Consider the following 230,686-nt stretch of genomic DNA (forward strand, 5'->3'; position numbering starts at 1 on the left):
TCTACCGAAGGAAACGCCAGGAACGAGAACGCGCAGTAGTAGCGCGACGTATCATTCACCCAACCCGTGAAGTGGTGACGACCCGCTGCGCCACCCTGCTCCGCCATCGCGTGCACCACGTGTTCCTCGGCTCCGCGGCCTACCCAGAGCATGTGCAAACGAGGCTCCTCGGCCATAGCGGCGTTGGCGGCCTGCATCAACTGGGTGACGCCCTTGCCACCGTGCATGCGGCCCGCATAGCCCATGACGATAGCGTCCTCGGGTATATCGAACTGGCGACGCACTTGCATGCGCCGTGTCAGATCGGGCCGGAACTCATGAATGTCCACCGGGTTGTAGGAGATGTGCACGCGGTCGGGTGGCACGCCCTGATCCAAGTAGGCATTCCGCGCAAATTCGGACACCGCGATGAAGCGCTGCGCCAGCCTCGGGATACCGTATTCGGACAACCGGCTCATGCGCGGATTGCGATGACGGAACAACGCCACGGGTGTCCCTGTCAGGCGGCCACAGGCAATCAGCGGCCAGTACTCCTTGCCGAAATTACCCACCAACCAATCCGGTGCGAACCGCTCAATGCGCCGCAGCACCGCTGTGTAGCCACGCAGGTCGAGCACATTGCGGAACTTGCCAGGAAACACGGGCACACGCGCCGCCGTCATGCCATCGCCGATCAGGCCTTGGCGGGAAACGATGCTTTCCACGGGGTGCCCGGCCTGCAACAAAGCACGTGCAAGCGCCACGAAGTGTGTGGCTGCGCCGGTGTTCTCGGGATTGGTGCCAACGAAGAGCAGCTTCATGTGCGCTTGTCCTCGTAACGGGTGAGCACCTTTGCCGCCACCTGCGGCAACAGGTGATGGCGCGCAACCTGGATGCGCGGCAGGCGCCATAGGTCGGTGGATACACCACCGGTCGCGCGTCCGCGATCGGTGGTGGTGGCTGCGACGTAGCCCGCTTCGCGCGTCGCGTGGACAGCGCGTTCGTCGTAATCGCCGTACGGGTAGCAGAACTGCGTAATGCCGAGGCCGAGGCGATCTTCCAGCTCGGCCTTGCAGCCGTGGATCTCTTCGCGCTGTTGCTGATCGCTGCACTGACTGAGCCGCACATGCGTGCGCGAGTGCGCGCCTACTTCCATGCCGCCCGCGTGCCAGGCGCGAAGTTCTTCCGCCGACATCAGCGGCTTGCGCACGCCGACCTTCTCATCATCCCAGGCGTTGTACTGGCCGAGATATCCACTCACCGCATAGCAGGTAGCGGTGAAGCCGTAGCGACGCAACGTCGCCATCGCCCATTCGAGGTTGTCGACATAGCCGTCGTCAAGCGTGATGACGACGATCTTTCCTTCCTTGCCGCCCTGCAGATAGGGCATGGCGTCGGACATGGATACACCGCGATAGCCAAGCATGCGCAGCAACACCATCTGTCGAGCAAATGCACCCGGCGAGACATACAGGCTGCGATACACGTTGATGCCTTCAGGCACCTCCGCGATGTTGTGATACATGAGGATGGGGATCTTCACGAGGCTCTCTGCCGCTCCATGGAAACAACGGATCGAACGCATCCGTATGTGTTACTCCCCGAGAGCTGCGATAACCTTTCGCTTGCTTGCATGAACTTGTCGCTTCACGCAGCGTTCAAGAAAAAACTCTTCCCGATGGAAACCCTTCTTGAACTTGAAGTTTTCCTGATACGCCAGTGGCTGTCGCAACAGTGAATGGACACCTAACCGCAAGGCCTGCCATACCTGCATTCCCACGCACTGACGCAAGAGCCGAGTTAGCCAGGGCTTCTTTACGTGATCTATACGGTGCCTTAAGTGAAGCGATATCGCTTCTTTACGAAGAGCGCGCCGACAATGCTCGTATGAAGACTCACACGCATCAACACCGCAGCATAGGGTGGCGCGCCGTCGGCATGATTTTGTCGACACTGCTGTTCGCACTTTCCATCGTCGAACTGCTGCTGCGACCGGGCCAGGATGCAGCCCTATGGCGAGGCCTTGCGCTCTCGTCGCTTTATCTTGTGATGTGCTTGAGCCAGCGACGCCTGTTTGCACCGGCGCGCACCTATCAGCACCGACGCAACCACTGGTAAGAACTCGCGCCGTCATCGCATCGTGCCTCTCGACGTTCTTCCTTCGGGAACCACGGCACGCATCCATAGTCATAGATAGTCGCGTGAGATCAGGAAGGCTTGCAGCCGGGTAGCCGCAGGTCGGGTGTGCGGGCAGCAACTATGCACCTGCGGCACCGGTTGCAAACCTTCCTGATTTCATGGTGTCGCACGTAGCGACGCCATTGCGCAGAGGATGCGCTCCTGTAGACAACGCCGTGCGAATCGACGGGTCCAGCCAATCCCCGGAGAGACGCAAACCCCCGGCGGAGAACAGGAGCGCACCCTGTGCGCAACCTCCCCAGCATCTCTTAACCCAATGCGTAAGGGCCGCCACGCTCCAGCGCGCGTTTGTATGCTGGCCGCTGCTGAATACGCTTCACGAACGCAGCGATGTTCGGCAACTTGTCGGCGATGCCACTGCGTGCCATCGCCGCTTCCATAGGAAAGCTCATCTGGATATCCGCTGCACTGAATTCACTGCCAACGAACCAGCCCGTGGTTGCAAGTTCCTTGTCGACATAGTGCAAATGCAACGCCAGCTGCGGATCAACGAAGGTGCTCTGCAGCTTGCTCGCAATCTTCCGCGCAATGGGCTTGGCGAAGAACGGCATCGGTGCGCTGGCAATGCGTGACGCCACCAGCTTGAGCAGCAACGGCGGCATAGCGGAGCCTTCCGCATAGTGCAGCCAATAAGTGAAGCGCAGCCGGTCGGGCATCCCCGGCAATGGCGCTAGGCGCCCCGTGTCGTAATGGTCGACGAGGTACTCCACGATAGCCCCCGACTCCGCCACCACCCGCCCCTCATCCTCGATCACTGGCGACTTGCCCAACGGATGAATGGCACGCAACTCCGGCGGCGCCAGCATAGTGTTGGGATCACGCTGATATTTGCGAATCTCGTAAGGGACTTCCAGCTCTTCCAGCAGCCAGAGCACACGCTGGGAACGGGAGTTGTTGAGGTGGTGGACGGTGAGCATGGGAGGCGCCGGCGAAGTGGATGGCGGAGGCTAGCATGGGTGGCCAGGGGTTGGTGTGCGGCGGTTCTTTCTGTGCTTCGCACAGGGCTTGACCTGGTTTTCTGAAGCTTTCGGGCGGCGTATTTCAGATTTATTGCCGTGGAATTCGCGTTGCTGTTTCGCGGATGCGATGGACATGGCGCACGCTCAAAGGATGCGTGACTGTAGGAACCCACAGAACGCCTCAGTTCCACTCCCTCGCCCCTTTGGGGAGAGGGTTGGGGTGAGGGGCGGGTGCTCGCCTCGTGGTTTCATCCGCGCCGTCATCCTGGTGAGAATCGGGATCCTGTTTCGTCTGCGTTTGACCAGAGCCTCGTGCGTTAGCGCGATCGGGCCGCTTACGCAGCGGGCGTTTCGATCGTCTGCCGAAGACGCGAAGCTAGTCCCGTGGGACGCTCGAGTCACTTTTCTTTGTTGGCCCACGCACGCGCAGGACCGCGTGCGAACGGCGAAGCCGGCCCGAAGGGCGGAGGGCAGGATGCCCGGAGTAAAGAAAAGTAACCCGAAGAAATGGCCTGACAAGCCAACGCCCGCAGCATGTCGATGGGATAAGCCCGAACGGGTGAGGAAGCTTGTTGCTTGGCCATCTTCGCCGCTACATAGCGGGTACGTCGGAGCGCTTCGCAACGCGCCCTGGCGGAGAGGACTTAAAGCAGGCTTCGCTACGCTTCCCGATCTGTGAGGCTAGGGAAAGCAGACGCTACGCTTTCCTACCGCTGGGGCGAGGTAAAGGGGACGCTACGCTTCCCGACCGGTGTGGAGAACCCGCCACGTTACAGCATCGTCTTTCTCTTCTGCCTTGGCTTTGCGCCCTAGAGAAGGAGCAACGCGACCTGCCGCGATGCGATGTGCAGCGCAGCTGCACGAGCCTACGGCTCGGCGCTTATGACCTTCGGGCCCCCTGTGCGGCGGTGAGGGGTGGACGAGAAGACCCGCAGGGGGGATCGGCAGGACGCCGATCCCTTTTCGCCGGGGCAGGAGCCCCGTCGAAAAGCCCGGCCACCACTCACGAACTGACCGGCTTCACCGGCCAGCGCCAAGTGGGGGTGCCTTTCTTTGGGTTACTTTTCTTCGGGCAAGCAAAGAAAAGTGACTCGGCCTCCGGTAGGAGGGCGAAAGCCCGCCGCAGGCGAGCCAGATCACGACTGCGCGACAACCAAGCGAAAAGTCACTGGATCCCTGCCTTCGCAGGGATGACGGTTTCATCGAAACGGTAAGGCGAGCACCCACCTCTCACCCCAACCCTCTCCCCGAAAGGGAGAGGGAGAAAGCGAGCGCATCAAAACCCAGGCCTCACATATTGCGCCGATACTCACCACCCACGTCATACAACGCGTGACTGATCTGCCCCAGCGAGTTGTACTTCACCGCTTCCATCAACTGCTCAAACACATTCTGTCGATCACGCGCCGTGTTCTGCAGCGTCTTCAGGCTATCGGGCGCCAACTCATTGCGCGCCTTACCGAAGGCCAACACGTTCTCGATCTGCTGGCCCTTCTCGCCTTCCGTCGAACGGATGAGTTCGATCTCGGTGGCGATCTCGCCGCCGTGGTCCTTCGGCAAGAAGGTGTTCACGCCGATCAGCGGGAGGCTGCCGTCGTGCTTCTTCTGCTCGTAGTACATCGACTCTTCCTGGATCTTGCCCCGCTGGTACATGGTGTCCATCGCGCCGAGTACGCCACCGCGCTCGCTGATCGCCTCAAACTCCTTGTACACAGCTTCTTCGACGATGTCGGTGAGCGCATCGACGATGTAGCTGCCCTGCCAGGGGTTCTCGTTGAAGTTGAGTCCCAGTTCCTTGTTGATGATCATCTGGATCGCCACCGCGCGGCGCACGCTTTCTTCCGTCGGCGTGGTGATGGCTTCGTCGTAGGCGTTGGTGTGCAGGCTGTTGCAGTTGTCGAACAGCGCGTACAGCGCTTGTAGCGTGGTGCGGATGTCGTTGAACTGGATTTCTTGCGCGTGCAGCGAGCGGCCGGACGTCTGGATGTGGTACTTCATCATCTGGCTGCGCGCGCTGGCACCATAGCGCTCGCGCATGGCGCGAGCCCAGATGCGGCGGGCCACGCGGCCGATCACGGTGTACTCCGGGTCCATGCCGTTGGAGAAGAAGAACGACAGATTCGGCGCGAAATCGTCGATCTGCATGCCACGCGCGAGGTAGTACTCCACGATGGTGAAGCCGTTGCTCAGCGTGAAGGCCAGCTGGCTGATCGGGTTCGCGCCCGCTTCGGCAATGTGGTAACCGGAGATGGACACCGAGTAGAAATTGCGCACCTTGTGATCGACGAAGTACTGCTGGATGTCGCCCATCATGCGCAGCGCGAACTCAGTGGAGAAGATACAGGTGTTCTGTGCCTGGTCTTCTTTCAGGATGTCCGCCTGCACGGTGCCGCGCACCGTCTGCAGCGTTTCTTCCTTGATGCGCGCGTAGGTGTCCGCATCCACCAGTTGGTCACCGGTAATGCCGAGCAGGCCAAGACCGAGGCCTTCGTTGCCCTTGGGCAGGTCACCGGAATATTGCGGACGGCCATTCGGGAATTGCGCAGCGATCTTCTTTTCGGCCGCCGACCAGCGCGCCGAGTCTTCCTTCAAATACTTCTCGATGTTCTGATCGATCGCGGTGTTCATGAACATCGCGAGGATGATCGGCGCGGGACCGTTGATGGTCATCGACACGGAACTGCTCGGCGCGCTGAGGTCGAAGCCGGAATACAGCTTCTTCATATCGTCCAGCGTGGCGATATTGACGCCGGAATTGCCGATCTTGCCGTAGATGTCCGGACGCGGCGCGGGATCTTCACCGTACAGCGTCACCGAGTCGAACGCGGTGGACAGGCGCGTGGCCGCACCACCCTGACTCAGGTAATGGAAGCGGCGGTTGGTGCGCTCCGGCGTACCCTCGCCCGCGAACATGCGAGTGGGGTCCTCACCGGTACGGCGGTACGGATACACGCCACCGGTGTACGGATAGTGGCCCGGCAGGTTTTCGCGCTGCAGGAAGCGCAGCAGGTCGCCCCAATCTTCGGTCTTGGGCGGCGCCACCTTCGGGATCTTCTGGTGGCTCAGCGATTCGCGGTAGTTATCCACGCGGATCACCTTGTCGCGCACCTTGTACTCGTTGAACTCGTCGGTCACCGACTTATAGCGTGCGGGCCACTCGTGCAGCAGGTGGATGGCGTGGTGGCTGAGTTCCTTGATGGCCGCGTTATAGCGCTGACGCAGGGTCAGCAACGTGCGGTCGGCACCCTCTTCGTGCAGCGCTTCGGGCTCGTAGCGCGCCAGCTGACGCGGCAGGTGCGCGTCACCCAGTTCTTTCAGCGATTCGTAGTAGTGCTGCGCCTTGCTGGCGAACTCGGCTTCGCGCTCGATTTCCTTGTTGATGCCACGACCTTGCTCGGCGATCTCCGCGAGGTAACGCACGCGCGCACCGGGAATGAGCACCGTAGCGCGCGGCTCCTTCAGCGTGGTGTCGAGGTTGGGCGTCCATTTCTCCGCCGGCAAGCCGAGTTTCTCGCGCAGCAGGCGGCACAGGTTGCTGAACATCCAGGTCACGCCCGGATCGTTGAACTGACTGGCGATGCTGGGATACACCGGCACCTGCTCGTCGGTGAGCGTGAAGGCGGTGCGGTTGCGCTTCCACTGCTTGCGCACGTCACGCAATGCGTCTTCCGCGCCGCGCTTATCGAACTTGTTGAGCACGATCAGTTCGGCGAAGTCCAGCATGTCGATCTTTTCGAGCTGGCTGGCCGCACCGTAGTCGCTGGTCATGACGTAGGTGGGGAAATCCACCAGATCGACGATTTCCGAATCGCTCTGACCGATACCGGCGGTTTCAACGATGATGAGGTCGTACGGCTGCGCCTTGAGGAAATCGATGCAGTCACGCAGCACCGCGCTGGTCGCGGCGTGCTGGCGGCGCGTGGCCATGGAACGCATGTAGACACGATGGCTGCGCAGCGAATTCATGCGGATGCGGTCGCCCAACAACGCGCCGCCACTGCGGCGACGCGTGGGGTCCACCGCCAGCACGGCGATGCGCATGTGCGGGAATGCATGCAGGAAGCGCAGCAGCAATTCGTCCACCACCGACGACTTGCCCGCGCCGCCGGTACCGGTGACACCGAGCACCGGCGTCTGCTTGCCTGCCATCTTCCACTGCTTGCGTAGATGGTCCAGCTCGGCTTCCGGCAGCTCACCTTCCTCGATGGCGGACAGCACGTGACCCACAGCGATCTCGTTGCTGATGTCGACCATGGGCGTGATGGCCGACGACTGTTCTTCCGTCGCACGCTTCACCGCCGCGGCACGCGTGCGGTGCATGACGTCTTCGATCATCTCGGTCAGGCCGAGCCTCATGCCGTCATTGGGGTGATAAATGCGTTCGACGCCGTACGCTTGCAGCTCGCGGATTTCCTCCGGCGTGATGGTGCCGCCACCGCCGCCGAACACGCGGATGTGCGCAGCGTTGTGCTGCTTGAGCATGTCCACCATGTACTTGAAGTACTCGACGTGACCACCCTGGTAGGACGACAGCGCGATGGCGTCGGCGTCTTCCTGCAGCGCCGCGCGCACCACGTCTTCCACCGAGCGGTTGTGGCCGAGGTGAATCACCTCCGCGCCTTGCGACTGGATGATGCGGCGCATGATGTTGATGGCGGCATCGTGGCCATCGAACAGACTAGCGGCGGTAACGAAACGCAAGGGGCGGCTTTCCGCCTGGGCGGCGCTGGCGGAAACGTGCTGGGCGGGGGAACTCATGGGGACTCCGGGACTGCGGTGCGTCGGATTCCCGATTTTAGAGGATGGTTGCGTTTGGAACATGTTGCGGCGCGGAGTAAGCCTGATTCGCAACGATTTTTTGCGCTCCGCCGACCTTGCCGTGCTGGGCGGTATCGTCAGGCGAGCGACAGACTCCGCGGCCGTCATTCCGGCGCAGGCCGGAATCCAGTAGCGGAGTCGCCCGGTCGTCGCGAGGGCGTTGGCGGATGTTGCGTTATCCCTAAAACCGAGTACTCAGGCCACTGGATTCCGGCCTTCGCCGGAATGACGGCCATGGAGGTTACGTGCTCCGCCTCGCTAGGGTCCTTCAGCCATCACCAAACGGCAAGTTGGGCGACGACACGACACGTTCGCCGACGTTCTCGCCACGCAGGAACGCCAGGGACACGTCGATCACTTCCGGCGCATCGAGCACGTGGTGATGCCCCAGCCCTTGCGTGGTGTGCAGGCGCGCACCACGCCAGTGGCGGGCATAGCGCTCCCCTTCGGCCCATGGCACGTCGTGATCGTCCATGTCGTGCACGATCAGCGCCGGCTGCCCCAGTGACGGCAAATGGCGGTGCACCTGCAGGTCGTGAATATTGATCCCGGTCATCGCCTGCAGGCTGTCATGCAGGCGGCCACGCAGGTGTTCTCCCAGGCGCACGAAATGCGTGAAGCGCTGGGTGGCGGCCACCGGATCGGCGGCAGGTGCGATAAGGATGAGCTTGTGCGAATGCCACGCCTCGTCCTGTGCCAGGGCAGCGGCCGCGCCACCCAGCGAGTGCGCGATAGTCACTGCAGCGTCGCCGTAATGGCGCCCGACTTCGCGCACGGTCTCGATGAAATCGGGCAGCGTGCAGTGCCGTCCGTCGCTCAAGCCATGGCCGGGCTGGTCGAACGCCACCAGGGCATAGCCCATCTCGCGCAAAGGCTTCACCCACGGCAGATAGCGCAGACCAAAGCTGGACCAGCCGTGCACCAGCAGTACATAGGGCTGACGCGATGGATCGCCCCACGTGTAAGTGGCAATGCGCTGGCCACGGACCTGCAACTCACCGCGCTGCATCTCCGGCCCCGGCTTGGCCGCCCGTGCACGCGCCCGGCTGCTGGCGAACGGGGTGATGAAGATCCGCAACGCCCGCTGCACCGCGCGTTTCGGCGCAATGCGGCTGCCCAGTGCGAAGCCCGCGCGTACGGCGCCGATCGTGATGGGCCCGGGGCCGCGACGACGGGGTTTGACGGTGGTGGTGGTTTGGCGAGTCATGGCGCAGTCCTCCGCTCCGATAGCGGGTTATAGCTGGCGAGCAGGCGCTCGAAGCCTGCCAGCGCGTGGCGGCAGGCTTCGTCGAATCCAAACAGGCCCGCATCGTGGTGCAGACCCAGCATGAGGGCGTAGATTTCAAAGGCGAGCTGCGAGGGATCGGTATCCGCGCCCAGCTCTCCGTTCTCGATCGCGTGACCGATGGCGCGGCACATCTCCTGTCGCCAGCCGGCTTGGCTCTTCGTCACGCTGTCACGCAACGGGCCTTCGCGGCCGTCGTACTCGCTGGCGGCGGTGAGCAGCACGCAACCGCTCTGGTACTCGCGCCCCCAGTCCACCCAGTTGGCAACGATGGCGCGTATGCGGGGCAGACCACGAGGCAATTTCAGCGCGGGCCACTTCACCCGCTGCAGGAAACGCTGCTGACCCAGTTCCAGCACGGCTAACTGCAGGTCTTCGCGGGAACCGAAATGCGCGAAGACACCGCTCTTGGACATGCCCACGTCTTGCGCCAGCGAGCCAATGGATAGCCCTTCCAGGCCGTCCCGGCGCGCCATGTCGTAGGCGTGATCAAGGATGAGTTCGCGTGTGGTGGCGCGTTTGCTGAGGGCGACGGAGTTCATGCCCCATAAAATAGCACGACCGTTCGTTCTTTTATCGTCAAGAAAACTGAACGAAATATCGCTACAAGCCCACACAAACCTGAACGAGCCCGGCTCGAGTCGTCAACACGGCAGGGAAATGCGCCGTTCCCCGCCCTGAAGCCGCACGTTGCGGCCGACATCAAGGGAGACAACATCATGCTGAGCATCACCCGCAAACTCGCCCTGCTCGCGGCCCTAGGCGTTGCGGGCGCCGGCGCCGTGACCTATGCACCGGACGCCTCCGCCCAGGTATCGGTGTCGGTCGGCATTGGCGTCGCCCCGCCGCCGCCGCGCTATGAAGTCGTGCCTCCGCCGCGCGTGGGTTACGCGTGGGCACCGGGCTACTGGCGCTGGGATGGCCATCGCCACGTCTGGATGGGTGGCTATTGGGTCCGCGCCCGCCCGGGCTACGTCTATCACCAGTCCCGCTGGGAACACGCACGCGATGGTTGGCGCTGGCATGACGGCTATTGGGGCCGCTGATGCCGCACATCTTTGCGGCGAAGCGTCAACGCCGCGCGGGCTTCCCGGACAGGAATGGCATTGCGTCAGGCACATAGGGCAAAACGGTCGGGACGCCATCCGCGGCCGACCCACAAAACCATCGTAAATACTTGCAGTAAAAGAAAAAAACGATCATCCGCAAGAAAGGTAAGCCTCAGCCTTACGCGTCATTGTCCGACCACCACACTCACTTACTCTTCACAGAGGCAACGTCACCTATGCAGATTCGTCTCGTCGCACTTACCGCCCTGACCCTGATGGCCAGCGGCTGCGTCGTGGAACAGCCCGTGCACCATCCCCGCCCCGTCGTGGTCGAGGAACAACCGGTGCAGCGCGAATACGTGGAAGTGATCGCTCCGCAGCCGCCGCCGACCGTGTTGATCGAGGAAGAGCCCCCGCACCGTCCCGGCTATATCTGGGCTCGCGGCTACTGGCATTGGAACGGCCATCAGTACATCGCGGTCCACGGTCACTGGGAAGGTGAGCGCCAGGGCTACCACTACGTGCATCCGCACTACGTGCAGCGCAACGATGGCTGGCACCTCAATGTCGGCGTATGGGTCCAGGGCTAATTCCCTTCCTCATACGGCTCCAAAAAAAGCCCCGCCTCGTGCGGGGCTTTTTTTGGGCCTCAGACCACCAGGTCGGGTTCCGGCAGACGCCGGCTTCCGCCAACCGCCGTCACCAGGGCGCGGTAATCACGCGGTGTCATGCCTACGGTGGATTTGAACTGGCGAGCAAACGCGCTCTGGTCCGCAAAACCGCAGGCGAGTCCGATAGATGCCACGCTCTCGCTGCCGTGCAAAAGGCGCATGGCTTCCTCGATGCGCAATTTGGTCTGTAGCTGTTGCGGCGTCAGCTGAAACACTTTGCGGAAGTGCCGCTCTAGTTGCGCCACGGATAGGTCCGCCAATTCCGCCAGGTGCGCCACGCGCACGCCTTCGGCGTAGTGCTCTTGCAAATAAGCCAGTACCCGGCGCAAACGCGCATACGTGGGATGACGCCCATCCGGCCGGCCCAGGTCACGCGAGATGCCAACAATGCCGCGCACCTCGCCACGCTGTCGCAAGGGGCGCTTGCAGGTCAGGCACCAACCCGTGGCGCGATTGGAGAACATGTGCACTTCAAGCTGGTTCTCGATCACCTCGCCATCAAGCACGCGCTGGTCCTGCGTGGCATAGGAACCACCCAATGCGGTGGGAAACAACTCAGTCACGTTGCGACCGATCACATCGCTGCGATGCTTGAGCCCCAGGCGTCGCACCAGGGTGAGGTTGGCATGCGTGTAGCGCCCTTCGCTGTCCTTCACGAAGAACACGACATCAGGCACGGCGTCAAATAGCGCTTCCAGTTCGTCGGCGGAAATCTTCATCTCGGTGAAAGCCCTCTACCCCGCGCCAAGCCTTGCTGCGACTGCAGCATAGGCCGAACACGTGAATGTGCATTGTGCCGATTTCCGCATCGCAGGACGCCAAGCTTTTCTAGACGGTCCAGCCGATACAGCGCGAGCATAAGCGCCATGCATACCATAGACGTGATCGACTCACATACCGGCGGCGAACCGACCCGTGTCGTGATTGCCGGCTTTCCCGACCTGGGCAACGGCACGCTGATGGAGCAACGCGAGCGCTTCCGTCGCGACTTCGACAAGTGGCGCAGCGCCATTGCGTGCGAACCGCGCGGCTCCAGCACCGTTGTCGGCGCGTTGCTGTTGCCGCCGAAGACGGAAGGCGCATGCGCCAGCGTCATCTACTTCAACAACGTGTCGTATCTCGGCATGTGTGGCCACGGCACTATCGGCCTGGTGCGCACGTTGCAGCACATGGGCCGTATCGGCCCGGGCAAGCACCGCATCGATACGCCGGTGGGCACGGTGGGCGCCGAACTGCATGAGGACGGCCGCGTCACCATCGACAACGTGGAGAGCTATCGTCACGCCGCCGACGTCAGCGTCGACTTGCCGGGTTATGGCCGTGTCACTGGCGATATCGCCTGGGGCGGCAACTGGTTCTACATCACCCACGACACACCGCTGCCGGTGGAAATTCAGCACCAGCGCGCGCTCACCACCTACACCGAGGCCGTGCGCCACGCACTGGAAGCCAACGGCATCACCGGCGCGGAAGGCGGCGAAATCGATCACATCGAGGTCAACACGAAGTCTCCGGTCGCCGGACTGGACGGCCGGAACTTCGTGTCGTGCCCCGGTCTGCCTACGACCGCTCGCCCTGTGGCACCGGCACCAGCGCCAAGCTGGCCTGCCTCGCCGCAGACCGCAAACTTGCGCCGGGCGAACCCTGGATGCAGGAAAGCATCCTCGGCAGCGTCTTTGAAGGCCGCTACACGCACAGTGAGCGCGGCGTGCTTCCGCAGATCACCGGCACCGCCTTCGTAGTGGCGCAAAGCACCTTGTTGTTCGACGAGGCTGATGCCTTTACCTGGGGTAGCGGCGCGGAATGAATGGCACCGCCGCCACGTTCGACCTGATCGTCATCGGCGCAGGCATCGTCGGCGCTGCATGCGCTGACGCGGCGAGCGCGGAAGGTATGCGCGTGGCCATCATCGAGCCCGGCCCGATCGGCGGCGGCGCGACGGCGGCGGCGATGGGTCATCTGGTAGCCATGGATGACGACCCGGCCGAACTCGCCTTGGCGCGTTACTCCCTGCGTCTGTGGGAAGCATTCGCCGATCTGAAAGAGGCTGAATTCAGCCGCTGTGGCACGTTGTGGGTGGCGCGCAACGACAACGAACTGGCCGTCGCTAGCCAACGCATAGCGCGCCTGAGTGCCGCCGACATCGACGCGCGCCTGCTCGACGCCGCAACGCTCTATGAACTGGAACCCGCCCTGGTGCCGGGCCTTGCCGGTGGCATGTTGGTGCCTCGCGAAGCCGTGGTGTATCCGCCGCGCGTCGCCAGCCATCTGGTGCAACGCGCGCAATCGCGCGGTGCACGACTGTACGCAGGCCGCCGCGCGCAAACACTGCAGCGCGGTGGCGTACTGCTCGATGACGACACGCGTCTGTCCGGCCCTGTACTGGTCGCTACTGGCTGCGCGCTGCCCGCACTGCTGCCCATGCTTCCCATGCGGGCACGCAAAGGCCATCTCGTCATTACCGATCGTTATCCCGGCTTCATCCGTCATCAGTTGCTTGAACTGGGCTATGCCGACAGCGCCCATGGCGATGCCGATAGCAGCGTGGCATTCAACGTGCAGCCTCGTCCGACCGGTCAGATCCTGATCGGCTCGTCGCGCGAATTCCGCGCGAACGATGCCGCCGTATCGCCATCCATGGTGAAACGCATGCTGGAACGCAGCTTCGCCTTCGTGCCGGGTTTGCAAAACTTGCAGGCGCTGCGCATCTGGACCGGCTTTCGCCCCACCACGCCGGATGGACGTCCGTATCTCGGCGCGGTACCTGATGCCGTCGACCAATGGGTGGCCGCGGGACATGAAGGCCTTGGTGTTACCACCGCGCTGGGTAGCGCGAAGTTGTTGATTGACCTGATTCACGGTCGGCAGCCTGCTATTGATCCCGCGCCGTATGCGCCCTCGAGGATGGTCGCATGACTGCTCGGGTGCGACTCACCGTGAATGGTCATCCAGTGGATGTGCCGGTTGGCGCCAGCGTTGCCGCGGCCGTAGCTCACGTGACGATGCGTTTCCGCCGCTCGGTGAACGACGCGCCTCGTGCACCGCTGTGCGGCATGGGCGTGTGCTTCGAATGCCGTGTGCAGGTGGATGGCATCGCGCATGTTCGCGCCTGCATGACGCCGGCCAGCGAAGGCATGCAGGTGGTCACCGATGCGTGATCACTACGACGTCCTCGTGATCGGCGCCGGACCTGCGGGAATGTCCGCAGCGAAGACGGCTGCTGCGTATGGAGCACGGGTGGGTTTGCTCGACGCGCAGCCACGCCCCGGCGGGCAAGTGTGGCGACACGATGTGCAACATTCCTTGCCACGTGCTGCACGCCAGGTTGTCGACGGCTTGCAAGGTGTGGAATGGCTGGCGCAGCACAGCGTAGTCGCGACGGAGTCACCGGCACTGCGTGTGGAGACACCGCAAGGCACACGGCTTCTTTCCTACGGTTCGCTGGTGCTCGCCACCGGTGCGCGCGAACTGCTACTGCCCTTCCCTGGCTGGACGCTTCCCGGCGTCACCGGTGCCGGCGGCTTGCAGGCACTGGCCAAGCAAGGCTGGCCCGTAGCCGGCAAACGGGTGGTGATCGGTGGAAGCGGCCCCCTTTTGCTGGCCGCTGCGGATACGTTGCGCAAGCATGGCGCGCGAGTGATCAGTATCTACGAACAGGCCTCCGCCGCCGCCGTTCGATCCTTCGCCACTCAACTTCGGCACTGGCCCGCACGTGCGTGGCAAGCGGCCGGACTTCGGCTGCGTCTCGCGGGCATCCCCTATCGTTTCGGCTCGTTCGTGCGCAAAGCCCACGGCGATGGCGGCGTGCAGCGTGTGGACATCGACACCCCGCATGGCGTGCGAACCGTGGAGTGCGATCTGCTCGCCGTGGGTTATGGGCTCGTACCCAATACCGAGCTCGCCTCCCTGCTCGGCTGCGTGCTGGACCACTCGGATATCCATCCGCGTGTACGGGTCGACACACTGTTTCGCACCAGCGTGGCGAACGTGTATGCCGCAGGCGAGTCCTGCGGTATCGGCGGCCTGTCCGTGGCACGCGTCGAAGGGGCCATTGCGGGCCACATGGCCATCAACCATACCGATGCCGCAGGCGCGCTACTGATGCAACGCGACAGCGAACGGTGCTTCGGCGCGCTGCTCGCCAAGCATTTCGCACTCGATCCGCGCCTGCACAAGCTCGCCGACGACCTCACCCTGGTCTGTCGCTGCGAGGACGTACGCATGGGTGAGCTCGCCGGTTTCACCGATGCACGGGCCGCAAAACTCATTACACGCTGCGGCATGGGTGCCTGCCAAGGGCGCATCTGCGGCACAGCGCTGGCTGAGTTGGGCCGCTTTCCCCGCAGCGGCGCACGGCCGCCTATTTTCCCCGCCCGACTGGCCACGCTGGCCGGGCTTGCCAACCTTCCTTCTGACGACGCACAACGAGGTAGCTGATCATGAGCAACGCATCCATCTGGCACGGCGTGATTCCCGCCATCACCACGCCGTTCACCGCCGACGGCCAGGTCGATCACGACTTCCTCGCCAAGCACGCACGCACGCTGATCGACAGTGGCTGCAAGGGCATCGTCCCGCTCGGCTCGCTAGGCGAAGCAGCCACGCTTTCCTTCGACGAAAAGCTGGACATCATCCGCACGCTGGTGAAGGCGCTCGACGGTCGCGCGCCGGTTATCCCGGGCATCGCCGCACTGTCCACCGATGAAGCCGTGCGCCTCGCGCGCCAAGCCAAGGCACTGGGCGCTTCCGGCCTGATGGTGCTGCCGCCGTATGTCTACTCCACCGATTGGCGCGAGATGGGCGCACACCTGCGTGCCGTGATCGCCGCGACCGACCTGCCCTGCATGCTCTACAACAACCCCATTGCCTACAAGACGGATTTCTCGCCGGAACAGATCGCTGAACTCGCGCATGAATTCCCGAATGTGCAGGCGGTGAAGGAGTCCTCTGGCGATGTGCGCCGCTTCGCCGCGCTGCGCTCGCTGCTGGGCAACCGTCTGGAGCTGCTCGTGGGCATGGACGACGCCATCGTGGAAGGCGTGGCGATGGGCGCGCGCGGCTGGATCGCGGGCTTGGTCAATGCGTACCCGAAGGAGTCCGTGAAGCTGTTCGAACTGGCGCGTGACGGTGGCGCCGATGCGGCGGCCGAATTGTATGCCTGGTTCCTGCCGCTGCTGCGCCTGGATACGGTGCCCAAGTTCGTGCAGCTGATCAAACTGGTGCAGGAAAAGGTCGACATGGGCAGCGAACGCGTGCGCGCGCCGCGTCTCGCCATGCACGGTGCCGAACGCGACGCTGCGATGCGCGTGATTGATCACGCCATCGCCCACACACCGGTGCTCTGACATGAATGCACAGCCTCTGCTGATCGGCGGCGAATGGCGCCAGGCGCGCGAGCTGCTCGGTGCCTTCCGAGCGGAAGACCCGACCACGGGCGACCCGATCGGGCCCGCGTTCCCCCTTTGTGGTGCGGCAGATCTGGAGGCGGCGATCAGCGCCGCCTCCACCGTGGCCAACGAACTCGCTGCTGCGCCGCCCGAGCGCATCGCGGCGTTTCTTGAAGCCTACGCGACAGGCATCGAGGCGAACGCCGAGGCGCTGGTCGATCTCGCCCACGCGGAAACGGCACTGCCCAAGCAACCGCGACTCGCCACCGTGGAGTTGCCGCGCACCACCAACCAGTTGCGCCTTGCCGCGAAGGCCGTGCGCAGCTACGCATGGACCCAGCCGGTGATCGACACCGCCACCGGCCTGCGTGCACATCGTGCACCGCTATCCAAGCCGGTGCTGGTGTTCGGCCCCAACAACTTCCCGTTCGCGTTCAACGCCGTGGCGGGCAGCGACTTCGCTTCGGCCATCGCCGCTCGCAATCCCGTGATCGCCAAGGCGCACCCCTCGCACCCGGCGACCAGCGAACGCCTCGCGCGCATCGCCTTGGTCGCGCTTCAACAGGCCGGCCTGCCATCGGCTTCCGTGCAACTGCTCTATCACTTCGACTACGCCGCAGGCTCCCGCCTTGCCGGTGATGCGCGCCTGGGAGCGGTGGGTTTCACCGGTAGTCGCGCGGGCGGACTGGCGCTGAAAGCTGCGGCCGACAAGGCAGGCATTCCCGCCTATGTCGAACTATCCAGTGTGAATCCCGTGTTCCTGCTGCCGGGTGCATTGGCCGAACGCGGCACGGCGCTTGCGCAGGAGTTCTTCGCGTCTTGCACGATGGGTAGCGGCCAGTTCTGCACTAATCCCGGCGTGGTAATCGTGCCGCAAGGCACGGACGGCGATGCCTTTGTTGCCACCGCAACGTCGCACTTCGCGGCGGCCGCACCCAGCGTGCTGTTCTCTCGTGGCGTGCTGGATCACCTGCAACACGGTGTGGCGACTTTGTGCGAGGCCGGTGCTGAGGTGCTTGCCGGCGGCACGGTGGGCGAGCCCGGCTTCCGCTATGCGCCCACGCTGCTGAGCGTGGATGCCGATACCTTCCTGCGCGCACCCAAGGCCTTGCAGACCGAGGCCTTCGGCCCCGTCAGCCTGCTGGTCCGCGTGCGCGATGTCGCGCAGATGGCGCAGGTGGCGCAAGCGTTCGAAGGCAATCTCACCGGTACGATCTACAGTGCCATCGATGGCGGCGACGATACGGCATGGCCGACCGTTGCCCATGCGCTGCGCCCGCGCGTGGGACGCCTGATCGGCAACCGCATGCCCACCGGCGTCGCGGTGAGCCCAGCCATGAACCACGGCGGCCCCTACCCCAGCACCGGACACCCGGGTTTCACAGCAGTAGGTATGCCAGCGGCCATTACGCGCTTCACCGCGCTGCATAGCTACGACAACGTGCCCGAGACGCAGTTGCCGCACGAGTTGCGTGACGGCAACCCCGACGGTATCGCACGTCTGGTGGATGGCGTGTGGCGCACGAACGATCTCGCTCACGGAGCATCGTGATGGGTACGCACGCACAGATCGGTGGACTCGACCCTGCACAAGCACGCGCCTCGCTCGCGCACTGGCAGGACACCGCGCCACCGATCGACGCCAACGAGTACCAACAACGCATCGAGCGCGCCCGCGCCCTGCTGCGCGAGCAAGGCGTCGATGCCCTGCTGATCACCGCAGGCACCTCGCTACGCTATTTCACCGGCGTACCGTGGGGCGCCAGCGAACGCCTCGTGGGCATGTTGCTCACCGCGCGTGGTGAGCCCATCGTCATCTGCCCCGGTTTCGAAGCCGGCTCGCTGAAACCCGTGCTGCGCATTCCGGCCGACATTCGCCTATGGGAAGAGCACGAGGATCCCCAGCAGCTCGTCGCCGCTGCGCTGCGCGAGCGGGGGGCCGGCAGCCTGGCGCTTGATCCCGCTGCGCCTTACGTCGTCGCCTCGCGTCTGCGCGCCGTGCTCGGTGGCAAGCCGCTGAGCGACGCCAGTGTCATCGTCGATAGCTGCCGCATGTGTAAATCATCGGCGGAACTGGCCCTGATGAAACAGGCCACGGCGATGACGTTACACGTGCATCGTCTCGCTGCAGGGCTGATCCGTGAAGGCATCAGTCGCACCGAACTCGTACGCTTCATCGACGACGCGCATCGCGCATTGGGTGCGGATAACGGCTCCACCTTTTGCATCGTGCAGTTCGGTCAGGCTACCGCCTACCCGCACGGCGTTCCCGGCGAGCAGTACCTGCAACCGAGCGAACTGGTGTTGATCGACACCGGCTGCACCGTGCAGGGCTACCACTCGGACATCACTCGCACTTATATCTTCGGACAGCCAAGTACGGAGCAGGCGCGCATCTGGGAACTGGAGCAGGCGGCTCAGCGCGCTGCGTTCGAGGCCATACGGCCCGGGGTTGCCTGCGAAGCCGTGGATGCCGCAGCACGCCGCGTAGTCGAAAAGGCTGGCTTGGGGCCGGACTACCGCTTGCCAGGCATTCCGCATCGCACCGGCCACGGCTGCGGCCTGAGCATTCACGAAACTCCGTACCTGGTGCGTGGCGATCACACGCTGTTGCAACCGGGCATGTGCGCCAGCAACGAACCGATGATCGTGGTGCCCGACCGTTTCGGTGTGCGCCTGGAAGATCATTTCTACGTCACCGAGGATGGCGCTGCCTGGTTTACGCCGCCCTCGCCCGCCATCGATCAGCCCTTCGCATGATCTCGACACCACCATGTAGGAGCGCACCTTGTGCACGACCGTCGCCCGGCGACGGCTCACGCACAAGGTGCGCTCCTGCAGGTGCATACACCTAGGACAGCGACATGAAGCCCCTCATCCTTGCCCTTGCCTGCACACTCTGCTTCGCCGCCATGCTGCCGGCACACGCAGACGACGACACCACCACCCGCTTCCATACGATCTACACCCGGGAGTGGGCCTGGCGACAAGCGCAGTTCAAGGGGGAGGATGACGAAGACAGCCACGACAGCGCGCTGGCCGATCACCTGCCCAAGGTCGACGCCGCCACGCAGGCCGAGCGCGAACGCTACTGGGCCGACGTGCTGAAACAGCTCGACGCGATGTCGCCCACCCAATTGCATGGCGATGATCCGGTCAACTACGCCGTCTACCGCAACCAGATCCAGACCTTGCTGGCCGACCAGCAATTCCACACCTGGGAAATGCCGTTCAATAGCGACTCGGCGTTCTGGACCAACCTGGGCTTCACCGCGCGCCGCACGCTGCGCACAGCGGACGATTACCGCCACTACATCGACCAACTGAGGGACATCCCGCGCTATTTCGATGAGCAGACCGCCAACATGCGCGCGGGCCTTGCCCGTGGCTTCAGCGTGCCCCGCGTGACGCTGACTGGGCGCGATCAGTCCATCGCCGACGTGGCTAACGCCAAGGGCGACGACAACCTGTTCTACACGCCGTTCCGCAAGATGCCATCCATTATCCCGGCAAGCGAACAAGCGCAGTTGCGCGCGCAGGGCCGTGAAGCCATCCAGCGCTCGGTGATTCCCTCCTACGCGAAGTTGCTGGACTTCATGCAAAACACGTACATGAAGCAGGCGCGTACCACGCTCGCGGCGGAAGCCATGCCGGAGGGCAAAGCGTTCTATCAATCGCAGATCCGCGAGTTCACCACGCTGGACATGACGCCGGATGCGATTCACGACCTGGGTCTCAAGGAAGTGGCGCGTATCCATCAGGAGATGGATGAAACCATCCACGACAGCGGCTTCAAGGGTAGCTTCCCCGAGTTCCTGCATTACCTGCGCACGGATCCCAAGTTCTACCCGAAGACGCCCGACGAACTGCTCAAGGACGCCGCGTGGATCGCCAAGCGTGTGGACGGCAAGATCGGCAACTACATCGGCCGCCTGCCACGCCAGCGCTTCGCCATCGAGCCGGTGCCCGCCGATCTGGCGCCGTTCTACACAGGCGGGCGCGGTGGCCCGGGTATCTATCTGGTGAATACCTATGATCTTCCCTCGCGTCCGCTGTACTCGCTCACCGCGCTGACGTTGCACGAATCAGCACCAGGCCATGCGCTGCAAATGCCGCTGGCAGCCGAACACGAAGGCTTACCGGACTTCCGTCGCTATACCTACATCTCCGCTTACGGCGAAGGCTGGGCGCTCTACTCCGAGCGATTGGGCGTGGAGATGGACATGTATGACACGCCCTACGATCGCTTCGGTTATTTGAGCTACCAGATGTGGCGCGCCTGTCGCCTGGTGGTGGACACCGGCATCCACCACAAGGGTTGGACGCGCGAGCAGGCTCAGGCCTTCATGCGCGACAACACGGCGCTCAGCGAGCACGAAATCGAGACCGAGGTGGATCGCTACATCGCATGGCCGGGCCAGGCGCTGTCGTACTACCTGGGCGAACTGGCCATCGTTGATGCGCGCGCCAGGGCGGAAAAAGCGCTCGGGGAGCGCTTCGACCTCCGCGCGTTCCACGATACGGTGCTCTCGCTCGGCTCGGTGCCACTGCCGGTACTGCAGCAAGAGGTGGACAAGTTCATCGCAAGCGGCGGCAAGTCGCCGTACGCCACAAAGTAGTTCAGCGAGACAAGACCGGGCGCCACACCCGGCGCCCGCATAACCAGAACATAGTTTGGCGGGGAGACACCGATGAGCCTGATCAACGACATGCTGCGACGAAAGCCCGTGGAATTGCTCCAGGGTGATGCAGCGAAGGGTGGTAGCGGCTTGCGCCGTGTACTGGGCCTATGGCAACTCACCGCCATTGGCCTCGGCGGCATCATCGGCGTGGGCATCTTTGTGCTCACCGGCACCGTGGCCGCGACGCAAGCAGGCCCCGCGGTGCTGCTGTCTTTCATCATCGCCGGCATCGCCAGCGCGGCGGCAGCGTTGTGTTACGCGGAGTTCGCGGGACTCATCCCGGTGTCCGGCAGCGCCTATACCTACGGTTACGCGGTGCTGGGCGAGTTCGCCGGCTGGATCATCGGCTGGGACTTGTTGCTGGAATATGCCTTGATCGCTGCCGTGGTTGCGGTGGGCTGGTCCGGCTACATGCAGGCCCTGCTCGACGCGGCCGGCATACCGCTGCCCGTGTGGGCGCAAGGCGCATGGGGAAGCGCACCGGGCTGTGTGGTGAATCTCCCGGCCATCGTCATTTCGATGCTCATGACCGCGCTGCTCGCCGTGCGTATGGAATGGGGTGCGCGCTTCAATACGCTAATCGTAGCGATCAAGATCGCCGGTGCTGCGCTGATCGTCATCGCGGGTGCGGCCTACGTGAAGCCGGAGCGCTGGCACCCCTTTATGCCGTTCGGCATGCATGGCGTGGTGACGGGCGCGGCCGTGGTGTTCTTCGCCGTGTTCGGTTACGACATGCTCACCACCGCCGCGGAGGAATCGCGCAACCCGCAACGCGACCTTCCCCGCGCCGTGCTGCTGTCGCTGGGCATCGCGATGATTCTCTATATCGCCATCTGCCTCGTGCTCACCGGCATCGTGCCGTATACGACGCTGGACAATGCCGCACCGGTGGCCAACGCGTTCACCCGCATCGGACTGCCGTGGGCGATGGTGGTGATTTCGCTAGCATCGGTCTGCGGCATCACCAGTGTGATCTTCGCCAACCTGATGGCGGGCGCACGCATCGGCTTCAGCCTGGGACGCGACGGTCTGCTGCCCGGTTGGTTCGCTGCCGTGCATCCACGCTGGCGCACGCCACATCGTTCCACGTTTCTACTCGGTGGCGTCACGACGATAGCGGCGGGACTCTTTCCCCTTGGCGAACTGGCCAAGCTGGTTAATATCGGCGTACTTGGCGCGTTCATCGTGATCTGCTCGGCGGTGGCCGTGCTGCGCTGGCGCCAACCCGAACTGCATCGCCCTTTCCGTACGCCACTAGTACCGCTGATACCACTGATCGGCGTGGGCTTCTCGTGCTGGCTGATCTGGGGGCTGCCGATGATCACCTATATCCGTTTCACCATCTGGTTGGTACTCGGCTGCGTGCTGTACCTAGCCTACGGGCGTCGCAACAGCCGTCTCGCTGCTGCCTGCTGACACGAAACGCACGGCGATCACGTGTCACGTCCATAGTTTCGCGTGTATCTATGCGCGCGAAACGCACGAAAGAACGTCGTCGTAAAACTGTGCGGAATTCCGCACGCGATTCCCGCAAATGACACAAGACGATTTGCCTATGTGACGGCAGGATGAAATACAGAGCGGTGGAGTGCATCACCGCCACACGAGATGCTCAGACTGGTCGGGGAGGCCACATGCCTGAACGCGTCGATCACCGCAGACGCTTTCTGAAGCGCGCAGCGACGACGCTGGCGTCGCTCGCGGTCTTGCCGAAAGCGATGGCGCTTGCGCCGGACGTGGCCGATACGGCCACGCCTGCAACCCCTGGCTTTTCGCCTGGCGTGCAGGATCAGCCGGTTCGTCGTGTGTATCCCTTCGATCTGCGCCAGGTGCGCCTGCTCGACAGCGACTTCTCCCGCGCCGCGGCGATCAACCAGCGTTACCTCCACACACTTCCCGTCGACCGACTTGTCCACACGTTTCGTGTGCAGGCGGGAATCCCATCCAACGCCAAACCGTTCGGTGGCTGGGAGAAGCCCGATTGCGAATTGCGTGGTCACTTCACGGGGGGGTCACTATCTTTCAGCCGTGGCTATCGCCTATGCGACCACGGGCGATCAGGAGTTGAAGCAACGTGGCGATGAACTGGTTGCTGCGCTGGCAGCCTGCCAGCAACCCAACGGCTATCTCAGCGCGTTTCCATCGAGTTTCTTCGACCGACTGAGCAGCGGCCAGAAAGTGTGGGCGCCGTTCTACACGATCCACAAGATCCTCGTCGGCATGCTCGACATGCACGAGTACGCCGGCAATGCGCAGGCGTTACAGGTCGCCGTAGGTATCGGCAACTGGACGGTGCGCTGGCTCAACGGCTTCTCCGACGCGGAGATGGCGCACATCCTCAAGACCGAATACGGCGGCATGAACGACGGCCTGTATCGGCTCTATGCGATTACCGGCAATGGGCGCTATCTCGATGCCGCCCATCGTTTTGATCAGGCATCACTGTTCGATCCGCTGTCCGGGCATCGCGACGAATTGCAGGGGTTGCACAGCAATACGCAGATACCAAAAGTCCTTGGTGCTGCGCGCCGCTACGAATTGACCGGCGAACCGCGTTACCGACGCATCGCTGAGTTCTTCTGGGAAACGGTGACGCGCAATCGCAGCTACGCCACGGGTGGTTCGAGCAACGACGAGTTCTGGAACACACCGCCCGGTGATCTCAAAGGTCAGCTTGGCCTGTACAGCGCCGAGTGCTGCGTGGCGTACAACCTGATGAAACTGACGCGCCATATCTATGCGTGGAACGGTGACCCACGCGCGTTCGATTATTACGAGCGCACGCTCTACAACGCGCGCCTTGGTACGCAGGATGGCGACGGCATGAAGCTGTACTACTACCCGCTGCAGCCGGGCGCTGCGAAGTTCTACAACTCGCCCACGGACTCGTTCTGGTGCTGCACCGGTACCGGCGCCGAGGAGTTCGCTCGCTTCAACGACAATATTTACTTCCGCGATCACGACGATCTGTACGTCAACCTGTTCATACCGTCGGAATTGGATTGGCAGGAACGGAAGCTGCGACTGCGCCAGGAAACCGCGTTCCCGCGCGAACCACTCACAAAGTTGAAGCTGTCTCTTGCTGCGCCCACCACGTTTGCATTGAACCTGCGCGTGCCGAGCTGGATCGGCAGCGGTGCCCGCGTACGTATCAACGACCAGCCGCTCGATGTGTTTGCCTCGCCCGGAAGCTATCTGACGCTCCAGCGCGAGTGGCATGACGGTGATCGCGTCGAGATGGACCTGCCCATGCGCCTGAGCACCGAGTCCCTACCCGGCGACGACAACTTGCAGGCCACGCTCTACGGTCCGCTTGTGCTCGCGGCGCGCCTGGGCGACAAGGGCCTGACTCGCGACATGCAGTACTGCGGTTACGACGCGGCACCCAAGCCCGAACCCAAGCCGTGGCCCGCGCCACGGGTCACCGCGAGCGGTACGAATGAGGCGCCCTGGATGAACGTGCTGTCGGCGCAGGATCTGCGCTTCGAGGCACAAACCCGCGACGGCAAGCTGCCGGTCGCACCACTCAATCAAGTGCATGGCGAGCGTTACGCCGTGTACTGGCAAACGGAACCCGGCGCACTCGGCAACAGCTGAGGACGCCAACCCGCCCGCCGCCATCACGGCGGGCAGTCACGGAGTGCACTCGGCGCTCGCGCGCCGCCGCGCCTCTACAACGGCAAAACGATTCGGTTGGGCTTGCCCGACACGGCGCCGTGTTGCCTGCAGAAATAGCTCCCGAGCCCATGCCGACCTGTCACGCGAGGAACTCCATGCATCGCACGTACGACCAGCCGCCCACGCTCCGACCTAAACTGCTCACGCTTGCCCTGATGGCGCATCTCGCGATCATGGCCGTACTGGCGCCCACTATCGTTCACGCACAGGACACCGCCCCACCCGCCGACAACGCGCCGGCCACCACTGACAAGGCCAAGACACTCGAAAGCGTCACCGTCACCGGCTCACGCATCCGCCGCGTGGACGTGGAAACCGCCAATCCCGTGGTAACAGTCGACCGTTCGCAGATCGCCGCCAGCGGCAAAGCCACGCTGGGCGACATTGTGCAGGAGTTGCCATCGATCGCCGGCAACGCTACCAACGCCAACACCAACAATGGTGGTGGCACCGGCGCCGCCACGATTTCACTGCGCGGCATGGGCGACAAGCGCACGCTCATCCTGGTGAATGGCGTACGCCTGGCTTACAACGACGTCAACAGCATTCCGGCCAACATGATTGACCGCGTCGAAGTGCTGAGCGACGGCGCCTCGGCCATTTACGGTTCGGACGCCATTGGCGGCGTGGTGAACTTCATCCTGCGGGACAAGTTCGACGGCGTGCAGTTCTCCGGCGATTTCGGCGAGAGCAGTCACAGCGACGGCTTCCGCCGCAACTTCTCGCTTACCGCAGGCCATACGGGTCAGCGTGGCAGCATCGTGGCGGGCATCGACCACCAGAGCCTGGATGCGGTTTCCGCCAGCTCCCGCGCGTTCTCGCGCGATGCCCTCAACCTCACTGGTGGGCAGGTGATCGTCAGCGGATCCTCCGCCACGCCATCGGGCTCGATCACCCTTCCCCGTTCGGTCGCCGGCCAGATCGGTTGTGGCTCGCGCGTGTCGCTCAACTCTGGCGTGAGCGGTGCCACCACGCTCAACAACTATCACTGCTACAGCAACGCCGATACCTATAACTACCAAGGCGACAACATTCTGCAGACGCCACAGGAGCGCAACAGCCTCTTCCTGATTGGCAAGTACAAACTGACAGACGCTGTCGAGGCGTACGCCAACTTCTACTACACCAAGACGCAGTCGGATTCGCAGATCGCGCCCGTACCGGTGTTCGCCAATGGCGATAATTTCGTGGTCTCCGCGCAGAACTATTACAACCCGTTCGGCGTGAACTTCGGTACGGATCGCGTAACCGGAGACAACTACGGCGACTTCAACACGCGCTTCACCACGCTGGGCTACCGTCGCTATCAGTACAAGACCTACAACATGCAGTTCACGCCGGGCCTGCGCGGTAACTTCGGCGATAGCTCCTGGCAATGGGACACCAACTTCAACTACGGCAAGGTGCGACAGAAGTCCGTCAATTACGGCTTTCTCGACTACGCGCAGCTGCAGCAGGGGTTGGGGCCGTCCTTCCTCGATGCGTCCACGGGCAAGGTCACTTGCGGCACACCCGGCAGTCCGATTTCCGGTTGCACGCCGATCAATATCTTCAACGTCAACGATCCGACCACCATTGCCGCGCTGCGCGATATCCAACGCAACCCCACGGCCACCAATGACTACATCGTCAAACAGTTCGAGGCCAACGCGAACGGCAACCTGTTCAGCCTTCCCGCTGGCGAGGTGAGCCTTGCCACAGGCGTGTCCTATCGCAAGGAGAGCACATCCACCTGGACCGATCCGCTGGCGGTCGGTGATGCCAACGGTCTTTGCGGCATCGTGGAGTTCTGTACCTCGGTGCTTTCGGGCAGCTTCAACGTGAAGGAAGCCTATGCGGAAGCGCTGTTTCCCCTGCTTGCGGACAAGCCTTGGGCACAAGCGCTGAACATCACCATCGGCTCGCGTTATTCCGACTACAGCACGGCAGGTAGCAATACCAGCAGCAAGGTTGCACTGGAGTGGCGCCCCATACAGAACCTGTTGCTGCGCGGCACCGTATCCCAAGTGTTCCGCGCCCCGAACATCAACGAACTGTATTCGGGCATTGCCAACGATTCGCCGACCGTCAACGATCCCTGCAATTTCTACACAGGCGGCCACGCACAGGCCTGCGCCAACGTGCCCGTGGATGGTAGTTATCAGCAGGCTAATCCACAGATCTCCGCGAAGACCTCGGGCGCGGTGCCAGCCGGCTATCAGCTCAAGCCCGAGCAGGGAAAATCGTTCGACTTCGGCGTGGTGTACGACCCGCAATGGCTGCCGGGCCTGTCGATGAGTGCGGACGTGTGGCGCATCAACCTCAACGACACCATTACCGCGATTTCGGCACAGACCGTGCTCAACCAGTGCTACGCCAATGCAGCCAGCCCGTTCTGTAACTTCATCCATCGCTTTGACACTGGCAACATCAACTACGTGTCGGAGCCCACGGTGAACCTCGGCGCGCTATCCACCAAGGGCGTAGATGGCACCCTGGCCTATCGCTTCGACGAAACCCGCTTCGGCCGCTTCAACGCGCGACTCGATTGGACCTACGTAGCGCGCTATGACATCAACCCCGATCCGGCGGACCCGACTGCGGTCACCATCCACAACGCCGGCAAGTACACCTACGCCTATGGCAACTTCCCCCGCTGGCGTGGGCTGGCCACGCTCAACTGGACCCGCGGCCCGTGGAGCGCGAGCTGGCGCATCCGCTATATCGGCCGCACGCAGGTAGGCAGCGCCGACGAACAACAACAGCTATCGGCCGACCTTTCGATACCGGCAGTGGTACGCAGGGTGGGCGCGTATGCGTACCACAACGTGCAGGCCGGCTACGACTTCGCCCCCTGGCATACACGGCTGGACCTGGGCGTCGACAACGTGACCAACAAACAACCGCCCCTGCTCTACCAGAACAATGTGACGAACTCGAACACCGACGTAGCAACCTACGACGTGATGGGTCGGTACTACTGGCTCAGGGCAACCGTGACGTTCTGACGCCCACTGGCGTACGGGGTTACGGAAAATTTCTCCGTACGCCAACCACTTGCGGCATCGCAACAAGCCTTGCCCCGGGGACGTACTAGACTATTCAACTAAATTCATCGCCCCGACCACTGGTCGGGGTTTTGACTTTAAGGCTTTAGTTGTTAGTCCCGGCGGGGTCGCACTGGATCGAACCCCGCCTCCATTCCTGCGGATGCCCGTCCCCACAGCACCGCCAAACGTGGAGTCTCCGTTCCAATGATTTTCGAAACCATCGCCAAAACGGGTCACGAAGAAGTCGTCTTCTGCCATAACCAGGACGCCGGCCTCAAGGCCATCATCGCGATCCATAACACGGTGCTGGGCCCCTCGCTCGGCGGCCTGCGCATGTGGCCGTACAAGAGTGAGCAGGACGCGGTGAACGACGTGCTGCGCCTGTCGCGCGGCATGACCTACAAGAACGCCGTGGCCGGCCTGAACCTGGGCGGCGGCAAGGCCGTGATCATCGGCGATCCGAGCAAGGACAAGTCTGAAGCGCTGTTCCGCGCCTTCGGCCGCTTCGTCAACTCGCTCAACGGCCGCTACATCACGGCCGAGGACGTCGGCATCGACGTCAACGACATGGAATACGTGTTCCGTGAAACCGAATACGTGACCGGCGTGCACCAGGTGCACGGCGGTTCGGGCGACCCGTCGCCGTTCACCGCGTTCGGCACCTTGCAGGGCCTGATGGCCGCGCTGCAGGTCAAGCACGGTAACGAAGACGTGGGCAAGTACAGCTACGCCGTGCAGGGCTGCGGCCACGTGGGCAGCGAGTTCATCAAGCTGCTGCGCGAACAGGGCGCCAAGGTGTTCGTCACCGACATCAACAAGGATGCCGTGCAGCGTTGCGTGGACGAGCTGGGCTGCGAAGCCGTGGGCCTGGACGAGATCTACGACGTCGACGCCGACGTGTACTCGCCGTGCGCACTGGGCGGCACGCTCAACGAGCAGACCATCGACCGCATCAAGGCGAAGATCATCTGCGGCGCGGCGAACAACCAGCTGGCCACCGACGCCATTGGCGACGAACTGCAGCGTCGTGGCGTGCTGTACGCGCCGGACTATGCGGTGAACGCAGGCGGCGTGATGAACGTGTCGCTGGAAATCGACGGCTACAACCGCGAGCGCGCGATGCGCATGATGCGCACGATCTATTACAACCTGGGCCGCATCTTCGAAATCTCGAAGACGCAGGGTGTGCCGACGTATAAGGCCGCTGACCGTCTGGCTGAGGAGCGCATCGACGCTATCGGCAAGATCAAGTTGCCGAGCATGGGCAACCATGGTCCGCGCTTTGCTGGTCGCATGCGCGGTCAGTAAGTTTCGTGGTTGTTGGTTTGATGGGGACGCCGGCTTTGTGCCGGCGTTTTCTTTTTGGTGTGTTGGATGATTCGGTCGACCGGGTTTTACTCCCTCTCCCTTTTGGGGAGAGGGTTGGGGTGAGGGGTCAATCTAGCCTCGCCGTTGTTATCGTCATCCCGGCGCAGGCCGGAAGCGCTTTTCAACAGCCGAATGGCTGGTCATCCAGTGACGTTACGTTTGGTTGTCGCGTTACCGCTATCTGGCCGCCTACGCGGCGGGCGTTTCGACCTCCTGCCGGAGGCCGAGTCACTTTTCTTTGCTTGCCCAAAGAAAAGTAACCCGAAGAAAGGGCACCCCCACTTGGCGCTGGCCGGTGAAGCTGGCCAGTTCGTGAGGGGCGGCCGGGCTTTTCGACAGGGCTCCTGCCCTGGCGAAAAGGAATCGGCATCCATGCCGATCCCCCCTGCGGGCCTTTTCGTCCACCCCTCACCGCCGCACAGGGGGCCCGAAGGCCAAAAGCGCCGAGCCGAAGGCTCGTGCAGCTTCGCTGCACATCGCATCGCGGCAGGTCGCGTTGCTCCTGCCCTGAGAGCAGAGAGCCAGTACACAAAGCCAAGGCAGTAGACGGAGACGATGCGGTTACGTGGTGAGTTCTCCACACCGGTCGGGAAGCCTAGCGTCCCTTTTGCCTAGCCTCCGCGATCGGGAAGCGTAGCGACGCCTGCTTTAAGCCCTCTCCGTGACGGCGCGTTGCGAAGCGCTTCGGTGTACCCGCTGTGTAGCGGCGGAGGTTGCCAAGCCCACGATTCCTCAACCGTTCGGGCTTATCCCCGCGCCATGCAGAGCTCCTCAACGCATCGGTGCGTTGCGGTGTAGACGCATCGTCCAATAAGGAGATCGCCTGTTGCTGAATACCTCGAACTCCAATGCTCGTATTCAACACTATGCTGCCGGAGCTCTATAGGCCATTTTCTTCGGGTTACTTTTCTTTTGGGCCAGCAAAAGAAAAGTGACTCGGCCTCCGGCAGGAGGTCGAAACGCCCGCTGCGTAAGCGGCCAGGTCGCCGCCACGCGACAATCAAGCGATACCGCTACTGGACCCCGGCCCTTGCCCCCTTTTGTGGGGTGCGCCGGGGTGACGGCTAAAGATGAAGCGATAAGGCGAGCACCCGCCCCCTCCCCAACCCTCTCCCCAAAGGGGAGAGGGAGCCGGCATGAGGCGTCCCAAGCGCTTCGCGTCTACGCCCCTTCCAAACGGTCGGCCCCATGACAACGCCAAGCGCAACAACGCCACCACCCAGAACATCCCCAACCAAACGTCATCCAAACAAAAAAACAGCCACATCGTATCCTCACACCATGCTCAACTCCCTCACCCTCCGCTGGCGCCGCCTGCGCGGCTCCGACCGATACGCCGAATGCCTGCGCGTGCTGCTCGCATTGGGTGGCGCAGTAGCCTGGTGCTTTGGTACCGGCCGCGCCGAGGAGGTGGTATCGATCCTGCTTGGCGTCATCGCCTGCGCGTTAGCCGAAACGGAGGACCACTGGCGCAACCGCCTGACTACGCTGCTGCTGACGTTGACCTGCTTCGCCATCTCGGCCTTTGCCGTGCAATGGTTGTTTCCCTACCCCCTTCTGTTTGCCGTGGGTTTGCCGCTATCCACGTTTGCGCTGGTCATGTTGGGCGCGGCAAGCGAACGCTATGCCACGGTGGCGGGTGCCACCCTGCTGCTCGCCGTTTACACCATGATCTGCGCGGATCAGGCCCGCATCGGCCCCTGGTGGTATCAACCCTCGCTGCTGCTCACCGGTGCCGCGTGGTATGGCGTGCTTTCTCTGTTGTGGAGCCTGTTGGCACCACAGCAGGCGGTGCGTTTGTCGCTTGCGCGGCTATTTGATGCGCTTGCTGATTACCTTGAAGGCAAGGCTGCCTTGTTCACGCCGGTTCACGGCGTCGATCGCGAGGCGATGCAATGGTCGCTGGCGATGCAGAATGAACGTGTGGTCGAAGCGATGAACGACACGCGGCTGATGCTGGTCGACCGCATTGGCGCGCGGCGCCCGCGTGGTCAGACGGCAGAACGCCTGCAGCTGTATTTCCTGGCGCAGGATATCCACGAACGCATCAGCTCGGCGCACTATCCGTACGATGCGCTCGCCGAATCGCTGTTCCATAGCGACGTACTTTTCCGCTGCGAACATCTACTGCGACTGGAGGCAGGGACTTGCCGGCGGCGCGCTGATGCGATGCGTCTGCGCACCCATCCTCGAACGAATGCGGATAGCGAAGCATCCGTGCGCGACCTGCAGGATGCGCTCATAGCGCTGCGCGAGCAGGCGCACCCACCCGCAGCACATTTGCTTCGCTCCGTAGACGCACTGGTGCGCAATCTGACCGCCATCCAGCAGCGACTGGCCAACGATACGTTCGAGGAACTGCCTACAAACAAGCGAGAACGGGTGCTGCAGGATCCCGCGCCTCAATCGTTGGGCGATGCATGGGACCGCATTCGCATGCAGCTCACGCCGCGCTCGTTTCGCTTTCGCCACGCGATTCGTCTGGCGCTGGCACTGCTGGTGGGCTACGCCGTGCTGCATGCGGTGCATCCCAAGCATGGTTACTGGATCCTGCTGACCACCCTGCTGGTTTGTCAGCCAAGCTACGGCGCCACGCGCCTGAGGCTGGCCCAGCGCGTGGCGGGCACGGTCGCTGGCCTCGTGCTCGGTTGGGCCACGCTCCAATTGGTGCCGTTTGGCCCATGGCAAATGCTGTTGATCGTTATTTCCGGCGTGACATTCTTCGCCGCCCGCTTGCGTCGCTACACCACGGCAACGACCGCCATCACTCTGTTTGTGGTGCTCTGTTTCAACCAGGTGGGCAGCGGATACGACGCGATGTTGCCTCGCCTGCTCGACACACTCATCGGTACCGCGATTGCCGCACTCGCTATGCGATGGGTACTGCCCGATTGGCAAGGTCGGCGTTTCGACGACGTACTCGCGGACATGGTCCGCACCGACGCGCGCTACCTTGAGCAGATCATTCGCCAATACGCCAGCAGCCGCCGCGACGATCTCGACTACCGCATCGCGCGTCGTGATGCACACAATGCAAGCGCAGCGCTCAGCGCCGTGCTCGCCAACATGTTGCGCGAACCCGGCCAACATCAGCGCGGTACGGAGACACTACTGCGCTTTCTCTCCGCCGCCCATCTCTTGCTTGGCCAACTTTCCGCGCTTGGCGTGAACAGAGCAGCCATCGCCTCACCAGCCGCCAGCGAAGCTGTGACCAAAGCGGGCAAGACCACGGTGGATGCATTGGCACAGTTGGGAGATGCGTTGGCCAACGGTCTTACCGCGCAGGACAGTACCGACGATACCGCCCTGCTGGAGCCACTCGCTGCGCATATCGATGATGAAACCGCTCGGTTCGTGCTGGGCCAGCTGATGCAAGTCCTCGTTCAGCGTGATCGACTCGCTGAACTAGCTAATACGCTGAATCCCGCCTGAGGCCTTGTGCCGCTTTCGCGGGGCGGCCATGGTTGTGCGTCGCGCAACGGCTTGTAACGAGCGGCGCGGTACCATGATCGCCTTCTGCAATTACGGAGTTTGTAGGTATGCGTCCGTTCCCGCTGGGTGAAGAGATCGATCTGCTGCGCGAAAGCGTGCACGCGTTTTCGGAAAAAGAGATCGCGCCCCGCGCCGACCATATCGACAGGGACAACCTGTTCCCCGCCGACTTGTGGCGCAAGTTTGGCGACATGGGACTCCTGGGTATCACCATCCCGGAAGAGTACGGCGGCACCGGCATGGGCTTCCTCGCGCACATGGTGGCGATGGAGGAGATCTCGCGCGCGTCCGGCTCGGTCGGTCTGTCCTATGGCGCGCATTCCAATCTGTGCGTACAGAACATCTTCCACAACGGCAACGAAGCGCAGCGACGCAAGTACATCCCGAAGCTGTGCTCAGGCGAGTATGTGGGCGCGCTGGCGATGAGCGAGCCGGGCGCCGGCTCCGACGTGGTCGGCTCGATGATCTGCAAGGCGGAGAAGAAGGGCGACGTATGGGTCGCCAATGGCTCCAAGATGTGGATCACCAATGGTCCCGACGCCGACGTGTTGCTGGTCTACATGCGCACCGCGCCGCGTCCCGCTGGCAGTCGCTGCATGACGGCCTTCATCATCGAGAAGGGTATGAAGGGTTTCAGTACCGCGCAGAAGCTGGACAAGCTCGGCATGCGCGGCTCCAACACCTGCGAACTGGTGTTCGAGGATTGCGAGATCCCCGAAGAGAACATTGTCGGTGAAGTAAACGAAGGCGTACGCGTATTGATGAGCGGCCTCGACACCGAACGCCTCGTGCTATCGGGCGGCCCCATCGGCCTGATGCAGGCGGCGCTGGATATCTCCCTGCCCTACGTGCGCGAGCGCAAGCAATTCAACGCACCCATCGGCACCTTTGGCGTGATGCAGGCGAAGATCGCCGACATGTACACCGCACTGCAAAGTTCGCGCGGTTTCGCTTACATGGTGGCGCAGCAGTTCGACAATAACGTGAAGTCGCGCATCGATCCTGCGGCGTGCCTGCTCAACGCCTCGCAGAATGCGGTGAAGGTGACGTTGGAAGCGATCCAGACGCTGGGTGGCAATGGTTACATCAACGAGTTCCCGGCGGGTCGCCTGCTGCGCGATGCGAAGCTTTATGAGATTGGTGCGGGCACGAATGAGATTCGCCGGATGTTGATTGGGCGGGAGTTGTTTCACGGGAAGGCGTGATGGTTGTTGCTGCTTTCTGTTGATTTGGGAAGTGGGTGACTGGGTCTGTGGTTGGGTTGCTTCGCCACAGGTCGAGACGCCTGGATGTTTTGCTCCCTCTCCCCTTCGGGGAGAGGGTTGGGGTGAGGGGTGGGTGCTCGCCTCAGCGTTTCATCTTTAGCCGTCATCCCGGCGTAGGCCGGAAGCGCTTTTCAACAGCCGAAGGGCTGGTCATCCAGTGACGTTGCTTTCGGTTGTCGCGTGATCGCGATCTGGCTCGCCTGCCGCGGGCTTTCGACCTCCTACCGGAGGCCGAGTCACTTTCTCTTGCATGCCCAAGAGACAGTAACCAAAGAGAAGGGCACCCCCACTTGGCGCTGGCCGGTGAAACTGGCCAGTTCGTGAGGGGCGGCCGGGCTTTTCGACAGGGCTTCCTGCCCTGGCGAAAAGGGATCGGCATCCTTGCCGATCCCCCCTGCGGGCCTTTTCGTCCACCCCTCACCGCCGCACAGGGGGCCCGAAGGTCAAAAGCGCCGAGCCGACGGCTCGTGCAGCAGAGCTGCACATCGCGTCGCGGCAGGTCGCGTTGCTCCTGCCTTAGAGTGCAAAGCCGGGGCAGACGGACGATGCCGTTACGTGGCGAGTTCTCCATAACGGTCGGGAAGCGTAGCGTCCTCTCTCCCTAGCCTTAGGAGGTGGCCAAGCCACAACGTTCCTCTTCCGTTCGGGCTGATCCCATCGACATGCTGCGGGCGTTGGCCTGTCAGGCCATTTCTTTGCGTTACTTTTCTTTGGGCCAGCAAAGAAAAGTGACTCGAGCGTCGGCAGACGATCGAAACGCCCGCTGCGTAAGTGGCCAGATCGCGGTCACGCACGAGGCGACAACCGACCACTGACGACACTGGATCCCTGCCTCCGCAGGGATGACGGCATGGGCGAAGCGGCGCGGCTAGATTGACCCCTCACCCCAACCCTCTCCCCAAAGCGGAGAGGGAGAAGACCTGAGGTAACTCTTACGCTTCGCGTGTATCAAACCCTCACCAAAACAACGCGGAAGCAACCATCTCAAACTCAGAAATTCAACCGATAGTTGAGCATCCCCATCATCCCCTGACCGTTCTGCCCAAAATACTGATCCATCCCGAACTGCAAGCTCGACCGCGCTGACATCGTCCAATCCAGCGACAACCCCACCTGCCCCTCGTAGCGCGATACGCCCACGCCCCCTACCGGTGCCCACTGATCCACGCCGGTAAAACTCGCGTCGAACACATCACCATTCACAGCGAACGCCTGCTGCCATTGCATCCGGCCCTGCAGATTGAGGCTACCGCCGCCGGCGAGTGGCCACTCGTGACCGGCACGCACGCCGACGCCGGCTTGCCACCGCTCCACGTTTTGCGTCCCGGACTTCAGGCCAAAACCGTAGCCGCCCAGCTCGTTGAAGCCGTCGCGCTGGATGTGTGCGTACTGCATGTTGGCGTAAGGCGTGAACTGCACACCGCCGAGCGATGCGCGATAGCCGCTTTCGCCATACGCCACGGTGTAGCGACCGTTGGTGTCACTGGCCACGCCCGCGAAATCGCTGCCCAGTTCGAGATGACGCCGCATGTTTTCCCGGTAGGTGCCATAGCCGAGCCGGCCCATGGTGTACCAGTTGTCCTGTACTACGCCGCCGTACAGCATGCCTTCGACGGCGTTGCTGGTACCTTGGTCGGCATACTCCGCGAGGCGGCCTAGGCCTTGGCTCTGGCTCAGCGCGAAACCCACCACTCCGTTGCTGCCCAGCTTGCGATCCTGGCCTGCCATCCAGCCGCTGAGGTCGTAGCCGACATCGCCGTAACCGCTGCGGCTCATGCTGCCGTGATAACCCAGTGTCTGTGCCCAGCCACCGGTGGTGTGCGTGTCGACCAGCCCGTCGAAGTGATCGGACAGCGCGCGTGTGCCCGCATCGATAGCTTCGAACGTCATCGCGGTACTGGCAGCGTGCAATTGGCCGGAGAGACTTTCCAACGAGCGCTGCAGTGCGGCGGTCGACTGCGTTTGCTGGAGGTTGGCTGCGCCCTCGACGAAACCGGTAGGCGCCGGGCCACTGCCCGACGTCGAGCCACCTTGTGCGAGCTGTGCGTTGATGGCGCTGAAGGCGTTGTCGACGCGCTGCGCCGCGCTGTACGAGGCCGGGGTGTAGTTCATGCCGCTGACGGCACTGGCCTGCACCTGGGTGACGTTCAACCAGGCGTTGTTGGCGTCATAGCCGGGCGTAGCCGACAGCAACACGCCCGGCGCTACATCGAGTGCGGTGAACTGACCCGTCAGCCCACCCTTCGCCGTAAGCACGGTGGTGTGCGCGTTGACGACGTAGCCCTGCATGGCGCCGATGACGTAGAGATTGCCGCCAGCGAGCACGGCTTTGCCATCGACATTGAGAGTGCGCCCCAGTTCCAACGCGAGCCGCCCCGTCTGGCCGTCGGTGGGGGTGAAGCCCTGGTAGTAGCTGCCGCTGACGTGTACGTCGCCGCCAGCAACAACCAGGGTGCCAAGGTTTTGGACGTCCGCGCCGAAACTGTGCGCGCCGGTCATGACGGCATCGACGTTGTCGATGTAAAGCGCACCGGCGAGCGATGGCGCCGCCAACGTGCCGTGCACAATGTGCGTATCACCCTGATAGCTCGGCGCCTGTGTCAGCGTGAGCGTACCGGCACCATCCTTAGTGAGGCCGCCAGCACCGCTGATGGCGTTGCCCCAGGTGGAGTTGGTATTGAGCGTGGCGTTGAACGTACCCCAGTCAAACTTCCCAGGCCCCTTCACTGCGTTGCCCACATCGAGCATGCCGTAGCCAAACACCGGATCAACGCCGGGTGCACCGAGATCGTCGGCCGTGCCGAGCAACGTCTGCCGCACCTGATCGTTGGTGAAGTACGGGAAGGCCTGCCATACCAACGCGGCGGCGCCTGAAACCGCTGGCGCCGCGAACGAGGTGCCGCCGACAATCCAGGTGCTTTGCTTAGATGCAGTGTCGTCTTTGCCGCTGACGATGACTTCACCGGGCGCCGCCAGGCAGTAGTGCATGGCGACGCCGCACTTGTTGGAATAGCTCGACAACTGCGTGGGGTTATTGCTGTTCACCGCGACCACGGTCAGCCAGCCTTTTTCGAGGTCCTGTGCACCGGGCATGCTGGGCAGCGACGCCGTCGTACTGGGATTGGCCTGCGAATCGTTGCCTGCCGCGAACACGACAAGACCACCCCACGTATTGACGTAGGGGCTGTAGGCGTCGTGGAACGCCTTGGTGGTCGCCGTGTCGCTGGCGCTCCAGGTAATGCCGCCCCAGGAATTGTTCATGACCTTGACGTGGGCGTTGATCAGGTCGGCATTGACGGACTGCAGGAACTGCGCGGTCGACGCGGTCACCGTGGAAGGTGCCGTGCTGCCGTTGTCGTCGCCTGCGTTGTCGGGAAGGATGCGGGCCGACACCAGCGATGCGCCCGGCGCGATGCCGCCAGCGAATTTGCCGAAGGCGCTGCCCGCCGCGATCTCGGACACCCACGTACCGTGGCCGATGACGTCGTCCACCGACAGGTTGTTGGTGCTGGGGTCGATGTAGGTCAGCTCTTTGGTGACCTTGCCGGCAAGCGCGGGGTTACTGCGCATGATGCCGGTGTCGACCACGCCGATCGTCACACCGGTTCCGATGAACCCTGCCTTCTGGGCCGCATAGGTGTTGGTCAGCGATAACTGCGCATCGGCTGGCGGCGTAGGCGGCGGTGGCGTGGTCGGTGGTGTCGTGGGTGGGGTCGTCGGCGGCGTGCTGCCACCGCCCTGGCCGGGCGAAGGTGGTTGGTAGCCAGGACTAGGCGGCGTGTAAGGCGAAGCCGGCTTGACGTTGCCATTGCCGCCACCGCCGCCGCAGGCGCTCAGGCCCAGCGCCATCCACACAAACACACTCACCTGGCGAAAGCGCATTCCGCCCAGACCACCGTCCATAGTTCCCCCTGCACGCCCTTGCTGGGCATCCGATGCTTCCCCTAGCGCCGCGGTCCATTACTGGACTCCGCCAGCACTTCCTTTCGGAATCATCGCACAAGGTTACGGAAAAAATGCGGCACGCATCATAGGCCGAAAGCCTATCCCCGTGGGCGCAGGTTTATACGGCAGCCTGTACCGGCAGCCGTCGTCAGAAGGCGAGTCGGTAGGCCAACGTATCCATCTTGCCGTGCTCATGCTGGGCGACGTACTGGTCCAGGCCCAGCGACAGACTGGCCCGTCGCGAGATGCTCCAGGCCAGATTCAGGCCGGCATCACCGCCATAGCGGGACAGCCCGATGCCTCCCACCGGCGCCCACTGATTAAGCACCGCAAAGCTGGCGTCGAGTACATCGCCACGCATGCTGAAAGCCCTCTGCCACAACAGGTGCGCCTGGAGGCTCAAGCGGCTTCCGCCAGACATCGTCCAATCACTCCCTGCACGGAGGCCGGCACCGGCTTGCCAGCGTTCAATCGCCTGCGCCGCGGCTTTCAACCCAAAGCCGTCACCGCCTAGTTCATCAAACCCATCGGTGCGGATGTTGGCGTACTGCAGGTTCATGTACGGGGTGACGTTTACCCCGCCCCACTGCATGCGGTAGCCGCTTTCACCGTAGGCGACGTCGTAGGTTCCGTTGGTGTCGTTGGCGACGCTCTCGACATCGCTGCCCAATTCAAGATGGCGACGCATGTCTTCCCTATATGTGCCCATGCCGAGGCGGCCCATCGCATACCACTGGTTCTGGACGATACCGCCGTAGAGCATGCCCTCTACAGCGCGGCTGCGCCCCTGATCAGCGAATTCGTCAAGCCGTCCAAGATCTTCGCTTTGGCTCACCGCAAAACCCAACACGCCGTTGCTGCCGAGGCGGCGATCCTGACCCACCATCCAGCCACTCAGGTCGTAGCCCACATTGTTGTAGCCGCTGTGGTCCATGCTGCCGTAGCTGCCCAGGTTCTGTGTCCAACCACCTGTGGCGTACACGTCGCCCAGTTGGTCGAAGCGTTGGGACAATGCGCGCGTGCCTGCATCCATCGCGTCGAAGGTCATTGCCGCACTCGCTGCGTGCAACTGGCCCGACAGTGAGTTCAACGACTGCTGCAAGGCGCTGGCCGTGGCCGTCTGCTGCAGGCTCGCCGCACCGTTGATGAAGGAGCTCGGCAATGGATTCCCCGTCACCGTCGCACCCGAACCCACCTGCGCATTGATCTGGCTGAAAGCGGCGTCGACGCGCTGCGCGGCGCCGAACGATGCCGGCGTATAGGTGACACCAGTGACCGCAGACGCCTGTACCTGACTTACGTTCAACCACGCATCCGTGGCGTTGTAGTTGAGCTGGGCATTGAGCAGGACGCCGGTGGCCACATTCAACGCCGAGAACGTACCTGAGATACCGCCATTAGCCGTCAGGACGTCCGTATGCGTGTTGGCCTGGTAACCCTGGTTGATGCCGGTGACGTACAAGTCACCACCGGACAGCGTGGCAGTGCCGCTCACCCGCAACGCCGATCCCAGCGATACCGCAAGGCGACCCGCGCCCTGTTGCACGTAATTACCGCCTACCGTGGTATCCGTGCCCGCCATCGCAAGCACACCCGCGTTAGTCACCGAGCCGCCGATCGTCGGCGTTGCGCTCAGCACGCCTTGCGCCCCAATGCTGACACTCGATGCCAGCGATGCGGCCACCAGCATGCCGCCCTGCACCTGCGTCAAGCCGGTGTAGCTGGACGGTTGCGTCAGCGTGAGCGTGCCGGTGCCTTGCTTGATCAGGCCGCCAGCGCCGGAGATAGGATTGTTCCAGCTAGAGGTGCCACTGAAACTCACGGTGACATCACCCCAGTTGAACTGCTCCGGGCCATTCACCGCCTTGCCGACGTCGAGTTCACCGTAACCGAAGGTCGCGTTGGGTTGCGAGCCGCCGAGCGGATCCGCCGTGCCCAGCAAAGTCTGTCGCACCAGATCATTGGTGAAGTACGGATAGGCCTGCCACACCAGTGCCGCCGCGCCCGATACCTGCGGCGCCGCGAGTGAAGTGCCTTCGACAATCCAGTAGGTTTCGTTGCTGGTGCTGGTGTCGCTTTTGCCGCTCACGATCACATCACCCGGCGCCCCCAGGCAGTAGTTCATCGCGATGCCGCACTTGTTGGAGTAACTGTCCAGTTGCGTTGGGCTGTTGCTGTTGACCGCGACGACCACTAGCCAACCCTTCTGGAGATCGGGCGCCAGACTCGGCAGCGCCGCGATGGTGCTCGGATTGGCCTGCGAGTCATTGCCCGCGGCGAACACCACCAGACCACCCCAGCTATTGATGAAGGGCTCGTATGCGTTGTCGAAGGCCTGCGTTGTCGCCGTATCCGTCGAGGCCCAGCTGATGCCACCCCAGGAGTTGTTCATCACCTTCACGCCGTTAGCGATCAGGTCCGCATTCACCTGCCCCAGGGGAATCGCATCGGAACCCGTCACCGGTGCCGAGGCGGTGGAACCGTTATCGTCCGGCGCGTTGTCGTCGATGATGCGCGCCGACACGATATCCGCACCCGTCGCGATGCCGCCGGCAAACTGCCCGAAGGGCTTGCCTGCCGCGATCTCCGCCACGTAGGTGCCATGGCCATTGACGTCGTCGATGCTGAGGTTGTTGGTGCTCGGATCGACATAGGTCAGCTCTTTGATCACACGCCCCGCCAGCGCCGGGTGTGTGGCCATCACGCCGGTGTCCACGATGCCGATGGTGACGCCCGCCCCGGTATAGCCAGCACTGTGCGCGGCATAGGTGTTGGTCAGGCTCAACTGCGCATCGATGGGCGGCTGAGGCACCGACGACGACGAGGGTGGTGTCGACGGCGGCGTCGAAGGTGTCGAGGGTGGGGTGGCCGGCTGGCTGGGCTTTGTATTGCCACCCCCGCCACCGCAGGCCCCCAGGCCAAGCGCCAGCCATACCAGCACCGCCCCGCGGCGGTAGCGCAAACCGTGCATCACCGTATGCATAAAGGCCCCCGCCCCTATTGGGATCTGTCGACACTGGTTCGTCAGAGTACGGGCGCGGCCCCCTATCAAACTGCCGCGCACGTCCCCATCTTTACACAACGAAATCGCAACTAAACACCGTCAGAATCGCACTGTGATCGCAAATATGACCGGTTTGCCCCGGTCATTGGCGGGCTGCGATAATCGGCGGACTCAACCGGGGCATGACCCCTTCAAGTATTTGCGGAGATATCCATGTCGGACGTCAGCGTTGTCATCGTCGGTGCCAAGCGCACTGCCATTGGCTCCTTCCTCGGCCAGTTCACCGGCGTACCCACCCCTACGCTGGGTGCCACCGCCATCCGTGCCGCGCTGGAGCAGTCCGGCCTAGCCCCCGCCGATGTCACTGAAGTCATCATGGGTTGCGTGCTGCCGGCCAACCTGGGCCAGGCTCCCGCGCGCCAGGCCTCGCTCGGCGCCGGCCTGCCCGCCGCCGCCGGCTGCACCACCATCAATAAGGTGTGCGGCTCGGGCATGAAGGCCCTCATGCTGGGCCACGACCTGATCAAGGCCGGCTCGGCCTCGGTCGTCGTCGCCGGCGGCATGGAATCGATGACCAATGCGCCGCACATGGTCAACGCACGCACGGGCATCCGCTATGGCGATGGCACGCTGGTCGACCACATGGCGTGGGACGGCCTGACCAACCCGTACGATGGCAAGGCCATGGGCGTGTTCGGCGAACTGTGCGCCGACAAGTATCACTTTACCCGTGAGGAGCAGGACACGTTCTCGACGGAATCCGTCGAGCGCGCCAAGGCCGCACAGGCATCCGGCGCCTTCGCCGATGAAATCGTCCCGGTGACGGTTGCGAGCCGCAAGGGCGAGATCAAGGTCGACACCGACGAACAGCCGGGCCGCTCCGATATCAGCAAGATCCCATCGCTGAAGCCGGCATTCCGCAAGGAAAACGGCACCATCACCGCCGCCAGCTCCTCCAGCATCTCCGATGGCGCTGCCGCGCTCGTGCTCTTGTCAGCGGATGACGCAAAAGCACGTGGTCTCAAGCCCCTCGCCCGCATTGTCGCCCATGCCACTCATTCCCAGGAGCCGGAGTGGTTTACCACCGCGCCCGTCGGTGCCCTGCACAAGGTGCTGGAAAAGGCCGGCTGGAAGACCGGCGATGTCGACCTGTTCGAAGTCAACGAAGCCTTCGCCGTGGTCGCCATGGCAGCCATGCGTGAGCTCGACATCCCGCGTGACAAGATCAACGTCAACGGCGGCGCCTGCGCCCTCGGCCACCCCATCGGCGCCAGCGGTGCCCGTCTCGTGGTCACGCTGCTCAATGCGCTGAAAACCCGTGGCCTTAAGCGCGGCGTAGCGTCGCTGTGCATCGGTGGCGGTGAGGCTACTGCCGTCGCAGTGGAACTGCTGTAAGGTCGTGGAACCGGTGGCCGGGCATCCGGCCGCCGATGAAAGCGGGGTTAACCCGGTTTCGCTGCTTTACATAAATAGGTGGCGCAATTTCCGCGAAAGCGCTATTAATACGCCCGCCAAACGGCATTCCACGGCAAAGGAGATTCAACATGAAGTTCACGCGTACCCTTCTCGCCTCTGCGCTCGTCGCGCTGCTGGCGGCTTGCAGCAACGGCGCGCAGGATTCCGCGCAGGACGCTCAGAAGTCGGCTGACCAGGCTCAGCAGGCTGCTGACCAGGCTCAGAAGGCTGCTGCTGCTCCGGCAGAGCAGGCTCCGGCCGCTGCTTCGACCGCGGCTGCTGCTGCCCCGGCCGAACAGCCGGCGCCGACCCCGGCTTCGACCGCTGCTGCTCCGGCTGCCGCTTCGACCGCTGGTCACTAAGTACACTCGTGTACTTCCGAAACCGGCCGCCTTGCGCGGCCGGTTTTTTTTGTGCCTGAGAAAAGCCAGCGGCCGCCTTGCGCGGTCGTTTTTTTTGGTGCCTAGGAAAAGCCAGCGGCCGCCTCGCACTACCGATTTTTCTTATGCCCATGAAAAGCCAGCGGCCGCATCATGCGGCCGATTTTCTTTGCGTTCACAACGCCTTACCCGGTTTCATGCTGCGACGCCGATTTAGCCCTTGAGCACAGGCGGCTATCATCCGGGACTCCCCACGAACGGCAGCTTCCGCTCATGAGTGTCATCGCGTCGCAGATCGATCCCCGCTCCCCGGACTTCCAGGCCAGCAGCGCGCAGTTGAAGGGTCAGGTGGACGACCTGCATCGCGAACTGGCGCGCAGCGCAGAAGGCGGTGGCGAGAAGGCCCGCGACAAGCACACGTCCCGCGGCAAGCTGCTGCCACGTGAGCGCATCCGCGCCCTGCTCGATCCCGGCTCGCCGTTCCTCGAGCTGTCGCCACTGGCCGCGCATGGCATGTACGACGATGCGGCACCGGCCGCAGGCATCATCACCGGCATCGGCCGCGTCAACGGCATCGAAGTGTTGGTGGTCGCCAACGACGCCACGGTCAAGGGCGGCACCTACTTTCCGATGACAGTGAAGAAGCACCTCCGTGCACAGGAAGTCGCGCTGGAGAACCGCCTGCCCTGCATCTATCTGGTCGACTCCGGCGGCGCTTTCCTGCCGCTACAGGATGAGGTGTTTCCGGACAAGGAACACTTCGGGCGCATTTTCTTCAACCAGGCACGCATGTCCGGCCTGGGGATTCCGCAGATCGCCGTCGTGATGGGTTCGTGTACGGCCGGTGGCGCCTATGTGCCGGCGATGAGCGACGAAACCATCATCGTGCGCGAGCAAGGCACGATCTTCCTCGGCGGCCCGCCGCTGGTGAAGGCCGCCACCGGCGAGGTGGTCGACGCGGAAGCGCTGGGTGGTGCGGATGTCCATACGTCCGTGTCGGGCGTGGCGGACCATTACGCCGAGAACGACGCACATGCACTCTCCATTGCCCGCGATATCGTCGCCAGCCTCAACCGCAAGAAGGACATGCCACTGGCGCTACGTGCGCCAGCAGAGCCCCTTTACGCTGCCGATGAGTTGTACGGCATCATCCCGCAGGACAGCCGTCGCCCGTTCGACATCCGCGAGGTGATCGCACGCATCGTCGACGGCTCGGAGTTCCACGAGTTCAAGGCGCGCTACGGCAAGACCCTGGTCTGCGGTTTCGCGCATATCCACGGCTATCCGGTGGGCATCATCGCCAACAACGGCATTCTGTTCTCGGAGTCCGCGCTCAAGGGCGCGCACTTCATCGAGTTGTGCAACCAGCGCAACGTGCCGCTGGTGTTCCTGCAGAACATCACTGGCTTCATGGTTGGCAAGAAGTACGAGAACGCAGGCATCGCAAAGGACGGCGCCAAGATGGTGACGGCCGTGGCCTGCTCCCACGTGCCCAAATTCACCGTGGTGATCGGCGGCAGCTTTGGCGCGGGCAACTACGCCATGTGCGGACGCGCCTATGGCGCACGCTTCCTGTGGATGTGGCCCAACTCGCGCATCAGCGTGATGGGCGGCGAGCAGGCCGCGTCGGTGCTCGCCACGGTGCGCCGTGATGGCATCGAAGCCAGTGGCAAGTCCTGGAGCGCGGAGGACGAAGAAGCCTTCAAGGCGCCGATCCGCGACCAGTACGAGCGCCAGGGCCATCCCTATTACGCCAGCGCCCGCCTGTGGGACGACGGCATCATCGATCCGGCCGATACGCGCCGCGTGCTGGGGCTGGCGATCTCGGCGTCGCTCAATGCACCGATCGAGCCGCAGCGCTACGGCGTGTTCCGCATGTAAGCTTGTAACCAGCTATTGCTTTAAGTCCTCTTAGTCACGGCGCTTTGCGAGGCGGTTGGCAGTACCCTCTGTGTCCCACGGGAGTTGCCAAGCAGCAACATTCCCCACCGGACAAATGAGAGCGCCCGTGGGTGTCCTCAGGCGCCATGCCGCTTGCTTTGTGTGGGTGGCACGCAACGCGCATGACGATGACGCAGGTGTGATCTGCGGCGACGATAAGAGCCTCGTCACCCACTCAGACCGACACGCTAGAAATCAGTGTTGCGCCGCACGACGTCCTAAAGCCGTGCAACGCCACGCCAAACCCGGCGCGCAAGGTCGCGTCCCCTTCGGTAATTGTCGCGGTGCCGCATTGTGGGCAATGCACCGTGTCATTGAGCACAGCGACACGGCAACCGTTCACCTTAAAGCGGCCCGTGGCGCGAACGATGCCGCCGTGGGTGGTGGTGTCGCCGTCCAGTACGGGGCGTTTAGTGGGGAAGGACATAGTTGCTTCCTTGAAGGATGAGGCGACGCGTCGAAGATGTGAACGTTGCGGTTTGGCTGATGTGCTGGTTGGTCAACTGGGGTGCCACGATGCTTATCACGATGGCAACAGCCATCATTAGCCGGGCGATAGAGAAAGAGCTCTTCCCGCAGCCTCCCAAAACGACAACGCCATGTAGTGTTGCTGAAAGCGGGTGTATACATCATCGCTGACACAGCTCTCGACGCCGATGCCACGCGGGTCGCTAGGCTTGCCTTTGAGCCAGCTCCAGTGTTGTTCAAAAAGTGCCGTAGACCATTCCGTCGCCATCGTCACCACACAGCGGCGGAGCCGCTTCCGTACCGCCGCGTTGGCCATGGCCGCCTCAACGCGCACGTAGCGCGCGGCACGCTGCTGCGCTACGTGCTCGGGCGTGAGCGGCGTTGCGGGCGGCGGTGGCGGTGTGGCCGGCGGTGGGTCGATCAGGTTCAACAGGGTGGCGGAGCGCGCGCGGCTGTCCACATTCACGTCGTCAGCGATAAACGTCCATCCGGCCCAGTCCGGAAAATCGGCGTCGCTGTACACCTGCACGCCCGCCGTATTGAGGTCGAGAAAGACGTCTTGATCCGCCTGCCTCACCTGCCGAATATGCGGCACGCGACCGCGGTATTGGTCGCCGGCGGCCAGCGCATCCGGTCCCAGGACACGACCGAAACGCAATAGTTCGTAGCCGGCGCTGGGACAGCCGGGATACTGCGCCGTTGCTCGCGCGTAGAGGTCGTAACTGCTTTCAGGTTTTGCCGGCGCGACCTCCCTGCCGGTGGCATCGCGCGAGAAGACTTGAATCAGTCCGCCGCTTTCGTTGAGCCGCACGGTAAGGTCGCCCGGTGTGCGTCCGAGCACCGGCACTAGCGATTGCGCCCACTGCTGCGGAACGAACCCCGGTGGACACGCAGTGTCCCCCCCATATCGCGGGCACCTTGATGATGTGCGGAACGGTGCCACTGAAATGCCCTTCTGGAATGACCCCGGTCACGGCGTTAAACCAATCATCGTCATTCCACGGCGCGCCGGGCGTACTTATGTACGTTTTTCGCAACCATGCGACCGTATCTAAGTTGATTTGGCGCAACCGTTCGGGCGTGGTGTAGAACTTGGCGGCCACACCGGCGAGAGTATCCCCTCCGGTCACGCCGCGCTGATACGTGATGACGGCATAACTCGCGGTCGCCGTGCGTGGGTCCGTCGCGTAATACGGCGTCCCCGCCGGTACCCTGATAAAGGTGTCACCCCACACGCACGACGTGCGCCCCCTGTGGCGCGGTTAGCGGGGTGCTGCTGCGCCCCATCACGCGCTCGGCGTTCGTCGCGTCAGCAATGATTTCCAGATGGATGCGGTGGGTTTGCCCATAGATCGTGCCGGCCTTGCCTAACTTATTTTTGCGGTAAACCTTGTCACCCTTTTTCAGCGCTTGCGTGTGGCCCGCTGGCCCCACCGTGGCGAGCGTGTCCATATGCTGGTAAATCGAATAGAAGGTGACGTCCACGCCTTCACCGATTTCCGTTACGTGTTTCAGGATCACAACGCCATTGCTCGTCCAGCCTTTGTAGTAGAGCAGCGGGTGGGCGTCGATAATGGCGGGGTCGGTATCGCGCGCGGGCTTGCCGTCGCTTTCGCGTGCATAGACCACTTCACCATCCGCGATGGCGCGCACGTCCTCCACATCGCCGTTAGTCGACAGCGGTGCCTCCCAGTGCGAGCCGCCATGCCAATCGAGCCCTTGTGTCAGGGGAAACTGGCCGGTGCCGGTGAGTTCGCCCAGGTGGCTTAGGTCGTGCGGCGCCGTCGGGTCGGTATCCTCGCGCGGTTGCCCCGCAAGAAATGGGTAACTGATAAGCATGGTGTTAGCCGTCCGTTGCGTGGTCAGTGAGAGAAGTTCAGGTCGCCGCGATCCGCCGGCACCGACAGATGCGGCGCGCCGTCGAGCGTGAACGCTTGGCCGCCGCTGCCGTCGCGTAGATCAATATCTCCTGCAATGCCGAGAATGCGGCGACCCTGATACGAGAGCCCCTTGGCATCCAAAAGCAACACGCCGCCGGGTGTGTTGAAGGCGACGGTATCGGCGAAGTAATCAACGCGCTTTGAGCGGTACACCATGGCTTCGTTCGCTGTTAGGTGGTGGTGACCCTGCACGGTGTGTTCGACATGACCGCCGACCGAACTGGTGTGATCGGCGGCAATCTTGTCGATACGGTGATTGCCCACGTCTTCCACCAAGTCTTTACCGACGTGGCGCGTTTGATTACGTGCAATTGTGAGGTTGTCGTCTTGCCCTATCGTGTGCTTGCGGTCATTGCCTACGGTTACTTGCTCGTCACGCGTCACGTTCTCGGTACGGTCGTGACCGATGGCGATGGTTTCATCGTTAGCAACTTTTTCGTTGCGGTCGTTGCCGATGCGCGTGGTTTCGTTGTTTAATACTTCGACGTTGTGATCTTTCTGCGCATGCAGATAAATCTCTTCCTGTTGTGCTTCGTCGTCGAAGCGCAACTCATTGAATCCTTTTCCTTTATGGGTTTGCGTTTTCCACGTACTGCGCGTCTTGTAGCGCGGCAATTCGTACGGTGGCAGGTTGCCCGGATGATGCGTTCTGCCGGTGACAACGGGCTGGTCTATATCGCCTCCGAGAAATGAAACGATCACCTCGTGCCCGATGCGCGGTAGTGCTTGCATGCCGTACATGGTGCCCGCCCAACCCTGCGACACCCGCACCCAGCAGGAGCTGTGCTCGTCGCTTTTGCCCTCGCGATCCCAGGGGAACTGAAGGCGCACGCGCCCGAAGCTATCTACAAAAATTTCTTCATTCGGTGGACCTACCACGGTGGCGATCAACGGCCCATCCATGCGCGGCTTGGGCCATAGCGGGGCTTTCCACTCGAACGCACGCGCGACAAACACGACGGTGTTGCTATAGGTGGTGGCACCTTCAGTAGCGTCTTCGCCTTGGCTGGGGTGTTGGGTCCCTTCGTGATGCATGCGCGCCACGAGCCAATCGCAATTCCACGCTTCGCGCGGATGACCCTCCAGGGTGTACGACGTGCCCGGCACGAGAAACGCGGCATCGCCCTCGCCAAAGGCTTGCGCGGCCTCGCGCCGCTCGGCGTTGAGGCGGGTACGCGTGAAGGGCTTGCCAACCTCATCCCTCTTGTAATCGGCGGGGTAGCGGTAGCGCTCGTAGTTCCCCCCAGATGCCCCGGCCGTGCTTGGCGCGGATGAGGCGTACTCGCTGGACACCTCGACGTCGGACGTGACTCGCCCCAATTTCGCCTCGGACGCGTACGGCGCCGCCTGATGCTCCAGATTATATTTGGCGTTCCAGAATGTGTACTCACGCCCCCGGGTACTCGTCGGGGCCATGCGCTGGCTGTAGCGGAATTTGCGCAGGCTGGGTTGATCGGCGGTGCCGCCGGCTTGCGGTTCGTAGATCAACGCGCCGCCCTTGGGCAGACTCTGCGTGGTGTCGGTGAAGATCAGTTGATGCTGATTCGCTTCGTGCTCAATCGATAACACGATGCCTTCGTCGGCTGAAATTCTCTGCACAAAGGCCCAATCACTCTCATTCCATTGGCACGCAAACTCGCGGGGCAGGTGCGGACCCGATAGGTTCCACTCCACACCCAACAGGCCGTGCTCCTTGAGCAGCACGCCGATGATGTCGGGCACCGACAGTTGCTGAAATATTCTGCAATTGCTGCGTAGCGTGAGGCGGGCGAGCGCAGGTTCTAAGACCGCGCTATATCGCGTCCGGCGTGTGCCGCTATCCCCCTGGTCCCAGGCCGTGACGATGCCGTGGACATGTCGCACCACTTGGCCATCCCGCCAGATGGCAAAGTGTGCAGGCGCATCGAGTAACGCGGAGAAATCGACGTTATCGTCAAACGATGAAAGCTCGACGCTCAACCGGTAAGGCAACGGGGCGCCGTCATCGGATGGGAGCCCATCAGCCGAGAGGGATTCATCGAGCGAGAAGCTCACGACCTCAAAAGAGGTGGCTGAAGACGAAGGGGTGAAGGTGTAACGAACATCGGCACTACGGGACATCGTGGAACATCCTCCGTGGCATGCGTTCGGGCCTGGCGATCCCGTCAGGTGGTATTTCTTCTGACGCTACCGACGCAGCAACAGCACCGTCCATCAGAACGATCTGAAATTACCGCCCACCCCTCGTGTGCGCGATGCACAGGGGTTAGACACGCTGGCGAGTGGGCACTTGATCGTCTTTCATGCTGGACCATTGCAATGGTCCGCTCGACACCGATCCATCGTTTGTATAGCCCAAACTTGAGCGCGCCACGCAGGGCGGCCAAGAATCGATTCTTGCCCACGTCTGCCACAGCCAGTTCTACGCGCCATGCCTTGACATGTTCCTCGCGTCCCCTTGGCAAGCCTCACATTCCTCAGCATGTAGCTTTATACGTGGCGGAAAAACATGTCGCCCGAAACATCAGCATCCATCTTCTTTTCGACGCCGGTCCGCCACGCAGGCAGTACCCATTGCAGAACAGACAGTGGCACGTGGAAACGCCATCAGATCTGATCCAATCAGAGTGATAGTTGCCTGTCACTGCCCGTCTTTGCCCGTTTTCTCTCCTCGTGAAAGGGAGCTTGGCTCAACGGTTGCTACCGCAGATAAAGAAAGGCCTCGTCTCACGACGAGGCCAGGTCCCTCGATACATCGGGACCAAGGGCCGGCGGGGGGATGCCGGCCGAAGGGAACACTTAGTGCAATGCGTCCGGTACCAACTCCAGGTTCAACACCTGGAACGGCGCCAGCGTGATCGTGCTCGGCTGGTCTGCGTCGAAACTCAGCGCCGGCTTGCTCGCGTCTTCCTTCCACGGGCTGCGCGCATGGAAGCGATGCGCCGCACCGGGCGGAAGCTCCATCTGCCGTGCCAGATCAATCACCGCCAGCTGTGGTTTGTCACTGGGATTGCGCAAGGTGAGGATCGCCTTGGTCGGCGTCCACGCGGCCCAGCCGTAGACGTCCAATCGCCCAGGGTCGCCACCGACCCAATGCACATCCTTGAGCACACCCGCGTTAGTGCGCGACCAGCGTGCGGCTTCGGCGAGCACGTCCCAGTCCTGCGCGGAAAGCAGGTCCGGCGTGATGTACATCTCCTGCAGTTGCGTGCCGGTGCCAAAGTAGGAGCGCACTTCGTTGGCAAAGTCATGGTCTGGGTCGGCGTTGAGTCGACGGTTTTCCTTGGCGTAGATGATGCCGTGGAGCATCAGCGAGTTGAGCGGATACAGCGGCCCCTTCTCCACGATGTTGTGGTAAGTCTCGCGATCGCGATAGGTGATCCAGCGTTCACGCTTGCTGCCTACGCCGGCCAGGTCATCGTCTTCGCCGTCACGCCAGATCGAATCGGCGTAGCGCAGCCAGAACGGTGAGGCCATCGTCCCGGTGGTGAGGTTGATATACAGGTCCGGCTTAGCCACGCGCAGGTCGTCGATCAGCTGGATAGCCGCATCGAAGTCGCTACTGAAGCGGCTGCCCGGAAATACCTTGTCCGCGTTACCCGTGCCATCAAACTTGAACTGGTTGATGCCGTCGTTCTTTACCAGGCCCATTACCGCGTCGTGGAAGCGCTGGTAGTACTTGGGACCGGAGAGCGCGAGACCGCCATCGATGATTTCGTAGCCGGCGGCCTGCCCGTTCTTGACGCGCTCTTCCTTCGGCTTGCCGTAACCACCCCACGGGGACAGCCACATGCCGGGCGCAGCACCGTACTTGGCCGCCGCGTCGCGCAGCGGCGAGAAACCGTGCGGGAAGTCCTTGCTGAAATGCCAGCTACCGCTGCGATCGTCCCAGCCATCGTCGAACAGGTAGGAGTCGAGTGTCACGCCGCGTTTGACCTTCAGCTCTTCGCCGAAGGCATGAATGCGGTCCAATGCCTGTGCCTCGGTGTACGGCGTGAAATAGCCGATGTCGTACCACGAGTTGTAATGCAGGAAGGTGCGATACGGATGCGCGCGCTCGCGCTCGACATAGGTAAGGAAATCGCGGCGCAACTGGTTGTCATGCGTCACGCCGACTACGGCCGAATACGTGATCGACTGCCCCTTGGGCAGCGGCAGGCCGCGTTCGATCCACAACTTTGCTTGCTTGCCATGCACTTCACTGGACGAGAGGGGATGCTCGAAGCCCAAGTAATCATGCCCCGCGACAATGGGCGAGCCCGGCACGACACCGACCACTTCCGCACCGTCTGCCTGCATCTGCAGCAAGGCGACCTTGCTGATGTTCTCGTCCTGCTTCAGCGCGGTGATGGTGACGATGGCACGAAGATAGTCCGAGCCTTCGCGCTGCACCCATTGCCAATCGATGCGAAAGCGACCGTCCGCATCACCGAAGCTCGCCTGCACGGCGTTGCCGGGGGAACGCTCCGCGAGACGGGATGCCTTGGCGTTCGCCTTCAGCGTGCTGGCCTTGGATGCCGAGATCACCTTCAACTGCCCCACACCGATTTTGCTACCGTCCGCCATGGTCAACTCAATCGGTGCCGTCACCGGCAACGCCTGATGGTTCGGCTGATCCTCCACCACCATGTCGGCCAGCGTGCCGTCGGCCATCTTCCATCGGGCGACAATGCTGTCATTGCCGAACTGATACGCGTCGCCCTGTTGCGAAAAGGCTGCCATATGCCCGTCCGCTGCACTTGCTGCGCCAGTCATCCCGGTCAGCAGCATGCATGCCAGCAATGTACGTGACCTGCCAATGAGCCGCTGAGTACGGCCACCTCCAATCCCTGCCATGTTCACACCTCTCTTCGTGCCCTAGCCCGCACCGCGCTATCGTTCGCGGCCAGCCCGGATCAAAAAGCCGCGGCAGGTGCCGCGGCTCGCGCGTGGGTCAAGCCCGATCAGAACTTCTGCTGGTAACGCAGGTAGACATAACGACCAATGTCATACGACGCGTTGTAGTTATACGGCGTATCGCTGCCCGCATAACCGCCGTAGATATACGACCCCTTGCGATTGAACACGTTGTTGGCGCCCAGCGAAATGGTGGCCTTCCACGGTGCCTTCCAATACACCTGGACATCGTCGAAGGTGACCGAGGCGATCTGTGTCATCGGCTCCGGACCCACGCCCGGGGCGTAGTAGTTGGGCAAGGTGCAGGGGAAGGCGGTGCGTGTATTCGGCGGCGGGAAGGCGCACGGCGCCTTCAGCGGCGAGAAGTAGCGCATGGTCCAGGTGGCGCCAAAGTCGCGCCATGCCCAATCCACCGAGAAGTTGCCGCGCAGGCGCCACACTGACATGGCCGTCTGGGACGACGCGATACCAGTGCCGTAGACCACCGCCGAACCTACTGTCGGCAGCATGTTGTAGCTGGTGACGTAGGTGCCGGAGAGGTTGAGCTTGAAGCGTCCGATCGCGTACTCGGGCAAGGCATAAGCGAGATTGAAATCGTAGCCGGACGTCTTCTCCCAGCCGGCGTTGGTTTCCAGGTTCATCAGGTTGATGATCTGCCCTGTGCCCGCCTGACGCTGGAACTGCGAGCAAGACGACTCGAGGCCGTACTGGTAGCAGTTGGCCAACACCTGGTCATTGGTGATGCCGGTGATCAGGTTGCGGATGTTGTAGCGCCAGTAGTCGACCGATGCGTTGAAACCCTGCAGCCAGGATGGGCTGTACACGAAGCCGACCTGGCCGTTGTACGACGTCTCAGGTTGCAGATGCGGATTGCCGCCATTGAAGCTTTCCGTGACGCCAACTGCCTCAGGCGCGATCACCGGCTGCCCGGTGTTGTCGATCTGGCGGAAGTTCGTCGGCACACCGGCAACGCCGCCGTATCCCGTCTTGCAGCGCTGTGCAACCGTGGGGCTATAGCCGTACGTAGCTTGGCCGAACACCGCATCGCACGGATCGGTGAAGCCACCCGCGTTGTAGAGGCCCTGATAGAGATCGTTGACGGTGGGTGCGCGGAAGCCTGTGCCGTAGCTCGCACGAACCAGCAGGTCGTCGAACGGTTGCCAGGTCAGCTTGAAGGATGCGTTGGTGGTGCTGCCGAAGTTGCTGTAGTCGGAATAGCGGAGCGCGGCATCCAGTGCGAGGCTCTTGGCACCGGGCAGATCCTTCAGGAACGGCGCGTTGACCTCGACATACGCCTCGTTCAAGGAGTAGCTGCCGTGATTGGGGCCCACCGCACCATCGGTCGAATTGCCGGCGGCGGCAAAGGCATCAGGCTCGTCATAACCCGACACGTTGCGATGGTCCACGCCGGTCGCAAAGGTGAACTGTCCGCCCGGCAAGGAGAACAGGTCACCGCCAAAGTCCGCTGATGCTGCCTTTTCCTCACTGCCATAGCGCTCGACGCTGTTGATCATCAGGTAGTCGAGCATTTGCTGGGTAACGTTGCCCAGCGGATTGAGCGGCACGCAGCCAGCGATCACGTTGCCCGGCGTGCCGCAACGCACGACGCCATCCGAACCGCGGAAGGATGGCCCCAGCGCGTTCGCCGCGTTCGGCAGGTTGAAATACCCCGTGCGCGTGTTCAGGCCGGTGATCTTGCTGTCGTAGTAGTTCACGTCCCAGTTGAACGTGTGCTCGCCCAGGCTAAACACGCCGTCCAGGCCCGCGCTGTAACGGGTGTTCTTGGGTTTGTTGTAGCTGTTGAACGTATCGCCAGCGATGCGGCGGTAGAAGTTCACGTCCTGCGGTGTTTGGCCGGGCTGGTTATAGGGGTTGTAATAGCTCTGCGCCGAAAGCACCGATGGGAAGTTGTCATGCCCGCCCATGCCGCTATACAAGGTGGCCGTACCCGCCGTGGCCGACTCGCTGTCCAGGTTGTAGCCCGCATTGAATCTGGCGGTGATGTTGTCGGTGATCTTGTAATGCGTATCCAGGTACAGGTTCTTGGTACGGTCGGCCGTGTGCAGCATGTATTGATGGCCGGCGTCCTTGTTGTACGTGTAATCACCGGGATTGATCACGTCGCCGTTCGGACCGTAAGTCGGCTTGACCACCTGATGGTAGTCATTGAGATTGGACCCGTCGCCTCCCGGGCCGAGCACGATGGAATGCTGGCTACCATCGGGAAGGGTCGCGTTGGTGATCACAGGCTGATAGCCCACGTACGAGCGACCGTACAGGGGATGCTGATCCGTCCACGGGTAGCTGGAGAAACCGCGCGAGCTGGCCCACACCGGCTCCTGGTTCTGGTACGAGGCGCTGAACACCACGCCCCAACGATCGGTGGTCTTGCCGAACGTCACGTCGTACTGGCTCTGCTCGCCATCACCGTGGGGCGCGTACATGCCGTTATAGGTGTTGAGCTCGACGCCGTTGAAATCCTTGCGCGTGATGATGTTGACCACGCCGGCGATGGCATCGGAGCCGTACACGGCGGATGCGCCGTTGGCGAGCACGTCGATGTGGTCGATGATCGCCGTGGGGATCACGTTGACGTTGGTGTAACCGCCATGGGCCGCGCCGATGCGCTGGCCATCCAGCAGCACCAGCGTGCGTGGCGCACCCAGGCCACGCAGGTTGATGAACTGTCCGCCCTGATTCGGGCCAAGATCGCCAGGTGCCGACATGCTCAGGTCAGGTGTTGCGGCGGCCGAAACGTTCTGCAGAATCTGGCCGACAGTAGCAAAACCCTGTCGGTCGATATCGGCGCGACTGATGGTGATCACCGGTTGTGCATCCGCCACGTCGACGCTGCGAATGTTGGAGCCGGTCACCGTCACCTGCTGCAGCTGCTTGGCGTTCTTCTCGGATGCCTTGCCATCGTCCTGCTTTGCCTGCGACTTCGGCGACGCGTTGGTCGACGTGTCCGCCGGCGGTGTCGAAGATTGCGCCAGTGCGGCGCCACCCCAGGCCACGCCACCGACAGCCCATGCAAGGCGCATGGCGATCACCAGTGCATTGGCCTGCATCGCCCCCTCGCGATGGCCGTTACTACATGAAAAACCACCCTTCCGCGTATTCATGAACACTCTCTCCCCGTGGTCTATGTCGTCGCACCGCATGAACTCCCCGTTCGTAGCGGTGCCTGAGATGACTGCCCATGGAGTCGGGCCCCATGGATTGGTTGGTGCGAACAACTCTCCCTTTTGCCCGCGTGGCTTCAGCGCGCCACGCGCGCCATCAAACGCTTGCTGTCGATACCGCGATGCGCTGAATTCGCACGTCAGGAAGCAGCGCCTGCACGACGCGCCGCTCCACGAAACCGGTTTCTTCACCCATGGCATTGGCTGCGCCGCACGCCACCGCGAGGCGCAGGGACTCGTCGAAGCTCAGGCCACGCTCGTGCGCAACGGCCAACCCCGCGAGGAAACAATCGCCCGAGCCCACCGCATTCGCGCTCTGTTTCAGCACGAGTCGGGCGTGCCATGTGCTTTCGCCGTCGAAGCCGAATGCGCCCTGCTCACCCAACGTAATCACGGGACGCAAAACGCCCCTCGCGTAGAGTTCGTGCAACAACGACGCCGCCTGTGCTTGCGTCTCCACCGGATGCCCGACCAGTTGCCCAGCCTCATCGCGGTTGGGCTTGATGACGCTGGGGCGCGCATCGGCCACATGGCGCAACGCTTCGCCGCTGGCATCCACCAGGCAGGTCATGCCGCTGCCGCTCGCCTGACGCACGATGCGTGCATAGGTGTCGCTCTCGAAACCGCGTGGCAGGCTACCGGTGAGTACCAGTGCATCGCTGTTGTCGAGTGCGCGCCCCAGCGTTCGGATCAGTTCATCGCGAGTAGCGGCACTGAGCATCGGGCCTGGATCGAGCACTTCGGTCATACGGCCGTCGCGCTCGCGCAGCGCCAGGCATTGGCGCAGGTCATCGCCGATTTCCACGCCATGGAACAACACGCCGCGCTCGCTCATCCGCCGCGCCACGAAGTTGCGATGCGTCGCGTCGATCAGGCCGACCAGTTGCACGGGCTCGCCCAGTGCGGCGATGGTCTGCGCCACGTGGACGCCCTTGCCGCCGGGGTAACTCTGCACAGCGTTCGCACGTTGCACGGTGCCGGGTTGCAGCGCATCGAGGGTCACCAACCGGTCGATCGCCGTATTGAATCCCCCCCACCGTAATCACGCGGCTGCCTCCAGCATGGCGCGAACATCCGCTTCGCTGCCCTGACAGGCCGTGCCGCCAATACCACGCGTGGAAAGCGAACCGCAGGCGCTACCCCAACGCAGGCAATCGCGCAGCGTCATTCCGCGACGCCACGCATGCAGGAAACCGGCGTCGAATGAATCACCGGCCCCCGTGCTGTCGAGCACGTCAACGGCGTGTGCCGCCACGGCTAGCAGAGAGCCGTCATCCTGCAACGCGATGCAACCGTCGCCGCCTAGCTTGACGACGGTCAGCGTGTGGCCGTTGCGCAAGGCATGCAGTGACGCCTGCGCGGTGGACTCACCGCTGATCGCGCATGCCTCGCGCTCGTTCGGCAAGAACACATCAACCAGCGGCAACAACGCGACCAGCTCCCTGCCCCAGCGCTGGTGCGGGTCGAAACCAGGGTCGAGCGATACAGTGAGCCCCGCCCGGCGTGCCCGCTCGAACAATTCACGCAGGCCCGGCTGCAGCAGATCCTGCAGGTAGTACGACGAAACATGCAGATGGCCGCAGCCCGCCAGACGTTCGTCGGTGATCATGTCCTGGCGCAATGCGCCGATGGCGCCGGCATAGGTGACCAGTGCGCGGTCCTGCTGCGATGACAGCGCCACCGTGATGCCCGTCTGCAGCGAGGCATCCCGACGCACGGCGGATACGTCGATGCGCGCCTCGCGCATCGCATCGATGCAGTAATCGCCCCAGCCATCCATACCGGTGACACCTGCGAAGGCAACCGGATGCCCCAGACGCGCCAAACCCATCGCGCAGATCATCGACGAGCTGCCGGGGCCTTGGCGAAAGCCGGACGCCAAGACTTCGCCGCCAAACTCGGGCAGGCGTTCGCAACCGGTGAGCACCAGGTCGACGTTGATCTCGCCGGCGATCAGCAACGGCTTCACGTGCCGCTCTCCGCGCCGTGGATGGCAAACGCCTGCACCACGCGCGTCAACACACCCTGCGACGGTGCATCCGGTTGCTGGCCCAGCGACAGGCAACGGAACAGCGCGAGTACTTGGCCGGCGACGACATGCACCATCGCCTGCTGTGCTTCGTCGAGTCGTGACAGCCCGGGCAATTCGACGGCGACATCGCCGGGGCCGATCAGATCCGTGGGAATCGCTTCGCCCACCACGATGCGCACGCCACCCAGTTTCTTGCGGGCGATTTCGCGCAATAGGTCGAGCTCATAGGCGCGCACGGCGGGCGCACTCGACAGAAAGGCGACGACCGGACACGGGCGATCGAGCCAGGACATCGGGCCATGGCGCAGACCCAGATAGGTCTCGCACATCGCGCTCACCGCGCCGCCGGACATCTCCAGCATCTTCAATGCCGCCTCACGCGCGGCACCAAACGCGGCGCCGCTGCCGAGATATAGCGCAGCATCGAAATCGGCAGCGCCTTGCTGCGCGAGCGCGTCGCCATAGCGTTCGAACAGGTGCGTGACGATGTTGGCGGCAAGGTCCGCCAAGCTTGCATCCGCGTTGCCGCCATGGACATGCAGCAAGCCGCTACCACCCAACACCAGGTTGGTGAAGCTGCTGGTCATCACCAGGCTGCGGTCATTGGTGCGCGGCGACAGCTGCATCACACGCACGCGCGGTTCGTTGCGATAGCGCGTGGCGAGTTGCCCCTGCACATTGCAGGTCACCACCAGGTGTTGGTAGTCCGGCTCCGCTTCCAGCACCTGATCCACCACGCTGGCACTTTCCGGGCTATCGCCCGAGCGCGCGATCGATATCAACAAGCCACGTCCCTTGGGCAGGGTGCCGCGGCGATGCGTAAGCAAGGTGCCAGCAGCAATCGCCTGGGCGGGAATGCCTAAGCCCTCCTGCAGCACCGGCGCCAGGCATTCACCCACGTAGACGGAACTGCCGGAGCCGGTCAGCACGATGTGCTCTGGCTGCGTTGCGAGCAGCTCGCGCAGCATCGCCTGCGTGGTGGGGTCAGACAGCCGCGAGGCCGTGTCACGCCACGTATCGGGCTGCTGAAGGATCTCGCGCACGGTGTCGGCACAGCCCAGGCGCGCCTGCTCGGCGGGCGATGCGGCTTTCAGCGATTCCAGCGTCGGAACAGTCACGGAGGGTTTGACAGGCATGGGCATCTGATTAAATATGATGTGAAACGAAACAACACGAAACCTCAAACACAAGGTATTCGAAATGAAACGCAAGTTGCAAGACCCGTCGTTTTCCTCCTCCAAGCTGGCTTCGCTGGCTCTTTCGCATGGCAAGCGCACCCGCCTATGGCGCCTGCTCTATGGCAGCGGTCCGCGCAACGGCAGCCTGCTGGTGCTGCCGCTGGACCAGGGCCTGGAACATGGCCCGACCGATTTCTTTCCCCGCCCGCCGGCCGTCGATCCGAGCTATCAGTTCGAGCTCGCCGAGGCCGGCGGCTTTTCTGCCATCGCGCTGGGCATTGGCCTGGCCGAGAAGTACATGACGGAGTACTGCGGTCGCGTGCCGCTGATCCTCAAGCTCAACGGCAAGACCAATATCTCCAGTGACGCGGAGGCGACCTCGCCACTCTTTGCATCCGTGGAAGACGCCGTGCGCCTGGGCGCGGATGCCGTGGGCTACACCATGTACGTCGGCTCGCCGCGCCAGCACGACGAGTTCCGCCAGTTCGAGAAAGTGCGCCAGGATTGCGAGCGCTACGGCATGCCGTTGGTGGTGTGGTCGTACCCGCGCGGCAGCGCGATCAACGCCAAGGGCGGCACCAATACGCTTTTCGCGCAGGACTACGCCGCACGCGTGGCGCTGGAACTGGGCGCGGACATCGTGAAGCTGCACGAACCCAACGACAGCGTGGCCAACGTGCCCGCGCCCTATGACAAGCTGCAGGAAGATGCAGCAGCGCGCTGCGCACGCGTGGTGCGTTCGGCCGGCCGCACGATGGTGTTGTTCTCCGGTGGTGAGAAGAACGACGATGACGCAGCGGTGCTGCGCAAGGTCGAGTTCTACATGCAGAGCGGCGCCAGCGGCGTGATGTTTGGCCGCAACATGTGGCTGCGACCGTTCGACCAGGCGGTGGCCCTCACTCGCCAGGTGCACGACATCATGGCGCGCTATCCGGGCTGATCGGGACATACACGATGCGTGACGCGAACTCTCGCGCGCGGCGGCGATTCGATCTGGATCGCCGCCACCTGCTCACCGCAACCCCCACGGGTTGCGGTTGCTGCGCGCCGCCGATGCTCGGCGGTGGCAGCAACAAGAATCCACTGCAAACCGCGGCAAAAGCCGACGGCGAAAATCTTCGCCTGACCGACTTCAAACCGCGCAGCATGCTGCATGTACCGGTGACCCGTGTAGAAAAACCGGCATTCCCGGTCATCGACGTGCACACGCACTTGAGTTGGATGAGCGAAACGCGCAATGGCGTGTCGCTGGGCGAGGCGATGACTTACTTCGCTGATCCCGCCGAACTGGTGGCGCTGATGGACCGCAAGGGCATCCGCACCATGGTCAACCTGACTGGTGGCACCGGCAAAGGGCTAGAGGAATCCATCGCGCGTTTCGACGCCGTAGCGCCCGGACGGTTCCGCACCATGACGGAACCGTCGTTCGCGCTGTTTGCCGAGCCTGACTACCCACGCCTGCAGGCCGAAGCAATCGAACAGGCGCATCGCATCGGTGCGGCGGGCCTGAAGCTATTGAAGACGCTGGGCCTGTATCTACGCGAAGGCATCGACCAGGGTGAACTGGTCAGCGTGGACGATGCGCGCTTCGACCCCATGTGGGAAACCTGCGCGGCGCGGAAGATGCCGGTGTTCATCCACACCTCCGACCCGGAAGCGTTCTTCCTGCCGGGCGACAGCGCCAACGAGCGCTACGAAGAACTGGCCAAGCATCCGGACTGGTCGTTCTACGGCCCGGAATACCCCAGCCACCGTGACCTGCTGGCAGCACGCAACCGCGTGATCGCGCGGCACCCGAACACCACGTTCGTGCTGATGCACGTAGGCAACCAGGCCGAAGATCTAGCAGCCATCGCCGCGTGCATGGACCGCCACCCCAACGTGCAGGTGGATATCAGCGCGCGCATCAGCGAACTGGGGCGCCAGCCGCGCATGGCACGACGTTTCTTCGAGCGCTACCAGGACCGCATTTTGTTTGGCACCGACGCCGTGCCGCCCCTTACGGCAACGATGTGCCGCAACAGTTACTCGGCGATGAGCTTTACGAGATCTACTACCGTTTCCTGGAGACAGAAGACGAGTATTTCGATTACGCTCCTTCCACTGTACCGCCGCAGGGGCGTTGGTCCATCTACGGGGTGGGCCTGCCGCAGGACATCCTGCGCAAGCTCTATCACGACAACGCGGCAAGACTACTGGGCATGCCTTGACTCTCGCCTGTGGCAGGATGCCCACAGAGCTCGCGCAATGATGCCGGACCGGGCCAGCTCACCAGGAAAGGAACCATGACGACACGACGCAAGGCTGCCCTGCCCCCGCCGAAGCTGCTGGTGGAAGAACGCCGGCGTCGCATCGTCGAGCTGGTCAATGAGAACGGGCGCGCGACGGTCGACGAACTGGTCGCCCTGTTCGACATCTCGGCAGTGACCATCCGCGCCGATCTGGAGGCGCTCGATCGCACGGGTACGATCAGCCGCTCCCACGGTGGCGCCCTGCCCGCCGCGACGACACAACTAGATACTCCGCTCAATATCAAGGAAACCCGCCACCATGTGCAGAAGCTGCGCATCGGCCAGGCCGCCGCGCGACTGATCGAGGACGGCGAGACCGTCATCCTCGACTCCGGCTCGACCACGGTGGAGATCGCCCGGCAGATCCGCCAGCGCAAGTGGACCTCACTGACGGTCATCACCAATGCGCTCAACATCGCCATGGAGCTGTCGGCCACGCCCGCCGTGCGGGTAATGATGCTGGGCGGCCTTCTGCGCCAGACCTCGTACTCACTGGCCGGCCCCGATGCCGAGCAGGCTCTGTCGAGGCTTTCCGCCGACCGCCTGTTCCTGGGTGTGGACGGCCTGGACCCGGCGGTCGGCGTGACCACGCCCGACCCGCTGGAGGCTTCGCTCAACGCGCTGATGATCCGCGTGTCACGCCAGACCATCGCCGTACTCGATGCCAGCAAGTTCGGTCAGCGCAGCCTGTCCGTCATCGCCCCGGTGAACGATCTGGATATGGTGATCAGCGACGACGCTGCCCCGGCGGAATACGTCGAGGCGTTGGAAAGCAAAGGTGTGAAAACGCTGCTGGTTTAGGAGCAGCCCTAAAGCCTGTTAGCGCGGCACCCGCAACTGCGAATTGCGCAAGGCTTCGTCGTGCTCGACTTCATCGTGACCGACAATGTCCAGCGTGTCCTGCAGGCCATGGCCAGCAGGGTGGTGCATGGTGGGCGGCACGGTGATCTCAGCGGTATCGCCTTCCGGCACGGCGGTATCCATCGGGGGAATATGCTGCATGGGACACTCCTGGGAGATCGGCGGATTCTACCCGGCCGCCGTCTCAGGCGCGCGTACCCGCCCCACCACCCGCCAGCCGGGCCGTTCCGGATTACACTTGCCGGAGCGCTACGGAGGGTATGGCAAGGATGATCGTTGGCATTGATCTGGGTACCACGCACTCGCTGATCGGTACCTACGGGGAACATGGCTCGGTTCTGTTTCCCAATGCGCTGGGTGACCTCCTGACACCGTCGGTGGTCAGTGTGGATGGCGACGGGCACATCATCGTCGGCCGCGCGGCGCGCGACCGCATGGTCAGCCACCCAGAGAGCAGCGTGGCAACGTTCAAGCGCTACATGGGCACAGCGCGCGAAACGCGCTTGGGTACGCACGTGTTCCGCCCTGAAGAATTGTCCGCGCTGATCCTGCGAGCCCTCATCGCTGACGCCGAGGCCGTCTCCGGCGAAAAGATCACCGAGGCCGTGATCAGCGTACCCGCGTATTTCTCCGATGCGCAGCGCAAGGCCACGCGAGCGGCCGGTGAGTTGGCCGGCATTCGCGTCGAACGCCTGATCAACGAACCCACCGCCGCCGCCCTCGCCTATGGCCTGCAGGAGAAGCCGGACGGCTCGCGCTTCCTGGTGTTCGATCTCGGCGGCGGCACCTTCGACGTGTCGGTGCTGGAAATGTTCGACGGCGTAGTGGAAGTACATGCCAGCGCAGGCGACAACTTCCTCGGCGGCGAGGATTTCCTCGATGTCATGGAAAGCGCTTTCCTCGGCGACGAAAAGATCGCGATCGATACGCTGTCCCCTCAGGAACACGGCCAGTTGCGACGACGCCTGGAGCAGGCCAAGCGCGAGCTTGGCGCGCAGGGAGGCACAGGCATCGAGTGGCGTATCGGCGATCGTCCAGTGAACTGGCAGATCGATGAGGAGCGCTTTGCACGATTATGCGAACCGCTCGTGCAGCGTATGCGCGCGCCGCTGGAACGCGCGATGCGCGACGCGCGCCTGCAACCGGAGCAATTGGGGGAAATCGTGCTGGTGGGTGGCGCCAGCCGCATGCCACTCGTGGCCCGCCTGGTCTCGCGCATGTTCGGGCGCCTGCCGTTGCGGCACATCAACCCGGATCAGGCGATCGCGCTCGGTGCATGTATTGCGGCCGGCCTCAAATCGCGCGACCAGCGTCTCGATGAGGTCATTCTCACCGATGTGTGCCCGTACACCCTGGGCACTAAGATATCCCGCCGCGACGAACAGGGCCGCGAGCAGACGGGTTTCTTCTCGCCGATCATCCATCGCAATAGCACGGTGCCGGTGAGCCGCGAGGAAACCTTCCTACCATTCCGCGACAACCAAACCAAGCTCACGCTGGAGGTCTACCAGGGCGAGCACCCCATGGCGGACCGCAACATCAAGCTGGGCGAGCTGGAGATCCCACTGTCGTCGCAACGCTCAGCCGCGCAGAACGCAGTGAACCTACGCTTCACCTACGACGTGAATGGCGTGCTGCAGGTAGAAGCCACTCTGCTCGCAACGAATGAGCGTCACGAACTGGTGCTTGAACAGAATCCGGGCTTGCTCACGCCCGCGGACATCCGTGCACGCCTCCAGACGCTGGAAGGCATCAAAATCCATCCGCGCGACAAGCACGAAAACATCGCGCTGCTGGCACGCGCCGAACGTCTTTACGAGGAATACATCGCCGCCCGCGCGCAGTTGCAGCAGTGGATCGCGCAGTTTCGCAACATTCTGGACACGCAGGATGACCACCTTATTCGCGAACGCCGCCGCCAACTGAGTCAGGCGCTCGATACGCTGGATGCCCACGTATGACCTCGCCGCTGGCGTGGTTCGGCTTGCCCGACGATGCCGACGAAAGGGAGCTGAAGCGTGCCTACGCCGCACGGCTGAAGGAAGCGCGGCCCGACGTCGATCCGGAAGCGTTTCAGGAGCTGCGCAAGAAGTACGAAGCTGCCCAAACCTGGTGCAGGCAGCGCGCCATCCCGCAGGAGCATCCGCCGGTTAGCGCCCCACCGACGCCGCGCACCGACGATGCATCACCGCCAGTGGGCGAGATGGCCTCTCCGCACGTGCCCCTTGCATGGCGCGCCGTACGCTTCGACAACACACCGCCCGTGCGACCTGCGATGGAACCGGTGCGCTTCGATGCCGAAGGTTTCGCCACTGCGTATATCGACACCGCAGCAGTGTCCGATACGCAGGCCCTTTTGACTTGGCTGCAGGAACGACCCGAACTCTGGTCGCTGCGCATCAAGCAGCAAGCTGGTCACGCCGTATTGCGCCGACTGTTTCGCGACCAACCGCCGATCGGTGCCGCCTCGTTTGACGCCACACTGCAGTTCTTCGGCCTGGACCACGCACTGGCGGGACCCGATCCCTTTCAGACCCAACGACTGCGTACGAACCTCGACGAACGACACACGCTTGTTCAGCGCTTCGAGCCGGCCGTCGAGGCATGGAATGCAGACCCCGCCGGTGTGAATGCAGAAGTGATCTATCGCTGGTTCTGCGCGCTCGCGCGAGAACAGGCCGGCGAGCCCGCTGCTGCCGCGCTGCACGCACAACCGGTATTGCGCAGTTGGGACGTGCGGCTGCAGTTGGCACCTGGGCTACTGGAGCTTTTGGTGCGCGAGCGTCCGCCCATGTCCACCGCGTTGGCTGGCGTGCTGTTCGACTATTTCCGGCTATCCGAATTGGCGACCAGCCGAGGCGTTTCCCTGCAGGACTTGCCGAACCAGTTGGAAGTGCGCTGGCTGATGCTGCCGGAGAACGCCGAACGACTCGCAGTGCGAGTGCGCGACGCCAAGAAACCCTATGGCGATATCAAGAAGAGCGGCCGTTACCTTCGTTGGGTGCAGCGACCGTTTCACTGGTGGTGGGTCGTACTGACCGCGTGGATTCCGGGCCTGCCGACGGCGCTCGGCCTGTTCCTCTGGCGCCTTTACGAAGGCGTGCCCGCACGACTGCCCCGCACCATCGACCCGGCGCTCATCCGCTTTTGCGTCGCGGCGGCGAGCCCCCATATGGTGACGGGACCGCGCGTGCTGATCGGCATCATTCGATGCGGTACCTTGCTCGTGCTCGGCGCACTGCTTGATACCGTGTGGTACTTGCTCCTTGAGGAACCCTATGGCGAACAAGGGTCGGCCAGCCTGCTGATCAGCGCCGCCGTGATCACAGCGACGTGGGCGGCATACCTCACGTTCGTCGCGCTCCTGCTCTGGCAACGGCGCCCGGAAGAACCGGCACAGCCCCGACCATTGCTACGCATCGCCTTCCTTCCGGTGATGTGTGCCATCGGCCTTCTCGTGTGGTTTGCCACGGGGCACACCGGCGTGACCCTGGGCGTGCTGCTACCCACTGCGTCGCTCGCCTACGGCCGTTACCGCGCCCGTAACCCACTGCCACCGGCCAACCTAAGAACCCGCTGGGCCGCGCTGCCAGACTCGCTATTTTTCATGGGCATGTGGGGGTCGATCCATTGGCCGCCCTGCGTGGCGCTGGTCGCGCTCGCCGCGTGGGGTACCGACCTGTGGCTCCAGCGGACGCGGTTGCTTTGGCGCCCTGGAGCCAAGCCCGCAACCACTCCGACAAGCGGGACCTGACAACATATTCAACCTAATGGTTGACTTTTCTTTGATGTAGGCAGATATTCAACCTTATGGTTGAATTAAATACCCCTGCGCTGGACACGGTTTTTCAGGCCCTCACCGACGGCACTCGCCGCGCCATGCTGCGCAGTCTGGCCGAGGGCGACCGCAACATCGGCGAACTCGCCGCTCCTTTCGACATGTCGCTGGCCGCCGCCTCCAAGCATGTAAAAGTGCTGGAACGCGCTGGCCTGGTGCGCCGCGTCGTCAAAGGGCGCACACACATCTGCCAGTTAGAGCCCGCGCCATTGGCCATCGCCGATGAGTGGCTGCGTTTCTACGAGCAGTTCTGGAACCAGCGGCTCGACGCCCTCGACGCTTTGCTCCGAGCCGAAGACGCGGCTGCGGGCAAGCCCAAACCCAAAGGGACACCACGATGAACACCATTGCCCTACGCACACTGCGTATCACTCGCCACTTCGATGCCTGCCCCGAGCGCGTGTTCGATGCTTGGCTCGATCCCGCTACGGCCGGGCGTTGGCTGTTCTCCGCACCCAACGGCGAGATGGTGAAGGTGGACATCGATGCACGCGTCGGTGGGCACTTCTGCTTTCGTGACCGACGCGACGGTGAGGACGTGGACCATGTGGGCGAATACCTGGAGATCGACCGGCCGCACCGGCTCGTCTTCACCTTCGGCGTGCCCAAGTACTCGGATGCCATGACGCGCGTCAGCATCGATATCGTCCCCGTGGGTTCCGGTTGCGAGCTAACGCTGTTGCATGAAGACGTACTGCCGGAATGGGCGGACGCAACCACACAGGGCTGGACCGATATCCTCGGGCACCTGCAGCAGAACCTGCATCGCCATCCCTCACGCCAGCGCCTTGCCACTGACACCATCCGCTTCGAGCGCGTGCTACCCGGTCCGATCGAACGCGTGTGGTCGTACCTCACCGACTCGGACAAGCGCGGCCAATGGCTCGCCACCGGCGCCATGGAACAGCGCGTAGGTAGCGAGTTCGAAATGCATTTCCATCACATCGAGCTGTCGCAAACGCCGATACCACCACCAGAACGTTTCAAGGTCTACGCGGACGGCGTGTCGTCCCGCCACCGCGTACTTGCCTGCGACCCGCCGCACCTGCTTGCCATGACCTGGGGCGGGCTCGATGACCCGTCGGAAGTCACCTTCGAACTCACGCCCGAGCACGGGCAAGTGCGCCTGACGGTGACGCATCGCAAGCTCAAGCCTGCAGATCTCATCAGTACCAGCGGTGGCTGGCACACCCATCTGGACGTGTTGGCTGATCGTCTGGACGGCCATTTGCCGCAGCCGTTCTGGCCTGTGTTCAACCACTTGCTTGCGCGCTACGAGCAGCTTTCGTCCGACTGACGCCGCCGTGCGGACAATTGCGGAGCGCCGGACACGGGAGTAAGTTCGGCGCCACCGTTCGCACACGCAACCCGGGAAGGATTGCCATGGCCGTGCAGAAGCGCTCCTCGTCGTTCCTCCTGTGGCTTGCCACGCTGGCGCTGGCAGCGCCTGCCGCCTTTGCCAGTGATGATCTCTCGCAAAGGAAGATACCGGTCGACGACAAACCGGTGGCGATCTCTCCGGCTGCCGCCACGGCAAACGACACGGAGGAAGACAACACCCGCTCGTTCAACACGCCAACCGATGATGGACGGCCCGGTGAGTACTACTTCGCCCTGGGCGTGCAGGCAGTGAAGAAAGGCGACTACGCCCATGCCATGGCGATGTACAAGGTCGCCGCGTCATGGGCATACAAGCCAGCGGAGTACAACCTGGGCGTAATGTATCTCAGTGGACAAGGCACGTCGGTGGACCTGCCGAGCGCACTCGCATGGATGGCGCTGGCCGCGGAGCGCAACGACCCGCAATACATTCGCGCCCGTCAACTGATCTACACCAACCTCACGCCAGGGCAGTACGAACAAGCCAACGTGATCTGGCGCGAACTACTCCCCACCTATGGCGACGAGACGGCACTACCGCGCGCCAAGTCGCGCTGGCGCGAGGCGATGCAGAATTCGACCGGCTCGCGGGTGGGATCGTCCGCGGGGCACGTCATCGTCGGCGGCGCCGACGGCACACCTAATCACATGCGCTCGGCCAACTACGACGTCCATGACGGCGGCCACACCAGTACCAACCCCGCAGAGGTCGCCGGCGTGCATCAGGGCGATGGCTCCATGGCCTATCAAGCCTTGCGCTCGACCGACAATCCCTACGACCCCAAGCTAAGTCCGGTCACCGGGCAGGCCACGGTGGGGCCGCTGTCTCAGGTCAACAAGAAGGACGGCGACGCTACCAAGGACCAGGACGGCGGCACGAAAACCAGCGACGACGGCCACCCGTAACCAACACGTGGCAAACCCTTAGTCTTGGTTCGCCGTGTGTTTTCCGAGGGCATCGATCCAGGGCGACCGCAATTGCCCGGTGCAGCGGATGGGAGTAGCGTCCAAATGCTGCCATCTCCAGGCACACGCGAGGTGTCGCCATGACCGTGCGCAATCCACTGAAGCCGCGTTCCTTACGCGCCATCGCCTTTGCAGGGCTGCTGCTCTGCCCTGCCCTGCGCGCCGCGGACGACGCCTTGCCGACCATCCCCGTCGACACCCAGTCGCCACCGCCGAAAGTGGTGAGTTACAACGCGACTCCGGACGTTCCCAGCAGCCGCACCGATCCGTTCAATCGTCCCGAGGACGACGGCCGCCCTGGCGAATACTTCTTCTACCTTGGCGCGCTGGCCAACCAGAAAGGTGACTACGCGCATGCCATCGCCATGTTCGAAGTATCGGCGTCCTGGGCGTACAAACCGGCTGAATACAACCTCGGCGTGCTGTACCTCAACGGCCATGGTTCGTCGGTGGATCTGCCACGCGCCATGGCATGGTTTGCGCTGGCGGCGGAACGCAACGAGCCGCAGTACGTGTACGCCAAGCAGTTGCTCTATGCACACCTGACACCGGATCAGTTCGATCAAGCCAACATCATCTGGCGCGAGCTACTGCCGAAGTACGGTGACACAGCGGCCCTACCGCGTGCCAAGGCGCGCTGGCACGAAGTACTCATCTCCGCCACGGGCTCGCGTGTTGGCTCGGCGGCGACTCACCTTATGGTGGGTGGCATGTCTGGTAGAAATGGCCACGAGTCGTTCACCAACTACGACGTAGGCAACGGCGGCATCCACCCCAACGCGCCGGGCGAAGTCACCGGCGTACATCAGACGGACGGCGTCATCGCCTACGAGCAGCTGCGCGAGAGCACCGATCCCTATGATCCGAAGTTCACCTCGTACCTGCGATCGGGCACGGTGACCGTTGGCATTCTCCGCCCGGTGAAACCGGATGATCCGGCACTGCGCAAGATGAATCCGCCAATGGATGCATCACCCTCCGATCACCAGTAATCGTTGTCGAACACGCACAGCGGATACGCATCGGCGCGCACGATACGCTGAAACGTGCGCATGCGATCACGCGAAAAACACGCGCCAACGTGCCTGAATTTTTCACACCACCTGCACTGCCGCAATGGCAGCGCACCACATTTCGGTGAACTGCATCACGCGCAAACAGCACTAGCTGCATCGTGCGTGACCGCATGAACTTGCCAAGCCTCGGCGAAGGCTCCCTGTCATATAAGCGCAGTGTCATGCGCACTGCCGCCGCATACGGATCACCCCCGGCGTGCGCGTTTCACCGCGTTGCCGCGGCAACGCATGGGGCGGCTAAAGGCGCGGCGATCACGCTGCGCTCCAACCAACGTCACATCACGAAGGGAGCTCGTCATGAAGTCTCGTTGCAATCTGTTCGCGCTCTGCGCACCCGTCGTCACCGCCACCCTGCTGTACGCAGGCCTCGCCACGGTAGCGACACCGGCACTGGCGGCATCGCCGTCGGCCAGCACGGTCACCCGGACATTGGTGATCGAACCGGATCAGGGCCTGACCCCGATCTACAACCTGATCCAGTCGGCCACTAGCACCATCGACATGACCATGTACGAACTGGTGGACACGCAGGCGCAATCCCTGCTTTGTCAGGCTGCCGCCAACGGCGTGGCTGTGCGCGTGATCCTCGATCAGAACCTTGAATACAACAACAACCTCAGCGCCTATAACCAGCTCAACAGCTGTGGTGCAACGGCGGTCTGGGCCTGGACCAAGTACGACGCCACGCATGAGAAATCCATCGTGGTCGATGGCACCACCGCGGCCATCATGTCGCTCAACCTGACCAGCCGTTACTACAGCACCAGTCGCGACTTTGCGGTGATCGAGAACGATGCGGCCGACGTCGCAGCCATCGAAAGCACCTTCAGCGCGGACTTCGCCTCACAGACCATCACACCGCCGGTGGGTGATGACCTGGTGTGGAGCCCGACGAACTCGAAGACGCAACTGCTCAATGTGATCAACAGTGCGCAGTCCACCCTGCAGGTGGAGAACGAGGAGATGAGCTACAGCACCATCGTCACCGCGCTGGAGAACGCAGCCAAGCGTGGCGTGGCCGTCACCGTGTGCATGACCAATGATGCCAACGACTATGCCACCGAGTTCAACGCACTGAAGAAGGCTGGCGTGAACATCACCACGTACGCCGAGACGGCGCCGTTGTACATCCATGCCAAGGCCATCGTGGCCGACTACGGCACCGCCAATGCGCGCGCGTTCGTGGGTTCGGAAAACTTCTCTTCGGCCTCGCTCAACTACAACCGCGAGTTGGGTCTGGTGACCACGGACGCCACCATTCTGTCCCAGCTGAACACCACCCTGTCCAGCGACTACGCCGGCGGTACGGCCTGGTAAGCGACACAACGACCGGGACGCCATGCGCGTCCCGGTCGATCGCTATGGGGTGTTGCGCGTTACTTACCGCGCGGGCGGAACTCCAGCGGATGCACGTCGCGCGCTGCCGCAGGTGGCTTCGGGCCACAGGAGCCGCAGGTATCGCAACCGTCGCTGCAGTTGCCGGTGGATTGCTTGGGCTGTAGGCGACGCGCAAACGCGCGTTGCCATGCGGCACTCCCCGAACGATCGAGACGAAGCGCCAGCGTTGCCAACCAGCGACTGCTCAGCCGTGGCGCCAGCTTGCGGAACGTAATCCACACACCGAACAGCGCGACCACACCGACGATCACGTACTGCACGACCAGGCCGGTACTCATGTCAGCCAGCTCGCGATCTGATAAGTGAGGAACGAGGCCACGTAAGCCACCACAAACATGTAGCCGAACGAGATACCCACGTTGCGCCAGGAGTTGGTTTCGCGACGGATCACCGCCAGCGTGGACATACACTGCGGCGCGAATGCGAACCACACCAGCAGCGATAGCGCGCTGGGCAGCGAGAAGTTGGCCGCCAGCGCCTGCGCAAGACCCGCGCTGTCGGCACCATCTCCACCCACCGCGTACACCGTGGCGAGCGCAGCCACGGCGGTTTCGCGCGCGGCGAAGGCGGGAATCAGCGACACGCTGATCTGCCAGTTGAAACCCAGCGGCGCAAAGATGTACTGCAGACCGCGACCGAGGTAGCCGGCGAAGCTGTAGTCGATAGCCGGGCCCGTAGCGCCAGCAGGTGCCGCCGGGAAGCTGGACAGCACCCACATCAGGATCGTCAGGCCCAGGATCACGCCGGTGAGGCGCTTGAGGAAGATCATGCCGCGCTCCCACAAGCCAATGGCCACGTCACGCACCTTCGGCAGACGGTACGACGGCAGCTCCATCAGCAGCGCGTGTTCGCTGCGATCGCGTCGCAGCTTCTTCATCACCCAACCCACCACCATGGCGCCGACAATGCCCGCCGCATACAACGCGAACAGCACCAGGCCCTGCATGTTGAAAATGCCCAGCACGCGGCGCGTGGGAATGAACGCGCCGATCAACAGTGCATACACCGGCAATCGCGCCGAGCATGTCATCAACGGCGCGACGAGAATGGTCGAGAGGCGATCACGCGGATCGGTGATGCTGCGCGTGCCCATGATGCCGGGGATGGCGCAGGCAAAACTCGAAAGCAGCGGAATGAACGAACGCCCCGTCAAACCGACCGACACCATCAGGCGATCGAGCAGGAACGCCGCGCGCGGCAGGTAGCCGGATTCCTCCAGCACCAAGATGAAGAAAAACAGCACCAGGATGACGGGCAGGAAACCGATCACCGTGCCCAGGCCGCCAAACACGCCATCCACAAGCAGACTTTGCAGCGGCCCCGCCGGCATCCACGCGGTGACGTGCTCGCCGAGCCAGCCAAAGCCATCGCCGATCAGGTCGGACATCGGTTTGCCAGCGGCGTACACCGCCTGGAATACCAGAAACATCACGACGGTGAGAATCAACAGCCCGAACACCGGATGCAGTGCCCAGCGATCCAGCGCGTCGTCGATCTTCGCGGTGGCGCGCGGCATGGTGACGGTGGCCGCCATCAGTTCGCGCACTTGCACGTGAAGGTCGGCGCGGCTGGCCGCGTCATCGGGTTGTGCAGGCGCGGCCTGTGGAATCTCGCCGTCGACTTGGGCAATCAGCGCCTTCACGCCATCGCGCTTCACCGCGACGGTTTCCACCACGGGGATGCCTAGGCGGCGCGACAGCTCCACCACATCGATCACCACACCACGGCGGCGCGCCGCGTCCATCATGTTCAGCGCCAACACCACCGGAAGGCCAAGTCGCTTCACCTCCAGCACAAAGCGCAGATGCAGGCGCAGGTTGGTCGCATCGGCCACGCAGACAACCAAGTCCGGCACCGACTCGCCCGGATAATTGCCTTCCAGCACGTCGCGGGTGATCTGCTCATCAGGGCTGGTGGCGTCGAAGCTGTACGTGCCCGGCAAGTCCAACACCTGCAACACGCGGCCGGAGGGTGCGGTGAAGCGACCTTCTTTGCGCTCCACCGTCACGCCGGCGTAGTTCGCCACCTTCTGGCGGCCACCGGTGAGCTGGTTGAACAACGCGGTCTTGCCGCAGTTGGGATTGCCGACCAGGGCAATGCGCAGGGTGCTCGCACTCATGCAACGGTCTCCGCGTTCACCAGCACGCGCTCGGCTTCCTTGCGGCGCAGGGCGAAGCGTGTGGAGCCAATCTGGATCAGCAACGGGTCCGCGCCCAGCGGCCCCTGCGCCACCACGCGAACCGGCTCGCCCGATACGAAGCCGAGGTCGCGCAGTCGCTGCGCGATCACGTCGGAAGCATGAGCATCGTCCACTCGGTCCACCACGGCAGTAGCCCCTTTCGGAAGATCGGACAAGCGCACTGGTCACCAACTCAAATAAGAATGGTTCGCATTGTACATTACTCCCCTGCGGACTGCAGCGCGGCCCATTGCCGCCGTGGCATCCAGCACCGCAAGAACATGAAGGCTGAACCACCGCCAGTGGCGCGCACTTGGAACTGGACGCCAACGCCCCGATAGCCATTGAACAAGGCGCCGCGACGACATGGCGGCGCAGCCATACCGGTGAGGCGACAACGCACCGCCGGGCCACATCGATGCCGAGGTTTCCATGGCTCTGTTCAACCGACATGCGGGCGGATTGCGCCTGGAACGGATGCAAGCTTCCCCGCAGTACGGCGGCGAGAGCTTCGTCAACACGTACCGCTCCAGCGCTCCGCGCGTCGAGGACGACAAGCCGTCGCTGGTCGACTTCATCTTCCGTGGCGAAGGCCGTACACCGTCGAAGCCGCTGCCCTCGCTCGATCCCCGCCAGCAGTGGACGCGCCCGGTGGAAACCGGCTTGCGCACCACCTGGCTAGGCCATTCGACCGTGCTGCTGGAGATCGACGGCGTACGCGTGCTCACCGACCCGGTCTGGGGCGAACGCGCGTCGCCCTTCTCCTTCATGGGGCCCAAGCGCTTCCAGCCGGTACCCGTGGACATCGCCGCATTGCCGCCGCTGGACGCCGTGCTGATCTCGCACGACCACTACGACCATCTCGACTACTCGAGCATCCGTGCGCTCGCCAAGCTGCAGGTGCCGTTCATCACCTCGCTGGGCGTGGGCGTGCATCTGGAAGCGTGGGGCGTGCCGGCCGAACGCATCATCGAGCTGGACTGGTGGGAAAGCACCACGCTGCCACGCGGCTTGACGCTCACCGCTGCTCCGTCGCACCACTTTTCCGGTCGCAGCCTGCGTGATCGCAATGCCACGCTGTGGTCCTCCTTCGTACTGCGCGGCGAACGCCATTCGGTGTTCTTCAGCGGTGATACGGGCCTGTCGCCGCACTTCGCTGAGATCGGCGAACGGTTGGGGCCGTTTGATCTGGTGATGATCGAAGTGGGCGCGTTCCATCCCTCGTGGGGCAGCGTGCACCTGGGCCCGGACAACGCCATCACCGCGTGGCGCCAGCTTGGCAGCGGACGCTTTCTGCCGGTGCACTGGGGCACCTTTAACCTCGCCATGCATCCTTGGGCTGAACCGGCGGAAGTGCTGCTGGCCAAGGTGCCGGAAGGCCTGGTCATGCCGCGGCTGGGTGAAGCCGTGGAGCCCGCACGTGTCGAAGCCGTGCAACCGTGGTGGCGCGATGTGTCTTCCGGCCACTGGCAGGGCTCGGCCCTGGAAGCCGCCGAATTCCTGGTACTTCCGGCTAAGGACTGAGGCGCGCCGCTTCGGCGAAGAACATCGTGGGGAAGGGTTCGGTTTACGATGTCGCTCCCCAGCAGGAGCGACTCATGAGCCAAAGCATCCAGATCGCCGATCACGGCGGCGTCCGCCGCATCACCCTGAATCGCCCGCAGGTGCACAACGCCTTTGACGATGGCTTGATCGCCGAGCTCACCGCGGCGCTGGAGCACGCGGGCGAAGACGGCAGCGTGCGTGCAGTCGTGCTCACCGGCGAAGGCGCCAGCTTCTCCGCCGGCGCGGACTTGAACTGGATGCGCGGCATGGTGGGTGCGAGCGAAGCGGAGAACCGCGAAGATTCCCTGCGCCTCGCCACGCTGATGCGCACGCTGCAATACCTGCCCAAGCCCACCATCGCCCGCGTGAATGGCGCCGCCTATGGCGGCGGCGTCGGGCTGGTGGCTTGCTGCGACATTGCCATTGGCGTGGATACGGCACGCTTTGGTCTCACCGAGGTGAAACTCGGCCTGGTGCCGGCGGTGATCTCGCCCTACGTCATCCACGCCATTGGGCTGCGCCAGGCGCGCCGCCTTTTCGTCACCGGCGAACTGTTCGATGCGACCACGGCCTTGCAGATCGGCCTGCTCCATCAGTGCGTTCCCGTCGAGCAGTTGGACGACGCCGTCAACGCGACGCTCGACCTGCTCGTCAAGGCTGGTCCGGTGGCACAGGCCGAAGCCAAGCAGCTTGCCTTGCGCATAGCTGGCGCCGATGAAAACAGCGCCGCGCGGATCGATCGCGAGAATGCCGCGCTCATTGCGCGCCTGCGCGTGTCCGCAGAAGGCCAGGAAGGACTGGGTGCGTTCCTCGGCAAGCGTGCCGCGTCATGGTGTAACCAGGGTTGACGCTTTCTGTCGCATACTCGCCGCTCCATTGCGCAAAGGAACGGTGCCATGATCGACCACGTCGGGTTGCAGGTTTCTGGTTACGAACGAAGCCGCGAGTTCTACCGCAAGGTGCTCGCAACACTGGGCGGCGAGTTGGTCATGGAAGTCACTGCAGAGCAGACCGGCGATGGCGCACACGCAGGCTTCGGCATGAGTGGCCGCCCCACGTTCTGGATCGGCACGTCGCAGCAGGCCAATCACGCCACAAGCGCCGTGCACGTGGCATTCACCGCGCCCAATCGGGCCGCGGTAATGGCCTTCCACCGTGCCGCACTGGAAGCAGGCGCCAAGGACAACGGCGCACCGGGCCTTCGCCCGCATTACCACGCACATTACTACGGCGCCTTTGTGCTCGACCCCGACGGGCACAACATCGAAGCCGTCTGCCACTCGCCGGAATGATTCCATCCAGAGGCATCACACCATGACGCATCCCATCATCAACATCGCCGACGTCGAGCTGCAACCCTTCCCGCCCGGCATGAGTCCGACCGGCGACACCGCCGAGCGGTTCGAAGCGCGCGTGGGCCGCTTCTCCATGCAGGTTGGCGCGCAGAAACTGGGCTACAACATCACGGCAGTGCCGCCGGGCAAGCGCGCTTTTCCGTTGCATAACCATCGCATCAACGAGGAGATGTTTTTCATCCTCGAAGGCAGTGGTGAGGTGCGCATCGGCGACCAGCGTTATCCGGTCCGGGTGGGCGACGTGATTGCCTGTCCTCCGGGCGGCCCGGAAAAGGCGCACCAGATCATCAACACTGGTACGACCGAAATGCGCTACCTCGCGGTGAGCTCCAAGGAAACGCCCGAGATCTGCGAATACCCGGATACCGGCAAGATCGGCATCCTTGCCGAGTACCCGCCCGCCGCCGATGGTTCGCCGCAAGGTTTCAGGTTGGTGACGCGTGCGGATATGCAGGTCGGTTACTGGGAAGGCGAATAGCGCCAGCCCGCTCCACTGGGGCGCCCCATGCTGCGCTGCGCATCGGCGGCAGCGCGGCAATCTGCTAGTTTTGACAGCTTCGCACCGTCCCCCGGAAGCCGCATGTTCGAGCGCGTACTCATTGCCAACCGCGGCGAAATCGCCTGCCGCGTCATTCGCACCTGCCGGCGCCTCGGCATCCACACCATCGCGGTGTATTCGGAGGCCGACGCCAACGCGCAGCACGTGCGGCTGGCGGATGAGGCGTGGCCGATCGGCGGCCCTCGCCCGACCGAGTCCTATCTGCGCGGCGACGTGATCCTGGACGTGGCACGCAAAAGCGGTGCGCAGGCGATTCACCCCGGCTATGGCTTCCTGTCCGAGAACACCGCCTTTGCACGCGCCTGCACTGAGGCCGGCATCGTGTTTATCGGCCCGCGTCCGGAAAGCATCGACGCCATGGGTTCCAAGGCGGCTGCCAAAGCGCTGATGGAAAAGCACGACGTGCCGTTGGTACCCGGTTACCACGGCGCGGACCAGTCCGACGAGGTGCTCGCCGAGCAAGCGCGCCGCACGGGTTTCCCGCTGATGATCAAGGCAGCCTCCGGCGGCGGCGGCAAGGGCATGCGCATCGTGCACAGCGAGGCTGAATTTGCCGCGGCGCTCGCCTCCGCACAGCGCGAGGCAGCCAGTTCGTTCGGCGATACGCGCGTCATCCTCGAGCGCTACGTCGAACATCCACGCCACATCGAGTTCCAGGTATTCGGCGACACGCAAGGCAACGTCATCCATCTCAATGAGCGCGAATGCTCCGCGCAACGTCGCTACCAGAAGGTGCTGGAGGAAACGCCCTCACCCTTCCTTGACGATGCACGCCGCACCGCGATGGGCGCCGCCGCCGTGGCCGCTGCGAAGGCGGTGAACTACGTCGGCGCGGGCACGGTGGAATTCATCGTCGGCCAAGGCGGCGAGTTCTTCTTCATGGAGATGAACACGCGCCTGCAAGTCGAGCACCCGGTCACCGAGGAAACGCTCGGGCTGGACTTGGTGGAATGGCAGTTGCGCGTGGCCGCCGGCCAGCCCCTGCCGCTCGCACAGGAACAGATCAAGGCACACGGTCACGCCATCGAAGTGCGCCTGTACGCCGAAGATCCCGACCAGAACTTCCTGCCCGGCTCGGGCAAGCTGATCAAGCTGCGCCTGCCCTCACCCTCGCGCCATGTGCGCCTGGACGGCGGCGTGATCGAAGGCGACACGGTCACGATCTTCTACGACCCGATGATCGCCAAGCTCATTGTGTGGGACGTCGATCGCCCGCAGGCTCTGCAGCGCTTGCGTGATGTGCTGATGGCCAGCGAGATCGTCGGACCAAAATCCAATATTGCGTTTCTTGAACGCCTGTCGCGCCACCCCGTGGTGGTCGAAGGCCGCATCGATACCGGCTACCTCGATCGCCATCTGGACCAATTTCTGGCCGGCGACGCGGCACCCCAGGCGCGCGTACTTTTTGCAGCCGCCGTCGCTGCGCTGATCCATGACGAACGCAGCGTCGTGGCGAACCCCGCTGACCCGCACTCACCGTGGTTGCATGCGGATGCATGGCGTGTGGGCCATGCCGGCAAACGCATCGTGGCGCTGTCGCTGCACGGCCAACGTCACGAAGTCGAAGCGTACGGCCATGACGGCAACTACCGGCTGCACCACGGCGATACCGCGTGTGACGTACAGGGTGCGCGACTCGGCGACGACGCACTCAGCGCGCGCTTCGACGGCGAGTCCGTACGCGTGCCGGTGCGCACCGATGCTGCACGCGTGACCGTCCACGACGCTCACGGCTACCGTCACGTGTTCGAGCGCGCGGCGGCGTTTGCGTGGGAGTCGAAAGAAGCGGCGGGCGGCAACCAGATCGTTGCACCGATGCCCGGCCGTATCGTGCTGGTGAAGGCAAGCGCGGGCGACACGGTGGAAGAAGGTCAGGAGCTCCTGGTGATGGAAGCGATGAAGATGGAGCTGGCGCTGAAGGCACCCCGCGCCGGCAACATCGCGAGCATCCATGCTGCGCAAGGCGACTTCGTCGAAGCCGACACGGTACTACTGCGCTTCGCCGACTGACGGATACCATCCCCGCGGCGCAACGGATGTGGCCTGCGGGGAACAGCGCCGGCACCTCGTGGCCCGCCCATATCATCATCGTCATAAAGGGAGTTTCGACGAATGTTCGACAAGAGAACCTGGGCCGCAGGCCTATGGATACCCGTTCTGGCTTTGGGCGTGGCGGCATCGGCGCATGCGGATGACAAGCCCGCCTTGCCGACCATCGCCAGCACCACCCTCACCGATCGGCAGCAAAGCGCCACCACGGTGATCACGATCGCCGAAGGCGCCAAGGTCGATGGCAAGCGCGCCATTCGTTATCACGTGGTGTACGACTCGGCGTCGAACTGCCACGCCGTCGTGGATGGCACGGCAACCTTCTTTTCCGAAACCGATGAATCGGGCGACAAGTCCGAGGCCCTGCCTAACGGCGAATGGGCGACAACGCATCAGTTCCGTGACAACGGGGCCAATGGCCTGGTGAAGCTGGGCATGGACGTCGATGCGGCGCATCCGCGATTTGTCGACTTCGCGCTGGATCATCCGTCTACCGCGCTACCCAAGTGCATCGGACCCGCGGGGCTGGTCTTCAATGTGTTCGCTGAGCGGGCAGACCTGACCAACCCGCTATACAAGATGCGGGATAAAACCGCAGCCACATATCACAACGTCGTCTACGACTATATGGTGGATTATCCCGACGAACTTCTGGTGCCGGGCACCGAATCGGCATCGGGTGATGGGCTGGATTTCGCGCCTAAATCCGGCAAGGCGGACATCGCGGTCTGGGGCAAGTACGCCTCACCGGATGACACCCGGGCCAGCCTGCTGCACGACGATGAAACGCATTGCGCGCCCGGCAAGGTGTCGTATGAGGTGAACAAACCCACCTTCATCGCTTTCTCCTGCCTGACGCCGAAGGGTCGCATCGTCTACGAAAAGATGGCCATCCATAACGATGTGTATGCCGCGGTGCGATTCGAGTACGACGCGGCGGATCAGGCTACGTGGGGGCCGGTGATCAAGCAGATGGCCGGTTCACTGCGCATCGGCCCTGGTCCCCAGCCAGCGAAAGATTGAAGCGCCGCACATTCGTACGGCCGGGTTAGCCCGCAGTCACACATACGAAGAATCTTGCGAGTACAAATGGCGCGCTGCCCACGAGGCAGTCCCACTTCAAGGAAGACCCACGATGTTGCGCACGACCCTTCTGCTCGGCCTGCTTCTTGCCACCACCACCTTCGCCAGTCACGCAGAAGACGTGACAGGCAGCAAGGACCATCCCCTGCTGAGCCGCTTCACCGGCGCCGAGATCAAGAGCTACAAGCAGTCCGACTACGACGAAGCAGAGCTACCCAACGCACCTATCACGACGAAAGACGGCAAGATGATGCCGCTCGAAGGTCGCGTCACGCGCATCGGCTATCGCATCGATGGCAGCCGCTCGCTGCTGGAAATCAGCCGCAACTACGAGCAGGCCCTCGCCGCCGGCAAGTTCCAGACCGTGTACAGCTGCAAGGGTCCGGCGTGTGGCGCCGAGTTCAGTAACGTCGTCGTGATTTCGGGCCGCGTCATGCCGGTGGCGTTTCCCTCCTCGTTCAACGACAAGCAACGCGCCGTGCTGGCCAAGCGCAGCGGCCCCGACGGCGATACGTGGGCCTTCATCTACCTGATGGACGACACCGATTCCAACAAGGCCAACTACGTCTACGAGGAAATCGTCGAACCCAAACCCATGGCGACGGGCCAGGTGAAAGTACTCGATGCCAAGAGCATGCAGAACGCCCTGAACAGTGACGGCAAGGTCGCGCTCTACGGCATCTACTTCGACACCGACAAGGCCGACGTCAAACCCGAGTCGAAGCCCGAGCTGACGGAGATGGGGAAGCTGCTCAACGACAATCCCAAGCTCAAGGTGTACATCGTCGGCCACACCGACAACCAGGGACAGTTCGCGCACAACCTTGATCTAGCCCAGCATCGCGCCGACGCAGTGGCCAAGACACTGGCCGCCGACTACAAGGTGCCGGCCGCACGCATGGCGGCCAAGAGCGTCGCCTCACTGGCACCCGTCGCCAGCAATACCGACGACGCCGGCCGCGCCAACAATCGCCGGGTGGAACTGGTCGTCCAGTAATTTTGTTCCAGCGCCGCGGGCAAACCGCGACGTTCTTTCAGCACAGCAAGGAATGCACCATGCGTAAGACACTCGGCTCGCCGCTGTTGCGGCGGCTTCCGGCGCTATTGGCCTTTACCCTGCTGGTTGCCGCATGCGGCAAGCCGACAGACGACCACGCCACGGCAGCCAGCCCGCCGGCGGACACCCAGGGATCGGCCGATGCCTCAAACGCCAACGAGCTTGCCGAATCCACCGCCAAGTGCGAAAGCAATCCGCTAACCAAGGCGATGCCATCCAAGTCCGTCGTCGGCGACTTGCCCTTCTGGTATTGGCACTGCACGTTCAACGCTCTTAGCGCCGTTTACGGTACGGATGGCGGTAAGCAAGTGGAAATCATGCTCACCGACACGCGCCCGCCCGAGCTCGACAAAGAATCGGGGATCACGGCGGAGACGTTCAAGCAAGCCGCCGACGGAACGCGATCCTTGACACAACTCAGCGTGCAGAATTACGTAGAAACCCGCAAATTGATGGAACAGCAACCGTCAATGGTGGAAGTCATTGGCGGTCCGGACTATATGCCGATCATTGAAACCGGTCCTGCGGGCGAACCGATCGTCATCTATGTCGGCGCCAAGATCAGTCCCAGTGAAGATGCCGTGTCGGCGCTGCTCAAGGACCGTTACGTTCTCGCGGTGCAGGCCAGAGACAAGGACGGCCGATCGGCCACTGGCATGACCGCCCCCCAGGCGCAGGCGCTGTACGATCCTTACCTCAAGCAGATGCACCTGGACGTGCTTCAGTAAGGGCACGGAGGCGGGCCGTTGCGCCCGCCTTCCGCCGCACGAACGCGCTATGCTCGGCGGCATGAATACCAGCAACCATGTCCGCATCGTCGAAGTCGGTGCACGCGACGGCCTGCAGAACGAGAAAACCCTGCTGCCCGCCAACGTGAAGATCGCGTTGATCGATCGCCTTTCCAGCACCGGTCTGAAAACCATCGAAGCCACCAGCTTCGTCAGTCCCAAGTGGGTGCCGCAACTGGCGGACGCCGCCGAGGTGTTCCAAGGTATCCGCAAGGTGCCCGGCGTGAGCTACCCCGTACTGGTACCCAACGAGCAAGGCTACGAACGCGCACGCGCGGTTGGCGTCACCGAGATCGCTGTGTTCACTGCGGCGTCGGAAGCCTTCAATCAAAAGAATATCAACGCGTCGATCGACGAGTCGATCGAACGCTTCCTCCCAGTGATGAAGCGCGCACAGCAAGACGGCGTGAAAGTGCGCGGTTACGTCTCCACCGTGCTGGGTTGCCCGTACCAGGGCGAAGTCCCCGTGAGCGACGTGGTGCGCGTGGCGCGCCGCCTGCACGAGGTCGGCTGCTACGAAGTGTCGCTCGGCGACACCATTGGCGTCGGCACGCCGGCCAAGGCGCGCGCCATGCTCAAGGCCGTGGCCGCGGAAGTGCCCATGTCTGCGCTCGCCGTGCATTTCCACGACACCTACGGGCAGGCGCTGGCCAATATCCTCGCTTGTCTTGAGGAAGGCGTGCGCGTGGTGGACAGCTCCGTATCCGGTACGGGCGGTTGCCCGTACGCCAAGGGCGCCACCGGCAACGTCGCCAGCGAGGACGTGGTCTACATGCTGCACGGGCTGGGCATGGAAACCGGCATCGACCTGGATATCCTGGTCGCCACCGGCGCCTGGCTAGCCGGCCAGTTGCACAAGGAAACGGCCAGCCGGGTAACGCGCGCGCTCACAGCCGCCTGAACCACCCGGCGCGGGTACTCCCCGCGCCCTCCCCTGTCCGTATTCACTCCCACCCGGGGCCGCTTCGTCGCCCCGGGCGTGTTTTCGTCGAAAAGCGCGGGCGGGCGCCGACCGGGCTGGTTATTCTTCAGCGCATCCCATCCAAACCAAGGATGCTGTCGTAATGAAGAGCTTTATGTTCGTGGCACGCCTCGTCGTGTTCTGGTTCTTCGTGTTGCTGTTCGCGGCATTGCTGCTCGCCAACAGCCCGATGTTCCGTTATCGCGACACGGCGCCAATGTTCGTGCTGGTGATCTTCATCGCCCTGCTCATGGTGGTGACCACTGCTGTCACGCATCTGCGTCGCGTGCGTCTGATCGCCGGCCACCTCGACGACAGCACGATGGGCAATCGTCAGCGCCGCCAGATTGAGATTCCCTTCGAAGCGGGCGAGGCATTCGATCTGCTCGACGCAGCCATCCGCGAACTGCCGCGCACGGAAGACGTGGAAAGCGCTCGCGACAGCCTGCAGATCCGCGCCAAGGTGCAGCGCCCCAAGCCCTACGGCGCGCACAACCCGTTGGGACGGCTCGATCCGTCCAAGTGGTTCGGCCATCTGCGCAACCAGATCTTCGCCACCGTCACACCTGGCGACGGCATCGGCAGCGTCACGCTGATCTGTGAACCCGAGGCCGGCGCGTGGAGCGACTGGTTCCGCGTGGATGATGGCACCAACCTGGAAAATGCCGAAGGCATCACCCGTGCTATCACGCGCCGCATTGCCGAAAAACGCCGCAACGAGCAGATGCGTGCCCGCCAGACGGAGAACGAGAAAGAGCGCACGGTGGCGCGTCTCAACCTGCTGCACGCACAGGTGGAACCGCACTTTCTCTACAACACGCTGGCCAGCGCGCAGTACCTGACGCGCACCGATCCGCAGCAGGCAGACCACATGCTGGGCCACCTGATCCACTACCTGCGCCACTCCCTGCCCCAACGCGACGATGCCTTGTCCACGCTCGGCGACGAACTGGAACGCACACGCGCTTACCTTGAGATCATGCGACTGCGCATGGGCCCCCGCCTTTCGCTGCAGATCGACGTGCCTGACACACTGCGTGCCATCGCCATCCCGCCGATGATGCTGCAGACGTTGGTGGAGAACGCGATCAAGCATGGCCTGGAGCCCAAGCCCGGCGGCGGCAGCGTGTGGATCCTGGCGCGCCGCGACGACGATGCGATCGCCATCACCGTGGCGGACGACGGCCGCGGCTTCAACGAAGCGGGTGGCGGCACCGGCATCGGCCTGAAGAACGTGCGCGAACGGCTGCGCCTGATCTACGGTGCCGATGCATCGCTCTCCGTCGTGAGCAACGCACCGGAAGGTGTGGCCGCCACGATCACCGTGCCCCTGCGCACCGACACCCCGGATAACGCGTCGTGACCACTGCCATCCTTGCCGAAGACGAAGTTCTGCTGCGCACGGCCCTGCGTGATCTGCTCGCCCGTGTCTGGCCGGAGCTGCAGATCGTCGCCGAGTGCGAAGACGGCGCGAGTGCATTGGAGGCCATCGATGCGCAGCACCCGGACATCGCCTTCCTCGACATCCGCATGCCCGGGCTCAGCGGATTGGAAGTCGCTGCCGCCGCGGCGGAAGCCAGTCCGCAGACGCAAGTGGTGTTCACCACTGCCTACGACCAGTACGCCATTGATGCCTTTGAGCGAGGGGCGGTGGATTACCTGCTCAAGCCGATCACCGAAACGCGGCTTACCGCCACCATGCAACGCCTGCAGTCACGGGCGGCGCCCAAGGCCGCCGAGGCAGCCCAGCTCTCCCAATTGCTGCGTGACGTGATGCTTCATTCCGGCTCGCGCACCGAACCACTCACCTGGATCACCGCCAGCAATGGCCGCGAAACGCGACTGATCATGGTGGACGACGTGGCGTATTTCCGCGCCGACAACAAGTACACCGTCGCCATGACGGCCGAGGGCGAGGCGCTGCTGCGCAAGCCCATCCGTGAACTGGCCGCCATGCTCGATCCCTCGGTGTTCAAGCAGATCCACCGCTCCACCATCGTCAACCTGCGCGCAGTCGCTTCGGTGGTCCGCGACGACACGGGCAAAGGCACGCTGCGCCTGAAACAGCGACCCGAGACGCTGGTAGTGAGCCAACCCTTCATGACGTTGTTCCGAAACATGTAGGCGGCCATACGCTGCCCAGAATCACGAGAGGTCACCATGGAAAAGTTGATTCTTCTGTTCTATCTGTTGTTGTCGCTTACCGGCTGCGAGCCGACGCGCAACGTCGACACGCATGAGGTCGTCAACGGCATCGATCTGATCGACAGCAAGATCCAGATCACCGGTGAACTGGCTACGTTCCGCTGTGTTCGCAGCGACAGCGGCCAATGCCACTACATGGTGCTGCCCGGCTCGTGCGGCACCCGCCAGGTGAACTGCAAGTCACCCATTACTGTCTTCTCCATGCGCCAGGGCGATACGCTGTTGCTCACACGCCTGCCCGAAGACTTTGCCAGTTGCGTCACCACCACGCAGGTCAACCCCAATGCCTGCGCCCGCCAGCTCGCCAGTGCGGCTCCCGCTACGCCTTGAGCACGCCCTACAATCGGGCGTATCGACGACGGGGAGTACGCGATGCGCTGGACACGGGGCAAGACTTGGGCGGGACTGCTGGCAGCGTTGGCCATCACCAGTGTCACCGCCGCGACCGCCGTACCGCCCAAGGGCGACATCCTGCTGGTACCTGACCGCGTCTGGACCGCCGACGGCGACGGCGCACACGCTGGATGGGGCGTGTTGGTGCATGACGGTGCGATCACCGCCGTAGGTCCCGTCGACACGCTCAAGACACCCGCCGGCGCGCAACGGATCGCCCTACCCGGCAGCACGCTCACGCCGGGCTTGGTCGACCTGCATTCGCACGTGTTCCTGCACCCGTACAACGAAACGCTGTGGAACGATCAGGTACTGAAGGAGCCGCAGGACTACCGCACACTGGAAGCCGCAGCGCATGCGCGCGCCACCCTGCTTGCCGGCTTCACCACCCTGCGGGACCTCGGCACCGAAGGTGCCGGCTACGCCGACGTGTCGGTCAAGCGCGCTATCGATGAAGGCATGATTCCCGGGCCACGCATGTTCGTCGCCACCCGAGCTATCGTGGCAACCGCCAGCTACGGTCCCGGACCGCGCGGTTTCCGTCCCGACATCGATCTGCCCAGCGGCGCGCAGGAAATCAGCGGCGTGGATGAAGCCATCCGCGCCACGCGCGAACAGGCCGGCCACGGTGCGGACTGGATCAAGCTGTACGCCGACTATCGCGTCGGCGTGGACGGCAGTACGCAACCCACGCTGTCGCTGGCAGAAATGAAAGCCATCGTCGATACGGCGCATCTCTCCGGCCGCCCCGTGGCGGCACATGCTTCCAGCGACGAAGGCGTGCGTCTCGCGGTGGAGGCCGGCGTGGACAGTATCGAACATGGTTATGGGGCGAGCGAGGCGACCTTCCGCCTGCTCAAACAGCACGGCACGGCTTACGAGCCCACGCTGACGGCGGTGGAATCCACCGCGCAGTATTTCGAACACTACGTGCCTGGTCAGAGTGAACCCACAGCACGCATGAAGGAAGCCGAGCGCGCCTTCCGCACGGCCCTCAAGCTTGGTGTCACCATCGGCAATGGCAGCGACGTGGGCGTGTTCACCCATGGTGACAACTGGCGCGAGCCCGCCAATATGGTGCGCGATGGCATGACGCCACCGCAGGCATTGCATGCCGCCACCGATGTAGCCGCACGCATCCTGCGCCAGCAGAATAGCTTCGGCCGCATCGCTCCCGGCCTGCGTGCCGACCTCGTCGCATTCGCCGGCGATCCCAGCGCACACATCGACGATCTTCAGCATCCCGTCTTCGTGATGAAGGACGGCACCATCTACCGCACACCGCAGGGCACGCCATGACTGACGTCCGCATCCGCCCCATCGAAGCACGCGACAACGCAGCTGTAGCCAACATCATCCGAGCCGTCATGCCGGAATTCGGCGCCGACGGCCCCGGCTTCGCCATCCACGACGCGGAGGTGGACGCCATGTACGAAGCCTATGCACGCCCACGCAGCGCGTACTTCGTGGTGGAGCGCGACGGCCGAGTGATCGGTGGTGGCGGCGTTGCGCCGTTGGAAGGCGGCGATACCGACGTATGCGAACTGCGCAAGATGTACTTCCTGCCCGAAGCGCGAGGCATTGGTGCAGGTGGCGCGATGATGTTGCGTTGTCTGGATGCCGCACGCGCACATGGCTTCCATCGCTGCTATCTGGAAACGCTCACCGGCATGGATGCGGCGCGCGAGCTCTATCTCCGCCATGGTTTTCGCGTCATCGATGCACCGATGGGCGGCACGGGGCATTTCAGCTGCGATCGGTTTTTTCTCCGCGAAATTTAAGAATGCTCTGATCCCTTCGGTGAAGTGTGGAATCTGCCTTCGCAAGCTCGTAGGGTGTGAGGTCTGGCGCCGCGCGAGCGGACTGTTCGGGTGTGTCGCGCATCGCGGTACAGGAGCACACGGATCTCTATGGCGAGACGTTTCCGCCCGAACGAAACACATGTTCCGCGGTCGCCAGTGCAGCACCCATCGAGGGGCCATGGAATAGCGCCCCTACTAGTGAAACGATCAGAGTAATCCCAGGAAATCACCATGGTCCGTGATCACCGCGTTGGCACTTACATCAAGGAAGCGCAGCCATTCGCCCAACCCATCCTCGAACATCTGCGTGACCTCGTGCACGAGGTGTGTCCCGAGGTTGAGGAGGACATCAAATGGAGCATGCCCTTTTTCAACTACAAGGGTTCGCCCATCTGTTCGATGGCGGCTTTCAAACAACACTGCTCCTTAGGCTTCTGGCGTTATAAGGACATCGTCGGCCGTAAAAACGTAGAAGGCACGAGTCAGTTCGGCAAACTGATGTCGCTGAAGGATCTGCCGCCCAGCGAAACCCTGGTGGCGTACATCCACAAAGCGATGGCACTTAACGAAGCGGGCGTGAAATCCAAACGCGCACGAGCCGCGGTCAAGCCCCCGCCGATGCTCCCCGAGGATGTAGCCGCCCTGCTCGCGAAGGAGGAACACAACGCCGCCCGCAAGACCTACGAAGCCTTTCCGCCTAGCGCACAACGCGATTACGTGGAGTGGATCAACGAGGCGAAGACCAACACCACGCGCACGAAACGCATCGCGACTACACTGGAGTGGCTGGCCGCTGGCAAGCGGCGCAACTGGAAATACGAGTAATGCAGAAAGCGCCCCGGCTGCATTTCGGAATCGACGATCCAGACGCGCCTGACGTCTCGCCGCTGATCCGTGAGCTGGACGGCTATCTCACTGAGCTTTACCCCACCGGAAACATACGCCCGGTGACTGCCGAAGCACTGAAAGCGCCCAACGTCACCTTTCTGACCGCGCGCATCGACGGTACGCCGGTGGCCTGCGGCGCACTCGTTCGGCATGACGGTTACGTGGAAGTAAAGCGCATGTACGTGCTGCCGGCCTGCCGCGGCCTGGGGCTGGGCAAGCAGCTACTGGACGCGCTGGAAGCGGAGATCGCTCGTGCCAGTGGCGGGTTGGTTCGCCTGGAAACCGGCACCACGCAGACGGAGGCGCTGGAACTCTACGAGCACGCTGGTTATCGTCGCTGTCCACCGTTCGGCGAACACCGCGCCAACCCGCGCAGCATCTGCATGGAGAAAGCCATCCAATGATCCGCATTGCCCATGGCGACGACGCTGCAGCCGTCCACGACATCTACACGCCGTCGGTACTGCACGGCGTGGAAACGTTCGAAACCGAGTTGCCGGGTGTCGACGCCATGCGCGAGCGCATCCTTACGCGCCTGCGTCAGTACCCGTGGATCGTCTGGGAGGAGAACGGCCGAGTGCTGGCCTACGCCTACGCCAGCCGATTCCGCGAGCGCGCTGCCTACGATTGGATCGCCGAAACATCCATCTACGTCCATCCCGATGCACGCCGTCGTGGTATCGCCCGCCGCCTTTACTACACGCTGCTCGATGCCATGCGGTTGCAGGGCATCAACCAGGCTGTCGGCGTGATCACCCTGCCCGGCCAGAGCAGCGTCGCCATGCACGAGGCGATGGGCTTCACACCGGCCGGCGTGTGGCGTAGCTCGGGCTACAAGCTCGACGCCTGGTGGGACGTGGGCGTGTGGCAATTGGAACTGCAAGCGCCGCAGAACCCACCCCTGCGCGTGGCGCCGTTCGCGGAACTGCGTGAGACTCAAGAGTGGGTTGCCTTGCTGCAGCGCGCAAACGCCTGACGCTCCGGGCCGCGCCTGCCTGTCGCCCGCGCGGCCCTGCCCCCTCCTCAGCTACCATTGGCTTTTTGGCATGTCCGAGGACGCTCCATGCAGCTCAATCAGGTCAAGGCGATCATTACCGGCGGCGCCTCCGGTCTCGGCCACGCGGTGGCCCAGTACCTTGTCGCCAATGGTGGCAAGGTGGCCCTGTTCGACGTGAACGAAGAGAAGGGCCAGGAAGCCGCCAAGGCGCTGAGTGGCCACTTCTTCCGCACGGACGTCACCTCCGAGGAAGGTGTCTCGACCAACGTCGCCGCCGCCAGTGCCGCCATGGGCGGCCTCAACGTAGTGGTGAACTGCGCCGGCATCCTGGGCGCGGGCCGCATGCTGGGCAAAGAAGGCCCGATGCCGCTCAACACCTTCGCCACCACGGTGATGGTGAACCTGGTGGGCAGCTTCAACGTCGCCAAGGCCGGCGCAGCGCTGATGCAGAACAACGAAGCCGGAGAAGACGGCGAGCGCGGCGTGATCATCAACACTGCCTCCGTGGCCGCGTTCGAAGGCCAGATCGGCCAGGCCGCCTACTCCGCATCCAAGGGTGGCGTGGTCGGCATGACGCTGCCGATGGCGCGCGAGTTGTCGCGCTTCGGCATCCGCGTGGTGACCATCGCCCCGGGCATCTTCTGGACGCCGATGGTGGATGGCATGCCGCCGCAGGTGCAGGAGTCGCTGTCCGCCGCCATCCCGTTCCCGTCGCGCCTGGGCAAGCCGGATGAGTACGCAACGACGGTGGGTTTCATCCTTGGCAACCGCTACATCAACGGTGAAACCATCCGCCTTGACGGCGCGGTGCGTCTGCAGCCGAAGTAACTCTTTCCAGCCGTCATCCCCACGCAGGGCCTCTGCTGGCATGCGCTGACATGACGACTACCAAACGACCCATCAAACGATCAAACATCCATGAAAGCTTCCGACGTCAAGAAAGGCAATGTGGTCGAACACGAAGGCACCGTCTACCAGGTGCGCGACATCGAACGCAGTTCGCCGACTGCGCGTGGCGGCAACGTCACCTTCCGCTTCACCATGTATTCGATCCCCGGCGGCCGCAAGTTCGACCTGAGCCTGCGCGCTGACGATGATCTCAAGGAAATGGATCTGGTCCGTCGCGAGGCCAACTTCTCGTACATGGATGGCGAAGTCTTCGTGTTCATGGACAAAGAGGACTACACCCAGTACCTGCTCTCGCCGGAACTGGTCGGCGACAACTCGGGCTACATCGTCGAGGACGTCGAGGGCTACTACGTGCAGCTTATCGACGATGCACCAGTGGGCCTGCAGGTGCCGACCAGCGTGACGCTGACCGTGGTCGATACCGCACCCGAACTGAAGGGCGCCAGCGCCACCAAGCGCACCAAGCCGGCCAAGCTCAACACCGGCGTCGAGATCCAGGTGCCCGAGTACATCACCAACGAAGAAAAAGTGTGGGTGAATACGCTGACGGGCGAGTTCGCCGGCCGCGCCTGATCGCCACGATCGATGCAACGACCAAAGCGCCGGGGTAACCCGGCGCTTTTTTATTCGCTTGACGACATGGCCCGGCTGGGGCACGTTCGCCTCTTCCCTTCCAGGATGGAATGCCGTGTCGCGCCCACACGCCCGCCGATTCGCTGTGCATCGTTGGCTGATGCCCCTATGCCTCGCGACGGTGCTTTCCGCCTGTGCGCCGACGCCGGTACGCAATCCCATCGCGCAGTGGGTGCCCTCACCCAACTACGATGCGCGCCGTCCGGTGCTGATCGTCATCCATTTCACCAACGAGCATTCCGCATCGCAGGCGCTGCATACCTTGCGCACGGCCAACAGCGGCGGCCCGGTGAGCGCGCATTATCTGGTCGGCGATGACGGCCACATTTACCAACTGGTCGAGGACAGCGCGCGCGCGTGGCATGCAGGCGCCGGTCGCTGGGGCACCATCACTGACGTGAACTCAGCGTCCATCGGCATCGAGCTGGACAACGACGGCGACTCGCCTTTTACCCAGGTGCAGATCGACAGTCTGCTGCGCCTGCTGGCCGACCTCACCGACCGCCTGCGTATTCCGCGCACGCAGATCATCGGCCACGAAGACCTCGCCCCCGGCCGCAAGGATGATCCCGGCCCGCGCTTCCCGTGGCAGCAACTGGCGCAGGCGGGCTTCGGCCTGTGGCCACAGGGGTCGCTGGTCGATCCGCCACTGGGGTTCGATCCGTGGGCGGCACTGGGGCTGATCGGCTACCCGTTGGATAACCGTACCGCCGCAGTGCATTCGTTCCATCACCACTTCCGCGGCATGGACGTAGGCGTAAGCGGCGACACACTGGACGCCCAGGATTTGCGCATCCTGTACGCGCTGTCACGACAGTTAGGTGCCGGTGGTGGCACCGCGGGCGTACCTGCCGGCTAAGAGCTATCGATTCGTCGCGTTTGCTTCAGGCTGACTGAGGCAAAATCTGTGCGTCACCAAGGAGCTTTGCCGCGCCATGTCTTCGACGGGTTATTCGCTGCGCGCCACAGTCGTCGACAGCCTGCTCACCACCAAGCGACCGGATGTGCCGGTGCGCGTGGTCGTGCGCAACACCGCGGCGGTTGTCCTGCCGCTGGCGATTGGCATCATGGCTGGCCACCCAGGCATCGGCCTTGGTATTGGCGCGGGTGCGTTGGACACCATGTTCTCCGACCAGCCGGGCCCTTATCGCCAACGCATGACGCGGCTGCTGCTCGCCTCGCTTGCTGCCGGACTGGCGTCACTGATCGGTTTTCTGATCGGCGACCAACTGATTCCTATCCTGATCGCCACCGCCGCCTTCGGCTTCTTCGGCGGCATGCTAGTGGTGTTCGGCGCCGACATGGCCCGCGTGGGCATGACCAGCATGATCCTGTTGGTGGTCACGGCCGCCACACCGCGACCATTCGGTGAGGCCCTGGGCGCATCCGCGTTGATCTTCGCTGGCGGATTGCTGCTTACGCTGTTTTCGGTAGCGGCATGGCCGCTGCAACGCTACCGTCCGGAGCGCCACGCACTGGCAGAGGTGTATCGCGGCCTATCGTCGCTCGCGCGGCAGCAGGAGCATGACGACGCCGACGTACCCGCGCTGACCGATGCCATGACCACGCTGCAACACACCCTGCTGGGACGCCACCATGCGCGCGGCCGCGCCATGGAGGCCTTCGGCGTGCTGTTGGAACTGGCCGAACGCATCCGCCTCGAACTCGTTGCCATGGCGGAGCTGCGTGCCAACCCGACCATCCACGCCATGTTCCGCGGGGACGCAGCGCGCGTGCTTGCCGCCATCGCGGATGCGCTGGAGGTAGCCGAGTCGCCACGACAGGCCGAGCACGCCTTGCAGACGTTGCAAGCCAGCGAGAACGCCCTGCTCGTTAATGGCGGCAATGCGGATGGCCTGGCCACACATATCCACGCGCTGTCGGGCCAGCTTGCCGCAGCCGTGCGTAATGCCAACTGGGCCGGCAGCCGTGGCGAATTGCGCGCCGCCGCCGCAGAAACACCGCTACCCGCTGCGCTGCGCAGCAGTTCGGCGCGCGCGACCCTACGTGCAAACCTGACGCCGCACTCGGTGGCTTTTCGCCACGCCATACGCACCGCCATCACGCTCTCGGCCACCCTGCTCGTCTCACGCGAACTCGGCCTACCCCATGGTTACTGGCTACCCATGACGGCAGCCATTGTGCTGCGCCCGGATTTTGCCGCGACCTTCAACTTCGGTCTGTTACGCGTGGTCGGCACGGTACTCGGCCTGGTGCTCACCACCGCACTGCTGCACTTCACACCGCACGACCCGTGGGCGCACCTCGCACTCATGGCGGTGCTCTGCATGGGTTTCCGCTATCTCGCCACAGCGCACTACGGCGTGGCGGTCGCGGCGCTCACCGGCACCGTGGTGATCCTGTTGTCGTTCGAGGGCGTGAACTCCAGCGATGCGGTACTGGACCGCGTGATCAACACCGCGCTGGGCAGCGGCATGGCCTTGCTGGCCTATGTGCTTTGGCCCACCTGGGAGCGTGCACGCGCGCGTGCGGCCCTCTCAGACATGCTCGATGCCTATGCCGATTACCTCAACGCACTCGCCCGCCCGGAACGTCGCGACGGTCGCCGTGAGGCACGCACCGCAGCCCGCACCGCACGCAGCAACGCGCAGGCATCGCTTGACCGCATGCGCGCGGAGCCGGGTACGCCAGCGCCATTACTGGAGCTGGCCAATGCGCTCTTCGCCAACGGCAACCGCCTCGCACGTACGGCGATGACGCTGGAAGCACTGATCGACGATCACCACAGCCTGCCGGAGACGGCGGAAATGTGTTCCTTCGTGGACCACGCCGCCGGCGCACTCCACGCCATCGCCAACGCCTTGCGCGCGCAGCGTGCGCCCGAACATCTACCCGATTTGCGCGGCCTGCAGCGCACCTTCGCGGCACTGCTGAACATGGCTGAAGACCGCCAGGCCGCTGAATTGCTCGCGCGCATCAGCGACCGACTGGTAGACAACGTGAACACGCTCGCGCACATCACGGGGCGCAGCCACAGCAAGTCCACGGCAACGGTGTAAGCCGGGCCTATCCTCTGTAGCGGCGCACTTGTACGCCGCTACGTTGGGAACGCTGCCTCAGGCTCCCACTCGACGGCGCACCGCATCGATATCCCGAATGGGCCATACGTCGATGCGCCCCGTGCGCGCCCACGGGAATTCCGAGGCGATGCGCAAGGCTTCGTCCATGTTCGCCGCCTCAATCACGTTGAAGCCGCCCAGGTATTCCTTCGCCTCGGCGAATGGGCCATCCATCACGCTCATTTTTTCGTCGCGCATGCGCAGCGACTTGATCTGACCAGGGGATTCGAGCTGCACCGAATCGAGCAGATGGCCCTGATCGCGCAGTTCATCGGCATGCTCGAAACAGCCGCGCATCATGGTGTCGAACTCGCCTGCCGGCAGGGCATCGAGCAGGGTGTCGTCGTTGTAGATCATGACCAGGAACTTCATGTTGCCTCCCACGGCAAGGGAACGCGATGGCACCCGCCATGATGACGGGAAATCCTTGCGCTTTGCATCTTCCAAATGGCGGTAGTTCACCCGTGCGCCGCACGTGCGGCGGTTCCGTCAGCGCTGTCGGAATCTCGCTTCCCCTGAGCGGGTGACCCTGAGCGCTCCCGATTACGCTGCACCGCGCCGAGACGGCGCCCCGGCCGTGGCATACACTCGGGAACATGCTCAAAATCGATACGCACGCCCATATCCTGCCCCGTGACTGGCCGAACCTTGCCGCCAAGTTCGGTGACGAGCGCTTTCCCGTGATGATCCACAACGACGGGCGCCATCGCATCTACAAAGATGGCAAGTTCTTCCGGGAGGTCTGGGACTCCGCCTTTGACCCGCAGCAGCGCATCGACGACTACGCCCGTTTCGGGGTGAGCGTGCAGGTGGTCTCCACCGTGCCGGTGCTGTTCTCCTACTGGGCGCCGGGCTATCAGGCGCTGGAGCTGCATCGCCACCTGAACGACCAGATGGCGCAGATCTGCAATGACTACCCGCGCCACTATGCCGGCATCGGCACCGTGCCGCTGCAATCGCCGGATCTGGCGATACGCGAGCTGGAGCGTTGCATCGACGAGCTAGGCCTGCAGGGCGTGCAGGTGGGCTCGCACTGCAACGACTGGAACCTCGACGCGCCGGAGCTGTTCCCCTTCTTCGAGGCCGCGGCCGACCTTGGCGCCGCGATCATGGTGCACCCGTGGGACATGATGGGTGCCGCCAGCATGCCCAAGTACTGGTTGCCCTGGCTGGTCGGCATGCCGGCCGAACAGGCGCGTGCAGGCTGCTGCCTGGTGTTCGGCGGCGTACTGGAGCGCCTGCCGAAGCTGCGCGTGATGCTGGCCCACGGCGGCGGTAGCTTCCCCTGGTCCATCGGCCGCATAGAGCACGGCTTCCGCATGCGCCCGGACCTGGTGGCCACCGACAACCCGCGCAACCCGCGCGAGTACCTCAAGCGCCTGTATTTCGACTCCTGCGTGCACGACCCGCAGGCCCTGCGCTACCTTCTGGATGTGACCGGGGTCGAGCGCGTGATGCTGGGGACCGACTATCCTTTCCCGCTGGGGGAACAGCATCCGGGCAGTGGTATCGAGTCACTCGAACTCGGTCACGCTGACTGCGCGCAACTCTTCCACGGCACCGCCCTGGAATGGCTGGGGCTGCCGTTGCACCGATTCCAACCCCACGCCCAACAGGAAACGGCATGAGCTTCTTCCGCAATACGGTTATCGCCAGCCTCCTGGTGCTCAGTGGAGCCGCACAGGCTTCCGACGTCAGCATGGCGGGCGGCAGTGTCACCTTCAGCACGCCCGACCAGTGGATGGGCATCATGGAAACCGAAGGCGACCCGGAAGTGCGCGTGTTCCAGGTGCCCGACCCGTCGCCCAACGGCAACAACAGCCTTGCCCGCATTTCCGTCACGGTGAAGCAGGTGAACGACAACGGCGAGTTCCAGCAATACGTCGCTGGCGCCATGGGCAAGGCCAAAGCCCTTACCGGCTATCAGGCAGCCACCGGCGGCGCGGCGGACAACTTCGTCTACACCGCGCAGGAAAATGGCGCGCAGTACAGCTACAGCGAGCGGTACTGGTTCAAGAACAACCATGCCATCCAGTTGCGTTGCGTGCGACCGGCGCAAAGCCAAGCTGGCGCCGCATGGCAAAACGCGTTCGACAAAGGCTGCAGCGATATCGCCGCACGCCTGAAGTAAGCCGCTCATTCGCGTCGTGCCGCCATCGGCACGACGCTTCTGCAAGAGACTCCCCGATGTCCGCTCCCTTCGAAGCCACCCTCGCCTGGGCGCAGGCCCAGGATGCCGCCGATCCGCTGCGCAGTTTTCGCGACGAATTCCTGATTCCTCCGCACGAAGGCCACGACAGCCACTACTTCTGCGGCAACTCGCTGGGCTTGCAGCCACGCGCCGTGCGCGACGCACTGAGCGCCGAGCTGGACGACTGGGCCGGGCTGGCGGTGGAAGGCCACTTCAAGGGCCGTCTGCCGTGGATGAACTACCACGAGTTTGTGCGCGATGACCTCGCCGCTGTGGTGGGCGCACAGCCGTCCGAAGTGGTCGCGATGAATACGCTGGGCGCAAACCTGCACCTGATGATGGTCAGCTTCTATCGTCCCACGCAGGAACGCCACGCCATTCTGATCGAAGCGGGTTCGTTCCCAACCGACCGCTACGCAGTGGAGTCGCAAGTGCGCTTCCATGGCTACGACCCAGCTACGTCTCTGATCGAACTTCAAGGTGACGAAGCGAACGGCACGATATCCATGGAAGCCATCGAGCGCGTACTGGCCGAGCACGGCTCGCGCATCGCCCTGGTGATGCTGCCGGGCGTGCAGTACCGCACGGGTCAGGCCTTCGACCTCGCGGCCATCACGCGCTTGGCCAATCGCCATGGGTGCATGGTGGGCTTTGACCTGGCGCATGCGGTGGGCAACCTGCCACTGCAGTTGCACGACACCGGCGCGGACTTTGCCATCTGGTGCAGCTACAAGTACCTCAACAGCGGCCCGGGTGCTGTCGGCGGCGCCTTCGTGCATGAGCGCCACGCGCGCACCACGCTGCCGCGTTTCGCGGGCTGGTGGGGCCACGACAAGACCACACGTTTCCAGATGGGGCCGCAGTTCGTGCCGACCTATGGCGCGGATGGCTGGCAGCTCAGCAACCCGCCCATCCTCGCGTTGGCACCGCTGCGCGTGTCGCTGGAGATCTTCCGTCGCGCCGGCATGTCGAATCTGCGCGAGAAATCGGTGCGCCTTACCGGCTATCTGGAATGGCTGGTGCAGACGCAGTTGAGTGATGTGCTGGAAGTAGTGACACCACGCGACCCCGCACGCCGTGGTTCGCAGCTTTCCATCCGCGTGCAGGGTGGCCGCGCGCGCGGCCGCGCCCTGTTCGAATACCTGATGGAGCAAGGCATTGTCGGCGACTGGCGCGAGCCGGACGTGATCCGCATTTCGCCAACGCCGCTGTACAACCGCTTTGCCGATTGCGTGGCGTTTGTCGAAGCCACGCGACGCTGGGCGCAGCAGGGATGATCAGACGGCGCGGCTGATGCCGCGCCGTGCCAACGCATCGCCCACAAAAGCCAGCGCACACAGGCCGAGGCCGACCACGCACACGCCCGTCCAGCCGGCGATGGCCCACGCACTGCCGGCGGCCACGGCGCCCGCGCCACCGCCGATAAAAAACACGCCGACGAAAAGGCCATTCAGACGGCTGCGTGCTGCCGGATCGAGCATGTTGACGGCACGCCGCCCCAGTGTCTGGTCACCGACGGCACCTGCATCCAGCACGATGGCCGCCACCACCAGCAGGCCCAGCGCCAGCCGCGGATGGCTGGAAACATCCAGCCCCAGCCATCCCGCGCCGGCCACGCCCGCCAGTACAAAACCAGCCGTAGCCACCACATGGGCAATGGGCATGCCGACCACGCTGTAGCCACGATCACCCGCCTTACCCGCCAACGGTGCGACCACCGTGCCGGCCACACCGGCCAGGGCAAACCAGGCGAGGTTGTGACTGTCCAGCAGAAATGGCGCTTGCACCAAGCGCAACGCGATCCCCGTCCAGAACGTACTGAACGCCGCCATAAGGATTGCCGCAGACACCGCATACCGGCGCAACACCCGCTCGTTACGCCAGAGTGACCACATGGACGCGATCAACCCGCGGTACGAGGTATGTACGGGCGGCTGCCGTGTTGGCAAGGCAAACCACAAGGCGACGGCGAGCAGTGCATCGAAGACGCTCAACAGGCCGTAACACGCGCGCCAACCCCACGTGCCTTCAATCAGGCTGGCGAACGGACGCGACAACAGAATGCCGAGCATCACACCGCTCATCACGTTGCCCACCGCACTGCCGCGATGTTCCGGCCTCGCCATGGCCGCCGCCAGCGGCACAAGTATCTGGATGGCGCACGACGTCGTGCCCGCCACGCACACCGCGAGCAACAGCCACCATGCCTGCTGCGCCACTGCCGCCGCACCCAGAGCCAGTGCGCAAGCCACCAGCGTGACCGTGGTGAGGCGGCGATTCTCGAACAGGTCGGCAAGCGGCACGAGGAACAACATGCCCACCGCGTAACCCAACTGCGGAAGCATGGCCACGAGACCGGTCAGCGAGGCCGGTAGGTGCATGGCGCGGGCCACGGGGCCAGCGAGCGGCTGCGCGGCCGTCAGGTTGATGATGATGACGCCTACCGCAAACGCGAACAGCAGCGTCAGCGGCGTGGTGAGTTCCGTTTGCACGTCATCCGCAGCGATTTCGATACGGCGATGGGAGCGATATTCCATGACCTGAGGCCTTGCCATTCATCAGGCTATGGATGCTAAATACAGTCAGATCATGATGACAGTGAATAATATTCATAAACTTCATGCGTATTTAGCATAATGAAAGAGACTATCCACGCATGAATACGCGAGACGTCAGGGCTTTCGTCGCCGTCGTGGACACGGGCTCCATCGTGCAGGCCGCAGCCCAGTTGCACCTTACCCAGCCTGGTGTGACACGCCGGGTACAGAGCCTGGAGGCCCTGCTGGGCATCGAGCTGCTGAACCGCCAATCCAAGCCACTGCGCCCCACCGCGGCAGGGCTGGAGATCTACCGGAAAGGCCGCGATCTACTGGACGCGGAAGCGAGCCTGCTCGCGCTCGCCCGCACCGACACGGAACCCACCGGAGAGTTTCGGCTAGGCATGCCCCCGTATCTCGCCGAGCGCGCCCTGGCCGGGCCCATCGACCAGCTCCGCCTGCGCTTCCCCGGTCTTACTTTGCGCATTCACTCGTCCTGGTCGCCTGGGCTGATGGAACAGGTTGAGCAAGGGCAATTGGACGTTTCCGCGGTACTGCTGTCGGAAAGCTCGCCACCACCACAGGCCATGACCGCTCACGCCTTCGACCGCCAGCCAATACGCATCGTGGCGGCACCCTCGCTCGGCTTGCGCGGCCGCGTGTCGCTCAAAGACCTTTCCGCATTCCCGTGGGTGCTCAGCCAGAACGGATGCGGCATGCGCTCCACGCTTCGACGAACCATGGAAGAGCGCGGCCTGCCCTGCAACGTCGGCGTCGAAGCCTTCGGCTCGGACCTGCAACTGTCACTCGTCGCGCGTGGCACCGGCATCGGCATTGTCACCCCTGACCTGTTGGCCGCCAGTCCGTATCGCAAGCAGGTCAAGGTACTCGCCGTCACCGACTTCCAACTGGACATGATCGCCTGGCTGATTCACCGCGCCTTGCCGCCTCGCCTGGAAGTACCTGTGGCACTCCTGCTGGAACAACTCAGGCTGCTAACGTCGCAACGGCCACGGCCCCGCTGAACCAGTGACCGGGACGTCTGGCCGTCCGTTTAACCACCGGCGGGATGGTTAGTAGCTTTGCCATCATCACCATCAAGACAAGGAAAGCCCATGCGCAACGCTTCGCTCGCACGACTGGCCTGCCTGCTTGCCCCTTTATTCGTACTTTCTACGGCATGTGCACAGAGCGCGGACGCCATTCCCACCGGCGATGCCCTCAACCACACCATCGCCGCGCTCGACACCAAGGTCTTCGATGCCTACAACACCTGCGACCTGAAGACCTTCGGCGGGTACTTCAGCGAAGACGTGGAGTTCTACCATGACACCGGTGGCCTCATGACATCCCGCGACGCGGTGGTGGATGCCACGCGCCGGAACATCTGCCACAAGGTGCGCCGGGAACTGGTTGGCTCCCTCGAGGTATATCCGATCAAGGACTATGGCGCCATGGAAGTTGGCTCACACCGCTTCTGCGAGCTCGATACCGGCAAGTGCGTGGGCGTTGGCAAGTTCCTCAACATCTGGCGCTATAAGGACGGCCAGTGGCAGATGACACGCGTGATCAGTTACGACCACCACGCCATCGAGACTGGGAAATAGCCCACAGCTTTCATCCAGGAGCGCACGCATGCGCTCCTGGATGCTCAGTGACGTCGTCAGACGAGGCGGCTTTCCGGATGCCGCACCTGCCCTTCCCCGCACACCACGAACCGCTCGATAGTCAGCGACTCTGCGCCCATTGGGCCGTAGGCGTGCAAGCGCGTCGTCGAAATACCAATCTCCGCGCCCAACCCCAGCTGTCCGCCGTCGGAAAACCGCGATGAGGCGTTGACCATCACCACCGCGGAGCGCAGCGACTGCACGAATTTCCTCGCCGTCGCATCGTCGTTGGTGGCAATGACCTCCGTGTGATCCGAGCCGTAGCGGCGAATATGGGCAATCGCTTCGTCGACGCTGTCCACCACACGCACCGCGATAATCAGATCGAGAAACTCGGCCGCGTAATCGTCCTCATCAGCAACGCTCGCGCCGGATACGAGCGCGCGCGTGGCGGCGTCGCCGCGCAACTCCACGCCGCGTTCGCGCAACGCGACGGCCGCGCGAGGCAGAAAGTCGCCCGCCACGTCGCGATGAATCAGCACGGTTTCCAACGCATTGCATACACCCGGGCGGGATGTCTTGCCATCGACCAGCAGGTTCAATGCAAGCGTCGCATCGGCAGAAGCATCCACGTAGAGGTGACACACACCCTTGTAGTGCTTGATGACCGGCACGCGCGCATGCTCCGTGACGAAGCGGATCAAACCCTCGCCACCGCGCGGGATGGCCAGGTCCACAACATCGCTCAGCTGCAGCAGTTCGACCATGGTCTCGCGGCGAAGATCCTCTACTAGCGTCACGGCCGCCTCGGGCAGGCCATGTGCGCGCAATGCTTCATGCAAGGCTGCGGCGATAGCACGGTTGGATTGGATTGCCTCGGAACCACCGCGCAAGATCACTGCATTACCTGCCATCAGGCAGAGTGCGGCAGCGTCGGCGGTCACATTGGGGCGGGCTTCGTAAATCATCGCTACCACGCCGAGCGGAATGCGCACGCGCTCCACCACGACGCCATTGGGCAGCGTGTCGCGACGCGTGACGATCCCTACCGGATCGGGCAGCGATGTGACCTCGCGTAATGCATGGACGATACCGGCCACACGCGCTTTGTCCAGGCGAAGGCGGTCGAGCATCGCGCCCTGCAGGCCTTTCTCAACGGCTGAGTGTATGTCCTTCGCGTTCGCCTCAAGGACACCGGCTGTGCGACGCGACAAGGCATCAGCCATGTCATTCAGCAGCGCGCGCTTCGCCGGAGTATCGAGCACCGACAGCAGCGGTGCCGCGTCGCGGCAGGCGATGGCCAGTGAACGGATGTCGCTCATGCGTCGATATCTCCCGTGCTTTCGATCTCGGCCAACGTGGCAAGGTCATCGCGATGCACGATCTCTGCGCCATAGCTGTAGCCGAGCACGACATCGATATCGCGACTGTGACGCCCAGCCAGCCGCTTTACCTCGGTTGCACCGTACTGGCACAAGCCGCGCGCGATGGCTCGACCGGATGCGTCGACGATCTCCACCAGATCGCCGCGATGGAAATCGCCGGCCACTTCCAGCACCCCGCCCGGCAACAGTGAGGCGCGTCCACTCGCCAGCGCCGTCACGGCGCCCGCATCTACCTTGATGCGTCCCGGCGCCGATGGTGCATGACGCAGCCAGTACTTGCGCGCCTGCATGCGGCTGCGCCCCGCCGCGAAATAGGTGCCCCGCAACTGACCCTGAGCAAGCGCAGCAACGGTGTCGTCGTGCCTGCCGCTGAACAGCGCCGTGGGTACGCCGGCCGCCGCTGCCTTGGCGGCGGCCTCCAGTTTGGTGCGCATACCACCGGTGCCGACAGCACTGCCGCTGCCGCCGGCCATGGCCACGATATCGGGTGTCAACGATTCCACCCGCACCAACGGTACGGCGGAAGGATCGCGACGCGGGTCGGCTGTGTAGAGCGCATCGATATCCGATGCAATCAGCAGCAGGTCCGCATCCACCAGCGCCGCTACGATGGCCGCGAGGTTGTCGTTGTCGCCCAACTTCAACTCGTCGACTGCGACGGTATCGTTCTCGTTCACCACCGGCAGCACGTCGAGTGCGAGCAGTTCGCGCAAGGTGGTCCGCGCGTTGAGATAGCGTCTGCGGTTGCGCAGATCGTCATGCGTCAGCAACACCTGGGCGACCGGGCACGGACTGAGCGACTGCCACAGCGCGATCATGGGTGCCTGGCCCAGCGCTGCCAACGCCTGTTTTGCAGCAAGATCACCGCCGCTGGGCGCATGGGCGCGCAACTGCGCACGCCCCGCCGCCACCGCACCGGACGACACCAGCACCACCTGCCGGCCGGCAGCGCGGCTCGACTGGATGAAACCCGCCAGAGCGGCGGCGTAGCGCGGAGTAAGGCCACCGCCATCGGCGGCTAACAGGTTGCTACCCACTTTGAGTACGGCACGGCGCCATGATGGCAACGCCTGCACAGAAATGGCGTCGCTCATGGGTTCGCCTCCAAGGGCGCATCGATGCGGTCACCATGGCTGCGGGGTGACGACACGACCAGCATCCGCACCTCCGCACCACTGTCGTTGCGTGCCTGGTGAGCCGCGCCGGGAGGCACGTGCAAGCCATGCCCTGTCGCGAGCCGATGGGACGTCCCCTCCAGCTCCAGGGTCAGCTCGCCCTGCAGCACGTAGAAGAACTGGCGGGAGCGCGCATGCCGGTGGCGAACTTCCCAGGTGCCCGGCGGCATGCGCTCTTCGATCACACTCAGGTCGTCACCGGCCAGCAGATGCCAGCCGTCGCAACCCTGTCCCCATCGGTAATGTTCGGCACTGCCCGTACTGACGGTTCCCATGCCGATGCTCCGTTTAGCCGTCCAGACGACCGAGTCTATCGCGCAACACATCCAAACGCAGGTCATGACCGGATCCGGGCGACACACGGGCCGCTAGGCTGGCCTCCGGCGTACGCCCTTCGCCCGCCGAGGCAGCGGCGTCCGCTGCCGCACGATAGGCGTCACGGAACGGCACGCCCGCTGCGGCCTGTTCAATGGCTACGTCAGTGGCATACATGGCTGGCTCGATCGCCGCACGCATGGCCGGTTCATTCCACTCCATGCGCGCCAGCAGATCGGGCACCAGTTCCAGCGCGGCCAGGCCATGACGGCAACCGTGGAACAACGAGCCCTTGGAGAACTGCAGGTCACGCTGGTAGCCGGACGGTAGCGACAGCAGTTGCTCGATCTCGGTGCGGGCCGCCGCCACGCTCGCGTAGCTGGCGCGCAGCAATTCCACCACATCCGGATTGCGCTTGTTCGGCATGATCGAGCTGCCGGTGGTGTACTCGGACGGCAGCTTCACAAAATTGAACTCCGCCGTGGTGAACAGCGAGAGATCCCACGCCATGCGACGCACGTCGAGCAACGCGCCGGCAATGGCTTCGAGGACGGCCATCTCGAACTTGCCACGCGACAACTGTGCATAGATCGGCGACACCTGCATGCGGGCAAAGCCCAGCGCCTGTGTGGTGTGCTCGCGATCCAGCTTGAGGTTTACGCCATAGCCAGCGGCGGTACCCAGCGGATTGGCATCGATCAGCAGCGCCGTCTGCTGTGCGCGCAACGCGTTGTCGATAAAACCTTCCGCGAAGCCGGCAAACCACATGCCAGTCGACGACACCACGGCACGCTGCAGGTGCGTGTAACCCGGCAAGGGAATCGCCGGTTGCGCTGCGCGATCGAGGCAGACCTTGGCGACGGCGCGGCAGTGCTGCTCCAGTGCGCCGAGCTGCTCCTTCAGCCAAAGGCGCGTGGCAACCAGGATCTGGTCATTGCGGCTGCGGCCCGTATGCACACGGCGGCCCGCATCACCCAGGCGCTCCGTCAGGCGTGCCTCGATGGCCGAATGACCGTCTTCATAGCGATCGTCGAGCACGAAGTGGCCGGCGCGGAAGTCTTCCGCCAGCACATCCAGTTCGCGCTTAAGTGCCGCAGCTTCGTCCGCGCTGACGACACCAATGTTGGCCAGGCCTTCGACGTGCGCCTTGCTTGCGGTGATGTCGTGCAGGAAGAACTCGCGATCCAGTATCACATCGTCGCCGGCGAGGAACGCCATGATGCGCGCGTCGATCTTGATGTTGGATTTCTGCCAAAGGGGTTGGGTCATGGAGATATCCTGCAGTCGTAGTAGTTCGCCATCTTTGCTCGTCATTCCGGCGCAGGCCGGAATCCAGTAGTGGAGTCACTTGGTTTTCGCAAAAAACCTGATCAGATGCTTTTACGAACACCGATCATCGGCGCAACTGGATTCCGGCCTGCGCCGGAATGACAATCAAGAAACCGGAATCGCCGTGTATTCGTCCACGCCAATGGCGCGATTGATGTTCTGCATGGCCTGAGTCGCCGCACCCTTCAACAGGTTGTCCAGCGTCGCTACCACCACCACGCGCTTGCCGTCGTTCGATACAGCGAAGCCGCCGATATCCACGTGGTGCTTGTTCGCGATCTGGCTGACCCAAGGCGCTTCCTCGACCACGTGCACCAGTTTCTCGCCTTCGTACGCGGCTTTGAAACGGTTGACGATATCTTCGCGCTTCACCTGACGTGCCAAATACAGATTCGTGGTGACGGTAAGGCCACGGAAATGCGGCGCCACGTGCGGCATGAACTCCACCGGCACGTTGAGGTGGCGGCTGGCCTCCTTCTCGTGCATGTGGCCAGTAAGCGAGTACGGCATCAGGTTGTCGCGCAGCTTCTCCGGATCGTTCTTGTCGGACGGCGTGGTGCCGGCACCCGAATAACCCGACACGCCGAAGCTCACTGGCGGCGCTGCGAGCAGATCCTTCAGCGGGGCGATCGACAACTGAATCGCCGTCGCGTAGCAGCCGGGATTGCTGATGCGCTTCTCGCCGCGCCAACGTTCGCGGGTCAGCTCAGGTAGGCCGTAGTACCACTTCTCGTTGAAACGGTAATCCGCCGACAGGTCGACGATGAGCGTGTCCGGCTTCGCCTTGTCGATGGCCTCGACGAACGGCGCAGCCTTGCCATTGGGCAAGGCAAGCACCACGACATCCGCGCCCTGCGCAGCCACGGCCTCGGGATCGAGGCTGGCGTAGCGCAGTTCACCGTGGAAGCCGTCCACTTGATCGGATACGCGCTGGCCGTCCAACTCACGCGAGGAAACGAAGGCCAGTTCCAGCGCGGGATGCGCTGCCACCAGGCGGATGAGTTCGGCGCCGGTGTGGCCGCGCGCGCCGACGATACCGATGCGATGCTTGGTCGTACTCATGATTCAATCCACCAGGGTCGGTTGCCGCTGCGCGCAATGGGCGACGCAGTGGGCGATCGTCTCGAAGTCTTCAATGCCATACCAGAACACTTTCCAGCGTGGCTGCTTGAGGCAACCGTCCGATTCGGCGTAATAGAAGTGGTTGACGGCATTGCCGTGGCGCGAGCGCCAGAACAGCTTCGGATTTTCCTCGCGCATCACCTGCCACACGGCGCGGCCCAGGCCTTCACCTTGCGCATCGTCGAGCACGGCGAACTTGTCCAGGTACGGCAGCCCATCTTCCTGGGTGAGGATCATCGCCGTGCGGTAATTTTCGCTCACGTAGATGCGGAATGGCTTGGTGCGTTCGAAGTAATCCGGTACCAGCGTGCGGCCAAAGCTCGACTCGATCAGCTCGCGCATGCGCGCCAGGTCGATACCTTCCCACGACTGGAAGCGTTTCACCTTCTCGCCGCGGCGCACCAGCGTGCCAGAACCCTTGTGCGTAAACAGCTCCTTGGCCAGCTCCGACGGCTTGGTGATCGACACCGAGGAAGTAAGCGGCAGGTCGTTCAGCAGATCCGCGATCTGCTCGATCTTCAGACGCATGCCGCCGTTGATCCACGGCTGGGCCATCAGGTGCTCGAACTCGGTACTCAGGTTGATCGAGTCGATGATGTTGCCCTTGTCGTCCAGCAGGCCACCCGTGCCCGTGAGGAACACAATCTTGTACGGCTGCAGCACGCGCACCAATTCGTTGGCGGCGAAGTCGGCATTGACGTTGAGGATCTGGCCCTCTTCCGTCTCGCCCAGGCTGGCGATCACCGGAATGGAACCGGCGCGCAGGCTGGCTTCGATCGGCGCGAGGTTGATGCTGCTGACCTTACCCACGAGACCGTAGGTGTCGCGATCCAGATAGCTTGCCGTGAACACACCCGACAGCACCGAGGTGGCGCGCGTATCCATGGTCTGCAGTGCCTCGACCAGACGCAGGTTCTGGTCCTGGAACACTTTACGCACGATGGAGAGCGCCCTGGGCGTGGTCACGCGCAGACCGTTCACCGTGTGCTTCTCGATGCCGGCGGCCGACAGCTCTTCGTCCAACTGTGGACCGGCGCCATGCAACACGATGGGCGTCAGGCCGACCTGCTGCAGGAAGGTCAGCGAGGACGTAAGTGCCGGCAGATCGTCGCGCAGCACCGCGCCGCCGACCTTCACCACGGCAAAGCGCTTGGCGTCGAGCTGCGAGAAGCGCTTGAGGTATTGCTGGATCTCCTTCGCACTGCCCATGCTCGAAAGCAGGCGAACGATGGTTTTCCGGGTGTGCTTGTGGGCTTCCACTGTTGCTTAGCTCTTGTCGATGATGCGATGAATGGTGTCGGCGTAGTGCTTCAGCTGTTCGAGCGAGACCCACTCGTCGGCGGTATGCGCCTGCGCGATGTCGCCGGGGCCGTAAACGAAACTGATGTAGCCAGCGGCGGAGAACAGGGCCGCCTCTGTCCAGAAGTCCACGGCATTGCCGATGGGAATGTTGAGCTCGTCCGCCAGGTCCCGCGCGGCCAGACGACGGGCTTCCGCAGTGGCCGTGTCACCGGCCGGTAGCGAATCACCGCGGAACAGCTCCTCGAACGACACCGGCTGCGGCTCGACCAGCGTGCGGAAGGTCTGCAGCAACTGATCTGGCGCCATGGTCGGCAGCGGACGAAAACCAAAACGCACCTCCGCCGACGGGGCGATCATGTTCGCCTTGATGCCGCCGTCCACGCGGCCAATGTTGAAGCGCAGACCGGTGAGTCCACCGAAGCGCTCGTGGGCCTGTTTATCCACGTAATCCAGCGCTGCCGCGCTCCAGCGTACCGCCTGATGCACGGCGCTGTCGCTGGGCTTCTGCTCGCCCGAGGCATGCCCTGCACTGCCCTTGAAGCGCATATGCACGGAATGGATGCCACGGTGCGCAAGAACCGCTTCGCCCTTGGTCGGCTCGGCCACGATGATGGCGTCGTACGCGGGCTTGTCCTTGAGGAAGCCGGCGATGCAACGCGGATCGTTCGCTTCCTCATCGGTCGAAAGCAGCAGCGCCATGTCGCCCTGGGTGACGTTGGCGACCGCCACCAAGGCAGCGGCCGCACCCTTGATGTCGCAGGCACCGAGGCCAATGGCGCGATCTTCCGTTACGCGAAGCTCGTGCGGGCTCGCCGTCCAGTGCGGCGAATCCGGCACCGTATCCAAGTGCACGTTGAACAGCACCTTGGGGTTTCCACGCACGGCATACAGCGTCACAGCGCCTGCGCCGTAATCGGTCACGCTGACGTCGAAGCCCGGCAGGTTCTCCCGCAGGTAATCGAAGATGCCGCCGGTGCCAATTTCGCGCGGCGGATTGCGCGTGTCGTAGCTGACCAGCGCGCGAAGATGTCGAAGGGTGTCGTCGAGTAGTGCGCTCATGAAGTCCGTCGTAATAGATGCGTCGCCGGGCCCGTCAGAAACGAGCCAGCTGGTAGATGTCCGGCCGATAGATTTCCATCAGCGTCTCGGGACGTGAAGGCACGGTAAAACCGTGCCGGGCGTAAAGCTCATGAGCATCGAAGGTGGCCAGCGTGAAACGGCGCAACCCTTGGAGATCCGGATGCTCCAACACCGCATCCACCATGAGCTTGCCGTAAGCCTTGCCGCGATGATCGGGCAGTACAAACACGTCGACCAGGTTGGCGAATGTCGCAAAGTCAGAAATGACTCGCGCAAACGCCACCTGATTGCCGCTCACGTAGCCGCCAAAGCACAGCGAGTGTTCGATGGACCGACGCACCGTCGACAGTGGAATGCCTTGCGCCCAGGTGGACCCGGTCGAAAGAAACCCATGAATCAGCGCCAGATCGAGCTGATTCTTGTCGGTGGAGATGTGCAGGTTCTCGTCCATCACGCCGTGCTCCTGACTGTGCTTAGCCGCGATTGATTTCCGCCCACAGCGTGCTGCTCATGCCGAACAGCTTGATGAAACCTTCAGCCTCTTCCACACCCCAGTCCGCCGACTGGGCGTAGGTCGCGCCCTTGGCATTGAGGATGTGCGGAGAACGGACTTCCACCGCCGTGACCTGCGCACCCGAGGTCTCCAGCACCACTTCGCCGTTGACGGTGCTCTGGCTGGAAGCCAGGTACGCTTCGAGGTCGGTCTTGATCGGATCGTGGAAGAAACCTTCGTAAACCACTTCCACCCACTTGCGCGCCACTTCCGGCTTGAAGCGGTTCTGCTGCTTGGTCAGCACAGCTTCTTCCAGCGCACGATGTGCGGCGAGCAGCGAGATCAGGCCTGGCGCTTCGTACACGATGCGGCCCTTGAGGCCGATGGTGGTGTCGCCGGTATACATGCCGCGACCCACGCCGTACGGCGCAAACAGTTCATTGAGCTTGGCCAGCAAGTTCGCGCCCGGCAGCTTCTCGCCATTGAGCGACACCGCCTCACCCTTCTCGAAGCCAAGGGTGATCGTGAGCTTTTCGGACGGCCATTCGGAACGCGGCTTGCACCAGCCACGTGCGCCCTCGCCCGGGGTCTTCCAATGGTCGATCTCGCCACCGGAAAGCGTCACGCCCAAGAGGTTCTCGTTGATGGTGTAGCTCTTCTGCTTGGCGCGAACTTCAAAGCCACGCTCTTCCAGATAGGCTTGCTCGTAAGCGCGCGTCTGCGTGTGTTCCTTCTGGATCTCGCGGATCGGCGCCACGATCTGGTAGTCGCCCAGCGCCTTCACGGCCAGGTCGAAACGGACCTGGTCATTGCCCATGCCGGTGCAACCGTGCGCGATGGCTTTGGTGCCCAGTTCCTTGGCGCGTGCGATGGCCGCGTCCACGATCAGGTAGCGGTCGGACACCAGCAGCGGGTACTGGCCCTGGTAGGCCTCGCCAGCCTGCACGAAGGGCTTCACGAAGCCGTTCCAGATCGCCGGGCCGCCGTCGACCGTGACATGGCTCGCCACGCCCAGTTCCTTGGCGCGCTGCTCGATATAGGCGCGCTCCTCGGCATCCACGCCGCCCGTATCGGCGAAGACGGTGTGCACGGCCCAGCCGCGCTCCTTGAGGTAAGGCACGCAGAAGCTGGTGTCGAGGCCACCGGAGAAGGCGAGAACGATGTCTTTGCTCATGACTTGCTAATCCTGAAATGGATGGCTAAACGAAGATGATTAGATGGATTCAACCACGACGCGTGGCTCCACGCGCACCGGGAAGTTCACGGAATTGGCAATGAAGCAACCGTGGTGCGCGGGATCGTGCGCAGCCTCGGCTTTGGCCGGGTCGCTGTCGGCCGTAATGGTGACGATTGGATGCAACACCACCTCTGTGAAGTGGCCGCCATGGACGTCCGTTTCCATCGTGCCCTCGGCGCTGTCGGTGTACGCCGTGACGACCACACCGGCGAGCACGGCCTGATGCAGGTACGACAACATGTGGCAGGTGGACAGCGCCGTCACCAGCATGTCCTCGGGGTTGTGCTTGCTGGCGTCGCCGCGAAACGCCGGATCGGATGAACCCTCCAGCATCGGCTTGCCTGCAATGCGGATCTCATGCCCGCGACCGTAACCTTGGTAAGTCTTGGTGCCAGTGCCCTGGTTGCCTGTCCAAGTGACGTCGACCTTGTAGTTGTGCTGATGCGTATGGCTCACGACCTGTCCTTTTCTTGTTGTGACATGAGATCGGCCAGCTCCGCGTCGCCACGACCGGCGCGCTCACCCAATCCCGCATGCACGCCTGCGCGATTGGCATCAGGATGGTTCTGGCTCAGCTTGAACTTACCTTCGATGCGATCGATGGAAATCTCGAGACCCACGATGGCGCGCAGCATCTTTTCAATGTGGTCTTCTGGCGCGTCCGACACGTGCCACGGCTCAGGCTGGCCAACTTCGTGGCGATCGGTCAGGCGCTCCAGCAGCGCGCGCAGCCACGCGCCATCGCTGACCGTACGCAGGCGGCCATGCACATGCACCACGGCGTAGTTCCACGTCGGCACTTCGCGATGGGTTTCCCGCTTGCTGGGGTACCAATTCGGACTCACGTAGCCGTCAGGGCCACGGAAGATCACCAGCACTTCGGCACCATCCATGCGCGACAGCTCGTTACCGCGCGCGACGTGCCCGTGCAGTTTTCCGTCCACCAGCTCTAGCGGCAGATGATTCGCCGCCAGACCGCCCTCGCCGTGCGTCACTATGGTGGCGAACGGATACGCATGCATCAGTGCGTGCAGCTTCTCGCTGTTCGCTTCCTTGAAGTGCGAGGGTACGTACATGATCAGCGCTGACCCATCAGCGAGGCCATCACCGCCTTCTGCACGTGCAGACGGTTCTCGGCTTCGTCGATGGCGATACAGGCCGGCGAATCCATCACCGCGTCGGTAGCCTTCACGTTGCGGCGCAGCGGTAGGCAGTGGCTGAAGAGACCGTTGTTGGTCAGCGCCATCTTCGCCTCGTCGACGATGAAGTGCTTATTGGCTTCGCGGACCGGCTTTTCCTGTTCCCAACGACCGAAGAACGGCAGTGCGCCCCAGCTCTTGGCGTAAACGACGTCGGCGCCACGGTAGGCGTCCTCGATATCGTGACTCACCTTGAGCGAGCCGCCGTTTTCCTTCGCGTTCTGGTAGCCGAACTCCATGTAGCGCTCGTCGAGCACATAGTCAGGCGTGGGGCACAGCAGGGTCACGTCCATGCCCATCTTGGTGGCGATGAGTAGAGCCGAGTTGGCGACGGCCGTGTTAAGCGGCTTGGGGTGGTACGTCCAGGTGAGCACGTACTTCTTGTTCTGCAGGTTGCCCAGGTGCTCCTTCAGCGCCAGCGCGTGCGCCAGTTCCTGGCACGGATGGGTGATGGTTTCCATGTTGATCACCGGCACCGTCGCGTACTTGGCGAACGCCTTGATCACGTTGTCCTCGCGGTCCACCGCCCAGTCCTGGAATTTCGGAAAGGCTCGCACAGCGATCAGGTCCACATAGCGCGACAGCACGCGCGCCACTTCCGCGATGTGCTCTTCGGTATCACCGTCCATCACCGTGCCGACTTCGAACTCGATCGGCCACGCGTCCTTGCCCGGTGCCAGCACGATGGCATGGCCACCGAGGTGGAAGGCGCCCAGCTCAAAGCTGGTACGCGTGCGCATGGACGGGTTGAAGAACATCAGCGCCACCGACTTGCCTGCCAGCTGCTGGCCGCGCGGCGAGCGCTTAAAAGCCGAGGCCTGCTCAAGCAGCGCATCGATCTCAGCGCGACTGTAATCCTGGGTGGTCAGAAAGTGGCGGAGCGTCATGGTGGAGGTTGCCCTTATCGAATCGTCGGAATCCAGAAACAAAAAAACCCGGCTGCTAGCCGGGTTTTGTCGTCGATGCACGTTAAACGCGTGCGACAGCCTACCCGGCCAATTGGCGGAGCAGCGGTCGGCGAGCACGCGACGTCATCCCAGCGGCCATGCGGGCGCTAGTGAGGACGGTGGCGGTATAGACGGCTGCGGACATGGAAGTTCCGGGAGGTTGAACTCGCATCATGACGGGAATTTCGCTGCCATGCAACAACAAGTGCCCACGGATAGAACATCGCCGCCCGAAGGCGGCGATGTCGGCCTGGATCTCAGTCGGCGGGAGAAACGCTCACCCGCACACGCAAGCGTTCGCCGGGGTCGTAGTTGAGGCGGGACAGGTACACCTCGCCCCGGTAACGGTATTCCACGTCATAGCCCATGATGCGGCGCTGCTCGCTCACTTCGCTGACCTGGCGGCAATGGGTTTCGGTGGTCTCATACTCACCACCGCCCGACTGAGTGGCACTGTTGCCGACGGCGCCACCCGCCACGGCGCCAACCACGGTTGCCGCCGTACGGCCACTGCCCCGGCCCACGGTACTGCCCAGCACGCCACCCACCACAGCACCCAGAATGGTGCCGGCAGCCGACCCCTGGCTGGGGGTCTGACGCACTACCTGTTGGTCATAGCATTCCTGGCGCGGCACTTCGGTACGTGCCACGCCATACACCGGATCGACGCGCAGCACATCAGCCCATCCATAGTGGGTGTTGTCGTCATTTTGTTGATTCTGGTACCGCGCATCCTGCGCAAACACGCCAGTGGTCACTAGGGACAGCACCAGCGCAGGGAACAACCACTTGGTCATTACGACCTCCGCAAGGAGCAACTCGGGGCGCATCTCTGCACCTCATAGCATCCATTCCAGCAAATTCACTCTGAATCGACGCTTAGAAGTTGTCCTAAAGTTGGACGAACGTCTGCCGTTGTTCATCCATCCGGCTCTGTTCCGGCGGGCAACCGGCAGGCCGGGGCCCTGTGGCCTGCGGAGCGCTCTACGGCTTGTTAAGATGCGCGACTGGCTTGCGCCGCCCGGCGCCGCTATCCACCGTCCGGACCACCCGACCGATGCCGATTTCGCTCCATAACAGCCTGACGCGCCGCGTAGAACCGTTCACCCCGCTCGACCCGAACCGGGTCACGATGTACCTGTGCGGGCCGACGGTCTACAACTACGTGCACATCGGCAATGCGCGCGGACCGGTGCTGTTCGATGTGCTGGCGAAGCTGCTGCGCCGCCACTACCCGAACGTGGTCTACGCCCGCAACATCACCGACGTCGACGACAAGATCAACGCAGCGGCCCAGCAGCTGGGTGTGGGCATCGAGAGCATCACCACGCGCTACGCCCAGGCCTATCGCGAGGACATGGCCAAGCTGGGCATTGCCCCGCCGGACGTGGAGCCACACGCCACGGCGCACATCCCGCAGATCATCGCCATGATCGAGCGACTGATCGCCAGCGGCCACGCCTATGCGGCGGAAGGCCATGTGCTGTTCAAGGTGGGCTCGTACCCTGCCTACGGCGCACTTTCGGGACGCGACCCCGAGGAACTGCTGGCTGGCGCGCGCGTGGAAGTGGCGCCCTATAAGGAAAGCCCAGGCGACTTCGTGCTGTGGAAGCCCTCCACCCCCGAACTGCCAGGCTGGGACAGCCCCTGGGGTCGCGGCCGCCCGGGCTGGCACATCGAATGCTCGGCCATGAGCGAGGCCCACCTGGGCGAAACCATCGACATCCATGCCGGCGGCGTCGATCTGCAGTTCCCGCATCACGAGAATGAGATCGCCCAGTCCACTTGCGCCCACGGCGGCAAAACCTTCGCCCGCTTCTGGCTGCACAACGGCATGCTGACCTTTAGCGGCCGCAAGATGTCCAAGTCGCTGGGCAACGTGATGTTGGTGCACGAATTGCTGAAGCAGCATCCACCGGAGGCCTTGCGCCTGCTGCTGCTGCGTGGCCATTACCGTCAGCCGCTGGACTGGTCAGACGGCGCTGTGGCGCAGGCGATCAGCACCCTCGACGGCTGGTATCGCGTGCTGCGCGACCTGGCCGATGTCGACGTGGATACGGCCAACCCGCCCGTTCCGGCGACGATTGAAGCGGCACTGTGCGACGACCTCAATACGCCGCAGGCACTGGCCGAACTGTCTCAGCTGGCCGATACCGCTCGTCAGGCGAGCACTCCTGAAGCCCGACACGATGCCAAGGCGACCCTGCTCGGTGCCGGCGCCGTGCTTGGCCTGCTGCAACAGGACCCGGAAACCTGGTTCAAGCAGGCTGGCGGCGAAGATGCCGTTGATGAAGCGCGCGTCGAGGCACTGCTTGCAGAGCGCCGCAGCGCCCGCGCTGCCAAGGACTTCAAGCGCGCCGACGCCATCCGAGAGGAACTCACCGCGATGGGTGTCGCGATTGAGGATGGGGCGCAAGGTACGCGCTGGAGCGTCGTGAAGGGCTAAGCAGCCTTCCATCGGAAGTACCAGCCCCCTATGTAATGACGGGGCTAGATTGACTCCTCACCCCAGCCCTCTCCCCACAGGGGAGAGGGCGCAGAAAAGCGGCGCATGCCCAAACGCGCGATAATGGCGCTATGAATGCCATCGCCACTTCCAGCGCCGAACAGGCGCAGCAAGACATCGTCGACGAATTTGCCTTCTTTGGAGACTGGACTGAGCGCTACCAGTACCTGATCGACCTGGGCAAGCAGTTGCCGGACTTTCCGGAAGACCTGAAGATCGAGGATTACCGCGTGCACGGCTGCCAGTCGATGGTGTGGCTGGTGCCCAGCGGGGATGCAGGCAAGCTGCACTTCCAGGCCACCAGCGACTCCGCCATCGTCTCCGGACTGATCGCCCTGGTGCTACGCGTGTATTCGGACCGCTCCGCCCGCGACATCGTCGCCACGGAACCGGCCTTCATCCAAGCCATTGGCCTGGCGAAGCACCTTTCGCCCACGCGCTCGAACGGCCTCGCCGCCATGCTGGCGAAGATCAAGGCGTATGCCGCGGCCACGCTGAAAGCCTGACCCGGCCATTACAAGACACCTCAAAACAAAGCCCCGCGCAGCGGGGCTTTGTTTTATGCGGCACACGGCAAAGGTGCGACCGCTTAGTCGCCCATCTGCTTCTGCAGATGCTCGCGACGCTCCTGCGCATCGAGCGACAAGGTGGCAATCGGGCGAGCGTCGAGACGCTCCACGCCAATTTCCTCGTCGGTCTCTTCGCAGAAGCCGTAGCGGCCTTCTTCGATGCGGCGCAGGGCCTTGTCGATCTTGGAGATCAGCTTGCGGTAACGATCACGCGTACGCAGCTCCAGCGAGTTTTCGGTCTCGCGGGTGGCGCGTTCAGCTTCATCGCCCACATCACGCACCTCATCACGCAGGTTCTCCATGGTCTGGCGCGACTCTTCCACCAACTGCTCACGCCATTCGCGCAGCTTGTTACGGAAGTAGGCCAGGTGCTTGGGGTTCATGTACTCCTCGTCGTTCGAGGGGCGGTAACCCTTGGGCAGATCGATCAGCGTCGTAGAGGGCAGCGCATAACGGCCGTCTTCACGGGTGATGCCATTGTCGAGAGTTGCAGATTTGTTCATCGAGGACTGCTGGGCTTTCTGAGTTTTGATGGGGATGTGACGAGCGGTCGCACTGGCCACTTTGCCTGTGAAAGGCGATGTGACCGGCTTGGCCGGCACGGCATGGGAGACCGGGGTTGCCTTGGCCGGGGCCGGCGTCGCCGGCCGGGCAGCCGCAGGCTGCTTGGCGGGGACGGGGCTGGCCGCGGGCTTGGCGGGCGCTGCCTTGGCCGTCTTTGCCGGTGCCGGAGCCGGCTTCGCCGGCTTGGTCACCGCCTTGGGCGGCTCCTTCTTGGCGGGCGCCGAAACTTTCTTGGCGACCGGTTTCTCAATTTTCTTAGCGACGGCCGGTTTCTTGGCCGGCGCCGCCTTCTTGGCGGGAGGCTTGGGAGCGGCCTTCTTGGCAACACTCTTGGCCGGAGCCTTGGCGACGACCTTCGCGGCGGCAGGCTTCTTGGCGGCGGCAGCCTTCTTCACCGGCGCCTTTGTCACGGCCGGCTTCTTGACCGCGGCTGCCTTGGTGGGCACCGCACTACGCCCGGCGGCAACCTTCTTGCCGGCCTTGACGTCTTTCACCTTGCCGGCAGGCTTTCCCTTCTGCGGCTTGGTGCCTGTCGCACTACGCGTCGTTTTCGCCATTTCCCTTCACCATTTTGGCCTTGGCGGCCGGGTGTTATAGCCCATGCGGCTTACACCGGCAACCTTGCTTCTGGAATACTTGCGCCACTACATGCCGCAAGCTGTTTTGGCAGCGTCAAACCGTCGTGACCCGACTGATACTTCTATTGCTTGGCTTCTACAAGCGCTGGTTAAGCCCCCTGCTGGGTCAACGCTGCCGCTTCCATCCCAGCTGTTCCGATTATGCACGGATTGCCATCGTGCGCTTCGGGCCGCTCAGGGGGAGCGCACTTGTCATCTGGCGCCTGTTGCGCTGCCAGCCATTATGCGAGGGTGGCAATGACCCCGTCCCCGAGCACTTCACCTTTCGCCGCTGTCGCACCCCAGGAGAAACCCATGTCCACTGACTGGTTGATCAAAAACGCCGAGCTGGTCAACGAAGGCCGCCGTTTCCACGCCGATGTGCGCGTGAAGCAGGGCCGTATCGACGCCATTGCCGGCGACCTGGACGCCCGCGCCGGCGAGCAGGTGGTCGACGCCAGCGGCCTCTGGCTATTTCCGGGCATGATCGACGACCAGGTGCACTTCCGCGAACCCGGCCTGACGCAGAAGGCCGATATCGCTCACGAGTCGCGCGCCTGTGCCGCCGGCGGCATCACCAGCTTCATGGAGATGCCCAACACCAAGCCGCCCGCACTGGACCGCGAGACGCTGGAAGCGAAGTATGCGCGCGGCGCGGAGGTCTCCGCCGTGAACTATGCCTTCTATATGGGCGCCAGCAATGACAACCTCGAGGCCATCAAGCGCCTTGACCCGCTGGCAGCGCCCGGCATCAAGGTGTTCATGGGCGCCTCCACGGGCAACATGCTGGTGGATAACCCAGAGGTATTGAACGGCATTTTCCAGTACGCGCCTACGCCGATCATCACGCACTGCGAAGACACGCCGATGATCGACGTGAACCTCGCCAAGGCGCACGAGAAGTACGGCGACGACATTCCGGCCTGGGAGCATCCGCTGATCCGTTCGCGCGAGGCATGCATCAAGTCGACGCGCCTCGCCATCGAGCTGGCCCGACGCCACAACACCCGCCTGCACGTGCTGCACATCTCCACCGCGGACGAGCTAGCCCTGTTCGAGCCGGGCCCGATCAAGGGCAAGCGCATCACCGCTGAAACCTGCGTGCACTTCCTGCACTTCGACGACCGCGACTATGAGCGCCTGGGCTTCCTGATCAAGTGCAACCCGGCGATCAAGACCTCGGCCGACCGTGAAGCCATCATCAAGGCATTGGCCGAAGGCCGCCTGGACGTGCTGGCCACCGACCATGCGCCGCACTTGCTGGAAGAAAAGGGCCAGTTGCACGACAAGGCCCCCAGCGGCCTGCCGCTGGTGCAGTTCGCGCTGCAGGCAGCCCTGCAGCGTGTGTTCGAAGGCAAGCTGACCCTGGAGCGCGTGGTGGAGGCCGTGACGCATGCACCGGCCACGCTGTTTGATGTGAAGGAGCGCGGCTTCCTGCGCGAAGGCTATGCCGCGGATCTGGTGCTGGTCGACCCCAACAAGCCGCACACAGTGCGTCGCGAGGAAGTGCTGTCCAAGTGCGGCTGGTCGCCGTTCGAGGGCTACACCTTCAACAGCTCGATCGCGGCCACCTTCGTGAACGGCCAACGCGTGTGGGATGGCAAGAGCGTCGATCAGGCCGTGCGCGGCCAGCGCCTGGCCTTTGATCGATGATGTGGAGGCTACGGGCGAGCGCGCTGCTCGCCCTTGGCGTAGCCGCCCTGCCCCTGGCGGCGGCCACGCTACCGCAAAGCCTTTCGCAGGGCGGATTGGTAACGGCCACGGTGCCGGCGGGCTCGTCCGCCACGGTGAACGGCAAGAACGTGCGCGTTGGTGACGACGGCATGTTGGTGTTTGGCGTAGGCCGTGATGAAAAGGGGCCCGTGGTTGTTGTGGTTACCTCTCCCGATGGCCACCGGGACACCTCACGAGTGACCGTGACGCCTCGCGCCTGGCCCGTGGAGCGCGTCAACGGCGTGCCACCCAAGACGGTAAACCCACCGCCCGACATCGCCGCGCGCATCCAGCGTGAACAGGCCGAAATGGCGGCTGCGCGCAAGCGTGACGATGACCGTGAAGGCTTTGCACACGGCTTTATCTGGCCGGTGACGGGCCGCATCAGCGGACGTTTCGGCAGCCAGCGCATTTTCAACGGCACGCCGAAATCGCCGCATCCAGGGATGGATATCGCCGTGCCTCAGGGCACGCCGGTGAAGGCCCCGGCTGACGGCATCATCACGTTCGCCAAGCCCGACCTCTATCTCACCGGCGGCACCGTGCTGATCGACCACGGCTTCGGGCTCAGCTCCAGTTTCCTGCACCTGTCGCGACTCGACGTGAAGGTCGGCCAGACAGTGCACCAGGGTGAGGTGATCGGCGCAGCAGGCATGACCGGACGGGCGACTGGCCCGCACGTGCATTGGGGGATCAACTGGTTCGAGGTACGACTCGACCCAATGCTGCTGCCAGGCATCGAAGGCACCAGCCCGCACTAACCCTCGTTAAGCGGGCTGCATGTCGGCGGTTACGGTACGGCCTTGAGGGTGATGCTCACCGGGCCGTTTTCGCCGGAACGACCAAGCACACTGGTGCGCGTGTCGTTGATGGCGAGCAGCTTGTCGCCCTGCTGCAGACGCACGTTGATAGCGAAATCCACGCCGTCGCGCAGGTCGGCCGGGTCATAGCTCAGCATGAAATCCACCGGCGACGCGCCGACGGGCTGGATGCGTTCTTCCGCCACGGTGCGTGAGGCAACGTCCTGGCGACTCACGTCAGCCAGCGTCACGATCAGCACGGCATCGGCCGGCACCAGATTCGGTAAGTCGTAGCGCACGTCACCCACCAGCGTCCTCATCAACGCTTCGTGCACCGGGGCTGCAGCCGCGCTGGTAGTGGCCGTCGGCTGGGAGGCCGCTTCCTTGTGATGGAACGGGAGCCACGAGCAAGCAGACAGCGCGAGCAAGGCAACGGCCAGCAAGGGAAGACGAAACGACATGCATGTTCTCCAGACAATGAAAGCCCTGCAACGGGCTTTCATCATGCTAACAGGGCCTACTTGAACTAGTGTTCAGGCGCAGCCCTTGCCCGCGTAGCCACCTTCCACGCCCTTGCTGGCGTAGGCGACGGCATCGTGCGGATGCAGACTCTCCTGATGCTCCACACGGATGTGAAAGTCGCTCAGCGCCTTGTTCACATCGAGCGCCTTCTGGATGCGGCGGGCCGCGTCCTCGCAGAACATCAGGTTGCCACCATTCGCAAGCGCGAACGCCTGCTCATCTTCGCGCTTCACGGCAGTCTGCACCGGCGTGCCCAAGGCTTGCTCGGTGACGTCGATCAGGTCGATCAGGTTGAAGTTGGCGCCGTCCGCCGGACGCACGCGCAGGCGCGCGACGCTGCGCTGTGCATGCGGCGTGGCGACGATGCCCTTCTCGCTGCCCAACCAGGCCAGCACAGCAGCGTGGTCAAGCGGCTTGGCGGTGTCGAAATCCTTGGCGAACTGGTCCTGGATCAACTGACGCGACAGCGCAGCCGATGCGGGACAGGTCGACGAGTAGACGATCTCGGTGCCGAACTCCAACAGAAACTCATCACCGATCATGCTTGCTTCGATGGTCACCGGGTATGAGCGCCAGCCGCTGTTGGCGCTGCGCAACGCAGGACGACGCACCAAGTGCTCGAAACGGATGCTCAAGCAGGCGCGATCGGATAGATCCTTGTGCGACTCCAGAAAGCCGCGCAGCAATTCGCGCAGCGTGTCGGTGCCCAGCGTCTGCGTACTCAGTGCCTGCTCGACCTGCAGATAGAGGCGCGACATGTGGATGCCCCGCTTGTCCGGGCGGCGCAGATTGACGAAAGCCCCGACGCGTGCGCTGGCACGCTGTACGTCACCGTCGCCGGCATCGAAGCGCACCGGCACCTCGATGCCGTCCATGCCGACCCAATCCAGCTCGCCGACGAGATGCGGCTGAGCGTGGACTGCCACATCGGGCAGTAGGCGGGCGGTGTTTTCCTCGGTGTACATAGTGAATCCTGTATGTCCGGCCGGCGGTCTTGGCGCCGGGAGACCACAATCTTGGGGCACGGTGGGTGCCTCGCAATAGTGGCGCGCGGGAAACGCTGCGTCCCGGCTTGCCTCAGTTCGCCGCGCGGCGCCAGGCCTTTGCGGCCTGCCACGCCTGCCATGCCACGCCCGGCCCCTGTCGCCCCTGCCCCTTGCGCAGCACGTCGAGCGGGTCTGCCGCCTTGCGCGCCTTGGCTACCAGGGTTTTGCCCTGGCGCGACTCCATCCCGCGGAACGCGCTCAACGGGCCAGGCAGACGCTCCGATTCACGCCACGCCTGGTGCAGATCTTCCAACTGGGCACGAACCGCATCGTTGCGCACGGTGCTGGCCTCGCGCAGCTCATGGCGGCTCAGGCCGAATTTGGCCAGGCGCGACATCGGAAGCGCCAGTCGATCGCGGTCGGCATCTTCTTCGAGACGCAGCAGCGAATAGAGCATGTGTGACAAGGTCGCCACGCGCGCGGCGCGCTCGCTGGATGCCTTATCACCGAACCACCACGCAGTTTCCAGCTCGGCAATGGCCCCGTGCAGCAACGAGCCAGCGGCAACCTGGGCCGGAAAATCCGCTGCCGTGCCCTCCTCCAGTTGCCCCATGGCGGCCAGCACGGGAGCGACCCAGCGCTCAGCCGCAATGGCATGGGCACGGTCATCGTCGAACAGCACGTGCGTCAGGGGGTGGCGACCGCCACTGGAGGCCGCACCCGACAGTTCTTCCGCCCACCAGTTGAGCTTGGTGGCCGCCACGTGCGGCTCACGAATGCCATACGCAGCCGCCAGCCATTCCTGCTCGAGCGCCGCTAGCGCGATGTGGCCGGGGTAGGTGTTCTGATCCACGAATGCCAACGCGATGCGCTGCTGTGGCTGTACGGCCAGCCACTTGTCGATGTAGCTCTGCAGCGCGGTGTCGCTCATGCGACCACCGTCAGGCGGCGGGTGAGATCAGATGGATGGTCCACCACGAGATCCGCATTCCACTGATAAGGGTCGCCACCATCGAGGTAGCCCCAACGCACGGCGACCGTATACATGCCTGCCCCGGCGCCTGCCATGACGTCGCGGCGATCGTCGCCCACAAACAGGCAACGCGAAGGATCGAGCCCAGCGCGCTCGCATGCCAGCAGCACGGGTGCCGGGTCCGGCTTCTTGACGGGCAACGTATCGCCGGACACCACCGCCGCGGCGCGGGGCGCCCAGCCAATACGAACCAACAGCTCGTCAGTCAGGAAGCCGGGCTTGTTGGTGACGATGCCCCACGCGATACCCTGCGCTTCGAGCGACGACAGCAGTTCGTCCACGCCATCGAACGGACGTGTGTGCTCGGCCATCATCGCGTGATAGAGCTCAAGATAACGCGGCATCAGGAGCAGTAACGCCTCGTCATCGAGGTCAGGAAAGGCACAGCGCAGGATGGCACGTGAGCCACGCGAGACCACCTCGCGAACCATCGCGTACGGAGGCGCGGCCGCCTGCATTTCGTCGCACTGTGCTTTCAGCGCCGCATAGAGATCGGGAGCGCTGTCGAGCAGTGTGCCATCGAGATCGAACAGCACGCCCTGGATATTTACCGGAAACGACTTCATGCGGGCTTTCGTGCGCTGATCAGGTAGTTCACGGCCGTAACGCGGCTCAACCACGCCTTGCGATTGAGCGGGTTGTAACCAAGGCCCGACACGTCATCGATTTCCAATCCAGAATGGCGCATCAAGCGCCCGAGCTCAGACGGCTTGAGGAATTGCGCGTAGTGATGGGTGCCGCGCGGAAGCATGCGCATGATGTACTCAGCGCCAAGAATGGCCGCACCGAACGCCACCGGCGTGCGATTGAGCGTCGACATCACCACCACGCCACCGGGCTTGACCATGCGGGCGAGGTCACTCACCAGCGCGGCCGGATCGGGCACGTGTTCGATTAGCTCCATGCAGCACACGACGTCGAAGCTCTCCGGTTCGGCAGATGCCAATTCGGCCGATGACTGCACGCGGTAGTCGATGTCGAGGCTCGGGTTCTCCAGTCGCGATTCGTGCATGTGCAGTCGAGCGATCTCGATCACCTTGTCACCCAGGTCGATGCCGGTGACACGTGCGCCCGCCTTGGCCAACGCCTCGCTGAGCAGGCCACCACCACAACCGACATCGGCCACGCGTGCGCCGCGCAAATTGACGCGATCGGCTACGTACGAAGCACGAACCGGATTCAGGTCATGCAGTGGGCGAGACTCGCCATCCGGATCCCACCAGCGCGCGGCAAGCTTGCCGAAGCGCGCGATTTCCTCGGGACTGACATTGGTTGCGGCTTGCATCGAAAGCATCCTTTGAAACGTGCGCGCAGCTTAGCGCGCGTTCCATTCGTAGACCGTGATATCCCAGCCGCCACTGGTATGGGCCGGGTCCTGATGTGCAATGGACAGCGCTTCGCTCATGTCGGCGGCACGCATGAGATAGGCGCCACCCGACTGGTCGCTGAAGCCACCGGACATGTCCAGCCGTCCGCCAGCACGCAGGCCTTCGAGGAAGTCCTTATGCGGCTGCACGAAAGCCGGATCGAAGTTCGGGCGACGCATAGCCATGACGAGATAACGATGCACGACGATCTCCTCAGCCCGCGTCGATGGCTGCAATGCGCTCACGCCATGCGTGCGTCTTCGCCAGCACGGCATCAGTGTCGATATCCGTCAGCAGGCGGCCAGCCAATTTACGCACACCGTTGATCCACACGTCGGTGACCTGATGACGGCCGGTGGCGTACGCCAACTGCGAAGCGATGTGGAACAACGGCTGCGTTTCCAGATCGGACAGTCGCACGGCGGCCAGATCAGCCTGCTTGCCGGCTTCGATGGAGCCGATGCGGTCTTCCAGGCCCATCGCGCGTGCGCCATTGAGCGTGGCCGCGCGCAGCGCATACGCGGCATCGAACGCAGCTGCGTCGCTGGCCACAGCCTTCGCCAGCAGCGCTGCGGTGCGCATCTCACCGAACATGTCGAGGTCGTTGTTCGACGCGCAGCCGTCCGTACCAATAGCGACGTTCACCCCAGCCTTGCGCAGCTTTTCGGCCGGGCAGAAGCCCGAGGCGAGCTTGAGGTTGGATTCGGGACAATGCACCACGGAAACACCCGCTTCCGCACATGCCTCGATTTCCGCGTCGGTGAGCTGCGTCATGTGCACGGCAATCAGGCGATCATTGACCAGTCCCAGCTTCTGCAAGCGCTGGAAGGGACGCAGACCGGACTTGGCCTTCTCCTCTTCCACTTCATGCGCGGTTTCATGCGTGTGCAGGTGCACCTGGATATCGAGCTGGTCGGCGAGCACGCGAATGCGCTCGAAGCTTTCGTCCGACACGGTGTACGGCGCGTGCGGCGCAAACGACGTGCTGATCAGCGTGTCACCCAGGAAACTGTCGTGCACTTCGATGGCGCGATCGAAGTACTCGTCCTGCGTCTTCGCCCACGCGGTAGGAAAATCGATCACCGGCAGGCCGACCACGGCGCGAAAGCCCATACGTCGGTAGGTGGCGCCAATGACGTCGGGGAAAAAGTAATTCTCGTTGGCGCAGGTGGTACCACCACGGATCATCTCGGCCACGGCCAGTTCAACGCCATCGCGCACAAACTCTGGGCCGATCACCTGACCTTCCACCGGCCAGATGTGCTTCTGTAGCCACACCATCAACGGCAGATCGTCGGCGAGGCCGCGCAGCAGCGTCATGGGGTTGTGCGTATGTGTGTTGACGAGGCCCGGAATCAGAACGTGCTCACCCAGTTCCACGCGCTCACGTGGTGCATAGGCGGCACGGGCATCCGACATGGGCAGCAGCGCCACGATGGCGCCCTTGTCGACAGCTACGGCGTGGTGCTCAAGGACGACGCCATGCGGCTCCACCGGCACGACCCAGCGCGCTTCGATCAGGAGGTCGATGGTTTGCGGGGCGTTCTGGCTCATTCCTTGACTCACTTTTTTAATGTTGGATACGACATGGGGCGGATCACCTTGCGGTGGCCGCCCCATGGTTGCCTAACGGCATGACGAACCATACGTTGTCACGCCATGCGCAGATGCGCAGGCCAATGCGTCACTTGCCGACGCGGCTGACGTATTCGCCCGTGCGGGTATCGACCTTGATCACTTCGTCGGTGGTGACGAACAGCGGCACGCGGACCACAGCGCCGGTTTCCAGCGTCGCCGGCTTGCCGCCGCCACCGGAGGTGTCGCCACGCAGGCCCGGGTCGGTCTCGGTGATCTTCAGCTCGACGAAGTTCGGGGCCTGCACGCTGATGATCTCGCCGTTGAACAGCGTGACCACGCACTCTTCCTCGCCCTTCAGCCACTTCACGGCATCGCCCAGGCCCGCCTTGCTGGCCTGGTGTTGCTCGAAGCTTTCCTGGTGCATGAAGTGCCAGAACTCGCCGTCGGAGTACAGGTACTGCATGTCGGTATCCACGACGTCGGCGACTTCAAAGCTGTCGCTGGACTTCATCGTCGACTCGCTGGTGCGGCCGTTCTTCAGGTTGCGGATGAAGATGCGTGTGAACGCCTGACCCTTGCCGGGCTTGATGAAATCGGCGTCGGTAATGACCCACGGGTCATTGTTGTGAAGGATCTTCATACCCTTCTTGACGTCGTTAAGACCGGCGGTGGCCATGTGCTGCGCTCCAGGTGTGATGCCGCGGGGAGGCGGCTAGAATAGGGTTTTCACCGGGCCTCCGGGCCCGATTCATGACCTCCTATGATAACCGCAAGCCGCGCCGCCCGCCTATCACCGCCCGGACCCGACTGGCGCGCGCTCTGGCGCGAGGCCGTGACGGACCCACGCGAACTGCTGGACCTCGTTGGCCTGGGGCATCTGGCCGACCGCCTGCCCGTGGACGATGCCGGCTTCGCCGTACGCGTGCCGCGGGGCTTCGTGGCCCGCATGCGGCAAGGTGACCCCGGTGACCCCCTGCTCCTGCAAGTTCTGCCCCAGTTGGCGGAACATGACGTGATCCCGGGTTTCGGCACCGACGCCGTGGGCGATATGGCGGCCCGCTCCGCCCAGGGCGTGCTGCACAAGTACGAGGGCCGCGCCCTGCTGATCGCCAGCGGCAGCTGTGCGATCAACTGCCGCTATTGCTTCCGCCGCCATTTTCCCTACGGGGACGAGATGGCCGCCGCCGGCCAGTGGCGCAAGGCGCTTGAGCACGTGCGTCACGACAGCTCGATCAGTGAGCTGATCCTTTCCGGCGGCGACCCACTGTCGCTGGCGACATCCAAGCTGGCGGAGCTTACGCAGGGACTGACCGAGATTCCGCACGTCACCCGCCTGCGCATCCATACACGCCTGCCCGTCGTGCTGCCAGAACGTATTGACGAGGCCTTCGGCCAGTGGCTGGCTCAGCTTCCGCTGCAGAAAGTGGTGGTACTCCACGCCAATCACGCGAACGAGTTCGACACGGCGGTGGATTCCGCCTGCGCCCGCCTGCGCGATGCCGGTGCTACCCTGCTCAATCAGTCGGTGCTCCTGCGTGGCATCAATGATGATGTCGACACGCTGGCCGCCCTGTCCGAGCGCCTGTTCGCCACGGGCGTGCTGCCCTACTACCTGCACCAGCTCGATCGCGTGCAGGGTGCCGCACACTTCGAGGTGGACGACGATCGCGCGCTCTCCCTCATTGAGGCGGTCCGGCATCGACTGCCGGGTTACCTGGTACCCAAGCTGGTTCGCGAAGTCGGCGGCGAACCCTCGAAGAGACCTGTGTAACAGATCCACAGTACAGTTGTGGGTTACGTCACTACCGGAATATTTCTGCTGGCAGCGGCCGGCGGAATCCGCTAAAACCCACGGACGGCCCGCCCTCCTGTCATCTCAGGCAAGCAGCGGCGCACAACGGAATAGCTCGGCGAGCCCATGAAAACTGACCAGGTCATCAAGATCCTTTTCATCGAGAAGTCAGTCGAAGACGCGGAACAGATCATTAGCCTGCTGCGCAACAGCGGCATCGCCGTAAGGCCCGGGCGCGCCACCAGCGCCGAACAGGTCACGGCGGCACTCGACGAACTGGGCCCGGACATCGTCCTCTTCGACCCTTCCGTCGGCACGCTCGAACTGCGCGAAGTGTCGCGCATGCTTGATGCGCATGGCCGCGACCTTTCGCTGATCGCGCTCGTCAGCCAGGTCGACAACGCAGCGATCACCGAGCTTTTCGTCAACGGCGCGCGTAGCGTGGCACTGCGGCCACAGCCCAAACAGCTGATGGCGGTCATCCAGCGCGAATTCGACGCGCTCAACATGCGCCGTCAGGTGCGTCGCCTGGAAGCTGCACTGCGCGAGTCGGAGCGACGCTGCGACGCGTTGCTCGACTCCTCCACCGACGCCATTGCCTACGTACACGAAGGCATGCACGTGCGCGCCAACCAGGCCTATCTCGATACTTTCGGCTACACGGATTTCGACGACCTGCTCGGCCTGCCCTTGCTGGACATGATCAGCCCCAGTGATGCCGACGAACTCAAGGGCACGCTCAAGGGACTCTCCAAGGGCGAGAAGCCCGCCGGGGTGCTTGAGCTACAGGCGCGCCGGGCCGACGCCACCAGCTTCAAGGCAAGCGTGGAGTTCGCGCACGCCATGTTCGAGGGCGAGCCCTGCCTGCAGGTGGTATTCCGCCGGCAGAAGGTCGACACCAGCGTGATCGAACAGCTGCAGCGTGATGCAGTCACCGGCCTGTTCAACCGCGCGCGCATGCTCGAATGCGTCGACGAGGCTGTCGCCGCCGCCTCGCAGGGCACCAAGGGGCAGTCGCTGCTGCTGATCGAGCCGGATAACTGGCAAAGCATCGTAGCCGGCGTTGGTCTCGCCAAGGCGGACGAACTGCTGGCCGCTTTTGCCAACCGCGTGGAGAGCCAGCTCACGGCCCACGATACCGCCGGCCTGCTGGCCGAGCACACGGTGGGCGTGCTGCTGCACACTCGCAACGATGAAGGCATCAAGCAGTGGATCACGGGGCTGCAGCAGGCCATCGCTGGCGGCATCTTCGACCTCGGCACCCGCTCCATCACCATCACCGCGAGCACCGGCGGCAGCCTGCTCGGCGAGCGCAACGCCAACACTGAGCTTCTGCTCAACCAGGCCAGCCAGGCACTGCGCAATGCACAGAGCCAGGGCGGCAATCGCAGCGATCTGCACGATCCCGCCGCCCGCGAAAAGGCCGACGAGGAGCGCGAGCGTTACTGGCTGCGCGTCATCAACCAGGCGCTTACACAGAACGATTTCGTCCTTTATCACCAGCAGACCATCAGCCTGCAGGATGCGGAGGGTGAGTTCTCCGAAATCCTGTTGCGCCTCAATGGGCCACAGGGCGAGGTACTCCCTGGCTTCTTCATGCCGATCGCCGAGAAACACAACCTCACCCCGGCCATCGACCGATGGGTGCTGAATCAAGCGATCGAACACCTGCGCGCCCGCGATCGCATGGGCTCGCCGACGACGTTCTTCGTCAAGCTCACCGCCGGCTCGCTTGCGGACAAGGAGCTACTGCCCTGGCTGGGCGAGCGCCTCCGCCAAGCGGCACTCAAGCATGGCCAGCTAGTACTGGAAATGACCGAGAGCAAGGTGGTGACGGCTCTGCGACCCTCGCAGGAGTTCGTACAAGCATGGCAGAAGCTTGGCGGACAGTTCGCGCTCGAACAGTTTGGCTCGGGGCTCAACTCGTTCCAATTGCTCAACCACATCAGTGCGGACTATCTGAAGATCGACCGCAGCTACATGGCCGACCTGCCTCAGCAAGCCGAAAATCAGAAGAAGGTGGTCGAGATCTGTCGCCAGGCGCGCGAGCTGAAGAAGCAGACTATTGCCGAATGGGTAGAGGATGCAGCGAGCACGTCGCTGTTGTTTGCCTGTGGCGTGGACTTTGTGCAGGGTAATTTTCTGCAGGAGCCGCAGAGGTTGGCGTGATCGTTCGCGTTGTCAAAGGTTGATGGCCCAGGCGCGGTCTTGCCTCTCCATTGTCAGCGCAATCGTTGTCCCGACGTATGCCCGAGCCGGGCAAGCGCATAGCGCACTATCGCCTCAGTTTCCACCCTCTCCCCTACAGGGAGAGGGCTGGGGTGAGGGGTGGGTGCCCGCCCCACCGTTTCGATGAAACCGTCATCCCTGCGGAGGCCGGAAGCGCTTTTCAACAGCCGAATGGCTGGTCATCCAGTTGCGTTAGTGGTTGGCTGTCGCCTCGAGCGTCACCGCGACCCGCCCGCTTACGCAGCGGGCGTTTCGATCGTCTGCCGACGCTCGAGTCACTTTTCTTGGGCAAGCGAAGAAAAGTGACTCGCCCTCCGGCAGGAGGTCGAAAGCCCGCCGCAGGCGAGCCAGATCGCCGTATCGCTCAAAGCAAATACCGAGGGTCTGGATCCCGGCCTTCGCCGGGATGACGAGACACAGGGTGGGGCTGAGATTGCCCCCTCACCCCTTTCCCCTCCCCAAAGAGGAAAGGGAGAAAAGCCAAGACAACCCCACAAATGAAAACCCCGCGAATTGCTTCGCGGGGTTCTCTTTAAACCAACAAGCAGACGCCCGAATTACTCGGCAGCAGCAGCCTTCTTGGCAGCCTTGGCTGCGGAGACAGCAGCGACGTCTTCCTTGATGCGGGCAGCCTTGCCTTCCAGGTTGCGCAGGTAGTACAGCTTGGCGCCGCGGACCTTACCCTTACGCTTCACTTCCAGCGAGTCGATGGCCGGGCTGTGAGCCTGGAACACGCGCTCCACGCCGGTGCCGTGCGAAATCTTGCGCACGGTGAAGGCCGAGTGCAGGCCGCGGCTACGCTTGGCGATGACGACACCCTCGAACGCCTGTACGCGCTCGCGGTTACCTTCCTTCACCTTCACGTTGACCACCACGGTGTCACCAGGGCCGAACTCCGGCAGCTGGCGGGTGATCTGCTCGGCTTCGAACTGTTCGATGATCTTGTTCATGGCAACACCTGTCTGTTTACTGCGCCCTTAATGGGCCGTATCGTCGTGCCGCGTCTGCTGAGCATGCTCGCGGCGGAATTCATCCAACAGCGCTCGGGATTCTGCATCCAACGCGCGCTGCGCCAAAAGGTCGGGACGTCGCAACCAGGTCCGTCCCAGCGATTGCTTAAGGCGCCAGCGGCGGATAGCCGCGTGGTCACCGGAAAGCAGTACATCCGGTACGTCGCCGAGTGCGTCATGCACCGGTTTTGCATAGTGCGGACAATCCAGCAGTCCGTCCGAAAACGAATCCTGCTGCGCCGACTGCGCGTCATTCAACGCACCGTCCTGCAAGCGGCCCACGGCATCGATGATCACTGCCGCGCCCAACTCACCACCGGACAACACATAATCGCCGATGGAAAGCTCCTCGTCGACCTCGTGCGCCAGCAAACGCTCGTCCACACCTTCGTAACGCCCACAAAGCAAAGCGATGCGCGGCAGTTTCGCCAGCGCCTCCACCCTACCCTGCGTCAACCTCGCACCTTGTGGGCTGAGGTAAACCACATGCACCGGTTCCGGTGCCGCCTCACGCACTGCCTTGAGGGCACCACGTAAAGGCTGAATCAGCATCACCATCCCAGGCCCGCCGCCGCAAGTGCGGCCGTCCACAGTACGGTAATTGTCGGTGGCGAAATCACGGGGATTCCAGGTTTCCACCTGAAGGAGTTCCCGCTGCTGCGCCCGACCGACTACGCCAACCGAAGCACACTGACGCATGAAGTCGGGAAACAGCGTGACGACATCAATGCGCATAGATCCTCAAACCTGTTTGGTAGCGCTTGGCGCGCTCAGAATTCAGGATCCCAGTCCACCACCATGCACCCGCCGGACAAGTCCACCGAACGCACGAAAGATCCCTGGATGAAAGGAACTAGCCGCTCGCGCGTGCCGTCCTTCACTACCACGACGTCGTTGGCGCCGGTCGCGAACAGATGACTGACTCGACCCAATGCCACGCCTTCCGTGGTGACGACCTCAAGACCCTCGAGATCGACCCAGTAATACTCATCCTTGCCGGGAGGTGGCAGCAGCTCACGAGCGACGTAGATGTCTTGCCCGATCAGTGCTGCTGCGGTGTCGCGGTCGTTTACATCAGGGAATTGAGCGACAAGCCCTTTGCCCTGCGGACGACCCTTCACTCCCGTGATCTCCGTCTCCACACCCGGCGCCGACGTGAGCAGCCAGGGTTGGTAGGTGAAGATCTTCGTGCGGGGCTCGGTCCAAGATTCGATCTTGAGCCAGCCCTGCACGCCGTACAGCCCGACGATGCGTCCGACGAGGACGCGCCGGCCGGCTGCCGTCATACTCAGGCAGCCTGCTGCTTGCCGGCTTCCTTGACCAGGGACGCGACCTTATCGGTCAGCTGCGCACCCTTGCCAATCCACTCCTGCACGCGAGCAACATTCAGCTCAAGGCGCTTGTCCTTGCCCGAAGCCACCGGATTGTAGAAACCCACGTTTTCGATGCTGCGGCCATCGCGCTTGTTGCGCTGGTCGGTAACAACGATGTGGTAGAACGGACGGCCCTTGGCGCCGCCGCGCGAAAGACGAATCTTGACCATAAATAAAAGCTCCAGAGTTGCCGGGATGCCGGCAGCACGCACGCAGCGGTGCGCGGTGAACGCGGCATTTTAATGAATTCTGAGGAAAAGGAAGAGCTGAGGGGCAAATCCGGCCAGAAATCCCAGCCGGGCTGTTCAGACTCAGCGCATCGGGGGGGAAGCCTCCACCCATGCCGCCCATGCCCTTCATGGCACCGCGCATCTGGCGTAGCAGGCCCTTGGTACCACCCTTGGAGAGTTTGGACATCATCTTCTCCATCTGCATGTACTGCTTTAGCAGGCGATTGACGTCAGCCGGCTGAGTGCCCGAACCACGCGCCACGCGAGCGCGACGCGAGCCGTTGAGCAGGTCCGGATGGCGACGCTCCTTCTTGGTCATCGACTGGATGATCGCGACCATGCGCTTGATCTCACCGTCGTTGACCTTGGATTTCACGTTTTCCGGCAGCGCGGAAACGCCCGGCAGCTTGTCCATGAGGCCAGCCAAGCCGCCCATGTTGTTCATTTGCTCGAGCTGGTCGCGCATATCGTTGAGATCGAAGCGCTTACCCTTGATGACCTTCTCTGCGAGCTTCTGCGCCTTCTCTTGATCGACCTTGCGCTCCACTTCCTCGACCAGCGACAGCACGTCGCCCATGCCGAGGATGCGCTGCGCCACACGATCCGGATGGAACGGCTCCAGCGCATCGGTCTTTTCGCCCGCGCCGAGGAACTTGATCGGGCGGCCCGTGACGTAACGCACCGAGAGCGCCGCACCGCCGCGCGCATCACCGTCAGTCTTGGTGAGCACCACACCGGTGAGTGGCAGGGCTTCGGCAAAGGCCTTGGCGGTATTGGCCGCGTCCTGGCCGGTCATGGAGTCGACAACAAACAGCGTTTCGACCGGCGTGATCGCAGCGTGTAGCGCCTTGATCTCCGCCATCATCGCCTCGTCCACATGCAGGCGACCGGCGGTATCGACCAGCAGCACGTCGATCACTTCGCGGCGCGCGGCAGCCATGGCGTTCTTGGCGATGTCGACTGGGTTCTGCCCCGCTTCCGACGGGAAGAACTTCACACCCACCTGCTCTGCCAACGTGCGCAACTGCTCGATAGCGGCCGGACGGTACACGTCGCAGCTCACCACCATCACCTTCTTCTTTTTGCGCTCGGTGAGGAAGCGCGCAAGTTTGGCGACCGTCGTCGTCTTACCGGCACCCTGCAGGCCCGCCATCAGCACGACGGCGGGCGGCTGCTGCGCCAGATTGAGCTCAGTATTGGCGGTGCCCATCACGGCCGTCAGCTCGTCGCTGACCACCTTCACCAGCGCCTGGCCCGGCGACAGGCTCTTGAGCACTTCCTGACCCACTGCGCGTACCTTCACGCGCTCAACCAGCGCCTGCACCACCGGCAAGGCCACGTCGGCCTCCAGCAGGGCAATGCGCACTTCGCGCAGCGCTTCGCGGATGTTTTCCTCGGTCAGGCGACCGCGGCCGCGCAGGCGGTTGACGGTGGCGGAGAGGCGTTGGCTGAGGGACTCGAACATGGATAGTGCCGGTAGGCGGAAAGAGATCGATTATAGCCGGGCTTGGGGGCCGGGTCTCGGGGCCCTCGGCGGAGCCCGCAAAATGGCGAGCCCGGGCACCCATCGTGCCGCATCCGCCGCCGCGACGCCGTACCCCTCCCGCCACTTCCGGCCCTATGCCACACTCGTCCGCTATGGCCGCCATCGTCTTCTTCGCTCTGCTCGCCATCGTGCTTTACCTCACCGCAGCGACGGCACTGGCCCGGCCGCTGTTGAGTGGCGGGCAGCCGCTGAATCGCTCTGCACTACTACTGGCGGGTGGTGCGGTAGTAATTCACGCCGGCACCCTGCTGAGCATGCATCGTGGCTCGCTGGACCTGCATTTCTTTTCCGCACTCTCGCTGGTGGCCTGCGTGGTGTCCGCACTGACGCTAGTGGTGAACATCTGGCGGCCGGTCGCAGCGCTTGGCGTCATCGTGTTCCCGCTGACCGCGCTGCTGCTCGCATTGGATACGTTCGCTGCGCCGATAACCGCGCCGCTGCCACTGGAGTGGCAGATCAAGCTGCATGTGATCGTGGCGTTGTTTGCCTTCAGCGTGCTGTCCATTGCCGCCGTGCTGGCCATCCTGCTGGCGGTGCAGGAGCGCGCGCTGCGCCATCGCCAGTTCGGCCCCTGGTTGCGCGCCCTACCGCCGCTGACGCTGACCGAAACCCTGATGTTCCGTCTGATCGGCACGGGTTTCCTGTTGCTCACGCTGACCCTGCTCACCGGCATCCTGTTCGTGGACAACCTGTTCGGCCAACACCTGATCCACAAGACGGTGTTATCCATCATCGCGTGGCTGGTGTTCGGCACCCTGCTCTACGGCCGCTGGCGCCACGGCTGGCGCGGTCGCAGTGCGGTGAACCTCACACTGATCGGCATGGGCGTGCTGCTGTTGGCCTTCTTCGGCACCAAGGCGGTGCTGGAGCTGATCCTCCATCGCACGCCATGAGCAACCCATGAGTACGCCCAGCCAGTTCGTCCTGACACTTTCCTGTCCTGATCGCGCTGGCATCGTGGCAGCAGTGTCAAACCACCTTGCCGCTCAGGGTGGCAACATCATCGAGGCGCAGCAGTTTGGCGATGCGGAGACGGGCCGGTTCTTCATGCGCCTGGTGTTCGAGGATGCAGAGCGCAACCTCGATGCGCTGTCTTCTGGCTTCGAAGGTTTCGCGAAGCAGTTTTCCATGCAATGGGCATTGCGTGACCGCGCCCAGCGTCGACGCGTGATGCTGCTGGTATCGAAGTTCGACCATTGCCTGTCGGACATCCTCTATCGCTGGCGCATCGGCGAATTGCCGATGGATATCGCCGGCGTCGTCGCCAATCATCCGCGCGACACGTATCGCCACCTTGATCTCGACGACATCCCGTTCCACCACCTGCCGGTGAACCGCGACAGCCGAGACGGACAGGAAGCAGCACTGTGGCAGCTGATTGAGCAATCAGACACGGATCTGGTTGTGCTGGCGCGCTACATGCAGGTCCTGTCGAACGACCTGGCCCGCAAGCTGACCGGTCGCTGCATCAATATCCATCACTCCTTCCTGCCGGGCTTCAAGGGTGCGCGCCCGTATCATCAGGCGCACCGCCGCGGCGTGAAACTGATCGGCGCCACCGCCCACTTCGTGACCGCCGAACTGGACGAAGGCCCGATCATCGAGCAGGACATCGAGCGTGTGACGCACGCCGACACGCCGGACGATTTGATCCGCATTGGGCGCGACATCGAACGCCGCGTGCTTGCGCGTACGTTGCGCCTTTACCTCGACGACCGCGTGCTGCTCAACGGTGCGAAAACGGTCATCTTCCATTCTTGACGGAGATCCGCGTGGAACTGATCGGCATGCTCGATTCGCCCTATGTGCGTCGCGCCGCGATTTCGCTGCGCATGCTAGGCATCCCGTTCCAGCACCGCTCACTATCGGTGTTTCGCAACTTCGACGAGTTCGAGCAGATCAACCCTCTGGTGAAGGCGCCGACGCTGGTTGGTGACGACGGCGAGCTACTGGTCGATTCCTCGCTGATCATCGAATGGGCCGAGTCCGTGCGCACCGCGCCCAGCCTGATGCCCGTGGCGCCGACCGAGCGCCTGCAGGCATGGCGTCTGATCGGCATGGCACTGACCGCCAGCGAAAAATCCGTGCAGATCGTGTACGAGCACAAGCGCGTGCCGGAACGTCGCGACAGCGACTGGCTGGCCCGCGTCGAAGGCCAACTGCGCGCCGCCTACGACATGCTCGAGCTCCACGCTGCCGCTCATGGCGATTGGCTGGTCGGCGACCATTTCAGCCAGGCGGACCTCAGCACGGCCGTCGCTTGGCGCTTTACCCAACTCGTCGCACGCGACACGTTAGGCCAGCGCGACTACCCTGCGCTCCGCGCGCTTTCGCTCCGCGCGGAGCAATTGTCGGCTTTCCAGGCGCTGCCGCCGGAATAACGGCGCAAGTCGCAGCTCAGCGCGACAGGTGGGTAGCCAACGCCCCGTAGAACTGGTCGTAGATCGCTGCGTCGCTCAGCACGCTGGTGCGGGAATCGCCATTGCTGTCCCACACGGTGCGGCGAAAGCGCGTCCTGGCAAATACGCCCTGGCCGTCGGGCGCGGGCTCCAACAAGATCAGTGCCTCGGTAGTCTGGTGATCCGGCTTGCTGGGCAAGGGCACCTTTGCCTTCAAAACGCCACGCAAAACCTCACGGCCTTGACTCACCAGCACTTCGTTATGCCGCGCCTCGACCAGATGGAACTCGCGATCGACCATGGTCGTTTCGTAGCCCTGCTCGCGCAAGGTTTGCACCGCGGCATCCAGCACCGGATCAAGGCGCGCGCTGTAACGATGATCGCGCACCCGTTGCAGGGTCTGTTGATCCTTTTCGCCAAGCTCCACATTGGTCTGCGTGGAACTGTAATGAAGAAAGTGACCACCTTTGCCGGTCACCTCCTCATTGGGCTTGGTCGCATCCTGGGCCAGCACCGCACTGGCGACAAGCGCGCCCAATACGGCAACCCATCCTCGCATCATCCCTCGCTTCCGCCTGCGGTACATACAGCGTCCTGCCTGATCGACCTGGGGAAGCGCAGACTAACCATTCCCCGCGGACAACACGTGTGCCACTCCCACACGCTGCTTCATCACCGTTCAGCGGCAGGCATCGATCGCCTGAGAGAGCCGCTCCACCGCGACGATCTCCATCTCCCCCACCTTTGCCTTTTTCGGTGCATTCGCCTTGGGCACGATGGCTCTTTGGAACCCATGGTGCGCCGCTTCTTTCAGGCGCTCCTCACCATTGGGGACCGGGCGAATTTCTCCAGACAAACCCACTTCACCGAAAGCGATGGTTTTCTCCGGCAACGGGCGATCACGCAGCGAGGAGAGCACGGCCAGCAGCACCGGAAGATCCGCGGCCGTTTCCTGCACGCGGATACCACCAACCACATTGACGAACACATCCTGGTCGTAGGCCGCCACACCACCATGCCGATGCAGCACGGCCAGCAGCATGGCGAGGCGATTCTGTTCAAGGCCGAGCGCAACACGACGCGGATTGCCCAACGAGGACTGATCCACCAGCGCCTGCACCTCGACCAGCAGCGGTCGCGTACCTTCGCGCGTCACCATCACCGCACTGCCGGGCGTCGGCCCACTGTGCGCGGACAGGAAGATCGCCGACGGGTTGGGCACCTCGCGCAGCCCCTTCTCCGACATAGCGAACACGCCCAGCTCATTTACCGCACCGAAGCGATTCTTGAAGGCACGCAGCACGCGGAAGCGGCTGCCTGATTCGCCTTCGAAGTACAGCACCGCGTCCACCATGTGCTCCAGTACGCGCGGACCGGCGATGCCGCCCTCCTTGGTCACGTGTCCCACGAGGAAAACGGACGTGCCGGTTTCCTTGGCGAAACGGGTTAGCTTGGCCGCGGACTCGCGCACCTGACTCACCGATCCCGGCGCGGCGGTCAGCAACTCGGTCCAGATGGTCTGGATGGAGTCGATCACCAAAACACGCGGACGATTACTCAGTGCCTGCTCGATGATGCGCTCGATGCAGGTTTCAGCCAGCGCGTGCAACGGCGCCAGTGGCAGATCCAGGCGCTGCGCGCGCGAGGCGACCTGCGCCAGCGACTCTTCGCCGGTCACATAGACGCTGGGCACCCGAGATCCCAGCGTGCCAAGCATCTGCAGCAGCAACGTCGATTTGCCAATGCCTGGGTCGCCACCGATCAGCACCACCGAGCCGTCGACGAGGCCGCCGCCCAGTACGCGGTCCAACTCGCCGATCCCGGTGAGCGTGCGTACTTCCGCATTGAGCGCCACCGCCGTCAGCGGGGTCACCTTGGGCGAGCCGGCGGCGGCACCGGCATAGCCGGCGGTGCTGCGCGCCGCACCCGCCGATTTCACTGCCGGCTGCACCACAATCTCGCTCAGGGTGTTCCACACGCCGCAGTCCACGCACTGGCCCTGCCACTTGGAGTGCTCTGCTCCGCAATCGGTGCAGACATAGGCGGTCTTGGCTTTGGCCATGCGTCATTTTCCTGGGTACATCGTGAAGACGTCCAAGCTTAACGGGGCGCCATCGCAATCGGCGAGACGCGGATAAAGTCGACCTCGGGAAAAACGCGGGACTGAACCTCCCGGCACGCTCAGCCTTCGTCTTCGACGAACAACACGCGTTTTGTCATGCCACACGTCAGGTCGTAGGAGATCGTGCCAGCCTGCGTCGCGATGATTTCGACAGGCAACTCCGGCCCCCACAACGTCACGCGATCACCGACCTTGGCATCCGGAGCACCACGCAAGTCCAGCGTGATCAGATCCATCGACACGCGGCCGATCAACGGCACCTGTCGATCGCCCACCAGCACAGGCGTACCGGCGACCGCGCTGCGTGGATAACCGTCGCCATAGCCCACGGCCGCCACACCCACCGCCATGTCTTCGGGGCAGGTCCAGGTGCCGTTGTAGCCAATGCGTTCGCCCTTGCCAATGCGGTTGATGGCGATCAGCCGCGTGCTCAACGTCATCGCCGGACGGAAGCCGAAATCGGCTCCGGTTTTGCCGTCAACCACCGACAAGCCATACAGCAAACCACCCGTGCGCACCCAATCGCCGCGCGCATCGGCCCAGCCCAACACCGCCGCGGAATTGGAGAGCGAGCGCGGCCCTTGCAAGCCACGTGTCGCCTCGGCGAAACGCGCGATCTGCGCGGGCGTCTCCGCGCCGTCGAACACTTCGGATTCAGCGAAATGCGTCAGCAGGCCGATCTCGGGATCGATGCCTGGCATCGATGCCAGCTGCGCATGGACAAAAGCCACGGCCTCGGGCGCGAAGCCCAGTCGATGCATACCGCTGTCCACCTTCAACCACACACGCAAGGGACCGCGCGACGGCGAAGCTTCCTTCAGCCAGTGCAGTTGTTCTTCATGATGAATAGCAGCGTCCAGATTCAGTCGCTGCATTTCAGCGATATCGCTCGCCTGATCAGGCCCCGACAACACGACGATCCGCTGGCGATGCCCCGCCGCACGCAACCGCAAGCCATCGCCCAGCGCCGCGACAGCGAAGGCATCAGCAGCACCATCCAAGGCGCGCGCCACACGTTCAAGGCCATGCCCATAGGCGTCGGCCTTGACCACAGCCATGACTTTGGCTGGCGCCGCCATCTGCTTGATGCGCGCAAGATTGTGGCGCAAGGCGCCCAGGTGGATCGTGGCGACGGTAGTACGGCTCATGCGTGCCTGGCGCCCTTTGGACGCGATGAAAATGGGCGGAAAAATAGGCCGGATAACCTCGGACAAGGCGGGAAGCTTACCAGCCTTGTCCGGGACGACCCGGCCCGACGCGCCCAACCTAACGTTCCGGTCCGGCACTCACGGGGCGCCACCGTGGCATTCCCCGGGCAACGGCTACCCTCACCGGTAGCCGCACCCACTCAACGGTTGTCGTGGGAATCGCAGCGCTCAATCGCGACCCGGCGCGCCTTGTCGTATTCGTGCTGGGTCATGGCACCGGACGCCAGCGCGTTCTGCAGGTCCGTCATCTGCTTGCCACAGGTGTCATTGTTCTGCACGACGCGGGTACTGCTGCCGCAGCCGGCCAGCGCCAGGCAAACGGCAATCAGCGATGTAGAAATGATGGTTCGGCTCATGGCGGCACCTCTCAGATGACACGCAGCACCAACAACACGATCAGGATGATCACAATCAAGCCCAGGCCACTGCTCGGGCCATAGCCCCATGCACGGCTGTATGGCCATGTGGGCAGTACGCCGAGCAAGAGCAACACGATGATGAGCAGAAGAATCAGCGACATGTGTCGTGCCTCGTGTGGGGAACCAGCTACGAGGCTGCGCCGCGACATGTGAATGCCGCACGGGATTCATGTGTAGAGCATGCATAGACGCAATGCAGTACAGGCGCCGTTCCTATAACGGAACGGCGCCTGTACATAATTCATCGTCGTTTATTCGAAGGCGCCGACAAACGAGTCGGGCGCGTAGTTCTCGAACTTGGTGTAGTGGCCAAGGAAGGTCAACTTCACCGTGTCAGTCGGACCGTTACGCTGCTTGCCGATAATGATTTCCGCGAGGCCCTTATCGGGCGATTCCTTGTTGTAGTACTCGTCGCGGTAGATGAACATGATCACGTCCGCGTCCTGCTCGATAGCGCCGGATTCGCGCAGGTCGGACATCATGGGGCGCTTATCGGCACGCTGCTCCAGCGAGCGGTTCAACTGCGACAGCGCAATCACCGGGCAGTTGAGCTCCTTGGCGAGACCCTTCAACGAGCGCGAGATTTCCGAGATTTCAGTCGCGCGATTTTCATTCATGCCCGGCACCTGCATTAGCTGCAGGTAGTCGATGACGATAAGCCCGAGGCCACCGTGTTCGCGATGCAGTCGGCGCGAACGCGAACGCAATTCCACCGGCGACAAGCTCGGCGTGTCATCGATGAAGATCTTGGCTTCGGACAACAGCGCGATGGCGTTAGTGACACGCGGCCAGTCTTCCTCGGCGAGGTCGCCATTGCGCAGATGCTGCGCATGGATGCGGCCCACCGAAGAAATCATTCGGAACGCCAACTGCGAAGCCGACATTTCCATCGAGAAAATCGCCACGGCCTTCTTGCCACGCATTGCCACGGCTTCGGCCATATTCACCGAGAACGCGGTCTTACCCATGGAGGGTCGCGCCGCGACGATGATCAGATCGGAGGGCTGCAGGCCTGAGGTGAGCTCGTCCAGATCAGAAAAGCCCGTAGAAACACCGGTGAGCTGCCCTTTGTTCTCGAAGCGCTCAGAGAGGATGCGAAAGGCGTCCTTCACCGCCTCACGCATGGACACGGTGTCTTTCTTGCCGCGCGCACCCGACTCGGCGATCTTGAACACCGCCTGCTCTGCGCGCTCAAGCACTTCCTGCACGCTCTTGCCTTCGGGCTGGTAACCGTCCTCGGTGATGCCGACGCCCGCATCGATCAGCTGACGCAGCACGGATTTTTCGCGAACGATTTCAGCGTAGGCGGCAATGTTCGCCGCGCTCGGAGTGGTGTTGGCCAGCTCGATCAGATACGACGCACCGCCCACCATCTCGGCCAGGCCGTTGGCCTCGAACCAGTCGCCGAGCGTCACCGCATCACACGGCATGCCCTTGGCGGCCAACTCGGTGATGGCGCGCCAGATCAGGCGATGATCCTTGCGGTAGAAGTCCTGCTCGCTCAGGCGGTCGGCCACCTTGTCCATCGAATCCGGGGACAGCATGAGGCCACCCAGCACAGCCTGTTCCGCGTCGATCGAGTTGGGTGGTACACGCAGGGCATCGATGCTGGACGGAGGTTTGCGCTCAGAACGACCGCGGCGCTCAGGGCGATCGGAACGATCGGAAACGAAGGACATCGCGATTCCTCGCAGCGGAGCGCTGCATTGCCGGCGGCGTTACGTGAGCACAGAGCATACGCGGCACCCTCTCAGGCGACGAGACAATAACTCTGTGGATAACCTGTGGTTCGTTGTGGATAACCTGGGACGAACGACGGAAAAGCAGACGGGCGCCCGGAGGCGCCCGTCTGGGTATTGCGAGCGATGGATCGGCTTACTTTTCGCCGACCACGATCACCTTGATCTGGGTCTGCACGTCAGCGTGCAGCGCGACCACGGCGTCAAACTCGCCGGTGTGGCGGATCGGGCCTTCGCCCTGGATCACTTCACCCTTGTTCACGTCGTGACCGGCAGCCTGCAGGGCTTCCGAGATCTCGCGCGGGCCAACCGAGCCGTACAGCTTGCCTTCCGGGCTGGCATTCGCGGCGATGGTCACCGTGACGCCTTCCAGCTTGGCCTTGCGGCCTTCGGCACCGGACAGCTGCGAGGCAGCCTTGGCTTCGTACTCGGCGCGGCGCTTCTCGAAAGCTTCGAGGTTGGCGGCGTTGACCGGCACGGCCTTGCCCTGCGGCAAGAGGTAGTTACGACCGTAACCCGGCTTGACCTTGACCTTGTCGCCCAGGTTGCCGAGGTTGCGGACTTTTTCTAGAAGAATCAGTTCCATGGTGGTTCCTTTTCGTTAGCACCGGATGGGCCCGGCGCAGCCGTGGACGGTTGTCCGAAGAGTTGGACGATGCGCCGGATGTCACCACCCGGCGCATGCCACGACTTAATTAGACGTCGTGGTTGTCGGTGTACGGCAGCAGAGCCAGGAAGCGGGCGCGCTTGATAGCGGTCGCCAGCTGACGCTGGTAGCGAGCCTTGGTGCCGGTGATGCGCGACGGAACGATCTTGCCGTTCTCGGTCACGTACTGGCGAAGGGTGTTGAGATCCTTGTAATCGATCTCTTTGACTTTTTCGGCCGTGAAGCGGCAGAACTTGCGGCGGCGGAAGAACTTGGACATGTCTGTGCTCCTGATCAGTCGTCGCTGTCGCGATCGTTGTCGCGCTCTTCGCGGTCACGACGAGCCGGACGCTCGTCACCATCGCTGTCGTCATCGCGGCGACGCGAGGACTTGGCGTCATCCTTTTCCTTGGACTTCAGGATGAAGGACTGCTCGGTATCAGCTTCGTCACGGCGAACCACGAGGTGGCGCAGCACGGCGTCGTTGAAGCGGAAGCCCGACTCGAGCTCGTTCAGCGCGTTCTGGCTCACTTCAATGTTGAGCATGACGTAGTGAGCCTTGGCCAGGTTCACGATGGGATACGCCAGCTGGCGGCGGCCCCAGTCTTCCAAGCGGTGGATCTTGCCGCCATCGGTCTCGATCAGCGCCTTGTAGCGCTCGATCATCGCCGGGACCTGCTCGCTCTGGTCAGGGTGGACCAGAAACACGACTTCGTAATGTCGCAGGGACATCGTGTGGTAACTCCTTGTGGATGCGGCCTTTTCGGGCCTGGCAGCCTCCCGCCCTATGCGGTGAGGCAAGGTTCCATCCGCGCCTTTGAGGCATGGACAGAAGCGGAAGTGTAAGGGAATTCAGCCGTTTGGGGCAAGTCGATGACAGCCTCGGCCGCGTTCGCGCCAAATCTCAGCCGACGGTGAAACTCTCACCGCAACCACACTCGCCCGTGGCGTTGGGGTTGTGGAAGACAAAGGCGGCGTTCAGGCCCTGGCGCTGGAAATCGATCACCGTGCCATCGATCAGGGGCAGGCTTTTGCCCTCGACGATCAGCGGCACGCCGTCCACGTTCATGATCTCGTCGCCCTCGCCCAGATCCTGAGCCAGGTCGACCACGTAACCAAAACCTGAGCAGCCGGTCTTCTTCACGCCAAAGCGCACACCTGCGGCACCGGGGGTACCGGCAAGGAAGGAACGCATGCGTTCGCTGGCGGCGGGAGTAATGGTGATGGTCATGGGCGATGCAACTACTGAGGCCTTTCGGCGGTCGGAAAACGGACGCTAGGTGTCGCTAGCTGAACGGAACCTACATTATCATGCACGGGCTGCCCGAACGGATTTCGCAAGGGTGTCACCGTTTCTATTTGCCCGCAGATGCGTGCTGCGCCAGAGAAGGCAGGCTGGTTGCCTGTCGAACTGGTGCAGCGCGGAGCTGGGGGCGAATAGAAACGGCCCGAAGGGTGACTTCCAGAAAGCGCCCAGGCTGTGGGGCGCGACTTGTGCAGGCAGCCAGCCTGAACGGCGCCGCGCCCCACAGCCTGGGCACTTTCTGGAAGTCATGCCACCCTTGCGAAATCCATTCGGTCAGCCCTATTCGACTTACGCGTCCGATATGCGGCGCCCAGCAGGAGTTTCAATCCATGGCGGTGGTTAGCGTCAAGCAGGCTCTTTCCGGTTCGATCGAAGCCGGCAGTGTCGTCACGGTGCGCGGTTGGGTGCGCACGATCCGCGATTCGAAGGGCGGCCTGTCCTTCGTGAATGTGACCGATGGCTCCTGCTTCGATCCGATCCAGGCGGTCGTCACCGACAAAGTGTCGAATTACGAGAACGAGGTGAAGCACCTGACCACCGGTGCCGGCCTGATCGTGACGGGCACGCTGGTGCCGTCACAGGGCAAGGGACAGCGCTTCGAGATCCAGGCCGATACGGTCGAAGTCACCGGCTTCGTGGACGACCCGCTGACCTACCCGATTCAGCCCAAGCCGCACACCATGGAGTTCCTGCGCGAAGTGGCGCACCTGCGTCCGCGCACCAACCTGTTCGGCGCAGTGACCCGTGTGCGCCACACCATGATGACGGCGATCCACCGCTGGCTTACTGAGCAGGGCTTCTTCTGGATCAACACGCCGATCATCACCACGTCCGATGCCGAAGGCGCGGGCGACATGTTCCGCCTGTCCACGCTGGACTTGGCCAACCTGCCCCGCATGCCGGACGGCAAGATCGATTTCCGCAAGGATTTCTTCGGCCGCGAAGCCTTCCTCACCGTGTCCGGTCAGCTCAACCTCGAGGCGTACTGCCTGGCGATGAGCAAGGTGTACACCTTTGGCCCGACCTTCCGCGCGGAGAACTCCAACACCGCCCGCCATCTCGCCGAGTTCTGGATGGTGGAGCCTGAGATCGCCTTCGCCAACCTCAACGACAACGCTGACTGCGCCGAAGGCTTCCTGAAGGCTATCTTCAAGGCCGTACTGGAAGAGCGCGCGGATGACATGGCGTTCTTCGCTGAGCGCGTGTTGCCGGACGCGATCAGCCGTCTGGAAGCTTTTGTCTCCAAACCGTTCGAACGCATCGACTACACCGACGCCATCGAGATCCTCAAGAACTCGGGCCAGAAATTCGAGTTCCCGGTGGCCTGGGGCATCGATCTGCAAACCGAGCACGAGCGCTATCTCGCCGAAAAGCACATCGGCCGCCCGGTGGTAGTGATGAACTATCCCGAGCAGATCAAAGCCTTCTACATGCGCCTGAACGATGACGGCAAAACCGTCGCCGCGATGGACGTGCTGGCGCCGGGCATTGGCGAGATCATCGGCGGCGCGCAGCGCGAAGAGCGCCTCGACTACCTCGACCGCCGCATGACCCAGTTTGGACTCGATCCCGCCACTTATGGCTGGTACCGTGACCTGCGCCGTTACGGCACCGTGCCGCACGCCGGCTTTGGCCTCGGTTTCGAGCGCCTGCTGGTCTACGTGTGTGGCCTGTCCAACATCCGCGATGCCATCCCCTATCCCCGTGCGGCCGGGACGGCTGAATTCTGATCTTCCACGGTTGAGTTATGCGCTATCGACTGATCGTCGCCACTGCCCTTCTCGTGTCCACCATGCTGGTGGGCGGCTGCAGCGTGAAAGCGCTGGTACCGCCCAACCTGCGTCCGCCGGAGAACAACAATTCCGGCCTGGATCAGGCGAAGAAATCCCTGCAGCAGGCCACCCCCTGCTGCAGCACCTTTGCCGATTTCTCCTTCCAGGATTCGCTACCGTGGCGGCCGAAGAAGTTCGAACTGGGTCCGGGCAGCATGGTGGCCAACCTCAATGGCGACCGCAGCTACTTCCTGAGCTTCAGCCTGCCTCGCGAAACGCAGATGCCCTACCGCGTTGCCGTGAAGTCGGAATTGAACGGCCGCTGGCTGCGCGCGAGCTATCTGTTCGCGCCGACCGTTGTGCTACTGGACGACGCCTTCCAGCCGATCGACAGCAAGGACTTGAGCCTGTGCGAGCACATGGGCTGGACGGACGACACCACGGGTGCCTTCGGCAGCGTGGATGTCACCGACAATCGCGCGCGTTACCTGGTGTTGTACAGCTCAGCCAAACAGCAGGCCGGCAATACATACTGGGAGCAGTCACCCGCCGCGTTCTCGGCCGAGGCGCCGGTGAAGATGGCAGCCGCCGGCACGTTCAAAGTGCCGCACGGGCCCGACGGTACGGTGTGGATCGGCATGATGGACAAGGCCTATCAGGACGCCCAGAACAACGCCATCTGCGCCAAGCCTGAGCAGGGCAACGGTGTGCTGAGCACCCTGCGTGATGCGATCCCCCTGCCCGGCATCGGCAGCGACGGTGACAAGAGCAATGCAGCCAAGCCTGCAGCGTCGCCCAGCAGCACAAACAACACGAATTCCTCGCCCGCGACAAACGACTCAGCCAAAGGCTGAGTTCGCATCCGCAGGCCTTCACCAACAACAGGCACGGCATGATTCAGCTTTATCTCTCGCTACTCCTGGCCGGCGCCATCTGTTTCGTACTGCACTTCGGCGCGCAATACCGCGTTGCGTCGCTGCTGCGCAGCCGGCACCCGAACGAGTGGAAGATCATCGCCGAGAGCGACGGCCAGCCCACCAACGCGTTGCGCACGTGGATGCGCCTGCAGTTGGCGCTGCGGTCGCCCGTACTGCCCGCACTGGAAGACGGCTCCGTTACCCGCTGGCGCCAGGTCTGGCGCTACAGTCCGTGGGCCGCATGGCTGTGCTGGTTCGGCGCACTTGCCGTGCAGTACACCGCGCGCTGATCGCACTTTCCTAAGGGGAGACATCGATGCAACTGGATCTGAGCGGACGTCGCGCCCTGGTATGTGGTGCCTCGCAGGGCATTGGCCGCGCCAGCGCCATCGAGCTGGCTGAACTGGGCGCCAGCGTCACCCTTCTCTCGCGTTCCGCGGATACGTTGAAAGCCGTCGCGGAGGCCCTGCCCCGCAAGCACGATCAGCAGCATCGATGGTTTGCCGTGGACATGGCCCAGACGGACAACCTGCGCGACGCGCTGGCGGACATCGTGGCCGACCATCCGGTCGAGATCCTGATCAACAACACGGGCGGTCCGCCGGGTGGTCCTGCCCACACAGCCACCGCCGACGCCTTCGAGACGGCTTTCCGCCAGCACCTGCTGGCTGGTCAGACGTTGGTGCAAGGGTTGCTCCCCGGCATGCGCGCCAGTGGTTACGGCCGCATCGTCAATGTCATCTCTACGTCGGTGAAGGAGCCGATTGCCGGCTTGGGTGTATCCAACACCGTGCGCGCCGCCGTGGCGAGCTGGGCCAAGACCTTGTCCGGCGAGCTGGCCGCCGATGGCATCACCGTCAACAACGTACTGCCCGGCTACACCCGCACCGCGCGCCTGGATGGACTGCTCACCGCACAGGCGCGCAGCAGCGGACGCAGTGAGGAAGACATCGCGCTGGGCATGCTGTCCACGGTACCTGCCCGTCGTTTTGGCGACGCCGCCGAAGTGGCCGCTGTGATCGCCTTCCTATGCACGCCGGCTGCGGCCTACGTGAATGGCGTGAGTATTGCGGTGGATGGCGGCAGGACCCGCTCCCTGAGCTGACGACATCGTTGCGCATCGTCACGCGCCGCATACGCTCGCGTCCGGTGCAATTGAAGACCCCAGGCCTTAAGCTTGCTCAGATGCCTACCTTGCGCCTCGCCAATCTGATCGACGGCCGCCTCCAGGCGCCACGCAACGATCGCTGGCTGGACGTGTTCGAGCCGGCCACCGGCCAGGTCTTCGCACACTGTCCCGACTCCACTTCTGATGACGTCGCCGACGCCGTGGCCGCTGCCCGGCGGGCCGCCCCCGGCTGGGCCGCGACGCCGACCGAGCAGCGTGCCAGTCTCTTGTATCGACTCGCCGATCTGGTCGAGGCGCGTACGGACGAATTCGTCGCGCTGGAGTCGCGCGACAGCGGCAAGCCGTTGGTCCAGGCACGCAATCTCGATATTCCCCGTGCGGTTTCCAATCTACGCTTCTTCGCCGCCGCCATCATGGGCTGGAGCAGCGAATCGCATGCCATGGAAATCGGGGCGATCAATTACACGCTGCGCCAGCCACTCGGCGTGGTTGGCTGCATCAGCCCGTGGAATCTGCCGCTGTATTTGTTTACCTGGAAGATCGCCCCTGCACTGGCTGCCGGCAACACCGTGGTTTCAAAGCCATCGGAAATCACACCGTGCACAGCCGCACTGCTCGGCGAGCTAAGCATCGAGGCAGGCTTCCCGCCCGGTGTGTTCAACATCGTGCAGGGACGCGGCCCCAGCGTGGGGCAGGCCATCGTCGAACACGCTGCGGTAAAGGCGGTGTCGTTCACGGGAAGCACGCGCACCGGTGCACAGATCGCCGCCGTCGCCGCACCACAGTTCAAGAAGGTATCGCTGGAACTGGGCGGCAAGAATCCGGCTATCGTGTTCGAAGACGCGGACCTCAGCGACACCAATCTCGACACCATCGTGCGATCAGGCTTTGCCAACCAAGGTGAGATCTGCCTGTGCGGTTCACGCCTGCTGGTGCAGCGCTCCATCTATGAAACGTTTCGCGAACGCTACCTTGCGCGCGTCAAGGCACTACGCGTCGGCGATCCGAACGAAAACAACAGTGACCTCGGTGCGCTCGTCTCGCGCGAACACTTCGACAAGGTCATGGGCTGCATCGCCACGGCACGCGAAGAAGGCGGGCGCATTCTGTGCGGTGGCGAAGCCATCACGGTGGATGGGCGCTGTGCTAGTGGCTGGTTTGTCGCCCCCACCGTCTTCGACGGCCTGGGCAGCGATGCCGCCACCAACCAGCACGAGATCTTTGGACCCGTGGTGAGCCTGATTCCCTTCGAGGACGAAGCGGAAGCCCTCGCCATCGCCAATGGCACCGGCTACGGGCTCGCTGCATCGGTATGGACGCGTGACCTGTCACGCGCGCATCGTTTCGGCGCCCAATTGGATTTTGGCATCGTGTGGACCAACTGCTGGCTGCTGCGCGATCTGCGCACGCCCTTTGGTGGCACCAAGCAATCCGGCCTCGGTCGCGAAGGCGGCGCGGAAGCGCTGCGCTTCTTCACCGAGCCCAAGAATATTTGCATACGCTACTGAGAATGCTGCCGTGAAAAACCCCCTCCAAAATCTTCTCGACAGCAATCGCGTGTGGTCCGCCACCATGGTCGAACAGGACCCGCGATTCTTCGAACGTCTAGCTCAGCAGCAAGCCCCCAAATATCTGTGGATCGGCTGCTCCGACTCACGCGTGCCGGCCACGCAGATCGTGGACCTGCCGCCGGGCGAGATCTTCGTGCAGCGCAACGTCGCCAACGTCGTGTCGCACACCGATCTCAACTGCCTCAGCACCATTCAGTTCGCCGTCGACGTGCTCAAGGTCGAGCACATTCTGGTAGTCGGCCACTACGGATGCGGCGGCGTGCAAGCGGTGCTGGACGAACGCCGCATGGGCCTGGTCGACAACTGGCTGCGGCACGTGGGCGATGTGGCGCAGAAGCATTCGAAGCTGCTTACCTCGATCGACCTGATGAATCTGCGCAATGCCCGCCTGTGCGAGCTCAATGCGATGGAACAGGCCGTCAACGTCTGCCACACCACCATGGTGATGGACGCGTGGGAGCGCGGTCAGAAACTCTCCGTGCACGCGTGGTGCTACAGCCTGTTCGACGGCCATGTGAACGACATGGGCATGCACGTGAGTTCGCGTGACGAGCTGAGGCCCGCTTACGAGCGCGCGCTCCAGCGCCTGGGAACCATCCCCGAGTTCAACCGATGAGCAACGTCGTCCACACGGATCAAGCGCCAGCGCCGGTAGGCGCCTACCCGCACGCGCGCCGCGTGGGCGACCTGCTGTTCCTTTCCGGCGTGGGCCCGCGCGCACCGGGCAGCAATGCCATTCCAGGGAATGTCTACGACAGCGAAGGCAAACTCGCCGGCTACGACATCGAAGCACAATGCCGGCAAGTGTTCGCAAACGTGCGCGCTGTGCTCGAAGCCAGCGGCGCACGCTGGGAAGACCTGGTGGACATCACCGTGTTCCTTACCGACATGGCGGGCGATTTCCCGGCCTACAACAAGCTCTACGCGGAGCATTTCGCCGGTGTCGACGCGTGCCGCACCACGCTGGGCATCACGGCGCTGCCGACACCGATCGCCATCGAACTGAAGTGCATCGCCTCACTCAAGCCCTGAAACGACCTGGCATGCGCGCAAGAAAAAAGCCCCGACGCTGACGCGCCGGGGCTTTTCTTTGACCGGAACTCAGTGGCTGGCTTCGGTCTGCGGCAGCGTGGACTTAGCCGTGCGCTTGGGGGACTTGCTGCCCTTCGGCTTGGGCTGGCCGTTGTTGTCGGTCTTGCTCTTCTTGTGATGGTGCGCCGGCGCGGCGGCAGGTGTGGCCGAAGCCGGCTTGGCCGCTGCGGGCGCAGCCTGCGGGGCTGCAGGCTGCGGGGCTGCGGTCTGCGCCAGCAGGGAACCGGAAAGAGCCATACCCGCTACGAGCAGGGAAGCGATCGCGAACTTGCGCATGTGATAAGCCTCGACTTGAAGAATCTGTGTTCTGCCGCGGACCCGGCCGGAACCCGGCGACACGAGCGGCGCGACGCCTAAAACATGGCATGTTTCCGCGTTATCCGGAACTGCTCTTTTCTCGCGTCGTTGTCAGATTTTCCCGTTGGCCGTCTTGACATTGCAATCGCCTAACAACGACCGAATGTTTTTGCGATCAGGCGATACATAGCGCCAGCAACCGCGCGATGGTCTCCTGCACGCGCACTGCTCGTTCATCGGCATACGCGAAACTGTCTTCATCCATATAGTTGAGCTGTGACAACTCCAATTGCACCGCCTGCACACCTTCAGCAGGCTGGCCATAGTGGCGCGTGATGTAGCCGCCCTTGAAGCGTCCATTGACCACGAAGCTGTAACGGGACTGGGCCTCCAGCGCTTCCCTGAGTTGTTCCTGCAAGGCGGCGGAACAACTGGTGCCGTCGGCCGTACCCAGGTTGAAGTCCGGCAGTTGCCCTTCGAACAACATGGGTACATGGCTGCGGATGGAATGGCCGTCCCACAACACGACACGGCCGTGCTGCGCGCGCAGGCGCTCAAGTTCTTGCGATAACGCTTCATGGTACGGACGCCAGTAGACGTTTACCCGACGTTGCATTTCTTCGGCGGTGGGTTCATCGCCATCGAGATAAAGCGGTTCGCCATCGAAACCGATCGTGGACACCAGGCCGGTTTCGCGCTTGCCCGGATAAAGCGCTTGCCCATCCGCGGGACGATTGAGGTCGACCACGTAGCGCGATGCCGCCGGGCGGATAACGCTAGCGCCCAAAGCCTTCACGAGCGGTTCGTACAAGCGCCCCACGTGCCAGTCGGTATCGACCGAGCGCTGCGCATTCGGCCGCATGCTCGCGGCGATGTCGTCGGGAATGTGGCTGCCATCGTGCGGCAGGCTGATGAGCAGCGGCACGGTGCCGCGATGAAGCGTGTAGGTAGCGGTCATTGCTCGAGTTTAGCGCGGCCGGCGGTGCCTCGTCCCCGCCGCATCAACTCATCAGCACCAGCTCTTCGGAAGAGCTCGGATGGATGGCGACCGTGGCGTCGAGGTCACGCTTGCGCAGACCCATCTTCATCGCGACGGCGAAACCCTGAAGCATCTCGTCCGCACCGCTGCCGAGCACATGCATGCCGACCACGCGCTCGTCCTCACCTGCGCAAACGATCTTCATAAGGCTCTTGTAGTGTCGCCCGCTGACGGCCCATTGCAGGGGCGTGAAACGTGCCCGATAGACACGCACCTGTTCGCCATGCAGTTCGCGCGCTTCGGATTCAGTGAGTCCCACCATCGCCAACGGGGGCTCGGCAAAGACAACGCTAGGAATGTTGTCGTAATCCAGCCGGCTATCCGGTTGCCCGCCAAACAGACGATCAGCAAGGCGCCGCCCGGCTGCCACGGCGACCGGAGTCAGTTCGGGACGCCCGGTGATGTCGCCCACCGCGAAGATGCCGTCGACGTTGGTGTTCTGCCACGTATCGGTGACGACATACCCGGCTTCATTCACGCGCACACCTGCCGCTTCCAGGTCCAGTCGCTCGCTGTTGGGTATACGGCCGACTGCCCACAGCACAGCGTCATAGGTGCCGCAGGGACCATGCACGGCGTCGTCGATCACGATGGCCTCGCCTTCGCGATGCAGACCCGTCACCTCGACTTGGCGGGTCACCCTGATCCCCGCCTCGCCCATGTGCTGCTCCAGCGCGTCCACCAATTCGATATCGAAGTCCGTGAGCATCCGGCGACGCACGTGCAGCGACACCTCGCTACCCAATGCATTGAACAGGCCCGCGAACTCGATAGCGATGTAGCCGCCGCCGATCACGGCAATGCGCTTGGGCAATGAGCGAAGTGCAAAGATGTCGTCCGACACCATGCCGAGATCGAAGCCGGGTAGGTCCAGCCTGCGTGGGCGGCCACCCGTGGCGATCACAATCCGCGAAGAATGCAGCTCTTCGCCGCCGGAGGTGGCGATGATATCGGCGGACACAAAACGTCCCGTCTCCGCGAATACCTGGATGCCCGCCGCCGCCAGGTTCGCCGCATATCGCTGGCGAATGCCATCGATGTAGTGCTGACGCAACTGACGGAAGTGTTCCCAGTCGAGCGGACCCGGCGATGATGCGAAACCGTAGTCGAGTGCGAGTCGTTGTTCCTGCGCCAACTGCCCTGCGTACCACAGCGCCTTCTTCGGCACGCAGCCGACGTTGACGCATGTTCCACCCAGCGCACCCGGTTCAAGCAAGGCCACACGGGCACCGTGGCGCGCCGCTCGAATAGCCGTGGCCAAACCGCCGGAGCCACCGCCAAGTACGATCAGGTCAAAGGTTTCCGCCATGCTGTTCTCCTGAGCCTGTGGACGCCAAGATCACACCCCGAACCTAGAGGGCGCGTAAGGGGTCGGATCCAGCGACGGCGCACCGCCACGCAGCATCGACGCCACCAGCTCACCCGTGGCCGCCGACATGCTGACCCCGAGCATGCCATGCGCGGTGGCCAAGGTGAGATTGGACCAGCGCGAACTCGGCCCGATGATGGGTACTTCATCCACGCTCATCGGCCGCCAGCCCCACCACTCTTCCTGCACCACGGGACCTTCAGAGACATGCAGCCCCTGGGCCGCGCCTCGACGCAAAGCATCCAGACGCGTGCGATTGAGGCCTTCCGCATAACCAGAGAACTCCATGGTGCTACCCAACCGGAATCCCGTCTCCCAGGTCGTTACGCACACGGCGGCTTCGCGCAACACCAACGCATGGCGCGGCGCCAATGCGGGCCTCGAATAGGTGATCGAATAACCCTTGCCCGGCTGCATTGGCAGGCGCAGACCCAACTGGTTCGCCAACAGTGGCGACCACGCACCGAGCGCCATCACGACACGGTCGCCACGGAACACACCGCGCGTGGTGCGGACATGATCGATACGATCCTGCTGCGTGCCGAATTGGTCGATGCGCGCCCCCGATTCGATCACCCCCCCCCCATGGCCTGCACGCGATCCGCAAGTTCGGCGGCGTAGCGGTCCGGCCGCAGGCGTGCGTCGCCGGGATGGAACAGGCCACCGACGACACCCGGTTTCAGCGCAGGCTCCCGGGCCTCCACATCGTCGCCATGCCATCGCTCAACGGCGATGCCGAGGCGATCGAGCACGTCGGCATGGTGTCGTTGGTCGGCATGTAAGGCCTTGTCGGTGCGATAGACATACAGCTCGCCTTCTTCACCGAATTCGCAATCGAAGCGCTCGTTGCGCACGAGCTCCGCGAGCAACCGACGCGAGTGCTGCAGGATGGCCGAACGCGCGTGCGCCGCGTGTTCGAAGTCGCGCCAATTGCAGTGGCGGGCAAAACCGAGCAGCCAGCGGAAACGCGGTCCATCGAAACGTGGATTGAGGTAAAGCGGTGCATCCGCCCTGAGCATCGAGCGCAGTGCAACGCCGAGCGTGCCCGGCATGGCCAGGGGTGGGGCGTGGCTAGGGGTGATCGTTCCACAATTGCCGTGCGAACTTCCGCAGCCCGGGTTACCCTGCTCCAAAATCCGCACGGTAGCCCCGGACTTCAGCAGGAAGTAAGCGCAGGCCAGGCCGATAACGCCGCCGCCAAGAATCAACACATCGCTGCGTGAAGCATCCATCTGGTTATTGTAGCGTTCCGCCCCTAACCCCGAGGGTTCAGCGCGATGGGTAAGTCAGAAGTGAAGTCCGGCAGGATGATGTACAAGTGGCGTGCCCTACTGACTTTGGCGATGGCCACGGTTGCGTGTGCGGCGGCGTCCGCGCAGCAGTCCGCCACGTCGGCGCAGACCGCACCTACCCCGGAGACGCCGATCCGGGCATCCAGCGCCATAACGGTAAAGCGCGACTTGTTCGAAGAGTCGGCTCATCTAAAGAACGATCTGGCGCGCTATTCGTACCTGCGCGAGGTCATGCCGCAACTCACCAAGGACGATCGACTGATCGACCAGCAGTTGCTTGCCACCGTCGAGGACGAGCTTGGCCTGTATGACGAGGCCATGTTGGACTTCCCGTTCGACAACCGCGTACAGACACCCGTCCCACTACCGTCGCCGGGTGACTGGGCGGCCGCTGACGCGGCGACAGAGATCGCCAAGCTCGCCACTGACCGCCGCATCGTGATGGTCAACGAGGCACATCACGACGCGCACACTCGCGAGCTTACGCTGGCCTTGCTACCGAAGCTGCGCGCGGAAGGCTTCACCTATTTCGCTGCCGAAGCGTTGGTCAATAGCGATACCGACCTGATGAAGCGCGGCTACCCCATTGCCAGTAGCGGCAGCGAATACCTGCATGAACCTCTCTACGGCCAGATCATCCGCGAAGCGATCCGCCTGGGCTTCAAGGTGGTGGCTTATGAATCCGATGCCGATGCGTTGTCTGACCGCGAAGCTGGTCAGGCAAAGTTGCTCTATCGCGAGGTCTTCAAGAACGACCCCAACGCCCGCCTGTTCGTGCACGCCGGCTATGCACACATCGACAAAGCGGTGGGCAATCTGGGCAAGACCATCAAACCCATGGCAATGCAGCTCAAGCAGCTGACGGGTTTCGACCCGCTGTCGGTCGACCAGACGCGTTGGCGCGACATTGGGCCCATGCCCAAGAAGGACCTGTACAACCAGTTGATTGCAGCCTTCCCGGTCGACAAGCCGTCGGTGTTGCTCAGCCGGCAGAGCGGCAGCGTGTGGGCGTCCGACCCGGACCGTCATGACGTCGACGTGATTCTCCCGCCCTCCGGACACCAGCGCCGGCCACACTGGCTGGCACTGGGTGGTGCACGGGAAACGCGGGTGATTTCGAGCGACATCTGCCAACGACAGCTTCCCTGCGTCGTGGAAGCCCGATTCGCCAAAGAGAGCGACGACGCCACTCCTGCAGACCGTTATGTTTTTACCGCCAACGACACCATGAATTCACTTTACCTGTGGCCGGGCGAGTACAAGATCACCAGCCGTGACCGCGACGATCGCAAGGTCGGCGAACACAACCTCACGGTAGGCGCACCCGGCTCATGACAGCCGGAGACCCTACTTAGTGTGATCACTCACAACTTTCCTCCAACTCATTGATTTGATAACCTCGGGCTCGTCTCAAGCAAAGGGGATTACGAGATGCGCCCGGAGTTTGCCGTTCTAACCAACCGCCGGTTGGTTTCCTGGCGCATGGCCCGCACCACCCTGCTCGCCTCCGCCGTGCTCCTATTGGCCGCCTGCGCCAGCAACAGTCGGCGTCCGGAACCGACCTACAAAGACTCGCGTTCTTCATTGGCCAACCTGCCGGCCCGCGCTCCCACCGGTGCGGCAGGTACCGCCAATGACGTGCTGTTTCGCGCCATTGCCCTGGTAGGCACTCCTTATCGCTGGGGCGGAAACACGCCTGACGGCGGTTTCGATTGCAGCGGCTTGGTCGACTACATCTACCGCAATGCAGCCGGGCTGACCCTGCCCCACAGCTCCCGCGAGATGTCCCAGCTGACCGGGCCGCGGGTCGGCCAGATGACCGACCTGGTCAGTGGTGACCTGGTCTTCTTCGGCGGCTCCGGCGGCATCAGCCACGTGGGCGTTTACGTCGGCAAGGGCCGTTTTGTTCACGCCCCCAACAGCGGCGGCACCGTGCGGCTGGACGATATCGACGGCCCGTATTGGAAAGACCACTTCGCCTTCGGCAAACGCCTGCTGGACTGACGGGGCGCCTCACGACCTTTCCTGCTGTGTAGAAGCGCGCTTGCGCCTGGTCCGCCGGCCCCAGCGGCGACGGTAGCGACATGGACTGACGCTTCACCGACCCGAGCGCATCCTCCGACCCTTTCTGGCTCCGAGTACCCCACGGTCGCGCCTTAGGCTCTGCCTATGGCATCGATTGAAAAATTGAATTGTACACAATTTAATTTTGCACTTAGGATTTATCCCATGAACCGGAAGCCCACACCCAATCACCTCCTGCTCGACCAGCAACTCTGCTTTGCCCTGTATGCCGCGTCCCGCTCAGTCACGAGTCTATACCGCCCGCTGCTGGACCCGCTGGGACTGACCTATCCGCAATACCTGGTGATGCTGGTGTTGTGGGAGCAGGACGGCCTGACAGTGCGGGAGTTGGGCCAACGCCTCCAACTCGACTCGGGCACGCTTACCCCCCCTGCTCAAACGCCTGCAGACAGCTGGACTGGTCAGCCGGCAACGCCGCAAGGAAGACGAACGCGAAGTGGACATCCGCCTCACCGACACCGGCCTCGCCCTACGCGAACAGGCCAGTGGGATTCCCGAATGCCTCGCACAGTGCATGCAGCTGTCACTCGACCAGATGCAGAGCCTGCGCGATGAACTAAAGCGACTCACCCGACAGATCCAACTCTCCCAACGCGAGGACTGAACCATGAACATCAGCAAGATTCTCTATACCGCCACCGCCACCGTGCACGGCGGCCGCGAAGGCCACGCCAAGAGCGACGACGGCGTCCTCGACCTGCAGTTGGTCGTGCCGAAGGGCCTGGGTGGCCCGGGCGGCCACGGCAGCAACCCGGAACAGCTGTTTGCCGCCGGTTACGCGGCCTGTTTCGAAGGCGCAGTGCGTTTCGTAGCCCGCCAGAAGGGCGTGACGTTGAAGGATGCTTCGGTCACAGCGCACGTGGGCATCGGCCCGCGCGAGCCGACCGGCTTTGGTATCGCGGTGAAGTTGGAAGTGAGCTTGCCGGGTGTTGATCGCGCTGAGGCGCAGGAGCTGGTGGATACGGCGCATCGCGACATCTGCCCGTATTCGCATGCGACGCGCGGTAATGTGGATGTGGACATCACGCTCGTCTGAGCGGGTTTCCCTTGATGTAAGCGATGGCGGCGCCTTAAGGGGCGCCGTTATTGTTTGTGGTGGCGTTCGTTCCGGCTTTGATTGTCGTCATGGTGCATTCGGGTTGAGCGACGCTAAAGCGCGCAGAACTCGCTGGCTCTACTCCCTCTCCCCTTGGGGGGAGAGGGTTGGGGTGAGGGGTGAGGGTTGGTGCTCGCCGCACCGTTTCATCTTTGCCGTCATCCCGGCGCAGGCCGGGATCCAGTGACTTTGCGCTAGGTTGTCGCGTGGTGGCGACCTGGCTCGCCTGCGGCGGGCTTTCGACCTCCTACCGGAGGCCGAGTCACTTTTCTTTGCTTGCCGAAGAAAAGTAACCCAAAGAAAGGGCACCCCCACTTGGCGCTGGCCGATGAAGCCGGCCAGTTCGTGAGGGGCGGCCGGGCTTTTCGACGGGGCTCCTGCCCCGGCGAAAAGGGATCGGCGTCCTGCCGATCCCCCTGCGGGCCTTCTCGTCCACCCCTCACCGCCGCACAGGGGGCCCGAGGGTCAAAGGCGAAAGCGGACGGCTCGCGCAGCTTTGCTGCACATCGCATCGCGGCAGGTCGCATTGCTCCTGCTCTAGCGCAGAAAGCCAAGGCAGATGAACGATGCCGTTACGTGGCGAGTTCTCCACACCGGTCGGGAAGCGTAGCGAAGCCTGCTTTAAGTCCTCTCCGCATCGGCGCGTTGCGAAGCGCTTCGAACTACCCGCTGTGTCCCACGGGACTAGCTTCGCGTCGTATAGGCGAAGGTTGCCAAGCAACAACCTGCCTCAAGCGCTCGGGCTTTTCCCTGCAGAATGCTGCGGGCGTTGGCCTGTCAGGCCATTTCTTTGGGCCAACAAAGAAAAGTGACTCGAGCGTCCCACGGGACTAGCTTCGCGTCGTCGGCAGACGATCGAAACGCCCGCTGCGTAAGCGGCCAGACGCAGTAGCGCACGAGGCGACAGCCGACCACTGACGACACTGGATCCCGGCCCTTGCCCCTTTTGTGGGGTACGCAGGGATGGCGGCTTAGAAGAAACGATGAGGCTAGATTGACCCCTCACCCCAACCCTCTCCCCAAAGGGGCGAGGGAGAAAGAAGGAGCCGAGCTCCCCTGCCCCCTCTACCAACCTCCAACAAAAAAGCCGCCCCTGACGGAGCGGCTTCACGAGCCTAACCCCTCTCCCCAAAGGAGAGAGGGGGAAAAGGGCTATCAGTGCGCCTCAGCACCCGGCGGATGCGCATGACCATGCGCAATCTCTTCCTCGGTACCGTCACGCACTTCATTAATGGTCACATCGAAGTTCAGCGTCTTGCCCGACATCGGGTGGTTCAAGTCCACATCGACCGTGCTCATGCCCACCTTCTGCACCACCACCACGCGGTGGCCGCCTTCCTTCAGCGCCAGCACGGTAGTCATACCCGGCTTGAGCTTGGCAGCCTGCTGGAAGTACTTCTTCGGCACGCGCTGGGTCATGCCTTCCTGGCGCTCGCCGTAGCCTTCGGCCGCCGCCACTTCGACCTGCAGATTCTCGCCTGCTTCGTGGCCTTCCAGTGCCTTTTCCAGGCCCGGAATCAGCTGGCCATAGCCGAGCAGAATCCACAGCGGTTCGTTGCGGTCGAGGGAGCTCTCGACCTTTTCACCGTCCACCGTCAGCGTGTAGTGGAGCGAGATGACCTTGTCCTTGCCAGCCTTCATTGCATGTCTCGTGATGGATCAAACCCCCAATGCTACCAGCCTGCCCGGCTACTCGCCCGTGTCGGGCCGGGTCTGCCCGAAGCGTACGCCCCGCGCCTCCGGCCCTACCCAGGCCAGGAAAGCCAGCAGCAGGGCCACGGCGGCGATCCAGGCAGACATAGCGAACGCCAGATTCCCGCCTCGCCAGTTCGCGATCCAGTGCTGTGCGTTGGCCGTGACCGCCGCCAGCAGGTTGCCGGTCTGGTAGGCGAAGCCCGGTAGCGTCCCGCGCATGCCCTCAGGCGACAGCTCATTGAGGTGCGTTGGCACCACGCCCCACGCGCCCTGCACCATCACCTGAATCAGGAAGGCACCCAGGGCCAGCGCTGGCAGCGAAGCGCCATACATCCACAACGGAATCACCGGTATCGCGAGCAGCGCGGCGAGGATGATGGCCCGCCGACGCCCGATACGCTCAGACAGCGCGCCGAAGAACAGCCCGCCCACCAGTGCGCCGAGATTGAGCATGGCCACCAGCATGAAGGCCGCCCCCGAGCCGGTCGGCAAGTGCAGGCTTTCCTCTTCGAAGGTGTGGTACAGATCCTGCGAGCCGTGGCTGAACATGTTGAACGCCGCCATCAACACCATGAGGTAGATGGCGAGCTTCCAATGGCCCCGCATGGATTCGAGCAGCCCCTTCTTGTCCTGCGCCGCACGCTCCTGCTGCCACACCTCGGACTCGGGCACGGAGCGGCGGATGTACAGCACCAGCAACGCCGGCGCCGCACCGACCACGAACAGGCCACGCCAGCCGATGTGATCCACCAACAGCCAGTTCACCAAGGCCGCCAGGAAAAAACCGACGGGATAGCCGCTTTGCAGCAGACCCGACACAACACCACGTGCCTTGGCGGGAATGGACTCCATCGCCAGCGATGCACCGATGCCCCATTCGCCACCCATGGCGACGCCGAATAGGAACCGGAGCACCAGCAACATGGTGAGCGAGGCGGAAAACGCGGTGGCTAGCTCGAATATGGAAAACAGGATCACGTCGAGCATCAGGATCGGGCGTCGCCCAAAACGATCGGCCAGCCGTCCGAACAACAACGCACCCAGCGGTCGCGCCGCCAGCGTGAGGAACAGCCCGGTGATCACATGCCCCTGGTCGGAATGAAACTCCTTCGCCACCGCCACGATGACGAAAGTAAGCAGAAAGTAGTCGAAGGCATCTAGCGTCCAGCCGAGAAAGCTGGCCAGCACGGTATGACGCTGGGTGGTGGTGAGCTCCCGAAGGGGCGCAAGTGGCGACATGGGCTACTCCATCGTGAAGCGGGCGACGAAGGCGCCAAGCGAACCATCACCGCCGCCACAGCGCAAGGCCGACCATCGCAGGGTGTGGCACCCAACAGAAAAGACATGCTGGCCTTCACATCGCGCAACCACGGCGTGGGCTCACATGTCCTGCATGGACGCCGCCCTCTACCGCATCGCCAACTCCTACGACCACTGGCTTCAGCGCCGCTATGTCAAGAGCAAGCTGGCAGCGGATCCCGCGTATGCAGCCACGGCGGCCCTGGTCATGGGTCGGCCAATGCCGTTGCTCGACATCGGTTGCGGCATTGGGCTACTCGGCCAGTACTTGCATACGCACGGAGCGGTCACGCGCTACCTGGGCGTGGACAGCGACCTACGCAAGATCGAGGCAGGCAACCGCGCCCTGCACCTCTCCGGGCTGGGCAACGCCCTGCATTTAGCCCACGCTGACGGCACGGCGCGGCAACCCATACGCGGCCACGTCGCCCTGCTCGACGTGTTGCACTACCTGCCGCAGGAAGGTCAACGCGCCTTGCTCGACAACGCTGTGGCCCACCTCGCCCCCGGCGGCCTACTGGTGATCCGCAACGTGCTTCGCGAACGCAGCTTGCGCTACGCCATGACGCGCATCTCCGAGTTCTTTCTGCGCACCAGTGGCTGGATGCGGGTCGGTGCACAGCACTATCCCAGCGAAGAGGAATTGCGCACCCCGTTGGAGGCAGCAGGGTTAGCGGTGAGCGTCCGTTCACTGCACGGAAAAACGCCCTTTGACTGCTACCTGCTGGTGGCGGAGCGGGCGCCACGCTGAACCGCCGATAGACGGGCCAAGCAGGCTGCCGGCATTTACGCTATACTTCGCGGTCACGACCCTCGCGTCGTCCCTCCCCCTTGAATAATGCAACACGGTTCTTGAACGCTCCGGGTTGCTCTGGAGCTTCCCATGTCGTTTGAATCGTTGGGCCTTGAGCCCGCGTTGTTGCGTGCGCTTGCCGAACAGGGCTACGCCAACCCCACTCCCATTCAGGCTGCCGCTATTCCGGTGGTACTGGAAGGCGGAGACCTGCTTGCCGCCGCCCAGACCGGCACCGGCAAGACGGCCGCCTTCTCGCTGCCGTTGCTGCACCGCCTGTCGAAAACAGCGCCCGCCGGCACACGCCGTCCGCGCGCCCTCATACTCACGCCGACGCGTGAACTCGCCGCCCAGGTGCATGACAACCTGCGTGACTACGGCAAGCACCTGCGCATCAGCAGCACCACCATCTTCGGTGGCGTGAGCATGGGCCCGCAGGTGCAGGCACTGCGTCGCGGTGTGGACATCATCATCGCCACGCCTGGCCGCCTTATCGACCACATGCAGCAGCGCTCCGTGGATCTCTCCGGCATCGACGTGCTGGTGCTGGACGAAGCCGACCGCATGCTCGACATGGGCTTCCTGCCGGCCCTCAAGCGCATCCTCGCGGCGGTGCCGAAGCATCGCCAGACGCTGTTGTTCTCGGCCACCTTCGCGCCACCGATCAAAGCGCTCGCCATGCAGTTCATGCACCAGCCGCGCGAAGTATCGGTAACGCCCCCGAACACCGTGGCCAACACCGTCACGCACCATGTGCACCCGGTGGACGCAGCCAAGAAGCGCGACCTGCTGCTGCACGTGCTCTCGCAGGACAGCCGTCGCCAGACGCTGGTGTTCAGCCGCACCAAGCACGGCGCCGACAAGCTGGTGACGTTCCTGAGTGCCGCCGGCATGCGTGCCGCCGCCATCCATGGCAACAAGAGCCAGAACGCCCGCACGCGCGCCCTGAGCGACTTCAAGACCGGCCGCGTCACCGTGCTGGTGGCGACCGATATCGCGGCACGTGGCATCGACATCGATCAGCTGCCCATCGTGATCAACTTCGACCTGCCGATGGTCGCGGAAGACTACGTGCACCGCATTGGCCGCACCGGCCGTGCCGGTGCCGAGGGCAAGGCCGTGTCGCTGGTGAGCCACGATGAATCGGGCTTGCTGCGTGACATCCGCAAGCTGCTCAAGCAGGACATCGCCTTCAGCGACGTGCCGGGCTTCGAGCCGTCGCACCCGCTGCGTACCGACGCCGCCGCACCGCGTCCAGTGCAGGGCCAGCGCCAACCCCAGCAGCGCCAGGGGCGCCCGCAGGGTTCGCATCGCCCGCATGGTCATCACGGTGGTCACAGCCAAGGCGGTGATCGTCCGGCCGAAGGCAATCGCAAGCGCCAGCGTCGCGGCCGTCCGGCTGCAAAGGCCTAACTGCCCTTTGTCGCGCTGGCGTCACTCAAGACGCCAGCGCATTGTCCACGCTTCAGGTTCTGGTCACTCGTTTTCGCCACTGTAAGGCCCCGCGTTAATCCTGGGTCTACGCAACTGTGCGAATGTGTGCCGTGAGTTCATGCCGGCGAGCCGGCAACGTTTCGCTTTGACAAGTCGCGCGCCAAGCCGGAAGCGCTTGTCCAAGCATCGTCGTAGCCACGGAGAATCGAGATGCGCAGCGAAAAGTCCGTCCCCCTCATGATCGGCCTGGCCGTGCTCGCCGTGCTTGCGGTAATCGCTGCCATTGCGATTCCTGCCTCGCGCAATCACCGGATTTCCGAGCGCCTGGGTGAAGCGCTCAAGGCTGGCGAAGCGGCCAAGCTCGTCGTTATGGAAGCCACTACGGTGCGCGGCGGCCTCAACCGGCTCCAGCCTAGCGACCTCAGCTTCAACGCCACCTCGTCGCTCAATGCTTATACCGCAAAGATCGACATCTCCGAGAGCGGGCGCATCACCATCACAACGAAGGACACAGGGGCCGCACCCGACCCGGTCTTCCTGCTGACGCCGCTGGACAATTCAGCTGCTGGCGGTAGCGCACCACTGACCTGGAGTTGCGACATCATTGCTGGCAACAGCCAGTGGATGCCAGCCGCCTGCACCCGTCCCACCGTGCAAGCAGCGGCTCCGGCCATACCGGCCCCCGCCACTTCCGCGCCCGCCACGACACCGGCCACGAAGAGCTGAGCCCAACCCGCAACCATCTGGCTTTCGATCCGCTAGATGCCGTTACGGATGGCGTATGCGTGACGTGAGCACGTGGTCCTCCCACGCGCCAGCAATCTGCAAATAGCGCTTTGCGTAGCCTTCACGCTCGAAGCCCAGGCGTTCCAGTAGTCGCCCGCTACGCTCGTTGCGCGGCATGTAGTTGGCCATCACCCGGTGCATGTCCAACTCGAGGAACGCCCACGGCAACGCCGCTTCGAGCACCTCCTGCATCACCCCCTGCCCTTGCCGACGCAACGCAATGCTGTAGCCGAGATGGCAGGCCTGGAATGCACCGCGCACCACGTTGGCGAAAGTGAAGGTTGCCAGGATTTCCTTCCCCGAAAGATCCAGCGCGTAAAACGGATACGCACGGTCCAGCCGCATCGCCTCGCGTGATTCGGCCAGGGTCTGCACGCAATGGTCCAGCGTGTAATACGCCTCGTCACGCAGGGGTTCCCATGGCGCGAGATGTTCGCGGTTCTGCTCGCGATAGCGCAACAAGCGGGACGCATCGGCCACTTCCGCCAACCGAAGGACGGTCCGGGATGTGGTGATCGGGTGCAACGCGTTCACCGACGGACCAGCGCCTCGGCGTGGTGACGCAGGTGATCCTCGATGAACGTGGTGATGAAGTAATAGCTATGGTCGTAACCGGGGTGCCGACGCAACAACAGCGACTGGCCGCCCTCCGCACAAGCCTGATCGAACAACTCGGGTTTCAGTTGCGTGGTGAGGAAACTGTCCGCCTCGCCCTGGTCAATCAGGATGGTGCCGTCGAACGTATGCTTACGCACCAGTTCGCTAGCGTCGTAGTCGGCCCACGCCATCACATCATCGCCGAGATAACGCGGGAACGCCTTCTGCCCCCATGGCACCTGACTCGGCGCAACGATGGGCGCGAAGGCCGACACCGATCGGTATTTGTCCCGATGGCGCAAAGCGATGGTCAGCGCGCCGTGACCGCCCATCGAATGCCCCATGATGCCGCTGCGCGCAATGTCGACGGGAAAGTGCTGCGCCAACAGCGCGGGCAGCTCGTGCACCACGTAACTATGCATGCGGAACCGCGACGACCATGGCGCCTGCGTAGCGTCGAGATAGAACCCAGCACCCTCGCCGAACTCCCAATCACCCGTCGCGCCATCGAAACCGGTCTGACGCGGGCTGGTATCAGGCATCACCAGAATCAGGCCAAGCTCCGCGGCAAGCCGCTGCGCACCGGCCTTGATGGTGGCCGTCTCTTCCGTGCACGTGAGCCCTCCGAGGAAGTACAGCACCGGACACAGCCCCTGCTCTGCTTGCGGCGGCTGGAACAATGCAAAACGCATCGTGCCGCCACAGGCCTCCGAATGATGGCGGTAGAGCCCCTGCACGCCGCCATGGCAGCGCTGCTCGGAGATCGTTTCAATCCCTGTCATGCCCAGTCCCTCTGAAGTACTAAACCCGACCATCATAGTGCGCTGCGCTCAACGCTCCTGGTCCGTGGGCCGCATCAACAGCTCGTTGATGTTGACGTGCGAAGGCCGCGACACGCAGAACGCGATGGCATCCGCCACATCCACCGGCTGCAGCTGGCGCATGCTGTCTGCCCAGGCGTTGAGGTTGTCCTTGGTCTGGGCGTGGCCGATGTGATCGCGCAGCTCCGTCTCCACCACGCCGGGTTCGATCACTGTGACGCGGATGTTGTGCTGGTACACCTCGCGCCGCAGCGCTTCGGAAAAAGCCACCACGCCAAACTTGGTCGCGGAATAGGCGGCGGCATTGGGATTGGCCACGCGCCCGGCCGTCGACGAGATATTCACGATATGCCCCTCGCGGCGCTCGCGCATACCCGGCAGCGCAGCCTGCGTGGACGCGATGAGGCTGAGCACATTGAGCTCCAGCATACGGCGCCAGCGGCCGAGGTCAGCCTGCTCCACCGGCTCCAGATACATCACGCCGGCGTTGTTCACCAGGATATCCAGGCGACCGTAGTGCGCTTCGGTCTCGGCCACGATGCGCTTGGCCTCGTCCTCCAAAGCCAGGTCGGCCACCAGCACCGTGGGTTCGGCGCCCAGCGCCTGCAGTTTGGCGGCAAGGGCTTCGAGCCGGTCGCGTCGACGGGCCGCGATGGCGACCTTCGCGCCCTCCTGCGCCAAGGCCAGCGCCGTGGCCTCGCCAATACCCGAAGACGCGCCAGTGACCAGCGCGATACGACCATCAAGACGTCCAGACATGAATATTCCTTGGGGATTTGGCCGACAGGCCCTCAAAGAAACCCAGTGGGGGCGGGTGGGCCTGTTACAATGGCGTCATTCTCCCGCATGCCGTCGTGCATGCCATGTCGAGGTTCCCCATGTCCTCCCCGTCTTCCGATTCCCAGCCGGCAGCCGTCGGCTTTGCTGCGCTTGGCCTCCATCCGGAGCTGCTGCGCGCACTCACCGACGTCGGCTATGAATCGCCTTCGCCGATCCAGGCCGCCACCATTCCGCCGCTGCTGGAAGGTCGCGACGTACTCGGCCAGGCGCAGACCGGCACCGGCAAAACTGCCGCGTTTGCGCTGCCGATCCTGTCGCGCATCGACCTCAAGCCCGGCAAGCCGCAGGCACTGGTGCTGGCGCCCACGCGCGAACTCGCCATCCAAGTGGCCGAAGCATTCCAGCGCTACGCCACCCACATGCCAGGGCTGCAAGTGCTGCCGATCTACGGCGGCCAGAGCTATGGTCCGCAGCTGCACTCGCTCAAGCGCGGCGTGCAGATCGTGGTGGGCACGCCCGGTCGTGTCATCGACCATCTGGAGCGCGGCACGCTGGATCTCTCCGAGCTGAAATTCCTGGTGCTCGACGAAGCCGACGAAATGCTGCGCATGGGCTTCATCGATGACGTGGAGAAAGTGCTCCAGGCGACGCCGCCGGAGCGCCAGGTGGCACTGTTCTCCGCCACCATGCCGTCGCAGATCCGCAAGATCGCCCAGCAGCATCTGAAAGATCCTCGCGAGGTGACGATCAAGTCGTCCACCACCACGGCCGCGAACATCCGCCAGCGCTATTGGTTCGTCAGCGGCATGCACAAGCTCGATGCCATGACGCGCATCCTCGAGGCCGAACCGTTCGACGCGATGATCATCTTCGCGCGCACCAAGTCGGCAACCGAGGAACTCGCCGAGAAGCTGCAGGCGCGTGGCCTCGCCGCCGCCGCCATCAATGGTGACATCGCACAAGCGCAGCGCGAGCGCGTGATCCAGCAGCTGAAGGACGGCAAGCTCGACATTCTGGTGGCCACCGACGTGGCCGCGCGTGGTCTCGACGTGGAACGCATCAGCCACGTGATGAACTACGACATCCCGTACGACACCGAAAGCTACGTGCACCGTATCGGCCGCACTGGCCGCGCAGGTCGCAGCGGCGAGGCTATTTTGTTCGTGACCCCGCGCGAGAAAGGCATGCTGCGCGCGATCGAACGCGCTACGCGTCAGCCCATCGAAGAGATGAAGCTGCCGACGGTGGAAGCCGTCAACGACGTGCGCATCGCCAAGTTCAAGCAGCGCATCAGCGACACCATCGCGGTGGGTGAGCTGGGTCTGTTCCAGCAGTTGATCGAGCAGTACGAGCAGGAACACAACATTCCCGCCGTCGAGATCGCCGCTGCACTAGCGCGCATTGCACAGGGCAACCAGCCGCTGCTGCTCACGCCTCCACCCAAGCGCGAATTTACGCCGCGCGAACCGGGTCGCGAGCGTGAACACAGCCGCGATCGTGGCGATCGTGAACATCGCGGTGAACGCGAGCAGCGTCCGCGCGACCGCGATCGCGATGCAGGCCCGCGTGATTTCACACCACGTCCGGTGCGCCCGCATCACACGGAAGAAGGCAAGAGCACCTACCGCATCGAAGTGGGCCACGAGCATGGCGTGAAGCCGGGCAACATCATCGGCGCCATCGCCAATGAAGCCGGCCTGGAAAGCCAACACATCGGCCGCCTGAGCATCCGCGGCGAATACAGCCTGATCGACCTGCCTGCCGGTATGCCGGCGGAAGTGTTCCAGCACCTGCAGAAGGTGTGGGTGAGCCAGCAGCAGTTGCGCATCCGGGAGTGGGATGGCAACGACAGCGGCGCCAGCGAAGCTCCGCCGCATCGGCCGGGCGGTGGGAATCGTCCGGGTGGTTTCAAGAAGCCAGGCGGAAAGCCCAAGCCGCATGGGCATGGTGGTGGTAACAAGGGTCCGCGACGCGGGAAGTAAGCTCGGCGTGCCCGTGTGATTCGCGTCCTCGGGCCGCTTGTTCCTGTATTGATCAAACGCCGCTGCATCAGCGGCGTTTTGTTTTCCTCTCCCCGCCGGGGAGAGGGTTGAGGCCAGGGGTCAACTCAGTCTCACCGTTTCGTCTACGCCGTCATCATGGCGCCCCCGAGGATGCTCGGGCCAGACAAGCGCGAAGCGCGTCCCACAGGGACTAGCTTTGCGTCGCACTACGCCCATAGGGCCGCGGCCGCCCCGAAGAGGCGAGCGAAGCGGGTCATCCAGTGGGCGTGTGTGCGGTTATCGCATCGTGCCTTCTCGCGATCTGGCCGCTTACGCAGCGGGCGTTTCGATTGTCTACCGACGACGCGAAGCTAGTCCCGTGGGACGCTCGAGTCACTTTTCTTTGTTGGCCCAAAGAAATGGCCTGACAGGCCAACGCCCGTAGCATGTCGATGGGATAAGCCCGAGTGCTTGAGGCGGATTGTTGCTTGGCAACCTTCGCCTCTACACAGCGGGTACGTCGGAGCGCTTCGCAACGCGCCATAGCGGAGAGGACTTAAAGCAGTCTTCGCTACGCTTCCCCACCACTGGGGCAAAGCAAAGGCGACGCTACGCTTCCCGACCGTTGTGGAGAGCTCGCCACGTAACGGCGGTATCCGTCTGCCTTGGCTTTGAGCCACTAAAGCAGGAGCAACGCGACCTGCCGCGCTGCGATGTACAGCGAAGCTGCACGAGCCGTCCGCTTTGGCCTTTGACCTTCGGGCCCCCTGTGCGGCGGTGAGGGGTGGACGAGGAGGCCCGCAGTGGGATCGGCAAGGATGCCGATCCCTTTTCGCCAGGGCAGGAAGCCCTGTCGAAAAGCCCGGCCGCCCCTCACGAACTGGCCGGCTTCACCGGCCAGCGCCAAGCGGGGGTGCCCTTTCTTTGGGTTACTTTTCTTTACTCCGGGCATCCTGCCCTCCGCCCTTCGGGCCGGCTTCGCCGTTCGCACGCGCTCCTGCGCGTGCGTGGGCAAGCAAAGAAAAGTGACTCGGCCTCCGGCAGGAGGTCGAAACGCACGCCGCGTAGGCGGCCAGATCGCCGCAACGCGACAACCAAGCGATACAGAAACTGGACCCCTGCCTTCGCAGGGATGACGGCTAAAGATGAAACGCTGAGGCGAGCACCCCCCTCCCCAAAAAGGAGAGGGAGAAAACACATCGCCGCGCCATCCCCATCGTTCCACTCCGACAACGCATCGTTCACCCCACAAGCGCTGCAATCCCCCGCGAAATCCCTAATCTATGGTGGTCCCCCGAGGTAACCACCATGACCGCCCTCCCCAGCCTCTACATCTCCCACGGTTCACCCATGACCGCGATCCAGCCACGCCGCGCAGGCGAACGACTGGCGGAGCTGGCGAGCGCGTTGCCGCGACCCAGGGCCATCGTGATCGCCACGGCGCATTGGCTTGCGCGCCAACCGCACGTCGGCGGCGCAGCGCGTCCGGAGACCATCCACGACTTCTACGGCTTCCCAAAGGCGCTGTTCGACATCCAGTACCCGGCCAAAGGCGATCCTGCGCTGGCCGCGCAGGTCACTGAACTGTTGGACAAGGCCGGGCTACCGACCACGCTCGATCCGACTCAGGGGCTGGACCACGGTGCATGGGTGCCGTTGCGATTGCTTTACCCGAATGCAGACATTCCGGTCGTACCACTCTCGATCCAACCGCAACTTGGCCCTGCGCACCAGTACGCGGTCGGTCGCGCACTGGCACCGCTGCGCGACGAGGGTGTGCTGGTCATCGGCTCGGGCAGTATCACGCACAATCTGCATGACCTCCGCGCGGGTTACAGCGAAGACCGCGAGGCACCGTACGTGCGTCCCTTCATCGAGTGGGTCGAACGCAAACTGTCGGAGGGAGACGTGCCTGCCTTGCTCGACTACCGCCGACAGGCACCATTCGCCGAGCGCGCGCATCCCACCGACGAGCACTTCCTGCCACTGTTCGTGGCGCTGGGCGCGGCGGGTGATCATTCACACGCCCAACGCATCGATGCCGGGATCGAACACGGGCTACTCGCCATGGACATCTATCGCTTCGACAGCGCCGTCACTGCACGATGATGGTGCCCACCATCATCGGGTGGATTGCGCAGTAGTAGGTGTAAGTGCCAGCGTGGTCGAACGTCACGGCATAGCTGTCGCTGGTATCGAGCGCAACTGACGATGCGAACTGGTGACCGGCGCTAACCACCACATGCGGCTCATCGTCGCGATTGGTCCACACCACGCGCGTACCCGCCGATACCGTCAGGGTCTTGGGCCAGAAAGCGAAGTTGCGGATCTCCACCGCGACAGGCTTCGTGGGTGCAGCCCCAGCGCTCGCTGACAAGGATATCGGTGCAGACAGCAGCAGCGCCGCCATCACCGCTAGGAGACGCGTCGCCTGCTTCATGCCATTACCTCCTCGGTCACGGCCAGCGCGTGGCTACCTTGTATGTGGCGTACGTCGCGGATACCGAGGTAACGATGCAGATCGCCGGGTGCGACGTCCTTCATCGGCCCCGGCGCGGACGCCGTGCCGGGAGCTGGTTGAGGATACGCGGTGGAACGTGCCGTATAGAACGTGATGCTGCCCTCCACCTTTTGCTGAATCTGGTGGATATGTCCGTTGAGCACGCTTACCGAGCCGAACCGGCGCAGGTAACTCACCGCTTCGTTGCTGTCGTCGGTGCCCCAGCCCCAATCGGGATACAAGGGCCACAGCGGCATGTGCGCAAACACCACCAGCGGCGTGTCGGGCGATAGCGCAGCAAGGTCTTTCTTCAGCCACGCCAGTTGATCAGCGCCAAGCGAACCGAGCCCGCCGGCCTTCAGATTGAGCACGTTGATGAGTCCGACGAAGTGCACGCCGCGATGGTCGAAGCTGTACCAGCCGCCCGACTGCTGGCGTTCGCCGAACCGATGAAAAAATTCGGCACCGTTGTCGCCAATGACGTCGTGCTCGCCCGGCACATAGAACACCTTGCCCATGCGTGCGTCCTGCATGATGCCGGCCAAGGTGTCGAATTCCTCCGGCCGTGACAGATGCGTGAGGTCGCCCGTGTGCAGCACGAAATCCGGGCTTACCTTTTGCGCGTTGATCATCGCCAACGATTCGCGCAGCGTTCCCGCCACGTCCATGTTCGGCGCCTTATGGAAGCCGATATGCGAGTCGCTGATCTGCACGAAGCCGAAGCTGGCGTCATTCGCCGAAGCAGCGCCTTTGGCCGTCAGGGGCTGCGCGCGAAGCACACCACCGTGCATCAGCCACAAGGTCCCGACACCTGCCCACGCCATGCATTTGAGGAACTGGCGGCGACCGTCTATGTCGCGATCTTCGATGTCGTTCATGGTCGGCTCTCCGGTATCGGCGGCAGGCACCTCGCCCGCTGCCCTTACTCCGAATACCCGCCGACACGATGATCTATTCCCTGGTACGGGCGAAAAACAAGGCATTGGAATAAAGTGCCTCCAAGCGAGGTATACCCTCTTATGCCGACCGAGCCGAACGCCCGTCCGAGAGATCCCGATGCCGCACGAAGCGCACGCTTCGAGGCGCTGGTGGTGCCGTATCTCGACGCGGCCTATAACCTCGCGCACTGGCTCGCGCATAATCCTGCCGACGCGCAGGACGTAGTCCAGGAAGCCATGCTGCGCGCCCTGCGCTACTTCGACAGTTTCCACGGCGGCGACGTACGCGTTTGGCTGCTGGCCATCGTGCGCAACACCTTCTACACACTGCGTAGCCGACAGCCACAGGATGCGTTGCATGACGAGCTGGACGACGAAGTGCACCCGCTGGTCGACAATGCGCCGTCGCCAGAAGCACTGACCCTGCTGGCCGTGGACGTCGGTGCCCTGCAGGCTGCACTGGAGCGCCTGCCTGCGTCGCTGCGCGAGATCCTCGTTCTACGCGAGCTGGAAGAATGCTCGTACAAGGAAATCGCCACCATTACCGGACAGAAGATCGGCACGGTCATGTCCCGATTGGCCCGCGCGCGCGAACGCCTGCGGAACGAACTCACCTGCCGGCCCAAGGAGGTACGTCGCCATGATGTGCGATGACGCCGGGCTGCTCATGCATGCCTATCTCGACGACGAACTGGACGCGGCCGATAGCGCGGCCATGGCACGCCATCTCAGCGAATGCGCGACCTGCAAGGCGCGCTACCAGACCTATACGATCATGCAGAAGGCCTTGTCGGAACCCTCGCTCTATCACCGCGCTCCCGACGCCTTGCGTGCCCTCTGGAGCACGCCACCGGCGAACGTCGCACCAACGCCACTGCTGGTACGCCGTCGCGGCCCCATCGCCTTTGCCGCGGCCGCCGGCTTTGCCGCCGCGATGCTTCTTTCGGCACCGGCGTGGCTGCATTGGGTGCCTTCGCATGGTGCGAACGATGTCGTCGCCCAGGTCATTTCCAGCCACGTCCGCTCGCTTCAGGGCGAACATCTGATGGACGTGATTTCCACCGACCAGCACACGGTGAAACCGTGGTTCGAAGGCAAGCTGGATTTTTCACCGCGCGTGAAGGACCTCGCCAGCGAAGGCTTCCCACTGGTCGGCGGACGGCTGAGATGCACTGGAAGGCCACAGCGTGGCGGCGCTGGTGTACAAGCGCCGCTTGCACGTGATCAATCTGTTCCAGTGGCCGGCTGATGGCGGCTCACCCGCGCCGGCCGTCACGCAGGAGCACGGCTACACAGTGATCCGCTGGACAGGCGATGGCATGCGGTATGTCGCCATTTCGGACGTCAACGAAGGCGATCTCAAACAGTTCGTGCTGGCCTTCCAGAACGACGCCAACCCGGCAATGGCACGCTAACCGAGTCAGGCAGCCGTTGCCGCGATCGTCCAGTCGTCAGGCGTCAGTACCGGCAACCCATGCCCGAGTCGCGCCTTGTCGCACTGCGCGCTGGAGCGGCCAAACTCCCAGGATGGTTCCACCTCCCGACACACCGACGGGCGACGCTCGTAGATGCCGCAATGCGCAGCGTTACCCACCGTGCCCAACAGGGCGGTGCAACGCGGACGGGAGGCCTGCGTTCCACGCATAACGAGACGATGGGGATCGAGCGTTTCCGTGAGTTCCGGTGGCACCACGCCGTCCAGCGACGCCTCTGCCTCCGACCAATGGAAGGCCACGCGGAAATAGGCGCAGCACGCGCCGCAGCTCAAGCAAGGATGGACCATGCGGAATGTCGGGGAGCGCACCCCCTGGCGCGCAGCAGCGGAATTCTAGAACGCCGAAGGCCCGCGTGCGCGGGCCTTCGATAGTGGGTAGCTGCATCCGCTGGCGTGCGTTCTTACGGTTCCCCGGCGAACGTGTTGCAGCTCGCCATATCACCGCTCGCAAAGCCCGCCTTGAACCATTTCACGCGCTGCGCGGAGGTGCCGTGAGTGAACGAGTCGGGCACTACCCTGCCTTGCGCCTGCTGCTGGAGCGCGTCGTCACCGATCTTGCTGGCAGCATTGAGCGCCGACTCGATATCGCCCGGTTGCAGCCATTGCAGGCGTTGCTGAGTGTGGTTGGCCCACACGCCAGCGAAACAGTCGGCCTGCAACTCCTGGCGCACAGACAGCCCGTCCGCACCTTCCATCCGCGCTCCGCGACGGCGTGCCTGTTCCACCTGATCGAAGATGCCCAGCAGGTTCTGCACGTGATGGCCCACCTCGTGTGCAATCACGTAGGCCCGGGCAAAGTCACCCGACGCCTGAAAGCGGTTCTGCAGCTCCTGAAAGAACGCCACGTCCAGGTACACCTTCTGGTCGCCGGGGCAATAGAACGGCCCCACCGCCGTCGAGGCCGCCCCGCAGGCGGTATTCACGCCCCCACTGAACAAGTCCAGCTTGGGGTCCACGTACTGGCGTCCGTGCGCGGCAAAGATGTCGCCCCAGGTCTTCTCGGTCGAGCCGAGAATGGCGCTGACGAAATCCTTGGTTTGCGGGTCGACGTCGGCCGGTGGGCCGCTCGGCGCAGCCACTTGCTGGCCGCCGTTGCCTGCCTGTCCGAGCAGGGCCGTGGGGTCCTTGAAGAACACCAAGCCCAGGATGGCCAGAATCACGATGCCGCCCAGCCCCAGTCCGCGGCCTCCGCCGAAACGGGGACCACCGCCACCGCCGCTGTCGACCTCAACGTTCTGACTGCGTTCGCCCTTCTGCCAATCCATATGACGGCCCTCGCATGCCCTACGGTCATATGACGATAGCGCCTCACGCCCCCTCCCGCCATCGTCACACGATAGCTACAGTGCTCATTTTCGGAGAGATCCCCTAATGACCCAGCACCTACCCGCCATCGTCGTCCTGCTTACAGTCCTGCTGCAGTTCGGCACCATGTGGGCCACCGGCCACGCGCGTGGCAAATACGGCATCAAGGCGCCGGCCATCACCGGTCACGCTGGGTTCGAACGGGCCTGGCGTGTGCAGATGAACACGCTGGAATCCACCATGATGTTCCTGCCCGCGCTGTGGCTGGCCGTGCAATACGGCTATCCGCTGTGGGGCGGTGTGGCGGGTCTGGTCTGGGTGTTCGGCCGGGCGTGGTACGCGGTGAGCTATCTACAGGATGCCGCCAAGCGCGGCCCCGGTTTCATGGTGTCCATGATCGGCTGGGCGGCCACGGTGGTACTAGGTGTGACGGGCTTGGTCCGCGCGCTGATAGCCGGCTAAGGCGATGCAGGTCGCGCGCCCTGCGCGCGACCTGCCTCACTCATTCCACGGGATTCACTTTCAACCGCTCGATGCGCGCGCCGTCCATCGCCACGACCTCGAAGCGCAGCCCCTCGCTGACGAACGTGTCGCCCACGCTGGGCAATCGCCCCAGTTGTTCCAGTACGTAACCGGCCAGCGTCGAAAAACTATCCTCGCCGCTCAGCTTGTAACCCAACAGATGTTCGACACGGCGCAGGTCCAGGCTGGCGTCGATCAGCCAGCTGCCATCCGGATCCTGCAGCGCGGAGGGATCGCCGCTGTCTTCGTCGGGGAATTCGCCGGCGATCACTTCCAGCACGTCAGTCGGCGTGACCAGGCCGAGCACACTGCCGTACTCGTCCACCACCAGCGCCACCTGCAGCGATTGGCGCCGGAATTCCTCGATCAGGCGCAACACGCTCAACGACTCCAATACGGTGAGCGGCTTGCGCACCACCTGCTCAACCTCGATGCGACCATGCTCCAGCAAGCTCGCCAGCAAATCACGCGACGAGGCCACGCCAACCAGTTGATCCAGATCGTCGCCCGCCACCGGTAGCCACGCGTGACTGGACGCGTTGAGCTCGGCGCGAAGCTGTTCGGTACTTTCGCGCGGATCGATCCAGTTGATCTCGGGGCGCGGCGTCATGATCGAACGCACCGGACGATGCGCGAGATCGAGCACGCCCTGCACCATCGCCAGCTCATCCTTACCGAACACGGCGACACTGCCCTCGCTGCTGGCCGTCGCCGCCTTGGGCGCCGCGTCCTCGTCGTCGCCGCCCGCGCCGCCCAGCAGATTCAGCACGGCAAGCGCCGTGCGGTCCCGCAACGTACGCGCACTACCCAACAGGCTGCGCTGGCGATTGCGGCGCATGGTCTGGTTGAAAGCCTCGATCAAGATCGAGAAGCCGATCGCCGCGTACAGGTAGCCCTTCGGAATGTGGAAACCAAAGCCTTCCGCGACCAGGCTGAAGCCGATCATTAACAGAAACGACAGGCACAGAATCACCACTGTCGGTCGCGCGTTGACGAAGTTAGTCAGCGGCTTGCTCGCGCTGATCATCAGCACCATCGCCACCACAACCGCAATCATCATCACCGAGAGATGGTCGACCATGCCGACCGCAGTGATCACGGAATCGAGTGAGAACACCGCGTCCAGCGCCACGATCTGCGCCACCACCAGCCAGAAGCGCGCAGGCGCGCGCTTGGAGGCATCATCGTGGTCGCTCGCCTCCAGCCGCTCGTGCAGCTCAACGGTCGCCTTGAACAGCAGGAACGCGCCACCCAGCAGCAGGATGATGTCGCGCCACGAGAACGAAATGGAGCCCAGCTGGATGATCGGCGTGGTGAGCTTCACCATCCATGACATCGCGCCCAGCAGCGCGAGTCGCATGATCAGCGCCAGCGAGAGGCCGAGCACACGGGCCTTGTCGCGCTCCTTCGCATGCAGCTTGTCGGCGAGGATGGCGATGAAGACGAGATTGTCGATGCCGAGCACGATCTCCAGCACCACCAGGGTGAGGAGACCCGCCCAAGCGGTCGGGTCGGACAGCCAGTCGAATGCAAACATAGGCTGGCGCGTGGGCGCCGAATTCCTCCTTGGATCGTCTATTCACTATACAGGGCGCGGCTGTGAACGCAGCGGCCACCCTGCGCGCACCCTGCCAAAGGACAGGATTGGCACGCACGTCGGCAGGGACTAGCGTGAACACGTCTGCCGGCGCCGCGCGGCCGGCCTGTGCACCCACCCTGCACGCGAGTGCCCTGGATTGTTTTCGATGGATGCGAACCGACTGACCGACCTGCCCGTTTCGCCACCGAACCAAAACGCCGGCATTCCCACGCCCTGGCAGGCCGTCGCGCTGATCGCTCTCTATTTCATGCTGCAGCTGGCCGTTGGCAGCCTGATGACACTGGTGGTTGGCTTGGTGGCCACCTTGCACGAAGGTGGCGGACTCAGCGCCATCATCCCGCTGGGGCGTCGCTGGCTGGGCCAGTCGGACATGACAGCGGCAGCCGTGATCGTCACGCTGCTGATCTCCGCGACAGTGATCATGCGCCTGGTGCGGCGCGCGTGGCCGCAGCGATGGACGGAGGGCACCCCGCCGGGCCTGGGTTTCACTCCGTCTCCACATATCGCTTTCTACGTCGCCGCCCTCGCCGCGGGTGTGATGATGCCCATCGTCGGCGGCTTGTTGACCACATGGCTCGCGCAAGGCCACGAGGTGAGTCAGGACATCAAGCAACTGGGTGCCAACACGTCGCTCGCGCTGCGGCTGCCGCTTGCTCTGCTGGTGGTCAGCGTCGGGCCCGTGGTGGAGGAACTGTTGTTCCGGGGCGTCCTGCTTTCCGCTATCGCGCGCTACACCGGCAACGGCATGGCCATCGTGCTATCGGCCCTGCTATTCGCCTGCGTGCATCTGCCCGACCTGTCCTTCCTCTGGTACGCACTGCCCAACCTGGCGCTGCTTGGCCTGATCCTCGGCTGGCTGCGCGTGCAGTCCGAATCCATCTGGCCCGCCGTGATCGCCCACGGTATGAACAACCTGCTGGCCGTGGTGTCGTGGTTTGTGATGACCCAGCAATAGCTGAGCCATCACGGGGCGCTATGCTCAGGCGCGAATCAGCCAATGCGCACGCAGCAGGCGTGCGGTCTCGAACACCGGCAGACCCATCACGCCGGAATGGCTGCCGTCCAAATGCTCGATCAGCTTGGCGCCGTGCCCCTGAATCGCATAAGCACCGGCCTTGCCGAACGGCTCACCCGTAGCGATGTAGGCGGCGATGGTGGCCTTATCCAGCACCGGCATGGTCACACGCGACAGGCTGGTGTCTGACCACTCGCCCGAACGGGTGACCAGCCATACGGTGGAGATCACTTCGTGTACCCGACCCGACAGCCGCCCCAGCATGCCGGCGGCATCATCGGCATCATCCGGCTTGCCGAAAACCTGGTCGCCCAACACCACTTCGGTATCCGCCCCAAGCACGGCCACGTTGACATCTTCCAGCATCACGAGCCCTGCGCGTGCTTTCTCGCGTGCCACGCGGCTCACGTAATCCCGTGGCGATTCGCCAAGCGCGCGCTGTTCGGGCACATCGACGTCGACGACGCGGAAATCCACGCCGATCTGTTCAAGCAACTGGTGACGACGCGGCGATTGCGAAGCGAGATAGAGCATGTGGCCATTCCGTGGGCAGCGGGCCCCCTTAAGGTCGCATATCCCCGGTATCAAGGAAACGTTGGTGCCAGGACAAGGCCTCTTGCAGCAGGTGTGGCGTGTGTTTGCCGCGGCTGTTGTGCAATGCCCGATCGAAATAATCCTGCAACATCGGGCGATAGCTCGGGTGCGCACAGCGCTCGATCACCACCTTGGCACGCTGACGCGGCGACAGGCCGCGTAGGTCGGCAAGGCCCTGCTCAGTGACGACTACCGCCACATCATGCTCCGTGTGATCCACGTGGCTCACCATCGGCACGATGCAGGAGACGGCGCCGTTCTTCGCCGTGCTGGGTGTGAGGAAGCACGAGAGGAACCCGTTACGCGCGAAATCGCCCGAACCACCGATACCGTTGATGATGCTGGTGCCAGCCACATGCGTGGAGTTGATATTCCCGTAGATATCCGCCTCCACCATGCCGTTCATCGCGATGCAGCCGAGTCGGCGCACCAGCTCCGGATGATTGGATATCTCCTGCGTGCGCAGAATGATTCGCTTGCGGAAGAAATCGATCTTGTCGAGGAAGCGCTCGATGCCCGCGGGACTCAGCGAAAACGACGTAGCTGATGCTACTGACAGCACATCGTGCTCCAGCAGATCGAGCATGCCGTCCTGGATCACTTCGGTGAACGCGCTCAGGCCGCTGAAGCCACCTTCGCGCAACCCCGCCAGCACAGCGTTTGCGATATTGCCCACGCCGGACTGCAGTGGCAGCAGTTGCGGTCCCAGACGGCCCTTGGCGATCTCGTGGCGAAAGAAGTCGATGAGATTGCCGGCGATCTGCCGCGAGGTATCGTCCAACGGCGCAAAGGCACTGTTGCGGTCGGGCGCGTTGGTTTCCACCACCGCAATAACCTTGTCGGGATCGAGCCGAAGGTACGGCTCACCGATGCGATCGTCCGGCTTGAGCAACGGAATCGGCTTGCGGTGTGGCGGCAAGGCCGTGCCGTAGTAGATGTCATGCATACCGTCCATTTCGAGCGGCTGCCAGTGGTTCACCTCGACGATCACCTTGTCGGCCAGGTCCAGCCACGTCTTGTTGTTGCCCACCGAAGACGATGCCAGCAAGCTGCCATCGGGCATGATCGCCGTCGCCTCGATCACGGCAAGATCGATCTTGCCGAAGAAACCGAACCACGCGTACTGCGCGACATGGCTGAGGTGGATGTCCAGATAGTTCATCTCGCCGCGGTTGATGCGAGCGCGCAACTCCGGGTCGGACTGGTAAGGCAGGCGAAGATCGATACCATCCGCACGCGCCAGCGCACCATCCAACTCAGGCGCAGTGGATGCGCCCGTGAGCACGCGCACACGGAACGGATCGCCGCGTTCGTGCGTGGCGACCATGCGCGCCGCCAACGCCTGCGGCACGGCCTTGGGATAGCCCGCACCGGTAAAACCACTCATACCGATCGTCATGCCGTGATCGACGAGTTCTGCTGCCCGGGTGGCCGTCATGACCTTAGCGGCCAGGCCAGCATGGCCGATACGCTTGTCCACGAGGATGTCTCCTGCACTCCAATCGACGAATGGTAGCGCGCGGAAACGTCAAACTCTTGGCAAGGTAGACGATGGTCGGGTACGTCAAAACCGTAGGGTGTACTCGCGGAACTCCTCATCGCGAGTCCAGCCCAACGATTCGTAGAGCCGCTGCGCGGGCCCATTCGTATGCGCGGTGGAAAGCGCCATGCCAGCAGCACCGACTGCTCGCGCAAAATCCGCCGCCTCATGCATCAATGCCGCTGCCACCCCATGCCGACGCGCCTGCGGTGCGACAAACAGGTCGTTGAGCAGATAAAGCCGCGCAAGGCGCACCGACGTAAACAAGGGATACAACTGGACGAAGCCCGCGCCCTCCCCTTCACCATCGATCGCCAGCATCACCACCGAGTCATGGTGCTGGAATCGTTCGCGCAGAAAACGCGTCGAGGCATCGAGATCGGTCGGCTGTCGATAGAAAACCCGGTACGCATCGAACAGTGGCGCGACAAGATCCAGGTCGTGAATGGTGGCCTGACGTACCGTGATCGACATGCGCGTCCCCGCATCGGTGATGTTGCAGCCAGTATGCGTATCTGGCGCTACTCCGCCTATGACCACTTCCGGGAGAAAACGCCGCGCGCTGGCACGTGCAACATCATCGATTTTGTGATGGCAGCGCAGCGTGTCGCTGGCGCGCCTCAGGCGCGATGGTACGGGTGACCCGAGAGCAACGTCGTGGCGCGATAGATCTGCTCAGCCAATACCAATCGCACCAGCATGTGCGGCAACGTCAGCGGCCCGAGCGACCATGACTGGTCCGCCCGCGCAAGCACCTCCGGTGCGTGCCCATCAGGGCCACCGATGAGGAAGGCGATATCACGCCCGGACATGCGCCATTTGGACAGCTGCGCAGCGAGGTCTTCACTCGACCATGTCTTGCCGCGACCATCGAGCGCCACCACGTGGATATCCCGCGGCAGCGCGGCAAGTATCGCGGCACCTTCGTCCTGGATCGCGCGCACGTCATCGCGCCCTTTGCCGCGCAGGCCGGGCTTCAGTTCGATCAGTTCCAGTGGCAGCTCATGCGAGAGTCGCTTGCGGTACTCCGCGAAGCCCTCCGCCACCCAGGCCGGCATGCGTTCACCGACGGCAATCAGGCGAGCACGCACGCGTCACCACCCAAATTCGAGGAAACAGCGGGGGCGCCGCGCGCCGAAGCAGCGCGCGGCCCGTACCGCCAGAAAGCGGGCCATTAGCCCGCGCTGGCGACTTCGGTGTCGACTTCGCGATCACCCACGGTCCACAGCCTCTCCAGGCCATAGAACTCGCGGATGCGCGGCAGCATGACGTGAACGATCACGTCACCCAGGTCCACCAGTACCCATTCGGCTTCCCGCTCGCCTTCCACGCCAAGAGGCATCACGCCCGCCTGCTTGGCGAACTTGACGACTTCGTCGGCAATGGATTTGACGTGGCGCGCGGAGGTGCCGGAGGCGACGACCAGCAGATCGGCGATGGAGGTTTTGCCGCGGACGTCGATTTCACGAATGTCCTTGGCCTTCAGTTCGTCCAGCGCGTTGAGAACTTGCTGACGAATGACCGCCGTGGTGGCGGATTTGGTGCTGCGCTTGGCGGTCTGACTCAAGTGCGTTTGCCTCGATGCGGGATCGATGCGCGGGATGGCGCGGCGCCAGTATAACGGACCACCCTCAAGCCCATGTCAAACGGCGTTTCTGCGGCACCTGCGGGGCAATCTCGCCCGCCCCTGGGAAAGCCCTGGCCTGTAAGGCAGCCCCTTGCCAGACGAGGCCCCAGGCCAAATAAAAAGGCCCCCTCCGACCGGAGGGGGCCTCTGGACACATCCCGCTTAGCGAATCAATGGCCCGCGGCGGTCGACGAAGCGGCAGGCGCGGTGCTCTTCTTACCGCTGTGCTGCTTCTTGTGATGCGTCTGCTGGGTGGCGTCGCTCTTCATCGAGTCGCTAGACGACTTCATCGCATCCGAGTTGGATTGCATGGCATCCGAGCTGGACTTCATCGCGTCCTTGCTGGCGTCCTGGGTCGACTGCGGCGTCGTGCTCTGAGCCATGACCGGGGACATGGCAAGACCGAACACAACGGCGGTCGCAAAGGCGAGTACGGCGTAACGGGAAACTTTCATGGTCAGGTATCTCCAAAAGCGGTGAGGTAACCGTGCGGCCGTGCCGCACTTCCATGGAACAGCCGCCGTCGCCCGTCCTGGACAACCTCGGCAACCCGGTGGCGGATAGATCCACACCGGCCACGCCGCATCAGCATTCCTGCGCGATGCGAACGGTCCATCCCTGGTCCGTGAAACCATTTCGCCGGGTCGCAACAGCAACCCGCGCGCCCTTCCCGGGGGAAGCCTATACCTATGCGTGCACACGGAATGTGGCGTAGTGACACGTCCATTCAGTTGCAATACGGACTGCGAGCTTGCAATAAGTTGCGATTGCTGCGCTGCATCTGTGCATCACCGGGATCATCGCCGTGGACCCCGCCTTAGCATGCTGTTGCGGCACGCGCGCCATCGCAGATGCCCCTTGCCGCCGCGCCCAGCCTTATCATCACGCTGCATCGCAACATCCGTTCCATCGTGGCGCATCTACACGATGTCCTGCCACGCCGCGCTTCCGCACTACCGCGAAAGCGACAGCTTCACTTCAGCGCAGGCTGGAGCAGGCGCCCCCCCCATCAGTGCATTCAGCACCACCACGATGCCTACGGCCATGGCATGCGTAAGCAGGTCAGTCGCAGCCACGGCAAAGGCGTGACAGATCTCCAGTAGCGCCGCGGAGGCTGCCGCCGACGCCAGTCCGACCATGATTGCCGCCAACACCGGGCGCAACGGATACGCCCGTCGCAGCAGCCAGATCAGCAAGGCGGACAACGGCACCGAAAAACTGATGATGAAGACCAGACAATCGCTCGCCTCGTTGAACTTGGCGACGTGCGCGGAAGGACCCAACCAGTCGTGCATGCAACCCAGCCCGCTGGCACCCACCCAGACCAACAACCAGGGCAGCGGCAGCAGGGTCCATCGCCACGACCGACCCGGCACCCCCAGCGAGAAGGCCGCCCAGGCCGCGCATACCGCAGTCATCACCGCCCCCACCCCGGCCACGGCTATATCTGGCTCGGCAATCCAGCGCTGGATCATGTGGCTGACGCCATAGTGCGCAAACAGACCCACCGCGATAGCCGCCACCACCAGCAGCCAGCCGAGCGTACGCAGCCACGGGGGCGGCAGGCGCCGCACCGGCGTGAGCTGATCGCCCAGCGACTGGATCAGTGACTCAGGGAGTCGCGGCTCGGTCATGATGCTCAGGGTTCTCCGTGAAAACGCGAGCGCAATGCTTTCATCGCGCGATGCAGGTTGACCTTCAGCGCGCCGGTCTGGCGCCCTGTCTGCGCTGCGGCCTCAGCGAGCGATTGTTCCTTCAGGCCCAGTTGCTCGACCGCCTCACGCTGCCCCGGCGGCAGTGCCGCAATAGCCTCACGCAGACGCCGGGCCTCTTGTTCACGCTCAGTTGCCGCGGTGGCGTCATCGATATCCGCGTGCGTGTCATAGGCGTGCTCGTCATGCACCTCCCTGGACCCACGACGCCCCTGGCTGCGCAGCGCATCAATGGCGCGCCGGCCGGCCAGGGCTGCCAGCCAAGCGTCATAGGAACGTGAGGGGTCGTAGGTATGACGCACCCGATGCACCGTGAGCAGCGTTTCCTGCACCACGTCGTCGAGCAGATCCACTACCACGCCCCGGCGCCGTGCCACGGATCGGATCAGCGGCACCGATGCCGCCAGCACGCGCTCATACGACCGGCGATCGCCACCCTGCGCCGCCGCCATCCACGCAGCACGCTCGCGCTCCTGCATGTCGCCGAAAGGGGCAGCGGTGTCGCTCACGATGGATGGGGTCCAATCCCGCCGGGAAAGGACGCTATCTAGACCCATCGTGCAGGGCGCGGTCAAGCTCACGGTCATATCGGGGCCTCATAGGTCCTCTTCGCCTATTCGCCAGCCATCCAGTCTGGGTTACATCCACCAGCCGTCGGGGTTGTACGAAACCGCGCAGAAGTTCTCCGGATACCGCACTTACACCGGACTTTTCAGAGCGCTCCGATAGCCACCTTTTGCTTGCGACTGGCCTAATCCGCCACCGGTCCGCTTTAGCGGCACGACGTTCTATTACCTACCGCAAGGAAAGCCCTATGAAGAAGACTCTGATCGCATTGGCGTTCGCCGCCATCGTCGCCCCGATCGCAGCTCAGGCCACGCAGAGCAACGGCATTGACTACACGTACCTGCAGTTGGACTACGTCAACATCACCCAGGCCGGCAACACAGGCGTTGCGCAGGGTGGCATGCTCACCGGCTCCTATGGTTTCCACGACAACTTCCAGATGTTCGGAAGCTACAGCGCGCTGAACTTCAACAAGGTATCTGATTACGATCCGATCATCGGCCATTTCTCTTGGACTCCGAAGGTCAAGCCCTGGTCCATCGGCATGGGCTATGCCTTCAGCATCGGCAGCCGCGCCGACTGGGTGACCCAGGCCGCCTACCAGCACGACAAGAACAGCAATCACATGTGCCTGAACGACTACTGCGTCCGCTTCAACGGCAGCAATAATTTCTGGACCGTCAACACTGGCGTCATGGGTCGCGTCACCGACAAGCTGACGGCCAACGCCTATCTCGGCTACGACCACGGCGTGAGCACCCATGGTGATGGCAACCTGTTCGGTCAGTTCGGATTGGTTTACAACTTCACCCCCATGTGGGCAGTGGAAGGCGGCGTGCGTGTCAGCAACAACAGCAACGACATCTTCAACGTCGGTGTTCGCGCCAGCTTCTGATCGGCAGAATACGCAAGAACAAAAAAGCCCGGCCAATGCCGGGCTTTTTTTATAGCCGTTTGTCGGAGAAGCGGCGAGATGGAACAGACAAAAGTTGAATACCTGTGTTTTGCCCCATCCCGCACGGTCAACTCTTAGAAGCGATACTCCGCACCCAGGGACAGCAGACTGGCATGACCGTGACCACCGTCAAAGCCGATGCGATAGTAGTCGTAGCTTAGGTTCATGCTGATATTGCGCGTGAAATCGTAGCCCATGCCCACGCCACCGTACCAACTGGTGTTGGAGGAGCTTTCTCGCTCAGACAGGCTACCCAAGGGGCCATAAACGTTGAGGTTCAACCGGCTCGTGGAGAACAGAATGCCCGTGCGGGCCTGCACATTCCAATTGTCATTGAACTCGTAGATATAGTTGCCACCGAGCGACCAGCCGTGGCTCGCCACCTTACCGGTGATCTTCGCATTCAGACCGAACTGGTCGCTCAGGAAATTCTTGTTCGGATTGGACTGGCCAAGATCGACGTAACCGCCATCGACACCCCAGTTACCCGACGATGTAGCCCAACGATAGCCAGCACCGAGGCCCCATCCGAAATCATTGTTATTGGAGAAGTAGTTGCTGTTGATGCGGTAATCGGACTGACCAGCGTTACCGCGGACGAAAAAGCCGCCATCGTTCTGATCCGCTGCCAATGCAGCCGTCAACGGAGACACCAGCGCTGCCGACAACGCGACAATGGAAATGAGTTTCTTCATGAAGCTATTCCTATTTTTGTGAAAATGGGGCACGCAGATAAGACGCAAACGCTATCGAGCAGATCGGCACGCACTGTGCGTAGAACACTTCACAATCTTTCGCACCGACGGTGGTCCGTCGAATTACCTGCCGCCGTCCATTGGGCCCGCAAAGTCACATCTGTAGCTATCGGAATGAACTGAAACCCTGCAGGCACATTGTTATTGAGCGCGATCTCGTATAGCGCCCATCCAAATGCCCCATTGCGTTGTCGCGCTGTACACGATGTCCAGCCATCCGTTCGGACGCATCCCTTACCGGCTTATCGCGTGCAACATGTGCTACCGCAGAGAGCAACTCGTTTACTTCGCCGACACGACCGCAGCGATGAGGTGCGACATTCGCTTTGCGCTAGCATCAGAGCAGGTGCGTCGACAGCAACATCACAGCTCGCCCTCTCACCGGGCCCGTACAAGCGTCGATCGAACTCCATGTCGAACTGTGGCGCATCGACCCGTGAGCCGATGCGCCACGGGGACCATCATCGGACGGCGTTCAAGCGGTTACGGTGGGCTGTAAGAAGGCCCCACCCGAAACTTGCTCGATACAGTTCACGGCGACATCCAGCGCCGCCACCATTTCACGGGTCAACGACCCGGCCACTGGCTCGCCCGGTAAGCCCCAAGGAATCGCCAGCCACTGCCGACGTTCAAAGCGCCTACACCCATGCGTGAGCACCGCGGGCGCGGTGGCCATGGGGTCACGGCGGGAAGTCGCCGGTTGACGCTTGCCACGCGCTGCCGCCAAAGTCCTGTGGACCGGCCCACCAATGCTCCTCGACGCCTGATCAATCTTTTTCGAAAGACAAGGTAACTTCGGTGCGCTATCAGGCGAATAATCCGCTGACACCCCAGCGGACCTCGCACCCATGCTTGTGCTGTTCCTTGCCTACCTTGGCGGCGTACTGACCATCCTCAGCCCGTGCATCCTGCCTGTGCTGCCGTTTGTGTTTGCCCGGGCGGATCGCCCCTTTGTGCGCAACGGCCTGCCCATGCTGGTGGGCATGGCCCTGACCTTTGCGCTGGTGGCTACGCTGGCGGCCGTGGGCGGGAGCTGGGCCATCCAGGCGAACCAATACGGCCGTATCGTGGCCTTGGTGGTGCTGGCGATATTGGGGCTTACCTTGTTGTCGACGCGACTCGCGGAGTGGATCAGCCGCCCGTTTGTGGCGCTGGGCAATCGCCTCTCCCGGCATTCGGACGAGAACGATTCCGTCTGGTCAGCGGCGGGGCTGGGCGTGGCGACTGGACTCCTGTGGGCACCGTGTGCCGGCCCGATCTTGGGCCTGCTGCTGACTGGCGCGGCCCTCAACGGGGCGAGCGTACAGACCTCGCTGCTGTTGCTCACCTATGCGCTGGGCGCCGCCACGTCGCTGGCGCTTGCCCTGGTGATCGGCGGCAAGGTCTTTTCCGTGATGAAGCGTTCGCTCGGCGCTGGAGAGTGGGTACGCCGAGCCCTGGGCGTGCTGGTGCTCGCCGGCGTGGCGGCGATTGCGCTGGGGCTGGATACCGGTGTGCTGACGCGCGTGTCGCTGGCCAGTACCGGCGGCTTCGAGCAGAAGCTGATTGACGCCGCACGCCCTGCCCCGGCACCGCAACCGGTGGTGAAACAAGGCGAGCCCTTGCCGGTGGAGGGCGAGCTTCCCTCGCTGGAAGGCGCCACGCAGTGGTTCAACACGCCACCGCTGTCGGCACAGTCGTTGCGCGGCAAGGTGGTGCTGGTCGATTTCTGGACCTACTCCTGCATCAACTGCATTCGCTCGCTACCCTACGTGCGCGGCTGGGCTGACAAGTACAAGGATCACGGCTTGGTGGTGATCGGCGTGCACGCGCCGGAGTTCGCCTTTGAAAAAGATCCGCAGAACGTGAGCAAGGCGATCAAGGATCTCGGCGTCGATTATCCAGTGGCGCTCGACAACGAATACGCGATCTGGAAAGGCTTCAGCAATGAGTATTGGCCTGCGCACTATTTCATCGACACGCAAGGGCGCATCCGTCATCACCACTTTGGTGAAGGAGAATACGCGCAGAGCGAGGATGTGATCCGCCAGTTGCTCACGGAAGCTGGGCAGAAGGATCTTCCGGGCGGTTACGTACAGTCCGGCGCGCAGGGTGCGGAAGCAGCCGGATCGGACGACGCGATGCGCTCGCCGGAAACCTACGTCGGCTACGCGCGCGCGGCGAATTTCGCAGGCGGCAAGGTGGCTCATGACGATGCGTGGACCTATCACGCGCCCGATACGTTGATGGTCAACCAATGGGCACTGGATGGCCGTTGGACCGTGCGCGACGAGAATGCGCGACTGGATAACGCAAACGGCCGCATCGTGTATCGCTTCCGCGGACGCGACCTGCATCTGGTGCTGGGCCCAGGCAAGGACGGCAAGCCGGTGCGCTTCCGCGTCACCATCGATGGCAAGACGCCAGACGCGGACCACGGCATGGATATCGATACAGACGGCAACGGCACGGTGACGTCGCAACGTCTTTATCAACTGATCCGCCAGGCCAACGGCACCGGCGAACGCACTTTCGAAATCACCTTCCTCGATCCCGGAGTTCAGGCCTACGCCTTCACTTTTGGCTGATCGACATCACACACCTCGTGGAGGTTGCCATGTCCCGTACACAGGACATCGTGAAGCTGGAGCGCCGCCGTTTTCTGCGCGCGGCGCTCACAGGAGGAGCGGTTGCTGCCATCGGAGGCTTTGCACTTCCCGCGCTATTCAAGCGTGGCGCGATAAGCGGTGAGGCGATGGCGGCCACACCTGCAGCCACCGGCGCGGACGTATTGCTGGCCTGCTTTGCCGACGACGGCCACAAGCTGGGCGTATGCCATGTGCGCAAGCTAGTGCTCAACGATGCCCAATGGCACGAACGGCTAAGCGATGACGCGTACTACGTGATGCGCCGTGCGGGTACGGAGCGCGCCTTCAGCGGCCCGCACGAAAAAACAGGACCCGGCCTGTATCGTTGTCCCGCATGCGACACTGCGTTGTTCGACGCCGCAACGCAGTTCGATTCCGGCACAGGCTGGCCGAGTTTCTGGCAGCCCATCGCCAAGCAGAATGTGATCGAGATCCACGACAGCACGTTTGGCATGGACCGCATCGCGGTGACGTGTGCGGGCTGCGATAGCCATCTCGGGCATGTGTTCGACGATGGCCCGCCGCCGACAGGGCTGCGTTATTGCATGAATTCGGTAGCGATGCGGTTTGTGCCCAGGGCATCGTAGAACGCGCTTAAGAGATGAGCAGCCGCCGTTAGAGGGCAGCATCACTGCCCTCTCCATCGGGTATACGCGAGCGCGTTTTTACTGTGTTGGCTTTGCCCGATAAGGGGCGAGGACGGATGCGTCCTCGAACAAGCCGCAGGGCAGCAAATAGCGCGGATCCCGACCTTCCGCGAGCAACTCGCGGATGCGTGTCGCGGAAATCTCCAGCGGCGTCACCGCCAGTTCGATGACTTTGCCTGCTGGCAATTCGTGCAGCTCCCTCGTATCGGTCGTGCGACGAGGGAGTATCTCCACGGCCAGATCCACGGACCACTTGGCATCGATACCGGGGCGATTGAGTACGCCAATATGTGCATAGTCAAACAGATCGCGCCAGCTCTGCCAGCTCGGCAGGCCCGCGAATGCATCGGCGCCTAGCAGCAGGACCAGCGGTCGCTCGCCCAGTTCATCGCGCAGTTCGCGCAAGGTGTCGATGGTGTAGGACGGACCTTCGCGACGCAGTTCGCGCGTATCCAAGGTGAGGCGGTCCTGCCCTTGCAATGCCGCCTTCAGCATCGCCACGCGCTGTGCCGGCGATGCGGTGGGCGCGTTGCGATGTGGAGGCACGTGCGCGGGCATCAGGCGCACGTCGGCATCGAGCAGTTCAGACGCCTCCCAGGCTACGCTGAGATGGCCCAGGTGCACCGGATCGAAGGTGCCACCAAAGAGCGCGAGCGGCTTCATGCCAGTGCGCCGGCCGCCCGTGGTTCGGCGATGGCGGCGATCAGGCGCTCGGCTTCCAGCCAGGCATTGCCCTGCTCACGCCCTTTTGCCATACGGTCGATACGTGCCGCGCGCGCGAGGCACTGCAACCAGTGCTCGCGCGGTGCACGACGCAGTGCCTTGCGGAACAACTGCTCGCGTGCCGGCCAAAGGCGTTCGGCGCGGGCCTGCGCAGCGAAATCGCGCGCGTTGGCAAGCCGAAGCGCGAGCTGCAATTGATTGACCAACCAGCCCATCAGGCCGATCAACTCTTCGCCCTCTGCATGCAGGCCAGCGAGGATGTGCAACGCGCGCCCGCCGTCGCCCGCGAAGGCCGCATCGGTGAGTTTGAACGCATCGTAGCGGGCACTATCGGCGACAAGGTTTTCCATTTCCTTCGCATCGATCTTGCCTTGGCCGTGCAGCACGACCAGCTTGTCGATTTCCTGCGCCGCCGCCAACAAATTGCCCTCGACGCGCTCGGCCAGCAGCATCGCTGCGTCCGGTGTGGCCGACAGCCCGCGCGAGGTGAGGCGTGCGCCAATCCATGACGCCCATTCGTTTGGCCGGGGTGCGTTGAACACCACCAAAGCACCGGCTGCATCGAGGTTCTTGGTCCAGGCGCCTTCGTGCTTGCTGCTCCAGTCCATCGCGGTGATCAGCAAGGTGACATCCGGCGGCGGGTTGGCGCAGAACTCGTTGATGGCCTTGGCGCCCTCGGTACCGGGACGGCCGGTAGGCAGGCGCAGATCCAGCAGGCGACGGGTGGCGAACAAGGACATGCCTGCCGCAGCACGCGCCAAGTCGTCCCAATCGAAGTGGTTGCCTACGTCCAGCACCTCGCGCTCGGCATAGCCGAGCTTGCGCGCCTGGGCACGGAGGGCATCCGCGGCCTCCAGCACCAGCAGCTCCTCGCCCGCCAGCAGATACACCGGCAACAGGTGATCAGCGGCTAGCGATTTCTGCCATTGCGTGGCGTTGAGCGGCATGGTCCGGTGGCGTACTTAGTGCGTGCTGCTGGACGAAGCCGGCTGCGTGGATTGAGCGGGCGGTGCGGCTTCTTGCGCAGCGGCCGCGGCGGCCGTCTGGCCAGGATGGCGCCCGGCGGCTTGCAGTCGGAGCAAGATGGCCGTGACCATGTCGTCGTTGAGGCTGCCCTGGATCGCTTCGACCTGAGCCGACGTACCGATGGTATTGGTGGGGTCGTAGCTGAAATCACGCTGCAGATCGATGCGCTGGCGTGGCACCAAAGGCTGGCCCGCGCCGTCATGCACTTCAAACTGCACCTGGTAGCGCACCGTGTATTCGGTGACACGGGCGGCGCCGTTCACCGTCAGCGTATCGGTGCTGAAGTAGGCAGCGGGAACATTGAGTTCGGCAATGTCGACACCGGCCTTCTCTTCCACCGTGATACCGGAAGCCGCCAATGTGCGTTCCAGACCGCGCAGCAGGTTGTTGTTATTGTTCACCGTTACATGCACATGCTGCATGGCAGGCGGCAACGCCACGTTCTGGCGCAGATGGAATCCGCACGCTGCCAGCGAGAGGACGGACATCAACAGCAGCGAAGCTTTGAACACACGGCTCATGGATTTCATCCTGCGACGATGTTGACGATCTTGCCCGGCACCACGATCACCTTGCGCACGGTCTGGCCTTCCAGGAAGGCGGCCACGTTCGGCTGTACCAGCGCCAGCGCCTCGGCCTCTTCCTTCGAGGCGTTGGCGGCGACTTCGATGGTACCGCGCAATTTGCCGTTGACCTGAACCGCAAGCGTGAGCGAGTCGCGCACCAGCGCGGCGCTATCCACCTTCGGCCACGGCTGGTCTTCCAGCACGGACTCTGGATGGCCCAGCACCTGCCACAAGGTGTGGCTGACGTGCGGCACCACCGGGTTGAGTAGCAGCACCATAGCTTCCAGCGCCTCATGGCGCACGGCGCGGCCCTGCTCGCTCTGGTCGTTGAACTTGTTCAGCGCGTTGAGTAGTTCCATCAGCGCGGCGATGGCCGTGTTGAAGGAGTGGCGGCGACCGATGTCGTCGCTGACCTTCTGGATGGTTTCGTGCAACTGGCGACGCAGCGTCTTTTGCCCTGCGTCCAGCGCTGTCGGGTCGACCACCGGATGGTCCGGCTGCGACGCATGCGTGGTCACTTCGCGCCAGAAGCGACGCAGGAAACGCGCCATGCCCTCGACGCCCGCTTCGCTCCATTCCAGCGATTGCTCCGGCGGTGCAGCGAACATGGAGAACAGGCGCACCGTGTCGGCACCGAACTTGTCCACCATCGCCTGCGGGTCGATGCCATTGTTCTTGGACTTGGACATCTTCTCGGTACCGCCGATCTTCACCGGCTGGCCGTCGCTCTTGGAGCGCGCACCGATCACGCGAGCCTTGTCATCGCGCTCGATCTCCACGTCGGCCGGATTGATCCAGTCCTTCGAGCCATCGGCGTTGTCGCGGTAGAACGTCTCAGCAATCACCATGCCCTGGCACAACAGGTTGGTGGCCGGCTCGTCCGTCTGCACCAGGCCCGCGTCACGCATCAGCTTGTGATAGAAGCGGAAGTACAACAGGTGCAGGATGGCGTGCTCGATGCCACCGATGTACTGGTCGACCGGCAGCCAGTAGTTGGCGCGTTCGTCGACCTGATCGTTTGCACCGGGGCTGGTGTAGCGCGCGTAGTACCAGCTCGACTCCATGAAGGTGTCGAAGGTGTCGGTTTCGCGCTCGGCCGGACCACCGCACTGCGGGCAGGTGGTCTTGCGCCATTCCGGATCGGCCTTGATCGGCGACTGCACGCCGGAGAAAGCGACATCTTCCGGCAGCACCACCGGCAGTTGATCTTCCGGCACCGGCACGGCATCGCACGTAGGACAGTAGATGACGGGAATCGGGCAGCCCCAGTAACGCTGGCGGCTCACACCCCAGTCACGCAGGCGCCAGTTCACGCGGCGCACGCCCTTGCCTTCGCGCTCGAAGCGCGCGGCCATGGCTTCGAAGGCCTGGCTGTAATCCATGCCATCGAATTCGCCGGAGTTGACCAAATAGCCGCGCTCGGTGAAAGCGCTGTCTTCCTGGATGCTCGCTTCGAACGATTCGATCAGTTGCACCGCTGCGGAGGTTTCATAGGCGTCGATGTTGCCGCCACCCAGCGCTGCGCGCATCGGGTCAGCGCCCACGCCCTTGGACAGGTCGTGCTGGATCTCGGCCACCGCATCGAGCACAGCGCGATCGACCACCACCATGCGGATCGGCAGGCTGTACTTCTGGGCGAACTCCCAGTCGCGCTGGTCATGGCCGGGTACGGCCATCACTGCGCCGGTGCCGTATCCCCACAACACAAAGTTGGCGACGAACACCGGGATCTTCTCACCGGTGAGCGGATGGATGGCTTCGATGCCGGTATCCATGCCGCGCTTTTCCTGCGTCTCCAGCTCGGCTTCGGACACGCCGCCGTGCTTGAGCTCTTCCAGGAAGGCAGCCAGTTTCGGGTTGTCCTGCGCGGCCTTGATGGCCAGCGGATGCTCACCCGCAATGGACACGAAGGTCACGCCCATCAGCGTATCGGGGCGCGTGGTGAAGACGGTGAGCGGTTCGCTCTCGCCTTCCACGTCGAAATGGATTTCCAGACCCTCGGAGCGACCCACCCAGTTGCGCTGCATGGTCTTCACTGCATCGGGCCAGCCGGGCAGCGTATCCAGACCGTCGAGCAGCTCCTGCGCGTAGTCGGTGATCTTGAGGAACCACTGCGGAATCTCGCGCTTTTCGACCAATGCGCCGGAGCGCCAGCCGCGGCCGTCGACCACCTGCTCATTGGCGAGCACGGTCTGGTCCACCGGATCCCAGTTCACCACCGCGTTCTTGCGGTAGGCCATGCCCTTCTTCATCAACCGCGTGAACATCAACTGTTCCCAACGGTAGTAGTCAGGACGGCAGGTGGCGAACTCGCGCGTCCAGTCATACGCAAAGCCCATGCGCTGCAACTGGGCGCGCATGTGTTCAATGTTCTGGTAGGTCCACTTGGCCGGCGCGGTCTTGTTTTTGATCGCGGCGTTTTCGGCGGGCAGGCCGAACGCATCCCAGCCCATCGGCTGCAGCACGTTTTTGCCTTGCATGCGCTGGTAACGGCTGATCACGTCGCCGATGGTGTAGTTGCGCACGTGGCCCATATGCAGTGCGCCCGAGGGATACGGGAGCATGGAAAGGCAGTAGAACTTGGGCCGTGAGGCGTCTTCCTTCACCTCGTAGGCGCGGTGATCGCGCCAATACGTCTGAGCGGCGGTTTCCACCGCCTGCGGCTGGTAGCCGTGCTCGTTGGCCTGGTCCTGGTTGCCTTGGTCCTGAATGTCCTGCATGTGTGTCCGGCGCCGTAAGTTTTGCGGGCTGCCACCGGCCTTTCCGGCAGTCAGCTGTGAACGGGGCAGACTAGCAGAATTGGGGTCCGTTCATCGCCAAACGGTGGCAAAACGGCGCCAGAACAAGATCTTCTGCAGGAGTGCACGGATGCGCTCCTGCAGGTGCAGAGGCTCAGCCCTCGGGGCAGCGGGCCGACTGCCCAGCCGCAACTGCGCCGGCCACGGCGCCGATCTGGCTGGCGAGGCGGTTGATCGCCTGCTGATGGCCTTGCACCAGGGCGTCATACCCCTCGCTCACCGTTTCATTGATGCGGCTGGTGCAGGCCAGCGGATCACCGCCCTTCAACGGGCGCACGCTCCAGGCCGCATCGATATACGCGTAGCTGCCCGGCACGGAGTCGAAGCGCCGCACATCGAGCTTGATGCGGACCGTGGACTGGCCCTCGCTGGGCAGGCCGGTGACATCCTGGGCGCGGAAATCCCGGGTGAGGTCGGCGGACAGCGCCCCGCGCACCTCGTCGCCGAGCGGCGCAATCCAGCGCTGGCCCTGCAGCACGGCCACGCCCTGCCCGCCCTGACGCACCACCATTTGTGGCTGATCAACCTGTGCCGGCACAGTGACCGGCAGCAGTTCGAACTGGAACGGTCGTGAAGAAGGCGCCGACGTAGCATCACCACCGGCCGGAGGCACCAACGTGTAGTAGCGCACGGGCGGCACCGAACCGCAGGCACCCAGTACCAGCGCCAGTCCGGCGATGGCCAGGTTCAGAGTTCCCCAGCGGGTCATGGCTTGCTCCCTTGTGTTGGCGCGTCCTGCGGCGGAGGCGGCAGCGGTGCCTGTAATGGCTTGTCGTCGGCACGGCGGCCACGCAGCAGCGCGTCCGGATGGTCGCCCAGATAATCGGTCAACACGCGCAGCGAACGCGCGGCGCGCTGCAGCTCCTGCAGACTGCCACCGAGGTTCTGCTGCAACTGCGAGTCCGGCGCGAAAGCGTTGTTGGCGTTGCCCAGGGTCTTCTGCGCGCCTTGCAGCGTGGTTTTCACTTCAGGCAATACGCTGCCGTTGACCTGTTGCAGCGTCTTGTGCAGCTCGCTCAGCGTGTCGTTGAGGTTGTTGCCGATGCTGTCGAACGGAACCTTCTGGATCTTGCTGACGATGTCGGCGATCTGCTGCTGGATCTTGTCGAAGTCACCCGGTGCCGTCGGAATTTCCAGCGGCTTGGCGCGACCGTCGAACTCAACCTTCGGCGCCTTGGGCAGAAAGTCCATAGCGATATAGAGCTGTCCCGTGAGCAGGTTGCCGGTGCGGGCCTGCGCACGCAGGCCATGGTCGACCAGGCGCCCCATCATCTGCGACATCTGCTCGTCGTCACCCTGCGCCTTCGCCAGGGCCATCAACTTGTCATGCGCTTTGCCAAGGCGTGCGGGGTACACGACCGCGCCCACAATGGTCGGGAAAGTCTGGGTCTTCTCATCGAAGTCGAGGTTGATCGACACCACCCGGCCAAACGGCACGCCCAGGAACTCCACCGGCGCGTCCACGGTCAGGCCGCGCAGCGATTGGCTGAAGCGCATGCGGATGTAACGCGGCTCCCCGTCCGGCGGTGCCATGGCCGTCGCCATGTTGTTGAACAAGGTGAAGGCGTCGTTCTCTTGCGCGGGGGAGGCGTCGTGCGGCCCCGGCGGATCCTGGAATGCCACGCCGCCCGCCAGCACGGTGGCGAGCGACTGCGTGTTCACCTTCAGGCCATCGGCGCCCAGCGACACATCTACGCCGCTGGCGTTCCAGAAGCGCGAGGAGGTGGTGACGAATTGGTCGCTGGGTGCATCAATGAAAATCTGCAGCGTGACGCCCTTGCCATCCTTGTTGAGGTGGTAGGAAGACACCCGACCCACCTGGATGCGGCGGAAGTAGATGGGCGAGCCGATATCCAGCGAGCCGAGGTCGTCGGCATGCAAGTCGAAGGTTTTGCCCGGCGCGCCATGCGTCACCGGTGGAGGGGATTCCAGGCCGACGAAGTCGTCCTTGGGTTCCTGTGACTGGCCCACGTCCGCGCCGATGAACGCACCGGACAGCAGCGTGTCGATGCCGGAGACGCCACCCAGGCCAATCCGCGGACGCACCACCCAGAAGCGCGAGTCCGCCGTGGCGAAGCTCTTGGCGCTCTTTTCCAGCGCCACCTTGGCCACCACGTGGGTGCGGTCCTCGCTCAGCCGCACAGTGGTGACCTTGCCGATCACCACGCTTTTGTATTTGACCGGCGTCTTGCCAGGGTCCAGCCCCTCTGCGCTCTGGAAGCTCACGCTGATGGTGGGGCCGGCATCGGACCATGCGTGGATCACCAGCGAAAGGCCCACCAGCGCCGCGATGATCGGCACCAGCCAAACCAATGAGGCGTTGATGCGCGGCCGCTGTACTACGGGCTCGGGCAGGCCTTCGGCGATATTCTTGTCATCAGTCATCGAAGTCTCTGCCATCCCAGATCAAACGCGGATCGAACGTCATCGAGGCGATCATGGTAATCACCACGGTGAGGCCGAAGAACACTACACCAGGCAGGGGTTCCACCTGGCTGAAGAAACCGAACTGCACCAGCGCGGTGAGCAGCGCCACCACGAATACGTCCAACATCGACCAGTAGCCGATGAACTCCACCAGCCGGTAGAGCTTCGACCGCTGACGCTGCGCCCACTTGCTGCCCCGCTGCGAGCTGATCAGCAGCAGGCTCAGCGCGAAGAATTTCAGCACCGGCACCATGATGCTTGCGGTGAAGACGATAATGGCGAGATCGGGCGATCCCTTGACCCACAATTCGATGATTCCGCTAAGAATGGTGTTGTCATCGACATCGCCCAAGCTCACCGTGCGCATGATGGGCAGCACGTTGGCGGGCACGTAGAACATGAAGGCCGCGATCAACAGTGCCCAGGTGCGGGTATAGCTGCTCGACTTGCGCTTGTGCAGTACCGAGCCACAACGCGGACACACAGCGTTGTCGCCCTTGACGTCCCGGCAGACCAGCCGGCAGACATGGCAACCGATCAGGCCGAGGTCGCTGGCGCGGGGCAAGTCGGTCATGCCGGCGTCTCCTCAGTGAGATCCCACAGGCGGCGCACGTCGATGCTGGAGAACGCGGTGATGATGAGCATCAGCACACCATAGGCGAAGATGCCCGGGTTGGGCAGCACGTCGAAATACATATGGGCCTTGACGATGGCCACCAGCGCGCCGAGCACGAACACTTCGCTCATGGTCCATGGGCCGATGCGGTAAAGCAGCACCATCACCGCACGGAACCCGGGCGCGCGCCGTCGCTGGCGGGCAAACAGCAAGACCCAGAACAGCAAACTCATTTTCAGGATGGGAAAGAAGAACAAGGTCAGTGCGGCAATGACCGCCACTACTTGTGAATGCTCCTGCCACATCATCGTGATGCAGCCCCACAGCGTGGCGCTGATCAGCTGGCCGTTGAGCCCCAGCGTCACGATGGGCCAGATGTTGGCCTGCACGAAAGCGATCATCGCCGTGATCACAAGTGCCAGCATGCCGTTCACATTCAGGCTGTGATGCCGGGCGAGGATGGCGTCGCAGCGCGCGCAACGTGCCACTTCGCCACGGGCCAGCTTGCGACGACGGTATACCGTGTCGCAGTGCTCGCAGATCCACAGAGTGGGTGGGGCGATGGCGGGCTTGATGCCTTGCGGTGGCATGGTCATGTGGTGATTTTCGCAAATATCCGAGCTTTCGCCGATAGGGTTCGGTCAGATGGCCTCCAGCGGGCCAGCGGCGGGGGTTCGCAACCTTGATATGCTGGCCGGTGCCCTGATGTGGAGGGCATCCGTCAACGGGAGTTCCCAGTGAGTGCCACAACCGCCGATACGCATGTTTTTGACGTGCGCGAGGACAATTTCGAAACCGAGGTGCTGCAGGCCTCGCTGACCACGCCGATCCTGGTGGACTTCTGGGCGGAATGGTGCGGCCCGTGTAAGACATTGGGCCCGATGCTGGAGAAGCTCGCTGGCGAGTTCAACGGCGCGTTCCGGCTGGCCAAGGTGGACGTGGACAAGTCGCAGCAATTGGCGGCCATGTTCGGCATCCGCAGCATTCCCACGGTGATGCTGGTCAAAGATGGCCAGATCGTCGATGGCTTTGCAGGCGCTCTGCCCGAAGGCCAGTTGCGTGAATTCCTGCAACGGCATGTACAGGCGCTCGACGGCGCGGCCAATGACCATGACGTGGAAGTTGTACCGGAATCGCCGGAAGAGGCCATCAATCGCCTGCAACAGGCCATTGCCGCCGAACCCGAGCAGGCCGAACTGAAGCTGGATCTCGCGCTGGCGTTGATGCGCGCGGGCCATGCGGATGCGGCCGAGGCAGAGCTGAGCTCGCTGCCTGCCAACCTTGCCACCGACGCTCGCGCCGTGCGCCTGCGCAGCCAGCTCGACCTTGCCCGTGCGTTGGCCGGCGCACCGTCGCTGCCCGAATTGCAGCAGCGCGTGCAGGCGGATGCCGGTGACTGGGCCGCCCGCGATCTGCTGGGCGTGCGCCTGCTGCTGGAGGGTGACGCCGCTGCCGGTCTGGATCAGTTCCTTGCCATCCTTGGGAAAGCGCGCGACTGGAATGATGGCCAGGCCAAGAAGCGCCTGCTGGCTGCGTTCACTACCCTCGATGACGCCGAGCTGGTGGGTAGCTACCGCCGTCGCATGGCGTCCTTGTTGTTCTGAACCTCCGGGCCGGCATCACCACTGGGTGATACCGGCCCCTCCCCTCACGGTGAGCCGGCGGCCACCGAACCACCTGTTCCAATGTTGCGGCCCAGGAACTGCGTGACGCGCTGGAGCAACTCCGCGTTGTTCTTTTCGTCGTAGAACCCGTGCCCTTCATCGGCCTTGTACAGCCACTCATAAGCAATGCTGCGCTTATCCAGTGCGGCACGCATGTGCTGGGCATGTATCGGTGGGACGCGTACATCTTTGCCACCGGCGATAAGCAGAACGCTGGCTTTCAGGCGATCCACCTGATTCACCGGTGACGCGGCAGACAAGGCCTGCTCGTCGTTACCCAGTCTTGAGCGCCAGAAGCTCCGTGCCGATGTGTTTTCCGAACCATCGCCCTGCGTAAGCATCAGTGGCAGGTCATACACGCCAACGTAGCCGATCGCGCAACGGTAAAGATCGGGCTCCTTCATGACACCTTCGAGCGCCGCATAGCCGCCATAGCTGCCGCCAAAGATGCAGACATGACCTTGCGTGGTGATCCCCTGCTTGATCGCCCATTGCGTGGCATCGGTGACGTCGTCCTGCATTTTGCCGCCCCACTCGCGATAGCCAGCCGCCATGAATCCGTCACCGTAGCCGCCCGAGCCCCGGTAATTCACCTGCAGCACGGCATAACCGTGCGTGGCCAGCGCCTGCACCGTGGGGTCGTACTCCCAGTAGTCGCGAATACCGAAAGGTCCACCATGGATAAACATCACCAAGGGGAGATGCTTCGCCTCTTCCTTGCCGGGCGGCATGCTGAGGTAGCCGTGGATGGTGAGCCCGTCACGCGCCTTGAACTCAATCGGCTGCATGGCCGCCATCTGGTTGGGCTTGATCCAACTTGCTCGCTGCAGTAGTGCTTTCGCCTGACCGGTGGTGTTGTCCCATAGGTAAAACGTACCCGGATCCATGGACGAGTACGCCAGCGCGATCGCTTTGCTGCCATCGCGCGAATGCGACACGAAGCGAACACTCTCGCCCGGCATCGAGCGTGACAGCAAACCCATCGCCTTCATGGTGTCGGAGCCGGGAACGAACGCCTCGGCCGTTGGCGCATCCGGATCGGAATACGCGCCGACCACATCCATGCCGTCGAGCGTATAAATGAGCCGCGTCATTTCGGTAGTGGCGCTGCTCCATACCGGCTCGCCCAACTTCTGGGTGGCGATATCCCACAGACAGAGCGCGGCCACCTTGCCGGGGGCCGCGCAGGTCATGTACACCTTGCTATCGTCGCGGCTGAAATCGATAGGCAACGGCACGGATTTTTCGGTCGAGCCCTGGAACAGCAGGGTCCACGGCTTGCCGTCTCCCTCACGGTAATACACCGCCGGGTAGGCGTGACTGTCATAGCCTTCCGCGAAACGCACATTCCCATGGTTGTCGGTGACGAACCTCGCGTTGCGTAACGGCGCCTTGCCCAACGGCCGCTTGGAACCGTCATTGACGTCGAGCAGGTAAATGTCTTCGAAAGCGCCTTCAGCGCCGGTTTCCCAGGGTGTAACGGCGATCAGGATGTGCTTGGGATCATCGCGCACCGTAGCTATGACCTGCGCACTGGCACGCTCGGACTCCGCATGCTGGATATGGCTGCCGCCCCTATCGTTGCCCCCTGCGCGATAACCAAACAAGAGTTTCGGATTGGTCCCATCACCATCGACGGCGAAGATCTCGCCAGTGCTGAATGGACGATCCCAGCCGGACACCTTGGTACCTTCTGTATAGACCACGCGGTTGTCGCTGGCCCACCAGAAGTTGACGATCTGGTTGCCCTCGCGCGGCGTAACCATGCCGCCTTTCATGGTGTCGAGATCAAACAGCGCCAACAACGGTTTGTCCTTGACCACCGTTGCCGCAGCGATGTGATGACCATCGGGCGAGATCTTCACCTCGCTGTATTGCAGATGGCGCGCAAGGTCTTCAAACGCGACGCCTGAGGCAAATACCGGATACGACAAAACACTGAGCACGCAGAAGGCTGCGCGCCGAATTCCGTTTTTCATTTGTCCCCTCTCCTGTGCGGCGACACCCCTCGCGTCGCCGGCGGAAGTATAGGCACGAAATTCCGCCGAGGTGAAAGCAGAACACGGCATTTCCGTGCTTTCCTTCGGCTTGATCAGTGAACCCTCACGCATGCCATACGCATGCGTATGTTTCGGCTATAGTTAGCCTCCCGTCATCGCCCCACTATGCCCATGCGCGCATCCACTTTCCGCCGCCTGATGAACCTATGGCCGCCCTTCCTGTTCAACAGCATCCGCGTCCAGCACGTATCGGAAGACTGGTCGGAGCTGCGCGTGGTACTGCGCTTGCGTCCCTGGAACCGCAACTACGTGCGCACGCAGTTCGGCGGCAACCTGTTCGCCATGACCGATCCTTTCTGGATGCTGCTGGCCATGCATCAGCTAGGCAATGACTACTTCGTGTGGGACAAGGCCGGGGCGATCGACTTTGTCGCGCCGGGACGCGAAGACGTCTACGCCCACTTCAAGTTGGAGCCCGCGGTAGTCGACGAACTGCGCGCGGCGGCGGCAGGCGGTGACAAGGTATTGCGCTGGTTCGATGTGGACGTTGTCACACGTAGCGGTGAAGTGGTGGCTCGCGTGCGCAAGCAGTTGTACGTCAGGCTCAAGCCGAAGGCGCGCTGAGGGCCCCATCGCCCGGTTTCATTCGCGTTCGAAGCGAGCAATATCCTCGAGCATGCGCTCGGCGCGCCGCACGCCGGTGCCGGCAAACTGGTCTTCCATCCAGCGCCGCTTACCCAGCCGACGCAGCACCACGTAGACCAGCGCGACAATCGCCAGGGACACGCCACCGCTCAATGCCATCCATGGCACCAAGCCGTGCGCGTGATCCCAGTAGTCATGCCCCACGCGATCAAAGTCGTACTGGATCAGGATCAGCATCACCGGAATCCAGATGACGCTGCCCAGCACTGCGAACACCGGCGCCTCCACCCGCACGCGCCAGCGCCGCAGCTCCGCCAACCGACGCTGGATGTCGAGCACGGGTGAGGCATAGTCGATCCCGTTCAGCAGGCCCAGTAGGCGGCCCGCGAAGATCGCTGCAAGCGTGCCAAACACCTGCAGCGCGATGCCGCTGCCGAAAGCCACCGGCGTGTGCAGATGCGAGCTCCACACGCTCACGCCCCACAACAGCAACGCAATGCCCAGCGCTAGTTGCACCGATTGCCACCAGCGCATCGGACCCAGGCCCCTGCGCAGGCGGTCCATGCGTTGATCGCGCAGGATCTGCCACTGCAACGCCTGCTGATCCACCACGCGTCGATCCAGCTCACGCCAGGCGGCTTTCAGTTCTTCCAGTTCCATGCTCATGTCCTCGCCTTCGGTGCGCTGGCCATATGGCTGCGCAGGGTTTGCTTGATGCGGCCCAGCTTGGTGGCTATGTTGGTTTCACTGATGCCGAGAATCTCGGCCATCTCGGCGTAGCTGCGGTCTTCCAGGTACAGGAGGATGAGCGCGCGGTTCAGCGCATCCAGCTCGCCGATGACGCGATAAAGCAACACCAGGCGCTCGTCTGGCTCCGGTGACGGCTCGCCGCCGATGGTGTCCAGGTGGTGCGACTGCAGCGGCTCAAGCCGCTCGGCACCATCCATGCGGCGCAAACTAGAGATCGCCACGTTCAGTGCGATGCGATACAGCCAAGTCGAGAACCGAGCCCGCCCAGGGTCGTAGCTGGCAAACGAACGCCACAACTGCACGCAGATCTCCTGCACCAGGTCGTTTCGGTCGTCCGCACTCCTGGCATAGAGGCTGGCAACCTTCAGCACGATGCCGCGGTGCTCCCGCAGCAGCACCTCAAATGCCTGATGTCGATGATCGCCTGCCATGCACTCGCCCCCGGATGTCCTTCCATGATTCGCCTGCGCGCAAAATAAATCACACCCGAGGCGAAACGGGCGGGCGGCGCGGGCTGCCCTACAATGCGGCGTCCCTCACCTGGCCCCTCCCCCATGAAACGCCTGCGCATCAAACGCTATCTGTTCACCGGCCTGCTCACGTTCATCCCTCTGTGGGTGACGTGGGTGGTGTTCAAGTTTGTGCTGAGCATGCTCGCGGGCATCGGCACGCCACTGGCCTCCGCGCTGTTGGCTACCTTATCGTCCGCCTCGCCGTGGGCGGGCATAGCGCTCAACAATGCATGGCTCACCTTTGTGGTGGCGCTACTGCTGACGCTGGGCGTGCTGTATCTGCTGGGCTGGCTGGCTAACCGTGTGATCGGTCAGCGACTGATCGACGGTTTTGATGCGGTGCTGGCACGCATCCCGCTGGTGCAAACCATCTATGGCGGCACCAAGAAACTCATGGCCGTGCTGCAACAGAAGCCGTCCGGCGTGCAGCGCGTGGTGCTGATCGACTTTCCTCGCCGTGGCATGAAGGTGGTGGGCTTTGTCACGCGGGTGATGATTGAAGAAGGCACCGGCCGCGAGATGGCCGCCGTCTATATCCCCACCACGCCCAACCCGACCGGCGGCTACCTGGAAGTGGTGGCGGTGGACGAACTGACGCCCACCGACTGGACCATGGATCAGGCCATGGCTTTCATCATTTCCGGCGGTGCAGTTGCGCCTGATACCTTGCCAGCTTCGCCGGCCGCCTTGCGCAAGGCCTCTCAGGACGCGGAGTAAATCTACGCCGCCTCAGGCTACCACTTCGAATGGCCGCATCATCTCGTTCGATGCGTGCTCCAACAGATGGCAGTGCCACACATATCGGCCCGTGTAGCCTTCGAAGGTGATGATGTAGCGCGTCACCATGCCGGGATAGACCTGCGCAGTGTCCTTCCAGCCTGCTTCGTGCGGCGGCGGCGGTTGCGCCGGGCCGGTATAGCGGACGGTCTTCGACTCCAGGTACTGATCCACATCGAACGGGCGCCGATCGAGAATCTGGAAGCGCACCAGATGCAGATGGATCGGATGCGTGTCCTCGGTGAGGTTGAGGAAGCTCCAGATCTCCGTGCTGTTCAGCCGGGGCTTCTCGCTCACCGGGTCATGCCAATGCTTGCCGTCCAGCAACATCAACATGGGCTCGGCGACGCAATCGGCATATTCGTCGATGGTCAGCACACGGGTATTCGTCGCGCTCGCTTCCGTCATGCGCGGCACGTCGCGCAGCACCGGCGGCAGGTGGCTGTCGTCATCGACCTGCCCCGCCGCCACTTTGAACTGCATCAACGGCAAGGCGTCGGTCATCAGTTCGATGGCGCTGCCGCCCATGCCGGCGAAATCCATCACCAGATCCGCCCGCTCGCCCGGCGCGAGAAACAGGCTGGTCTGCTGCACCGGTGCGGCAAGCAAGCCCTGATCGCTACCAATCTGCAAGAACGGTTTCTGTCCGTGCAGGCTCAACCGGAAGAAGCGGCCATTCGCCGCATTGAGCACACGGAAGCGGTAGCGACGGGCCTGCACGTCAAGGCGCGGCATCAGCGCGCCGTTCACCAGCATCACGTTGCCGAAAACCTCGGGCACCCATGGCGAATCGCTCACGCCGGATACCGGGTAGTAGAGCTGCCCGTCCTCGGTCAGCAGACGATCCGTGAGCACCAGCGGCAACTCCTGCTCGCCATGGGGCAGGCCCAGTGACAGCTCATGCGCGTCGCGCAGCAGATACATGCCGAACAGACCCGCATAGAGGTTCAATCGTTCGATGCCCATGGTGTGGTCGTGGTACCACAGCGTCGCCGCGTCCTGGCGGTTGGGATAAGTCTGCTTGAGCGATTGCCCTGGCACGAACCAATCGGTGGGATAGCCGTCGTCCGTTGGCGGAACCCGCGCACCGTGGACATGCACCACGCCACGCACTTCCGGCTTGTCCGGCTCGGCACCGCATACGTGATGGTCGATGGGCAGGAAGTGATGCTGCGGCAGGCTGTTGGTCCACTCCACCTGCACCGCTTCTCCGCTGCGCGCTTCGATGGTGGGTCCCGGCATGGTGTTGCCGTAGGTCCATAACCGTGTCGGCGGCAAATCGCGATGCAGGCGCTGCGTGCTTTCGCGCATCGCGATGCGCAGCGGCGTGCCCGCCTTGGGACGAAGCACTTCCGGCACCGGCAAGGGATCGACGAATGGTGTCAGACGCGAGGGGTCAAGCAGCTTTGGCACGCTGGTCTGGTCGGCCACAGCATGCTTGCAAAGACCGCCTGACTTCGCGGCATGCATGGCCATATGCATGGGCGCACCGAAAGCGCGCAACGCGCCCGTACCTGCCACAAGCCCCATGCCCTGGAGAAAACGACGACGCGAGGGATGCAAGGTTCACCGCCTCTGTAGAAAAAGGAAACGCCCCGGACCGATGTCCGGGGCGTTGAAACAAGCTATCAGATCAACCGCGCGGCGAATGCGGCTGGCTGGCCCAGGGCCACGGCTTGGGCTGCTTCACCGGCTGGCCGGTCTGTTCGTCCAGGATCAGCTTGCGGTGTTCCGGGAAGGGCTGGAAGAAGTCGAACATGTGCTCCAGCGAACCGGACACGGCATCGAACGAACCGCCGCCAAGACGCTCGCCACGCAGCCAGTTGTCTTCGATGAAGCGAGTCACCGAGGTCTGGTCCGTCAGTGTGTGGTCCACGTGATTGCTGCGTGCCCACGGCGAGATCACCAGCAGCGGCAGGCGGGGACCAAAGCCGCAGCGGCCCTGCACGGGCTGGCCGTTGCTGTTGACGCCCGGCAGCGTACCGCGGGCATTGCAGATGCCGGTGCCATCCAACGCATCGGACGACGTGCTCGAGGCATTCACACGCGGCGCAGCCTGATGGTCGTACCAGCCGTCGGAGTCGTCATAGGCGATCACCACCGCGGTGTCGCGCCATTCCGGACTCTTCTGCAGGAAGTTGATCACGTGCACGATGAACTGCTGTTCGTCCAGCGGATCGGAATAACCAGCGTGGCCGTCCTGATAGCCGGGCGCCTTGAGGAAGCTCACCGCCGGGAAGTTGCCTGCTTCCACGGCTGCGTAGAAGTCGTTCGTATCGTACTGGTGGTTCGCCGCATCGCCTTGGTGGCCGATCATGGCGACCGAGGTCGGGCGCACGTGGGTCGGGTTGGCGGTGGACGGGTAGTACTGGAACGGCTGGTGATGCGGGATGTAATCGGCCTTGTTGGTTTGCGTCACGGTCGACACCGTGCTGCGCTTGCAGCCGGTGGTGCCGTTGGTGTTCACCGTCGCGAGGTCGAAACCGCCCTCGAAGAAGCCCCACGTTACGCCGGCGCTATTCAGCAGGTCGCCGACGTTCTTGCCGCCGAGCTGCACTTGACTGCCACTGGGCGAGGAGCACACGTCACCGATCGGATCGGCGTCGCTGACCAGGGTCTGGCCGCCCTGGCCGTCGTTCACCAGCACTGAGCTGCCATTGAGCGACTGCGTCACGCCGTTGGTCTGGCCGGAAACGAGGTTGATCGCGCCCGGCGTGGACGGACCGAACGTGCTGCCGTAGCTGTTGTCGTTCAGTGCGAACCACTGCGCGTAGTTCCACATGGCGGTGACGGTGTTGCCGTCGTAGTAGCCCATCACCTGCCCGTTGCCTTCCTCGTCAGCCGGCGCACCCGGCAGGGTTTCACCCGAGCCGGTGTACTTCGGGAACAGATCCATCGCGCCGCCATTGAATGCCTGCTGTTCCGGGCCGTAATCGTGATCCTGGTCGGCCGTGGCGGCTTGCGCGCGCGACAAGCGGAACGGGTTGACCGCACCGGTGCCATTCGCGCTGTTGTTCTTGTTGGGGTTGTTGGTCAGCAACGCATTGCTCAAGCCATTGACCTTCGGCGTGAACGGACGCGCGTAGAAGGACGGCTCGCCCTGACCGTTCGCCGCGTTCGGGTACGTAGCGAAGTAATGATCGAAGGAGACGTTCTCCTGGAAGATCACGACCAGATGCTTGATCGGAGTGGACGTATGGACGTCTCCACCGTGATGCCAGCTCGCATCGGCCAGCGTCTCGGCGTGAACAGGAATCTGGGCAAGGGATACGGCGGAAAGACTGAGAACGCACGCGGCAATGCAGACTGCGAGATTGTTTCGCATGAAGAGCTCCCTACGGTCGCGGTGGTGCGCTTCCCCTCAAGCGCTGATGCCGCGGACGATAGGCGTGCAAGGTGACAGGCGAATAACAAAAATCATCGCATTTTCCTGCGATTTTCGCGGTGAGACGCTTACCGCAAAAGCGCCGCAGGCGCTGGCGCGAGCAACACATTGAGCAAGCCCGCCAACACTATGGCGAGGCAGGCGACACTGCCCTCTCCCGAGCCGATGTCGCAAGCCTTCGCTGTGCCTGCGCGACGAACCGATGGTCGCCCTGCTCCCGCTGATGCATCTACGCGCCGGTGCTAAGCGGTTCCGGCTGGAATGACTGCACGACTCGCCGATGATCCTGCTCGAAGAAGGCTTTGCGCTGATCCGGCTGATCCGTGAGGCTTGTGCCCGCCGGGCCGTAGTCCCCAAGGAAACCGTGCGCTGCGCGCAGGTGGATTTCATCCTGGCCCTGGTTGCCGGCGGCGTCGCCCTGCTCCCGCAACGGGTGGTGGACGAGCGCTCCCTGGCTAGCCTTGCCGCACTGTCGCTGGCCGGCAACGACCCGCGCTGATGGTGCTGGCCTGGCGGGCAGGGCATCGCCCCATCCCCCGCTACCCGCGCCTGGCTCGCCCTGGTTGCAGGCAAGCCCCCTGACCTTTGACACTGTCTGGACCATGACTTGCGGCCTAGCCTGAAAAGTCATTCACGCGATGCCGGGTAACGTCAGGGACCTCAGGCCTCGCTACCACCCCTGGCTGCCCCGCAGCCAACGAATCCACAGAGGGAGTTCCATGACCAAACCGTATATGAAGCCCATCGCGCTCGCCGTGAGCCTCGCCCTGTCGCTTAGCGCCTGCGGCAAGCATGAGGACGCCGAGAAGGCCCCCGCCGCCAGCAGCACCGCGCCTGCGCCCGCCAGCACCGCTGCCACCGCAGCCGCTGCGCCCAAGAGCGTGTTCGACATCAGCGAACTGGATAGCAATATCCAGGCGTGCCAGGACTTCAACGGTTTCGTCAACAGCAAGTGGGTCGCCGCCAACCCGATCCCGAACGATCGCACCCGTTGGGGTGCTTTCGACAAGCTGGCCGAGGACAGCCTCAACACCCAGCACGACATCGTCGATGCCGCCGCCAAGGACCCCGCCAGCGCCCAGGCCGGCTCGATCCAGCAGAAGATCGGCTACCTATACGCCTCCGGCATGGACGAGGCCGCCATCGAGAAGGCTGGCTTCGACCCGATCAAGCCCAAGCTTGACGCCATCGCTGCGCTGAAGTCGGGCAAGGATGTCGCCAGCTACATCACGCAGAACTTCACCACGGGCGACATGCAGGTGTTCCAGTTCGGCTCCGGCGCCGACTTCAAGGACGCCAAGATGCAGATCGGCTTCACCCAGCAGGCCGGTCTGGGCCTGCCGACCAAGGATTACTACAGCGACGCGAAGTACAAGGACATCCGCGACGCGTACGTGGCCCACATCGTCAAGACGCTCGAGCTGACCGGCGTGTCCGAAGCCGATGCGAAGAAGCAGGCGGACCAGGTGCTCTCGTTCGAAACCGAGCTGGCCAAGGCCTCGCTGGCGCCGGTGGAACTGCGCGCCCCGGAAAACCAGTATCACTTCGTCACCATCAAGGAAGCCGACAAGGTCACCCCGCACTTCAGCTGGGAAGATTTCTTCAAGGCGCAGGGCGTGACCGTCGACAAGGGCTTCTCGCTGTCGCAGCCGAAGTTCTTCGCCGCGTTTGACAAGCTGCTCACCAGCGCACCGGCGGACCAGTGGCAGGCTTACCTGCGCTTCCACACCATCGACGATGCCTCGCCGTTGCTCAGCAAGACCTTCCAGGACAACCGCTTCGACTTCTACGGCAAGACCCTCGCCGGCCAGCCGGAGCAGAAGCCGCGCTGGAAGCGCGTGCTCAGCGGCGTGAACGAGTCGATGGGTGAAGCACTGGGCCAGCTGTACGTGGCCAAGGTGTTCACGCCGGAAGCCAAGGAACGTGCGCAGGTGCTGGTGGACAACGTGCGCAACGCGCTGAAGGCACGCATCCAGAACCTCGACTGGATGAGCGACGCCACCAAGGAAAAGGCCATCGCCAAGTGGAGCACCTTCCTGCCCAAGATCGGCTACCCGGACAAGTGGCGTGACTGGTCGGGCCTGGACGTCAAGTCGGGCGACTACTACGGCAACGTGATGGCCGCCGCCAAGTTCAACTACCAGTACGACCTGAACAAGATCGGCAAGCCGACCGACCGTAAGGAGTGGGGCATGACCCCGCAGACGGTCAACGCGTACTACAACCCGACCGACAACACGATCAACTTCCCGGCCGCGATCCTGCAGCCGCCGTTCTTCTATGCCAACGGCGACGACGCGATCAACTACGGCGGTATCGGCGCCGTGATCGGCCACGAAGCCAGCCACGGCTTCGACGACGAAGGCAGCCAGTTCGACGGCGAAGGCAACAACGTCAACTGGTGGACGAAGGAAGACCGCGAGAAGTTCGACCAGCGCACCGATCGCCTGGTGGCGCAGTTCAACGACTACGCGCCGATCAAGGACAAGCCGGATGCGCACGTCAACGGCAAGCTCACCCTGGGCGAGAATATCGCCGACCTGGGCGGCCTGAACGTGGCGTACGACGCCCTGCAGGATGCACTGAAGAAGAACCCGCAGGAAGCCGGCGAGAAGATCGACGGTTACTCCGAAGACCAGCGCTTCTTCCTGAGCTGGGCTCGCGTGTGGCGCGGCAGCGTGCGTGAAAAGCAGGCCCTGCTGTACCTCAACACCGACCCGCATGCACCGGCCTCGCTGCGTGCGATTGGCGCTCCGTCCAACATGGAAGCCTTCGCCACGGCGTACCAGTGCAAGCCGGGCGACACCATGGTGCGTTCGGGCGACAAGCAGGTGAAGATCTGGTAATACGTCGCTGACGTTTAGACGTCCGTAACGACAAAGGGCGCTGCATCATGCAGCGCCCTTTTCTTTTGCGAGAGTGTGACTATTTGCGTCGTGCGCGGCGCGCTTCGTACGCCTTCAGATGCGCATACGCGGTGCGCAACATCGGCAGCTCGGCTGCCGTCGCTTTCGACCGCGTCAGCAGATCGCCAACCACGTGGTCCGCTTCGACAGCGCCACCCTGCTCCAGATCTCGCATCATCGAGGCACTCAACGCAGAGCCTTTCTCGGTCAGCACGCCGCGCGCACGCGCCAGCACTGTCTCGCTCGGCGCATGCCCGTTGTGTTCGGCCACGCTGCGGCAATCCTCCAGCAGTTGGAGCGTGGCTTGCTCGCCACCGGACGCAGCCATGATGTCACCTACCGGTGCGCGCATCAGACAGGTGATACCGGCCAGCGAGGCCAGAAACACCCATTTGTCCCACATGTCCTGCAGAATGGTGGTGCTCAGGCGCGGCTCGAACTTCGCTTTCGACATGGACGTGAGAATCTCTTCCACGCGCTCCGAACGCGAACCGTCACGCTCGCCGAAGGTGACGCTGTGCGACTGGTTGAGATGGCGCACCGTGCCCTGCGCATCCAGGGTGGCGGCAATAACGCACTGACCACCCAGCACACGCTCCTTGCCGAACCGTGCATCCAGCAGATCGAGATGACGCATGCCGTTGAGCACGGGAAGGATGACTGTGCTGGACCCCACTGCCGGCGCCATGTCCTCGATCACCTGTGGAAGGTGGTAAGCCTTACAGCTCAGCAGAATCAGGTCATAGGTTTCGCGCAGATCGCCAGCTTGCACGGTGGAGGGATTTGGCAACGTGGCGTCGCCCAGACTGCTGCGAATCACCAGGCCATGCTCGGCCAGTTGCGCGGCGCGCTTCTCGCGTACGAGAAAAGTCACGTCCTCCCCGCTTTCCAACAGGCGTCCACCGAAATAGCCGCCTGTGGCGCCCGCACCGATCACCAGAATGCGCATGGTTCAACTCTCCTTGATCACAAGCGAGAGAGCGTACGCCAAGCAGATACCTGTGCCCTATCGACCAAAGATGGAAAGCCAATAACAGCAAGAACTTGCGATTAATTGCAACTCATTCTCATTGGCAATAACATTAAAAAAAGATCTTGCTGGCGGGTTTTCACAGGTAACGGATCACCCGATCAGGCAACGCACTACCCAACCCCTTTTCCAGTCATTGCAGCGATCGACGCCTGCCGCCGCTACTCGTCGAATCGCCCGGTGTTGCTTCGGCTGACCGGACTTCCACCATTACGACGAGCACTTCATGGCCCACATCTCCAGCCGCAAGCACCCTGTTACCCGCCATGCGTTGAGCGCGGCTACCGCCACCCTGATGACCGGCATGGCCCTCACTCAACCGGCGCTGGCGGCCGATGCGCCTGCCGACACCACCACGACCACCACAAACGCAAAGAATCTGGATGGCGTGCAGGTGCAGGCATCCACCACGAGCGACTACAAGGTCGACAACCTGTCCTCGCCCAAGTACACGCAGCCCATCCTCGACACCACGCAGACCATCAGCGTGATCAGCAAGGATCTGTTCCTGCAGCAGGGCGCCACCACGCTGACCGAAGCGCTGCGTAACAGCCCGGGCGTGGGCACGTTCTACGTCGGTGAGAACGGCACCACCTCGACGGGTGACGCAATCTACATGCGTGGCTTCGATACCTCGGGCAGCATCTTCGTCGATGGCGCGCGCGATCTCGGTACCATTTCGCGCGACGTGTTCAATACTGAGTCGGTGGAAGTGATCAAGGGCCCGGCCAGCACCGACAACGGCCGCACCGCACCGACCGGCGCGATCAACATGGTGAGCAAGCAGCCTGAACTGGCGAATGGCGTCAGCGCATCGTTATCGTATGGCAGCGCCGACCAGCGCCGCGTCACCGCCGACTGGAACCAAGCCGTTTCCAACACGTCCGCCTTCCGCCTCAACGTGATGGGACAGGACAGCGGCGTACCGGGTCGCGACCAAGTGGAGAACAACCGCTGGGGCGTCGCGCCGAGTTTTGCGTTCGGCCTGGGCACCGCCACGCGCGTGTACGTCGACTACATGCACATCAAGCAGAACAACGTGCCCGACGGCGGCGTGCCCACCATCGGCCTGCCCGGTTACAGCAGTCCTGATCCGAAGCGCCCCTTCCTCGGCAATGCGCCGGAAGTGGATTCGTCGAATTTCTACGGCACCACGGCGGACCACGATCACGTGACCGCCGACATGTTCACCACGCGCATCGAACACGACTTCAACGACCAGCTCGCGGTCCACAACACCTTCCGCTGGGGTCGCACCGCCGAGGATTACCTGCTCACGTCGTTCATGGGCACCGCGGCGAACCTGCTCACGCCGAACCCGACCGATCCGTCGACCTGGACCATCGCGCGTAGCAATCCGACGTTCAAGCATCAGGCCAATCGCATCATCACCGATCAGGCCAACCTCACTGCCACCTTCGAGACGGGCGCGATCACCCACAACCTCAGCACCGGCATCGAATTGACGCAGGAGAAGGCCACCACCGTCGGTCTCGCCGCGCTCAACGGCACGACGTGGCCCGCGGCCAACCTGTACGACCCGAACTGGGATGTCAGTGGACTCAACTACGGCCAGACCGGCGCTTACAGCAACGCCAAAACCAATACCGCATCGGCGTACGTGTTCGACACGCTGAAGTTCGCCGAGCACTGGCAGGTGAATGCCGGCGTGCGTATGGACCACTACGACACCGATTATTCCAGCATGGTCCAGTGTGGAGCGAAGAATGGACCGGTGTGCGGCACATTGCCGACCGGTAGCGTCGTGCAGGGTCTGGATACGAAAGCGGGAGACAACCTCTGGAACTGGAAGCTCGGCGTGCTCTACAAGCCGATGCCGAACGGCTCCTTCTACCTCAACTACGCCGTGTCCGCCGAGCCTCCGGGCGGTAACACGCTCACGCTGTCGAGTTCCGCCAACAGCCAGGACAACCCCAACCTGCAGCCTGAGCGCGCCCGTACTTACGAAGTGGGCACCAAGTGGGAACTGCTCGATGAGAAGCTCCTGCTCACCGGCGCGCTGTACCAGACAACAGTAAGCAACGATCTCGTGCAGGATCCGGTAACCCTGCTCTACTACCAGATCGGCCAGAAGCGTGTGCAGGGTGTGGAATTGAGCGCCGTCGGCAAGCTCACCGAAAACTGGGCGGTAAGCGCAGGCTTCACCACCATGAATGCCAGCGTGCTCTCGGGCACGGCCGTGGCCGAGGATGGCTCCTCCGATCTCGCCTATACGCCGAAAAAGGCCTTCACCAGTTGGACCAGCTACCTGCTGCCGTTTGGCCTGACCATCGGCGGCGGCGCGCGCTACAACGGTGAAATGCAGCGTGGCACCGACAGCGCCATCGGCACACCCGCGTACACGAAGGCCTATTGGGTGGTCGACGCCATGACGTCCTATCCCATCAGCAAGAACTTCGACCTGCGCCTCAACGTGTACAACCTGTTCGACAAGGACTATGTCGCGGCGATCAACAAGAGCGGCTACCGTTACACGCCAGGCACGCCGCGCTCGGCCATGATCACGGCGAACATCCGCTTCTGAAGAAACGCACGTCGCCGTCCCGATGACCATCGGGACGGCGATAGCGCCAAGGCTCGCTAAACACCATGCTGCTACACCTTCCCAATATTCTCGACCAGACACAGATCCGCACCATGCGGCAGGCGCTGGATGAAGCCATGTGGACGGATGGGCGAGAAACCGTGGGCCATCAGGGCGCCAAGGTGAAGCGCAACCAGCAATTACCCGACGCTTCGCCGCTACGCGAAGAACTGGGCCGCGTCGTGCTCAACGCGCTGTCGCGACAGCCGCTCTATCACGCTGCTACCTTGCCGCTGCGCACGCTGACGCCGCGCTTCAACCGCTATGAAGGCGGTGGCCAGTACGGCTTTCACGTGGATGGCGCGGTGATGTCCCTGCCCGGCGGCGAACAACTGCGCAGTGACATCTCCTGCACGCTGTTCCTTGCTGAGCCCGAGGAATACGACGGCGGTGAACTGATCATCAGTGACACCTACGGCGAGCACGAGGTGAAGCTGCCCGCTGGCGATGCCATCCTCTACCCTTCCAGCAGCCTGCATCGCGTGGCGCCGGTGACGCGTGGCGCACGCGTCGCCGCGTTCTTCTGGATACAAAGCTTGATCCGCGACGACGGCCAGCGGCGCCTGCTGTTCGAACTCGACACCTCGATCCAACGCCTCAGCGCCTCCGGCGCCGATAGTGACGCGGTGCTACAACTCACCGGCGTCTATCACAACCTGTTGCGGCAATGGGTGGAGAGCTGAGCCCCGTCGCCAGATGCTCAGCCCCCCCCAGCACGTGGCCACGGTGCCGGTAGTCCCCGTAATGCTGCGCGTGCCCGCCTGGTTCAACGACAACGTGCCACACATGGTGTCCCTTTTTGCCTGCGCGCCGCCGGTGTTGGGTGCCGCCTGAATGACGTACGTGGTGGCCGTCAAGTTGGCAGCAACCAATGTATAGGTGTAGTTCGCTCCCGTTTGCGACGTAGAGGCGCAATCGAGTGTGGGCGGAGAGTTGGCAACAGGTGGCGTAGACGTATCCTGGTCGTAGCGCAGGTAGGTGGTGTAGTACCGCTCCATGTAGTTGGCGTACTGCGACAGGCAACCTTCGGCCGCCGAGCGATTGGTCTTGGTAACGGAACTGAGGTACGAGGGATACGCAATCGCAGCCAGGATCGCGATGATCGCCACCACGATCATCAGCTCCATCAAGGTGAAGCCCGCCTGCAAACGGCCGTCGCTACGATTATGTGTATTCATGATGGCGTTGCTCATGGGTTCACCAGTTCCTTCCAGGACACGCGCTGCGGTATGCCTGAAGCGCCCGAGGTATTGAGGCTGGAGGTCGAGCCGTTATCGAAGCTCATCAGCATGTCGCCGCCCACGAAGATGGGGTTGTTGGGCAGCGAACTGAAGCCCACGCCAGCGACCGGCAGCGTCTTTCCATTCGGCAACGTCACCGAACCAGAAGTGCCGTTGACCATGAAGAAGTTGCCGCTCGGGTTGGTGCCGGTGAACGGGTCCACCGCCATGACCCAACCACTGCCCGACGAGTTGCAAATATCGGAACTGGCTGCCGCTGTCGGTATGCGCGTGGTACCCAGCAACAGGTTGCCCTGGAACTGGTTGGGCGTAACCATGCGTTCGCCCTGCGCGTTGTAGCCGGTCACATTGCCATTGGAGTCAAGGGTGGGCTGCTCCAGGTTCATGTACCAGCCGCGCTTGCCAGGCATATCGCTAGGTACGGGTAGCTGCGTCACCGTGCGCACGCCCAAGGTGGGCGGCGTGGCACTGGGATCTCCATCCACCTCATAGGTGATAGAGCGCTGCACCAGGCTGCCATCCAGCGTAGTCACCGGTAGGCTCGCCAAGGTCGACGAGTTGGCCCCCGTCTGCACAATCACGCCATACCAGTTTTGTACCTGAACGTTGGTGGTATCGCCACTACTCAAGTATTCGCCGGTGCCAAAGAACACCCATACGTTACCCGTCACCGGATCGCGACCCGCAAGCATACCTGCCGTGATGGGTTGTGCGTTGCCACTGGGATCGGTAGCGGTAAATACTTTGGTGCCCGCTGTCCCCAAATCGGCGGCATAGGTCGTCGTGGTTGTCGCGCTGGTCCCACTGCCGGTGGTGGCTGTGGTCGGCTTGTCCAAGGGGAACGTCCACACGCGCCCTGCCAGATCACCCGCGTAGGCCTCCATGCTGATGCCGTTGGCCGGGTTATCCATCCATGTCACTGGCGCCGCGAGACCATTGGCAGTGGTCGTATCCGTGGTGTGCACGTTGAGCGCGCCCGTAGCGACATTGAACTCCAGCAGCGCCGCCGTACCGGCGGAACTGTTGTAGCCATTACCGATCACCACCTGCCAGTCGGAGTTGGTGGTGCCATCCTGCACCTTGGCGATCACCGGCTTGCCCACCATCTGGCCGATATAGTTGCTGTTTGTCTGACCATCGCCCGCGGAACGCTCCCACAGCGGTGTAATGCTGCTGGGATTGGTGATATCCAACGCATACACCGCTTCGGCTAGGCCACGGCCGGTGGTGCCCACCAGCACGGTATGCCAGGCCGAGTTGAAGAACGCGTCCGCAATGGTCAGCTCACCGTCGTTGTAATACTGATGCGGCACCGTGGTGGTCGTCGTCGAGCCGTAGTTTGGATCCGATAGGTTTGCCAGACCCGCAGTGATCACCGCACCCGGCAAGTAAGCGTAGACCTCAGCACCGGTGCTGGCGTTGAACGCGTGCAGCATGCCGTCATTGGCCGATACAAACACCAACCCCGTGCGGGTGGAGGCTGCGCTGGGTGTTGAAACGCCAGTGGTGGTGTTGGTCGTACCTACCGCAAAAGCCTGAAAAGAGTTGTTGCCGGACGACGCGGTGTTGCTCATGCCGGTGAACACCTCGTTCTCGAACTCATTGGCGTTGGGCGCTCCGGAATACACCGGCTGCGAATCCACAATATCCCCTAATGGTGTAATGCGGGTACGAAATGCGCCGTTGTTTACCAGCTCCTGTGTGTTGTCGCCGCGAAGATAGCTAACCATCAGCGCCTGCGCAGCCGCCGAACTACCCAGCGCCGCCAACTCGGCACTGGACAGGGCCGGCGGCGTAGTCGTACTGCTATCAACGAACTTCACGAAGCTGCCAGTCGAGCCTGACGGCACGTAAGTCCAAATGTTTCGATTGGGATAGGTGTTGGTCTTGCCGCTAACTGTTGCACCACTTATCAACACCGACGATGCCGACCAGGTGGCCGTCGTGCTGATGGCACCCGTGCTCGAATTGATCGACAAGGCCAGCAAGTCACCGGTCCACTGCACTGTGTGGTACTGCGCCTGATAGGCCACCGTACCGTTGGTGAGCTGTGTGGAGTTGGCCGCCAGGCTGGCACCACTACCCACGCGGGCAGACGCGCGATTCAATGCATCGGTCAGGCCACTGGCGAAAGTGGAGGGACTGGTCGCGGAATAGAAACCACCGTGACCGTTCAAACCCGCATGTTCCAAGTCCGCGATGTTGTAGATCGAACCATCATTGGCTGCCGAAGGCGTTGGCCAACTGAAGTTGGAAATCGTCGTTCCACCGTTGGCCCAGTTGAAGATCTGTTGCTCCGTCGCGCTAGCGGGAGTGATACCAGTGGGCGTGAATCCCAGGCCCATGGTAAACGTGACCATGTGCTGCCAGAACGCCGGATCCGCCGAATTGGTCGGGACTTCGTTGGGGAAGTTCGTGTTGGCTTGCAGATCATTTTCCCAGTAGTAAAGGGCAACGTCGGCGAGGGATGGACCTTCGCCACTCGTGATACCACCGGAATAAGGTGAAGCCGGCGAACTGTTTGCCGTGGTTGGCCACGATTGCCCATTCGGGCCGGCAATGGTTGGCCATTTGGCGTTGCTCGCGCCAGTAATGGTCGACGAACTGTAGCTCTCGTTCCAGAAACCATCGGTAGTCAGGATGGTGTAGGCCTGGCGACATGCAATGTTCGAAGGTTGATTGGTGGTTCCATAGCCTGGATCGCTGGACATCGTCGTCCAGGGCTGAGAGGTCTGGTAGTACTGACCTACCTGAGACAGCGCCATACGCAACGGCGTACCACCACTCGGGCTCAATGCCGCCGCCCAGTTCCAGAAGCCATTCTTCTGGTCAGTGCTGGACGACCCATCGCCAAAAGGCTGCACCGAGGCGACTTTGTTCGTCACACTGCTTCTGCCGCTGCCGCAGTGATAGGTGTCCGTATATGTATAGGGCGCAGCGGTAGACGAGGCAGATGGCAGATGGCTGGCATCACCGTTGCAACCACCATCAATCGATCCGAATCCGACACGAAAGCCCTTGTTGACCGTGGAGAACGCCGTCATCAGGCCACTCTTGGCCATCTGGATACGCGTGCGGTAGTACGAGAACCAATTCGCCACGTTCTGCTGCGTAGCTGCGCTCTCGTCACACAAGGACGTGCTGACAGCGGTTGGGCTGGCCGTCGACAACAACGAGCAGGTACCGGTTGTACCGACGTAATATTCGGTACTGTTGGTCCCCGTGGTGTAGGTAAAGTAATTCTGGTAGACCTGGTTCTGATTCGTACAGGTGGTTCCGCTCAGCGAGTCGCCACTATTGCAGGAATAGGTGGTTGTCGAATTGGGCGATACGGTCGTGGGACTCTTGGTGGTACTACCGCTCTTACAAATATACGAGCCGCTACTGTATTTCAGCGAAAAGCCGCTCGGACATACGTAGCACGTAGGCGGACTATTGCCGTCCGTAGTAGATCCTTTCGGACAGGAGTAATTTGTTGTTCCAGTAGCCGCATAGGTGGTAGTGACGGTTACCAGAAACGTCGTGTAATACGGAAAAGTATTCGCGTATGCGTTGTTTCCGCCGACAAATTGCGTGATATCCGTAGTGTTCGTATTGGTAAAACCATCCGTGTAGGCACTGGTCAGGCCAGGCGAGGCCGGATAGGTATCTGGGCTGGCTACCGTGCTATCCGCCTTGGGCGGCGGGCTATAAGTGATGGTCGGGTTGTAATACGTGCCGTTGATCGACGAATTGCGTGCCTGATCGTTTGTTGGGCTACCGTTGCCAGAGGTTGATGTTAGGTAGCCCCAGTCAGGCATGTAATCCCACGCCATCGAACCGGAGTCATCGAGCATCAGCACAACGTCCGGTGGAATGGCCGGCTGCACGGTCAACGGTTGCTGATCCACTGTCACCGTGGGTGTCGCCGCCACGGCAGGCATGTAGATGGCACCCAGCATCCATACGACCAGCATGGTGCAGAGCAGCCTTATGACTGCAGAGCCCCGGCGGCGTGGTGCTTGCGGCTTCGTGTTCATCACGGTTTGTCCTGAATTCGATCGGTTTGTCACTCACCTGCAGTGGTGAGCGCGGCAATGGATCAGCCTTGCTTGACGACGGCCTGGATAGTCACCACAGCGCGGTCACCCACCACGGCGGGGTCACCGCTGCGCGCGGTAATGCGGTAAAACACCGCCGTACCGGAGCTACCCTGCACGCCGTAGTTACGCGAGTTGCCGGTCTGGCCGAAGCCAGTATTGGTGGTCTGATCCACCCAGTTGCCCATGTTCTCCACCACAAACTGTGGCTGGCCGTAAGCAGTGGAGCTGGCGGTGTAGTCACCCCCGACTGTGCCTTTGGCCACGGATTGGATATAGCCGCTCGTCGCAAGGGTTGGGTCATTGAACGGGTTGGGCAGACAGGTGACACCGCCGGCTTGGCAGTTGTGCCAGATGATCGTTGGCGTCGTGGCGATCAGCGCACTCGCAGCGCGTATCGCCGCCTCTGCACTCTGGAATGCCTGCTCACGATCGTACTGATTGGACGCCATCCTCTGCTGCATGATGGTGCCACGCACGGCGGCCAGCCCCACCAGGGTAATCAATATCAGTAGGATCATTGCCACTATCAGGGCGACACCCTGCTGTGCGCGGGCACCGGGCGAGGACCGGAAAATGCGGTATGAATGGGAAACGTTCGGCGCGCTCATGTCATAGCACCCGGTTGCGCATCGTGGCGGTGTAAGTGAACGGCCGCTGGAGGGCGGCGTTGTTGTTGATGTTGGCGCGTACGTACGTGCTATTCACGGTAAGCGTGACCTGAGCGGCATTGACTGCCGCCCAGTTGCCCCCCACGGAGGCAGCGCTAGTGAACGCTACACCCGATGGCTGCACGTACATGATCTTCATGTTGGAAACGTTGCGCACCATTTCCTGCGGTGTGGCCACCGAGACTCCAGCGGAGCTGTAAGTCACAGGCAACCGGAATAACGAGTACGTACCCGCCGCGTTTGTGCCGATGTACCAATCGACTGCCGTCATTATGTTGACGCGCGCATTGGGCAGGAAGGTGTACGCATTGCCCGTGCTGGTGCAGATGGTGGGGTATCCCAGACCCGACGAACAGTTGCCCGGCACTGGCGTAGTGGCGGTGGCGAACCCCACGGTGGTGCCGCTATACGAAGTAATCTGCATCAACGTGGCATGGTCGAAATCGCATACCATGATGATGTCGCCGGCAGCCAGCTGCGTGCTTGCCGCATTGATGTTGAAGCTCGTGGGGCTACCCGACGCGCTGCCTACCGATACATCCGAAGGGACCGTGCCAAGGGCGATCACCGAACTGCTATTTTTGAGCGGCGCTCCGGTGGTCCCGGCGGTGAAGGAAGACAACGCAGGGTCCGTGGTGGCATCGTCGTACCCCTGCAATGGCACCGCCCAGTTGGCGTACCAGAGCGAGGCATTGCTGTTCAGCACATTCGCGATGCGGCCCGTGGTGTTGTCGCAACCAGTGAAGCCTACATCGCGCAGATCGCGCGTCATCATCTCGAAAGCGGCGCGTGAGCTGTTCTCTACATCGCCCAGTGCTTCGTTGGCGCGATAGGTCTGCTGACCGGCGAGGAACACGCTGATGACGCCACCGATCACGACCAAGCCCAGCAGCATCGCCACCATCAGCTCAATCATCGTGAAGCCACGCACGCGACGCGCGTAACGTCGGTGCTGGCCGTAGTTCATGGGCTGCTCGCTCATAGCATGGCCTGCGTGACGACCGTCTGCGTGGTGCTGTTGCTCACACTCAAGCCAGAGCGGCTGTCGTCGAATTGGACAGTGACAGTGCAGTACGCCGTAGTTGTGCCGGCAGCCAACGAGCAGGCGATCGTGCCGGTAGTGCTGGCACTGACGCCCAAGGGCGCGAGGTCGACGGTGCACCACTGGTTGATCTGGGCGTTAGCCAGGCTCCCCGTTCCCGACGGGCAGGCGTTTGCCTTGATAGAGGTGACGTTATAGGACCCGCTCTTCGCATTGGTGAGATCGGCCCGCATCGCATCAAGGATGGAATAGCTCGCCACCGTGGCCATGCTGCGCTCCATCGCACTGTTGTTGATGGACAGCGAGCGTGCCTGCAGCGCGGCAATGCCAATAAAGCCGACGGACAATACCAACACCGCCACCAGCACTTCGATCAAGCCCGCACCAGACTGGCAGGACGCCATGGGGCGCAAACCCGCGCGCCGACCAAACCGGACAGATTGCATGTGCTGAGTCATGGGCAACTCGTCGCGTTGCTGGGGGTTGATGATGTGATGATGCTGCCGGTAATCATGTTGACCTGGATGTCGTTGGCGGTCTTGAGCGCCGTCGAGCAAAGCTCCACCACCACGCTACCCGTTGCACCGGTGCCGAACGGCGCGGCCGCACCCGGTGCATAGCCGAGACCGCTACCGTTGAAACGGATCGCCGCTACGGTGTTGCGTACCTTGACTGAAGGGATCGACAGCTCGGCCGGTGGTGCAAGCACGGTGGCGGTCGTGGCGCCGGTGAGCGCAACAACCGCGCCGGTGCTGGTGCTGCATGCCGTGCCCAATGTGTCACCCGTGCCGCTGGTGTTAGTGGTCGCCGTGTTGCTGCAGAACTGCACGGAGCCGTTGCGCTTGATCGCCTCCATCCGCGCGGTGTTCAGCGCGCCGACCATGGCGTTGGTCGCTGTCGTCAAGCGGTTGGTGTTGATCATGTTGCTGAAGCTTGGAACCGCGACGGCAATCAAAATGGCCGCCACGACCAGCGTGATCACCATTTCGACCAAGGTGAACCCTTGTTCACGGCGCACGGGCACATGCCGCCCGCGGGGCACACGCCATCGACTGGCGAAGCTGCCAACTAGCACCCGATTCACCGTTACCCCCTGACTAAAGAGCCGCCAGCGCTTCACCCGCCGACGCGACGAGACCACCTTGAGCTATGCCGGTCCTCTTGGGGCGAACTCTACCCAGCCGTTTCCGCCCCACCAGCCAGCAGCCGACTACTGGAGGGATTTACCCGACAAGCGGTCGGCGCCCGCCTCGCATAAGTGACGGCTATCACTGACATTGGGCCGGTTGCCCAGGGTTTCGCTAGGCATCCACAACCACAGAGCGGATAATTGGCGCCCCTTGTAACCTCCGGTCCCACTTACCGATGTTTGTTCCTGGTCAACGTTGGATATCCACCGCCGAGCCCGAGCTTGGCCTTGGCACCGTGCTTCGCGTCGAGGGACGCGGCGTGCAAGTGCTGTTCGCCAAGGCCGGCGTGCTGCGCCCCTACGCGATCGACTCGGCGCCGCTGGTGCGTGCGGAGTTCCGCCCCGGACAACGCGTGGCTGGCAAGGGCATCGCCTTTCTGGTCGAGCGGGTGGAAGTTCGCGAGGAGCTGCTGGTGTACCGCGGCGAAGGCCGTGAACTGGAGGAAGGCCAGCTCGACGACGAGCAGAGCGTGAGCCAGGCCGACGACCGCCTGATCGGCGGCCGCACCGACCCCGTTTCCCACTTTGAATTGCGTCTGGAAGGCCTGAAGCGCCGTGCCGAGGCGCGCCGGTCGCCCGCATGGGGCCTTGGCGCCGCGCGCATCGGTCTGGTGCCACACCAGCTGCGCGTGGCCGGCATCGCCGCCTCGCGCCGCCCTCCCCGCGTGCTGCTTGCGGACGAAGTGGGTCTGGGCAAGACCATCGAAGCGGGCATGATCATCGCCCGCCAACTCGCCACCGGCCGCGCTGGCCGGGTGCTACTGCTCCTGCCCGACACCTTGGTCTACCAGTGGTTTGTGGAGCTGCTGCGGCGCTTCAACCTCAGCTTTGCGATCTACGACGAGGAGCGCTGCGAGGCGCTGGAGCAGAGCGACGGCGCCAACCCGTTTGAAGACGAACAGTTGGTCATCGCCGACTTCACCTTTCTGGAGCAGTCACCCAAGCGTGCACAGCAGTTGCTCGACGCCCGCTGGGACCTGCTAGTGGTGGATGAAGCCCATCACCTCGCCTGGACGCCCGAGGCCGCCAGCCCGCGCTACACGCTGGTGGACCAGCTTGCCGCCGCCACGCCGGGCGTGATCCTGCTTACTGCCACACCGGAGCAACTGGGCCGCAGCGGCCACTTTGCACGCCTGCGCCTGCTGGATCCGCAGCGCTACCACGACCTGGATGTCTACCTGTCCGAGTCGGACACCTTCCATAACCTGTCCAAGATTGCCGACCGCCTGCTGGAAAGTCAGCCGCTCGACGACGCGCAACGGGCCACGCTGCGCGACGCCTTCGCTGGCGATGAGGCGCTGCTTGCTCGCCTCGCCGACACGGCCAAGCCGGAAAACGCCCGCGAAATCCTGGCCGCACTGATTGACCGCCACGGCACCGGACGCGCCATGTTCCGCAACCGACGCGCGAGCATCGGTGGCTTCCCTAAGCGCATTCCGGTGTGGCACCTGATCGACAAGGACACGCTGAGCGACAACGGCCGCCAGGCCTTGCTGGCGGAGTTCCACGCAGACATGCAGCAGCCGGCACCGGCCCTTGAAATCGACTACGGCAACGATCCGCGCATCGACACGCTGGTCGCCCTGCTCGAAGCCCATCCGCAGGACAAGTTCCTGCTGATCTGTCGCAGCCAAGCCAAGGTGCTCGCACTGGAGGAGGCCCTGCGCACCAAGAGTGGCGTGGGTCTGGCCCGCTTCCACGAGGGCTTGGGCATCGTGCAGCGCGACCGCAATGCGGCGTATTTCGCTCAGCCCGATGGCGCGCGTCTGCTGCTGTGCTCGGAGATTGGCTCGGAAGGTCGCAACTTCCAGTTCGCACACCGCTTGGTGTTGTGGGACTTGCCGCTCGACCCCGACTTGCTGGAACAGCGCATCGGCCGCCTCGATCGCATCGGCCAGAAACACGACATCAGCATCCACGTGCTGGCTATCGCGGACAGCGCGCAGCACGTACTGGCGCGGTGGTACGACGAGGGCATCGATGCATTCCGCGTCAGCCCGGCGGACGGCCGCGAATTGCTGCGCCGGTTCGGCGAGCCGCTGGCGCGCCTTGCCGACGAACACGCACGTGGCGATGACAACCGCGACCAGGAACTGGACGTACTGCTGGCCGAAACGCGTGGCGCCCATGAAGAAATGGCCGCACTGATCCGCGATGGCCGCGACCACCTACTGGAACTCGCCGCCAGCCGCGACTTGCATGCCGATGAACTGCAGCAGGCGTTTACTCGCGAAGACAATGACCCAAGCCGCGACGCCTTCATCCAGAGTCTGCTGGAGCGCTTCGGCATCCACGCCGAGGAGCTGGGTGGCAAGGTGCTGCTGCTCGATCCGCAATACCTGTCCACCGATGCCCTGCCCGGCTTCTCGGAGGGCCCGCAGGCCGTCACGTTCGCGCGTGACGTGGCACTGGCCCGCGAAGAGTTGCCGCTGCTGCGGCTGGATCACCCGATGGTGATGGGTGCACTGGATCTCACGTTGTCCAACGAACAGGGCAACGCGGCATTCCTCGTCGACGACGTGCTGCCGCCCCGCAGCGCCTTGCTGCAAGCCGTGTTCCTCATCGAATGCGTGGCCGACCGCAAGCTGGATGCCGAACGCTTCCTGCCGCCGCAGCCCATCGTGGTGACCATCGACACACGCCTGGCTGAGCGCGCGGATTTCCGTCCGAGTGACATTGGCTTGCGCAAGGCCGCGGATCGCACCATTGAAGTGGCGCGCTATCGCAAGTTCCTCGGCAAGCTGGTACCGCCGATGCTGGAGAAGGCCGAAGCCATCGCCAGCGAACGCGCCAAGGTGCACGTCGATGAGGCCGTGGCGCAGGCCACCGACACGCTCGATGCAGAGCTGTCCCGCCTGCTGGCGTTGCGCGCAGTGAACCCCGCGATCAGCGAAGCGGAGATCACCACTGTTGCCGACGAACGTACCGCCATGCTGAAGGCGCTGCCAGGGGCACGCTTGCGACTGGACGCCGTGCGCTTTGTGGTGAGTCCGGACTTTCTGGCCCTGCGATAAGGCAATAAGGGCCGCTAACGAAACGTAGCGGCCCTAAGCACAACGTTTTCCATGGAACAGGAAACAGTCATGCCGGACGCCGGAACGGAAACATTGCGCTGCGACTGCGGCGCCATCGTGATGACGATACAGGGCGACCCCGTCGCCCGCGCCATCTGCCACTGCCACGCCTGTCGCGATCTCTACGGCTCGACGCTATTGACCGCCACCGCGTGGCAGCCCGAACAGGTCACGCATGATGGCGATCCCGAAGCGCTACTCGACTATCCGCATCCGCTACGCGCCATGCATCGTTACAGCTGCCGCCACTGTGGCGAACTGGTCCATGGGCAGAACCGGCTAGGCATGATCGTCATACCCAACGCGCGCTTTGCCCGCCATCACGCAGGCCAGCTACCCGAGCGGCTGGCGCCGACCATGCATCTGTTCTACGCGTCGCGCGCATTCGATATCGTCGATGCGCTTCCGAAGTACCTGGAAGGCTGGGACGGCCCGCTTTACGCGTAACACCCAGCACGCGGCATACCCGACGGCTAGACCATGTCGCTCAGGGCGAAGTCCACAGCGGCCTTGGCGTGCAGCGCTGCGGTATCGAACAAGGGCAAAGGGCTGTCCTCCTGCCGCAGCAGCAAGCCGATTTCCGTGCAGCCTAGGATCACGCCCTGCGCGCCTTCGGTATGCGCCTTCGCCACGATGCCTTGATAGATCTCGCGCGACGCATCGTTGATCACGCCCGCACACAGCTCGTCGTAGATGATGCGATGCACCTGCCCCCGATCGTGCTCGTTGGGCAACAGGCAGTGCACGCCATGCTTTTCCTGCAAGCGCGACCGATAGAAATCTTCGTTCATGGTGAACGCGGTACCCAGCAGCAGTACGTTGCCCATGCCCTGCCGCCGAATGGCCTCGCCGGTCGGATCAGCGATGTGAATAAACGGCAGGCGGGTAGTGGCCGTTATCGCATCGGCGACCTTGTGCATGGTATTCGTCGCCAGAACGATGCACTCGGCACCGCCTGCTTCCAGCCTTTGCGCCGATGCGGCGAGCGCCTGGCCTGCGGCATCCCAGTCACCGTCGCGCTGCCAGCGGGCGATCTCACTGAAGTCCAGGCTATCGAGCAGCAGGCGCGCCGAATGCAGTGGCCCACAGCGATCCCTTACGGCGCGGTTGATCCACTGATAGTAGAGCGCGCTGGATTCCCAACTCATGCCGCCGATGACACCGATCGTGCGCATGCAAACTCCCTTGGCCGCGGACCGGCCTGACTTATGGGAGTCTACCTACTCGTCAGGCAGCTTCGGCGACCGTCTTCTCGACGCGCAGCATGCGATCACGCACGCCACAGAGGTAGTACGTGATGCTGAGCAGTGCGATCCACGCCGCACCGACATAGAGCGCCACGCGCGTATCGGGGTTCACACCCAGCATCACCACCACGAAGGCAAAGAACGCCAGACAGACGATGCCACTGAACGGCCACCAGCGCAGGCGGAAGCCGGAAGGCTCCTCACCCTTCAAGCGCATCTGACGGCGAAAGCTGTAGTGCGCCAGTAACACCATCGTCCACGTCCACACGGTGTTGAACGAGAGGATGGACATCATCATGCCGAACACCTTGGCCGGCACAAGGTAGTTCAGCAGCACGGCCAGCAACAGCACCGCCAGCGTGGCGAGAATGGCGCGCACCGGCACGCCCTGCCCGTTCACACCGCCCAACCCCGCGGGCGCCTGCCCCTTGCAGGCCAGGCTATAGAGCATGCGGCTACCGCTGAAGGTGGTGCTATTGAAACCCGACAGCGCCGCCGTGATCACCACGAAGTTGATCAAGCCCGCGGCCTGCGGAATGCCCAGCTTGGCGAACGTGGTGACGAACGGGCTGCCATGCTCGCCCAGGCCAGTCCACGGATAGATCGCCATGATCACGAAGAGCGCGCCGACGTAGAAGATCAGGATGCGCCACAGCACCGAGTTCACCGCGCGGGGGATGGTGCGCTCCGGCTGGGCGGCTTCGCCCGCCGCGATGCCCACGGTTTCCACGCCGCCGAACGAGAACACCACCACGGGCAGCGCCATCACCATGCCCAGCACGCCATGCGGAAACCATCCGCCATGCGACCACAGGTTCGACAGGCCCGTCGGCTGGCCGCCATTGCCCCAACCCAGGAAGATGATGGCCAAGCCACAGGCGATCATCGCAAGTACCGTGACCACCTTGATCAGGGTGAACCAGAATTCCATCTCGCCGTAGATCTTCACGGTGAGCAAGTTCAAGCCGCCGATCATCACCACGCTGGCGAGCACCCAAATCCAGCGCGGCCAGTCGGGGAACCAAGCCTGCATGTAGGCGCCCACGGCCGTGGCCTCGGCCATGCCCACACCCACCATCAGCAGCCAGTAGTTCCAGCCGGTGACGTAGCCGGCGAAGGACCCCAGGTAACGCTGCGCATACACGGCAAAGGAACCGGGCACCGGGTCGCGTACGGTCATCTCGCCCAGCGCGCGCATGATGATGAAGATCATCACGCCGCCAACCATGTAGGCGAACAATACGGACGGACCGGCCAGCTTGATCGCATCGGCGGAGCCCAGGAACAGGCCCGCGCCAATGGCCATGCCAAGCGCCATGAAGGTGATATGGCGCGGCGTCAGGCGGCGCTGGAGGTGCTGAGTCATGGGAACAGCCGAAGAACGGAAAGAATCAACGCCTGAGCTGGCGCTGCGGCTTGATGGGGAGCTTGCCCCGCCAGTATTGGATGAGTACGAAGCCGCCCAGCATGCCGCCGAGGTGGGCGAAGTGCGCGATGCCCGCAGCCGTGCCGGTCACGCCCATGTAGAGCTCGGCCAGCGCATAGAGGGTGACGAACAGCCAGGCGGAGATCGGGATGGGCAGGAAGATCAGCATCATCTTGTCGTGCGGGAACAACATGCCGAACGCCAGCAGGATGCCGAAGATGGCGCCCGAGGCGCCCAGCGTCGGGTAGAACCCACCGGTGAACCAGTTCACCACCACCAGTTGCGCCAGCGCGGCGACGATCAGGCAGACGAAGTAATAGATGACGAAATTGCGCGTGCCGAACACACGCTCGATCTGGCCGCCGAACATATAGAGCGCCAACATGTTCGAAAACAGGTGCAGCACGCTGCCATGCATGAAGGCGTAGGTCACCAGCTGCCAGGGCCGGAACCCGACGGACACCAGACCCTGGGCGCCCTGCGCCACCTGGTCGGGCCCCCACGGCCACAGCGCGAAATAGGTCAACAGAGTTTCGCCCATGAACTGCTGCAGCAGGAACACCGCTACGTTGGCGATCAACAGGTTACGGGTAACGGTGGGCAGGTCGAACGGCATATCGGGCGCTATTCCGCGAGGCGAATCTCCCCAAGCCTGGCTGGACCAGCTCGGCGCCGCCACGCTTGCTTGCGGCTGACAATCGGCCCGACGCCGGCAAGGTGCGACAATACGCCACACCACACCCTCACCAACGGGCGAGCCGCACAACCGCAAGGGATTTCGCCCCGATCGTAAGGTTTACCCGGCGCGAAACCCCCCTCTGCCCTCCCCCCATTGTGTTGACATCGTGAAAACTTGATGGACAAATGGACGTCCAGACGGCCAACCCAACCGGCCTTCGAGTTCTTCCAGGGATACATTGCATCGTGAACATCCGGAGTTTCTGCATGGCCATCGACACCGCACACCGCCTCGCGGCGATGTGTTGCGGCTGTTGACCGCGACCTAGCAGATACTCCGCGCGGCGCTCCGCCGCACCCGCAAGACTCCGTCTTTCCGGTGATTCACATGCACAACGTCCACACCCTCGCTTCGACCACGATTCGCACGCGCTCGCATACCGCGACGTGCTGTTGCCGCTGTCGAATGTGTCGCATCGGCTGATCCCTCAGCTCTGAGCGTCCCCACGCTCTCCTTTTAGCCGTCCCCACGGCCATTCCCTGACAGCTCCCCCGCTGTCCTCCTCTGCATACCTCCACCTGGCCATGAGCCGGGACGGGCATGCGCACAAGGACTACTGCTCCCCATGTTCAAACCAGGCTTGCTCCCCCTCGCCATCGCTGCAGCGCTGGCGATTCCCGCCCTACACGCGGAAGAAACCACGGACGGTAAACCGACCCAGTTGGAAGCGGTGACAGTGACCGGCTCCAACATCAAGACCACCGACACCGAAGGCCCCAGCCCCGTACAAGTCATCACCGCAGACCAGATCAAGGTCAGCGGTAAAACCACGCTTCCCGATTTCCTCCGCGGCATCTCGGCCAACACGGGCAATAGCGTCAACGAACAGCTCACGGGCAGCTTCTCCGCGGGCACGGCGGGCATGTCGTTGCGTGGCCTCGGCCAGAAAAACACGTTGATCCTCGTCGATGGCAAACGCGTGGCCAACTACGCCACGGCCTACCAACTGCAAGACACGTTCGTCGACCTCAACTCCCTTCCGCTCGCCGCGGTCGAGCGCATCGAAGTGCTGAAGGACGGCGCGTCGGCAGTGTATGGCTCCGACGCCATCGCGGGCGTGGTCAACATCATCCTGCGCCAGAACTATCAAGGAGCCGAAGCCGGCGCCAGTTTTGGTACGAGCACGGAAGGCACCGGGCAGACGCAGAACAACTTTCACCTGCTGCTCGGCCACGGCGACGTGAAGAAGGACGGCTATAACGTGTTCTTCGCGCTCGACGGCACGCGCAGCAACCAGCTCAACGCCAGTGACGTGAGCTGGCTGCGCAACAACGATTTCCGTAACAAGCCCGGTGGACAGCTCAACTGGGTTCCCACCAACTACTACAACAACGACCCCACTCAGGGCTTCGCCAACGCTGTCGGGCCGGTACAGAAAGTGCCATACGGCGCCATTACCCCAGGCAAAACCGGCGAGGTTTGGGCATACAACCCCGCGCAGTACGACTCGGTGATTCCCGGCGTGGAGCGATACCACGCTGTACTGCGCGCCACCGTGAAGTTGACAGACAACATCGAGGGTTATGGCGAAGCGATCTACAGCCGCAGCCACGCGTCCTTCGTCTTCGGGGCGCCGCTGTCCATCGGCAGTGGCTTGCGCGCGTGGGACAACACCAACCAGCGGCTGGTGAACATCGATACCACCCTGCCGGTGGGCAATCCCGCCAACCCCTACGGCGTGCCGACGCCGGTGAACACCAACCTGTGGGACGTTGGTCAACGCAACAAGCGCGACCGCACCATCTTCACGCGCTTCCTGGCGGGCGTAAAAGGCCATACGGGCGCCTGGGATTGGGATGTGTCGGCACAGCACTCCGAGAGCAGCCTCAAGGAGTACGTCACCGATTTCGGCAACCGCTACGCGTTCCAATCGCTACTGGCCGATGGCGGCTACGACCTGGCCAGCAACGACAACCCAGCATCCGCGGTCGATGCCCTGCGCCTTTCCACCATCCGACCGGCCGTCTCCCGACTGAGTACGGTGGATGCCACGGCGAGTACGCAGTTGTTCGATCTTCCCGCCGGCGCCGTAGGTTTCGCGACGGGCTACCAGTTTCGCCATGAAGCGATGAACTCGCGCACGTCGCAGGCCGTGCTGTCCGGATCGGAACTGCGACCCGCCATCGACATCATCCAGGGCTCGCGCAGCGTCAATGCCGCCTATGCGGAATTCAATATCCCTGTGCTGACCACGCTGGAAGCCAACGTCGCGGGACGACTGGATCACTACAGTGACTTCGGCAACGCGTTCGCACCCAAGTTCAGCCTGCGCTACCAACCGCTGGACTGGCTGCTGCTACGCGGCTCGTATTCGCGTGGCTTCCGCGCACCGTCGCTGCCGGAGATCACCAACAGCACCGCCGTGAGCTACAGCACCGTGATCGACCCGTACGATCCGGTTACGCCCGGGCAGCGTCGTGGCTATACGGACGTCTTTACCGCAAACCCACATTTGCGTCCCGAGCGATCGACCAACTACAACGCCGGCTTTGTCGTATCGCCAAGCGCCGACACCAGCATTGGCATGGACTACTACCACATCGTGCAGGACGGCATCATCGGGCCCGACAACGACGCAGCACTGGTACAGCGCAAAGACCCGCGCGTGCAACGCGATGCGCAGGGACGCATCATCACCATCTACAACCAGTATCAGAACCAGCAGAGTCTCACCACGGACGGCGTGGACATCGATTTCCACCAGGCACTGCGCACGCAGGGCTGGGGTGACTTCTCGCTCGACAGCTCGATCACGCGACTGCTCAAGTACAGCCAGCCACTGGTGGCGGGCGATGCGCCAGTGAACGGCGCGGGCACCAACATCTTCGGCTCGTTGCCCAAGTGGCGCGGCACCACCGGACTCACCTGGTCGATCGGCGACGTGGCTAGCACGCTGACTTGGTACTACGTCGATGGCTACAAGCAGAATCCGGAGAACCTCCTTACGCCCGACTACCCCACCCGCGTGAAGAACTGGAGCACGTTCGACCTTTCCGTGGCTTACACCGGACTTGCAAAAACCACGATCACGCTCGCGGTGCAGAACCTGCAAAACCGGCGTCCGCCGTGGGATCCTTCCACGCCCTACTTCGACATCACACAGGCGGATCCGCGAGGCCGCATCGTAACGCTCGGGGTGAACTACAAGTTCTGATCGTTACCGCATTTTTTTGCGACGCATGCATACCGGAAGCCATGCTTGCCGGTATGCATTCCGTCGTCACGGACGCGTTAGAGTAAGGCACCGATCTAGCTATCTCTTTCTATGCGTCACGTGTGGTCCCTTGCCTTGCTGAGCCTTGCGCTATGCGCTTGCCAGCACCATCAAACAAACTCCGGCAACGACAGCAGTGCAGACGCACTGCCTTCGTACAACAACTTTTCGCCCGGCATCGTGGTGGACGACATCGCGCAGCACATGAAGGTGCTTTCTTCCGACGCCTTGCTCGGGCGAACGGTGGGTGGTGCGTCGGAGCAACGCACCACCGACTACATCATCCAGCAGTACAAGCGCATCGGCCTGGAACCAGGCAACAACGGCAGCTGGCTCCAGGCGGTGCCGTACATATCGGCAACCGTGCAGCACACCGACCAAACCACGCTCGACGTGCAGACCGAGAACGGCACGACCACGCTCGCTTTCGGCCAGGACATGGTGGCCGGCACACTGGACGAACAAACCCACAGTGCATTGACAGCATCGCCACTGGTTTTCGTCGGCTACGGCATCGATGCTCCGGGCGAACACTGGAATGACTACGCCGGTGCCAACGTCAAAGGCAAGACGGTCATCATCTTGGTGAACGACCCGGGCTGGGCCAACCAGGATCCGGCGCTATTCCATGGCCGCGAATACACTTATTTCGGGCGCTGGAACTACAAGTTCGAAGAGGCTGCTCGCGAAGGTGCTACCGCTGCTTTCATCGTGCACGACACCGATGCTGCCGGTTATTCCTGGGACTCGGTGCGCATGAGCTGGAGTGGAGCGCGATTCGATCTTCCCAAGAGCGAGGAAGGCACCCCACGCCTATCAGTCGCCGGATGGCTGACCACAGATGCGGCGCGGCGACTCTTCACGCAGGCTGGCGCCGACTTTGATGCGCTCAAGCGGCAGGCCGCTCAGCGCGGTTTCACTGCCGTACCACTGGAAGCCACGCTCGACACCCGCTTCGACAGCACCATTGCCCATGGCGAGTCGCACAACGTCGTGGCGCGAGTTACTGGCACCCGGCGTCCCGACGAAACCATCGTGTACTCCGCGCATTGGGACCACATCTCTGCCCCGGGTGAGCCCGCACACGGCACGGTCGACAACGCTACCGGCATGGCGGGTCTACTGGAGATCGCCGAGGCCTTTGCCCACCGCGCGCCGAAGTCACATCGCACCATCCTCTTCATCGCCACCACCCTGGACGAGAACGGCCTGATCGGCTCGCGCTACTACGTGCAGCATCCGCTAGCGCCGCTGGCCCACACAGTGGCCGACATCAATCTCGACATGTTGCCGGTAAATGGCCCCGCCAGCGCGCTGGCCGTGATCGGTTTCGGCCAATCGCAACTCGACGACTACCTGATGGATGCCGCGCACGCGCAGCGTCGACGAGTAACCGCTGACGTCACGCCCGAAAAAGGCTTCTTCTTTCGCTCCGATCAGTTGAGCTTTGCCCGCGCTGGCGTGCCCGTACTCTATGCGCGCTCAGCGGCGACGCAGCCCGACGCGGCGCCCACCGCCGGTGACACTATGGCCGCGCACGGCACGTTCGATCCCGAATGGGATCTCAGCGGAACCGTCGAAGACGTCCGCGCACTCTTTATGGTGGGCAGTCGGTTGTCCATGGAGGACACCTTCCCGCAGTGGAAGCCGGGCAGTGACTACCACCGCCCGGAGAGCATGCAGGGGCTATAAGAGCCTTAGGCGATGTACGCGGCGGGCTGCAGGATCTCGATCCAGTAATCGTCCGGATCGCGAATGAAGGCGATGTGCCTCATCCGCCCATCGGTTAGCCGCTTCTGGAACGTTACGCCCATGGCCTCGAAACGGGCACAGGCTTCCTCCACGTCCGGCACCGACACGCACAGGTGGCCAAAGCCACGCGGCTCTGCATTGCCATGGTGGTAATGGAACCCTTCGTCGTGCTCGGTACCGTGGTTATGCGTCAGCTCCAGCACGCCCGGCTGCCCGAGCACCCACTGCAGGCGCGCGGCATCATCCTCGGGGATAACGCTACGATCCGGGGCCAGCACCAGATACACGATGGTGAACGCAGCTTCCGCGAAGTCCTGGCGATGCACCGGCGTGAAACCCAGTACGCGCGTATAGAAATCCAGTGAACGAGCCAGATCCTTCACGCGAATCATGGTGTGGTTGAACACGTAGCCGCGGGTGGCGGGTTCCGGCGTCTGGACGCCCGGCATGTCGAGCAGGTGGGAAAGCGGCATCAGCTTCGGCTCCATGAAAACGATTTCTGGAGATGGGGTTTATCCCGAACCAGGCAAGCCTTCCATTGGAATAACGAACCCGGCCATAGAATGTCGCCATGAACGCCGCGCCACGCCACGTACTGCTTGCCGGTGCCACCGGGCTGACCGGGCAGAAGCTGCTCGGGCTATTGCTTGCGGACGAAGGCGTCGCGCAGGTACTCGCCCCGACGCGCCACGCCCTGCCCGCGCATCCGAAACTCAGCAACCCTGTCGGCATGGTCAGCCACTTGATCGCCCAGTTGCATGGACAGGTCGACACCGTGTTCTGCTGCCTTGGCACCACTATCCGGCAGGCCGGTTCGCGCGAAGCCTTCCGGATGGTCGACTACGACCTGCCTGTATCGCTCGGTCGGCATGCCCGCGCCCTGGGCGCCAGCCACTATCTGGTGATCAGCGCGCTCGGCGCCGATCCGGCATCGCGCCTCTTCTACAACCGGACCAAGGGCGAGTTGGAACTGGCACTACAGAAACAGGAATGGCCGCGCCTCAGCATCGTCAGGCCGTCCCTGCTCCTGGGCGCCCGTCACAAGCCACGCATGGGCGAGGTGCTGGCAGCCCCCTTCTCCCGCTTCCTACCCGGCCGCTGGCGGGGCATAGAGGCCGGCACCGTGGCAACGGCCATGTGGCGGCTGGCGCAGGCACCTGGAAACGGTTTGCGCATCGTCGAGTCGGACGAACTCCAGCAACTGGGCGACTGAAGCAACCCAATACCTGGGCAAAAAAAGGCCGCCTCAAGGGCGGCCTTTGACTGACGGTGACGTCCAAATCAGCTACGGGCAAGTGCACCCGGGCGCTTGGCGCCAGCGAAACGCTGGGCCCAGTACGACTCGTCCAGGCTGTCCACGCGCACCGTCTTGCCGCGCGAGGGCGAATGGATGAACTGGCCGTTGGCGATATAGATGCCCACATGGGAAATGCGGCCCTGGCCGCGCTTGCCTGCGGTGCGGAAGAACACCAGGTCGCCCGGCTTCATCTCGCTGCGGTTGACCTTCAGGCCAGCCAGGAACTGCGAAGCGGAATTGGTCGGCAGCTCGAGGCCGACGGCATGGGCGAACACATAGCGGACGAAGCCGCT

The 230,686-nt window shown here is 63.2% G+C and carries 210 protein-coding genes and 4 pseudogenes (2 of these 214 only partly in view); 103 read left to right on the top strand and 111 right to left on the bottom strand.

From position 1 onward, the window contains the following. Both DYST_RS07745 and DYST_RS07750 read right to left on the bottom strand, forming a co-directional pair. Positions 1–800, bottom strand: partial view of a glycosyltransferase family 4 protein gene (locus DYST_RS07745; protein ID WP_239951125.1) — the 5' portion only. 313 nt of this gene lie to the left of the window's left edge; only the first 800 of its 1,113 coding nucleotides appear in the window; it begins with the start codon at positions 798–800; its stop codon lies off the left edge, out of view. Further along, on the bottom strand, positions 797–1,504 hold the full coding sequence (locus DYST_RS07750; RefSeq protein WP_239952088.1) for a polysaccharide deacetylase family protein: 708 nt from the start codon (positions 1,502–1,504) through the stop codon (positions 797–799). The genes DYST_RS07745 and DYST_RS07750 overlap by 4 nt, the downstream gene beginning before the upstream one ends. Positions 1,505–1,917: 413 nt before the next feature. Between DYST_RS07750 and DYST_RS07755 the strand changes: the two genes are divergently transcribed. Continuing rightward, positions 1,918–2,097: a hypothetical protein gene (locus tag DYST_RS07755; RefSeq protein ID WP_239951126.1), complete on the top strand. Its 180-nt coding sequence runs from the start codon at positions 1,918–1,920 to the stop codon at positions 2,095–2,097. A 329-nt stretch (positions 2,098–2,426) separates the two neighbouring features. On the opposite strand, the gene DYST_RS07760 is transcribed toward DYST_RS07755, so the two are convergent. The 4 genes from DYST_RS07760 to DYST_RS07775 all read right to left on the bottom strand — a co-directional run bounded on the left by DYST_RS07760 (position 2,427) and on the right by DYST_RS07775 (position 9,782). Then, a complete protein-coding gene (locus DYST_RS07760; protein WP_239951128.1) occupies positions 2,427–3,095 on the bottom strand; it encodes a glutathione S-transferase in 669 nt (222 codons plus the stop codon). Positions 3,096–4,427: 1,332 nt separating this feature from the next. Next, positions 4,428–7,895, bottom strand: coding sequence for a methylmalonyl-CoA mutase family protein (locus DYST_RS07765; RefSeq protein ID WP_239951129.1), 3,468 nt, complete (start codon positions 7,893–7,895; stop codon positions 4,428–4,430). A gap of 328 nt (positions 7,896–8,223) precedes the next feature. Then, entirely contained in the window at positions 8,224–9,162 is a 939-nt protein-coding gene (locus DYST_RS07770) for an alpha/beta hydrolase (protein ID WP_239951130.1), read from the bottom strand. Next, positions 9,159–9,782, bottom strand: a complete 624-nt coding sequence (locus DYST_RS07775) for a TetR/AcrR family transcriptional regulator (RefSeq protein WP_239951131.1) — start codon at positions 9,780–9,782, stop codon at positions 9,159–9,161. The genes DYST_RS07770 and DYST_RS07775 overlap by 4 nt, the downstream gene beginning before the upstream one ends. Positions 9,783–9,959: 177 nt before the next feature. Between DYST_RS07775 and DYST_RS07780 the strand changes: the two genes are divergently transcribed. Together DYST_RS07780 and DYST_RS07785 are read left to right on the top strand one after the other, a co-directional pair. After that, positions 9,960–10,286, top strand: coding sequence for a hypothetical protein (locus tag DYST_RS07780; protein ID WP_239951132.1), 327 nt, complete (start codon positions 9,960–9,962; stop codon positions 10,284–10,286). Positions 10,287–10,525: 239 nt separating this feature from the next. Beyond that, positions 10,526–10,879, top strand: a complete 354-nt coding sequence (locus DYST_RS07785) for a YXWGXW repeat-containing protein (RefSeq protein ID WP_102302390.1) — start codon at positions 10,526–10,528, stop codon at positions 10,877–10,879. Positions 10,880–10,938: 59 nt separating this feature from the next. Here DYST_RS07785 and DYST_RS07790 read toward each other — a convergent pair whose 3' ends face one another. Next, on the bottom strand, positions 10,939–11,679 hold the full coding sequence (locus tag DYST_RS07790; protein WP_239951133.1) for an AraC family transcriptional regulator: 741 nt from the start codon (positions 11,677–11,679) through the stop codon (positions 10,939–10,941). A 222-nt stretch (positions 11,680–11,901) separates the two neighbouring features. Between DYST_RS07790 and DYST_RS07795 the strand changes: the two are divergent. From DYST_RS07795 to DYST_RS07860, 15 genes and pseudogenes are all read left to right on the top strand, one after another. Continuing rightward, positions 11,902–12,767: pseudogene (locus DYST_RS07795) on the top strand (proline racemase family protein). Continuing rightward, the gene (locus DYST_RS07800) at positions 12,764–13,876 is read left to right on the top strand and encodes an NAD(P)/FAD-dependent oxidoreductase (protein ID WP_239951134.1); all 1,113 of its coding nucleotides are present in this window, start codon (positions 12,764–12,766) and stop codon (positions 13,874–13,876) included. Before DYST_RS07795 ends, DYST_RS07800 begins: the two are co-directional and overlap by 4 nt. Further along, positions 13,873–14,118: a 2Fe-2S iron-sulfur cluster-binding protein gene (locus DYST_RS07805; protein ID WP_239951135.1), complete on the top strand. Its 246-nt coding sequence runs from the start codon at positions 13,873–13,875 to the stop codon at positions 14,116–14,118. The genes DYST_RS07800 and DYST_RS07805 overlap by 4 nt, the downstream gene beginning before the upstream one ends. After that, a complete protein-coding gene (locus DYST_RS07810) occupies positions 14,111–15,397 on the top strand; it encodes an FAD-dependent oxidoreductase (RefSeq protein WP_239951136.1) in 1,287 nt (428 codons plus the stop codon). Before DYST_RS07805 ends, DYST_RS07810 begins: the two co-directional genes overlap by 8 nt. Before the next feature lie 2 nt (positions 15,398–15,399). Continuing rightward, positions 15,400–16,305, top strand: a complete 906-nt coding sequence (locus DYST_RS07815) for a dihydrodipicolinate synthase family protein (protein ID WP_102302396.1) — start codon at positions 15,400–15,402, stop codon at positions 16,303–16,305. A 1-nt stretch (position 16,306) separates the two neighbouring features. Continuing rightward, on the top strand, positions 16,307–17,899 hold the full coding sequence (locus tag DYST_RS07820) for an aldehyde dehydrogenase (NADP(+)) (protein ID WP_239951138.1): 1,593 nt from the start codon (positions 16,307–16,309) through the stop codon (positions 17,897–17,899). Then, positions 17,899–19,107, top strand: coding sequence for a M24 family metallopeptidase (locus DYST_RS07825; RefSeq protein ID WP_239951140.1), 1,209 nt, complete (start codon positions 17,899–17,901; stop codon positions 19,105–19,107). The genes DYST_RS07820 and DYST_RS07825 overlap by 1 nt, the downstream gene beginning before the upstream one ends. A gap of 104 nt (positions 19,108–19,211) precedes the next feature. Further along, complete coding sequence (locus DYST_RS07830; RefSeq protein ID WP_428993966.1) at positions 19,212–20,966, top strand: DUF885 domain-containing protein; 1,755 nt, start codon at positions 19,212–19,214, stop codon at positions 20,964–20,966. A gap of 72 nt (positions 20,967–21,038) precedes the next feature. Further along, positions 21,039–22,445 carry an amino acid permease gene (locus tag DYST_RS07835; RefSeq protein ID WP_239951141.1) on the top strand — a complete coding sequence of 469 codons (1,407 nt, stop codon included), beginning with the start codon at positions 21,039–21,041 and terminating at the stop codon, positions 22,443–22,445. A gap of 218 nt (positions 22,446–22,663) precedes the next feature. Then, a complete protein-coding gene (locus DYST_RS23985) occupies positions 22,664–23,113 on the top strand; it encodes a beta-L-arabinofuranosidase domain-containing protein (protein ID WP_275666943.1) in 450 nt (149 codons plus the stop codon). Further along, a complete protein-coding gene (locus tag DYST_RS07840) occupies positions 23,058–24,626 on the top strand; it encodes a beta-L-arabinofuranosidase domain-containing protein (protein ID WP_275666944.1) in 1,569 nt (522 codons plus the stop codon). The genes DYST_RS23985 and DYST_RS07840 overlap by 56 nt, the downstream gene beginning before the upstream one ends. A 176-nt stretch (positions 24,627–24,802) precedes the next feature. Then, complete coding sequence (locus DYST_RS07845) at positions 24,803–27,694, top strand: TonB-dependent receptor (RefSeq protein WP_239951142.1); 2,892 nt, start codon at positions 24,803–24,805, stop codon at positions 27,692–27,694. A gap of 246 nt (positions 27,695–27,940) precedes the next feature. Beyond that, a complete protein-coding gene (locus DYST_RS07850) occupies positions 27,941–29,044 on the top strand; it encodes a Glu/Leu/Phe/Val dehydrogenase dimerization domain-containing protein (RefSeq protein WP_102302403.1) in 1,104 nt (367 codons plus the stop codon). Between the two features lie 1,341 nt (positions 29,045–30,385). Continuing rightward, a complete protein-coding gene (yccS, locus tag DYST_RS07855; RefSeq protein ID WP_239951143.1) occupies positions 30,386–32,536 on the top strand; it encodes a YccS family putative transporter in 2,151 nt (716 codons plus the stop codon). 107 nt (positions 32,537–32,643) lie between these two features. Continuing rightward, entirely contained in the window at positions 32,644–33,801 is a 1,158-nt protein-coding gene (locus DYST_RS07860; protein WP_239951144.1) for an isovaleryl-CoA dehydrogenase, read from the top strand. Positions 33,802–34,851: 1,050 nt separating this feature from the next. Here DYST_RS07860 and DYST_RS07865 read toward each other — a convergent pair. Together DYST_RS07865 and DYST_RS07870 are read right to left on the bottom strand one after the other, a co-directional pair. Then, positions 34,852–37,764, bottom strand: coding sequence for a S8 family serine peptidase (locus tag DYST_RS07865; RefSeq protein ID WP_239951145.1), 2,913 nt, complete (start codon positions 37,762–37,764; stop codon positions 34,852–34,854). Between the two features lie 190 nt (positions 37,765–37,954). Continuing rightward, positions 37,955–40,789: an autotransporter serine protease gene (locus tag DYST_RS07870; RefSeq protein ID WP_239951146.1), complete on the bottom strand. Its 2,835-nt coding sequence runs from the start codon at positions 40,787–40,789 to the stop codon at positions 37,955–37,957. A gap of 234 nt (positions 40,790–41,023) precedes the next feature. On the opposite strand from DYST_RS07870, the gene DYST_RS07875 reads away from it, so the two are divergent. From DYST_RS07875 to DYST_RS07885, 3 genes are all read left to right on the top strand, one after another. Beyond that, positions 41,024–42,205 (top strand): acetyl-CoA C-acyltransferase, encoded by a 1,182-nt coding sequence (locus tag DYST_RS07875; RefSeq protein ID WP_239951147.1) that lies wholly within the window; start codon positions 41,024–41,026, stop codon positions 42,203–42,205. A gap of 149 nt (positions 42,206–42,354) precedes the next feature. Continuing rightward, positions 42,355–42,627: a hypothetical protein gene (locus DYST_RS07880; RefSeq protein WP_238481015.1), complete on the top strand. Its 273-nt coding sequence runs from the start codon at positions 42,355–42,357 to the stop codon at positions 42,625–42,627. Positions 42,628–42,918: 291 nt separating this feature from the next. Further along, positions 42,919–44,526 (top strand): carboxyl transferase domain-containing protein, encoded by a 1,608-nt coding sequence (locus DYST_RS07885; RefSeq protein ID WP_102302409.1) that lies wholly within the window; start codon positions 42,919–42,921, stop codon positions 44,524–44,526. A gap of 235 nt (positions 44,527–44,761) precedes the next feature. Here the strand turns inward: DYST_RS07885 and DYST_RS07890 are convergent, their stop codons facing one another. The 9 genes from DYST_RS07890 to DYST_RS07930 all read right to left on the bottom strand — a co-directional run bounded on the left by DYST_RS07890 (position 44,762) and on the right by DYST_RS07930 (position 58,219). After that, on the bottom strand, positions 44,762–45,013 hold the full coding sequence (locus DYST_RS07890) for a PAAR domain-containing protein (RefSeq protein ID WP_239951148.1): 252 nt from the start codon (positions 45,011–45,013) through the stop codon (positions 44,762–44,764). 117 nt (positions 45,014–45,130) lie between these two features. After that, positions 45,131–45,901 carry a hypothetical protein gene (locus DYST_RS07895; RefSeq protein ID WP_239951150.1) on the bottom strand — a complete coding sequence of 257 codons (771 nt, stop codon included), beginning with the start codon at positions 45,899–45,901 and terminating at the stop codon, positions 45,131–45,133. 377 nt (positions 45,902–46,278) lie between these two features. After that, complete coding sequence (locus DYST_RS07900) at positions 46,279–46,893, bottom strand: M23 family metallopeptidase (protein ID WP_239951152.1); 615 nt, start codon at positions 46,891–46,893, stop codon at positions 46,279–46,281. A gap of 23 nt (positions 46,894–46,916) precedes the next feature. Further along, positions 46,917–49,094 carry a type VI secretion system Vgr family protein gene (locus DYST_RS07905; RefSeq protein WP_239951154.1) on the bottom strand — a complete coding sequence of 726 codons (2,178 nt, stop codon included), beginning with the start codon at positions 49,092–49,094 and terminating at the stop codon, positions 46,917–46,919. Between the two features lie 678 nt (positions 49,095–49,772). After that, positions 49,773–51,695, bottom strand: a complete 1,923-nt coding sequence (locus DYST_RS07910; protein ID WP_239951156.1) for an enterotoxin — start codon at positions 51,693–51,695, stop codon at positions 49,773–49,775. 221 nt (positions 51,696–51,916) lie between these two features. Beyond that, on the bottom strand, positions 51,917–54,991 hold the full coding sequence (locus DYST_RS07915; protein ID WP_239951158.1) for a TonB-dependent receptor plug domain-containing protein: 3,075 nt from the start codon (positions 54,989–54,991) through the stop codon (positions 51,917–51,919). A 157-nt stretch (positions 54,992–55,148) separates the two neighbouring features. Then, on the bottom strand, positions 55,149–56,066 hold the full coding sequence (locus tag DYST_RS07920) for a 1-phosphofructokinase family hexose kinase (RefSeq protein WP_275666974.1): 918 nt from the start codon (positions 56,064–56,066) through the stop codon (positions 55,149–55,151). Positions 56,067–56,093: 27 nt separating this feature from the next. Continuing rightward, a complete protein-coding gene (locus tag DYST_RS07925) occupies positions 56,094–57,020 on the bottom strand; it encodes a carbohydrate kinase family protein (RefSeq protein ID WP_239951161.1) in 927 nt (308 codons plus the stop codon). Continuing rightward, the gene (locus DYST_RS07930; protein ID WP_239951163.1) at positions 57,017–58,219 is read right to left on the bottom strand and encodes an SIS domain-containing protein; all 1,203 of its coding nucleotides are present in this window, start codon (positions 58,217–58,219) and stop codon (positions 57,017–57,019) included. The genes DYST_RS07925 and DYST_RS07930 overlap by 4 nt, the downstream gene beginning before the upstream one ends. Before the next feature lie 64 nt (positions 58,220–58,283). Here DYST_RS07930 and DYST_RS07935 point away from each other — a divergent pair, with 64 nt between their 5' ends. The 3 genes from DYST_RS07935 to agaR are packed head-to-tail and all read left to right on the top strand — an operon-like array spanning position 58,284 to position 61,353. Further along, entirely contained in the window at positions 58,284–59,201 is a 918-nt protein-coding gene (locus tag DYST_RS07935; protein ID WP_239951164.1) for a class I fructose-bisphosphate aldolase, read from the top strand. Between the two features lie 14 nt (positions 59,202–59,215). Beyond that, entirely contained in the window at positions 59,216–60,550 is a 1,335-nt protein-coding gene (locus tag DYST_RS07940) for an amidohydrolase family protein (protein WP_239951165.1), read from the top strand. Next, positions 60,547–61,353, top strand: a complete 807-nt coding sequence (gene agaR, locus DYST_RS07945; RefSeq protein ID WP_239951166.1) for a transcriptional repressor AgaR — start codon at positions 60,547–60,549, stop codon at positions 61,351–61,353. The genes DYST_RS07940 and agaR overlap by 4 nt, the downstream gene beginning before the upstream one ends. An 18-nt stretch (positions 61,354–61,371) precedes the next feature. On the opposite strand, the gene DYST_RS07950 is transcribed toward agaR, so the two are convergent. Continuing rightward, positions 61,372–61,554: a hypothetical protein gene (locus tag DYST_RS07950; protein WP_239951167.1), complete on the bottom strand. Its 183-nt coding sequence runs from the start codon at positions 61,552–61,554 to the stop codon at positions 61,372–61,374. A gap of 128 nt (positions 61,555–61,682) precedes the next feature. On the opposite strand from DYST_RS07950, the gene DYST_RS07955 reads away from it, so the two are divergent. The 7 genes from DYST_RS07955 (at position 61,683) to DYST_RS07985 (ending at position 69,990) form a co-directional block, all read left to right on the top strand. Beyond that, positions 61,683–63,374, top strand: a complete 1,692-nt coding sequence (locus tag DYST_RS07955) for a molecular chaperone HscC (RefSeq protein WP_239951168.1) — start codon at positions 61,683–61,685, stop codon at positions 63,372–63,374. Beyond that, positions 63,371–65,167: a J domain-containing protein gene (locus DYST_RS07960; RefSeq protein ID WP_239951169.1), complete on the top strand. Its 1,797-nt coding sequence runs from the start codon at positions 63,371–63,373 to the stop codon at positions 65,165–65,167. Before DYST_RS07955 ends, DYST_RS07960 begins: the two co-directional genes overlap by 4 nt. Positions 65,168–65,223: 56 nt before the next feature. Next, positions 65,224–65,592, top strand: a complete 369-nt coding sequence (locus DYST_RS07965; RefSeq protein WP_275666945.1) for an ArsR/SmtB family transcription factor — start codon at positions 65,224–65,226, stop codon at positions 65,590–65,592. Next, positions 65,589–66,548 carry an SRPBCC domain-containing protein gene (locus DYST_RS07970; RefSeq protein ID WP_239951171.1) on the top strand — a complete coding sequence of 320 codons (960 nt, stop codon included), beginning with the start codon at positions 65,589–65,591 and terminating at the stop codon, positions 66,546–66,548. The genes DYST_RS07965 and DYST_RS07970 overlap by 4 nt, the downstream gene beginning before the upstream one ends. 86 nt (positions 66,549–66,634) lie before the next feature. Further along, positions 66,635–67,537 (top strand): tetratricopeptide repeat protein, encoded by a 903-nt coding sequence (locus tag DYST_RS07975; RefSeq protein ID WP_239951172.1) that lies wholly within the window; start codon positions 66,635–66,637, stop codon positions 67,535–67,537. Between the two features lie 140 nt (positions 67,538–67,677). Then, on the top strand, positions 67,678–68,589 hold the full coding sequence (locus DYST_RS07980) for a tetratricopeptide repeat protein (RefSeq protein WP_239951174.1): 912 nt from the start codon (positions 67,678–67,680) through the stop codon (positions 68,587–68,589). A gap of 381 nt (positions 68,590–68,970) precedes the next feature. Then, a complete protein-coding gene (locus tag DYST_RS07985; RefSeq protein WP_239951176.1) occupies positions 68,971–69,990 on the top strand; it encodes a phospholipase D-like domain-containing protein in 1,020 nt (339 codons plus the stop codon). Between the two features lie 59 nt (positions 69,991–70,049). Here DYST_RS07985 and DYST_RS07990 read toward each other — a convergent pair whose 3' ends face one another. From DYST_RS07990 to DYST_RS08000, 3 genes are read right to left on the bottom strand one after another with little or no spacing between them, the layout of a single operon-like run. Beyond that, positions 70,050–70,349, bottom strand: coding sequence for a DUF6587 family protein (locus tag DYST_RS07990; RefSeq protein ID WP_102302427.1), 300 nt, complete (start codon positions 70,347–70,349; stop codon positions 70,050–70,052). After that, positions 70,346–72,190, bottom strand: coding sequence for a ferrous iron transporter B (feoB, locus tag DYST_RS07995; RefSeq protein ID WP_239951178.1), 1,845 nt, complete (start codon positions 72,188–72,190; stop codon positions 70,346–70,348). The genes DYST_RS07990 and feoB overlap by 4 nt, the downstream gene beginning before the upstream one ends. Continuing rightward, a complete protein-coding gene (locus DYST_RS08000; RefSeq protein ID WP_102302429.1) occupies positions 72,187–72,432 on the bottom strand; it encodes a FeoA family protein in 246 nt (81 codons plus the stop codon). The genes feoB and DYST_RS08000 overlap by 4 nt, the downstream gene beginning before the upstream one ends. 250 nt (positions 72,433–72,682) lie before the next feature. On the opposite strand from DYST_RS08000, the gene DYST_RS08005 reads away from it, so the two are divergent. The 21 genes from DYST_RS08005 to DYST_RS08105 all read left to right on the top strand — a co-directional run bounded on the left by DYST_RS08005 (position 72,683) and on the right by DYST_RS08105 (position 92,494). Beyond that, entirely contained in the window at positions 72,683–73,774 is a 1,092-nt protein-coding gene (locus DYST_RS08005) for an MBL fold metallo-hydrolase (protein WP_239951180.1), read from the top strand. A gap of 74 nt (positions 73,775–73,848) precedes the next feature. Then, a complete protein-coding gene (locus tag DYST_RS08010; protein ID WP_239951182.1) occupies positions 73,849–74,643 on the top strand; it encodes an enoyl-CoA hydratase/isomerase family protein in 795 nt (264 codons plus the stop codon). A 48-nt stretch (positions 74,644–74,691) separates the two neighbouring features. After that, positions 74,692–75,087 carry a VOC family protein gene (locus DYST_RS08015; protein WP_239951184.1) on the top strand — a complete coding sequence of 132 codons (396 nt, stop codon included), beginning with the start codon at positions 74,692–74,694 and terminating at the stop codon, positions 75,085–75,087. Between the two features lie 22 nt (positions 75,088–75,109). Continuing rightward, positions 75,110–75,628 carry a cupin domain-containing protein gene (locus tag DYST_RS08020; protein WP_239951186.1) on the top strand — a complete coding sequence of 173 codons (519 nt, stop codon included), beginning with the start codon at positions 75,110–75,112 and terminating at the stop codon, positions 75,626–75,628. 102 nt (positions 75,629–75,730) lie between these two features. Continuing rightward, entirely contained in the window at positions 75,731–77,719 is a 1,989-nt protein-coding gene (locus DYST_RS08025) for a biotin carboxylase N-terminal domain-containing protein (protein ID WP_239951188.1), read from the top strand. A gap of 102 nt (positions 77,720–77,821) precedes the next feature. Next, positions 77,822–78,781, top strand: a complete 960-nt coding sequence (locus DYST_RS08030; protein WP_239951190.1) for a hypothetical protein — start codon at positions 77,822–77,824, stop codon at positions 78,779–78,781. 112 nt (positions 78,782–78,893) lie between these two features. After that, entirely contained in the window at positions 78,894–79,838 is a 945-nt protein-coding gene (locus DYST_RS08035) for an OmpA family protein (RefSeq protein ID WP_239951192.1), read from the top strand. Positions 79,839–79,840: 2 nt separating this feature from the next. After that, complete coding sequence (locus tag DYST_RS08040) at positions 79,841–80,626, top strand: hypothetical protein (protein ID WP_239951194.1); 786 nt, start codon at positions 79,841–79,843, stop codon at positions 80,624–80,626. A 61-nt stretch (positions 80,627–80,687) separates the two neighbouring features. Continuing rightward, the gene (locus tag DYST_RS08045; RefSeq protein ID WP_239951197.1) at positions 80,688–81,587 is read left to right on the top strand and encodes a hydroxymethylglutaryl-CoA lyase; all 900 of its coding nucleotides are present in this window, start codon (positions 80,688–80,690) and stop codon (positions 81,585–81,587) included. A 163-nt stretch (positions 81,588–81,750) separates the two neighbouring features. Further along, positions 81,751–83,010 carry a sensor histidine kinase gene (locus DYST_RS08050; protein WP_239951198.1) on the top strand — a complete coding sequence of 420 codons (1,260 nt, stop codon included), beginning with the start codon at positions 81,751–81,753 and terminating at the stop codon, positions 83,008–83,010. Beyond that, entirely contained in the window at positions 83,007–83,771 is a 765-nt protein-coding gene (locus DYST_RS08055; protein ID WP_102302438.1) for a LytR/AlgR family response regulator transcription factor, read from the top strand. The genes DYST_RS08050 and DYST_RS08055 overlap by 4 nt, the downstream gene beginning before the upstream one ends. A gap of 36 nt (positions 83,772–83,807) precedes the next feature. Next, positions 83,808–84,182 carry a hypothetical protein gene (locus DYST_RS08060; protein ID WP_102302439.1) on the top strand — a complete coding sequence of 125 codons (375 nt, stop codon included), beginning with the start codon at positions 83,808–83,810 and terminating at the stop codon, positions 84,180–84,182. A gap of 42 nt (positions 84,183–84,224) precedes the next feature. Then, positions 84,225–85,544, top strand: coding sequence for a metal-dependent hydrolase family protein (locus DYST_RS08065; protein ID WP_239951199.1), 1,320 nt, complete (start codon positions 84,225–84,227; stop codon positions 85,542–85,544). Further along, positions 85,541–86,026 (top strand): GNAT family N-acetyltransferase, encoded by a 486-nt coding sequence (locus tag DYST_RS08070; protein ID WP_239951200.1) that lies wholly within the window; start codon positions 85,541–85,543, stop codon positions 86,024–86,026. Before DYST_RS08065 ends, DYST_RS08070 begins: the two co-directional genes overlap by 4 nt. 252 nt (positions 86,027–86,278) lie before the next feature. Then, the gene (locus tag DYST_RS08075; protein ID WP_239951201.1) at positions 86,279–86,872 is read left to right on the top strand and encodes a YdeI/OmpD-associated family protein; all 594 of its coding nucleotides are present in this window, start codon (positions 86,279–86,281) and stop codon (positions 86,870–86,872) included. Further along, positions 86,872–87,339 carry a GNAT family N-acetyltransferase gene (locus DYST_RS08080; RefSeq protein ID WP_239951202.1) on the top strand — a complete coding sequence of 156 codons (468 nt, stop codon included), beginning with the start codon at positions 86,872–86,874 and terminating at the stop codon, positions 87,337–87,339. The genes DYST_RS08075 and DYST_RS08080 overlap by 1 nt, the downstream gene beginning before the upstream one ends. Next, positions 87,336–87,911 carry a GNAT family N-acetyltransferase gene (locus tag DYST_RS08085; RefSeq protein ID WP_239951203.1) on the top strand — a complete coding sequence of 192 codons (576 nt, stop codon included), beginning with the start codon at positions 87,336–87,338 and terminating at the stop codon, positions 87,909–87,911. The genes DYST_RS08080 and DYST_RS08085 overlap by 4 nt, the downstream gene beginning before the upstream one ends. Before the next feature lie 87 nt (positions 87,912–87,998). Then, the gene (locus DYST_RS08090) at positions 87,999–88,760 is read left to right on the top strand and encodes an SDR family NAD(P)-dependent oxidoreductase (protein ID WP_102302445.1); all 762 of its coding nucleotides are present in this window, start codon (positions 87,999–88,001) and stop codon (positions 88,758–88,760) included. A 90-nt stretch (positions 88,761–88,850) separates the two neighbouring features. Next, entirely contained in the window at positions 88,851–89,414 is a 564-nt protein-coding gene (gene efpL, locus DYST_RS08095) for an elongation factor P-like protein EfpL (protein WP_102302446.1), read from the top strand. Positions 89,415–89,574: 160 nt separating this feature from the next. Next, the gene (locus tag DYST_RS08100; protein WP_102302604.1) at positions 89,575–90,333 is read left to right on the top strand and encodes an N-acetylmuramoyl-L-alanine amidase; all 759 of its coding nucleotides are present in this window, start codon (positions 89,575–89,577) and stop codon (positions 90,331–90,333) included. A gap of 76 nt (positions 90,334–90,409) precedes the next feature. After that, positions 90,410–92,494: an FUSC family protein gene (locus DYST_RS08105; RefSeq protein ID WP_239951204.1), complete on the top strand. Its 2,085-nt coding sequence runs from the start codon at positions 90,410–90,412 to the stop codon at positions 92,492–92,494. Between the two features lie 57 nt (positions 92,495–92,551). On the opposite strand, the gene DYST_RS08110 is transcribed toward DYST_RS08105, so the two are convergent. Further along, positions 92,552–92,926, bottom strand: a complete 375-nt coding sequence (locus tag DYST_RS08110) for a YciI family protein (RefSeq protein ID WP_102302605.1) — start codon at positions 92,924–92,926, stop codon at positions 92,552–92,554. A gap of 224 nt (positions 92,927–93,150) precedes the next feature. Here DYST_RS08110 and DYST_RS08115 point away from each other — a divergent pair, with 224 nt between their 5' ends. Genes DYST_RS08115 through kynU form a run of 3 tightly spaced genes read left to right on the top strand, consistent with a single transcriptional unit; the run spans position 93,151 to position 96,022 of the window. Beyond that, the gene (locus tag DYST_RS08115) at positions 93,151–94,182 is read left to right on the top strand and encodes an amidohydrolase family protein (protein ID WP_239951206.1); all 1,032 of its coding nucleotides are present in this window, start codon (positions 93,151–93,153) and stop codon (positions 94,180–94,182) included. Next, a complete protein-coding gene (locus tag DYST_RS08120) occupies positions 94,179–94,685 on the top strand; it encodes a hypothetical protein (RefSeq protein ID WP_239951208.1) in 507 nt (168 codons plus the stop codon). Before DYST_RS08115 ends, DYST_RS08120 begins: the two co-directional genes overlap by 4 nt. A 56-nt stretch (positions 94,686–94,741) precedes the next feature. Beyond that, positions 94,742–96,022 (top strand): kynureninase, encoded by a 1,281-nt coding sequence (gene kynU, locus DYST_RS08125; RefSeq protein ID WP_239951209.1) that lies wholly within the window; start codon positions 94,742–94,744, stop codon positions 96,020–96,022. Here the strand turns inward: kynU and DYST_RS08130 are convergent, their stop codons facing one another. After that, a complete protein-coding gene (locus tag DYST_RS08130) occupies positions 96,023–97,282 on the bottom strand; it encodes an MFS transporter (protein ID WP_239951211.1) in 1,260 nt (419 codons plus the stop codon). Positions 97,283–97,401: 119 nt separating this feature from the next. Here DYST_RS08130 and DYST_RS08135 point away from each other — a divergent pair, with 119 nt between their 5' ends. Both DYST_RS08135 and DYST_RS08140 read left to right on the top strand, forming a co-directional pair. After that, on the top strand, positions 97,402–98,307 hold the full coding sequence (locus DYST_RS08135) for a LysR family transcriptional regulator (RefSeq protein ID WP_239951212.1): 906 nt from the start codon (positions 97,402–97,404) through the stop codon (positions 98,305–98,307). A 90-nt stretch (positions 98,308–98,397) separates the two neighbouring features. Next, complete coding sequence (locus DYST_RS08140; RefSeq protein ID WP_102302453.1) at positions 98,398–98,889, top strand: nuclear transport factor 2 family protein; 492 nt, start codon at positions 98,398–98,400, stop codon at positions 98,887–98,889. Positions 98,890–98,945: 56 nt separating this feature from the next. Here DYST_RS08140 and DYST_RS08145 read toward each other — a convergent pair whose 3' ends face one another. From DYST_RS08145 to DYST_RS08205, 13 genes are all read right to left on the bottom strand, one after another. After that, positions 98,946–100,211: a glutamate-5-semialdehyde dehydrogenase gene (locus DYST_RS08145; RefSeq protein ID WP_239951213.1), complete on the bottom strand. Its 1,266-nt coding sequence runs from the start codon at positions 100,209–100,211 to the stop codon at positions 98,946–98,948. Then, the gene (gene proB / locus DYST_RS08150) at positions 100,208–101,368 is read right to left on the bottom strand and encodes a glutamate 5-kinase (protein ID WP_239951214.1); all 1,161 of its coding nucleotides are present in this window, start codon (positions 101,366–101,368) and stop codon (positions 100,208–100,210) included. The genes DYST_RS08145 and proB overlap by 4 nt, the downstream gene beginning before the upstream one ends. Then, positions 101,365–101,724: a cupin domain-containing protein gene (locus DYST_RS08155; RefSeq protein WP_239951215.1), complete on the bottom strand. Its 360-nt coding sequence runs from the start codon at positions 101,722–101,724 to the stop codon at positions 101,365–101,367. Before DYST_RS08155 ends, proB begins: the two co-directional genes overlap by 4 nt. Before the next feature lie 13 nt (positions 101,725–101,737). Then, positions 101,738–103,033 carry an argininosuccinate lyase gene (argH, locus tag DYST_RS08160; protein ID WP_239951216.1) on the bottom strand — a complete coding sequence of 432 codons (1,296 nt, stop codon included), beginning with the start codon at positions 103,031–103,033 and terminating at the stop codon, positions 101,738–101,740. Positions 103,034–103,198: 165 nt separating this feature from the next. Beyond that, positions 103,199–104,155 (bottom strand): N-acetyl-gamma-glutamyl-phosphate reductase, encoded by a 957-nt coding sequence (argC, locus tag DYST_RS08165; RefSeq protein WP_239951217.1) that lies wholly within the window; start codon positions 104,153–104,155, stop codon positions 103,199–103,201. Between the two features lie 3 nt (positions 104,156–104,158). Further along, the gene (locus tag DYST_RS08170; protein ID WP_239951218.1) at positions 104,159–105,475 is read right to left on the bottom strand and encodes an acetylglutamate kinase; all 1,317 of its coding nucleotides are present in this window, start codon (positions 105,473–105,475) and stop codon (positions 104,159–104,161) included. A gap of 6 nt (positions 105,476–105,481) precedes the next feature. After that, a complete protein-coding gene (locus tag DYST_RS08175) occupies positions 105,482–106,576 on the bottom strand; it encodes an acetylornithine deacetylase (protein WP_239951220.1) in 1,095 nt (364 codons plus the stop codon). Between the two features lie 34 nt (positions 106,577–106,610). Beyond that, positions 106,611–107,048: a GNAT family N-acetyltransferase gene (locus DYST_RS08180; RefSeq protein ID WP_239951222.1), complete on the bottom strand. Its 438-nt coding sequence runs from the start codon at positions 107,046–107,048 to the stop codon at positions 106,611–106,613. Positions 107,049–107,070: 22 nt separating this feature from the next. Continuing rightward, positions 107,071–108,264 (bottom strand): argininosuccinate synthase, encoded by a 1,194-nt coding sequence (locus DYST_RS08185; RefSeq protein WP_239951224.1) that lies wholly within the window; start codon positions 108,262–108,264, stop codon positions 107,071–107,073. Between the two features lie 39 nt (positions 108,265–108,303). After that, positions 108,304–108,783: an OsmC family protein gene (locus DYST_RS08190; RefSeq protein ID WP_239951226.1), complete on the bottom strand. Its 480-nt coding sequence runs from the start codon at positions 108,781–108,783 to the stop codon at positions 108,304–108,306. Further along, a complete protein-coding gene (locus DYST_RS08195) occupies positions 108,780–109,403 on the bottom strand; it encodes an FMN-binding negative transcriptional regulator (RefSeq protein ID WP_239951227.1) in 624 nt (207 codons plus the stop codon). Before DYST_RS08195 ends, DYST_RS08190 begins: the two co-directional genes overlap by 4 nt. A 2-nt stretch (positions 109,404–109,405) precedes the next feature. Further along, a complete protein-coding gene (locus DYST_RS08200) occupies positions 109,406–110,413 on the bottom strand; it encodes an N-acetylornithine carbamoyltransferase (RefSeq protein WP_239951229.1) in 1,008 nt (335 codons plus the stop codon). 317 nt (positions 110,414–110,730) lie between these two features. Continuing rightward, complete coding sequence (locus DYST_RS08205; RefSeq protein WP_102302466.1) at positions 110,731–111,270, bottom strand: glycine zipper 2TM domain-containing protein; 540 nt, start codon at positions 111,268–111,270, stop codon at positions 110,731–110,733. 260 nt (positions 111,271–111,530) lie between these two features. Between DYST_RS08205 and cysS the strand changes: the two genes are divergently transcribed. Then, on the top strand, positions 111,531–112,919 hold the full coding sequence (cysS, locus tag DYST_RS08210; protein ID WP_239951231.1) for a cysteine--tRNA ligase: 1,389 nt from the start codon (positions 111,531–111,533) through the stop codon (positions 112,917–112,919). Positions 112,920–113,050: 131 nt separating this feature from the next. Further along, complete coding sequence (locus DYST_RS08215) at positions 113,051–113,485, top strand: SufE family protein (protein WP_239951232.1); 435 nt, start codon at positions 113,051–113,053, stop codon at positions 113,483–113,485. Between the two features lie 83 nt (positions 113,486–113,568). On the opposite strand, the gene dksA is transcribed toward DYST_RS08215, so the two are convergent. Further along, entirely contained in the window at positions 113,569–114,669 is a 1,101-nt protein-coding gene (dksA, locus tag DYST_RS08220; protein WP_239951234.1) for an RNA polymerase-binding protein DksA, read from the bottom strand. Positions 114,670–114,770: 101 nt separating this feature from the next. On the opposite strand from dksA, the gene yidD reads away from it, so the two are divergent. Genes yidD through DYST_RS08235 form a run of 3 tightly spaced genes read left to right on the top strand, consistent with a single transcriptional unit; the run spans position 114,771 to position 117,203 of the window. Next, positions 114,771–115,055, top strand: a complete 285-nt coding sequence (gene yidD, locus DYST_RS08225) for a membrane protein insertion efficiency factor YidD (RefSeq protein ID WP_239952090.1) — start codon at positions 114,771–114,773, stop codon at positions 115,053–115,055. Further along, complete coding sequence (locus tag DYST_RS08230) at positions 115,045–116,382, top strand: dihydroorotase (protein ID WP_239951236.1); 1,338 nt, start codon at positions 115,045–115,047, stop codon at positions 116,380–116,382. The genes yidD and DYST_RS08230 overlap by 11 nt, the downstream gene beginning before the upstream one ends. Further along, positions 116,379–117,203 (top strand): peptidoglycan DD-metalloendopeptidase family protein, encoded by an 825-nt coding sequence (locus tag DYST_RS08235; RefSeq protein ID WP_239951238.1) that lies wholly within the window; start codon positions 116,379–116,381, stop codon positions 117,201–117,203. Before DYST_RS08230 ends, DYST_RS08235 begins: the two co-directional genes overlap by 4 nt. A 29-nt stretch (positions 117,204–117,232) precedes the next feature. Here the strand turns inward: DYST_RS08235 and DYST_RS08240 are convergent, their stop codons facing one another. The 8 genes from DYST_RS08240 to efp form a co-directional block, all read right to left on the bottom strand. Further along, entirely contained in the window at positions 117,233–117,703 is a 471-nt protein-coding gene (locus DYST_RS08240; protein WP_239951240.1) for a YbaY family lipoprotein, read from the bottom strand. 72 nt (positions 117,704–117,775) lie between these two features. Further along, positions 117,776–118,729: a GTP cyclohydrolase FolE2 gene (gene folE2 / locus DYST_RS08245; protein WP_239951242.1), complete on the bottom strand. Its 954-nt coding sequence runs from the start codon at positions 118,727–118,729 to the stop codon at positions 117,776–117,778. Positions 118,730–118,841: 112 nt separating this feature from the next. Beyond that, positions 118,842–119,681 (bottom strand): squalene/phytoene synthase family protein, encoded by an 840-nt coding sequence (locus DYST_RS08250; protein ID WP_239951244.1) that lies wholly within the window; start codon positions 119,679–119,681, stop codon positions 118,842–118,844. Further along, entirely contained in the window at positions 119,678–120,349 is a 672-nt protein-coding gene (gph, locus tag DYST_RS08255; RefSeq protein WP_239951245.1) for a phosphoglycolate phosphatase, read from the bottom strand. Before gph ends, DYST_RS08250 begins: the two co-directional genes overlap by 4 nt. After that, on the bottom strand, positions 120,346–121,068 hold the full coding sequence (gene ubiG, locus DYST_RS08260; RefSeq protein ID WP_239951247.1) for a bifunctional 2-polyprenyl-6-hydroxyphenol methylase/3-demethylubiquinol 3-O-methyltransferase UbiG: 723 nt from the start codon (positions 121,066–121,068) through the stop codon (positions 120,346–120,348). Before ubiG ends, gph begins: the two co-directional genes overlap by 4 nt. 30 nt (positions 121,069–121,098) lie before the next feature. Next, the gene (locus DYST_RS08265; protein WP_102302607.1) at positions 121,099–121,353 is read right to left on the bottom strand and encodes a YciI family protein; all 255 of its coding nucleotides are present in this window, start codon (positions 121,351–121,353) and stop codon (positions 121,099–121,101) included. A gap of 10 nt (positions 121,354–121,363) precedes the next feature. Continuing rightward, a complete protein-coding gene (locus tag DYST_RS08270) occupies positions 121,364–122,704 on the bottom strand; it encodes a TRZ/ATZ family hydrolase (protein WP_239951249.1) in 1,341 nt (446 codons plus the stop codon). 130 nt (positions 122,705–122,834) lie between these two features. Next, the gene (gene efp, locus DYST_RS08275) at positions 122,835–123,404 is read right to left on the bottom strand and encodes an elongation factor P (RefSeq protein ID WP_102302477.1); all 570 of its coding nucleotides are present in this window, start codon (positions 123,402–123,404) and stop codon (positions 122,835–122,837) included. 84 nt (positions 123,405–123,488) lie between these two features. Between efp and epmB the strand changes: the two genes are divergently transcribed. Beyond that, complete coding sequence (gene epmB, locus DYST_RS08280) at positions 123,489–124,499, top strand: EF-P beta-lysylation protein EpmB (protein WP_239951251.1); 1,011 nt, start codon at positions 123,489–123,491, stop codon at positions 124,497–124,499. A gap of 147 nt (positions 124,500–124,646) precedes the next feature. Beyond that, positions 124,647–126,689, top strand: coding sequence for an EAL domain-containing response regulator (locus tag DYST_RS08285; RefSeq protein WP_239951253.1), 2,043 nt, complete (start codon positions 124,647–124,649; stop codon positions 126,687–126,689). Between the two features lie 617 nt (positions 126,690–127,306). Here DYST_RS08285 and rplS read toward each other — a convergent pair. The 5 genes and pseudogenes from rplS to ffh all read right to left on the bottom strand — a co-directional run. After that, positions 127,307–127,699 carry a 50S ribosomal protein L19 gene (gene rplS / locus DYST_RS08290; protein WP_074552164.1) on the bottom strand — a complete coding sequence of 131 codons (393 nt, stop codon included), beginning with the start codon at positions 127,697–127,699 and terminating at the stop codon, positions 127,307–127,309. Between the two features lie 27 nt (positions 127,700–127,726). Then, the gene (trmD, locus tag DYST_RS08295; RefSeq protein WP_239951255.1) at positions 127,727–128,494 is read right to left on the bottom strand and encodes a tRNA (guanosine(37)-N1)-methyltransferase TrmD; all 768 of its coding nucleotides are present in this window, start codon (positions 128,492–128,494) and stop codon (positions 127,727–127,729) included. A 35-nt stretch (positions 128,495–128,529) separates the two neighbouring features. Beyond that, entirely contained in the window at positions 128,530–129,045 is a 516-nt protein-coding gene (gene rimM, locus DYST_RS08300) for a ribosome maturation factor RimM (RefSeq protein WP_239951256.1), read from the bottom strand. Positions 129,046–129,047: 2 nt separating this feature from the next. Further along, a complete protein-coding gene (rpsP, locus tag DYST_RS08305) occupies positions 129,048–129,302 on the bottom strand; it encodes a 30S ribosomal protein S16 (RefSeq protein ID WP_038616072.1) in 255 nt (84 codons plus the stop codon). A gap of 151 nt (positions 129,303–129,453) precedes the next feature. Continuing rightward, positions 129,454–130,827 (bottom strand): annotated as a pseudogene (gene ffh / locus DYST_RS08310) (signal recognition particle protein); the annotation flags it as partial. 173 nt (positions 130,828–131,000) lie between these two features. On the opposite strand from ffh, the gene DYST_RS08315 reads away from it, so the two are divergent. From DYST_RS08315 to DYST_RS08325, 3 genes are read left to right on the top strand one after another with little or no spacing between them, the layout of a single operon-like run. Next, on the top strand, positions 131,001–131,801 hold the full coding sequence (locus DYST_RS08315; RefSeq protein WP_102302483.1) for a cytochrome C assembly family protein: 801 nt from the start codon (positions 131,001–131,003) through the stop codon (positions 131,799–131,801). A 7-nt stretch (positions 131,802–131,808) separates the two neighbouring features. Continuing rightward, positions 131,809–132,669 (top strand): formyltetrahydrofolate deformylase, encoded by an 861-nt coding sequence (gene purU, locus DYST_RS08320; protein ID WP_239951258.1) that lies wholly within the window; start codon positions 131,809–131,811, stop codon positions 132,667–132,669. 11 nt (positions 132,670–132,680) lie between these two features. Continuing rightward, a complete protein-coding gene (locus tag DYST_RS08325) occupies positions 132,681–133,289 on the top strand; it encodes a glutathione S-transferase family protein (RefSeq protein WP_239951260.1) in 609 nt (202 codons plus the stop codon). 16 nt (positions 133,290–133,305) lie between these two features. Here the strand turns inward: DYST_RS08325 and DYST_RS08330 are convergent, their stop codons facing one another. From DYST_RS08330 to DYST_RS08375, 10 genes are all read right to left on the bottom strand, one after another. Next, positions 133,306–133,869 carry a hypothetical protein gene (locus DYST_RS08330; RefSeq protein WP_239951262.1) on the bottom strand — a complete coding sequence of 188 codons (564 nt, stop codon included), beginning with the start codon at positions 133,867–133,869 and terminating at the stop codon, positions 133,306–133,308. A 117-nt stretch (positions 133,870–133,986) separates the two neighbouring features. Then, on the bottom strand, positions 133,987–135,369 hold the full coding sequence (gene radA / locus DYST_RS08335; protein ID WP_102302487.1) for a DNA repair protein RadA: 1,383 nt from the start codon (positions 135,367–135,369) through the stop codon (positions 133,987–133,989). 119 nt (positions 135,370–135,488) lie between these two features. Further along, a complete protein-coding gene (gene alr, locus DYST_RS08340) occupies positions 135,489–136,577 on the bottom strand; it encodes an alanine racemase (protein WP_102302608.1) in 1,089 nt (362 codons plus the stop codon). Between the two features lie 200 nt (positions 136,578–136,777). Continuing rightward, positions 136,778–136,993 carry a hypothetical protein gene (locus tag DYST_RS08345; protein ID WP_239951264.1) on the bottom strand — a complete coding sequence of 72 codons (216 nt, stop codon included), beginning with the start codon at positions 136,991–136,993 and terminating at the stop codon, positions 136,778–136,780. 11 nt (positions 136,994–137,004) lie between these two features. After that, complete coding sequence (locus tag DYST_RS08350; protein WP_239951265.1) at positions 137,005–137,157, bottom strand: DUF3309 family protein; 153 nt, start codon at positions 137,155–137,157, stop codon at positions 137,005–137,007. A 150-nt stretch (positions 137,158–137,307) separates the two neighbouring features. Continuing rightward, complete coding sequence (locus DYST_RS08355) at positions 137,308–138,735, bottom strand: replicative DNA helicase (RefSeq protein WP_102302490.1); 1,428 nt, start codon at positions 138,733–138,735, stop codon at positions 137,308–137,310. Positions 138,736–138,931: 196 nt separating this feature from the next. Then, on the bottom strand, positions 138,932–139,381 hold the full coding sequence (rplI, locus tag DYST_RS08360; protein ID WP_102302491.1) for a 50S ribosomal protein L9: 450 nt from the start codon (positions 139,379–139,381) through the stop codon (positions 138,932–138,934). Positions 139,382–139,490: 109 nt separating this feature from the next. Continuing rightward, positions 139,491–139,721 carry a 30S ribosomal protein S18 gene (gene rpsR / locus DYST_RS08365; protein ID WP_017462785.1) on the bottom strand — a complete coding sequence of 77 codons (231 nt, stop codon included), beginning with the start codon at positions 139,719–139,721 and terminating at the stop codon, positions 139,491–139,493. A gap of 14 nt (positions 139,722–139,735) precedes the next feature. Continuing rightward, positions 139,736–140,173, bottom strand: coding sequence for a 30S ribosomal protein S6 (gene rpsF / locus DYST_RS08370; RefSeq protein WP_102302492.1), 438 nt, complete (start codon positions 140,171–140,173; stop codon positions 139,736–139,738). A 172-nt stretch (positions 140,174–140,345) separates the two neighbouring features. After that, positions 140,346–140,672: a HesB/IscA family protein gene (locus DYST_RS08375; RefSeq protein WP_102302493.1), complete on the bottom strand. Its 327-nt coding sequence runs from the start codon at positions 140,670–140,672 to the stop codon at positions 140,346–140,348. A 404-nt stretch (positions 140,673–141,076) separates the two neighbouring features. Between DYST_RS08375 and asnS the strand changes: the two genes are divergently transcribed. From asnS to DYST_RS08410, 7 genes are all read left to right on the top strand, one after another. Beyond that, positions 141,077–142,477, top strand: a complete 1,401-nt coding sequence (asnS, locus tag DYST_RS08380) for an asparagine--tRNA ligase (protein ID WP_102302494.1) — start codon at positions 141,077–141,079, stop codon at positions 142,475–142,477. A gap of 17 nt (positions 142,478–142,494) precedes the next feature. Beyond that, the gene (locus tag DYST_RS08385) at positions 142,495–143,373 is read left to right on the top strand and encodes a MalM family protein (protein WP_239951268.1); all 879 of its coding nucleotides are present in this window, start codon (positions 142,495–142,497) and stop codon (positions 143,371–143,373) included. A gap of 38 nt (positions 143,374–143,411) precedes the next feature. Beyond that, complete coding sequence (locus tag DYST_RS08390; RefSeq protein WP_102302496.1) at positions 143,412–143,726, top strand: hypothetical protein; 315 nt, start codon at positions 143,412–143,414, stop codon at positions 143,724–143,726. Between the two features lie 26 nt (positions 143,727–143,752). Further along, entirely contained in the window at positions 143,753–144,541 is a 789-nt protein-coding gene (locus DYST_RS08395) for an SDR family oxidoreductase (protein ID WP_239951269.1), read from the top strand. 80 nt (positions 144,542–144,621) lie between these two features. After that, positions 144,622–146,073 carry an aldehyde dehydrogenase gene (locus DYST_RS08400; protein WP_239951271.1) on the top strand — a complete coding sequence of 484 codons (1,452 nt, stop codon included), beginning with the start codon at positions 144,622–144,624 and terminating at the stop codon, positions 146,071–146,073. 10 nt (positions 146,074–146,083) lie between these two features. Further along, positions 146,084–146,752, top strand: coding sequence for a carbonate dehydratase (gene can, locus DYST_RS08405; protein ID WP_102302498.1), 669 nt, complete (start codon positions 146,084–146,086; stop codon positions 146,750–146,752). Next, positions 146,749–147,168, top strand: a complete 420-nt coding sequence (locus tag DYST_RS08410) for a RidA family protein (protein ID WP_239951272.1) — start codon at positions 146,749–146,751, stop codon at positions 147,166–147,168. The genes can and DYST_RS08410 overlap by 4 nt, the downstream gene beginning before the upstream one ends. Before the next feature lie 69 nt (positions 147,169–147,237). Here DYST_RS08410 and DYST_RS08415 read toward each other — a convergent pair whose 3' ends face one another. From DYST_RS08415 to DYST_RS08435, 5 genes are all read right to left on the bottom strand, one after another. Continuing rightward, positions 147,238–147,504 carry a hypothetical protein gene (locus DYST_RS08415; RefSeq protein WP_239951273.1) on the bottom strand — a complete coding sequence of 89 codons (267 nt, stop codon included), beginning with the start codon at positions 147,502–147,504 and terminating at the stop codon, positions 147,238–147,240. A 196-nt stretch (positions 147,505–147,700) separates the two neighbouring features. Next, positions 147,701–148,483: an N-formylglutamate deformylase gene (hutG, locus tag DYST_RS08420; RefSeq protein ID WP_239951274.1), complete on the bottom strand. Its 783-nt coding sequence runs from the start codon at positions 148,481–148,483 to the stop codon at positions 147,701–147,703. A gap of 43 nt (positions 148,484–148,526) precedes the next feature. Further along, on the bottom strand, positions 148,527–149,873 hold the full coding sequence (gorA, locus tag DYST_RS08425) for a glutathione-disulfide reductase (RefSeq protein ID WP_239951275.1): 1,347 nt from the start codon (positions 149,871–149,873) through the stop codon (positions 148,527–148,529). A 30-nt stretch (positions 149,874–149,903) separates the two neighbouring features. Beyond that, positions 149,904–150,509 (bottom strand): NAD(P)/FAD-dependent oxidoreductase, encoded by a 606-nt coding sequence (locus DYST_RS08430; protein ID WP_239951276.1) that lies wholly within the window; start codon positions 150,507–150,509, stop codon positions 149,904–149,906. Then, positions 150,506–151,165 carry an FAD-dependent oxidoreductase gene (locus tag DYST_RS08435; RefSeq protein ID WP_239951277.1) on the bottom strand — a complete coding sequence of 220 codons (660 nt, stop codon included), beginning with the start codon at positions 151,163–151,165 and terminating at the stop codon, positions 150,506–150,508. Before DYST_RS08435 ends, DYST_RS08430 begins: the two co-directional genes overlap by 4 nt. A gap of 45 nt (positions 151,166–151,210) precedes the next feature. Between DYST_RS08435 and DYST_RS08440 the strand changes: the two genes are divergently transcribed. The 4 genes and pseudogenes from DYST_RS08440 to DYST_RS08455 all read left to right on the top strand — a co-directional run bounded on the left by DYST_RS08440 (position 151,211) and on the right by DYST_RS08455 (position 154,346). Further along, complete coding sequence (locus tag DYST_RS08440) at positions 151,211–152,560, top strand: hypothetical protein (RefSeq protein WP_239951278.1); 1,350 nt, start codon at positions 151,211–151,213, stop codon at positions 152,558–152,560. A gap of 96 nt (positions 152,561–152,656) precedes the next feature. Further along, positions 152,657–153,229 (top strand): C40 family peptidase, encoded by a 573-nt coding sequence (locus tag DYST_RS08445; RefSeq protein ID WP_428993967.1) that lies wholly within the window; start codon positions 152,657–152,659, stop codon positions 153,227–153,229. Between the two features lie 225 nt (positions 153,230–153,454). Continuing rightward, positions 153,455–153,914: pseudogene (locus DYST_RS08450) on the top strand (MarR family winged helix-turn-helix transcriptional regulator). A gap of 3 nt (positions 153,915–153,917) precedes the next feature. Continuing rightward, positions 153,918–154,346, top strand: coding sequence for an organic hydroperoxide resistance protein (locus DYST_RS08455; RefSeq protein ID WP_239951280.1), 429 nt, complete (start codon positions 153,918–153,920; stop codon positions 154,344–154,346). Positions 154,347–155,561: 1,215 nt separating this feature from the next. Here the strand turns inward: DYST_RS08455 and DYST_RS08460 are convergent. Together DYST_RS08460 and DYST_RS08465 are read right to left on the bottom strand one after the other, a co-directional pair. Further along, the gene (locus tag DYST_RS08460; RefSeq protein WP_239951282.1) at positions 155,562–156,047 is read right to left on the bottom strand and encodes an FKBP-type peptidyl-prolyl cis-trans isomerase; all 486 of its coding nucleotides are present in this window, start codon (positions 156,045–156,047) and stop codon (positions 155,562–155,564) included. A 48-nt stretch (positions 156,048–156,095) separates the two neighbouring features. Then, complete coding sequence (locus tag DYST_RS08465) at positions 156,096–157,340, bottom strand: MFS transporter (protein WP_239951284.1); 1,245 nt, start codon at positions 157,338–157,340, stop codon at positions 156,096–156,098. A 145-nt stretch (positions 157,341–157,485) separates the two neighbouring features. Between DYST_RS08465 and DYST_RS08470 the strand changes: the two genes are divergently transcribed. From DYST_RS08470 to DYST_RS08480, 3 genes are all read left to right on the top strand, one after another. Continuing rightward, positions 157,486–158,151 carry a class I SAM-dependent methyltransferase gene (locus DYST_RS08470; RefSeq protein WP_239951286.1) on the top strand — a complete coding sequence of 222 codons (666 nt, stop codon included), beginning with the start codon at positions 157,486–157,488 and terminating at the stop codon, positions 158,149–158,151. 132 nt (positions 158,152–158,283) lie between these two features. Beyond that, entirely contained in the window at positions 158,284–159,606 is a 1,323-nt protein-coding gene (locus DYST_RS08475) for a DEAD/DEAH box helicase (RefSeq protein ID WP_239951288.1), read from the top strand. A 231-nt stretch (positions 159,607–159,837) separates the two neighbouring features. Next, on the top strand, positions 159,838–160,353 hold the full coding sequence (locus DYST_RS08480) for a pilin (protein WP_239951289.1): 516 nt from the start codon (positions 159,838–159,840) through the stop codon (positions 160,351–160,353). A 42-nt stretch (positions 160,354–160,395) separates the two neighbouring features. Here DYST_RS08480 and rimJ read toward each other — a convergent pair whose 3' ends face one another. From rimJ to DYST_RS08495, 3 genes are read right to left on the bottom strand one after another with little or no spacing between them, the layout of a single operon-like run. After that, positions 160,396–160,947 (bottom strand): ribosomal protein S5-alanine N-acetyltransferase, encoded by a 552-nt coding sequence (rimJ, locus tag DYST_RS08485; protein WP_102302511.1) that lies wholly within the window; start codon positions 160,945–160,947, stop codon positions 160,396–160,398. Next, positions 160,944–161,792, bottom strand: coding sequence for an S-formylglutathione hydrolase (fghA, locus tag DYST_RS08490; protein WP_275666946.1), 849 nt, complete (start codon positions 161,790–161,792; stop codon positions 160,944–160,946). Before fghA ends, rimJ begins: the two co-directional genes overlap by 4 nt. Before the next feature lie 48 nt (positions 161,793–161,840). Then, positions 161,841–162,590, bottom strand: coding sequence for an SDR family oxidoreductase (locus DYST_RS08495; protein ID WP_239951291.1), 750 nt, complete (start codon positions 162,588–162,590; stop codon positions 161,841–161,843). A gap of 119 nt (positions 162,591–162,709) precedes the next feature. Here DYST_RS08495 and DYST_RS08500 point away from each other — a divergent pair, with 119 nt between their 5' ends. Together DYST_RS08500 and DYST_RS08505 are read left to right on the top strand one after the other, a co-directional pair. Further along, the gene (locus DYST_RS08500; protein ID WP_239951293.1) at positions 162,710–164,593 is read left to right on the top strand and encodes a DEAD/DEAH box helicase; all 1,884 of its coding nucleotides are present in this window, start codon (positions 162,710–162,712) and stop codon (positions 164,591–164,593) included. 1,308 nt (positions 164,594–165,901) lie between these two features. Next, entirely contained in the window at positions 165,902–166,702 is an 801-nt protein-coding gene (locus DYST_RS08505) for a dioxygenase family protein (RefSeq protein ID WP_239951295.1), read from the top strand. Here the strand turns inward: DYST_RS08505 and DYST_RS08510 are convergent. Both DYST_RS08510 and DYST_RS08515 read right to left on the bottom strand, forming a co-directional pair. Beyond that, entirely contained in the window at positions 166,689–167,033 is a 345-nt protein-coding gene (locus tag DYST_RS08510) for a cupredoxin domain-containing protein (protein WP_102302515.1), read from the bottom strand. The genes DYST_RS08505 and DYST_RS08510 overlap by 14 nt on opposite strands. Further along, the gene (locus DYST_RS08515; RefSeq protein WP_239951297.1) at positions 167,030–167,971 is read right to left on the bottom strand and encodes a metallophosphoesterase family protein; all 942 of its coding nucleotides are present in this window, start codon (positions 167,969–167,971) and stop codon (positions 167,030–167,032) included. The genes DYST_RS08510 and DYST_RS08515 overlap by 4 nt, the downstream gene beginning before the upstream one ends. A gap of 141 nt (positions 167,972–168,112) precedes the next feature. On the opposite strand from DYST_RS08515, the gene DYST_RS08520 reads away from it, so the two are divergent. From DYST_RS08520 to DYST_RS08530, 3 genes are read left to right on the top strand one after another with little or no spacing between them, the layout of a single operon-like run. Next, positions 168,113–168,685 carry a sigma-70 family RNA polymerase sigma factor gene (locus DYST_RS08520; RefSeq protein ID WP_239951299.1) on the top strand — a complete coding sequence of 191 codons (573 nt, stop codon included), beginning with the start codon at positions 168,113–168,115 and terminating at the stop codon, positions 168,683–168,685. Further along, positions 168,672–169,280, top strand: a complete 609-nt coding sequence (locus DYST_RS08525; protein WP_239951300.1) for an anti-sigma factor family protein — start codon at positions 168,672–168,674, stop codon at positions 169,278–169,280. The genes DYST_RS08520 and DYST_RS08525 overlap by 14 nt, the downstream gene beginning before the upstream one ends. Further along, on the top strand, positions 169,252–169,446 hold the full coding sequence (locus DYST_RS08530; RefSeq protein WP_239951301.1) for a hypothetical protein: 195 nt from the start codon (positions 169,252–169,254) through the stop codon (positions 169,444–169,446). Before DYST_RS08525 ends, DYST_RS08530 begins: the two co-directional genes overlap by 29 nt. Positions 169,447–169,451: 5 nt before the next feature. Here the strand turns inward: DYST_RS08530 and DYST_RS08535 are convergent, their stop codons facing one another. Then, the gene (locus DYST_RS08535) at positions 169,452–169,814 is read right to left on the bottom strand and encodes a YkgJ family cysteine cluster protein (protein WP_239951302.1); all 363 of its coding nucleotides are present in this window, start codon (positions 169,812–169,814) and stop codon (positions 169,452–169,454) included. Between the two features lie 113 nt (positions 169,815–169,927). Continuing rightward, positions 169,928–170,791 carry a KPN_02809 family neutral zinc metallopeptidase gene (gene ypfJ, locus DYST_RS08540; protein WP_239951303.1) on the bottom strand — a complete coding sequence of 288 codons (864 nt, stop codon included), beginning with the start codon at positions 170,789–170,791 and terminating at the stop codon, positions 169,928–169,930. A gap of 106 nt (positions 170,792–170,897) precedes the next feature. Between ypfJ and DYST_RS08545 the strand changes: the two genes are divergently transcribed. After that, entirely contained in the window at positions 170,898–171,293 is a 396-nt protein-coding gene (locus DYST_RS08545) for an MAPEG family protein (protein ID WP_239951304.1), read from the top strand. A gap of 40 nt (positions 171,294–171,333) precedes the next feature. Here DYST_RS08545 and DYST_RS08550 read toward each other — a convergent pair whose 3' ends face one another. Beyond that, positions 171,334–172,890, bottom strand: a complete 1,557-nt coding sequence (locus DYST_RS08550) for a TerC family protein (RefSeq protein ID WP_239951305.1) — start codon at positions 172,888–172,890, stop codon at positions 171,334–171,336. 208 nt (positions 172,891–173,098) lie between these two features. Between DYST_RS08550 and DYST_RS08555 the strand changes: the two genes are divergently transcribed. Next, positions 173,099–173,908, top strand: a complete 810-nt coding sequence (locus DYST_RS08555) for a CPBP family intramembrane glutamic endopeptidase (RefSeq protein WP_239951306.1) — start codon at positions 173,099–173,101, stop codon at positions 173,906–173,908. Positions 173,909–173,932: 24 nt separating this feature from the next. On the opposite strand, the gene DYST_RS08560 is transcribed toward DYST_RS08555, so the two are convergent. The 8 genes from DYST_RS08560 to DYST_RS08595 all read right to left on the bottom strand — a co-directional run bounded on the left by DYST_RS08560 (position 173,933) and on the right by DYST_RS08595 (position 179,893). After that, positions 173,933–174,502, bottom strand: a complete 570-nt coding sequence (locus tag DYST_RS08560) for a Maf family protein (RefSeq protein WP_239951307.1) — start codon at positions 174,500–174,502, stop codon at positions 173,933–173,935. 28 nt (positions 174,503–174,530) lie between these two features. Continuing rightward, complete coding sequence (locus tag DYST_RS08565) at positions 174,531–176,000, bottom strand: acetyl-CoA hydrolase/transferase family protein (protein ID WP_428993985.1); 1,470 nt, start codon at positions 175,998–176,000, stop codon at positions 174,531–174,533. A gap of 126 nt (positions 176,001–176,126) precedes the next feature. After that, a complete protein-coding gene (locus DYST_RS08570) occupies positions 176,127–176,576 on the bottom strand; it encodes a GNAT family N-acetyltransferase (protein WP_239951309.1) in 450 nt (149 codons plus the stop codon). A 146-nt stretch (positions 176,577–176,722) separates the two neighbouring features. Further along, on the bottom strand, positions 176,723–177,193 hold the full coding sequence (gene rlmH, locus DYST_RS08575; RefSeq protein WP_102302526.1) for a 23S rRNA (pseudouridine(1915)-N(3))-methyltransferase RlmH: 471 nt from the start codon (positions 177,191–177,193) through the stop codon (positions 176,723–176,725). An 83-nt stretch (positions 177,194–177,276) separates the two neighbouring features. Further along, positions 177,277–177,669 carry a ribosome silencing factor gene (gene rsfS / locus DYST_RS08580; RefSeq protein WP_102302527.1) on the bottom strand — a complete coding sequence of 131 codons (393 nt, stop codon included), beginning with the start codon at positions 177,667–177,669 and terminating at the stop codon, positions 177,277–177,279. A 230-nt stretch (positions 177,670–177,899) separates the two neighbouring features. Continuing rightward, a complete protein-coding gene (locus DYST_RS08585) occupies positions 177,900–178,184 on the bottom strand; it encodes a hypothetical protein (RefSeq protein ID WP_102302528.1) in 285 nt (94 codons plus the stop codon). 498 nt (positions 178,185–178,682) lie between these two features. Further along, positions 178,683–179,363, bottom strand: a complete 681-nt coding sequence (locus DYST_RS08590) for an NrsF family protein (RefSeq protein ID WP_239951311.1) — start codon at positions 179,361–179,363, stop codon at positions 178,683–178,685. 5 nt (positions 179,364–179,368) lie between these two features. After that, positions 179,369–179,893: an RNA polymerase sigma factor gene (locus tag DYST_RS08595; RefSeq protein ID WP_102302614.1), complete on the bottom strand. Its 525-nt coding sequence runs from the start codon at positions 179,891–179,893 to the stop codon at positions 179,369–179,371. A 362-nt stretch (positions 179,894–180,255) separates the two neighbouring features. On the opposite strand from DYST_RS08595, the gene DYST_RS08600 reads away from it, so the two are divergent. Beyond that, on the top strand, positions 180,256–180,903 hold the full coding sequence (locus DYST_RS08600; RefSeq protein WP_239951313.1) for a hypothetical protein: 648 nt from the start codon (positions 180,256–180,258) through the stop codon (positions 180,901–180,903). Between the two features lie 134 nt (positions 180,904–181,037). Here DYST_RS08600 and DYST_RS08605 read toward each other — a convergent pair whose 3' ends face one another. Next, complete coding sequence (locus tag DYST_RS08605) at positions 181,038–181,658, bottom strand: porin family protein (protein WP_239951315.1); 621 nt, start codon at positions 181,656–181,658, stop codon at positions 181,038–181,040. Positions 181,659–182,566: 908 nt separating this feature from the next. Here DYST_RS08605 and DYST_RS08610 point away from each other — a divergent pair. Beyond that, positions 182,567–184,285: a cytochrome c biogenesis protein DipZ gene (locus DYST_RS08610; RefSeq protein WP_239951316.1), complete on the top strand. Its 1,719-nt coding sequence runs from the start codon at positions 182,567–182,569 to the stop codon at positions 184,283–184,285. 29 nt (positions 184,286–184,314) lie between these two features. After that, complete coding sequence (gene msrB / locus DYST_RS08615) at positions 184,315–184,932, top strand: peptide-methionine (R)-S-oxide reductase MsrB (RefSeq protein WP_239951318.1); 618 nt, start codon at positions 184,315–184,317, stop codon at positions 184,930–184,932. Positions 184,933–185,010: 78 nt separating this feature from the next. Here msrB and nadD read toward each other — a convergent pair whose 3' ends face one another. The 8 genes from nadD to DYST_RS08655 all read right to left on the bottom strand — a co-directional run bounded on the left by nadD (position 185,011) and on the right by DYST_RS08655 (position 193,744). Further along, on the bottom strand, positions 185,011–185,655 hold the full coding sequence (gene nadD, locus DYST_RS08620) for a nicotinate-nucleotide adenylyltransferase (RefSeq protein ID WP_239951320.1): 645 nt from the start codon (positions 185,653–185,655) through the stop codon (positions 185,011–185,013). Beyond that, entirely contained in the window at positions 185,652–186,662 is a 1,011-nt protein-coding gene (gene holA / locus DYST_RS08625; RefSeq protein ID WP_239951321.1) for a DNA polymerase III subunit delta, read from the bottom strand. Before holA ends, nadD begins: the two co-directional genes overlap by 4 nt. 15 nt (positions 186,663–186,677) lie before the next feature. After that, on the bottom strand, positions 186,678–187,262 hold the full coding sequence (gene lptE / locus DYST_RS08630) for an LPS assembly lipoprotein LptE (protein ID WP_239951322.1): 585 nt from the start codon (positions 187,260–187,262) through the stop codon (positions 186,678–186,680). A 5-nt stretch (positions 187,263–187,267) separates the two neighbouring features. Further along, positions 187,268–190,027 carry a leucine--tRNA ligase gene (gene leuS / locus DYST_RS08635; RefSeq protein ID WP_239951323.1) on the bottom strand — a complete coding sequence of 920 codons (2,760 nt, stop codon included), beginning with the start codon at positions 190,025–190,027 and terminating at the stop codon, positions 187,268–187,270. Between the two features lie 172 nt (positions 190,028–190,199). Continuing rightward, complete coding sequence (locus tag DYST_RS08640) at positions 190,200–190,814, bottom strand: PqiC family protein (RefSeq protein WP_239951324.1); 615 nt, start codon at positions 190,812–190,814, stop codon at positions 190,200–190,202. Beyond that, positions 190,811–192,490: an intermembrane transport protein PqiB gene (locus DYST_RS08645; RefSeq protein ID WP_239951325.1), complete on the bottom strand. Its 1,680-nt coding sequence runs from the start codon at positions 192,488–192,490 to the stop codon at positions 190,811–190,813. Before DYST_RS08645 ends, DYST_RS08640 begins: the two co-directional genes overlap by 4 nt. After that, positions 192,483–193,106: a paraquat-inducible protein A gene (locus tag DYST_RS08650; RefSeq protein ID WP_102302540.1), complete on the bottom strand. Its 624-nt coding sequence runs from the start codon at positions 193,104–193,106 to the stop codon at positions 192,483–192,485. Before DYST_RS08650 ends, DYST_RS08645 begins: the two co-directional genes overlap by 8 nt. Beyond that, complete coding sequence (locus DYST_RS08655; protein WP_102302541.1) at positions 193,103–193,744, bottom strand: paraquat-inducible protein A; 642 nt, start codon at positions 193,742–193,744, stop codon at positions 193,103–193,105. Before DYST_RS08655 ends, DYST_RS08650 begins: the two co-directional genes overlap by 4 nt. 141 nt (positions 193,745–193,885) lie before the next feature. Between DYST_RS08655 and trxA the strand changes: the two genes are divergently transcribed. Then, a complete protein-coding gene (gene trxA, locus DYST_RS08660; RefSeq protein ID WP_102302542.1) occupies positions 193,886–194,752 on the top strand; it encodes a thioredoxin in 867 nt (288 codons plus the stop codon). A gap of 44 nt (positions 194,753–194,796) precedes the next feature. On the opposite strand, the gene DYST_RS08665 is transcribed toward trxA, so the two are convergent. Continuing rightward, on the bottom strand, positions 194,797–196,791 hold the full coding sequence (locus tag DYST_RS08665; protein ID WP_239951326.1) for an alpha/beta hydrolase family protein: 1,995 nt from the start codon (positions 196,789–196,791) through the stop codon (positions 194,797–194,799). Positions 196,792–196,983: 192 nt separating this feature from the next. Between DYST_RS08665 and DYST_RS08670 the strand changes: the two genes are divergently transcribed. Further along, positions 196,984–197,436, top strand: coding sequence for a DUF4442 domain-containing protein (locus tag DYST_RS08670; protein ID WP_239951327.1), 453 nt, complete (start codon positions 196,984–196,986; stop codon positions 197,434–197,436). Positions 197,437–197,454: 18 nt separating this feature from the next. Here the strand turns inward: DYST_RS08670 and DYST_RS08675 are convergent, their stop codons facing one another. Continuing rightward, positions 197,455–198,123, bottom strand: coding sequence for a hypothetical protein (locus tag DYST_RS08675; RefSeq protein WP_239951329.1), 669 nt, complete (start codon positions 198,121–198,123; stop codon positions 197,455–197,457). Continuing rightward, positions 198,120–198,638: an RNA polymerase sigma factor gene (locus DYST_RS08680; RefSeq protein WP_239951331.1), complete on the bottom strand. Its 519-nt coding sequence runs from the start codon at positions 198,636–198,638 to the stop codon at positions 198,120–198,122. The genes DYST_RS08675 and DYST_RS08680 overlap by 4 nt, the downstream gene beginning before the upstream one ends. Before the next feature lie 123 nt (positions 198,639–198,761). Between DYST_RS08680 and DYST_RS08685 the strand changes: the two genes are divergently transcribed. Beyond that, on the top strand, positions 198,762–199,436 hold the full coding sequence (locus DYST_RS08685) for a DUF502 domain-containing protein (RefSeq protein ID WP_239951333.1): 675 nt from the start codon (positions 198,762–198,764) through the stop codon (positions 199,434–199,436). 12 nt (positions 199,437–199,448) lie between these two features. On the opposite strand, the gene DYST_RS08690 is transcribed toward DYST_RS08685, so the two are convergent. From DYST_RS08690 to DYST_RS24170, 3 genes and pseudogenes are all read right to left on the bottom strand, one after another. Continuing rightward, positions 199,449–201,059: a multicopper oxidase family protein gene (locus DYST_RS08690; protein ID WP_239951335.1), complete on the bottom strand. Its 1,611-nt coding sequence runs from the start codon at positions 201,057–201,059 to the stop codon at positions 199,449–199,451. Between the two features lie 70 nt (positions 201,060–201,129). Then, the gene (locus DYST_RS08695; RefSeq protein ID WP_239951337.1) at positions 201,130–202,821 is read right to left on the bottom strand and encodes a phospholipase C; all 1,692 of its coding nucleotides are present in this window, start codon (positions 202,819–202,821) and stop codon (positions 201,130–201,132) included. A gap of 128 nt (positions 202,822–202,949) precedes the next feature. Next, positions 202,950–203,060, bottom strand: a pseudogene (locus DYST_RS24170) (LrgB family protein); the annotation flags it as partial. Between the two features lie 86 nt (positions 203,061–203,146). Here DYST_RS24170 and DYST_RS08700 point away from each other — a divergent pair. Continuing rightward, positions 203,147–203,380, top strand: a complete 234-nt coding sequence (locus DYST_RS08700; protein WP_286670833.1) for a LysR substrate-binding domain-containing protein — start codon at positions 203,147–203,149, stop codon at positions 203,378–203,380. A 220-nt stretch (positions 203,381–203,600) separates the two neighbouring features. Continuing rightward, positions 203,601–205,727 (top strand): M13 family metallopeptidase, encoded by a 2,127-nt coding sequence (locus tag DYST_RS08705; protein WP_239951340.1) that lies wholly within the window; start codon positions 203,601–203,603, stop codon positions 205,725–205,727. 79 nt (positions 205,728–205,806) lie between these two features. Here DYST_RS08705 and panE read toward each other — a convergent pair whose 3' ends face one another. Continuing rightward, positions 205,807–206,736, bottom strand: a complete 930-nt coding sequence (panE, locus tag DYST_RS08710; RefSeq protein ID WP_239951342.1) for a 2-dehydropantoate 2-reductase — start codon at positions 206,734–206,736, stop codon at positions 205,807–205,809. A gap of 307 nt (positions 206,737–207,043) precedes the next feature. Between panE and DYST_RS08715 the strand changes: the two genes are divergently transcribed. Together DYST_RS08715 and DYST_RS08720 are read left to right on the top strand one after the other, a co-directional pair. Next, entirely contained in the window at positions 207,044–209,362 is a 2,319-nt protein-coding gene (locus tag DYST_RS08715) for a catecholate siderophore receptor Fiu (protein ID WP_239951344.1), read from the top strand. A gap of 65 nt (positions 209,363–209,427) precedes the next feature. Next, positions 209,428–210,105, top strand: a complete 678-nt coding sequence (locus tag DYST_RS08720) for a Fe2+-dependent dioxygenase (protein ID WP_239951346.1) — start codon at positions 209,428–209,430, stop codon at positions 210,103–210,105. Here DYST_RS08720 and DYST_RS08725 read toward each other — a convergent pair. The 6 genes from DYST_RS08725 to DYST_RS08750 form a co-directional block, all read right to left on the bottom strand. Further along, complete coding sequence (locus DYST_RS08725) at positions 210,052–210,615, bottom strand: type IV pilin protein (RefSeq protein ID WP_275666947.1); 564 nt, start codon at positions 210,613–210,615, stop codon at positions 210,052–210,054. The genes DYST_RS08720 and DYST_RS08725 overlap by 54 nt on opposite strands. Then, positions 210,612–214,619 carry a pilus assembly protein gene (locus DYST_RS08730; RefSeq protein ID WP_239951347.1) on the bottom strand — a complete coding sequence of 1,336 codons (4,008 nt, stop codon included), beginning with the start codon at positions 214,617–214,619 and terminating at the stop codon, positions 210,612–210,614. Before DYST_RS08730 ends, DYST_RS08725 begins: the two co-directional genes overlap by 4 nt. Before the next feature lie 125 nt (positions 214,620–214,744). Further along, positions 214,745–215,353, bottom strand: a complete 609-nt coding sequence (locus DYST_RS08735; protein WP_275666948.1) for a pilus assembly PilX family protein — start codon at positions 215,351–215,353, stop codon at positions 214,745–214,747. Between the two features lies 1 nt (position 215,354). Beyond that, positions 215,355–216,395, bottom strand: coding sequence for a PilW family protein (locus DYST_RS08740; RefSeq protein ID WP_239951349.1), 1,041 nt, complete (start codon positions 216,393–216,395; stop codon positions 215,355–215,357). After that, complete coding sequence (gene pilV / locus DYST_RS08745; protein WP_343214864.1) at positions 216,392–216,913, bottom strand: type IV pilus modification protein PilV; 522 nt, start codon at positions 216,911–216,913, stop codon at positions 216,392–216,394. Before pilV ends, DYST_RS08740 begins: the two co-directional genes overlap by 4 nt. Then, positions 216,910–217,473: a GspH/FimT family pseudopilin gene (locus DYST_RS08750; protein ID WP_239951350.1), complete on the bottom strand. Its 564-nt coding sequence runs from the start codon at positions 217,471–217,473 to the stop codon at positions 216,910–216,912. Before DYST_RS08750 ends, pilV begins: the two co-directional genes overlap by 4 nt. Positions 217,474–217,820: 347 nt before the next feature. On the opposite strand from DYST_RS08750, the gene rapA reads away from it, so the two are divergent. Then, a complete protein-coding gene (rapA, locus tag DYST_RS08755) occupies positions 217,821–220,658 on the top strand; it encodes an RNA polymerase-associated protein RapA (protein ID WP_239951351.1) in 2,838 nt (945 codons plus the stop codon). Positions 220,659–220,727: 69 nt separating this feature from the next. Then, positions 220,728–221,165, top strand: coding sequence for a GFA family protein (locus DYST_RS08760; protein WP_239951352.1), 438 nt, complete (start codon positions 220,728–220,730; stop codon positions 221,163–221,165). Between the two features lie 26 nt (positions 221,166–221,191). Here DYST_RS08760 and DYST_RS08765 read toward each other — a convergent pair whose 3' ends face one another. From DYST_RS08765 to DYST_RS08775, 3 genes are read right to left on the bottom strand one after another with little or no spacing between them, the layout of a single operon-like run. Then, complete coding sequence (locus tag DYST_RS08765; protein WP_239951354.1) at positions 221,192–221,893, bottom strand: aspartate/glutamate racemase family protein; 702 nt, start codon at positions 221,891–221,893, stop codon at positions 221,192–221,194. Between the two features lie 52 nt (positions 221,894–221,945). Beyond that, the gene (locus DYST_RS08770; protein WP_239951356.1) at positions 221,946–223,331 is read right to left on the bottom strand and encodes an amino acid permease; all 1,386 of its coding nucleotides are present in this window, start codon (positions 223,329–223,331) and stop codon (positions 221,946–221,948) included. Between the two features lie 25 nt (positions 223,332–223,356). Continuing rightward, on the bottom strand, positions 223,357–224,007 hold the full coding sequence (locus DYST_RS08775; RefSeq protein ID WP_102302562.1) for a rhomboid family intramembrane serine protease: 651 nt from the start codon (positions 224,005–224,007) through the stop codon (positions 223,357–223,359). Positions 224,008–224,695: 688 nt separating this feature from the next. On the opposite strand from DYST_RS08775, the gene DYST_RS08780 reads away from it, so the two are divergent. Further along, positions 224,696–227,284 (top strand): TonB-dependent receptor plug domain-containing protein, encoded by a 2,589-nt coding sequence (locus DYST_RS08780; protein WP_239951358.1) that lies wholly within the window; start codon positions 224,696–224,698, stop codon positions 227,282–227,284. Between the two features lie 111 nt (positions 227,285–227,395). Further along, entirely contained in the window at positions 227,396–229,036 is a 1,641-nt protein-coding gene (locus DYST_RS08785; RefSeq protein WP_239951360.1) for a M28 family peptidase, read from the top strand. Between the two features lie 5 nt (positions 229,037–229,041). Here DYST_RS08785 and gloA read toward each other — a convergent pair whose 3' ends face one another. Then, positions 229,042–229,569: a lactoylglutathione lyase gene (gene gloA / locus DYST_RS08790; protein ID WP_102302618.1), complete on the bottom strand. Its 528-nt coding sequence runs from the start codon at positions 229,567–229,569 to the stop codon at positions 229,042–229,044. 98 nt (positions 229,570–229,667) lie between these two features. Here gloA and DYST_RS08795 point away from each other — a divergent pair, with 98 nt between their 5' ends. Then, positions 229,668–230,309, top strand: a complete 642-nt coding sequence (locus DYST_RS08795) for an oxidoreductase (RefSeq protein ID WP_239951362.1) — start codon at positions 229,668–229,670, stop codon at positions 230,307–230,309. 68 nt (positions 230,310–230,377) lie between these two features. Here DYST_RS08795 and DYST_RS08800 read toward each other — a convergent pair whose 3' ends face one another. Continuing rightward, positions 230,378–230,686 carry the end of a C40 family peptidase gene (locus DYST_RS08800; RefSeq protein WP_239951363.1) on the bottom strand. The gene runs 414 nt beyond the window's last position, so only the last 309 of its 723 coding nucleotides appear in the window; the start codon falls outside the window, past its right edge — the gene reads right to left on this strand; it ends in the stop codon at positions 230,378–230,380.

The sequence above is a fragment of the Dyella terrae genome, assembly GCF_022394535.1.
Classification (GTDB): domain Bacteria; phylum Pseudomonadota; class Gammaproteobacteria; order Xanthomonadales; family Rhodanobacteraceae; genus Dyella.

Coding starts and splice junctions, on each gene's coding strand:
- DYST_RS07750 (WP_239952088.1), bottom strand. CDS start 1,504: ATGTATCACAACATCGCGGAGGTGCCTGAAGGCATCAACGTGTATCGC.
- DYST_RS07755 (WP_239951126.1), top strand. CDS start 1,918: ATGATTTTGTCGACACTGCTGTTCGCACTTTCCATCGTCGAACTGCTG.
- DYST_RS07760 (WP_239951128.1), bottom strand. CDS start 3,095: ATGCTCACCGTCCACCACCTCAACAACTCCCGTTCCCAGCGTGTGCTC.
- DYST_RS07765 (WP_239951129.1), bottom strand. CDS start 7,895: ATGAGTTCCCCCGCCCAGCACGTTTCCGCCAGCGCCGCCCAGGCGGAA.
- DYST_RS07770 (WP_239951130.1), bottom strand. CDS start 9,162: ATGACTCGCCAAACCACCACCACCGTCAAACCCCGTCGTCGCGGCCCC.
- DYST_RS07775 (WP_239951131.1), bottom strand. CDS start 9,782: ATGAACTCCGTCGCCCTCAGCAAACGCGCCACCACACGCGAACTCATC.
- DYST_RS07780 (WP_239951132.1), top strand. CDS start 9,960: ATGCTGAGCATCACCCGCAAACTCGCCCTGCTCGCGGCCCTAGGCGTT.
- DYST_RS07785 (WP_102302390.1), top strand. CDS start 10,526: ATGCAGATTCGTCTCGTCGCACTTACCGCCCTGACCCTGATGGCCAGC.
- DYST_RS07790 (WP_239951133.1), bottom strand. CDS start 11,679: ATGAAGATTTCCGCCGACGAACTGGAAGCGCTATTTGACGCCGTGCCT.
- DYST_RS07800 (WP_239951134.1), top strand. CDS start 12,764: ATGAATGGCACCGCCGCCACGTTCGACCTGATCGTCATCGGCGCAGGC.
- DYST_RS07805 (WP_239951135.1), top strand. CDS start 13,873: ATGACTGCTCGGGTGCGACTCACCGTGAATGGTCATCCAGTGGATGTG.
- DYST_RS07810 (WP_239951136.1), top strand. CDS start 14,111: ATGCGTGATCACTACGACGTCCTCGTGATCGGCGCCGGACCTGCGGGA.
- DYST_RS07815 (WP_102302396.1), top strand. CDS start 15,400: ATGAGCAACGCATCCATCTGGCACGGCGTGATTCCCGCCATCACCACG.
- DYST_RS07820 (WP_239951138.1), top strand. CDS start 16,307: ATGAATGCACAGCCTCTGCTGATCGGCGGCGAATGGCGCCAGGCGCGC.
- DYST_RS07825 (WP_239951140.1), top strand. CDS start 17,899: ATGGGTACGCACGCACAGATCGGTGGACTCGACCCTGCACAAGCACGC.
- DYST_RS07830 (WP_428993966.1), top strand. CDS start 19,212: ATGAAGCCCCTCATCCTTGCCCTTGCCTGCACACTCTGCTTCGCCGCC.
- DYST_RS07835 (WP_239951141.1), top strand. CDS start 21,039: ATGAGCCTGATCAACGACATGCTGCGACGAAAGCCCGTGGAATTGCTC.
- DYST_RS23985 (WP_275666943.1), top strand. CDS start 22,664: ATGCCTGAACGCGTCGATCACCGCAGACGCTTTCTGAAGCGCGCAGCG.
- DYST_RS07845 (WP_239951142.1), top strand. CDS start 24,803: ATGCATCGCACGTACGACCAGCCGCCCACGCTCCGACCTAAACTGCTC.
- DYST_RS07850 (WP_102302403.1), top strand. CDS start 27,941: ATGATTTTCGAAACCATCGCCAAAACGGGTCACGAAGAAGTCGTCTTC.
- yccS (WP_239951143.1), top strand. CDS start 30,386: ATGCTCAACTCCCTCACCCTCCGCTGGCGCCGCCTGCGCGGCTCCGAC.
- DYST_RS07860 (WP_239951144.1), top strand. CDS start 32,644: ATGCGTCCGTTCCCGCTGGGTGAAGAGATCGATCTGCTGCGCGAAAGC.
- DYST_RS07865 (WP_239951145.1), bottom strand. CDS start 37,764: ATGGACGGTGGTCTGGGCGGAATGCGCTTTCGCCAGGTGAGTGTGTTT.
- DYST_RS07870 (WP_239951146.1), bottom strand. CDS start 40,789: ATGCATACGGTGATGCACGGTTTGCGCTACCGCCGCGGGGCGGTGCTG.
- DYST_RS07875 (WP_239951147.1), top strand. CDS start 41,024: ATGTCGGACGTCAGCGTTGTCATCGTCGGTGCCAAGCGCACTGCCATT.
- DYST_RS07880 (WP_238481015.1), top strand. CDS start 42,355: ATGAAGTTCACGCGTACCCTTCTCGCCTCTGCGCTCGTCGCGCTGCTG.
- DYST_RS07885 (WP_102302409.1), top strand. CDS start 42,919: ATGAGTGTCATCGCGTCGCAGATCGATCCCCGCTCCCCGGACTTCCAG.
- DYST_RS07890 (WP_239951148.1), bottom strand. CDS start 45,013: ATGTCCTTCCCCACTAAACGCCCCGTACTGGACGGCGACACCACCACC.
- DYST_RS07900 (WP_239951152.1), bottom strand. CDS start 46,893: ATGCTTATCAGTTACCCATTTCTTGCGGGGCAACCGCGCGAGGATACC.
- DYST_RS07905 (WP_239951154.1), bottom strand. CDS start 49,094: ATGTCCCGTAGTGCCGATGTTCGTTACACCTTCACCCCTTCGTCTTCA.
- DYST_RS07910 (WP_239951156.1), bottom strand. CDS start 51,695: ATGGCAGCCTTTTCGCAACAGGGCGACGCGTATCAGTTCGGCAATGAC.
- DYST_RS07915 (WP_239951158.1), bottom strand. CDS start 54,991: ATGAATACGCGGAAGGGTGGTTTTTCATGTAGTAACGGCCATCGCGAG.
- DYST_RS07930 (WP_239951163.1), bottom strand. CDS start 58,219: ATGCCTGTCAAACCCTCCGTGACTGTTCCGACGCTGGAATCGCTGAAA.
- DYST_RS07935 (WP_239951164.1), top strand. CDS start 58,284: ATGAAACGCAAGTTGCAAGACCCGTCGTTTTCCTCCTCCAAGCTGGCT.
- DYST_RS07940 (WP_239951165.1), top strand. CDS start 59,216: ATGCGTGACGCGAACTCTCGCGCGCGGCGGCGATTCGATCTGGATCGC.
- agaR (WP_239951166.1), top strand. CDS start 60,547: ATGACGACACGACGCAAGGCTGCCCTGCCCCCGCCGAAGCTGCTGGTG.
- DYST_RS07950 (WP_239951167.1), bottom strand. CDS start 61,554: ATGCAGCATATTCCCCCGATGGATACCGCCGTGCCGGAAGGCGATACC.
- DYST_RS07955 (WP_239951168.1), top strand. CDS start 61,683: ATGATCGTTGGCATTGATCTGGGTACCACGCACTCGCTGATCGGTACC.
- DYST_RS07960 (WP_239951169.1), top strand. CDS start 63,371: ATGACCTCGCCGCTGGCGTGGTTCGGCTTGCCCGACGATGCCGACGAA.
- DYST_RS07965 (WP_275666945.1), top strand. CDS start 65,224: ATGGTTGAATTAAATACCCCTGCGCTGGACACGGTTTTTCAGGCCCTC.
- DYST_RS07970 (WP_239951171.1), top strand. CDS start 65,589: ATGAACACCATTGCCCTACGCACACTGCGTATCACTCGCCACTTCGAT.
- DYST_RS07975 (WP_239951172.1), top strand. CDS start 66,635: ATGGCCGTGCAGAAGCGCTCCTCGTCGTTCCTCCTGTGGCTTGCCACG.
- DYST_RS07980 (WP_239951174.1), top strand. CDS start 67,678: ATGACCGTGCGCAATCCACTGAAGCCGCGTTCCTTACGCGCCATCGCC.
- DYST_RS07985 (WP_239951176.1), top strand. CDS start 68,971: ATGAAGTCTCGTTGCAATCTGTTCGCGCTCTGCGCACCCGTCGTCACC.
- DYST_RS07990 (WP_102302427.1), bottom strand. CDS start 70,349: ATGAGTACCGGCCTGGTCGTGCAGTACGTGATCGTCGGTGTGGTCGCG.
- feoB (WP_239951178.1), bottom strand. CDS start 72,190: ATGAGTGCGAGCACCCTGCGCATTGCCCTGGTCGGCAATCCCAACTGC.
- DYST_RS08005 (WP_239951180.1), top strand. CDS start 72,683: ATGGCTCTGTTCAACCGACATGCGGGCGGATTGCGCCTGGAACGGATG.
- DYST_RS08010 (WP_239951182.1), top strand. CDS start 73,849: ATGAGCCAAAGCATCCAGATCGCCGATCACGGCGGCGTCCGCCGCATC.
- DYST_RS08015 (WP_239951184.1), top strand. CDS start 74,692: ATGATCGACCACGTCGGGTTGCAGGTTTCTGGTTACGAACGAAGCCGC.
- DYST_RS08020 (WP_239951186.1), top strand. CDS start 75,110: ATGACGCATCCCATCATCAACATCGCCGACGTCGAGCTGCAACCCTTC.
- DYST_RS08025 (WP_239951188.1), top strand. CDS start 75,731: ATGTTCGAGCGCGTACTCATTGCCAACCGCGGCGAAATCGCCTGCCGC.
- DYST_RS08030 (WP_239951190.1), top strand. CDS start 77,822: ATGTTCGACAAGAGAACCTGGGCCGCAGGCCTATGGATACCCGTTCTG.
- DYST_RS08035 (WP_239951192.1), top strand. CDS start 78,894: ATGTTGCGCACGACCCTTCTGCTCGGCCTGCTTCTTGCCACCACCACC.
- DYST_RS08045 (WP_239951197.1), top strand. CDS start 80,688: ATGAATACCAGCAACCATGTCCGCATCGTCGAAGTCGGTGCACGCGAC.
- DYST_RS08050 (WP_239951198.1), top strand. CDS start 81,751: ATGAAGAGCTTTATGTTCGTGGCACGCCTCGTCGTGTTCTGGTTCTTC.
- DYST_RS08060 (WP_102302439.1), top strand. CDS start 83,808: ATGGAAAAGTTGATTCTTCTGTTCTATCTGTTGTTGTCGCTTACCGGC.
- DYST_RS08065 (WP_239951199.1), top strand. CDS start 84,225: ATGCGCTGGACACGGGGCAAGACTTGGGCGGGACTGCTGGCAGCGTTG.
- DYST_RS08070 (WP_239951200.1), top strand. CDS start 85,541: ATGACTGACGTCCGCATCCGCCCCATCGAAGCACGCGACAACGCAGCT.
- DYST_RS08075 (WP_239951201.1), top strand. CDS start 86,279: ATGGTCCGTGATCACCGCGTTGGCACTTACATCAAGGAAGCGCAGCCA.
- DYST_RS08080 (WP_239951202.1), top strand. CDS start 86,872: ATGCAGAAAGCGCCCCGGCTGCATTTCGGAATCGACGATCCAGACGCG.
- DYST_RS08085 (WP_239951203.1), top strand. CDS start 87,336: ATGATCCGCATTGCCCATGGCGACGACGCTGCAGCCGTCCACGACATC.
- DYST_RS08090 (WP_102302445.1), top strand. CDS start 87,999: ATGCAGCTCAATCAGGTCAAGGCGATCATTACCGGCGGCGCCTCCGGT.
- efpL (WP_102302446.1), top strand. CDS start 88,851: ATGAAAGCTTCCGACGTCAAGAAAGGCAATGTGGTCGAACACGAAGGC.
- DYST_RS08100 (WP_102302604.1), top strand. CDS start 89,575: ATGCCCCTATGCCTCGCGACGGTGCTTTCCGCCTGTGCGCCGACGCCG.
- DYST_RS08105 (WP_239951204.1), top strand. CDS start 90,410: ATGTCTTCGACGGGTTATTCGCTGCGCGCCACAGTCGTCGACAGCCTG.
- DYST_RS08110 (WP_102302605.1), bottom strand. CDS start 92,926: ATGAAGTTCCTGGTCATGATCTACAACGACGACACCCTGCTCGATGCC.
- DYST_RS08115 (WP_239951206.1), top strand. CDS start 93,151: ATGCTCAAAATCGATACGCACGCCCATATCCTGCCCCGTGACTGGCCG.
- DYST_RS08120 (WP_239951208.1), top strand. CDS start 94,179: ATGAGCTTCTTCCGCAATACGGTTATCGCCAGCCTCCTGGTGCTCAGT.
- kynU (WP_239951209.1), top strand. CDS start 94,742: ATGTCCGCTCCCTTCGAAGCCACCCTCGCCTGGGCGCAGGCCCAGGAT.
- DYST_RS08130 (WP_239951211.1), bottom strand. CDS start 97,282: ATGGAATATCGCTCCCATCGCCGTATCGAAATCGCTGCGGATGACGTG.
- DYST_RS08135 (WP_239951212.1), top strand. CDS start 97,402: ATGAATACGCGAGACGTCAGGGCTTTCGTCGCCGTCGTGGACACGGGC.
- DYST_RS08140 (WP_102302453.1), top strand. CDS start 98,398: ATGCGCAACGCTTCGCTCGCACGACTGGCCTGCCTGCTTGCCCCTTTA.
- DYST_RS08145 (WP_239951213.1), bottom strand. CDS start 100,211: ATGAGCGACATCCGTTCACTGGCCATCGCCTGCCGCGACGCGGCACCG.
- proB (WP_239951214.1), bottom strand. CDS start 101,368: ATGAGCGACGCCATTTCTGTGCAGGCGTTGCCATCATGGCGCCGTGCC.
- DYST_RS08155 (WP_239951215.1), bottom strand. CDS start 101,724: ATGGGAACCGTCAGTACGGGCAGTGCCGAACATTACCGATGGGGACAG.
- argH (WP_239951216.1), bottom strand. CDS start 103,033: ATGACCCAACCCCTTTGGCAGAAATCCAACATCAAGATCGACGCGCGC.
- argC (WP_239951217.1), bottom strand. CDS start 104,155: ATGAGTACGACCAAGCATCGCATCGGTATCGTCGGCGCGCGCGGCCAC.
- DYST_RS08175 (WP_239951220.1), bottom strand. CDS start 106,576: ATGAGCGCACTACTCGACGACACCCTTCGACATCTTCGCGCGCTGGTC.
- DYST_RS08180 (WP_239951222.1), bottom strand. CDS start 107,048: ATGGACGAGAACCTGCACATCTCCACCGACAAGAATCAGCTCGATCTG.
- DYST_RS08185 (WP_239951224.1), bottom strand. CDS start 108,264: ATGAGCAAAGACATCGTTCTCGCCTTCTCCGGTGGCCTCGACACCAGC.
- DYST_RS08195 (WP_239951227.1), bottom strand. CDS start 109,403: ATGTACGTACCCTCGCACTTCAAGGAAGCGAACAGCGAGAAGCTGCAC.
- DYST_RS08200 (WP_239951229.1), bottom strand. CDS start 110,413: ATGACGCTCCGCCACTTTCTGACCACCCAGGATTACAGTCGCGCTGAG.
- DYST_RS08205 (WP_102302466.1), bottom strand. CDS start 111,270: ATGACCAAGTGGTTGTTCCCTGCGCTGGTGCTGTCCCTAGTGACCACT.
- cysS (WP_239951231.1), top strand. CDS start 111,531: ATGCCGATTTCGCTCCATAACAGCCTGACGCGCCGCGTAGAACCGTTC.
- DYST_RS08215 (WP_239951232.1), top strand. CDS start 113,051: ATGAATGCCATCGCCACTTCCAGCGCCGAACAGGCGCAGCAAGACATC.
- dksA (WP_239951234.1), bottom strand. CDS start 114,669: ATGGCGAAAACGACGCGTAGTGCGACAGGCACCAAGCCGCAGAAGGGA.
- DYST_RS08230 (WP_239951236.1), top strand. CDS start 115,045: ATGTCCACTGACTGGTTGATCAAAAACGCCGAGCTGGTCAACGAAGGC.
- DYST_RS08235 (WP_239951238.1), top strand. CDS start 116,379: ATGATGTGGAGGCTACGGGCGAGCGCGCTGCTCGCCCTTGGCGTAGCC.
- DYST_RS08240 (WP_239951240.1), bottom strand. CDS start 117,703: ATGTCGTTTCGTCTTCCCTTGCTGGCCGTTGCCTTGCTCGCGCTGTCT.
- folE2 (WP_239951242.1), bottom strand. CDS start 118,729: ATGTACACCGAGGAAAACACCGCCCGCCTACTGCCCGATGTGGCAGTC.
- DYST_RS08250 (WP_239951244.1), bottom strand. CDS start 119,681: ATGAGCGACACCGCGCTGCAGAGCTACATCGACAAGTGGCTGGCCGTA.
- gph (WP_239951245.1), bottom strand. CDS start 120,349: ATGAAGTCGTTTCCGGTAAATATCCAGGGCGTGCTGTTCGATCTCGAT.
- ubiG (WP_239951247.1), bottom strand. CDS start 121,068: ATGCAAGCCGCAACCAATGTCAGTCCCGAGGAAATCGCGCGCTTCGGC.
- DYST_RS08270 (WP_239951249.1), bottom strand. CDS start 122,704: ATGAGCCAGAACGCCCCGCAAACCATCGACCTCCTGATCGAAGCGCGC.
- efp (WP_102302477.1), bottom strand. CDS start 123,404: ATGGCCACCGCCGGTCTTAACGACGTCAAGAAGGGTATGAAGATCCTT.
- epmB (WP_239951251.1), top strand. CDS start 123,489: ATGATAACCGCAAGCCGCGCCGCCCGCCTATCACCGCCCGGACCCGAC.
- DYST_RS08285 (WP_239951253.1), top strand. CDS start 124,647: ATGAAAACTGACCAGGTCATCAAGATCCTTTTCATCGAGAAGTCAGTC.
- rplS (WP_074552164.1), bottom strand. CDS start 127,699: ATGAACAAGATCATCGAACAGTTCGAAGCCGAGCAGATCACCCGCCAG.
- trmD (WP_239951255.1), bottom strand. CDS start 128,494: ATGCGCATTGATGTCGTCACGCTGTTTCCCGACTTCATGCGTCAGTGT.
- rimM (WP_239951256.1), bottom strand. CDS start 129,045: ATGACGGCAGCCGGCCGGCGCGTCCTCGTCGGACGCATCGTCGGGCTG.
- rpsP (WP_038616072.1), bottom strand. CDS start 129,302: ATGGTCAAGATTCGTCTTTCGCGCGGCGGCGCCAAGGGCCGTCCGTTC.
- DYST_RS08315 (WP_102302483.1), top strand. CDS start 131,001: ATGGCCGCCATCGTCTTCTTCGCTCTGCTCGCCATCGTGCTTTACCTC.
- purU (WP_239951258.1), top strand. CDS start 131,809: ATGAGTACGCCCAGCCAGTTCGTCCTGACACTTTCCTGTCCTGATCGC.
- DYST_RS08330 (WP_239951262.1), bottom strand. CDS start 133,869: ATGATGCGAGGATGGGTTGCCGTATTGGGCGCGCTTGTCGCCAGTGCG.
- radA (WP_102302487.1), bottom strand. CDS start 135,369: ATGGCCAAAGCCAAGACCGCCTATGTCTGCACCGATTGCGGAGCAGAG.
- alr (WP_102302608.1), bottom strand. CDS start 136,577: ATGAGCCGTACTACCGTCGCCACGATCCACCTGGGCGCCTTGCGCCAC.
- DYST_RS08345 (WP_239951264.1), bottom strand. CDS start 136,993: ATGAGCCGAACCATCATTTCTACATCGCTGATTGCCGTTTGCCTGGCG.
- DYST_RS08350 (WP_239951265.1), bottom strand. CDS start 137,157: ATGTCGCTGATTCTTCTGCTCATCATCGTGTTGCTCTTGCTCGGCGTA.
- DYST_RS08355 (WP_102302490.1), bottom strand. CDS start 138,735: ATGTCCTTCGTTTCCGATCGTTCCGATCGCCCTGAGCGCCGCGGTCGT.
- rplI (WP_102302491.1), bottom strand. CDS start 139,381: ATGGAACTGATTCTTCTAGAAAAAGTCCGCAACCTCGGCAACCTGGGC.
- rpsR (WP_017462785.1), bottom strand. CDS start 139,721: ATGTCCAAGTTCTTCCGCCGCCGCAAGTTCTGCCGCTTCACGGCCGAA.
- rpsF (WP_102302492.1), bottom strand. CDS start 140,173: ATGTCCCTGCGACATTACGAAGTCGTGTTTCTGGTCCACCCTGACCAG.
- DYST_RS08375 (WP_102302493.1), bottom strand. CDS start 140,672: ATGACCATCACCATTACTCCCGCCGCCAGCGAACGCATGCGTTCCTTC.
- asnS (WP_102302494.1), top strand. CDS start 141,077: ATGGCGGTGGTTAGCGTCAAGCAGGCTCTTTCCGGTTCGATCGAAGCC.
- DYST_RS08385 (WP_239951268.1), top strand. CDS start 142,495: ATGCGCTATCGACTGATCGTCGCCACTGCCCTTCTCGTGTCCACCATG.
- DYST_RS08390 (WP_102302496.1), top strand. CDS start 143,412: ATGATTCAGCTTTATCTCTCGCTACTCCTGGCCGGCGCCATCTGTTTC.
- DYST_RS08395 (WP_239951269.1), top strand. CDS start 143,753: ATGCAACTGGATCTGAGCGGACGTCGCGCCCTGGTATGTGGTGCCTCG.
- DYST_RS08400 (WP_239951271.1), top strand. CDS start 144,622: ATGCCTACCTTGCGCCTCGCCAATCTGATCGACGGCCGCCTCCAGGCG.
- DYST_RS08410 (WP_239951272.1), top strand. CDS start 146,749: ATGAGCAACGTCGTCCACACGGATCAAGCGCCAGCGCCGGTAGGCGCC.
- DYST_RS08415 (WP_239951273.1), bottom strand. CDS start 147,504: ATGCGCAAGTTCGCGATCGCTTCCCTGCTCGTAGCGGGTATGGCTCTT.
- hutG (WP_239951274.1), bottom strand. CDS start 148,483: ATGACCGCTACCTACACGCTTCATCGCGGCACCGTGCCGCTGCTCATC.
- gorA (WP_239951275.1), bottom strand. CDS start 149,873: ATGGCGGAAACCTTTGACCTGATCGTACTTGGCGGTGGCTCCGGCGGT.
- DYST_RS08435 (WP_239951277.1), bottom strand. CDS start 151,165: ATGGATGCTTCACGCAGCGATGTGTTGATTCTTGGCGGCGGCGTTATC.
- DYST_RS08440 (WP_239951278.1), top strand. CDS start 151,211: ATGGGTAAGTCAGAAGTGAAGTCCGGCAGGATGATGTACAAGTGGCGT.
- DYST_RS08445 (WP_428993967.1), top strand. CDS start 152,657: ATGCGCCCGGAGTTTGCCGTTCTAACCAACCGCCGGTTGGTTTCCTGG.
- DYST_RS08455 (WP_239951280.1), top strand. CDS start 153,918: ATGAACATCAGCAAGATTCTCTATACCGCCACCGCCACCGTGCACGGC.
- DYST_RS08460 (WP_239951282.1), bottom strand. CDS start 156,047: ATGAAGGCTGGCAAGGACAAGGTCATCTCGCTCCACTACACGCTGACG.
- DYST_RS08465 (WP_239951284.1), bottom strand. CDS start 157,340: ATGTCGCCACTTGCGCCCCTTCGGGAGCTCACCACCACCCAGCGTCAT.
- DYST_RS08470 (WP_239951286.1), top strand. CDS start 157,486: ATGTCCTGCATGGACGCCGCCCTCTACCGCATCGCCAACTCCTACGAC.
- DYST_RS08475 (WP_239951288.1), top strand. CDS start 158,284: ATGTCGTTTGAATCGTTGGGCCTTGAGCCCGCGTTGTTGCGTGCGCTT.
- DYST_RS08480 (WP_239951289.1), top strand. CDS start 159,838: ATGCGCAGCGAAAAGTCCGTCCCCCTCATGATCGGCCTGGCCGTGCTC.
- fghA (WP_275666946.1), bottom strand. CDS start 161,792: ATGACAGGGATTGAAACGATCTCCGAGCAGCGCTGCCATGGCGGCGTG.
- DYST_RS08495 (WP_239951291.1), bottom strand. CDS start 162,590: ATGTCTGGACGTCTTGATGGTCGTATCGCGCTGGTCACTGGCGCGTCT.
- DYST_RS08500 (WP_239951293.1), top strand. CDS start 162,710: ATGTCCTCCCCGTCTTCCGATTCCCAGCCGGCAGCCGTCGGCTTTGCT.
- DYST_RS08505 (WP_239951295.1), top strand. CDS start 165,902: ATGACCGCCCTCCCCAGCCTCTACATCTCCCACGGTTCACCCATGACC.
- DYST_RS08510 (WP_102302515.1), bottom strand. CDS start 167,033: ATGAAGCAGGCGACGCGTCTCCTAGCGGTGATGGCGGCGCTGCTGCTG.
- DYST_RS08515 (WP_239951297.1), bottom strand. CDS start 167,971: ATGAACGACATCGAAGATCGCGACATAGACGGTCGCCGCCAGTTCCTC.
- DYST_RS08520 (WP_239951299.1), top strand. CDS start 168,113: ATGCCGACCGAGCCGAACGCCCGTCCGAGAGATCCCGATGCCGCACGA.
- DYST_RS08525 (WP_239951300.1), top strand. CDS start 168,672: ATGATGTGCGATGACGCCGGGCTGCTCATGCATGCCTATCTCGACGAC.
- DYST_RS08535 (WP_239951302.1), bottom strand. CDS start 169,814: ATGGTCCATCCTTGCTTGAGCTGCGGCGCGTGCTGCGCCTATTTCCGC.
- ypfJ (WP_239951303.1), bottom strand. CDS start 170,791: ATGGATTGGCAGAAGGGCGAACGCAGTCAGAACGTTGAGGTCGACAGC.
- DYST_RS08545 (WP_239951304.1), top strand. CDS start 170,898: ATGACCCAGCACCTACCCGCCATCGTCGTCCTGCTTACAGTCCTGCTG.
- DYST_RS08550 (WP_239951305.1), bottom strand. CDS start 172,890: ATGTTTGCATTCGACTGGCTGTCCGACCCGACCGCTTGGGCGGGTCTC.
- DYST_RS08555 (WP_239951306.1), top strand. CDS start 173,099: ATGGATGCGAACCGACTGACCGACCTGCCCGTTTCGCCACCGAACCAA.
- DYST_RS08560 (WP_239951307.1), bottom strand. CDS start 174,502: ATGCTCTATCTCGCTTCGCAATCGCCGCGTCGTCACCAGTTGCTTGAA.
- DYST_RS08565 (WP_428993985.1), bottom strand. CDS start 176,000: ATGACGGCCACCCGGGCAGCAGAACTCGTCGATCACGGCATGACGATC.
- DYST_RS08570 (WP_239951309.1), bottom strand. CDS start 176,576: ATGTCGATCACGGTACGTCAGGCCACCATTCACGACCTGGATCTTGTC.
- DYST_RS08585 (WP_102302528.1), bottom strand. CDS start 178,184: ATGAAAGTTTCCCGTTACGCCGTACTCGCCTTTGCGACCGCCGTTGTG.
- DYST_RS08590 (WP_239951311.1), bottom strand. CDS start 179,363: ATGACCGAGCCGCGACTCCCTGAGTCACTGATCCAGTCGCTGGGCGAT.
- DYST_RS08595 (WP_102302614.1), bottom strand. CDS start 179,893: ATGGCGGCGGCGCAGGGTGGCGATCGCCGGTCGTATGAGCGCGTGCTG.
- DYST_RS08600 (WP_239951313.1), top strand. CDS start 180,256: ATGAAGAAGACTCTGATCGCATTGGCGTTCGCCGCCATCGTCGCCCCG.
- DYST_RS08605 (WP_239951315.1), bottom strand. CDS start 181,658: ATGAAGAAACTCATTTCCATTGTCGCGTTGTCGGCAGCGCTGGTGTCT.
- DYST_RS08610 (WP_239951316.1), top strand. CDS start 182,567: ATGCTTGTGCTGTTCCTTGCCTACCTTGGCGGCGTACTGACCATCCTC.
- msrB (WP_239951318.1), top strand. CDS start 184,315: ATGTCCCGTACACAGGACATCGTGAAGCTGGAGCGCCGCCGTTTTCTG.
- nadD (WP_239951320.1), bottom strand. CDS start 185,655: ATGAAGCCGCTCGCGCTCTTTGGTGGCACCTTCGATCCGGTGCACCTG.
- holA (WP_239951321.1), bottom strand. CDS start 186,662: ATGCCGCTCAACGCCACGCAATGGCAGAAATCGCTAGCCGCTGATCAC.
- lptE (WP_239951322.1), bottom strand. CDS start 187,262: ATGAGCCGTGTGTTCAAAGCTTCGCTGCTGTTGATGTCCGTCCTCTCG.
- leuS (WP_239951323.1), bottom strand. CDS start 190,027: ATGCAGGACATTCAGGACCAAGGCAACCAGGACCAGGCCAACGAGCAC.
- DYST_RS08640 (WP_239951324.1), bottom strand. CDS start 190,814: ATGACCCGCTGGGGAACTCTGAACCTGGCCATCGCCGGACTGGCGCTG.
- DYST_RS08645 (WP_239951325.1), bottom strand. CDS start 192,490: ATGACTGATGACAAGAATATCGCCGAAGGCCTGCCCGAGCCCGTAGTA.
- DYST_RS08650 (WP_102302540.1), bottom strand. CDS start 193,106: ATGACCGACTTGCCCCGCGCCAGCGACCTCGGCCTGATCGGTTGCCAT.
- DYST_RS08655 (WP_102302541.1), bottom strand. CDS start 193,744: ATGACCATGCCACCGCAAGGCATCAAGCCCGCCATCGCCCCACCCACT.
- DYST_RS08665 (WP_239951326.1), bottom strand. CDS start 196,791: ATGAAAAACGGAATTCGGCGCGCAGCCTTCTGCGTGCTCAGTGTTTTG.
- DYST_RS08670 (WP_239951327.1), top strand. CDS start 196,984: ATGCGCGCATCCACTTTCCGCCGCCTGATGAACCTATGGCCGCCCTTC.
- DYST_RS08675 (WP_239951329.1), bottom strand. CDS start 198,123: ATGAGCATGGAACTGGAAGAACTGAAAGCCGCCTGGCGTGAGCTGGAT.
- DYST_RS08680 (WP_239951331.1), bottom strand. CDS start 198,638: ATGGCAGGCGATCATCGACATCAGGCATTTGAGGTGCTGCTGCGGGAG.
- DYST_RS08685 (WP_239951333.1), top strand. CDS start 198,762: ATGAAACGCCTGCGCATCAAACGCTATCTGTTCACCGGCCTGCTCACG.
- DYST_RS08695 (WP_239951337.1), bottom strand. CDS start 202,821: ATGCGAAACAATCTCGCAGTCTGCATTGCCGCGTGCGTTCTCAGTCTT.
- DYST_RS08705 (WP_239951340.1), top strand. CDS start 203,601: ATGACCAAACCGTATATGAAGCCCATCGCGCTCGCCGTGAGCCTCGCC.
- panE (WP_239951342.1), bottom strand. CDS start 206,736: ATGCGCATTCTGGTGATCGGTGCGGGCGCCACAGGCGGCTATTTCGGT.
- DYST_RS08715 (WP_239951344.1), top strand. CDS start 207,044: ATGGCCCACATCTCCAGCCGCAAGCACCCTGTTACCCGCCATGCGTTG.
- DYST_RS08720 (WP_239951346.1), top strand. CDS start 209,428: ATGCTGCTACACCTTCCCAATATTCTCGACCAGACACAGATCCGCACC.
- DYST_RS08725 (WP_275666947.1), bottom strand. CDS start 210,615: ATGAGCAACGCCATCATGAATACACATAATCGTAGCGACGGCCGTTTG.
- DYST_RS08730 (WP_239951347.1), bottom strand. CDS start 214,619: ATGCTGGTCGTATGGATGCTGGGTGCCATCTACATGCCTGCCGTGGCG.
- DYST_RS08735 (WP_275666948.1), bottom strand. CDS start 215,353: ATGAGCGCGCCGAACGTTTCCCATTCATACCGCATTTTCCGGTCCTCG.
- DYST_RS08740 (WP_239951349.1), bottom strand. CDS start 216,395: ATGAGCGAGCAGCCCATGAACTACGGCCAGCACCGACGTTACGCGCGT.
- pilV (WP_343214864.1), bottom strand. CDS start 216,913: ATGACTCAGCACATGCAATCTGTCCGGTTTGGTCGGCGCGCGGGTTTG.
- rapA (WP_239951351.1), top strand. CDS start 217,821: ATGTTTGTTCCTGGTCAACGTTGGATATCCACCGCCGAGCCCGAGCTT.
- DYST_RS08760 (WP_239951352.1), top strand. CDS start 220,728: ATGCCGGACGCCGGAACGGAAACATTGCGCTGCGACTGCGGCGCCATC.
- DYST_RS08765 (WP_239951354.1), bottom strand. CDS start 221,893: ATGCGCACGATCGGTGTCATCGGCGGCATGAGTTGGGAATCCAGCGCG.
- DYST_RS08770 (WP_239951356.1), bottom strand. CDS start 223,331: ATGACTCAGCACCTCCAGCGCCGCCTGACGCCGCGCCATATCACCTTC.
- DYST_RS08775 (WP_102302562.1), bottom strand. CDS start 224,007: ATGCCGTTCGACCTGCCCACCGTTACCCGTAACCTGTTGATCGCCAAC.
- DYST_RS08780 (WP_239951358.1), top strand. CDS start 224,696: ATGTTCAAACCAGGCTTGCTCCCCCTCGCCATCGCTGCAGCGCTGGCG.
- DYST_RS08785 (WP_239951360.1), top strand. CDS start 227,396: ATGCGTCACGTGTGGTCCCTTGCCTTGCTGAGCCTTGCGCTATGCGCT.
- gloA (WP_102302618.1), bottom strand. CDS start 229,569: ATGCCGCTTTCCCACCTGCTCGACATGCCGGGCGTCCAGACGCCGGAA.
- DYST_RS08795 (WP_239951362.1), top strand. CDS start 229,668: ATGAACGCCGCGCCACGCCACGTACTGCTTGCCGGTGCCACCGGGCTG.